We start from the raw sequence: 227,087 nt of genomic DNA on the forward strand, positions 1-227,087 counted from the left end.
CGCCGTGTCGGATTACGTCGGGAACCGAGATTGCCCAGTGCAGAGGTTGCCACCGCTCGTAGTCGGTTTCGACCTCGGGCGTCAGTCCCTCTTCTACAAGGGCGTCCAGCATGGTGGCGTCGTGGTGCCCCTCCTGCGCGAACGCACGGTCGACCGCTTCGCGGAGTTCCTCGAACGCCTCGTCGCGGCGCTTGCCAGGTTTGCCTCCTGTGCGCAGGCCCGTGGAGATTATCCCATCGGCTACGCAGAGGAGTGTTTCCACCTTCTCCTGGTACTCGTCCCACAGGCGGCGCTTCGTCTTCGCCGCACGTTGTGGGTCGGTGTCATCGACTGGCGAGGCAAGTCGTCGCCGAAGATCGGCCGCATCACGCAGGATGCCGTCCACATCGAGAGGGTCGAGGAACCGCTCTGGGTTCCAAGTGGCGAACATCTGCGGTGCGTCCGCCTGCGAACGAGCCGTGGATGGGTCGAGGTCGATCGCCCTCAGGTTGGCCTCATCGGTAATACCCAGGAGCGAGTTGCCGCACAGGATTTTGTCGTCCACGAAGGAGAACGGCTTGGTTGGGTCGAGGGAGACGAGCCACAGGGAGAGCTTGCACATTTCGACGGCCATGGCGTTGATGTCGGCACCATATAGACAGGTGGCGACCACCTCGCGGAGGGCACTACGACGCTGCTCTATTGCCCCGCCTTGAGCGACACCCTCCCGCTGGTACGCCTCGACGAGGCGATCTGCGAGGTATTCGGCTGCAGAGACGAGGAACGCACCCGAGCCGCACGCGATATCTGCGATCTTCAGCTCGAGGATCTGGTTCGAGCGCAACGGAACCCACGAAGACCGGTCACTAGTCTGATAGGGGCCGGGCGAGTAGACGAGCGGCTCGAGGGCATGCTGCACGACTTCCTGCGCGAGGGCTTTCGGGGTGTAGTGGGCACCGGAGGTGGCACGCGACGGCGTCTCGACCACTACGAGACCACCCTGCTCAATGACGAGGAGGCGACCGCGCAGATCGCGCCGAATGATCCCCACGTACGGGCGCAGACGCGTGCGGAGCCCCGCATCCCGGGTAGCGGCGTGCAACAGCGCTTCTGCCTCTGCGAGTTGGTCACCAGCCGCGAGCGCTTTCAAGAGCTGCTTCTTCGTGGGTGGCTTCGAGCCGGGCTGGTCCTTCTTCGCCCAGTCGACGATGTCCGCAGCAAACGTCTCGTCGTCTCCATCAGCCTCCTCGGCGAAGTCGTCGAGCTGGTCGAGCGGGATCTCCGGTTCAGCGCCGGTGCTCCGGGCGCCACCGATGAGCCCCAGAGTCGTCGTCTCCACGATGACTGCGGAGTAGCCGAGCAGGCCCTCGTAGATGTAGCCGATCTGTTCCACATCGATGTCTCGGAAGGAGATGGGGCGTCTCTCGCCGCCGATCTCGGCGCGCTGGAGCGCACGGAGAACCTCGAGCATCACGCGATCCGACACCTGGATCCTCAACCCATTACTCCCCACGGCGGTGAGGAACCAGAAGCGGTCCGGGTCGAAGAGGGAACCGCCGTATGCGGGAAGGCGCATGTCCTCGGTCGAGACGCCGCTGTACAGGGCGCGGGACGTAGCGAGGAGGCGGTGCCACGTGCGACTGGTCGCATCGAGGGACTGGCCGCCCTCCTCGGTGGACCGCTTCTCCAGCGTCTCGAGCATGCCGGTCATCGCGTAGCCCTCGGTGTACAGGGCTGACGTCGGCATGAGATCACGCTCCTCCGCGAATAGGAGGAACACCACGCGCATCATCGTGGTGACGGCTGCCTGATACACCTGGTCCGGGTCTTCCGGTAGAACGGGGCCGTCTTCCTCGCCCGCGTCGTGAAGCGAAGCATCGGAGAACGCCGCGACGAGCAGTTCGACGGCCTGGCGCACCTGTGCGCCGAGCTGCTCGGTGATCTCTTCGGCTGCGTCCACGGAGTCGCGGAACAGGGCATCCAGGCGACTCTCTGGCGTTCGGCTCGCCAGGCATTCGGGGTCGAGCAGAGCACGGATGCCGGTGAAGACCTCGGGCTCCTCGATCCAGGTCTGGGCGTCGACGATGCCGCTGGCGACCATGAAGCCTGGCTGGGCGCTCACGATTCCCCACCAGCGACCGTCGGTGACAATGCCGATGGGCACACCGCTCGTCCGGAGGAGCAATTCGATGCGGTCGATAGGGCTCGCGGACCATCCGTCGGTCCCAGGATCTCTCAGTGAGGTCACGGGGTCGACGACGAGAAGCGCCGCATACCGTTCTCCATCGCGCGCGAACAGTCCGGTCGCCCGCACCGTATGGCGTCGGTCCGGGGAGTGCGCGTCCGGCCATTGTTCGGCAATCGCATGCCCAGTGCCGTCATCGGCACAGAGGAGAAGCTGCCCGTCCCACCGGAACGCGCTGCGCAGAACCTGGTCGATCCATGTGTCACGTGCCGGACGGAACTCCGTCAGTGCTGTATCCGTATCGCCACGTGCGATCTGGAGGGCATCCCAGGCGCGATCGAAGGCCGGCTTCGCATCCCGGATGACGTCACGAGGTTCTTCCTCGGGGACGATGCCCTGCGGCCATCCCTGCTTCAACGCGGGGATCGCGACGAACGGCCCGTCACGGTCCACCAGCTCGAGCCATCGCCAGTGATCGTGGCGGGTACGGGTGCGGCGTCGTGCAGCAGCCATCAGGCGAGCACTCCCTTCTGTGCGTCCTGCGGGGTCACGGCGAAGACGATGGCTGCGGTCGTGACGAACGGCCGCGGGTCGTTGTAGCGCTCTTCAATGCTTCGGAGTTCGGCGCTCTCCTCGGCATCGAGCCCTGCCAGTCGCTCTCTCATTCGGTCGATGTCTCGCTGCAGTTGCCGGCTGGAAGCGTCGTCCATCGTGAACAGCGTCGTCTCCTGGTCTTCCCGTTGCTGTCGTTGACGTTCCCGGAGCAGTTCCTGTGACTCGTCGAGAACTCTCCGGAAGGCCGCGTAGATCTCGCGCGCATGGCGCAGGTCTTCTTCGCGGCGAGTCTCGAGGTCGTGCCGGACGTCGTCACGGCGCTTCTGTGCGAGGGAGTCGACGCGCTCTTGCAGTCGTTGACGGATGCTGCTGCCGTCGTTCCACAGCTGTGCGCACTGGGCGCGCAACGCCTCGTCGGCGAGGGCCGGGTCGCCGTCCAGGGCTACGTCGAGCAGACGCTCGACGCCCTCGGCCGCCATCTTCCGACCGCGCAGGCTGATCCCGGCGATGAACATCTCCTCGTGCAGGCGCACGCCTCCGCGGCCCACCAGCACGATCCGGCACACGGCGGCAACAGCCGACTGCTCGATGCCGCCGAGCGAGACGGCGGTGACGCGGTGCAGATCATGACGGGGGTCGTACAGAGCCGAGCGGAGTGTCCGCCCGGCCTTCTGCAAGAGGGGGTGTCCCAGATGGACGTGGACGAGTGCGCCGTCCGGGACTGCGCGAGCCGCCGCGGGGTCGAAGGTGATCGGGCGGCGGGTGTCGGGCTCGAGCAGGGTGGCGAGCGAGCGCGTCGCGTCCGACCAGTCACCTCCGAGGTCCGGGACCGTAAAGGCCTCGGCGTCACCGAGGGGTGCATCCTCGGGAAGATCCGAGAGGATCTCGCCGTCGGGCTCCAGCGGAGGCTGTGCAGTCAGCCGCAGGGCCGTCTGCAGCACGCGTTCAGCATTGCGGGGAGTCAGATGCAGCTGTTCCTGGCGCGCCTCGAAGTTCTCGGCGAGCACGGTCAGGCTGCGATTGACGTCCCGGCTTCCGGCGAGCGCCTTGTTGATGATCACCGAGGTGTCGTCCCGTGCAGGCTTCGGTGCCTCGACGGCGGTCCTGCCGAAGTGGTTCTGGATCTCCGCATCGACCACGAGGTTCATCGATCCCAGATCTGCCGCTGCCGTCGCGACCTTCTCCCCGATGCGCTGCAGGAACTCGAGGTCCGCCCCGTAGATGCCCTCACGCTCTGAGGGACGCTGCCCGCGCTGCGAGAGCTGGAAGATCTCGGGTGTGTGCTTCTGACCGTACCTGTCGATGCGGCCGATCCTCTGTTCGAGACGGGACGGGTTGAACGGGATGTCGAAGTTGACCAGGCGATGGCAGTAGTCCTGAAGATCGATGCCTTCCCCGGCCGAGTCGGTGGCGAGCAGCACCCGGATGGGTTCCTTGGTGGGGTCCGTCGTGAAGCGGGCGCGGATCCGCTCGCGCTCCTCCTTATCGGTGGATCCCTGGATGACTCCGAGCCGCGTCTGGTCGTAGCCCTGCTGCTCGAGGTTGGTGCGGATCCACTCGAGGGTATCGGCGTACTCGGTGAAGATGACTGCGCGCTCGTTGGACCAGTGGGTGCCGATGCGGACGATGCCTCGGAGCCACTCCATCAGCGCCCGGAGCCGTGTGTCCGGGCGAGCCTGGTACCTGCTGCCCCAGTCGCACAGGTGCGCTATCTCTGCGGGAGTGGCAGCACTGAGAGGGTTCGTGGACTTCGATTGACGCAGTGCCTCGGACTCGGGCTGTTCGAGCAGCCCTTCCTCTTCGTCGCTCTGGTCGGATCCGAAGATCTCGGCGTAGTACTCGTCGGCCTCGCTCACCTCGTCCCAACCCATGTTTCCGGCGCTGGCCTCCTGGTACAGGCTCATGGTTCGGGCGAAAGCCCATGGAGAGGACAGGAAGCGCTTCTTCAGCAGCATGGACACGATGTCTCCGGAGCGCTTCCGGCCGTTCCGGTCCGCGCTCTGGGTGAGGATCCGGTCGAGCTCGCCGAAGGCCTGCTCCTCGTCGGCGCTCGGGGTGAACGGGATCGTTCCGAGCCGTCGGGGCTGGAATCCCTTCTCGACGATGTCGCTCTTCAGGCGTCGGACGGAGACTTCCTGGAGAGCCGTCGGATCGACCGATGCGCCGCGCTGGAAGCGGCGATCATCGATCATCTCCATGAGGGCGGTGAAGGACTCGCTGTGCCCATTGTGCGGAGTGGCGGACAGGAAGAGCCTGTGTTCGCACAGCCGTGCAAGCTCCCGTACAGCGATGGTCCGTTGGGAATCGACCGCATAGTCCGCACTCGAGCGGCTGCGAGACGGACTCGAGGGTGCGACGTGGTGGGCCTCATCGACCACGAGCACATCGAAGGCGTAGCGCCGGGCTGAGGTCCGGTGCTCGAGTCCGGAGGTGACATCCCGCAGCAGTCGTTGGGCCCGCACGCCCGGAAGCCAGGCCATGCTGACGATGACGCGCGGGAAGATCTTGAACGGGTTGGCGTCCAGGCCGTGCCGCCGCCGTACCTGCGCCATCAGTTCTGAGTCGACGATCGTGAAGTCAAGTCCGAACTTCTCGAGCATCTCCTCCTGCCACTTCAGGGACAGGCTCGGTGGGCACACGATCATGACGCTGCGAGCGCGGTGGCGCAGCAGGAGCTCTTGGATGACGAGGCCGGCTTCGATGGTCTTGCCGAGACCTACATCGTCGGCGAGCAGAAGGTTCGCGCGGGGCTGTGCCAGTGCGCGTCGCAACGGTTCGAGCTGGTACGGCTCCACGTTCGCGCCGGAGCGGAAGGGTGCCTGGAAGGCTTTGGGGTCCGCACTTGTGACGGCCCCCCAGCGCAGAGCGTCGACGAAGGCTGCCAAGGTGGACGGGTCATCGAAGCCGTTCGGCGTGATCTGATCCGGTAGCCCCTGGTCCGGGGCGATGCTGTGACCCAGTTCGAGCTCCCAGACGAACGTGGCCTCCTCGCCGAGGCGATCCTCCGCGATCGATTGCAAGGTGACGATGTGGTCGAGGCGCTGAAGATTGTCGTCGGCCGGGCTCCGCGAAAGACCCTGCTCTCGCACGTCGGTCACCGCCCAGAGCGAGCCCCGCACCAGGACGACCTCGCCCGGCTTCGGGACCGGGGGAAGTGAGGTGGCCGCGTCGCTGCGATCAGAGCTGGGTGCGTCTAGAGCTTGTGTCACGTAGCACAACATATCCAAGAACTTCGAGTCGTGTTCCCGGGTCCGGAGACGACAGGGCGAGACACTGCAGCCGATCTGACCAGCGGCGCTGTGGCACAGCTGACCGGCACCTCGCTCGAGGTGGTTGTGGCGGACGCCGAGCAGGATGCTTGGAAGCACGCCGGGGCGGGTGTGCAGGAGTGCGACCGCCGGATTGAGGGGTGGGTCATGGTGATGATCAAGGTGCGCGGAGGTGACGATTCGTAGGAGTCGCCGGTCCTCAGCGCGACCGGTGCGCTGCTCAAGGACGCGCTCGACCGTGCGCCACGACAACTGCCCGTGCCGTAGCGTGAACTCACGACGAAAGGAGAGTCATGGCAGGGAAGACCTCGCCCCGCGTGCAGACCGCGAAGACCCCGCCGCGCGCGAAGTCCGCCGGAAGCGGCAAGGCCGTCGGCATTGCGGTCATGGTCGCTCCCTTGGCGATCGATGCGCTGAAGAAGCTGTTGGAGAACCCGGACCTGGCCAAGAGGGCCCAGCAGCAGTTCGACCGCCTGCTCAAGCACTCCGGGGACTCCTCCGCCGACATGCTCGAGACGGTCAAGGTCCTGCGTGAGCAGGTCGACTACCTCGTCGGCTCGGCCGATGACGAGCGCGAGGCGACGCGCGCCGCGACCTGGTCGAAGCAGCTTGAGCAGTGCGAGCGCGCTGCCCGGCTGGTCAGCGCGCCCGGCGCGACGCGCAAGGAGCGCCGCGCACTGAAGAAGCGCATCGCCGCGCTGCGCTCGGAGATCCTCGAGGCCTTCATCGTCGAACAGCAGGAGGACGCGGACGCCGCGCAGTCGGGGGAGGGCCCGAGGGGCCGAGGGGACTGAGGACGGTGGCGCAGGAAGACCTGACGCTGCAGTGGTCGTTCATGTGCTGCACGGACCAGTGAGCATGACGGATCTGGCCCACCCGACGGCATCCTCCTCGATCTCGAGGCGCTTCCACCAGGTGTGCAGCGCGGGTACGGCCTCCGGGGCAGGGCATCGCCGGAACTGCTCTTGGAGTGCGTTGCGGGCCGCCTGCCGTTGACCAGCCTGATCCAGGGCTCTGATCAGCAGATGGAGCGATGCATGTCGCAACGGTGATGGGCGATCAGAAGCAATGGGAACTCCGTGTCGCATTCCGGGGGTGTGCGGTCTTGCTTCATCAGCGCTGAGAACGGACTCGGAGGTGCGCACCTGCGCCGACCATGGCACGTGCGTGATCTGACCGGCCCGTGCCGCACTCAACGCGACCGGAAGAAGGTCAGCCGGAGGACTGTGCCAGGCGGCCCGATACATGAACTCGCCGTACGGGGCTCCGCCCCACCGCGAGAGCACCCGTCCCAGCTCCTCAAGGTCCTGCCGGGCGAACGCGAGCTCCGCGCGCATGCGGTGCACACGATGCCAGCGCCGGGTGAGCGCACCGTCCACCTCGACGGCGACGTCCGAGTAGTTCATGAGTTCTTCGAATGCTTTCTCGGCCAGTGCGGTCAGGCGAGCCGCGAGCGCTCTCGCGAGTGCATCCGATGGAATAGACCACTGCAGAGAGGGGCACAGGCCGGTCGCTCTCTCCTCGGTGAGCTCGAGCTCCAGGAGCAGGGCGGCAAGCTCGTCCGTCTCGATCGCACCCACTTCATGTGCGTCGTGGAGCACGCGCATGCACCGGCGGTAGAAGTCGAGGACATCGGGAGCCACGGGCATCGACACGTCGACGACAGCACGCATGCGGGTCAGGAGCAGTGTGCTTGCAGGGAGTGCCGGAATCGCGGATTCTCCGTGGACCGCCTCTTCGAGCACGAGCAGAGCGTGTTGCAGCGCAGCAGGCACCGTCGTCATCGGCTGGGTGGAGCACTCCGCCGGAAGCGCCTCGTCAATCCGGCTGCATAGCTCGGTCGCCCGCTCACTCGACGTCGTCATGGAGTCATGTTCGGGCACGATACCGACATACGAGCCTGTCGCGCCCTGCAGCTGAACCTGCCGGACGTGCGGAAGGGCGTGTCAGCGCGGGCGGACAGAAGGCCCCGAATTTCGCCTTTCCATCCACACCACGATGTCGAGCACGCGCACGTGGGAGTACCGATCGCGCACGCCGGCGTCGTCGGCGAGCTCTTCGAGCTTCGTGTGCAGGGCGCGATCGTCCTCCGTCAATGCGGCATGGAAGGCCGTCCAGTAGTGGTTGGAATTGGCGAACCCGAGCTCTTCCTCGACGAACGAATCCCAGATCGGGATCAGCCGGGGCCGCTTGCGCGCGAGGAGCTTGGCCGTCCGCGTCGGACCGAAGTCGTCCGCTGCCTTGACCAGGCGCCAGGCGGGGTTCAAGCCCTCGTCGCTCTCCAGTTTCGCTGCCTCGTCGGGGGAGAGGTCGGCCAAGTCCCGATCCGGCCACGCCGACATGCACTCGCGGAACGCCTTGCGGAAGTCCTCATCCTTCAGCAAGTACCCCGCAGCTTTCGGAGTCGCCTTCACTTCGAGCAGGGACAGCGCAGCGATGTCGGCGATGTCGATCTCGTCAGGATCCGTGGGGTCCTCGAGCGTCAGCTCCTGGAAGTAGGCCCCCGTGAAGCGGCCGCCCTGGGCGTAATCGCTGAGGTGCTGGACGAACCGCGCGTCGTCGGCGCCCTCGAGGATGCGCTTGCGGAATCGCTGGAACTTGTCGGGGATCATTGCGGGCATTCGAGACTCCTTGTCCGTTCGTCCTGGTGAGCGCCCCACTGCGCCGGATCAGCAGCCGAATACGAAGAGCGTAGCGGGTGCGCGGCAGCTGCGAGCCGCGATCCGGTTTGCGACTCCTGGAAAGCTCGGAACCGAGCCTCGTCGTCTGTCCTCGGTCCCGCATACCCTGACCAAATGATCGGCCTGCTCTGCCTCGACCTCGGCACCTCCTCGGCGAAGGCCGCGCTGATCGACCTCGAGGGCCGGCCCCTCGCCACTGCGAGCGCCTCGTACCCCACCGCCTCGACGCCCGACGGCGGCTCCGAGCAGGATCCCGAGGACTGGATCCGTGCCGCGCGCACGGCGATCGCGCAGGTGCTGCCCCGAGCTGACGACGTCGCCGCGCTGTGCCTCACCGGCCAGATGCAGGACTTGATCCTCGAAGGCGAGGACGGCGCGCTGCGCCCGGCGATCCTCTACACCGACCAGCGTGCCGCCGCCCAGGCTCGGGAGATCCGCGAAACCCTCGCCCGCGAGGGCATCGACTGGGACACTCTGTGCGGGAACCTGCAGGATGCGACCAGCTGCGCGGCGATGTTCCGCCGACTCGCCCGGACTGAGCCGGACGCCGTCGGACGCGCCGAGGCCCTCACCTTCGGCCCCGCCGGCCACCTCGCGCATCGGCTCGGCGCCGGACGGTGGTGCGACCCGACCACTGCGTCGACGACGGGCCTGCTCGATGCCCGCACCCGGGAGTGGTCTCGCGCGGTCGCCCGGGCGGCGGGCATCGACGAGGCACTTCTGCCGCGCCTCACGAACGGTCTCGGCCAGGTCGTGGGCCGCTCCGGGGCGAGCGCACGCGAGCTGCTCGGCCTCGACGAGGGCGTGCCGATCGTCCTCGCCCCGGGCGATGCCGGAGCGGCCGCCCTCGGTGTCACGGGCACATCCCCTGGACGCGACCACGCCTCGCTCGGCACCAGCGGCTGGATCGCGAGCATCCGCGCAACGGGCGACTCGTCCCCGCACTCGGCGGACGCGTCCCATCGCCTCGCGCTCGGCGACCACGAGCTGCGCATCTCCGCCGTCCTTTCCGCCGGCGCGGCCGCCGCCTGGGTGCGCGAGACCTTCCTGCACCGACCCGGACCCGACGAGGCCGATGTGCTTCTCGCGGCGCGCGAGCGCCAGTACGGACGAGGGCCGACGGGACTGCTGGTCCTGCCGTCGCTCGGCGGCGAGCGATACCCGGTGCGGGACGACGCGCTGCGCGGAGCCGTCCTGGGTCTGGAGGCCTCGACGCGCCCGATCGACCTGTATGCGGCGACCCTCGAGGGCGTCGCCTTCGCGCTCTCGCACGCCCTCGAGCGTGGGGATGAGGGGAATGCCGAGGCGACCTTAGACGGGCGTGTCGAGCCCGCGGAGGTCGTGAGCGCGTCGGCCGCTGAGGACGGCCCCGCTCCGAAGACCCATCCCGCGGAGCTCACCGTCGTCGGCGGGGGAGCGGCGTCAGCGCCCTGGCGGCGGATCCTCGCCGACGTCACCGGGCGCCCGATCCGCCTCCCGCACGGTGCCGACTCGCCGGCGAACGGCGACGTGCAGATTGAGGCGACGCTGATCGGCGCCGCGATCGCGGCTGCCGAGGCTCTGGGCTTCGACCACGGCATCACCCCGCTCGCGCAGCACGAGGGAGAGGTGACCCTCCCGGATCCCTCAGCCGCCGGCGCGTATGCCGAGCTGCGCCCGGCCCACCGGGCGCTCTACGAGGCGGCGGCGACGATCGGCGCGATGCACCGGTAGCCACCCACCGCGTGGGTGCATCCACTTCTATCGGTCTTGAGCCGGAGATCAGGGTTCCATCCGGCCGCCCCCTCCCACCTCACGCCCGATACCGCTCCGGCCGATGGTTCAGCGCGAGCACCACGTTCAGGATCATCCCGCCGACGGCGGAGAGCAGCACTCGCGGCACGTCGAGCACGAGAAGGGACAGCAGGATCACGGTGACGTCCATGGCCATCTGCACGTAGCCGGCGCGCAGTCCCGCGCGCTCCTGCAGGATCAGCGCGAGGATGTTGAAGCCGCCCAGGCTGGCGCGGTGCCGGAAGATGATGAGCAGGCCGACGCCCACCAGCAGGTTCCCGCCGATCACCGCATACAGCAGCGGCACCTGGCCGAGCGCGAGTAAGCGCGGGTGCAGGAGGCTGAACAGGGAGATCAGCGCGACGCACACGATCGTGCGCACGGTGAAGGACACGCCCTTCTTCCACAGCGCGAGCACGAAGAACGGCAGGTTCACGACCGCGAACAGCACCGCGAACGGGACCGGCAGGGCGTGGGTCAGCAGCAGCGCGAGCCCCGCCGTGCCGCCCGTGACGGCGCCCGCGCACTGCAGCAGGTAGAGGCCGAGCGAAGCGAGGAACGTGCCGGTGATGACGCCGAGCACGTCCTCCGTCGGCCGATGGGGGATGACGACGTCGATCGGCGGAGGTCCGACGGGGGCCTGCTCGGGGGAGGAGCCGTCGTTCGCCGCGGATCCTGAGGAGTCGGTGGTGCGGGGCATGGCGTCACCTTAGGCGGCGCGCGATCGGCGCTCGGCGCTTCTGTGGTCCGGCCGTACGGTCGCCCGGAACCGGTCGACCCATGGCCGCGACGTCTGTCCCTGTGCCGCCGACGCCTGTCCCCGTGCCGCCGAGGCCCGTCCTGTGCCGCCCGCGCCCGCCACTCGGCCGCCGTCGCGCACGCAGCCGACGCACCCGTCCCGCATCCGGGGGATCATAGAGCCATGGTCGAGAACTCGAGTGCTGACGCCGCGCACCAGCACGCGCACACCGAGGGACACGAGCACGCGCACGCCGCCGCGCACCATCACGCCGAGGCGCACCAACACGCCGAGGGGCATGAGCACGTGAGCGTCGGACCCGCGGCGCTCGAGGGCGAGCATGCGGTCCGCGCGACCGCCGAGCTGCTGGAGGGCGGTCAGGACCTCGACGAGCTCGCCCGCCGGCTCTCGGTCCTGGCCGATCCCCGCAGACTGCGGATCCTCTTCGCCGTCCACGCCCACCCCGGGATCCGCAGCTCCGACGTCGCGCGGGTGACGGGAGCGCTGGACTCCACGACCTCCCATGCCCTCACGCTCCTGCGCACTGCCGGGTGGGTGCGCACGGAGCAGCACGGCCGCGAGGTGCGCTACCACCTCGCGGATCCTCTGGGCCATCGCATCCTCCACGAGCTCGGGTCCGACCACCTGCCCGGGGTCGAGCACAGCTCCTGATCGCTCCTGGCGACGGGGCGGCCCATGCCACCAGACGGCAACTGCTCGACCCTCGCGCCGATACTTGCAAGGATCTGCAACCATGACTCGCATCGAGGCGCCGCACTCCGCGTCGGCGCAAGCGCGTACAGCAGAGGCCGTCGGCCCGTCGGACCTCGGGATCTTCGAGGAGTCCGCCGCCTCCGACCCCTCCGATCCCTCCGGCCACCCCGCGACCCCCGCCCACGACCCCCTCGGCCTCGCCCGCCGCGAGGGTCGGGCGATCCTGTGGACCGTCGCGCTCGCCGCGGCCTTGCTGCTCAGCGTCGTGGTCTGCCTCGGCATCGGCCCCGTCGCCATCCCGCCCCTGCGCGCCGCGCGGATCGTGCTCGCACACCTCGGTCTTCCCGTCGACGCGCACGCCACCGCCGCGCAGGACTCGATCATCTGGGCGGTGCGGGCCCCGCGCGTCGTGCTGGGCGTGGGCGTCGGCGCCTGCCTCGCCGTGTCCGGGGCGGCGTTGCAGGCCATGGTGCGCAACATGCTGGCCGATCCCTACGTGCTCGGCATCTCCGGCGGGGCCTCGGCGGGGGCCGCGGCTGCGATCCTGTTCGGGGCGGGAGGGATGCTCGGAGCGGCCGCCCAGCCCGTGCTCGCCTTCGCCGGGGCCATGCTCGCCGCGCTCGCGGTGCTCGTCCTGGCCCGCGCCCACGGGGCGGTGACCTCGCTGCGGATGCTGCTGGCCGGCATCGCCGTCGGCTACGTGCTCTCGGCGGTGACGAACCTGCTGATCTTCACCTCCGACTCCGCGGAGGGGTCGCGGTCGGTGATGTTCTGGATGCTCGGATCGCTCGCGCTGGGGCACTGGGACGTCTTCCTGGCGCTGGTCCTGGCCGCGGGGCTGCTGGGCACGTTCGCGCTCACCGTGCTCGGGCCGGTCCTCGACGCGCTCGCCGCGGGCGACGAGACCGCCTGGTCGCTGGGCATCCACCCCGATCGCGCCCGTGTAGGGCTCCTCGTCGTGGTCTCCCTGTGCACCGGTGCGGCGGTGAGCTCCGCGGGGGCGATCGGCTTCGTGGGCCTGGTCATCCCGCACATCGCACGACGCCTGGTGGGCGGCGTCCACCGCCGCATGCAGCCCGTCGCCGCCCTGCTCGGCGCGCTCTTCCTGATCTGGGCCGACGCGATCGCCCGGATTGCGCTCGCCCCGCGCGAGCTCCCCATCGGCGTCCTCACCGCCCTGGTGGGCGCCCCCTTCCTGGTGGTGCTCGTGCGCCGCCTGCACACGAGAGGCCTCTGATGGATCGCCGCACCGCCCTGCTCGCCCCGCTCGTGCTCGGAGCGCTCGGCGCCGCCGCGCTCTCGGGCTGCGACGACGGCTCGACGTCGTCCGTCGCCGGGCCGTCCGACGGCCAGGGCACGACCCGGTACCCGCTCGAGATCACTGACTGCGAGGCGACCCTCACCTTCGACGCCGCCCCCGAGCGCGTGGTGCTGCTCGAGACTGCACCGGTCACGATCCTCGACGGCATCGGCGTGCTGGACACCGTGGTGGCCAAGGCCGGCGTCTTCTCCCCGGCCTACTACCGGGCCGAGCACTTCGGGGATCTCGCCGACAGGGTCGCCGCCATCGACGTCCTCTCCGATGACATCAACGGCGCGGGCCACCTCCAGATCAACCAGGAGGTGGTGATCGCCCAGTCGCCGGACCTCGTGCTCGGTCTTCCCGACGGTGTGACCCGCGAGGGCCTCTCGTCGGCCGGCGCGCAGGTGCTCGTCCAGAACGTGTACTGCGACGGCGCCGGCGCCGCCGACTGGGACGACCTGTTCGACGAGGTGCGGCAGTACGGCCGGATCTTCGATCGGCAGCAGGCCGCCGGCCAGCTCGTCTCCGCACTGGACGACCGCCTGGACGCCGTGCGCGAGGGTGCCTCGTCCCGGAAGCGGATGACGGGCGCGGTCCTCTACCCGACGGTGGGCGGCGGGCCCCTGTACACCTACGGGGCGGCGTCCATGGCCACGCCCCAGTTGGATGCCGTGGGCCTCGACAATGTCTTCGCGTCCTCGTCCGAGCGCGTGTTCGAGGTCAGCAGCGAGGCCCTGATCGACGCCGACCCCGATCACCTGATCGTCCTCCACCAGGACGAGGGCGATGGGTCCGACGTGCTCGCGGAGCTGGAGCGCACCGCAGGGATCTCCGACCTCTCCGCCGTGCAGGGCGGGCGCGTGCGCGCCCAGCTCTTCAACGTCACCGAGCCCGCCTCGCCGCTCGTGGTCGACGGCGCCGAGCAGCTCGCGCACTGGCTCTCGGAGCTCCACGCATGAGCCCGGATCCCGAGTCCCCGGCCGTGCTGAATGCGCACGGCATCCGCCACTCGTTCGCCGACACGCCCGTGCTGGACGGGGTGGACCTGGCGGTGCGGCGCGGCGAGGTGGTGGGCCTCGTCGGCCCCAACGGCAGCGGGAAGACGACGCTGCTGCGCGTGCTCACCGCCGCCCTGCGCCCGGTCGGGGGCGAGGTGCTGCTGCACGGCAGGCCGGTGCGGTCCTTCAGCGGACGGGAGCGGGCGCGCCGCCTCGCGGTGGTCGTGCAGGAGAGCGGCGGCGAGCTGCCGATGACCGTCGCCGACGTCGTGCTCCTGGGGCGCGCGCCCCACCGGGGGCTGCGCCATCGGCCCGGCCACGATCGGGAGATCGCCCGGCGCGCCCTCGAGCAGGTGGGCGCGCTCGCGCTCGCGAGCCGGGACATGGCAACCCTTTCGGGAGGAGAGCGCCAGCGCGTGCTCATCGCCCGGGCGCTCACCCAGCAGCCGGAGGTGCTCCTGCTCGACGAGCCCACCAACCACCTGGACGTCGGCTACCAGCACGAGGTGCTGCACATCGTGCGGCAGCTGGGGCTGGCGACGATCGTCGTCCTGCATGATCTGAACCTCGCGGCCCGCTACTGCGACCGGGTCGCCGTGCTCCATGACGGCCGCCTGCTCGCCGAGGGCCCGCCGGCCGAGGCGCTGCGTGCTCCGCAGTTGCAGGACGTCTACGGCGTCGGCGCGGAGGAGCGCCGGGCCGACGACGGCACCGCCCAGTTCCTCTTCCACCACCGGAGCACCGTATGAGCGTCCAGGACCGGATGACGGCGTACTGGTCGCGATGGGCAGACGAGTACGACGACCAGCAGACCGCGCGCCTGCGTTCGGCGGATGCCCGACGCACTTGGCGCGACGTGTGGGAGCGCGCGCTCGCGCCCGATCCGGAGGACGCCCCGGCCCCGGCGGGCCCTGAGGGGACGGGCCGGTCGCACGGCGCCCCGGCCGCGTCGCGGCAGCGTGACGTGCTCGACGTGCTCGATGTGGGAACGGGCAGCGGGAACGCCGCGCTCCAGGTGGCCGAGCTGGGACACCGGGTGACCGGCATCGACCTCGCCCCCGGCATGCTCGAGCGCGCACGCGCGAAGGCGTCCGCTGTGCGTTTCCTGCCCGGCGATGCGATCGACCCGCCCTTCGCTGAGGGCGCCTTCGACGCGATCATCTGCCGCTACGTGCTGTGGACCCTGCGGGACGCGCAGCGCGCCGTCGCCGCATGGCACCGTCTGCTGCGACCCGGCGGGATCCTCGCCGCCGTGGACTCCGCCTGGTTCCCCGAGGGCGGCGAGCTGGGCGAGGGCCTCGAGGGGGCGCGCGGCGAGGACTTCCGGGACGCTTACGGTGCGGGCGTGATCAGCGAGCTCCCCCTGGCCGCGGGCAGGGACGACGAGGTGCGGGCGGCTCTGGAGGCCGGCGGCTTCGCGCACGTGACGGCGACGCCGCTGCACGAAGTGCTGGAGCTGGACCGACGTCAGGGCGTCGCTCCCGGGCACCACCCTCAGCTGCAGGTCCTGTACCGAGCCGTGCGGGCGTAGACAGGCACCTCGCCCTCCGTGCTCGTCTTCACGAGGACACCCGCGGGGACCTCACCCGCCCAGCGCCGGCTCCCAGGCCAGGACCTCGTCCTGCAGCTCCGCGACGGGGCGCCCGCTGTCCAGACGCAGCACGGGCTGGGGGATCGAGGCCAGTCAGTCCTCGTGGGCCCGCCGACTGCGCCCCGCGAACCCGGGGTCGTCGTATCCGCGGGCCCACTGCATGAACTCCGCCGTGGCCTGGTCATCGATGTCGCCTCCTCGACGCAGCGCCTCGCGTGCGGCCAGTCGTCGCATCCGCTCCTTCGGATCCAGGGTCAGGAACACCACCGCATCGCACTCCTCGAGGACCGCGCCCGCCCAGCTATTGATGGCCCCGGAGAGGACCCATGCGTCGCGGGGGACGAACATTGTGCGCATGAGCCCGATCCGCTCGGGGACCGGCCGTGGGGTGGTGTACGGGGGCGATGTGGGAACCCAGAAGTAGTCGTCGCTGTCGGCATGGGGGACCGACCACGCGTTCGCGATCGCGCGCCCCAGAGTCGTCGCCCCGGACCCGGAGGCGCCCATGATGTGGAGTCGGCAGTGTCGCATCGCTCCATCATGGAGGGCGGGTGCTGCCGCCTGAGGCGGATAGGCGGGGACGCGCCGCCGACGAGTATTCGCGGAGCCACGGTCGCTGGACCTCGCTTCAGCGCCTCGCGGCGACGACGCATGCGGCTCGAACCGGGAAGTTGAGGCGGCCGAGAGGGTCGACGGCCTGGTTGCACCGATCCTCGAAGATGTCGGACGCGGCGCGGCGGATGCGGTCGGACTGCGCCTGATAGGTCGCTCCGGCACCTGCGATTCCGCCCTCGATGCCGGCCCAGAGGTCGTCCGGGCTGACCGACCAGGTCCACCGGAGGTCCGAAGCCGAGACGATCTCGAGACCGGCGCCCCGGGCCAGTCCCTCGAGTCCCGCGGAGGTCCGTTCGAAGTCGAGCGCGGGATCCAGGTCCTGTCGCGGTATCGGCACGACCCCGGCGGCCTCGAAGATCTCACCGATGAACCCCTGCCACCCGCCGGGTTCCGGCGCGGGCCAGACGGTCATGGCGACCCGGCCGCTCGAGCGGGTGACGCGGGCCAGCTCTGCCACGGACTCCGCGGGGCGGCCGACGTGGTTGATGACGAAGTTCGCCGCCACGGCATCGAACGAGGCATCGGGGAAGGGCAGGTGGGGGAGCGAGGCCCGGAGGACCGGCCCGTGCAGGCGTGACCGGGCCAGGTCGACCATGCTCGCTTCGGAGTCGACCGCCGTGACGCTGCGCCCGCGCGACTCGGCCCGCATGCCGAGGGTGCCGGTCCCGCAGCCCGCGTCGAGGAGGGTTCCGGACCCGGTCGCGTCGAGCAGGTGGTCGACGGCGCCTGCGCACAGGGATCCGAAGGACCGCGCGTAGGCGTCGCCGCGGTCCGTCCATGGATTCATGCCGCGATGATCGCAGACTCCGTGGCGGCACCCCGGGCGGATGGACTCGCGGGCCTCGCGACCGCTCGGGCTCAGAACCGCGTCTCGATCGCCTCCACGACGACGCCCTTCCCGTCGACCACCGGCACCAGTCGCCACTTGTCGAAGGCCGTGCACGGGTGCGAGAGGCCCAGCGTCACGACCTGCCCGACGGCGAGGAGAGCCGTGCCCTCGGCCTCCTCCGCGCCGTCAGCACCCTCCGTTCCGTCAGCACCCGCCGCGCCCGCGGCGTCCCACCGCACGAACGTGTGCTGGTCGTTCAGCGCCGTCACCTCGAGGGCACCCGGCTTGACCGCCCGCTCCGGGCCGCCGAGCTCGTCGGCCACCGCGAGGACCGTCGGCAGGCCCTCGTCGAAGGGCACGTCGCGTTTCCCGGCGTCCAGCAGGGCCAGCCCTGGCTCGGGCTGGGACACCACGCGCGCATAGGCGCGCATGGCGGGACGCAGCGCTTCCTCCGCGGTGACGCCGCGGGTCGCGTCCAGCGGGGAGATGCCGCGGTAGAAGCCGCTGTCATGCACGATGTACGCGCCTGAGCGCAGGATCGCCCGCACGTCCTGGAGGCCCGCGAACGCCTCGGCCACGAGGTCGAAGTAGGCGCTGCCGCCCGCGGTCGCCCACGGGGTGCCCTCGACCAGCGGCCGCACCTGCTCGACGAGCGCGGCGAGGCGACGGCAGTACGCGCCGACCGTCGCGAGCGACTCCGGGGAGCGGTCATGCGCGAGCGCGCCCTCGTAGCCAGCTACGCCGCGCATGGTGAGCACGGGCGAGGCCGCGATGCGCTCGGCGATCGCGACCGCCTCGTCCTCGTGGCGCGCGCCTGTGCGCCCACCGTCGGCCCCGAGCTCGACGAGCACCCCGATCCGGGCGTCGGCCGGGAGCGATCGCTCCATGAGCTCGACCGCCGCGAACGAGTCCGCCCAGCACACGACCTCCTGCTCCGGATGGTCGGAGAGGTGCGCCGCGAGCTGCCGCAGCTGCCCCGGGTCCAGGCTCATGTTCGCGATCTGCACCGTGGGGATCCCGGCGCGCAGGGCCACGCCCGCCTGCCAGGGCGTGGCGACCGTGATCCCGGTGGCGCCCGCGGCGAGCTGGCGGTGCCAGAGCGTGGGCGCCATCGTGGTCTTGCCGTGCGGCATCAGCTCGAGCCCGCGCTCGCGCGTCCATGCGGCCATCGTGGCGAGGTTGTGGTCCATCGCCTCGCGGTCCAGGACGAACAGCGGCGTCGAGAACTCCGCGAGCGGCGCGTCGAGGTCGGCGACGTCGCGGCCGACGAGCGCCGCGGGGAAGGACTTGTCGTCAGCGGTGACGGTGCGCGTGGTCGGGGGAGTGGGCTGCGTCGTCATGGTCTCCATCGTCCTCGGTCTCGTGGTGGTCGGTCGGTCAGTTCTCGATGATCCGTGCGAGCCGGGGGAGCTCGTCCGCGTCGGCCAGGGCGCTGCCGACGGCCACGACGCGCGCTCCCGCGGCGAGCACGTCCGGGGCGTTCCTCGCGTGCATGCCGCCGGTCGCGACGAAGCGCACCTGGGGGAACGGGCCGCGCATCGCCGTGAACCACTTGGTGCCCAGCACGGAGGCGGGGAACGCCTTCAGCCAGGTCAGGCCGTGCTTCTGGGCGATCTGCACCTCGGACGCGGTGGCGACGCCCGGCAGCGAGGGCATGCCCTCGGCCTCGCTCGCGCGGACCACGTCGAGGTCCAGTCCCGGGCTCACCGTGAAGACCGCTCCTGCCCGCGACGCGGCCTGCACGGTCTCCGCGTCGACGACGGTCCCGGCGCCCACGGCCTTCCCTCGTTCGCGCCCGGCGCGGGCCACGGCGGCGAGGGCCTCCTCGTCGGCCGAGCCCTGGATCGGGACCTCGACCATGTCGATGCCCAGGTCCCAGGCTGTAGCGGCCAGTTCGAGACTGCGCTCGGTCCCCATGCCCCGCAGGATCGCCATCAGGGGCGCCGCCCGGAAGGCCTCGTCGAACCATGCGCTGCTGTCGATCGGGGTGCTCACGAGGTCGCCTCCTGGATGTCGGGTGCTGATGAGCCGTGACGATCGGCGTGATCGCCGTGCTCGGGGATGTCCTGGGTGCTCGAGAGCGCCCGCGCCGCCCACTGGTGCCCGCGCCCGAGGCGCGAGCGCGCGGACACGCCCTCGAGCAGGCCGTCGAGCCAGCCGGCGGCGAAGGCATCGCCCGCGCCGACGGCCTCCACGACCTCCACGCGCGGCGTCGGGACCGCCGTGCGGCCGTCGTCCGAGAACTCGACGGCTTCCACGTCGGCGTCCTTGACCATGAGGTGCGGCGCCTCGGGCAGCAGCTCCCGCACGGCGTCAGCGGTAGGGGCGCGCCACAGGGTCTCGGCCTCGTCCCTGCCCACGAACACGATGTCGGCCCGGCGCGCCAGCGCGAGGATCGTGCGCGCGGCCTCCTCGGTCGACGCCCACAGCGCCGGCCGATGGTTCACGTCGAAGCTCACCAGGGCGTCGGCCTCGTGCGCGCGGTCGATGGCCGCGTCGACGAGCGCCCGGCAGCTCTCGGAGAGGGCGGGCGTGATGCCGGTCAGGTGCGCGATCCGCGCCTGCGCCGCATCGATCCCGGCGAGATCCTCCGGGCCCAGGCGGGAGGCGGCCGATCCGCGCCGGTAGTAGGAGACCCCGGCGCCCGGATCCTTGACGTACAGGCCCGTCGGCGCGCCCGCATCGTGGCGCACCCGCCCGACGGAGACGCCGCTGGCCTCGATGAACACCCGGACGCGACGGCCCAGGGGGTCATCGCCCAGAGCGCTGAACCATTCGACCCGGCGTCCGGCCGCGGCGAGGTGGCAGGCGACGTTTGACTCCGCGCCGCCCGAGCCGACGTGGAAGTCGCGGGCGTCCTCCAGCGGCTCCGGTCGCGCGGGCGTCACCAGCGCCATCGTCTCCCCGATCGCGAGCAGGTCCAGGGGGCGCGACCCGCCTCCGGAGTCCTCCCGCGTCGGGTGCGCCGTGTCGGCTTCGCGCGTCATTCCGCGCCCTCCCGTCGTCGTCCTCAGGCCTTCACGCGGGCGACGACGTCGATCTCCACGAGGATGTTCGCGAGCTGCGAGCCGACGGTCGTGCGCACGGGGTACGGCTCGGTGAAGAACTCGGCGTAGGCCTCGTTGAACTCGGCGAAGTCGGCGAGGTCCGCGAGGTGCACGGTCGTCTTCAGGACGGCGTCCATGTCCACGCCGTGCTCGGTGAGGACGGAGCGGACGTTCCGCAGCACCTGGCGGGTCTGCTCGGCGACGGAGTCGGCGACGGCGTTGCCGTTCGCGCGGTCCTGCGGGCCGAAGCCGGCGGTGAACAGCAGATCGCCGCTGACGATGCCCTGGCTGTAGGGGCCCGCGGGCTGCGGTGCGCTCTCGCTGACGATGGCGGTCTTCTCGATCTTCTGAGTGCTCTCGGTGCTCATGGTGCTCCTTCGGTGGGTGTCTCGTGGTGGAGTCAGGGACGAGTGATGGTGTCAGGGACGGGTGGCCGACGGGATCTCCCCGAGGCCGCCGGGGGCGGTGGCGCGGATGCCTCCGCCCGGGGTGACGCCGACGAGGCGCCCGTCCGCGAGGACGGGGCGGCCGCCGACGATCACGTCGTCGATCCCCTCGGCGAGCTGGAGCGGCGCGACATAGGTTGCCGCGTCCCGCACGCCATCGGGGTCGACGAGGGCCAGATCGGCGATCGCGCCGGGCCGGATGCGGCCGCGATCGCCCAGGTGGAAACGGTCCACGGCCGCGGTCGACAGGTGCGTCGCGGCCTGCGCCCAGTTCAGGAAGCCGTGCTCGCGCACATAGGTGGCGAGGTAGGAGGCGAAGGTCCCGCGGGCGCGGGGATGCGGGTGAGCGCCGATGAAGATGCCGTCGGACCCGCCCATGTGCGCCGGGTGTGCGAGCAGCCGTCCCAGGTCCTCGACGGGCCGCTGATGGTGCGCGGCCATGATCGCGTTCGCGTCCAGGCGGGAGGCGACCAGCACGTCCAGGGCGGCGTCGACGGCGTCGGTGCCGCGGCGCTGGGCGATCTCGGCGAGCGTGAGGCCCGGCGCCCACGCGAGCTCCGGCGCGGAGGTGTGCGCGAGGGTGATCAGCTCGGGCCAGTCCTCGCCCAGGCTCGGGTTCTTCGCGACGCGCGGGAACCACTCGCGGCGCAGGCGCTCGCGCTGCGCAGGGTCCTGCAGCAGCGGCACGAGGTCGTCGGCCCGCATCGCGTTCAGCTCCGGCGGCAGCATGGTCATCGCGAGGATCGAGCAGCCGCGCGTGTACGGGTAGGCGTCGAAGCTCCCTGCGACGCCCTGGCCGGTGAGCCAGTCCATGAGCCGCGCGGCCTCGTCGGCCGGGGTGTGGAAGTGCGAGATGTGCACGGGCACGCCGGCGGCGGCGCCGATGCGCCCGGCCTCCTCGACGCCCACCTGTGCGTTGTCCTCGTAGCCGCCGCGCATGTGCGTCACGTACGGCAGGGCCGACGGCGCGAGCGGCGCGCACAGCGCAGCCATCTCGGCGGCGTCCGCGAAGATGCCCGGCGCGTAGTCGAGCCCGGTGGACAGGCCCACGGCCCCGTCGGCCACGCCCTCGGCCACGAGCGCCACCATGCGCTCGAGCTGTGCGTCCGTGGGTGCATCCTGCGTCGACCCCATCACCTCGTGGCGCACCGTCCCGGCCGGCACCAGGTAGGCCACGCCCAGGGGGATGCGGCCGTCGTAGCTCGCCAGCAGGTCGGCGACGCGGGTGCCGGGGGTGTGCGTGCCGGGGGCGTCGGTGCCGGGGGAGGCGGAGCCCGCCCCGCTCGTCGGTCCCGGATCGCCGCCGCGGGTCGCTGTCTCCGACGCACCCGGATACCTCGGATGCGCGCCGTTGATCGGTGCGAAGTACTCCGAGGCGTAGGTGCCGTCGCCCGGGGCGAAGGAGACGCCGTCCTGTCCGCCGATCGCGGCGGTGATGCCCTGGCGCAGCAGCGCGAGCTGCACGTCCTCGTCGAAGACGGCGGCGTCGGCGTGGGAGTGCGCGTCCACGAAGCCGGGCATGACGAGGCGGCCGTCGGCCTCGATCACGTGCGTCCCGAGCTCCGCCGTGATCGTGCGGCCCGTGCCCGACGCGGAGACCTCGGCGATGCGCTCGCCGTCGACGAGCACGTCGGCGCGCACGGGCGCGGCGCCGTCGCCGGGGACGACGCGCCCTCCGCGGATCAGCAGCCGGCCCATGTCAGGTCGTCTCCAGGGCGCGGAGCCGGCCGGCGTCGGCCGTATCGGGACGGATCGAGGCGGCGGCGGTGGCGATCGCGCCGATCAGGCAGATGGCGACGACGTAGACGATGACCGGCCAGATCTCGCCGCTCGCCCAGCCCACGAGCGCGGTCGCGATGAAGGGAGCGAGCCCGCCGCCGAGCGTGTTGGAGAGCTGGTAGCCGACGTTCACGCCGGTAGTGCGCTCCTCGACGTCGAACATCTCGGTGAGCAGGGTCGAGAGCGTCCCCTGCATCATCACGCCGGGGATCACGAACCCCACGACCATGCCGAGCCAGATGAGCGCGGGCACGTGCGTCCCGTACAGCAGGAACGCCGGCCAGACCAGAAGGGCGAAGCCGATGCAGCCGGCGATGTAGACGCGGCGCCGTCCCACCCGGTCCGAGAGCGCTCCGTAGGCGGGGGCGACGAAGATCTGCAGCACACCCACGATCATCGTCCCCAGGAAGCCCACCTGGGGCGGCACGCCGCCGGAGACCATGTACGAGAGCCCGTAGGTGAGCACCACGTAGCCCGCGATGGACTGCGGGAGGCCGATGAGGATGCCCAGGATCGTGTTCCGGGGGTGGCGCAGCACCTCGAGGATGGGGGAGCGGCGCCGGATCCTGCCCAGCTCGATCTCCTGGGTGTGGGTCGTGAACTCCTCGGACTCCTGCAGCTGGCGCCGCAGCAGCACCGCGCAGATCGAGAGGACCAGGGAGAAGACGAACGGGATCCGCCAGCCCCAGGTCATGAAGAACGAGCCCGGCCCCAGGCCCAGGCCCGCCATCATGCCCGCGGAGAGCACGTTCGCGACCCCGGCCCCGCTGATGAGGAAGGCGCCGAACAGGCCGCGCCGGCCGACGGGCGCGTGCTCGACGACCATCGTCGCCGCGCCGCCCATCTCCCCGCCGACGAACAGGCCCTGCAGCATCCGCATCACCAGCAGCAGCACGGGCGCTGCGAGGCCGATCATGTGGTCGGGCGGGATGAATCCGATCGCGGCCGTGGACAGGCCCATGCCGATTACCGTGACCAGCAGCGTGACCTTGCGGCCCATGCGGTCGCCGATGTAGCCGAACACGACGCCGCCGAGGGGTCGGAACAGGAAGCCGACGGCGAAGGTCGCGAAGGACTCGAGCTGGGCGACGAAGGGGTCGTTGCCCGAGAAGAACACCTGCGGGAACACGGCCGCGGCCGCGAGGCCGTACAGGTAGTAGTCGAAGTACTCCATCAGGGTGCCGACGGCGCCGCCGGCGATGGTGCGCGCCTGCGCGCGGCGCGGGAGCCCGGGCCCGGTGGCGGTAGGACGGGAGCCGGCAGGGTCGTCCGCGGCCCGGGACTCCGGGGAGCGCTGAGGGGTCGCGGCGCTCATGAGCGCCTCGCGGCGGGGCGTGAAGTCATGGCTCATGTCCTCCTTGACGTGGCCTGTCGATGGGGCGCGCACCCACCTCGGGATGGTGGGGCCGTGCGGCAGAGCTGGGTGATCGGGCTGGTCGAGCGCCGATACGGAGCGAGACTACGCGATACTGTACTGAAATTCTAGGCAGCTTACAGAATGTCTGTCCATGTGGGTGCGATGATGTCCCTGCATCGACGAACGGAGAGTGCCGTGACGACGACCTCAGCTGCGCAGACCGACGCTGCGGAGAGCGGACCTGCGACCGGATCTGCGTCGCCCGAACCCCCGCAGACGGACATGCGCTTCGCCGACATCGACGAGGCCCATCGCGCTCTCGCGCCGGTCATGGAGGCGATCGCCGCCGTCGGCGGGCCGCACTGCGAGGTGGTCCTGCACGACCTCTCGGCGGGCGACCTCGAGCATTCGATCCACGCGATCCTCCACGGCGAGGTCAGCGGCAGACGGGTCGGCGGCCCCTCCACGAACCTGGGGGCCGAGGTGCTGCACGACCAGAGCCGCGACCACAACGCCTTCGGGTACCGCGCCCGCACGGCCGACGGACGCGAGCTGATCAGCTCCTCCGTCTACTACCGCGATCACGAGGGCCGCATCATCGCCGCGCTGTGCATCAACCGCGACCTCACCCCGGTGCAGGGTGCGATGGACGCGCTCGCCGCACTGCTCCCCGCCTCCGCCGACGACGCGTCCTCCGAGCCCCACGAGCTCGTGGTCCCGAACGTCTCCGACGTCCTGGACGACATGATCGCCGAGGCCATCGCCGCCGTCGGGAAGCCCGCACCGACCATGACCAAGGCGGACCGCATCGAGGTGCTGCGCCTGCTCGAGGGCAGGGGTGCCTTCCACATCAAGCGCGCCGCCGAGCGCGTCTCCGCGCGGCTCGGCGTTTCGAGGGTGACCACGTACGGGTACCTGGACGAGGTGCGGCGGGGCTGAACAGGTCCGGTAGCGTCCGTGCCGTCGGGCCGCGATCTGAGCGCGGTCTCCCACGGCGCCCCTCGACGAAGACGGTGATCCCCCGATGAGCATCCTCTCCACCTTCGACCTCACCGGTCGCACGGCGATCGTCACCGGCGGCTACCGCGGCCTCGGCCTCGCCTTCGCGCGCGGTCTCGCCGAGGCCGGGGCCGACGTCGTCATCGGCGCCCGCGACGGCGACGCCTCGCAGCGGGTCGCCCGCGAGCTGGCCGAGGAGACCGGCCGACGCACCCTCGGGATCGCCCTGGACGTCACGGACCCCGCCTCCTGCGAGGCGGCCGTCGCGGCCTCCGTGGAGTTCGGCGGCGGTCTCGACGTGCTGGTCAACAACGCCGGCGCCTGCTTCCACGCCCCCGCGCTCGAGGTCACCGCGCAGGAGCTGCGCACCGTGCTGGACACGAACGTGGGCGGCGTGTTCGAGATGAGCCGCGCCGCGGCCCGCGCGATGATCCCCGCAGGTCGCGGCTCGATCGTGAACATCGGCTCGATGTCCGGGGACATCGTGAACCGTCCCCAGCTGCAGCCGATCTACAACGCCTCCAAGGCCGCCGTCCACCACCTCACGAAGTCGCTCGCGATGGAGTGGGCCGAGCACGGCATCCGCGTCAACGCCGTCGCCCCGGGCTACGTGAAGACCGAGATGGCGCCGGTCGACGACCCGGCCCTGCGCCAGCGCTGGATCGACGATGCGCCCATGCAGCGCTACGCCCTGCCCGAGGAGATCGCCCCCGCGGTGCTCTACTTCGCCGCCGACGCCTCGAGCTTCGCGACCGGCTCCGTGCTCACGGTCGATGGGGGATACACGGTGGTGTGACGCGAGGGTCCTCAGCCCAGATACAGCTGGCCCGGAGCGTCGAACATGGTCTCCGCCATCGCCAGGGACGCGGCGCCGACGGCGCCGACGTGGCCTCCGATCGACGTCCCTCGGACATCGACCGTGTGATCATCCTTCGCCACGTAGTGCTCGTTCACCAGGGACGGAGCGACCCTCAGGCAGGCCGCCTCGAATGCCGGCCACTGCGGACCACCGAACACGATGCTGTCCAGGTCCAGCAGGTTGGCCAGCTGCATGCCGACCCGAGCGAAGCCGCGCGCGGCGTCCTCGAGGATCTTCCGTGCCACGGGGTCGCCGCGATGCTCCGAGCGCTCCGCGAGTCGGGACAGTGCGGCTTCCACGGAGCGTGCGTCGTCGAGGTCGGTCCCCTTCTCCAGGGCGCCCTGGCCCACCGCGGTCCCCACGATCCGTGACGGGAGAGAGGAGACCGCCACGCAGCCGCGGCCCCCGCATTCGCACGGCGGCCCATCCGGGTCCGCGGTGAGGTGTCCGATATTGCCCAGATGGGAGAGGCGTCCGGCCGCGTTCCCGGACCCGCGCAGCGGCTGTCCGTCCAGCACGATCCCGGCTGACACGCCGCTCCCCAGGTAGAGGAAGGCCAGATTCTCCGCATCGCGCGGTGTCCGCCAGATCTCGCCGATCGCCGCGGCGGTGCTGTCCTTCTCGACCACCACCGGGAGGCGTAGGCGCTGCGCGATCTCGTCTCGGAGCTCGACGGTCCCCCAGCCCGGCAGCAGGGGAGGGCCGACGACCGACCCGTGCTCGATGTCGAGCGGGCCGGGTGTCGCCACCCCGAGCCCGGCGACCGCTTCGGTCGGGACCGCTGTCTGTTCGAGCAGAGCTCGCACCTGTTCGTCGACCAGTTCGAGAACGTGTTCGGGCCCGGGCGCCTGCGGCGTGGGCACGGTCAGCGCATGGACGTCGTCGCCGGCGAGGTCGAGCAGCACCAGGGAGAGGCGTGCGGGATCGATGTGGAGTCCGATCGAGTACCGGCCGGTGGGAACGACCTCGTAGACGATGCGCGGGGCGCCCATCCCGGAGCGCACGCGCCCGGACTCTCGGATCAGCCCTGCAGTCACCAGGCGCTGGCAGATGTTGGAGAGCGTCTGCGGTGTCAGCCCCGTGCGCTGCACCAGTTCGCTGCGACTGGTGCAGGGGGAGCGCCGGATCAGGTCGAGGACCAGGACCTGGTTGTACCCGGCGACGCGAGGAAGGTTCGTCCCGCGGCGCCCCGGTCGCTCCGTCGCCGGCTGCGGGTACTGCAGTGCCATGGGCCGATGGTACGTCGGCCGTTGACTTATTCAAATTGATCATGTCTACTGGCGAACGCCGAGGCTCGACGTGGAGACCTCAGGAGGAGACCTGGTCATGAGACGACGGACGATGCTGGCCGCTGGATTGGCGGCACTCCCGTTGGCCGGCTGCGCCGGCGGGAGAGGGGACGGGCGACGCGTCTTCCGCCAGTTCGACCCTGCGGATCAGGCGACGGGACTCGCGAAGGCGGTCAAGGCGTGGAACGCCGAGCATCCGGACTACACCGTCACCATGGAGACGCTGTCGCCGAACAATCCGCAGCAGTTCGCGCGCGAGGCCAATGCCGGTTCGGGCCCTGACATCGCTCAGCTGGCGTTCACCGATGTGTCCTTCATGGCGGAGCCCCGCATCCTCAGGCCGCTCGATCGGCTCATGTCCAGCGCGCCTGCGGAGGGACAGGGCGATCTCCTGGCCACAGACATGACGACGTACGACCGCCAGTCCTGGGCGATCCCCTGGACCGCAGACACGATGGCTCTCGTCTACAGGCCCGACGTGCTCGAGAAGGCGGGAGTGGCGGACACTCCCGAGGACTGGGAGGAGCTGGCGGAGGTCTCCGCGCGCATCACCAAGGATTCCGGGGGCGATGTCAGCGGCTTCGTGTTCCCGGCGGCCGCCCAGTACTCGAGCGCCCAGTGGTTCCCCATCAACTACTACCTCTGGGCACATGGCTCCCAACTGATCCGGGCCGACGGAGAATCGTGGGAGGTGGCCGTCGACGAGCAGCAGCTCGCGGACGCGATGACCTACTTCAACACCTTCTTCACCGAGCACATCACGCCGGCGGCGATGCAGGCCGTCACCGATTATGGCGACCCGAGCATCGTGGGCGCGCTCGGTGAGGGCAGCTGCGCGATGACGTTCATGCCGCCGACGGCGTTCCGCGCTGCACGCGAGAGCATCGACGCCGAGCTGATGACGGCCCCGATGCCGTGCGGACTCGTCGACGGCGCGACGCACCTCGGCGGCCGAGCGCTCGGCATCAACGCGAACTGCGAGGAGCCGGAAGCTGCCTGGGCATTCGTCTCCCACCTGCTGAGCCCGGAGACCTTCGAGCTGTACCCGCAGTACCCGGCGTCGGCCGCGACTCTCGATCGCGTGGACGTGGATCCCTCGGAGCGGGGGTTCACGAAACAGCTCCCGCACTCCGAATCCTTCGCACGCTACGCGGACGCGCCGATCACGATCGCTTCGCTCCAAGAACAGGTGAACCAGCAGTTCTCCGCCGTCTACTCCGGTCAATCGGAGCCCGAGGACGCCTCGCACAAGCTTCTCGCCGCTCTCGCCCGCGGGCTCGAGGAGTGATCGACGTGATCGCATCCCGCCTCCGCTCGGCGCAGCCGTATCTGCTCAGTGCTCCCGCACTGCTCGTGATCGGACTGCTGTTCCTCATCCCGTCCGTCTACAACGTGGTCCTCGCCTTCCAGCACCTCACGCCCTACCAGTCGCCGGGCGAGGCCGAAGCGGCGGGCCTCGAGAACTTCACCGACCTGTGGAGCAGCGGAGACCTGCCGCACGCCGCACTCAACACCGTCCTCTGGCTGACAGCGGCGACCGTGGTCCTGCGCCTCGGCATCGGGCTGGGGCTGGCCCTCGCGCTGGAGTCCCCGATCCTGAGGCGCTGGCGGCTGCGTGGTGTCTCCCGCACGATCATCCTCATCCCGTGGATGGTGCCGCAGGTCGTCGCGATCGCAGCGTGGCGTTGGATACTCGACGGCAGCACGGGCGTGCTGAATCAGGTGCTCACCGGGCTCGGGCTCATCGATCAGGGCGTCCCGTTCCTGGCGCAGACCAGCACAGTCTGGTGGTCGATCATCGCGATCATCGTCTGGCGCGAGCTTCCGTTCGTGGTCATGGTGCTCGTCGCCGGGCTGCAATCGATCCCGGCGGAGCAGCACGAAGCCGCCGCGGTGGACGGCGCTGGGCGCTGGGCGTCCTGGCGAAGCGTCACGATTCCGCACCTGCGCCCCGTGCTGACCGTCGTGGTGCTGGTGACCGTGATCCAGACCTTCAACAATTTCGTGTACGTCTGGCTCACCACGGGCGGCGGCCCGGGGAATGCGACCGCCGTGCTGGCCACCGAGCTGTACAGCGCCGCGTTCTTCGACAACGACCTCGGCACGGGCGCGGCGATCGGATTGCTGATGACCGCGATCATGGCGATCTTCGCCGTGGTCTACCTGCGTGTCACCTCCACGAAGGGGGATTCCCGATGACGGCGGCACCTCCCGACCGGATGAGCGAGGTCCGGCGCCGGCCCGCAGCACCACGACGATCACGTGAGGACAGGCGTCTGCGGGACCTCGTGTTCCTCGTGCCGTTCGCCGTGGTCCTCCTGGTGATCCTCTTCCCCGTGATCTGGATGCTCTACAGCTCCCTGCGCCCGGTGCAGGCCATCTCGCAGGGCATCACCTGGCGCAACGTCTTCTCGGGGCTCAGCCTGGACTCGTACGCGCGGCTGTTCGAGCAGACGGGATTCGGGCGCTACCTGCCCAACAGCATCATCGTGTGCGTCAGCGGGACGGTCATCACGGTGGCGATCGCGACGCTCGCCGGATTCGCGCTCTCGCGATTCGCGTTCCGAGGCAGGCCGGCCGTGATGCTGGTCCTGGTCGCCACGCAGCTGCTCCCCTTCGTCGTGCTGATCACTCCGGTCTACCTCCTCTTCGCCGAGCTGCGACTTCTGAACTCCTTCGCCGGGCTGATCATCGTCTACGTCGCGATCACGACCCCGCTCGCCACGCTCCTCATGACCGGGTTCCTGAACGCCGTGCCGCAGACGCTCGACGAGGCGGCGAGGATCGACGGAGCCTCGACGCTCACGGTCATCGTGCGCGTGATCGCGCCGCTGGTCTGGCCCGGGATCGTCACGGTCGGGGTCACCACGTTCATCGCCATGTGGGACGAGTTCCTGTTCGCGCAGGTGTTCCTCACCAGCGACTCCCTGAAGACCGTCCAGGTGGGCATCGCCGGGCTCTTCGGCGAGTACGGCACCGACTGGGGAGTCGTCATGGCCGCCTCCGTGGTCGCCGCCCTGCCCACCGTCGTCCTGTTCTCCCTGCTGCAGCGTCGGCTCGTCGCCGGCATGACCGCGGGAGCCGTGAAGGAGTGAAGATGACAGAGCCGAGTCGCCCCAACATCGTGATCCTGTTCGCCGACGACCTCGGCTGGGGCGACCTCGGCTGCTTCGGGGCCGACGACATACCCACCCCGCACCTCGACGCCCTCTGCGCGGCCGGGGTCCGGCTTCCCCAGTGGTACGCGAACTCCCCGGTGTGCTCGCCCTCGCGGGCCGCGCTGATGACCGGGCGATACCCCGCCCACGCCGGTGTGGAATCCATCCTCGGTGGGACCCGTCACACACCCGGGCTGCCCCACCAGCCCACCCTCGCCTCGCACCTGCGCGAGCGCGGGTATCGGACGGGACTGTTCGGCAAGTGGCACCTGGGGGCCGACCCCGCCTACGCGCCCTCCCATTTCGGGTTCGACGAGACCTTCGGCTTCCGCGCCGGCTGCGTCGACTACTACTCGCACATCTTCTACTGGGGAGACCACAACCCGGTGCACGACCTCTGGGACGGAGACGACGAGGTGTGGCGCAACGGCGAGTACCTCACCACTGTCATCGGGGACCGCGCCGCAGACTTCATCGCTCGTACCGCGCCCGAGTCGCCCTTCTTCTGCTACGTCCCCTTCAATGCACCGCACTACCCGATGCACGCGCCCGAGGAGCACATGCGCCGCGTCGCCCACCTGCCTCCCGGTCGGCGGGAGAGCGCGGCGATGATCGCCGCGATGGATGATGCCGTCGGCGAGATCCTCGCGGCCCTCGATCGCAGCGGCGTCCGGGACGAGACGATCGTGCTGTTCTCCTCCGACAACGGGCCCTCCCGAGAGAGCCGCAACTGGCTGGACGGTGAGGAGATCTCGTACACGGGCGGCTCCGCCGGCGGGCTCCGCGGGTCGAAGGGTTCCGTGTTCGAAGGGGGGATCCGCGTGCCAGGCATCGTCTCCTGGCCCGCGCATCTCCCCTCCGGCGCCGAGTACGACCAGGTGGGCACGATGATGGACCTGCTGCCGACGCTCCTGCACGCCGTGGACGGCGAGGAGCCGGAGCTGCCCGAGGTCGACGGGGTCTCCCTGCTCGATGCGCTGCGGGGAGACGGCGGAAGCGAAGGCGGCGTCCCACCGGCGGGCGAGTCCGGCGAGCGCGCCGTCGTGTGGGAGTACCAGGGCCAGTACGCGGTGCGACGAGGTCGCTACAAGCTCGTCCACGATGCCCGAGAGGGCATGGACCCGCCCGCTGCAGTGGGTGCTGCGCTCTTCGACCTCGAGAGCGATCCGCAGGAGGGGACGGACATCTCCGGGCAGGCGCCGCAGATCGTGGCCGACCTCGAGCGCGTGCTGAGCAGCTATCGGCAGGCGGCAGGTCAGTGGGAGAGCACCGCTCGGAGCCGGTGAGGGCGAGACGCCGCGGGTGAGATGCTCGGGGGACCCGCCCCGGCCCGTCCCAAAGGAGACCCCGCACCATGAACCGACCCCGCCTGGGACTGTTCACCCGACTCCTCGAGGAGGCGAGCCCAGCTGACCGCTACCGCTTCGCGATCGAGCAGATCACCCGGGCCGACGAGCTCGGCTTCGCCTCCGCGTGGGTCGCCCAGCACCACTTCGGCGAGCACGAGGGCGGTCTGCCCTCGCCGTTCGTGCTGCTCGCCGCCGCGGCCCAGCGCACGAGCGACATCGCGCTGGCCACCGGGGTGCTCACCCTCCCGATCGACGACCCTCTGCGTGCGGCGGAGGACGCCTCCGTGCTCGATGCCCTGAGCGGCGGGCGGGTGCAGCTCGGGATCGCCGCCGGCGGTACGCCGTCCTCGTTCCCCGCCTTCGGCCGCGACCCCGCACGACGCCGGGAGATCTTCGCCGACCACCTGGGCGTGCTGAGAGAAGCCCTCGCCGGTCGCGGCGTCCGCGGCACCGAGTCCCGGATCTACCCGCCGGCCGGTGACCTCGGCGGGCGCATCTGGCAGGCGACGTTCTCCGCCGACGGCGGCCGACGCGCCGGCGAGGCCGGCGACGGGCTGATGCTCTCGCGCACCCAGGTGCGCCCCGAGGACGCCCTCGACCAGCCGCTCCACGAGATTCAGCTGCCCATCATCGAGGCCTACCGCAGCGCACTCCCCGACGGAGCGACGCCGCGGGTCCTCGCCTCGCGCACCGCGCTCGTCGTGGACCCCGAGGATCGCGACCGCGCCCTCGCCCTCGCGGAGCCCGGGCTGCGCGCGCTCGCCGCGGGCCAGAACGGATTCGATGCCGCCGGGGCGAGCATCGAGGAGCTCGTGGCCGTCACCGACACCCACGTGGGGACCGTCGAAGAGGTCTGCGAGACCCTCGCGGCCGACGAGACGCTGCCCGCGGCCACCGACGTCTCGTTCCAGGTGCACTCGATCGCCGCGCCTCACGAGATGACCCTGCGCAGCCTCGAGCTGCTGGCCACGGAGGTCGCCCCGCGCCTCGGTCTCGCCACGGGACCGGAGGCGGCCGCGTCCCTGCGCGCAGGGACCTGATCCCGTCGCCGTCGTCCACGCCCCCCGGGGACCGGCGCCACGGGATCAGTCGTGAGGGAGCAGGTGCTCCGCGTCCGGCAGCGGGACGCCGAAGCCGGGCGCGTCGTCGAGGTGCAGCACCCCGTCGACGGGCCGCAGCAGCGCATCCTCGACGCCCCGCACCGTGCCGGGCACGCCCTCGACGAGCTCGACGTTCCCGCAGCCCGCGGCGAGGTGCGCCGCGCACCGGGTCTTCAGCGGCTGGCCCCACGCGTGCGGTGAGGCCAGGGTCCCTGCGGCCTCGATCTCGGGCATGAGCCGGCGCCAGGGCGTGAGGCCGAAGGAGATCACGTCCATGAGCAGCACGTCGATGCTGCCCGCGGCGGCGATCGGCAGCAGCGCCGGCACCTCCGGGGTGGTCTCGCCCTCGGCGATCAGGGTGGCGGGGGAGTGCGCGTCGAGCCAGGCGCGCAGCTGCGCGAGATCGTCGGCGTCGTCGAGGAAGGGCTCCTCGACCCAGTGCAGGCCGACGTCGGCCACCGCGTCGAGATAGCGCAGGAACCCGGGCAGGTCGTAGCCGTCGTTGGCGTCCACGAGCAGCCGCGCCCCGGGCATCGCCTCGCGCACGGCCCGTGTCACGGCGACGTCCCTGGCGTCCCCCTCGGCGCGCGGCATCCAGCGGTTGCCGCGTCCGATCTTGAGCTTCACGTCGCGGTAGCCGAGCGGGGCGTCCGCCCGGCACTCCTCGAGGATCCGCGCGATGCCGCGCGGGGAGTCCTGCGGGTCGAGGTCGTCGAAGTACAGGGCGCCGTCGTACACCGGGACGTCGACGGTCCCGCGCCCGCCCAGCAGGGCATGGACCGGCTGGTCGAGGACGACGCCGAGGAGGTCGTGCAGGGCGACGTCCGCCCAGTGGCCCCGGGGATCGCGCACGCCGCTCGCGGGGTCGATGAGGTCGGAGAGGCGGCGGCCGATCAGGGCGTCGACGTCGCCCGGAGGGTCTTCGAGCAGGCCCCATCCCGTGCGGCCGTCGTCCGTGCGCAGCACCACGACGTCGGCCCACGGTCCGTCCCCGTGCTCGCCGAGGCGCGCATTGCGGCCGATGGTGCGGGGGTAGCGGGTCTCGAGGCGGTGGAACTCGACGGAGCGGAGCGTGGGGTCGGCGGTGACCATGGGGTTCCCATCGGAGGGGGTCGGCGGACGGCGGGGCCCTCGATCTCACCCTGCCCGATCGAGCGTCCGCCTGATCGTCTCCCGCACCCGTGGCGCCATTCCAGGTCCGTCCACGGCACGGCGCCCCGCGACCTGGATCGGGATGAACTCGGGCCACTGGAGGCTGAAGCCCAGCAGCTGCGCGACGTCGGTCGCCGGGTCGACGTGCACACCGGCGGCCTGCTCGTAGTCGTCGAGGAACCACATGGCGGCGTCGGCCGAGAAGAGCACGGCGAGGTTCAGCCGGCAGTGGCCCACGTCCAGACCGCGGTCGGCGAGGCCCGCCGTCGGCCAGTCGACGACGGCGCGGATCCGTGGCCGGTCCGCCCCCTCCCACAGCACGTTGAAGTGCTGGAAGTCGCCGTGGGAGAGCACTGCGGCCGACGGGTCCGGGGCGCGGGAGGCGAGCTCGTGCGCGTCGCGGGCGAGACCGGCGTCGCCGAGCGCGACGAGCCACGGGTGCTGCGCGTAGGGCATGTACTCGCAGGTCTCGAGCGACGGCGGGGGCACGGCGTGGATCTGCACGAGCATCTTCGCGAGCCGCCGCACCCACTTCCGCAGATCCGGCGGATCGAGCTCCACGCGGCCCGGGAGGAACGAGGTCACGGTCGAGGGCAGACCCGACCCGCTGCCGTCGGGATCCGCGGCGAGCAGTCGGGGGATGGGAAGCCCCGAGTCGGTCAGCGCCTCGAGCCCGGTCACCTCGCGCCGCACCAGATCCTGCTCCTCCGGGCCGCTGCTGCGCCAGCGGCGGACCACCAGGTCCTCGCCGCCGGAGGCCGGCCGCAGCTGGAGCATCTGGCCGGTGATCCCGCCGACCAGGGGACGCACGAGCGCGACCCCGCCGACCAGCGGCTCGAGCCAGCGGCGCAGGCCCGGGTCGAGATCGCCCTCGGCGCCCCCAGCGCCCCCAGCGCTCACGCGGTGCACGCCCCCGTCGACACGGTCTCCGTCTCGCTGTCGAGCTGCGCGATCACGGGCAGCAGCTCGGCGTTGGTCATGGCGTAGGCGACGTCGTCATCGGACTCGCCGCGCGCGAAGACCACACCGGCGACGCCGCCGTCGGAGTCCAGCAGAGGACCGCCCGAGTTGCCGGGCTCGACCTCCGCGTCGAGCACGTAGATGTCACGGCGCACGCTGCCCTCGCCGTGCGCGTCGTGCACCTCGGCGCTGCCCGAGGCGCGCACGGTCGCAGGCTCCGAGCGGAACGGCCCGCCGTGCGGATACCCCTGGATCACGGCCGAGGCGCCGTCGTCCAGCGCGTCCACGAGCTTCAGGGGCTCCGCGTCGACGTCGGCCGCGATCACCGCCAGGTCGTTCTCGACATCGAAGTGGACCACGCGGCCCTCGCGGGCGCTCTCGCCGGGCAGCTCGACCATCGGATGGTCCACGCCGGCGACCACGTGGGCGTTGGTGACGATGCGATCGGGCGCGACCACGAAGCCGGATCCGGTGGAGATGGTGCCGCAGCCGTTCGTCGGCCCGGAGACGCGCGCGACGGACTGCGCGGCCTGCGTGAGGTCCGCCTGGTCGAGGTCGACGGGGGCCGACGTCGGGACGTCGGCCTCGCCCAGTCCCTCGGGCGGGCTCACGATGGTGGGCATGGGCAGGGCGCCGACGACCTCCGCGCGCAGCTGGGCGAGGGCGTCGTCGACGGGCTCCGGTGTGGCACGGTCGATCTGCTGCAGGACCCGCGAGGACGCGACCGTGCTGGAGACGCCCGGGATGCCCGCCGAGACCAGCCCGGCCCCGCCGAACATCACCACGACCAGGCCCAGTACGAGCCCGAGCACTCCGCCGAGGAGTCGTTCGAGGACGCGCAGGTGGATGCGGTCGGCGCCCCGACGGATCAGTCCGCCGATGCTCGAGCCGATGCCGCAGCCGACCACGAGCAGCAGGAACAGGGCGCCGAGCACGGCGACCGTGCGCCACGGGGGATCGACCGCCGCGGAGACGTGGGGGAGCGCCCAGACCGCGGCCGCGGCGCCGGCCGCGAGTCCCAGCAGGGCGCCGAGAGTCGCCGCGAAGCCCGAACGCAGGCCCGCGCCGAGAGCGCCCAGCAGGATGATCACGGCGACCACGTCCACGATCCACGTCATCGCGCTCTCCGGGTGACCATCCGCGCGAGCGAGCGCGCCGGGCCGGCGCCTGCTGCGAGATATGCGCCCAGCACCAGGGTCGCGCCTCCGGCGGCGAGCATCAGCGGATCCCGCAGTCCCCGGTGGGAGCGCTCGACGCCTGCGGCCGCCACGCGGCCCACGCCCACGAGCATCGCACCCATGGTGACGCCCGCGACGATGCGATCCCCTGTCGCCTCGATCCGCTCGACCAGCGGTTCCAGGTCGTCGGGATCGATGTGCACGGCGACGCCCCTCGACTCGTAGCCGTCGAGCATGCGGCGCACCCTCGCGGGCGCTTCTTCGCCCAGGCGCAGCGCCTGCATCCCGCTCTCACCGAGACGTGTGAGCAATGCCTGCGGACCCCAGATCTGCGCCAGGGCGACGGGCAGGACCTCCTCGAGGACAGCGCTGATATGGAACGTGGGGTCCAGGAGCACAGCGCTGGACTCGGTGAGCACGAGCATCCTCAGCAGAGTGGACACATCCGCCGGCAGCTGCAGCCGGTGCCGGCGGAGCAGGGTGGTCAGCTTCTCGAAGAAGGCCGAGAGGGAGATGTCGGCGAGGGCGTGCCCCTCGAGAGTGTCCAGGAGAGCCTGCACGTCCTGATCGAACCGGCGAGCGTCGTGCGGACCCTGCGGAGGTGCGAGTCGGAGCAGGGACGCCGCGACGCCGTCGGAGTCGGGGCGGGCCAGCGAGAAGGTGAGGCGCACGATGTCCTCGCGCACCGGGCGACTGAGCTCGCCCACCATCCCGAAGTCGATGAGCCAGATGCAGCCGTCCTCCCGGACGAACATGTTGCCGGGATGCGGATCAGCATGGAAGAACCCGTCGACCAGGACCATCTTCACGATGGAGCGGGTTGCGGCGCGAGCGAGCGCCGGTCTGTCCACGCCCGCCGCATCGAGAGCCTCGCGGTCCGTGATCCGCATGCCGGCAGCGAACTCCTCCGTGAGCACTCGGGAAGTGCTCAGCGCGGTGAAGACCCGCGGGATCCGCACCACCGGGTCCTCGGCGAGGTCCGCGGCGAACCGCTGCGCGTTCGCCGCCTCGGCGCGGTAGTCGAGCTCGCGGCGCATGCTGCGGTCGAAGGCAGAGGCCAGGCCCTCGACGTCCACGTCACGCGCCGTCTCCCACTCGCGGTCGGCGATCCCCGCCAGGTGCCGGAGGATGCCGAGGTCCTCAGCGACGATGTCCTCCACGCCGGGTTTGCGGACCTTGACGACGACCTCCGTGCCGTCGAGCGTCCGTGCGCGGTGCGCCTGCCCGATGGACGCCGTCGCGAGCGGCGCCTCCTCGAACATCTCGAACGCCTCCAGCGGGTCCATGCCCAGCTCTTCGCGCACGACCTGGGCGATCTGCTCGTACGGTGCGGGCGGTGTGTGGTCCTGCAGCCGTGTGAGCTCCTCGGTGTACGCGGCCGGCAGGAGGTCGTCCCTCGTGGCCAGCATCTGGCCGAGCTTCATGAACGTGGGCCCGAGCTGCTCGAGTGCTTGGCGCAGCCTCACGGGACCTGGCACGGGGCCCGGCGCGCCGCCGCCGTCCGCGGCGTCCGGCCCTCCCGCACGGCGCCGCAGACTCTCGGGGACGTGGCCGAGCAGGCCCGTCTGCCCGGCGAGCGCTGCCAGACCATTGCTCACGAGGATCTCGGCGATCTCGCGGTAGCGGGCGACGGAATGCGAGGGCGCCATCTCTGTCTCCTGGATCGAACGTGATCGGCGGGGTCGACGACCTGGAACCGTCGATGCTAGTGGGCCCGCGCGCGGAGCATCACTCGCAGAGCGTCTGTGAGGCGCTTCATGTGCCACGGAACGCGCTGGTCACCGCCATTTCTCCGGCGTCCTCAGGAAACTGTGAGGGTGGTCGTCGCGAACGCGGACGGAGCGGCGCGACAATCCCCGCATGACACCCACGACGCATGACCCTGCGCAGTCCCCGGGGGATGGCCAGGGCGTTCCCCACCGCGCGCCGGGCGCGCCCGCGCACATCTCCTCCACGCGCTCGGAGACAGGCCTCGGAGCCGGGGATCCTCCCCTGGGCGCACGATCCGGACATGGTGCGCACAACGGCTCCGGCGGCGATCAGGGGGGCGAGTCGCAGATCAAGAAGCTCTCGCCCTCGGGACTCATCGGCAGCGGTGCCGCGGCGGCCGCGGCCTCGGTGGTCGGCGGTCAGCTGGGCGTGGCCGGCACCGTGCTGGGTGCGGCGCTCACGTCCGTGGTCTCCGCCGCGGTCCTCGCTTTCTACACCGACTCCGTCAACACCAGTCGTCGAAAGCTGCGCGAGGTGCAGCGCAGCGGCATCCGACCCGGCGACCCGCGCTCCGGCGCGAAGTCGTCCTCCCGCACGCCGCCGGCCGGGTCCGCCGTCGCCGGCGGAGCCGAGGAGGGAGCGGCCTCGGGCGTCGCAGCCGGATCGGCCCCGCGCTCACGACTGCTGAAGGTCATCGGCATGGCTGTGGCGATCGGCGTGATCGGCATCGTCGCGGTGTTCGGCATCCAGCGTGTCATGGGCGCGGAGCTCTCGCCCGGCACCGGGCAGATCCAGCGCAGCGTCACCGGCACCGCGCACGTCTCCTCGCGCGATGACTCGTCCTCCTCGGGAGACGACTCCTCCACGACCGACGGATCCACGAGCGACGACGACTCCTCGACGACTGGTGATTCGACCGACGGTGACAGCACCGACACTGACTCGGGTGACTCGAAGGGATGGAGCCCCTTCGGAGGGGGCTCCTCGAACGGCGACTCGGACAGCGACTCGGGCACGGGCAGCGGTGGGGGCTCCGGGCCCGGTGACGGCTCGTCGGGTGACGGTTCGGGCACCGGGAGCGGTGACGGGTCGGCAGGGTCGGGGAACTCCGGCGGATCCGGATCCGGATCGGGGTCCGGCAGCGGCTCCGGCAGCGGCTCCGGCACCGGGAGCGGGGCGGGGGCCGGCACCGGGCAGTGAGTCTCAGCAGGACGCGGTCACCCCCGATGCCGCTGCCACCACAGCGCGGCCTGCACGCGGGACTCGACCTGCAGCTTGCTGAGCACGTGCGTGATGTGAGTCTTCACGGTGGTCACCTCGACCACGAGCTCCCTCGCGATCTGCTGGTTCGACATCCCGTCGGCGAGCAGCCGCAGCACCTCGCCCTCCCGTCGCGTGAGCTCGACCCCGGGTGGTGGGCCCGGCGTCGGGGCCGGCTCGTCGCGAGCGGGAGCGTCCCGGGGTGTCACGCTGCGCAGCGCGGCGACCACCGCGCGCAGCGCAGCGGGAGAGAGGATGGCGTCACCGCTGGCCACGGCGTGTACGGCCTCCAGAATCCTCCGGGGCTCCTCCGTCTTCACGAGGTATCCGTCGGCCCCTGCGGCGAGCGCGCCCAGCACATAGGAGTCGAGGTCGAAGGCGGAGATGACGAGCACCCGGGCGCCGGTCCCGCGCAGTGCCGGAGTGATCTCGATGCCGGTCGCCCCGGGCATGCGCACATCGGTCAGCGCCACGTCAGGGCGCTGGGCCCGTGCATGCCGCACGGCGGCGTCGCCGTCGTCCGCCTGGGCGACGACCTCGGTGCTCGGATCGGCCTCCAGCAGGGCGACGAGCCCCGCGCGCACCGCCGGGTGGTCGTCGGCCACGAGCACGCGGATCGGGGTCTCCGGCTCCTCGTGGGCGAGGGGTGAGGTGGGGGCGTCGGACATCAGGAGACCTCCGTCGTGAGCGGGGAGTGGTCCCGTATCGGGACCCGGACCTCGACGCGCCAGGTCCTCGGGTCGGTGGCGTCGGGTCCGGCGTTGAGGGATCCGCCGACGGCGAGGGCGCGCGAGCGCATCGTCGTGAGGCCGAGCCCGGGGGAGTCGTCGGCGCGGACATGGCCGGGGACGAACGCGTTGGTGCAGACCAGGTGGACGGCGTGGGCGTCCGCGACGACATGCAGCCGGCGCGGCGCCCGGCCGTGGGCGAGGGCGTTCGCGACGGCCTCCGCGCCGATCCGCAGCAGCGCCGCCCGCAGCGTCGGATCCACGCGCGCCGGATCCTCGACCGCCGGGTCGACCTGCACGAGACTGCCGCCGTCGGCCCCGTCGGCCCCGTCGGCCCCGTCGGCCCCACGGTTCTTGACGTCACTGACCGCTGTGTGCGCGCCCGCGTCGAGCCGCGCCGCGAGCGCGTCCCAGCTGAGCGTCACTTCAGGTTCGACCGCGCTCTCGTCGGTGAGCATCGTGATCACCGAGCGCAGATCCCGCAGCGCCGCCTGCGCCGAGTCCCGGGTGGTGGCGAGCGAGCGCTCGCGCGCGTCCGCCGAGGGCAGCTGCGCGGCGAGCCCCGCGTGCAGCGCGACGGCGCTGAGGTGCCCGGACAGCACGTCGTGCAGGTCCTGGGCCAGGCGGCGCCGCTCGGTCTCCACCGCCCGCTCCGCCCGCTCGGCGGCGAGCTCCTGCTCGGCCGAGGCGAGGCGCTCCGCCGTCGCCCGCGCCAGATGCAGGTGCCGCACCTCCCAGCCCCAGGCGAGGGGAGTGCCGACGACCACGACGATCAGCAGCAGCCCCACGATGATCGACGGGCCCGGCTGCGGCCAGGTGGAGGTCACGGCGACCATCGCGATCGAGATCGCGGCCCCGGCGCCGCTCGTCACGCGCGCCAGGCGCCGGGACCCGTAGGCCACCGGCGACCACAGCGCCTCGAAGAGCAGCACGTAGCCGCCGATCGTGGAACCGCCCAGCACCTCCGCGCAGGAGAGGGTGCCGGTCACGACCAGGGTCACCGCCGGCGCCCGGTGCCGCAGCGCCGTCGCGAGCGCCGCGGGCACGAGCAGCGCGATCGACGCACCGTTCGTCCACAGCGGCCCCTGCGCCAGCAGACCCTGGGCGCCGATCCCGAGGCCGCCGATGCCGCCGAGCATCACCACGACGACCACGTAGAGCGCCGCGACGAGCACATCGCGGCGCGGTGACCACGGCGCGCGCTCGGGACCGGATTCCATGCCCACGAGGCTAGACGGCGCGTCGAGGGTCGGCACCGGTGATCGAGGCGTCCAGCACCAAGGGATGACGCACCGGTCCCGCGGGACCGGAAGCCTGGAACCCATGGACGCTCTGACCCACGCCGCGGGACCGCTCGGACTGGTGGTGCTCGCCCTCGTCGACTCGACGTCCGTGGGGACCCTCGTGATTCCCGCGATGCTGCTCGTCCTCGGGCAGGGCGGCGCGCGTCGCGTGGCCGGCCGCACCGTGCTGTACCTCCTGGTCATCGGGTTCTTCTACCTCGTGCTCGGTCTGGTCCTGCTGGCCGGGCTGCTGCCGCTCATGCAGTCCGCCCAGGGCCTCCTGGAGACTCCGGCGGCCGCCGTCGCCCTGCCAGCGATCGGCGCCGGGCTGCTCGCCTGGTCCTTCCGTCTCGATCCGAAGTCGATCCGCAAGCGCGGCGGGGACCCCGAGGCCTCCGCGCGCCGCTGGTCGGAGCGGGTGAGGTCGGCGGCCGGGAAACCGCGGGCCCTCGTCGGCCTCGCCCTCCTCGCCGGTGTCATCGAAGCCGCGTCGATGCTCCCGTACCTCGCGGCGATGGGGATCATCGGGCAGATGGGACTCGGCTTCGCGCGCGGCGCGCTCGTGCTGGTCGGCTACTGCGCCGTGATGATCCTGCCCGGCCTCGTGCTCGCGGGCGTGCGCGCGCTCGCCGGCGCCCGCGCCGATCGTCTGCTCCAGCGCCTGCGCGACTGGGCGATCCGCAGCGCCGCCGAAACCCTTTCATGGGTGGTCGGGATCGTCGGCGTGATCCTCCTGCTGCGGAACCTGGGAACGGTGCTGGACGTGCTCGGCATCGGGTGAAGCGGTGCGGTGAGGACCTTCCGCGGGTGTGAATCATGCCACCCCGCCGTGAACGATCACGAGGTCGCGGACCTGCGGAAGCTCTGCGCCCCACCGATGCGCAACTCCGGGCTCTGTGCGGCGCCCCACAAATAGTCGCCGAGCGCTAATGTGGGCCTCGACTTCGCAAGGAAGAGGAGTACCCATGAGACCGCTCGTGCCACGCCGCACGGCCCTCGCCGGGGGCGCTGCAGCCCTCGCCGCGGGCCTCGCGGCATGTGCCCCCACCGGCGCCGGGAAGGTGAACGCGGAAGCGGTCATCCCCCCGTCGGACGGGCCCGTCACCCTGACCTACTGGGCCTGGCTGAAGGACCTCCAGAAGGTCGCCGACAAGTTCAACGCCTCCCAGGACCGCATCACGGTCAACGCCACCTGGATCCCGGGCGGCGACAGCGGCGGCTACGCCAAGCTGCTGAGTGCCGTCGCCGCCGGCGGCGGACCCGACATCGCCCAGGTCGAGCTGCGCTCCGTGCCCGAGTTCGCCCTCGCGGGGGCCCTCACGGAGCTCGGGCGCTACGGCTTCGCCGACGACGAGAAGTCCTTCGACCCTGGCGCCTTCGCTCAGATCAAGGTCGGCGACTCGCTCTGGGCCGTCCCTCAGGACACCGGACCCGGCGCGATGTTCTACAACAAGGACGTCTTCGAGGGCGACCTCGGCCTGACCCCGCCCAAGACCTGGGACCAGTTCCGCACCGCCGCCGAAGAGGTCTCCAAGGCCGGCAAGACCATCATGACCCTCGACCCGGGTGACGGCTCCGTTCTGCCGTTCTGGGCCATGCAGCGCGGTTCCGTCTGGTTCGAGCCCCAGGACGACACCTGGGTGCTGAACATGGCGGACGACCCCACCATGGAGATGGCCGAGTTCTGGGACGGAATCTTCTCGGACAAGCTCGTCTCCACCGGCTACGGCCCCTTCTCGACCCCGTGGTACGCCGCCGCCGGCTCCGGTGACGTGCTTTCGTACGTCGGTGGCTCCTGGGGAGACGCTCTCATCGAGACCGTCCCCGGCGGCAAGGGCAAGTGGGCCGTGGCCGACATGCCTCGCTGGAAGGACGGCTACGCCTCCGGCGGCCTCGGCGGCTCGTCGGCCGCGGTCCTGTCCACGAGCAAGCACCCGGCCGAGGCGCTCGAGTTCCTGCGCTGGATGTGCACCGACCCCGACGGGATCGACGCCATGATCAAGAACTCGGGCATCGGCTGGTCGCCGGCCGCCGACTACATCGGCAAGACCCGCGAGAAGCCCAGCGAGTTCTTCTCCGGACAGAACTACAACGTCGACGTCATCCAGCCCATGGCCAAGGGCCAGAACCTCGACTGGACCTGGGCGCCGCTCATGCAGCGGATCAACGCCCGTCTCGGCGACGGCATGCTCGAGGTCGTCGGCGGAGGCAACACCTTCGTCAAGATGCTGCCGCAGGCCCAGGAGGACATCGCCGAGATCATGCGCAAGATCGGCCTGAAGGTGGAGATCTCCAAATGAGAAGCAAGAGCGCTCCCTGGGTGCTGATGGCGCCCTTCCTGCTGCTGTTCCTGTTCACCATGGTGCTACCGATCGTCATCGCGATCGTGCAGTCCTTCATGACCGTGCAGCGCACGGGACTGGTCGGCGAGGACGGTGCCGTCAGCCGCTTCGCGGGCCTGGAGAACTACCTCGCGGCCCTGACCAACCAGAACTTCACCGACTCGATCCTGCGGATGCTGCTGTTCGGCGTCGTGCAGGTGACCGTCATGATCGTCGCCTCCACGATCCTCGCCCTGCTGCTGGAGAGCGCGAGCGCCAAGTGGCCGGGCCTGTTCCGCGCCGCCTACTTCCTGCCCTACGGCATCCCCGGCGTGATCGCGACGATCCTGTGGTCCTTCCTCTACGTCCCGGGCCTCAGCCCGATCGTGGACGTGCTGGGCTGGGTCGGCATCGACGTCGACTTCCTGGGCCCGAACGTGGTGCTGTGGTCGATCGCGAACATCGTGACCTGGACCTACACCGGCTACAACATGCTCATCATCATCGCCCAGCTGAAGGCGATCCCCGGTGACATCTACGAGGCCGCGAAGATCGACGGGGCCGGGCCGCTGCGCGTGGTCACCTCGATCCAGCTGCCCCTGATCCGCCCGGCGCTCATGCTCACGATCATCTTCTCGATCATCGGCACGCTGCAGCTGTTCGCCGAGCCGCAGGTGCTCTCCTCGATGAGCTCCGGCATCAACTCCGAGTACACCCCGAACCTGTCCGCCTACGCGTACGCGTTCCAGTACAACGACCTGGGCATGGCCTCGGCCGAGGCGGTCATCATCGCCCTCGCCGCGTTCATCCTCTCGGCCGCCGCACTGGGCATCTCCAACCGTCTGGGGAGGAAGTCATGAGCACCTCGACGCAGACGCAGGACCCGTCCGCGCAGCCGAACCCGAGCTCCGGCGCGCAGACCGCGCACACGAAGCGCGCAAAGGCAGGCAAGGGGGCACGCGAGTCCCGCAATGCCGGCACGAAGCCGACCACCACCATCATCGTCACCGCGATCCTGGTGATCGTCGCGCTGTACTTCCTGGTGCCGGTGTACTGGGTGATCGTCAACGCCACGAAGTCCACCGAGGACCTCTTCGGCACCAACGGCTTCTGGCTCGGCAAGAGCTTCCAGCTGTTCTCGAACCTGGGCGACGTGCTCACGGCCAACGGCGGGGCCTTCCCCCGCTGGGCGCTGAACTCGCTGCTGTACTCCGGGGTGGGCGCGATCTTCGCGACCTACTTCGCGGTTGCCGCGGGCTATGCCCTGGCCAAGTTCGAGTTCCCCGGCCGCAACGCGATCTTCGCGTTCGTCCTGGGCGGCGTGCTGGTGCCCGGCACCGCGACCGCGCTGCCGCTGTTCCTCGTGTTCAGCAAGATCGGGCTCACCAACACCTATTGGTCGGTGCTGATCCCCTCGCTGCTGAGCCCCTTCGGACTGTTCCTCGCCCGCATCTACGCGAGCGCGGCCATCCCCGACGAGGTCCTCGAGGCCGCCCGCGTCGACGGCGCGAGCGAGATGCGGATCTTCCACACCATCGTGCTGCGCCAGCTGGTGCCCGCCATGGTGACGATCCTGCTGTTCCAGTTCGTCGCGATCTGGAACAACTACTTCCTGCCGCTGGTCATGCTGGCCGATGAGAAGCTCTACCCGATCACCCTGGGGCTGAACAACTGGCGGGCCCAGACCGATCGTCTGCCGGAGTTCTACCAGCTCACCGTGGGCGGCGCGCTGCTCTCGGTGATCCCGCTGGCGATCCTCATCATCGTGCTGCAGCGCTTCTGGCGCGGTGGCCTCACCGAGGGATCCGTCAAGGGCTGACGCCCGGCGGCGCCGTCGGCCCGCGCCCAAGAGATATGAGGGTGGCGAACCAGGATCCGTGGATCTTGGCTCGCCACCCTCACATCTTCTCGGGCCCGTCGTCCTGCCGCTCTGGAGGACGGGCAGCCCCACGGTGCGGGCGGGTCTGTGGACCATTCAGCGGCGTGAATGGTCCGCAGACCCGCACCGACGCTCGGATACGGGCCGCGAAGGCCTCCGGGTCAGCCCTGTCGGGCCTTCAGGCGGGGGTTCCTCTTGTTGATCACGTAGGTGCGCCCGCGTCGACGGACCACCTGCGATCCGGGCAGGTTCTTCAGCGCGCGCAGCGAGTTGCGGACCTTCATCGGGTGGCCTCCTGGGTGGGTGCGTCGGCGTTCCGAGAGCCGGCGCTCTGCGGGCCGGTGCTCTGCGCGCCCGCGGACTTCGAGCCGTAGCGGCGGCGGAACTTCTCGACGCGACCGGCGGTGTCGACCACGCGGGCGCTGCCCGTGTAGAAGGGGTGGGAGGCGGACGAGATCTCCACGTCGATGACGGGGTACTCGCGGCCGTCGTCCCAGAGCACGGTCTTGTCCGAGGTGACGGTCGAGCGGGTCAGGAACGAATGACCGGCCCCCGCGTCGCGGAACACGACGTGGTGGTAGTCGGGGTGGATGCCGTTCTTCATGCGGGCCTCCTTCGAGGTGGCAGGGGGATGGGCGGGTCGGGCCGCCGGCGCATCGGCCGACGGCCGCGGCTCACCAGCTGGACTTGGTGATGCCGGGCAGCTCGCCGCGGTGGGCGGCGGCCCGGAAGCGGACGCGCGAGAGGCCGAAGCGGCGCAGATGGCCGCGGGGGCGGCCGTCGATCGCGTCGCGGTTGCGCAGGCGCGTCGGGCTCGCGTCGCGGGGGAGCGTCTGCAGGGCCCGCTGGGCGTCGGCGCGCTCCTCGGGCGAGGAGGCCGGGTCCTTGAGGGTCCGCTTGAGGGCGGCCCGGCGCTCGGCGTGCTTGGCGACGACGGCGCGTCGGCGCGCGTCGGCTGCGATCTTCGAGGTCTTGGCCATCAGCGCTCCTCCCGGAACTCGACGACCTCGCGCACGCGCGGATCGAACTTGCGCATGGTGAGGCGGTCGGGGGTGTTCCGCCTGTTCTTGGTGGTCATGTACGTGAAACCGGTACCTGCCGTGGAACGCATCTTCACGGTCTGGCGGACGTCATTGCGACGACTCATGGGTGCCCTCCTGCGGGTCGTGATGGGTGGATCGGGATGCGCGGGCCGGGGGCTGCAGGTCTACGGCCGACGGCCCCGCGCGGGGGTGGTGAGGACTGGAGATCGAGGAGCGGGGCCGCGAGGGCTCTGCGCGAGGCGGTGCTCGACTCGGCGGAGGCGGGGCCGCCTGCATGAGATCGCGCGCCCCGTTCCTTCCGTGCCCGGTACGACGCCCGGCGACCCCGTTTCGATGTCAGAGGTGCTCGCACGTCACATCGCCGTCGGACCCATGGACCCACGGGCCCTTGGCCCGCCGGTTCCTCGGCCCCTCGGCCCCTCGGCCCCTCGGCCCCTCGGCCCCTCGGCCCCTCGGCCCTCAGACCTTCTCGCCCCGCGCGCGCATCTCCTGCACCACCGCGTCGATGCCGCGCTGGTCGATGATCTTGATGCCCTTGGCGGAGAGGGTCAGCCGCACGGTGCGGCCGAGCGAGGGGACGAAGTACTTCTTGTGCTGGATGTTCGGGCTGAAGCGGCGGGGCGTGCGGCGGTGGGAGTGGGAGACGTTCCGTCCCATCCGCGGCACGGCGCCGGTGACTTGACAACGTTGGGTCATGATGGAGCAGACTAGCTACTGATAATCATTCTCGTCAAGAAGTGAGGTCGCGACCGATGTCCGCGAACGATGCCGCACACGGTGGCCCCGACGCCCACGGGCCGCTCCGCCCCGTGCCCGATACCGGCTCCCTTCCGGTCAGCCTGATCTCCTCGATCGACCCGGTCCTGAGGGACGTGCTGGTCACGAGCCTGCTGCTCGAGCGCCCCGGCATGCTCGCCCTGCGCTACGACGTCGACGCCGAGCACGGTGCGCTGCGCCGCGTCCTCGGCGACGCCGAGCGCGTGATCGACGACTCGCTCGTCGAGCTCGGCCACCCCTGCGTCTCCTGCGCCATGCGCGAGGACGCGATCCCCCTGCTCGCGCGCCTCGCCGCCGAGAGCCGCTGGAACGGGCTGCTGCTCGCCCCGCCGATCAGCGCCGACCCCGAGGTGGTCGTGCGCACCATCCTGCCCGGACGGCAGGGCTGGCACCTGGGTGCCTCGGCCGCCGTGGTCGACACGCGCACCGCTGTGCACGATCTCCTCGAGGACGACACCCTCGCCGAGCGCGGGCTGCAATGGGCCGACGGCGACGAGCGCGCGGTGGGCGAGGCCCTCGCCGCCCAGATCGAGTACGCCGATCTGCTGGTCCTCGACGGGACCGACGGCGCTGCCCGTGAGCTCATCGAGCACCTCCGCGCGCCCGAGCAGCAGGTCGCCGCCTCGATGCACACGCTGCACCCCAAGACCCTGCTGCTGGGCCGCCACTCCCGAGCGCGGGCGGAGGCGCGCCGCGATCCCCGCCGCGTGTCTCCCTACGGCGGGCCCACCGCGCACGGCACCTGGACCCTGGACCTGAGCTCCGACCGGCCCTTCCACCCGGATCGCCTCCTCGAGCACATCGAGGAGCTCGGCGCGGGCCGCCTGCGCGGCCGCGGCCGCTTCTGGGTCCCCGACCGCCCCGGCACGATCTGCCAGTGGGACGGCGCCGGCGGCCAGGTCTCGATCGGCGCGATCGCCGACGCCGGCCGCGAGCTGCCCACCACCCGGCTCGTCGTCACAGGCGTGGGGCCGGCCGACGCCGAGCGCGTGCGCCGCGCCTTCGGCCGCATCCTGCTCACCCCCGAGGAATGGGCCGACGGCCTCGCCCCGTGGTTGGGCGTCGAGGACCGGCTCGCCCCGTGGCTCGGGGAGCGCGAGGCCGCCGCCTGAGGGAGCGGGGCGGGCGGTGGCTCGCCCCGCCCTCGCCCGACGGCGGCTCCTCCCCGCTCCGGGCCGTGGAAGACTGGAGCCGGTAGAACGGTTCACCGAGAGGACTCCCGACGATGCCTGCCCTGCTCGAGCCCACGCCCGACGGCTTCCTCCGCGGGGGCGAGCCCCACCGGATCGTCTCCGGCGCGATCCACTACTTCCGCGTCCACCCCGATCAGTGGCGCGACCGCCTGCGCCGCCTGGTCGCCTTGGGCTGCGACACCGTCGAGACGTACGTCGCCTGGAACATCCACCAGCCCGATCCCGGGACGGTCACCTTCGAGGGCATCGCCGACCTGGGTCGCTTCCTCGACATCGCGGCCGAGGAGGGGCTGGACGCGATCGTGAGGCCGGGCCCTTTCATCTGCGCCGAGTGGGAGAACGGCGGGTTCCCCGGCTGGGTGCTGCGCGACCGCGCGATGCGTCTGCGCGTGCACGACGCGGCCTACCTGCGGCTCGTCGACGACTGGTTCGACTGCCTGATCCCCGTGATCGCGCAGCGGCAGGCGTGCCGCGGCGGCAACGTGGTGATGGTGCAGGTCGAGAACGAGTATGGCTCCTACGGCGACGACACCCTCTACCTCGCGCACCTGCGCGACGGCCTGCGCGCCCGCGGCATCGAGGAGCTGCTGGTGACGTCCGACGGCCCCGCGCGGATGTGGCTGACCGCCGGGACGATCGACGGCGCGCTGCCCACCATCAACTTCGGCTCCCGCACGCGGGACGTCCTCGAGATGGCGCAGCGCGAGCTGCCGGCACAGCCCCTGATGTGCATGGAGTTCTGGAACGGCTGGTTCGACCACTGGGGCGAGGAGCACCACAGCCGGGATGCGGGCAGCGCCGCCGCCGAGCTCGAGGACATGCTCGCGGCCGGCATGAGCGTGAACTTCTACATGGCGCTGGGCGGCACGAATTTCGGGCTCACCGCGGGTGCGAACCACGACGGGGTCCTGCAGCCCACGACCACGAGCTACGACTACGACGCCCCGATCGCCGAGGATGGCCGGGTCACCGAGAAGTTCCACGCCTTCCGCGAGGTCATCGGCCACCACCGGGACCTGCCCCCGCTCGCCGAGCAGCTGGCCGAGCTGGGCCTCGACGCGGAGCCGGCCGCGCTGGGCGCCCGCGAGGTCCAGATCGAGCGCGTGGTGCCGCTGCGCGCCTCCGAGCGCTTCACCCGCACCGCCCCCACCCACGTCGTGCCGCCCGCCTCCGAGGACCTCGGCCTCGAGCGCGGGATCCTCCGGTATTCACGGGACGTCGAGATCGAGGCCATCGACCGCGCCGACGGCACCCGCACCCTCGCGCCCCTGCAGCTCTTCGGCCTCACCGACCGCGCATGGGTTTACGTCGACGGGGTCGCGGTCGGCTCCGCGGGCATCGGCGCGCAGGGCGCGGTCGACGGGAGACTGGCCGGGGAGACCGATCCCGCCGTCGTCGAGCTCGCACCGTTCGTCGACCGACTGCTGCCCGAGGGCGGGCACCGCACGGTGCGCGTCGAGATCCTCGTGGAGAACCTGGGACGCGTGAACTTCGGCCCCTATCTCGGGGGACGCAAGGGCATCCTGCGCGGCGTCTGGGACCGCGTGCGCTTCCTCGGCGACTGGGAGGCCGATCCCTGGCCGCTCGAGGAGATGGGGGAGGAGCTCGCCCGAGTGGCCACCGACCTGCCGTCTGTCGAGGCTGCTCCGGACAGTGCTGCCGAGGCGGACGCCCTCCCCGTGCTCGTCGCCGCCTCCTTCGAGGCCGAGCAGCAGGCGGACGTCCACCTCGATGTCTCCGCCGCGGGACACGGCGTCGCATACGTCAACGGTCACTGCGTCGGTCGCTACTGGAGCATCGGGCCGCAGCAGTCGCTCTACGTGCCCTCGCCCTGGATCCGGGAGGGCCGCAACGAGGTGCTGCTGCTGGATCTCGATCGGGTGCCGAGCCGCCTCGGCCTGGTGGACCGGCCGCTGTTCGACTGACCGTCGGGTGAAGGCGGTCCCTCGGGTCGTTCCTCGTCGGCGCCGGCATCGGCGCGTTCGAGCCCCCTGTCGCCTCACCCCGCGCGTTTGAACACGCGTCCCATGGTGACGATCTCGCAGTGCGCGACCCCTTGGCCCGCCAGCTGCTCGTCGACGAAGGTCAGCAGGTCGGAACGATCCGGCAGCGCGACGTTGGCGACGATCGTGCACGGGCCGCTCGTCGCGGCGGCGAACCGCACCTCGGGGCGCGAGCGCAGGGAACGGCCGAGCTCGCGGATCCTCCCCGGTGCGATGTGCATCCAGAGCATGGCGTCTCCTGATTCGGCCATCGCGGCCGGGTGGATGTCCGCCTCGAGGTAGAGGACCCCCTCCTCGAGCAGGCGCCGTCGGCGCCTGGATGCGGTGCTGCGGTCCACGCCGATGCGTCTGGCGAGGGTCTCGCTGCGCATCCTGCCGTCGTGGGCGAGGGCCGCCAGGATCTCGCGGTCCACAGGTTCGAGCTCCCGGGTCGGGGAGAGCACGGCGTCCGCGGAGCCGCCCCACACCTCCAACAGGTCGTGCGCCTGCACCTGCAGCCGAGGCGTCTCCGCGGCCGCTGCCTGCAGGGGATCGGCAGATTCGTCGGCGTTCACCACGAACCCGCACATCAGCTCCCCACCGTCCCTTGAGAGGCGCACCCACCGGCTCTCGTCATGTCTCGCCATGTCGCCGGCCAGGTGCGCGAGCGCCGGCGTCGGCCCCTGCGCGCGGACCAGGCGCGCGAGACGACCCCCGAACCCGGGCAGAGTGCGCCCCAGGATCCGGACGACGTCCGCGCGGATCATCCTGTGCAGTCGGCGCGCGACGGTGCGCTCGGAGACGTCCAGTCGACCGGCGAGCTCCACGATGCTGGCCCCCGGGTCCCGATCCAGAGCCGTCAGCAGACGCCTGTCCATCGGGTCCAGTCGGACGGACAGGGGACCTCGGGGGACGCCGGTTGACGACCCGTGGTGGAGGGGCCGCCCCGCGCTCGCCCCGGAGTGCCGTGCCCGCTCCGGCGGGAGTGACGGTTCTGCGGCCATGACGCTCCTTCTGGGTGGCTCAGGTGGAGTTCGGCTGTCAGTCTGCCGGAAACGTGCGAGTTCCACCGGTACGGGGCGTCACCGCGCTGGGATCGAGGGCGTCAGGACGGCCGATGCGCGGCGCGCGCACCGGAACTCGCACCACCTCGGAGAGAAGCTCATGCCACGCACTGCAACCGGCGCGCATTCCGCCGGCGCCCTCGATCCCGTATCTGCCGATGCTCCGGACAGACGCGCCCGCAGTGCGGATCCGGGCGGTTCAGGGCCCCGAGACGATCCGGCCGGCCCCAGCACTGCACCGGCGACCGCTCCTCACGGGCTCCTGATCGCGGTCGCGGCCTTCGGCTGTCTCGTGGTCGCGCTCCAGCAGACGCTCGTCGTGCCGGCGGTGCCGCAGTTCCCGGCACTCCTGGGCACCACGCAGGAGGCGGTCGGCTGGCTGGTGACCGCGACGCTGCTGACCGGTGCGGTCGCGACCCCGATCATCGGTCGCCTTGCAGACCTGTTCGGCAAGCGCCGCATGCTCGTGCTGTCCATGGCATTCGTGCTGCTCGGCTCCGTCATCGCACCCTTGGGAGGGATCGGGACGCTCGTCCTCGGACGTGCACTCCAGGGGCTGGGCACCGCTCTCGTGCCCGTCGCGATGGCGCAGATGCGGGACAGTCTGCCGCCGCACCGCGTCGGTGGGGCGCTCGCGATCCTCTCGGCGACGCTCGGCGTGGGCGGGGGGATCGGTGTGCCGCTCGGCGGCGTGATCCTCTCGACCATCGGCTGGACGGGGATGTTCTGGACCTCCGCTGTGCTGTCCGTGGCCGCGATCCTTCTCATCGCCCTCGTGTTCCCCGCGAGCGCGCCCGCCGATCCTCGTGGCCGCTTCGATCTGGTGGGTGCGGTGCTCCTGTCCATCGCACTCACGTCTCTGCTGCTGGCCGTGTCGCAGGGGAACACATGGGGATGGGGGAGTCTCGCGTCGCTCGGCAGCCTGCTCGTCGGCGTCGTCTCCGCCGTCGCGTGGGGCGCGTTCGAGCTGCGTCAGACGTCGCCGCTGGTGGACCTGCGCACCTCGGGCTCGCGTCCGCTGCTGTTCACGAACGCCGCCTCGATCCTGATGGGGATCCTCATGTTCATGAATCTTCTCCTGACCACCCGCACCCTGCAGAATCCGACGACCGAGGGCGGTTTCGGGTGGAGCGCGAGCGCCGCAGGTCTCGCGATGCTCCCCAACGCGGCGGCCATGTTCGCCGTGGCGGCGCTCACGGCCCGGCTGGCCGCACGGTTCGGCCCTCGTCCCGTCCTCGAGATCGGCGGTGTCGTCACGGCGCTCGGGTATCTGCTGCGCCTGCTCGTGACGCCGAGCGCACCGGTCACGATCGTGTGGACCACCCTGATCGGCATCGGCGTGGGCATCGCGTACGCGGCGATGCCCATGCTCGTGGTCCGCTACGCGCCGCCGCGCGAGACGGGATCGGCCAACGGGGTCAACGCGCTCATGCGCGCCATCGGCTCGGCGATCGCGAGCGCACTGGTCGCAGCGATCACCGCCGGCTTGGTCGCCGAGGTCGACGGCGGCATCGTCCCGTCGGCCGCCTCGCTCGGGACGATCGCCCTGATCGGCCTCGTACTCAGCGCGGTCAGCACAGTGCTCGCGTCGTTCGCCCGTCGGCCGGGCGAGAGGCATGATGGCACCGTGCCGTCCGCGGAACGATGAAGGAGTCTTCCATGACCACGAACGCATCGACCGCGCGTTCGGGTGCGCTCGCCGACGGAGCGATCGACACGCATGCGCACGTCTACCCGGCCGCCTACCTCGATCTGCTCGAGGAGTGCGGGGCCGATCCCTCGACGACGGCCATCGCCCGGAACCTGGGCGCCGACTCCAGCGACGCGGACCTGTCCGAACGGCTGCGTTGGATGGATGCCGCCCAGGTCGGCGTCCAGGTCCTCGCCGTCACGCCTCAGAGCCCGTCGCTCCCCGACCCCTCGGCCTCCGCGGTCGCGGCCCGCTGGATCAACGACGAGTACGACAGGATCCGGCGTGCGCACCCGGATCGGTTCCTGCTGTACGGCGCGCTGCCCTTGCCGCACGTGGAGGCGTCGCTGCGCGAGCTCGAGCGGATCGCCGGCGGGGAAGGGGTCGTCGGCATCTCCCTGCCGGCGGTGCTACCCGACGGCGCCTCCCCGGCCGACGCAGCCTTCGAGGAGGTGTGGGCCGCTCTCGACGCGCTCGGGACGGTGGTGAACATCCATGCGACCGGGAGCGGAGCTCGATCCCCGCTGATCACGGATTGGGGCCTGGACTGGGTGAACGGGGCACCCGTCGAGGATGCCATCGCCACCCTGCAGCTGATGAAGGCGGGAATCCCGCAGCGGTTCCCTCGTCTCACCCTGCACATCGCCCACCTGGCCGGCGATCTGCCGTTCCTGGTCCGGCGGCTCGAGGACAACTACGAGGACTGGAACGCGTTCCCGGCCTCGCCGTCGACGACGCTCGCCTCCCTGATGGTGGATGCGGCGAAGTTCTCCGAGCCGTCGCTGCGGATGACCGCAGAGGTGCTGGGCGCCTCGCGGATCATGGTCGGTTCGGACCATCCGTACTTCCAACGCGAGAAGTATGTGCGCGCGGTCGACTACGTGCGCTCCGCGCAGCTGGACGACGAGGCGATCACCGGGATCCTGCGCGGCAACGCCGAGCGCCTGTACGGCGGGAGGATCTGAGGGGCGACCGTGGGCAGGACGCCCCTCAGAAACTCACTTCTTCTTCGGGTCCTTGGTGACAGGGACGTCCGCGGGGAGCACCTCGGCATACTCCTCGAGGATCTTCTTGCCGCCGCCGTCCTCCCAGGCCTTGAGCGCCTTCGTGAAGTCGTCGATGGTCTTGCGGCCCTGGATGACGTCGTCGCGCACGTCGTTCAGGCGCGTGCTGAGCTCCGTGCCCTTGGAGGAGGCCGTGTCCGAGTACAGCCCCTTGATCGGGGACTGCGAGGCGTGCTCGAGCAGCTTCTTCTCCTGCGCGTAGATGTACTCGGAGTCGTCGGCGATCGGGTTGTAGACGACGCCCTCGCCGGCTGCCATGATCTGCAGAGCGCTCTGGAGCCCGGGCACGTTGGTCTCGCCGTCCTTGGTGAGGACGTAGTTGCCGTCCTCGACCTCGTACTCCTGGCCCTCGCGGCCCCAGTTGACCGTCATGTACTCCTCGGTGCCGAAGGGCGCCGAGAGGTAATTGATGAGGTCCAGCAGCTCCCGGATCTTCTTCTCGTCGTCGGTCTTCTTCAACGGCGTGAAGCCCACGGTCCCGTAGCCCATGTCGTAGACCTGGGTGCGGTCCGCGTCCGCAGGGAAGGGGATGAGGATGTCGGCCAGCAGGTCCTTGTTGTAGTGGCGGTACTCGGAGGCGCCGCGGGGACCGACGGAGACGATCGCACCGATCGTGCCGTTGGCGAAGTACTGCGAGGACTCGGCGAGGTTCAGGTCCGGGTAGAACACGCCGGCCTTGAAGACCTTCTGCGCGTACTCCAGCGTCTCGAGGTACTCGTCGGTCTGCTGCGAGGCGGTGAGCGTGCGGTCCTCGTTCACGCGGTAGCCCGTGGGCACGCCGAACCATTCGCCGAACATGTGGAAGGCGTTGGGCAGGAACGGCTCGAGCGCCCAGCGCTTCCCCTTGATCGACACGTCCTTGCACTTCTCGAGGAACTCGTCGGCGTCGTTCGACTGGAAGCCGCCGACCTCCTTCCAGACCTCGGGATTGCCCAGGTAGACCTGGCCGAACGGGGTCGAGGGGATCGGCGCGCCCCAGATCTTGCCGTTGACCACGGCGGTGCGCCACGAGCTCGGAGTGAGCGCTGCGAGGTTCTTCCACTCCAGGACGGCATCGCCCGAGAGGTATTCCGTGAGGTCGGTGAACTGGGACTCGAGCATCGGGCCGATGTTCGGGATGCCCTGGTTCGGCGGGACCCACATGAGGTCCGGCAGGTCGCCGGAGGCCAGGATCGTCGCGAACTTGTCCGGGTAGGAGTCGATGACGACCTGCATGTCCAGCGTGCCGCCGAGCTCCGAGTTCAGGTTCTTCCAGAACGGGTTGGACTTCATGGGCGGCGGGGGCGTCGCGAAGGTCTGGGTGAGTGCCGAGATCGTGCCCGAGGTGATCGGCTTCTTCTCGGTCGTCCGCAGCAGCTTCTCGGGCGCCTTCAGGAAGACGTTGTGCAGGCCCTTCTCGTTGCCCTTCAGATCCGGTGCGAGGCCGTCGAGCGCCTTGTAGGTGGGCAGTTCGACCTCGGCCGACTTCTTGGCACCGCCGGACCGGCTGGAGCTCGCGGTGCAGGCGCCGGCGCCGACGGCGACCGCGGCGGCGCCTCCTGCGGCGAGGAGCCGGCGACGTCCGATCTCGAAGCTCATGGTGTGTCCTTTCATCGGGGCCGCGGCGATTCCGTCGCGGAGTGAGGGGGGGGGAGAGATGCAGAGGGCGTCTGCGCTGATCAGCCCTTGATAGCGCCGGTGATGACGCCCTTGGAGAAGTACTTCTGGAGGAACGGGTAGACGACCACGATGGGCGCGAGCGCCACGACGACGACGGCCATCTTGATCGACTGCGGGGGCGGGGCCTGCGAGACGCCGAGGGCGTCCGCGGTCATCGAGGAGCCCTGGATGACGTAGCTGCGCAGGATCATCTGGATGGGCCACAGGGACTGGTCGTTGATGTACAGCAGGGCGTTGAAGAACGAGTTCCAGAACCCCACCGCGTAGAACAGGCCGATCACGGCGATGACCGCTTTGGACAGGGGCAGCACGATCCGCATCAGGATCGTGAAGTCGCTGGCGCCGTCGATCTTTGCGGACTCGAGCAGCTCCTTCGGGATGCCCATGAAGAACGAGCGCATGACGATGAAGTTGAAGCCCGCGAACAGGCCGGGCAGGATCAGCGACCAGATCGTGTCCAGCAGGTGCAGCTCCTTCACCATGAGGTACATCGGGATCAGGCCGGGGCTGAAGAACAGGGTCACGATGATCGCCATGAGCATCGGCTTGCCGAAGAGCACCGGACGGCTGAGCGCGTAGGCCATCGTGATCGTCACGAACAGCGCGAGCAGCGTCCCCACGAGGGTGATGAACGCGCTCACGCCGATCGCACGGAAGACCAGCGGGCTCTTGAAGATCGTGCGGTAGGCCTCGAGCGTCGGGTCCGTCGGGAACAGGACGTAGCCGCCGGCGTCGCGGATCTGGTCGCTCGAGGCGAACGAGGTCGAGACGACCACGATCATCGGCACCACGATCGAGATGGTGACCACGGCGATCAGGAGGCCCTTGAGCACCGACAGGCCGGGGGAGGGTCTCTCCATCCAGGCGGCGCGCTCGCTGCGGCCGAAGATGCGCGACCAGATCCGCTCGTGCAGCGAGCGGTCGTCCCTCACGGGGCGGGCCGATGGGCCGGCCGACGGGCGTGCCGACGGTCCGGCGACGTCGTTCTCGTCGACCTCGGGGGCCGGGATGGTCGTGTGCTCGCTCATCGTGCGCTCCCTCGGTAGATGCCGTCCTCGCCGAGCATGTGGGCGAACTTGTTGGCCAGCAGGACGAGGATCGTGCCGACCACGCCCTTCGCGAGCCCTGCGGCCGCGCCCATCGACCAGTCGCCGCCGATCACGCCCGTGTAGTAGGCGTAGGTGTCCAGGACCTCCGAGGCATCGGCGCCCACGGCGTCGCGCTGGAGGATGAACTGCTCGAAGCCGACGGTGAGGATCGAGCCCAGGTTCAGGATCAGCAGCAGCACGATCACGGGGCGCATGCCCGGCAGCGTGATGTGCCAGGCGCGGCGGAAGCGCCCCGCGCCGTCGGCCGCGGCCGACTCGTAGAGCGAGGCATCGATGCTCGCGAGTGCCGCGAGGAAGATGATCATGCCCCAGCCGGCGTCCTTCCAGACGTTCTCGAAGGCGACCAGGAACGGGAAGGTGCTCGGGTTGGTCATGAACGGGATCGCGTCCATGCCGTGGGTCAGCAGGAACTTGTTGATGAAGCCCGCGCCGCCCAGCATCTGCTGGAACAGTGCGATGACCAGCACCCACGAGAGAAAGTGGGGGAGGTAGACGATCGACTGGAACGCCTTGCGCAGGCGCGGGGTGACCATCGAGTCGACGACGAGGGCGAGGACGATCGGCACCGGGAAGAAGAGCACGAGCTGGACGACCGCGAGGATCAGCGTGTTCTTCAGGGCGAGGAAGAAGCGGCTGTCGTCGAACAGGTCGATGAAGTTCTGCATCGCCATGTACGGCGCCTCGGTGATCTTGAGGTACGGCTGGTAGTCCTGGAAGGCGATCACGTTGCCGAGGATCGGGATGTAGAAGAACAGCAGCAGGCACAGAGCCCCGGGGATCATCAGGACGAGCATCTGCCAGTCGCGTCGCAGGCGCACCCCGAACGGTTCCCTGGGCCTGCGCGGTGCGCGGCCCTTCCTGCCTCGGCGCGAGGGGCTGCTCCCGCCCTGCGTGCGCAACGCGATCGCCTCCTCCTCCGCGGCCGTCGCCGGCGTCGTCTGGCTCATGGGTCTCCTCGCAGTTCATGAGGCGGCCTGGCGGCCTTCCCGCCGAGCTCCGGTGCTTGACAGGTTCTGCATGACCGTAAATGATCTTGGTCTGTCTGTAAATCCATTCACCGAATCGTGATCTGACGACTGTGGGATCCGAGGGGAGCGGCCGACGGGCCACGGGCCCGCCGTCAACGGTTCGCGGTTCTCGAACCCGGCCAGCGGTTCGCGGACCCGGGGCCGCAGTTCACCCTTCGGCTCGACGGGGCGGCAGACCCGGTCGGCTGCGGACGCCTCGTGCTCATTCCTGGTGCGCGCAAGCTGGCAGTCGCAGCCACGAGGCGGTGAGATGGTGCGCAGGAGCAGGCCGTCCGGATCCGGGCGACCCCAACACTTCGAAGGAGAGTGGTCCACGTGGAGGACCTGCGGATCGGCATCATCGGCTACGGCGCGCGCGGCGGGCTCTCGCGGCATGCGCATCGGCCGGGGGAGGGCTCGCGGGTCACGGTCGTCGCCGACCCCTCGGAGCGCGGCCGGAAGGACGCCCGCCAGCGCTTCGGGGACGAGGTCGCCTACGTCGCCTCGGTCGACGAGCTGCTGGCCGATCACGAGGTCGATGCGGTGATGATCCTGGCGCCCGACTTCGCCCACGCCGGGATCGCGCTGCAGACCCTCGGCGCCGGCGTCCCCACCTTCACCGAGAAGCCGATGGCGATCCGCGTCGAGGACACCGACGCCATGCTGGAGCTCGCGATGGAGAAGCGCACGCGCCTGTTCGTCGGCCACAACATGCGCCACATGCCCGTGATCCGCCAGCTCAAGGCGATCGTCGACTCCGGCCGGATCGGACGCGTGCGCGCCATCTGGTGCCGCCACTTCGTAGGCGCCGGCGGCGACTTCTACTTCAAGGACTGGCACGCCGAGCGCGCGCGGGCCACCAGCCTGCTGCTGCAGAAGGGCGCGCACGACATCGACGTCATCCACTGGCTCGCCGGCGGCTACACCCGCCGCGTCTCCGGCATCGGCGACCTCGCCGTCTACGGCGACATCAGCGACCGCCGCGACAACTCCGACCGCCGCATGTGGGACTGGTACGACGACTCCACCTGGCCTCCCACCGCCCAGAAGGAGCTCAACCCCACGATCGACGTCGAGGACATCTCGATGCTCAGCATGACCCTCGACAACGGCGTGCTCGCCTCCTACCAGCAGTGCCACTTCACGCCCGACTACTGGCGGAACTACACGGTGATCGGCGACGCCGGACGCATCGAGAACATGGGCGACGGCGGCGGGGACCAGATCCACATCTGGGAGTCCCGCAGGAGCGGCCCAGGCAGCCCCGACGCCGTCGAGGTCATCGACCGCGGCGACGGTGGCCACGGCGGTGCCGACCCCAACCTCGTGGGCGAGTTCCTGCGCTTCGTGCGCGAGGGCGGCGCGACCGACGTCTCCGTGATCGCCGCCCGCGAGGCCGTGGCCACCGGCGTTTACGGAGCCGAGTCCATCCGCCACGGCGGCGTGCCCTACGACATCCCCGAGGTCCCCGCCGACGTGCGCGCCTACTTCGACAACGGCCAGGCCTGAGGGGCCCGCACCCGCCCTCGCCAACCTTGGCGGTCGATGTTGCGAACTTGTTGGAATCCGTGCCGTATTCCAACAAGTTCGCAACAACGGCGGGACCGCGGGCACCATGGAGCGTCTCGGGCACCTGGTGGTTGCTTCGGACCACCGGTGGTCGAACCGCGGCATCAGGTGGTCGCCTCGCGAGGCCGCGGGCGTCGGCAGCTTCGCTCCGGTTGAAGTCTGCGGGGAGAGGCGACGGCATCGAAGAAATGGGAGGGGCCGTCGCGGGCTCCCTGACCTGCGCACTGTGGATGAGCAACCTTGCCACCGCATCGTCACGGCACCATGTGCGGATGTCCCGCCCGCCCACTCCGCTGCCTTCGGCACTCGGCCCCGTGTTCACGACGCGGCAGGCGCGCACGGCCGGCGTCACCCCACAACGGCTGCGTGCACAGGACATCGAGACGATCGATCGCGGGATGTACCTGAGAGTCGGAGCTCCGCTCACCTCGACCCACCTCGCGCGTGCTCTCGCGACGAACGAACCGAGGGTGGTGATCCGCGGACCCACAGCGGCGGAGCTCCTCGGCATGCCTCTGCCGTTCCGGGTGATGTTCGATCAGGGGGAGCCCGTCCACCTGAGCACTGAGACCACGCGCCGCAGCACTCCGTGGATCCGATGGCACGTGCGCACGCACGCAGCAGCAGAGACGATCGTCGTCGATGAGATGCGCCTGACCAGCAGGGTCCGGACCTGGTGTGATCTCGCTGCCCAGCTCACGGTCGACGAGCTCGTCGCTGCCGCCGACCATCTGGTGCGACAGCCGCGCCCGCGATTCGAGCGTCGTGCTCGGCCCTACGCCACACTGCGCGAGCTCGCGGCGGCGATCGCGAACTGGGGCAGGCCCTGGTCGGCGAAGCTCCGGGAGGCGCTCGCGCTCGCGCGCGTCGGCAGCGACTCGGGCGCCGAGACGGCGCTGAGGCTGGGCCTTGGACGCGCGAGCCTCCCGGAGCCCGCTCTCAACGTAGCGATCTGGAATGACGACGAGTGGCTCGGTGAACCGGATCTGCACTGGGAGAAGTGGAAAGTGTGTGCCGAGCACGAAGGCCCTAGCCATCTCGACCGCGATCAGCAGGCGAAGGACATCCGACGCACGGAGCGACGCACGAATGCGGGATGGATCGAAGTGCGCACGACGGCGACCGACCTTCACAGCGGCGCTGCCCGCGCCGCCCAGCGCGTGGCCTCAGCGCTCCGGCGTCACGGCTGGAACGGCTAGGGGCGTGCGCCGCGCATCGGTCGCGAACGCTCGCCAGTTCAGTGCTGTTCGCGCCCGGTCGATGTTGCGAAGTCGTTGGAATTCGTGCGCGATTCCAACAACTTCGCAACATCGACCGGGGAGGGTGCGGAGCGTCGGCGGGTGCGGGTGCGGGAGTTGGTGCTGGCGCTGGTGCCTGGGACGCTTCCGCGCCGTCACCGCCCTGCGATCACCTCGAGGAGGCGGGCGGCCTCGTCGCGGCCGGCGTCGCGGCCGGGGCCGAGCCACTTGCGGGTGTCGGCCGGGGGCTTCTCGCCCGTGAGCACGTCCCGCACGGCGGCCGTGGTGACCTTGTTCAGGTGCGTGGAGACGTTGATCTTGGTCATCCCGGCGGCGACGGCGTGGCGGATCCCCGCATCGCTCACGCCCGAGGAGCCGTGCAGGACGAGCGGCACTTCGACCCGGCTCGCGATCGCGCGGATCAGATCGAGGTCGAGCGCCGCGTCCCGCGTGGTCATCGCGTGGGAGGAGCCCACGGCGACGGCGAGCAGGTCCACGCCGGTGTCCGCGACGAACCGGGCGGCGTCGCCCGGGTCGGTGCGGGCCGACGGGTCGTGGACGCCGTCCTTGCCTCCCACCTCCCCGAGCTCGGCCTCGACGCTCACGCCGCGGGCGTGCGCCGCGCGGACGACCTCGCGGGTCCGCGCGCGGTTCTCGGCGTCGGGCAGCTTCGAGCCGTCGTACATGATCGAGGTGAAGCCGAGCTCGAGCGCCTCGGCCACGAGGTCGAGATCGTCGGCATGGTCGAGGTGGACCACCACGTCCTGGGTGCAGCGCCGGGCGACCTCGAGGGTCGCGAGGGCGATCGGCGCGAGCGCGCCGTGGTACTTCGCGGCGTTCTGGCTGATCTGCATGACGACCGGCAGACCGGTCGACTCGGCCGCGGCGGCGAAGGCCTCGGCGTTCTCGAGGTGGACGACGTTGAAGGCGGCGAGGCCGCGGTGCGCGGCGCGGGCACGGGCGGCCAGCGGCGCGAGGGCGCTGAGGGTCATGGCTGCTCCACGGGGGTCGGGGAGGGGGTCGGGGATGACGACGGGGGAGAGGGGGCGCGCTCGACCGTGATCTCGGCGAGCAGGCGGCGGGCGAGCGTCGGATCGATCTCGCCGGCGACGGGGCGGGCGACGGCGCTCGCGCTGATCGCGACGGCGCCGCGCAGCAGGTCGGGGAGGGCATCGCCGCGGGCCAGGGCGCGGGAGGCCGCGGCCACGGAGGCGTCGCCCGCACCGGTCGGATTCCCGCGGATCGGGCGGGGCGGTCGGGCGTGCAGCGCGCCGTCGGCCGTCACGGCGAGCATGCCGTCGGGCCCCTGCGAGCACAGGACGATGCCCGCGCCGAGGGCGATGAGCTCGCGGCAGGCGGCGATCGGATCGTCGATGCCGGTCGCGGCGCGGACCTCGCCGAGGTTGGGCTTGAGCACGGAGGCCCCGGCGCGGGCGGCGTCCAGGAGAGCGGGTCCCGAGGTGTCGACGACGACAGGCCGGCCGCGCCCGCGCAGGTCGGCGACCAGGGCGCTCACGTCCTCGCCGCGCAGGCCGCGGGGCAGGGAACCGCTGATCACGACCACATCCGCGGCGTGCGCTCGGGAGCGGACGTCGGCCAGGACCTGGTCCCGCTCCGCGGCCGTCAGCTCGGGGCCGGGCTCGTAGAAGCCGGTCGCGCCGTCGGGATCGACGACGGTGACGGTGCGCCGCGTCGCGCCCTCGATACGGGTCCAGGCCTGCTCGATCGCGCCGACGGAGTCGAGGCAGTCGGGCCTGTGGGCCGCATCGGCCCCGCCGCGCCCGTCGGCCCCATCGAGCAGCCCCGCGAGCTCCTCGCCGGAGGCGCCGCCGACGGGGCCGACGAGCACCGAGTCCTCGCCGAGCGCGGCGAGCACACGGGCGACGTTCACGCCCTTGCCGCCGGCGACGGTGCGCACCCGCTGCACGCGCTGCTCGCCGTGGACGGGGATCGCTCCGTCGACCTCGTACGTGACATCGAGGGCGGGGTTCGGGGTGAGGACGAGGATCATGACGCGCGCACCATCCCCATCAGCCCGGCGCCCTGGCAGCCTGCCCACATGCCCAGCGAGGACGGCAGCACCGGCGGGGTGGGCACGACGCCCAGGCGCCCGGAGATCGACTCCCGGAGCGTGTCCAGCACGATGGGCCCGCCCTCGGCGAGGCCGCCGCCGATGACCACGGGCAGCGTGCCGACGCTCGAGATGATCGTCGCGAGCGCCTGGCCCAGGGTGTCCAGGGCGCTGAACAAAATCCTCTCGGCATCCGCATCGCCCTCGCGGGCGCGGTCGACGACGGCGCGGGCGGCGGGGCGTCCGCCGTCGGTGGTGACCAGGGAGCGGGCATCGGGGTCGATCTGCTCGGCGAAGCGTCGGCCGATGGCGGAGGCAGAGGCGACCTCCTCGAGGCGCATCGTGCGGCCCGTGTACGGCTCCTCGACCCGCACCTGGCCGATCTCGCCGGTGAAGCGGTCGCCGAAGACGGCGCCGTCGTGCACCACGGCCGCGGCGATCCCGGTGCCGATGGGTACGAAGATCAGGTCGGCGAGCGGCGGGGCCTCCGCGCTGCCCGCGGCGGGGCGCTGGTCGAACAGGCGCCCGGCGCCCCAGGCGGCCTCGGCCAAGCCCCCGGCGCGGACGTCGTGGCCCAGGGCCAGGGGAGCGGAGAGCTGATCGCGCAGGAGCGCGCCGAGAGGGAGCTGCTCCCAGCCGAGGTTGACGGCGAGCTCGACGACCTCCCGCTCCTCGTCGATGATGCCGGGCACGGCGACACCCACCGGGGTGCTCTCGGCCAGGTGCGCCTGCTCGCGCAGGCGAGCCGTCTGCTCGGCGATCATCGCGCCCAGGGCGCGGGGATCGCGCGGCGTGGGCAGTGAATAGGGGACCGCGAGGGTGCCGTCGGGGGAGACCGCGCCGAACTTCGTGCGGGTCCCGCCGACGTCGACACCGATCGCCGGCCGCGCCGGTCGCGCCGGTCGCGCCGGTCGCGCTGGTCGCGCCGGCCGCGTCGAGGACGGCGCCGTCGGGCTCGTCGGCGGCGTCGTGGATGGAGGCGGAGTGCTCGTCATCGGAGGTCTCAGACCAGGTGCACGGCGCGGGTGAGGTGGCGCGGGGTGTCGGGGACGAGCCCCTTCGCCTCGGCGCGGCGCACGGCCCAGAGGTGGACGGCGACGAGCTGGGCGAGGGGGTCCAGGTCCGAGGCGACGAATGCGGATCCCGCCTGCTCGGTCTGCGCGGCCAGACCTGCCGGCGCGGGGCCGAACTGGTATGTGATGCGGCCGCTCTGGGCGATCGCGATCGGGCCGTGCCGGTACTCCATCGCGTAGTAGGACTCGGTCCAGGACTGGGAGGCCTCGCGCATCTTCAGGCCGGCCTCGTCGGCGAGGCCCTTGGTCCACCCGGTGCCCAGGAAGGTGATCTGATCCGCGTCGATCCATTCCTGCGGGATCTCGCGGTCCAGCACGCCGCGGGCGTCGGCGATCGCGCTGTTCAGGTCCTCGCCGAGGGAGGCGCGCAGCAGGGCCAGGGCGCTGGTGGCGAAGCGGGTCTGGACGACGGACGTCTCGTCGGCGAAGTCCAGGACGATCTCGGCGTCGGCGTGCTCGCTCGCCGGGCCGCCGGCGACGGCGGTGACCAGCACGCTCGGGACGTCAGAGAGCCGCCGCAGCACGTCGATGATCTCGGTCGTGGTGCCGCTGCGCGAGAGCGCGATGACGCGGTCGTAGCTGCGGGCGGGGGAGACCTCGGTGGGGGTGAGGGCATCGGTGACGCCCTGGCCGGCGGCCTCGCGCAGCTTCGCATAGGCGATCGCCATGAACCACGAGGTCCCGGCGCCCACGATCAGCACGCGCTCTCCGGCGCGCGGCAGCAGGTCGCGCACGGCCGGCAGCAGGTCGATCGCCTGCTGCCAGGTCTCGGGCTGGGTGCGCAGTTCGGTCTCGGTGGCGCTGGTCATCGCGTCTCCTTCGGGGATGTGCCGGGGCCGGCGGGTGGGTGGTCGATGGATGGGCGGCCGACGGGGCGGCGTCCGCGAAGCTGCGATCCTTCGGTGATCGTTTATGAGCATATCGAATCAGAACGCTCATGTCTGCGCAATCGGTGAGACGGTGCACAGGGGCTCGCGCCGGCCGCTCCGCGCACTCTTCAGACGGACTCGCCACCGGCAGGGCAGCTGCGTCGCATACCCTCGATGCAGCGATCTCGAACCGCACATCCACCGCACATCGCATGACGAGGAGGCGACCGGTGCCCAGCGACGCAGTGCCGAGCTCCCCCGCGGCGACCGACCGCACCTCGGGCGCGCCCGCCCGCGGGCGCCGTCAGCGCCTGGACCGGATCCTCGACCTGGTGATCGAGCGCGGCCATGTCCGCGTGGACGAGCTCGCCGGCGACCTCGGCACCTCGCCCGCGACGGTGCGCCGCGACCTCGACAGCCTCGCCGCGCAGCAGCTGGTGATCCGCAGCCATGGCGGGGCGTCGGCGCATCCCGACGCGAGCGCGCTGCCCATGCGCTACCGCTCCACCCGCCACGCCGACGCGAAGGACGCGATCGCCCGCGCCGCCGTGGACATGCTCGAGCCGGGCACCGTCGTCGGCATGAACGGTGGCACCACCACGACCGCGCTCGCCCACGAGCTCGTCGCCCGCGACTCGATCCGCGAGGCCACGCGGCCCACGACCCTGGTGACGAACGCGCTGAACATCGCCCAGGAGCTCGCGGTGCGCCGGCACCTGCAGCTCGTGGTGACCGGTGGGATCGTGCGCGGCGGCAGCTTCGAGCTGGTGGGCGGCTGGGCCGAGCAGATGCTCGAGCAGATCCGCATCGACCTGCTGTTCCTCGGCGTCGACGGGATCAGCGCCCGCGACGGCGCCTGCACCCATGACGAGGCCGAGGCGCTGATCTCCGCGCGCCTCGCCGATCGCGCGGAGAAGGTCGTCGTGCTCGCCGACTCCTCGAAGATCGGCACCAGCGCCTTCGCCCGCATCCAGGCCACCGAGGGCCTGGACGCCGTGGTCACGGACGCGGGAGCAGAACCCGACGCCGTCGCGGCGCTGCGCGGGGCGGGCGTCGAGGTCGTCGTCGCGAAGGAGAGCAGCCGATGAACACCGCCGGACGCCCGGTGACCCTCGCCGACGTCGCCAAGAAGGCGGGCGTGTCCGTCGCGACCGCGTCGTTCGTGCTCTCGGGCCGCGGGGGCGAGCGATCCTCCGGATCCCCGGAGACCAAGGCGAAGGTGCGGGGTGCGGCCGAGGAGCTCGGCTACGTCCCCAACCGCAACGCCCGCTCCCTGCGCACGGGCCGCAGCGGCGGCATCGTGCTCGCCCTGGGCATGCTCGAGGACCCGTGGGGACTGAGCCTCGCCGGCGCGGTGCGCGATCGCGCCCTGCCCGAGGACCTCTCGACCCTGATCCTGGGCGACGAGCGCTGGTTCGAGTTCCTCTCCGGCTCCGCGTTCGACTGCTCGTTCGTCACCAGCATCGACTTCACGCCCGAGGGCCCCGAGCAGGTGCGCCACCTCGCGCGGGGGCAGAGCGGGATCGTCGCCTTCAGCGAGCGCATCGAGCCGGAGCGGTTCGACGTCGTCTCCTCCTCCGCGCTTCCCGCTGTGCACGCCGCCTACCAGCGGCTGCGCGCGCGGCACGAGTCCGTCGCCTTCATGTCCGGCCGGGAGATCGACCCCGAGCGCAGGCCGTTCTTCCCCTCTCGCGCGCACGTCTTCCTCGACGCCGCGGCCGAGGCCGGCGACGGCCCGGGCATCGACCTCGTGCACGCCTCGGGCACCGACCGCCAGCAGAGCTTCGAGTACTCCCAGGCCTGGCTCGACGGGCCGGACCGGCCGACGGCCGTCATCTGCTCCACCGGCTACCAGGCGCTCGCGCTGCAGGTCGCGGCGATGCACGCGGGCATCTCGGTGCCCGAGGACCTCGAGATCATCTCCATCGGCGACGTCCCCGACGACGCCCAGATGCTCGGCCCCATCAGCTACTACGGCGTCCAGGACGTGTTCGCGCGGATGGCCGACATCATCCTCGCGCGGGCGCTGGACCGCGAGGGCACCCCCGGCAGCCTGCACCGCTTCGACTGGGAGTTCTTCCCCGGCGGCACCACGATCGACGGGGACTGAGCGCTCCGGCATCTACGCTGGACGTCATGCCCACCGCCTCCCGCTCCGCGTCCCCCGGCTCTCCCGAGCTCACCACCTGGTCCCTGCCGGGCCTCTCGCTCACCGACGTGCGCGTGAGCGCACCCCTGGACCACGCCGACCCGTCGGGCCCGCACATCGAGGTCTTCGCGCGCGTCGCCACCGCCCCCGGCGGCGAGGACCGGCCCCTCCTCGTCTACCTTCAGGGGGGCCCCGGCTCCGAGGCGCCCCGGCCCAGTGCGCACCCCGCGAACCCCTCCTGGCTCGCCCGTGCGCTGAAGGACTATCGCGTGGTCATGCTCGACCAGCGCGGCACCGGACGCTCGACCCCCGTCGGCCTCGACTCCGCGCTGCCCGAGGGCGCGATCGACGTCGTCGCGCCCCCGGGTGCCGATCTCCGCGCCCCGGCGACCCTGCGCGAGGCGAGCCCTGCCCAGCAGGCCGACTATCTTGCGCACTTCCGGGCCGACGCGATCGTCGAGGACGCCGAGCTCGTCCGCGAGACCCTCGGCGCACGGACTTGGAGCCTGCTGGGCCAGTCCTTCGGCGGGTTCACGGCCCTGCGCTACCTCAGCGCCCACGCCCAGTCGCTGGACACGGCCATGTTCACCGGGGGCCTGCCCAAGCTGGGCCCCGACCTCGACGTGGTCTACGAGACCACCTGGCAGGGCATGATCCGCCGCAGCGAGGCGCACTACGCGCGCTTCCCGGGCGATCGCAACCGCATGCAGCGCCTCGTCGAGCGGGCCGCCGCCGGCCGCCTCGTCCTCGGCGACGGAGAGATCGTGGGCGTGGAGCGGCTGCGGCGCCTCGGCCACCTGCTGGGCGCCTCGGGAGGTTCCGAGAAGCTGCACTACCTTCTGGAGAACGAGCCCGACAGCCCCGTGCTGCGGCACGATCTCGCCGCCGCGCTTCCGTTCGGCGGCCGCAACCCGATCTACGCGGTCCTGCACGAATCCTGCTGGGCCGACGGCGTCGCCATGGACTGGGCGGCCGAGCGCACCATGCCCGAGGCGGTCCGCGCCGACGCGACCCTGCTCGCGGGCGAGCACATGCACCGCGAGGCGATCACCGAGGACCCCGAGCTTGCCCCCTGGGCGCAGGCCGCCGACCTCCTCGCCGCGCGGCAGTGGCCGGTCCTCTACGACCCCGAGGCGCTGCGCGCGGCCGACGTCCCCGTCGCCGCGGCGGTCTACTACGACGACGCCTACGTCCCGCGCGAGTTCTCCCTGGCCACGGCCGATCTGCTGCCCCGCGCCACCTGCTGGGTCACCAGCGAGTTCCAGCACAACGGGCTGCGCGCGAGCGGCGACGGCGTCCTCGACCACCTGATCGGGATCGTGCAGGGCACTCGCCTCGCGTGAGGGTGTGAGGCGTGGGGGTGCAGGGCATGGGACCGCGCGGCGCGGGGGTGGAGGACGTGGGACCGCGCGGCGTGGGACAGCGCGGCCTGGGACCGTCGCGCGGGTGGAGCCTCAGCCGGGGAACCTCGTGTCCGTCTGGCGTGCGATGAACCGCGCGGTGCTGAGAGTGAGGTCGGGGCGGGCTGCGCGGATCCGCCGGATGCCCTCAGCCGATCCGGCCCGCTCGCCGCGCCCCTGGGCTGCGAGCAGGTCGTGCGCCCAGGCCGCGGCGTCGGCTTCGTCCTCGAAGCCCGCTTCCCGCAGGGCCCAGCGCTGATCGCGGCGGTCTCCGAAGAGCTTGTGCCGGAGGTTCTCGAGGTGACCACGGGAGGATGCCATGCCTCCACTCTGCCGCGGCGCGCGGGCGGGGGCATCGGCAGAACGTCGGTGACGGGGCGCGACCTTGGTCCTGCGAGCTCCGGTCCCCGGCGCGCGCAGGGGCGACGAGGGCGCGCGCCGAGGCGGCGGAACCTCAGTGCACGTCGATCCTTTCGCGGCGCGGTGCATCCTCGGTCCTTCCGCGCTCCCGCCGCAGGCGCCGTGCGTGAAGTCGGGCCGCGGCGAAGACACACCCGATCACCAGGATCGCCATGCTCATGAGCGCGAGCACCACGGAGAAGGTCGCCGTGAGCGAGGCCAGGGAGATCAGCGCGCTCGAGGTGATGATCCCCAGCGCGTTCGCGGTGCGCAGCAGGGCGAAGACCTCCGCCCGCTGCTCGGGCACGACCAGTCGGTCCAGGACCAGCTGGTAGTAGGTGGCGAGCGGGGCGAGCACGAGACCCACCAGCAGGGCGCCGACCAGCGTCGCCGCCACGGAGTGACCGGCCATCACCGAGAGAACCCCGAGCGCCATCACCATCAGCCACGCAAGCACCGTGCGCCGACGCGGCATCGCATTGCGCACGCTGACCCAGATCCCGCCGGTGATCGAGGTGAGGCACAGGGCGAGGGGGAACAGGACGCCCCATGAGGGCTCGAGCCCGAAGTCGACGGCCATCGAGACCGCACCGATCTCGATCGCCGCGATCGCGGCGGAGCTCGAGGCCGCGCACAGCAGCCACACGGCGATCATCGGCGTCACCTGCAGCTTCGCAGTCCTCGACGTCTCTCCATCGACACTGCAGCCCTCGTGCACCTGCGGGAGCAGCAGCACCGGGCCGACACCGAGCACGACCATCGCCCAGGCGGCGGCCTGCGGCGAGAGCGCACCCAGCACGGAGGCAAGCACCGGCGCGGCGGCGAACACGACCTCGTTCAGCGTCGCGGTGATCCCGAGCGCGCGCGGCAGACGGCCGGCCGGGACCAGGTGGTTCAGGACCGCGCGCAGGTGCCCGAAGGCCGCTCCGTTGACGACACCGGCCGCCGCGGCCGCGGCCACGACAAGTTCGAAGGGCGCGCCGATGCCGGCGAGGACCGCGATCGCCGCGAGGGCGAGGGTGCGCAGGCCGATCAGGGTGCGCAGGAAGCGGATCCGGTCGAAGCGCTGCCCGATCCGCGTGACGGGGACGGCCCCGACGACCTGGGCGAGCGTCATCACGGTCATCATCGCCGCGCCGCTCGCGGCGTCCCCCGTCAGCGGCAGGGCGATCAGCGCGAAGGCGATGGGAGCCGCAGCCTGCGGCACGGTGAAGGACCCGTAGGAGAGGTACCAGCGCAGCAGCGGGCCGTCGGTCCGGCGGGCCGGGGCGGGAGCGGTGACCGGGTGCGTCACGGGTGACCTCCTTCGAGGCGTATCGAGGGCGCGGCAGCGCCCCGGCTCCTGCCCCAGGCCCGTGGGGAGCGGGCGGGCAGGGCGGCGCGGGGAGCATTCGCACATCAGCGGTGGTGAGGGCGAGGCACGCGGCCCTCATGCGCAACATAATGCCCACCTCGGCCGGTGTGCAATATAGTGCTCATCACCATGGATGACGCACAGCCCACGCCCTCGCACGCCGGCTCCGGCCGCATGCGCCAGGCCGTCGTCGAGCAGATCGGGTCCCGGATCCGCGCCGCCCGGCAGGAGAACGACCTGAGCGTGGGTGCGCTCGCCGAGCACAGCGGCGTCAGCCGCCGCATGCTCACCCAGATCGAGCTCGGCCAGGCCAATCCCAGCGTCGCGATCCTCGACCGCGTGGCAGCGGGGCTGGGCACCACGTTCGCGGCCCTGATGGGCATCGGTGCGCACGCCCAGCCCGACGGCGTCGAGGTGTGGTCGACCGACGGCGGCTCCTGGGCGGTGATCCTCGATGCCATGGATGCCCCCGGCGTCTCCGTCGAGACGTGGAAGTGGAGGCTGCTGGGCGAGGACGTCTACGAGGGTGGCTCCGGCGTGCCCTCCTCGGGCCGCATGCTGCACGTGATCGAGGGCGCGCTCGAGGTCACCACCGAGCAGGGGACCGAGGTGATCGAGGCGGGCGGCACGGGACGCGTGGTCACCGACGCGACCTACCGCTACCGCTCACTGCGCGAGCCGGGCACGGTGTTCCTCAGCGTCGCGCTGCAGCCGCGCACGGTCTGAGCGCGGAGCGCGGCGCTCACTGCTGCGCGCGGATGCCCTGCCCGGATGCACCCGACCACGACACTCATTCGCGCGGCCCGGGAACTTCCGTCGGTCCGCTCCGGGGCCGGCCTGCGCTGAGCAGGTCGATCACGCCCAGGACGACCAGGACGACGCCGAGCGGACGCCCGCGGAACCAGAGGAACTCGAGGTCCGGCAGGAACAGCGCGAGCACGCCCCCGACGAGGACCAGTGCCGCCCCGATGATGTGCTGGCCGCTCATCGCGCACCTCGCCTTCTCGTAGCACAGGGGGCGATGGGCAGGTGCCGGGTCGCCCCGCCGCCGAGAGCACGACGGCGAGGCCCAGCCTGGCAGTGCCCGACAGCTGCGGGGAACCGCCGCACACGAGATTCGCACCTTCGGATGATGGGTCGCGGCGGCGTTCGCCGCGCACGGTCCCGGCCGGGCTCAGCGGCCGGCGCGGATCCCCTTGGCCAGGCCCTGCACCCGGAACTGCTGCACGTGGTACGGCCAGTCCGGTCCCGTGTGCCACTGCGAGACGGTGAGGTGGAGGTCGTCGAGGGTCGAGCCGGGCACGATGTACCCGCCGTAGAGCTGCGCCACGCGCTCGTCGTCCTCATGCCCCCAGTCGCAGCCCCACAGCAGCGTCTCGGAGAACGCGCCCTCGCGCAGACCGGTCACGGACGTCGCGGCGAGCAGGTCCATCCGGTAGAGACCCGCGTTGAAGAAGGTGAGCACGAAGCGGTCCTCGATCGTGCGCAGGCACATCTCGCCCACGGAGCCGCCGACCACCGGCTCCGGGTCCGCGCCCCACTCCCAGATCGTCTTCCCCTCGTCGGTCGGCCCGAAGGTCTCGTAGGCCGAGGCGTCGAGGATCTTCGAGTCCTTCACCCGCTGCAGGATCGCGCCCTTGTCGCGCTGGAAGCCCGTGGTCAGAAGGTACACCCAGTCGCTCGCCGGGTCCTTGCACCAGGTCGCCTGCTGGGAGAGCCCGCCCAGGTGGTCGCCGGGGAACATCTCCGCGCCGCGCTCCCAGGTCTCCCCGGAGTCCTTCGAGGACCAGATCTCCGTGCGCACCACGTTGCCGAAACCGGCGTTGGCCTGCACCCACAGGTGCATGGTGTCGCCCAGGGTGATCACGTCCCCGGGCAGGTACGTGCTGATCTCGCCGCCGTGGTCGTAGTCGATGAGCTGCTCGGCGCGCGCCCCGCCCACGGCGCCGGTCCACTGCAGACCGCCCGCGGCCGGCCGACGCCGGTCCTTGGCGTACAGGGCGACAGGGGAGGTCCAGCGGCCCGATCCCACCTTCGCGCCCTCGAAGGTGTCGCCGAAGACCACGAGGAGGCGGCCGTCAGGTGTGCGGCAGGGGACGCCCAGGTCGGTCGCCTCGAAGCCGTACTCGGTGGTGAGGCCGGGGCCGGTGAGGGTGGCCGTGCGGGTCACGCGCGGGCGACGGTACGACGGGTTCGGACGCGGCCTGGGGGCGGCGTCGGCCGCGGGCGCGCTCGCCGTCTGCGCGAGCGCCGCCGCGCCGAGGGTTCCGGCGCCGATCGCGAAGGCCCCGCCGCGCAGCACGGAGGAGCGGGGGATCGAGGCGTCGTCGGGAGAGTTCCGGTTCTCGGGTGCGTGGTGCACGGTGGACCCCTTCGTCGGTGGGCATGCGCCGTCGCATGCGCACCGCACTGTACCGACGGCGGCACGTCCTGGCAATCGTTTACTCGCTCGTGGAGCCGGGCGTCCGTGCGCCTCGGCGACTTGCACGTGCCTCGTGGAGCACGAGCGACGTGCGTCAGTCCGCCCGTCCGGCGTTTACTTCCCCCGCGGGCCGCTCTAGAGTGGCCGGAATCCGCGAAAACGTTTAGCGACCCGCGGGCCCACGTCTCCAGCGTCGGAGCGCGCGCCTGCGGAGAACGGGCTGCCGATGCACACGACCCCACCGCCGCCCCCTGGTCCGTCGGCCCCCGATCTCACGGTGCTCTCCGAGGCGCGCACCTTCTCGATCAGCGCCGAGAACCCCACCGGCGCGCCCGGGCAGGGCGGGCGCGCCGAGCACGGCGAGCACGAGACCGCCTGGGCGTCCCGCGAGCTGCCCCGGGGATGGAAGAAGTCTCCGTGCATCGACCTGCCCGGGCGCAGCACGCGCACCTTCGTGGACGTGGAGGGGCCCGGGATCATCCAGCACATGTGGATCACCGTGCTGCCCGAGCACCTTCGCTCCCTCGTGCTGCGCGTGTTCTGGGACGACGAGGCCGAGCCGTCGATCGAGGTGCCGCTCGGCGACTTCTTCTGCCAGGGATGGGCCCGGTTCGCGCCCGTGACCTCGCAGATGGTGACCGTCGCCCCCGCCGGCGGGCTGAACTGCTACTGGCCGATGCCGTTCTCGCGCCGGGCGCGCATGGAGATCGAGAACCTCTCCACCGAACCGGTCGAGGGCTTCTTCTACCAGGTCACCGGGTCCTTCGAGGACGTCACCGGCCGCGACCTGCGCCTGCACGCGCAGTGGCGGCGCTCCGATCCCGTGGACGCCCAGTCACCGCACGTCATCCTCGACGGCGTGCGCGGCGCCGGGCACTACGTCGGCACCTACCTCGCGTGGGAGACCCACCGCACCGCCTGGTGGGGCGAGGGCGAGGTGAAGGTCTACATCGACGACGACCTCGAGGGAGCACGGCACGGAGAGGGCGGCGAGGGCCTCGAGGCGCCGAGCATCTTCCCGACGATCTGCGGCACCGGCACCGAGGACTACGTGGGCGGCGCCTGGGCCTTCGAGCACCCCGCCGGCGCCTACGCCGAGTACTCGACGCCGTACCTCGGGATGCCGCAGGTGATCCGGCCCGACGGCTTCGGCGACTCCCTCACCCGCTTCGGCCTCTACCGCTGGCACGTGCCCGATCCGATCCGCTTCCGCGAGCGGATCCGCGTCACCGTGCAGGCCCTCGGCTTCGCCCGGCCGGTCGACGGGAGGGTCCGCTACCGCCCGCTGCGCGAGGACGTCGCGACCACCGCGTTCTGGTACCAGACGGAGCCGCACGCGCCCTTCGCCGAGGACCCGCACCGGCAGGCGCCCACCTGGGACGGCATGGATGTCACCTGAGCCCGGGACCGAGAGGACCCGCGCCCCGCACGAGGGCCCGTCCGACCCCCGCCCGTCGGCCTGCGCCCCGGCCGCAAGCGCCATCTGCTCGATGCCTCCCCGACGCCGGGCACGCCCTGGTACATCAACGACCACACGCTCGTGCGCGACGCACGCGGCAGCTGGCACGTCTTCGGCATCTGGCACCCCGAGCCCGCCGCCCCGCTCGACGAGACGTTCTTCCTCCACGCCTCGACGCCCTCGCTCGAGGCACCGGAATGGAGCATCCACGATCCCGTGATGCACGCCCGCACGGACCTGGGGGAGACCCACGTCTGGGCGCCGCACGTGATCCGCCACGACGGCCGCTTCTGGATGTTCTACTGCGGCGGCACGGCCGACCACACGCGCTACCGGATCGAGCTCGCCACCAGCACCGACCTGTTCACCTGGGAGCACCACGCGGGCGGGCCGCTCTGCGAGGACGGCTTCGACGCCCGCGACCCGATGGTGCTGCGCGAGGGCGGGCGCTGGCTCATGTACTGCACGCGCACCTCGCGGCCGGACGGCGGCTTCCACGAGGTCTCCGTGCGCGAGAGCAGGGACCTCGTCACCTGGTCCGCGCCGTGCGTGGCCTACAGGTCCGCGCAGAGCGGGACCGTCGGCGGCCCCACCGAATCCCCCTTCGTGGTGCCCGTGCTCCCCGACGGCTCGGTCGGGATCGTCGGGAGCGGCGGATTCGTCGAGACCCGCGGGGCCGAGGGTGCGATCGGGTCGGCCCCGGCCGACGATCCGCTCGGCTGGATCCTGTTCGTCTGCGAATCGGGTCAGTACGACCGGACCCTCGCCTACTTCTCGCGCGACCCCGAGCGCTTCGAGGACGCGGACGCCGTCGACGTCGACCTCGACGAGCACTGCGCGGAGAGCGTCGTCGACCCCGAGGACCCCTCGCGGCTGTGGGTCACCGGCGGAGGCTGGGGGAGGGGCGGGCTCAGCATCCGCCCGCTGGAGATCACTTCAGCCCGGCCATCTTGATGTTCGCGATGATCTGGCGCTGGAAGATCAGGAACAGGATGATGATCGGCGCCGCCGCGAGCGCGGAGCCGGCCATGAGCAGGCCGAGCTCGCTCGAGCGCTCCCCGCGGAAGTTCGCGAGGTACTGCTGGACCTGGAACAGATCGGGGTTCGTGATGGTCAGGACCGGCCAGACGAAGCTGTTCCAGTAGGCCATGAACGAGCCGATGCCCACCACCACGAACGGCGCCTTGGACAGCGGCAGGAACACGCGGAAGTACACGCCCCAGCGCCCGCAGCCGTCCACGCGCGCCGCCTCCTCGAGGCTCGAGGGGATGTTCAGGTAGAACTGGCGCACGAAGAACACGTGCCCCGCCGAGGCGAGCCCCGGCAGGATCAGCACCGCGAGGGTGTCGAGCATGTACAGCTTCGTGACCACGATGAAGCTCGTGAGCAGGATGGTCATGCCGGGGATGAACATGGTCATCAGCACCAGCGGCCACACGATCCGCTTGCCCACGAACTCCAGCCGCGCGAACGCGTAGGCGGCCATGGAGTTGATGAGGATGGAGCCGGTCGTGAAGATGACCGCGCCGAGCCCCGTGATCGCGAGCGTCCGCACGAACGACGGGTCGCTGAGGATCTGGACGTAGTTCTGCACCTCCCAGACGTCCGGGAAGAACTGGAAGGGAGTGCGCACCACCTCGGTGCGCAGCTTGAACCCGGAGATCACCATCCACGCCAGCGGGAACAGCGCAAGGCCGACGATGATCGCTCCCGCGACGAACTTCAGGGCCAGGATCCCTGCGCGCGCGGGGGTGAGCCTCCGATGGTGGCGGCGGGTCGGGACGCGGGTCGGGGCGTCGGGCTCGACGGCCGGGATGGTCGGTGCGATCGCCATGTCAGTCCACCAGCTTCTCGGAGTTCACGATCCGGAAGATGATCGAGGAGATCGACCCGAGCACCACGAACAGCAGCAGTGCGGCGGCGATCGAGTACCCGACGTAGGTGTCCTGCCGGAAGTGGTTGAAGATGAAGAGGTTCGGCAGCTCGGTGGCGTGCTGCGGCCCGCCCGCCGTCATCACCAGCGGCAGCTCGTACTGCTGGATCGAGCCCACGAATCCCGTGACCAGCAGGAACAGCAGCACGTTCTTGATCTGCGGGAGCGTGATGTACCGGGTGCGCTGCCACCACGAGGTGCCCTCGAGCTCCGCCGCCTCGTAGAAGCTCTGCGGGACGTCGAGCAGGGCAGCGATCATGATCAGCGTCGAGATGCCCAGGCCCAGCCAGACGGCGGGCAGGGCGATCGCCCCGAGCGCCCAGCGCGGGTCGCCCAGCCAGGCCTGGTTGGGCAGGCCCACGATGTTGATGAGCGCGTTGAGGATGCCCCCGGAGTAGTCGTAGATCATCACGAAGGTGATCGAGGCGATCACGCCGGAGATCACCGAGGGGATGTAGATGCTGATCTTCAGGAGGGTGGACACCTTCTGGGAGACCGAGACGGCGAGCGAGGCGATGAGGAACGAGAGCACGAGCGAGACGGGCACCGTCATCAGCACGAACTCGAGTCCCCGCAGGATCGCCTGCCAGAACCTGTCGTCGCCGAGCACGTTCGCGTAGTTCTTCCACGCCACGAACTGGGACGACGTGTAGAAGCTCCAGTCGAAGAAGCTCAGGTAGACGGCCTGGATCGCGGGCCACAGCACGAAGACCGACAGCAGCACCAGCACCGGCGCCAGCATGATGTAGGCCATCAGCGAGTCCCGGCGCGGAGGCGTGGACCGCAGACGGTCCTTCGCCTCCGGCGTCGGGGTGGTCGCCGACGTCTCGTCGGCGACGCTCACTTCTTGTCCATCTCCTGGCGCACCTTCGCGAGCTCCTCGCGGTCGATGACCTTCTGGATCTCGGTGTTCGCCTTCTTCAGGGCGTCCTTCGCCGAGGCCTCGCCGGTCATGCCCGCCTGGATCGCATCGCCCATCGCCTCGTTGATGTCGACGGGGTACTGCGACTCCGGGACGCAGTGGGGGACGATGTCCTCGAAGACCACCGAGGACCACGGCGCGTCCTTCGACTTCGGGTCCGCGTCGACCACGTCGGTGACCTTCTGCCGGGCGGGCGCCTTGGTGAACTGGGTGTCCACGAAGAAGGGCTTGAGGACCTCGGGATCCCCGCCGAGCGCCCAGCTGAAGAACGTGGCCGTGGCCTCGGGCTCCTTCGCCTTCGCGTCGATCAGCCACTTCATGTTGCCGATCGTCGAGATGGAGGTCGTGAGGTCGCCGTCGTTCTGGACCCAGGGCGCCATCCCCGTCTTCTCGACCTTGTCCGGGTAGTCGGCGGCGATCTCCGACATCGCCCAGGAGCCCTGCGAGAGCATCGCGACCTTGGCCTCACCGAAGGGCTGCGCGGAGTTGCCCGCGCCCAGCGGCTGCCGGGGCATCCACTTGTTGCCCTGCAGGGTCTTGTAGAAGCCGATCAGATCCTCGTACTTGGGGTCCTCCGCGTCGGCCTTCGACCAGTCGTCGGAGATCGGCAGGTGCCCGGCGACGTGCTCCTGCGAGGCGACCGTGGTCCAGCCGAAGGTGCCCGGGTCCGCGGCCGTGCCCACGCAGAACTGCCCGTTCTTCATGAGCGGCGCGATCTTCTCGCACGCGTCGTACATCTCGTCCCAGCTCGTCGGCGGCTTCTCCGGGTCCAGGCCGGCCTTCTCGAAGAGCTCCTTGTTCCACAGCAGCGTCATCTGCGGCTCGAGCAGCAGCGGGAAGCCGTACCACTTCCCCTGGTACTGGGAGATCTCCTTGGCCTGGTCGGTGACCTCGTCGAACACGGAGGCGTCGATGAGGTCGTCCAGGGGGTGGAGGAGCCCGGTGCGCGCCCCGGTGTCCAGACGCCCCGCCTGGATGTACATGTCCGGTGCGTTGCCGGCGGCCTGCGCGGCCTTGAGCTTCTGGTCCCAGGCGTCCGCGGGGATCACCTGGTAGTTGACGAACACGTCCTCCTGCGCGTCGTTGAAGTCCTCGACGACCTTCTTGTACCAGGCGTTCTCCGGCGTCGTGAAGACCGAGCCCCAGAACTCGACGTTCGTGCGGTTCTTCGCCCTCGAGTCCTTCGCCTTCTCGCCGGGCGTGCCGCTGCCGCACGCCGCGAGGGAGACGGCCGCCGCCCCGGCGGCCGCGGTGATGAGGAGTGTCTTTCTGCGCATCGGATGCCTCTCTCCCGGTGCGTCGCTGCACCGTTCTTCCGGTGCGTCCCTGCACCGTGTGCCCGAATCCGCCATGCCCGTCATGTCGGGTCCCTCCATCGGGTCCGACGGGCATCTGCGGCGCTCTCCCGGACGGAAGAAATCGTTTACGCCGAGTGTAGAGAGGGGTGGGTGCTCGGTCAACAGGTGCGGACGACGCTGTGCGGTGCGGTTCCGTCCCTGTGGTGCGCAGCGGGTCGCCCACCTGCTCGTTCGACGCGGCAGCGCGCAGAGCGATCAGGTGGTAATCGTTTCCTCATCGTGACCCAGCTGTGGGTGCGTCGCCCCGCCCACGGCGACGCACCCTCCTCGGGCCCTCACTTCAGGCCGGAGGTCTTGATGGAGGCGACGATCTGCTTCTGGAAGACGAAGAAGATCCCCAGGGTGGGCAGGGCCGCGACGGTCGCGGCGGCCAGGATGTAGTTCCAGTCGGCCGCGTACTGCTGCTGGAAGCTCTGGATCCCCAGCTGGACCACGCGCAGGTGCGGATCCGAGGTCACGGTCATCGGCCACACGAACGAGTTCCAGTTCGCGAGGAAGAAGAAGACCGCGAGGGCCGCGAGGATCGGACGGGAGAGCGGCAGCACGATCGACCAGTAGATCTTCCAGTAGCTCGCGCCGTCGACCAGCGCCGCCTCCTCGAGCTCGTCGGGCAGGGAGACGTAGAACTGGCGCAGCAGGAAGATGCCGAAGGCGTTGAAGATCGCGGGGACGATGAGTCCCGCGTAGCTGTCCACCATCCCCAGCGTGCGCACGATGATGAACGTCGGGATGATGGTCACCGGGGCGCTTACCAGCATCGTCGCGAAGATCCCCAGGAAGATCTTCTCGCGGCCGGGGAAGCGAAGTCGCGCCAGTGCGTAGGCCGCCATCGAATGGAACCAGAGCGCGATCACCGTGACCGCGGCGGAGACGAAGAAGCTGTTGAACAGGTAGCGCGCGAACGGCACCTGCGAGAACACGTAGACGTAGTTGTCCAGGGTGAAGGTGCTCGGGATCAGCTGCGGGGAGTTGACCTCCTCGGCGGTCTTGAAGGATCCCAGCACCATCCACAGCAGCGGGAACACGGTCGCGAGCGCGAGGACCAGGCCGATCGCGAAGAGCAGCCAGCGCAGGCGGCTGCTCCGCGATCCACGGCGCGGTCCCGGACGCGGTCCCGGACGGCCGACGGGCGCGGCCTGGGTGCGGGTGTCAGTCGTCATGGGAGAACCGGCCTCCTCGGGTGAGCAGGAACATCGCGCCGGAGAAGAGCAGCAGGAACGCGACGAGCACGGAGCCCACGGCCGCCGCGTATCCCAGATCTCCGAAGAGGAACGCCTGCTGGTAGATGTAGAAGATGAGCAGGGAGGTCGAGTTCGCGGGCCCGCCGCTGGTGAGCACGAAGATCATGTCGAGGCCGCCGGTGACGACCGCGACCATCGACGTCAGCAGCACGAAGAAGCTCGTGGGGGCGAGCAGCGGCAGGGTGATGCGCCGGAGGCGCTGCCAGGCGCTCGCGCCGTCGATGCGCGCGGCCTCGTAGAGCTCGCCGGGGATGTCCTGGAGACCAGCCAGGAAGATGATCATGTAGTAGCCCATCTGCAGCCACACGGTCACCGCGATCACCGTGCCCAGGGCGAACCTCGGATCGCCCAGGAACGAGATCCCGTCGAGGCCGACGACCGAGAGCAGCGAGGCGATCACGCCGGTGCGGTCGGTGAGCATGAACTGCCAGACCATCGCGACCACGACGATGCTGATCACGTAGGGCAGGAACAGTGCGGAGCGGATGATGCCGACGGCTGGGAACCTCTGCTGGACCAGCAGCGCGAGCCCCAGGCCGACGACGTAGATCAGCGGCACGAGCACCACCAGGTACAGCAGCGTGACCCGGGCGCTGTTCCAGAACTGCGGGTCCTTCACCATGCGCACGTAGTTGTCGATCCCGATGAACTCGAAGTTCCCGAACCCGTCGATCCAGAAGAACCCCAGCACCACCGAGAGGGCCATCGGGATCGCGACGAACACGAGCAGGCCGATGGCGTCGGGGGCGAGGAAGAAGAGGGCGGCACGGGTCTCCCGCTGCGCTCGGCTGCGGGCGCGCCCCCGACCCCGGCCGCCCCCACGGGTCCTGGGCCCCGGTGCGGCGGACGCGGAGGGATCGGCGCCCGGGCCGGCGCCCTGGCCCGGATCCGGGCCGGCGTCTGCGTTCACGTCTGCGGCGGCGCTCATACGAGGCTGCCTCCTTCATAGGTCTCGAGGTAGCTCTCGATGGTCTGCTGGGCGCGTGCGGACTCCTCGCCCGGGTCCCCGCCGCCCAGCTCGACGGACTGCAGGGCGTCGGAGACGGCCTTGTAGACGACGGGCGGGAAGCGGGGCTCGCCGCGGCCGGTCGGCAGGATCTCGTCGTGGAAGATCTTCTGGTGCTCCTCCGCGTAGGCGTCGTCGGCCTGCAGCTTCGCGTCGACCGAGCGCCGCGCGGGCATGTTCCCCTTGGCGGGCCCGTTCCAGGTGGCGATGTGGTCGATGGACTGCTCGTCCATGGAGCCGAGGGTCTGCACGACGAAGCGGGCGGCGGCCTCCGGGTCGGCGCCGCGCGCGTTCACGCACCAGGCCCAGCCGCCCAGGATCGTGCTCGACTCCTCGCCCGGGGGAGGTGGCAGCGGCAGGACGCCGAATCTCTTGTCCGGTGCGTTCTGGGTCAGGTTCATGACCTCCCAGACGCCCGACTCCCAGAACGCCGCGTAGCCCGAGGTGAAGGCAGAGACGATGTCGCCGTTGGCGGGGCGGGTGCGGGGCGTGGCGCCCGTGGAGACGGCGCGGCCCCAGAGCTCGAGCGCTGCGCGGGGCCCATCGGCATCGAAGACCGGACGCTGCGTCGTCGGGTCGATGACGTCCCCGCCGGTCTGCCACACCCACGGGTAGAAGGTGAAGTTCTGGTAGTAGCCGGGGTCGACGTCGAGCACGAGCCCTGTCGTGGAGCCCGTGCTGAGGGACGCCGCGAGCTCGAGCAGCTCGTCCCAGTCCTTCGGCAGGTCGCCCTCGGAGACCCCCTTCTTCTCGAGCAGGTCCGGGTCGTAGAAGAGGGCCAGGGGCTCCTGCTCCATGGGCAGTCCGAAGATCCTGTCGCCGTCGCGCCGGGTGGTGAGCGCCTCGGGGAAGTAGTCCGCGATCGCCTCCTGCTCCATGTACGGGGCGAGATCCACGAGCACCCCGCCGTTGGCGTAGCGCAGGTAGTCGCCGGGGGAGATGAGGAAGATGTCCGGGCCGTCGCCCGAGGCGAAGGCGACCGGCATCCGCTGGTTCATCTGGTCGCTCGTCATGTAGACGGAGGTGATCTCGTGCTCGCCCGCGTGGTTCCAGCGGTCGATCGCCTTCTGGAACCAGTCCGACTGCGCGACGAGGTTCGGATCCTGCTGGGGCGCCGGGCTGTAGAAGTTCCAGAAGGTCAGCGGGCGATCCGCGTCCGCACGGCCGCACGCGCCGAGCAGCGGCACGCTCGCCGCCGCGGCGGCGCCTCCCGCCAGCAGGGAGCGCCGGGGGATCCGTCCGGCCGAGCGCTGCGGGCGTCCGTGCGAGCGTCGCTGCGGGTGTCCTGCGGGCGGCGGTGCGGGCCGACGGTGGGGAAGGGCAGATGGCACGGGGTTCCTCCTCGAACCGCGTCGACGGCGCGGCGGCATCGGTTCCGCCGGCGTGTGCTCCTCGCAGCAGTGCCGGCGGCCGGCATCGGTGATGCTCGGGCGCGGTCCGCGCTCGCGAGTCCCGAGAGCGCAGCGGCATCGACTCCGCGAGGAAACGATTACCGGACACCGTACGAATGCGTCCGGGTCGCGTCAATCGTCCTTTCGTCCCGGGTGCGTCGCGACCGCAGCGCGGCACGTCGACCCCGCGTTTCTCCTGCAGATCTCCCGTGGATCCGGATCGCGTCGGTGCCTTGACCTGCCGGACGCACCTCCGTACAGTCCGAGTAAACGTTTTTCGTCCGACGACTCCTTGCGTCGGCCCGCACTGTCCGCACCGCCGTGCGCTCACGAGGGTCCCGAGCGCTCGCGAGCCGTCGGCCCCCGGCTCACGAAGGAGTGACCCCGTGTCCGACCCCTCTGGTGCTTCCCCCGCCGCCCCGGCCTCGTCCGGCCTCGCCCGCCTGCGTCCCGTGCTCACCCGCTCCATCAGCCCGGAGAACTTCGACGGGGCCGCCGGGGGCGGCGCCCGCGCGAGCGAGGGGACCGGGGCGGCGAACGCCCGCGACCTCGGCGTGGGCTGGAAGGTCTCGCCGAGCGTCGACGTGCGGGCGGGGGAGACCTTCGACCTCGCCGACATCGACGGCGCCGGCGTCATCACCCACATCTGGATCACCACGCACACGGACAACTGGCGCACCCTCGTGCTGCGGGCCTACTGGGACGGGGCCGGGGAGCCCGCCGTCGAGGTCCCCTACGGTGACTTCTTCTGCAGCGGCTGGAGCAGCTTCGCCCAGGTCGACTCCCAGATGATCGCCGCGAATCCCCACGGCGGCTTCAACTCCTACTGGCCCATGCCCTTCCGCGACGGCGCGCGCCTGACCATCGAGAACACCTCCGGGGTCGACGCCCGCGTCTACTACCAGGTGACCTACGAGGTCGGCGGCGACCACAGCCAGGACGGGTACTTCCACGCCCAGTGGCGGCGCTCGAACCCGCTGCCGGACCGCACCCCGCACGTCCTCCTCGAGGGCGTCGAGGGGCAGGGGCAGTACGTGGGCACCTACATCGCCTGGGGCGTGAACTCCAACGGCTGGTGGGGCGAGGGCGAGATCAAGTTCTACATGGACGACGACACCGAGCACCCCACCATCTGCGGCACCGGCACCGAGGACTACTTCGGCGGCGCCTGGAACTTCGACGTCCCCGGCCGCGGGTACACCGCGTTCTCGACCCCCTACCTGGGCATGCCCCAGGTCATCCGGCCCGACGGCCTCTACTCCTCCCAGCAGCGCTTCGGGATGTACCGCTGGCACGTGGCGGACCCGATCCACTTCGCGACCGGCCTGCCCAAGGTCGACATCCAGGCCCTCGGGTGGCGCTCCGGCTGGCGCTACCTGCCGCTGCGCGACGACATCGCCTCCACCGCCCTGTTCTACCTGGACCGGCCGACGACGCAGCGCCCGCCCGCCCCCGACTTCGACGCCATGGAGGTGCACCTGGCCTCCGGCCCCGTTCCCGACATCGGCGCCACCCCTCCCCGGGACCCGCAGGACTGAGCGCACCCGCCCGGCCTGCCGCGCCCATCACCCGCACGACGCATCCGCACGACGCACCTGCTCGCACCCTCCGCTCGCGCACCATCCTCGAAGGAGCCATCATGACCGCCACCGCAGACGCCACCGAGTCCCGCACCTATGCCCTGCCCGAGCGCGCGCAGCGCCCGTCGGCCGCCGAGGGGGAGGTGTGGCTGATCCCGAGCGGTGACCTGCGCGAGAGCGCGAACACCGAGTCGTGGGGCGCGCAGCAGGAGCTCGAGCGGCAGGTGACCGAGGCGTTCGAGGCCGCGGGCGTGAGGGTGCGGCGCGCGTTCGAGGCGGATCCGGACTTCGGGCACGGGTTCATCCGTTCACAGCGGATGGGCATGGAGGTGTTCCGTTCGATCCCGACGGATGCACCACTCGTGGTGGCGACCGCGAACTGGCAGTACAGCCACCACGTCCTGGCGGGCCTGCGCACGCACCGCGGGCCGATCCTCACGGTCGCGAACTTCGCGCCCGAGTGGCCGGGCCTGGTGGGTCTGCTGAACCTCAACGGCGGGCTGACGAAGATGGGCAGGGAGTACTCGAGCATCTGGACGGTCGACGGGACCGACGACTGGTTCCGAGAGGGCATCGCGACGTGGGCCCGCACGGGCACCCTCGAGCACGATGCCTCGCACGTGAAGGACCTGCCGGCTCTCGCGGACACCCCGGAGTCGCGTCTCGGGGCGGCGCTCGCGGAGCAGCTGCTCGAGGACAAGGCCATCATCGGGATCTTCGACGAGGGCTGCATGGGGATGTACAACGCGATCATCGACGACGAGCTGCTGAACCCGCTGGGCATCTTCAAGGAGCGTCTGTCCCAGTCGGCGCTGTGGGCGGAGATGCAGACCGTCCCCGACGAGGAGGCCGATGCGGTGGGGCGCTGGCTCACCGATGCGGGGATGACGTTCCGCCTGGGCACGGACGAGGCGACGGAGCTGACGGAGAACCAGCTGCGCTGGCAGTACAAGATGTACATCGCGGCCCTGCGGATCAGCGACGACTTCGGGCTGGACGCGGTGGGCATCCAGTACCAGCAGGGGCTGAAGGACGTGTGCCCGGCCTCGGACCTCGTCGAGGGACTGCTGAACAACCTCGAGCGCCCGGAGGTCACCAGCCGCGACGGGGAGCGGGTGCTGTGGGAGGGCAAGGCCCTGCCGAACTTCAACGAGGTCGACGAGGGCGTCGCGGTCGACGCGCTGATCACCAACCGGGTGTGGTCGGCGATGGGCATGGACCCGGCGACCACCCTGCACGACGTGCGCTGGGGCGAGGACTTCGAGGGCGAGTACGTGTGGGTCTACGAGATCTCCGGCTCCGTGCCGCCCAGCCATCTGCCCGGCGGGTATGCGGGCGCGGAGGGCTGGCGGCAGGGGCCGACGTTCTTCCCCGCGGGCGGGTCCACGATCAACGGGGTCTCGCGGCCCGGGGAGATCGTGTGGTCCCGCGTGTACATCGAGGGCGGCGCGCTGCACGCGGACGTGGGTCGCGGCCGGGTCGTGGAGCTCCCGGAGGCCGAGGTGACGCGGCGCAAGGAGTCCACGAACCCGGAGTGGCCGATCGCGAGCGTGGTCCTGGACGGCGTCTCCCGCGATCAGTTCATGGCACGCCACAAGGCCAACCACGCCCAGCTGGTCTACGCTGACAGCGCCGCTGCGGCGGACCGGGCGCTGACCGCGAAGGCCGCCATGTTCGACCGCCTCGGCGTGCAGGTCCACCTCTGCGGCGACGCCACCGTCCTCCAGAGCTGACCCGCCCCGCCACCCGTCGGACCGACCCGAGATGAGCCCCGCGATGAACGTGCGCCGACCGACGATCCTCGACGTCGCGAGCACTGCCGGGGTCTCGACGGCCACCGTCTCGCGCGTCATCAACGGCGCGCAGAACGTCGACAAGGAGCTCTCGCGGCGCGTGCGCTCTGCCGTGCGCGCCACCGGGTACGTGCCCAACGCCGCGGGACGATCCCTGCGCAGCGGCGCCTCCGCCCAGGTCGCCGTCGTCACGCCCGACGCCGAGAACCCCTACTTCACGCGAGTGATCAGCGAGGTCGAGAGGATGGCGCGCGGCCAGGGCTACTCGGTGATGGTCGCCCACACCGAGGATGACCTCGAGCGCGAGCGCGAGGTGTTCCCGCAGCTGGTCAGCCGCCAGATCGCCGGGGTCATCCTCACCGTGGTCGACGAGAACCTCTCGGACGTGACGCCGCTGCTCGCGGCCGGGACGCCGCTCGTGCTCGTGGACCGCCGCGTCCACGGGGCCGACGTCGACCTCGTGGTCACCGACAACCTCGACGCCGGCCGCCGCGGCGCCCAGCACCTCGCCGAGCAGGGATTCCGCCGGCCCGTCGTCCTCACCGGTCCCGAGGGGCTGACCTCGACGGAGGACCGCGTGCGCGGCTTCCTCGCCGAGTGGTCGCGGGTCGGGGCGACCAGTGGTGATGCGCTCGGGGCTGCGGCCGACGATGCCCCCGGGTCGTCGCGCGCCGGTGCGCTCGAGGCGCCGCGCGTGATCCGCGGCGACCTGCACCTCGACTCGGGGCGGGAGGCCACCGAGGCCGTCCTCGCCGAGGGCTGGGCCGACGTCGTCTACGCGACGAACAACCGGATGTCGGCCGGGGCCTTCGAGGCGATGCGCGGACTCGATCGCGCGGGCGCGGCCGGCGCGGCGGGTGCTGCGGCCCCGCTGGGTGGGGCGGGGGTCCCCGGTCTGCTCGCGACCGACGACGACCTCTGGACCCGACTGGTCACGCCCTCGGTCTCGGTGGTCCAGCAGCCGATCCGCGCGACGGGCCGCACGGCCGCGCGCCTGCTCGGCCAGCGCATGCAGGAGCCGGGGGAGGACCCCTCGACGATCCTGCTGCGCCCGCGCATCCTCGAGCGGGAGTCCACGCGCCGCCGGGAGGGCTGAGCGGCCCTCGGCACCGCGGTCCGTGAGGAGTGCCGATCCCTGTGGGGTCGAGATTCTCGAGGTGTGCGAGACCTTCGTGGTGCGCATGCCCCCGGAAGACGGAACGCGCCGCCGATCGGAACTTGTTCGCCCCATGTTCCGATCAGCGGCGCGTGAAGGTCGCGACTGCTGGCGGGTTCCCACCGCGTCAGCGACATCCGTGGCACCTGGGGAGCGACTGCGACACGCTCCGTTCGGTGCGAGCACTACGTTATCCGGGCCGTCTCGGGTTTCGCAAGCCCTGTGTTGCGAAAAGTTTCCCGCGGAGGTCTCGGCTCGCCTGCTGGACGGCTTTTCCGCGCTCTCACCTGCGGCGTTACCCTGTCCCTATGACTGCGATCACGCGACGCATCGGCTCCCTGTCCGTCTCGGCCATCGGCTACGGGGCGATGCCCCTGTCCTACGGCCGCCAGAACCCGCCCACACATGACGAAGCGATCGCGACGATCCATGCGGCGCTCGACGCGGGCATCACGCTGATCGACACCGCCGACATGTACGCCCCCAGCTGGGACACGATGGGCCACAACGAGGAGCTCGTGGCCGAGGGCGTGCGCACCTGGTCCGGTGACGCGAGCGGCGTCGTGATCGCCTCCAAGGGCGGCATCGTGCGCGGCCCGGGGAAGGACGGTCAGGAGGAGTCCAAGGGACGCGACGGTTCGCTCGCCTACCTGCGCTCGGCGCTCGAGAAGACTCTCGCGAACCTCGGTCAGGACTCCGTGGATCTGTACTACTGGCACCGCCCCGACCGCTCCATCCGCTATGCGGAGGGCGTCGAGGCCCTGGCGACCCTGCAGCAGGAGGGGCTGATCCGCGAGGTCGGCATCTCCAACGCCAACGTCGAGGAGATCGACGTGGCGCTCGATGTGCTGGGTGCGGGGAACCTCGCGACGGTGCAGAACCAGTTCAGCCCGACGTACTTCCACACGAGCCTCGGCGAGCTGCGCCGCTGCCGGGAGATCGGCGCCGCGTTCGTGCCCTGGGGCCCGCTGGGCGGTGCGGGCGGCGGCGCGGCGGCCGTCGGCGAGAAGTTCCCGCAGATCGCCCGTGTCGCCGAGGCCCATGACGTGAGCCCGCAGCGCGTGGTGCTCGCCTGGGAGCTGAGCCTGGGCCCGCACGTGGTGCCGATCCCCGGTGCGGCGCGTCCCGCCTCCGTCATCGACTCGGCGCAGGCGCCGTCCCTCCAGCTGACCACCGCGGAGGTCGAGGATCTGAACTCGATCCTGGGCTGAGCGGAGGCGCAGGCGCAGGCACGGGCACGCGCGCGGGTCGAGGTCCGTGCTCGCATCGAGGCTCGTGGCCCGGGCCGGATCCCGGTCCGGACCTGCGGCGCCGACGGGCTCGTCAGCTCGCGCGGACCACGAGGTCGGCGCGTGCCCTCGTCGCCGCGACGAGGCGCGCGTTCGCCTCGTCGGGGCCGAGAGACCAGGCGCGCGCGGCCTCGGGAGACTTCCCGAACGCTTCGTGGCGGGCGATGAGCCGCTCGTGGCGCACGTCCTCGTCGGTCTCGACGAACCAGCGGGCGTCGAGCATCGCGCCCACCGGGGCGAACGGCCCCTCGGTCATCAGCAGGTAGTTGCCCTCGGTGATCACGAGCGGGATCTCGCCGGGCACCTCGATCGCCCCGGCGAGGGGCTGCTCGAGGTCGCGCTCGAACATCGGCGCCCACACCGGCGGATCCTCAGGACGAGCGGTGCGCAGCCGCTGCAGGAGGGCGACGTACCCGGCGGCGTCGAAGGTGTCCGGGGCGCCCTTGCGATCCAGTCTCCCCAGACGCTCGAGGGCGACGTCGGCCAGGTGGAATCCGTCCATCGGGACCACGACGCAGCTGCCCGTGGGCAGCTCCTCGGCCAGCAGCGCGGTCAGCGTGCTCTTGCCGGCGCCCGGTGCGCCCGCGATGCCGAGGAGGCGGCGCCCGCCGCTGCGTCGCGCCTGGTCGAGCAGCACGCGTGCGGCCTGCACGGCCTGCGACTCGGGGACGACGACGGGCGCGTCGTCGGCCGCTCGCTCTCGGACGCCGGGTGCCGCGTCGGTGGATGCCGCGGGCTCAGACATGCGCCCTGCCCTGCGCGGGATCGGTGGCCGGCTCCGCCCCGAGAGCAGGCGCCGCCTTCGACGTCTGCTCGCGCAGCGTCACCTCGAGGACCTCGCCGCGCAGGGGCAGGTGGATGAGGATGCGCGCGGGGGCACCGCCCGTGGCCTCGAGCGCGGCCGCGTATGTCGCCATCTGGCCCAGGTAGTGCTCGCGCACGTGGCCCACGGGGTCGGAGCCGGGATAGGTCTTGTGGTCCACGAGCACGCGGGAGCCGTCGGGCAGCGCCAGGAGGGCGTCGATCCAGCCCTCCATGACCTGCTCCTCCTCGTTCCACCAGGCGATCGGCTGCTCGGTGAGCACGCGAGCCCCGGGGAACTCGGCGGAGAGGAACTCCTGCCAGGCGCGGCCGGCAGCCAGCAGGGTCTCGGCGCCGACGGCGCGCGAGACGGCCCAGCGCTCGACGAGCCGCAGCGCCGCCTGCTCCTGCAGGGCCGGCGTGAGCTGTGCGAGCGGGAGGGCGAGGAAGGCATGGACGGCCTCGCCCACGCGGTTCCAGTCCCGTCCGCCGCCGCTGACCAGCGCGGCGCCGATGCTCCGTGGTGGGTGCACGGTGCCCAGTGACTCGTCGGAGGCGACGCCCGAGGCCTGGAAGCGGGCGGACGTGCCCGCGCCCCGACCGGCCCGCCCCTCGTCTCCGGTGCGGGGGCCGGGAGGCAGGTCGGTCGCGGCGAGCGGACTGCGCGGGCCGACGCGGGAGGCGGGACCGTCGGTCTCGTCGGACCCCTCGATCGCGGTGGTGCGCACGCGCGCGGGCAGATCGCCGTGATCGGAGACGTGGACCCGGTCGGTCCCGGCCTCCCAGGTGAGCAGAGGGGCGTCGCCGTCCACGAGCGCATCGAGAGCCGATCCGGTGCCGTCGCCGCTGAGCACGGTGACGTCGGCCGCGCGGGTGAGGGCCACGTACTGCAGACGGCCGGCCTCCTCGCGATCCTTGCGGGCGGCGCGCTGGGGATGCTCGGCCTCGGCGAGCAGCTCCTGCAAGGGTGAGTAGCCGTCGAGCACACGCGGCCAGTAGCGCAGGGAGCGGCCGTCAAGAGGCCGCAGGGCGTCGAGCTCCTCAGCAGGGATCACGAAAACGCCGCCGGTATGGGCGCGCTCGGTCGCCTTCGCCGGGAGCATCACGACCACGCGTGACCACTCGAGTCCCTTCGCACCGTGGATGGTGCCCACCCACACGGTGTCGGGGATGCCGGTGAGGTCCGGGCCCGCCTCGGTCTCGTCGAGCACGGCCCGGAGCCCGGTGAGGGTGATGGGCGCCGAGGCCGAGCGCGCCTGGTCCGCAAAGTCGGCGGCGAGGCGCCGCAGCGCGTCCAGGGTGCGCAGGCGCTGCTCGGGCAGGGGCCAGGAGCGCATCCGCTCCGTCAGGTCGAGGGCGTCGATGACCGCGGCGATCATCTCCACGGGGCTGAGCGCGATGCAGTCCTCGCGCAGGGCGCGCAGCCCGGCCAGGACATCGGCCTCCCACCACGACTGCAGCACCTCCCGACGGCCCTCGCGATCGCGGGGGGCCGTGAGGTCGCCGAACCAGCTCTCATGCGCCGGATGGTCGGGCAGCAGATCCACGAGCTCGGTGAGCGCGAGGGAGTCGGAGACGTCGAGGGTGACCGCGAGCGCGGCCCGCACCAGCCGCCCTTCCCGGGTGCCGAGGATCGAGCCGCCCTGGCCGGAGGCGGGGACGCCCCGCGCCTGCAGGGAGGAGACCACCTGGGCGGCCTGCGCGTTGCTGCGCACGAGGACCGCGATGTCGCCGGGACCGACCTCGTCCTCGGCGAGCATGCGCACCACGCCGTCGGCGATCGCGGCAGCGTGCTCGGGGGCGCTCTTGTGCCGGCTGCTGAACGCGGGGATCCAGGCCTCGATCCGGCCGTCGATCCGACCGGCCTCGGCCCGGCGCGCTGCGGCCTCGGGGGCGGCGGCGAGGACCACGCGCTCGCGCGGCAGGTCGGGGAAGACCTGCGGGAAGACGGCGCTGACGAGATCGAGGACCTGCTCCTGGGAGCGCCACGAGTGCTCGAGATCGCGGATGGTCCCCTCGCCGAGCTCGGTGCCCCCCTCGCTCACCGCTTCGAGCACGCCGCGCATGAGGTCAGGGTCGGCGTCGCGGAAGCCGTAGATGGCCTGCTTGGGGTCGCCGACCCAGATCAGGTCCTCGATCTGGCGGCCCAGCTCGAGGAACAGGGCGAGCTGGATCGGGGAGGTGTCCTGGAACTCGTCGACCGCGAGCAGGCGGAAGCGGGCGCCGATCGCGTAGCGGGCGCGCTCGCTCGTGCGCAGCAGGTGCAGGGCGAGCACCTCCTGATCGATGAAGTCCATGAGAGCGAGCTCGTTCTTGAACTGCGCATAGGCCTCGAGGGAGTCCGCGGCGGTGGTGACGACCAGCTCGATGAGCCCGCGGATGTCGCGCTGCATGACGGGATGCGCGGGCAGCTCCTCGGCGATCTCGAGGGCGAGGCCGACGAGGGCCGTGTCCACGTCCTTGCTGTACACGTACGTGCCGCCGCCCTCGGGGTCGGCGGCCTTGCCGGCGGCGACGCGGGCGAGCTTCGCCCAGGCCGACCAGGGGGTGCGCGCACCCTGCCCGAGGGTGCGGCGCAGCTGGCGCAGGGTCTCGAGCCTCTTGGCGATGACGCCGGCGCTCTTCTGCTCCTGCGGCGTCCCGCCGGCGGCGCCGTCGACCTCGGCCTGGAGCCCGTCGAGCACGGTGTCGAGACGGCCGAGCCAGGCGCGGCGACGATCCTCGGTGCCGGGCTCGGGCAGCGCCGCGGCGCGGAAGTCGTCCCAGGAGGCGTCGGCGCTCCGGCGCAGCTGGTCGGCGCCCACGTCGTTGGTGCGCGCGCGGGAGGCGAGGTCCCGCACGTGATCGCGCCAGAACGAGGACGGGGCGAACGGGTTGGCGGCGCTCTTCTCGCCGTCGTGCTCGGTGCGTGCGAGCAGGTCGCTCGCACGCTCCCCCGCGCGGGCGACGGCTTCGTCGATCGCGGCGTCGAAGGCCGCGGAGGCACGGTCCTGGTCGAGGACCTGCACGTCGGGCGAGATCCCGGCGTCGAGCGCGAACTCGCGCACGAGCTCGCCCGCCACGGCGTTGACGGTGCCGATCAGGGCGCTGTCGATGCCGCGGGCGGCCTCGGTCTGCTCGCGCTCGAGGAGCGTGCGGCGCACGCGATCGGAGAGCTCGTCGGCCGCCTTGACGGTGAAGGTGGTCGCGATGAGCTGGGAGGGCTCGAGGCCAGCGCTCATCCTGTCGGCGATCTCCTGGGTGAGCGTGTGGGTCTTCCCGGAGCCGGCGGAGGCGTTGATCAGGGTGAAGCTCATCATTTCCCTCCCGTGAGCAGGCACAGCTGGGCGTAGTCGCCGCGGGCGCAGTGGTCCTCGACGAGGATGCCGCCCTCGGCGCGGGCGAGGTCGCGCTGGGCGGCCACGACCTTCTGGCGCGGCCTGTACTCGGCGTCGGCGGGGATGCCGGCGGCCTCGAGCAGCTGCTGGCAGCCCAGGGCGACCGTGCCGCCGGCGATCTCGTCGAGTCGCTGCTGCACGCCCTCGACGAGTCGGCGCCAGGCGTCGTCCACGTCCATCGGGGTGCGGCGGTGGGCGTCGAGAGAGCGGTTCGCGCTCACGAACTCCCCGTTGCGCAGCAGGAAGTAGCCGACGTCGGCCGGATGATCGGCGTCGGCCGGGGAGTCCGGGTCCTCGGCGAGCGACCAGGCGTAGGAGGCGAGCTGGATGGCCTCGCCGGTGTCGAAGAGGTCCCCGTAGCGGGTGCGGGAGAAGGACCACTTGAGGTCGATGACGGTGGGGCGGCCGTCCGCGTCCTGCGCGTCGAGGTCGCGGCTGCCGCCGAACACCACCTCGTGGGGCCCGCCGGCCAGCCGGAGCGTCAGCGGCCGGGAGAACTCGGACTCGGTGCCGGTGACCCGGAGGCCTGCATCGGCGAGCCCGGCGAAGAGCTCGCGCAGGCTGCGCACCGCCCGGTCGCGGACCTCGGTGCGCTCGAAGGCACGCCCGGGCAGGTCGAGCTCGGAGGCGAGCTGGGGGACGAGGGCGTCGAACACCTCTCCGATGCGCCGGGGGTCGGGCGGTTCGAGGGACGCGCCGCCGAGCCCGGGGTCCGTGCGCTCGTCCACCAGGGTCTCGACGACCGCGTGGACGAGGGTGCCGATCATCCGGGGGCCGGTGGGCAGGGAGGCGACCTGCGCGGGGCGGATCCCCAGGGCGTACTCGAGCGCCCAGCGGTGCGGGCACTCCAGGAGGGCCTGGGCCTGTGTGAAGGACATGCGCTCGGGCAGGAGGTGGTCGAGGCGGTGTCCCGCGCTGCGGGACGTGAGCTGCTGCGAGGACGGTTCCTGCAGATCGGGAGTGCGCAGGGGCAGGCTGCGACCGGCGAGGGACCAGGTGGTCCCGTCGATGAGCTGCGCAGGGGAGAGGCGGTCCTTCGCCGACCGTCCGGCCGCGGACTCGAGGTGTGTCAGCAGACCGCTGGGGGTCGGCTCCTTCTCGAGACGGCGCCCGGGGAGCACGGCGATCAGGCGGCTCGCTCCGCGCAGCGCGCGCAGGGCCGCGCCCACGTGCAGTGCGGACTCCTGCGCCGGCGGCAGCAGGCGGGCGCCGAACTCCTCGAGCGTCTGCACCTCGTCCGGGTCCCAGAGCATCGGGGAGGGCAGTGCATCCTCGGCGGGGCCCCACCACAGCACGGTGCCGCCCTCGGCGTGGAGCTGCGCGGGTCGGGTCGTGACCGCCCACGGGGCGACCTCCGCGCGGGCGAGCGGGGAGCGGCCCGCACCGCCGCACGCGTCGATGACCTGCTGCAGGGTGCGGCGGCTCAGCGGGGCGCCCGGACCGAGCATCCCGAGGACCTCGCGCAGCGCCGTGACCTGCGCGAGGCTCGCGAGCAGGTCCCCCTCGCCGCGGGCGACGGCGCGCAGGCGCTCGGTGAGCAGGTCGAGGCGCCCGGCGATCGCGCCGGGGAGCAGGCCGTCGGCGGGCAGCGGGTCGCGGACCAGTCGATCGATGCCGCGCGCGGCCTCGAGCGCCCGACGCTCCCGGTCACGGCTCTCCGCGGGGGCCGACGCCGACTTCTCCTCGAGTCTCGCGAGGGCCTCGCGCCACGCCGGTCCGATGCCGGGTTCGCGGGTGAGTGCGCGCAGCAGCTCCCGGCGGACGGGGGCCGGGACCAGTCCGATCGGCTCGTCGTCCCGGTGCATGCCCGGGAGCACCCGCAGGTCCAGCAGCGCCGCGAGCTGGTGGACGTCCACAGGGGCGGTCGCGACGTCGAGGAACAGCCCGAGCACCTGGTGATGGGCGCGGTCGGTGGACGGCTCGACGGCGCCGAGAGCGGGCATGCCCCGACGATGCAGGGCACGGTCCAGCACGGTGGTGTCGGTCGTCGCGAGGACGCTCAGCGGGACCTGGTCGGACCCGGTCGGATCGGGGCCCGCGGGGGCGGAGAGGAACCGAGCGGCGACGTCCGCCGCGCTCCACTCGTCCAGGCACTGGACGACCTCGAGGTCCGGGGCATGCTGGGGCCCGGTGCCCGCGTGGCGCAGGCGCACCCCGGCGGCGTCGAGCAGCTCGAACAGCCGCGGCCACAGGCCGGGCAGCGCGGTCGGGTACTCCGCGAGCGTGATGGCGTCGATCCCGAGCGGCCACGTGACGCCCAGGGAGTCGAGCTCGACGAGGGTGGCGATGACGTCCCGGAGATCATCGGCCGGCCCGGGGGAGAGGGATGCCGGGAGGCCGCCGTCGCCGCTGGTCCCGGGCATGCCGACCACTGCACGGTGTTCGAGGTCCCGCACCGCGGCGAGCCGTGCGGGCAGTCGGTGGACGGGATCCGGCGCGTTCCAGCCGGCCTCGATGCTCGCGTCGCGCAGCCGCAGGAGGTGGGCGGCGGTGCTCCAGGGGTCGACGGCGAAGGAGTGCTCAGGCCAGAACTCCTCGGGGTTGCTCCGGGGCCCTCCGCGCTGACCTGCGCCTGCGCCTGCGCCCTCCCGCTCAGCGATGATCTCGCCGATCAGGCGCATGGTCTGCGCGATGCGCACGGCCTGCTCGACGGGCGGGTGCGTGAGTGCGAGGCGCCCCTGCAGCAGGGCCACGAGGCCGCGCGGGCCCAGGCGCGCGTCCGGTGCGGCGTCGTTCTCGCCCGCCGGGCCGTCGGTCGACGTGCTCCGTGCGCGATGCGCGGATGCGCTCGCCCAGTCCGCGCCGTCGGCTGTCCATCCGAATTCGATCTCCATGTGCGCCTCCTTCCGCTCACACAGTAGGGGAGCAGGCCGACATCCCGCGCCACGATGTGCATGGACGGGATGTGGGGAGGACCGGTGAACCGTCCTGCGGGCTCGGCGACCGCTTCCGGGCCCTCACAGCCGCGCGAACTCCCGCACCCAGCTCTCCTCGGAGCGAGGGGTGCGCCCGGGCACCAGGCGGCCGTCCTCGACGTACCCCTCCTCACGGCCCGTGAGCGCCGTGACCAGCAGTTCCCGGTGCCGGGACAGCTCCTCGGCGTGGGCGGGGTCCGACGCGAGGTCGGTGAGCTCGTGCGGGTCCGCCGCGAGGTCGAAGAGCTGCTCGTGGCAGTCGCCGGAGAACCAGATGTACTTGAACCTCGGGGTGCGGATCCACTGCATCGAATGGTGGCCGAGGGAGCCGATCACGTGCTCGCCGTGCAGGTGGTCGCGCACGGGCTCGGCGGTGTCGGTGCCGGGGCGGGCGTCGGCATCGGCATCGGAGTCGACCTCGGCCCCGCACCGCAGCGCCGGGAGCAGGCTCTGCCCGTCGACGCCCTCGGGGATCGCGACGCCGGCGAGGTCGAGCAGGGTGGGCATGACATCCCTCAGCTCGACGATCTCGTCGACGGCGCGCGGCGCAGCCCCGTCCTCGCGCAGGGCGGCGGGCACGTGCAGCAGGAAGGGGATGTGTGCGGATCCCTCGTAGGCGACGGACTTGCGGTACATGTCGTGGTCGCCGAGCATCTCGCCGTGATCGGAGACGAAGGCGATCGTGGTGCTCTCCAGCAGTCCCAGATCGCTGAGGTTCTCCATGAGCCTGTTGATCTGCAGGTCGATGAACTCGATGCTCCCGTAGTAGCCGGCGCGCACGTCCTGGTGCACCGACTCCTTGCGCGCGCCGAACTCGGCCTCCACCTCGTGGTCCCGACGGAAGCGGTCGAAGCGGGAGACCCACGCGCCCATCGGTCGGCGCGCCTGCGGGCGCGAGCGGTACTTCTCCCACAGCCAGCCGGGCGGATCGAAGGGCGCGTGCGGCCGATGGAACCCCATGTAGAGGAAGAACGGGCGTGTCGGATCCCGTCGTTGGAGGAGTCGGAAGGACTCGTCGGCCACCCAGCGGGTGGGGTGCAGCCGCTCCTCGCGCTCCCACGGTCGCGCGGTCATCGCGTTGCAGCCGATCCCCGTGTCCTGGTAGTCGGCGCGCGGATCACCGGTCGCCCGGCGCAGCCAATCGACGTAGTCGTCGATCGCGCCAGACGGACCGGACGAGAGCCTTCGCGAGGTGTGCAGGAATCCGTCGTGCAGGAGGACGTCGTCGAAGCCGCAGCGCGCCCGCTCGGGGAAGACGTGCATCTTGCCCACGCCGAAGGTCTGGTAGCCCGCATCGCGCAGGGTGGACGGGAGGGTCGTGGGATACGCGGCGGGGAAGTCGATCCCCTCGCGGTACCCGTAACGGCCGTGCGCCTCCTGGCTCTTGCCCGTCAGCAGGGCGACCCGCGCGGGAACGCACGTGGGGGTCGCCGAGTAGGCCTTGGTGAAGCGGAAGCCTCCGCGCGCGAGCTGATCGAGGTACGGGGTGTCGATGTGCTCGTTGCCGCTGATCCCCAGCGCGTCGGCGCGCATCTGGTCGACGCAGACCAGGATCAGGTTGGGTCGGGAGAGGGGCGCGGTCGGCTCGATGGACGACGGTGTCATGGGGCCATTGTGTCGCGCACCAGTCGGGTCATGGTCGTCGTGCCGCCGGCGAAGGGCGCCTCGTGGACGACCTCGTATCCGAGCCGGCGGTAGAAGGGGAGGTTGCGCGGCGGGGCCGTCTCCATCCAGGCAGGGCGTGCACTTTACGTAGCAGGAGGTCGGGCCACGCGCCATATGGCACGCGACCCGACCTCCTGCTACGCCGAATGCTCGCCCCGGTGGGATACCGGATCCGCGACCGGGGCGGAGCGGGCGGCGCGGACCCGCTCCCGTCGTATCAGCCCTGCTGGCCGGGGTGCGCCCACGGCGGCTGCTGGCCGCCCTGGCCGCCGTTCCCCTGCGCCTGCTGCTGCGCGTTCTGCGCGGCGCGCTGGGCGTCGGCCTTGGCCTCCTGGGCCCGCTGAGCGGCTGCCCGACGGGCGGCCTCGGCGCGCTGACGGCGGCTCTCGTCGGCCTCCGCGGAGGCGTCGCCCGCGCCGGCGTCCGAGGCATCCTGCGCGGCCTGCGCCTGGAGCATCGCGGTGCGGATCTCGTCGCCCATCGACCCGACGGTGCCGGGGTTCGAGGGCAGGAACAGCACGTTGGAGCGGCCGTTGCGGGCCACGTCCTGCATGGTGTCGAAGTACTGCGTCATCAGCAGCAGCTGCTCCGCGCTGGACTCGATGCCCACCTTGCGCAGCATCTCGTACTGCTCGGCGATGCCCATGGCGATCGCCTTGCGCTGCGCGGCGACGCCCTCACCCTGCAGGCGCTTGGACTCGGCCTCCGCCTCGGCCTGGGTGACGCGCTTGATCTTGTCGGCCTCGGCGAGGGACTGCGCGGCGACGCGGTCGCGCTGGGCGGCGTTGATCGAGTTCATCGAGTCGCGCACGCGCTGGTCGGGAGAGATGTCCTGGACCAGGGTGTTGACGATGTTGAAGCCGAACTCGCGCATGCGCTCGCTCAGTGTGTTCTCGACGCTGCGGGCGATGTCGTCCTTCGACTCGAAGGCCGCGTCGAGCTCGAGGCCCGAGAGCGCCGAGCGCACCGTGTCGAAGACGTAGGACCGGATCTGGTTCTCAGGGTTCGACAGCCGGTAATAGGCGTCGACGACCTGGTCCTCCTTGATGACGTACTGCACCGCGACCGGCACCGTCACGAACACGTTGTCCTTGGTCTTGGACTCGATGTTGACCTCGAGCTGCTGGATGCGCAGCGAGATCGGCCGGGTCGTGGAATCGACGAACGGCGCCTTGACGTTCAGGCCGGGCGTGGCGACGCGCTTGAACTTCCCGAAGCGCTCGACGATCACGTTCTCCTGCGTGTGCACCGTGAACATGATGCTGGTGCGCAGGCCCCCGAACAGAAGCGCCGCAAGGATGGCCAGGACGACCACCAGGACGACGATCACGATGAGGACGGCGATGGCCCCCTCCATGGGATCCCCTCTCGTTGTGCGTGTGCATCCCGTGCGATCGCACGGGATGGGACTCAGGTCACGCTATCAGTGGGCAGGGGATCGGCCCAGGTCGCGTCAGGTCCCGTCGATCCCGGCCCCGAGCTCCTCGCGGATGCGGCGCTCGATGCGCGAGGGCGGCACGGGCGGCGCGTAGCGGCGCAGCACCCGGCCCTCGGGCGAGACGAGGAACTTCGTGAAGTTCCAGCTGATGCGGCCGCCGATGAGGCCGCCCTTCTGGGTCTGCAGCCACGAGAACACCGGGTGCGCCTCGGGGCCGTTGACCTTCACCGTCGAGAACATCGGGAAGGTGACGTCGAAGTTGTCGGAGCAGAACACCTCGATCTGCTCGTCCCCCTCGAGCTCCTGGTGGAACTGGTCCGAGGGGAAGCCGAGGACGGAGAAGCCCTGGTGGTGGTGCCTGCGGTGCAGGTCCTCGAGGTCGCGCAGCTGCGGGGTGAACAGGCAGCGAGAGGCCGTGTTCACCACGAGCACGAGCTGCCCGCGGTACCGCTCGAGCGGCACCTCCTCGCCGGTGATCGAGGTGGCGGTGAAGTCGTGCAGGGTGAGGGTGCGCGGGGACGACGCATGGAGGTCGGGCTGTGCCGCCATGGGTGCTCCTCCTCGAGGACGTGGTGGCGTGGTCGCGTGATGGGCGACGGGGCGTGGTGACGTGATGGGGCGTGGGGCGATGTGCGTGCGGTGGGCGGGCCGGTGAGGCGTCCGCGGCGAGGAGCGTCGCGTCGGCGCGCGAGGGCCGACGGCGCGTCAGCACCGCGGAGGATGTCGAGAGTGGGGGCCGCCGACGCGTGCGTCCGCGATCGGGCTACGCCATCGTAACGTGTCCCACTCCACAGAACCTGAGTGCGTCCGGCCGGCGGGACCGCCGATCGACGGGCGCGCTCAGCCGGGATCGTTCCGCCCGCCTGCGCCGTCCGTCCGCCCGTCCCGTCACGCAGCCCGCGCACCAGCTCACGCGAGGAAGGCGTCGACCTCGTCGCGCGTGGGCGCGGTCGCGGGCCCGCGCCGGGTCACCTTGATCGCCGCGGCGGCGTTCGCGCGGGTCGCCGCGGTCTCCCAGTCCGCACCGAGGGCGCGCTCCGCGAGCAGCACGCCGGTGTGGGTGTCGCCCGCGCCGTTGGTGTCCACGGGGGTCTGCGGGAATCCGGGGAGCGAGGTGCCGCGGCCGTGGTGGAAGACGGTGCAGCCGCGCTCGCCGTCGCGCACGATCACGACGCCTCCCGGCCGGATCCGCCGGTGGAGGGCCTCCGGGGTGTCCTCGAGGCCGTCGCGGTCGGTGAGCGCGAGCGCCTCGTCCGCGTTCGAGGTCCACACGGTCACGAGCCGCAGCACGCGCTCGCGCAGCTCCTCGTCGAAGGAGGCGAAGGGCGCACCGGGGTCCAGCACGACCTCGACCCCGTCCGGGATCTGCTCGAGCCACTCCAGGAGCGGGTCGCGGGTGGGCGCGAAGAAGCTGTAGCCCGAGAGGCACAGCAGATCGCCGGGCTGCGGGTCCAGCCGGGAGAGGGAGGCCGCGGTGATGCGCCGTTCGGCGCCGTAGCCGGTGACGAAGGTGCGCTCGGCGCTCGGCTCGACCAGGACGATGCACTCGGCGGTGTCCTCGTCGGCGATCGGCGCGGTCGCGAGAGCGATCCCGTCGGCCGCGAGGGCCTCGCGCACCAGGTCCCCGTTCGGCCCGGTGCCATGGGCGCCGCCGTGGACGGCCTCGGCGCCGGCGCGGGCGGCCGCGACCAGGATGTTCACCGCGCCGCCGGCGAAGCGATGGGCGTCGGCGGCGTTGACGTTGCCGCCGCGCGGCGGCAGCGCGGGCACCTCGACGACGAGGTCCACGAGAGCCTGGGCGGTGTGCAGCACGCGGGGCATGGCCCGAGTCTAGGGTGCCGGTCCAGGTGCCGGTCCAGGTGCGGGTCCTCGGGTTCCGGTCTAGGGATGCGGGCCGGTGGTGATCTGCCGGGCCTGCGACGGAGCCGCGAGGCCGATGATCGCCAGCTCGTGGGAGAACGCGATCATGAGCAGGCGGCACATGATCGGCGCGACGAACGCGAGACCCAGCAGGACGAGCAGCACGGAGTCGGTCGCCGTCCCGGGTCCGAGCACCGGCGAGGGCACCAGGCAGAGCAGGCCGAGGACGGGGGTCGTGACGATCCCGCAGGCGCCGAGCAGCGCGAACAGCAGCCGGCGACCCCCGCGCACCACCGCTCCGAGGCGCCCGGTGGTGAGCTCGAGGGTGCGGATCAGCACCAGGATGTCGAGCACGAGCGCCGCGATCGCCAGGAGCGCTGCGAGGACCAGGGCCAGCAGGCTCATGCCGAGCCAGGCGAGGAACACTCCGACCCCGTCGTCGGGATTGCCGGTGGGCTCGCCGGCGAGCTGATCACCCCACAGACCGATGGAGATGGTCGAGGCCAGGGGCACCGCGAGGACGAGGGTGAGCGCGATCCCGAACAGCGCGTCGGCCAGCACGAGCCGACGGGTCCCGACGATCGCGCGCGCCGCCACGGGCGCCGCCGCCCGGAGGGCGGCGGACCGGAGGGGCGGCTGGGGGTCGCTCACGCCTCCAACCTATCCGCCGCGCCGTGGAGGTCCTGTGCATCTGTGGACGGATCCCAGCAGGGTGCAGGACGATGGAGCGCATGGCGTCTGCTTCCTCACCCTCCGAGCCCACACCCACCCGCCGTCGTCGCGGGCCGATCATCGCGGGGATCTCCGCCGTGGTGGTCCTCGCCCTGATCGCCGCCTTCTTCATCGTCCGCGACCGCGCGGGCGACGGGTCGAAGGAGGCGAAGGCGCTGGCCACGGCCCTCGCGAGCGGTGACTTCAGCGGCGTGACGCTCACGGGCACCGATGCCGCCGGCGCGAAGAAGGAGCGCGAGAAAGCCCTCGGCGACCTCCAGGACGCCACCGGGAAGGCACCCAGCGTCGACGTCTCGAAGGTCGAGAAGGGGGACGACGGGACGCGCACGGCGACCCTCGACTGGAGCTGGACCCTCCCGCACGACGCCGGGACCTGGGACTACACCACCACCGCGACCCTCACCGAGGACGGGGACACCTGGGCGACGAGCCTGGATCCCTCCGAGCTCGCCCCTGATCTCACGGCCGACGAGACCGTCTCGCTGCGCACCGTCCAGGGGGACCTCGGCTCGATCACCGACCGCGACGGCGACGACCTCTACGGCCCGCGCGAGGTCCGTGTGCTCGGCATCGACAAGACCCAGGTCGACGCCGACCAGCAGCAGGACGCCGCGAAGAAGCTCGCCGATCTCCTCGGCATCGACGCCGACACCTTCGCCGCCTCCGTGAAGAGCGCGGGGGAGAAGGCCTTCGTCCCCGCCCTCACGATCCGCGAGAGCGCCGTGGACGACTACCCGCTGGGGAAGGCGGCCGACGTCCCCGGGTACCACGAGGAGAAGGAGACCCAGCCGCTCGCGGTCACCAAGGACTTCGCGCCGGGTGTCCTCGGCTCCCTGCGCGAGGCCACGAAGGAAGACATCGATGAGTCCGACGGGAAGATCGTCGAGGGCGACATGGTGGGCAGCGGCGGGGTCGCCGCGGCCGAGCGCGACGCCCTCGTCGGCACCCCGGGCGTCGAGGTCGTCGCGGCGGACGCGAAGACCGGCAAGGAGCGGAAGCTCCACGCGACGGACGCGACCGCGGGCAAGGACGTGCAGACCACCCTCGACACCGACCTGCAGAAGAAGGCCACCGATGCCATCGCGGACCAGGACTCCGCGAGCGCCGTCGTCGTCATGCAGCCATCGACCGGTGACGTCCTGGCCTCCGCGCTCGGCCCGACGGGCCAGTCCTACCCGGTGGGCCTCGTGGGCCAGTACGCGCCGGGCTCGACGTTCAAGACCGTGACCGCGCTGTCCCTGCTGCGCGCGGGCGACACCCCCGATACGACCGTCGAGTGCCCCGCGACCGCGAGCGTCGAGGGGCGGTCCTTCAAGAACGCCGACTCGATGGACAAGAGCCTGTTCGGGAAGATGTCCCTGGCCACCGCGATCGCCCATTCCTGCAACACGGCGATGCTGCTGCAGTACGACACGGTCTCCCAGAAGAAGCTGGCCGACGCCGCGACCACACTGGGCATCGGCCAGGACGCGCCCGAGGGCCTCAGCAGCGCGTTCATGGGGAAGGTCGACCCCGACGACTCGGGCGTCGAGCACGCCGCGGACATGATGGGCCAGGGCCGCGTGCTCACCTCGCCGCTGAGCATGGCGACCGTGCTCTCGAGCATCCAGAACGGCTCCACCGTGCGTCCCCGCATCCTCGCGGACGACGACTCGAAGGCCCCCGATGTCGACAACCCGCTGACGAAGGACGAGACCTCCCAGCTGCAGGACATGCTCCACGGCGTGGTCACCGAGGGCACGCTCAAGAGCACGTTCGGGGATGTGAAGGGCGACCAGATCATCGGCAAGACCGGCACCGCCGAGTGGACCGACGAGAACGGGGACGACAAGCTGCACTCGTGGGTCGTCGTCGCCCAGGGCGATGTGGTCGTGGCGGCCTTCGTCGAGGACGGCGGCTACGGTGCGACCACCGCCGGACCCATCGCCAAGGAGGTCCTGCAGGACGCCCAGAAGCAGGGGTGAGCGCGGGGCCGCGCCGGCCTCGTGCGCGCGCGGCGTCGGCCCCGCGCCCGTTCAGCCGAGGTCGGCGACGATCGCGGCGAGATTGTCCGGAGCGCCCGCCTCGAGCGTCCGACGCGCGAGGTCCTGGACCGTCCGCTCCGGGGAGGCGCCGGCGAGCACCGCTTCGCCGAGCGCCTCCGGGGTCAGGACCGCGTGGATCCCGTCGCTCGTGAGCACCAGCCGGTCACCCGCGGTGAGCGTGCGCGCGATGAGATCGGGCGCCGTGGGAGCGCCGGCAGCGAGCGCGCGGTTCAGCACGGCGCGCCGGGGATCCGCCGCGGCCTCCTCCTCGGTCAGCCGCCCCGCAGCCACCAGCGACGCGACCTGCGTGTGATCCCTGGTCAGCGGCTCGACGTGCTCCTCACGCACGAGCAGGGCCCGGCCGTCCCCGAGATGGGCGAGCACGAGGCGCTCGCCGTCGAGGACCGCCGCGAGGAGGGCCGCGCCGGAGGCGCCGTCGGCCGGGAGCAGATCCGGGAGCGCGGCCCACGCGGACTCGAGCGCGGTGAGGACATCGGAGGCGGGAGGCGTGCCCGCGCCGCCGTCGAGGGCCGTGCGCAGGCCGTCGCCGAGGGCGTCGAGCAGGCGGCCGGAGAGGTCGTCGTCGGCCCCGAAGCCGTCGGCGATCGCGAGCAGAAGGCGCTCGCCCGGCAGGTCCTGGATGTGCACGGCGTCCTGCTGCGTCGCGCGCACGCCGCCCTGCTCGAGGACGTGCGCGATGCGGACGGCGGCGGATGCGGTCGCACTGCGCTCGCCGGAGTGCCCGGTGTGCCCGGTCTGATCAGTGCGCCTGGTGCGTTCGGTGTGGTCGGTGGTCATGGGACTCTCCTCCGTCGGGAGCGTCCGGAGGTCCGTGAGCAGCGAGGCCACCTCGGTGCTGCGGGTGCGGGCGTCGGCCTGCTCCTGCAACCACCAGGAGCGCAGCTCCTGGCCGGCGGCGTCGGCGGGGAGGTCGCAGATCACGCGGATCCGCTCGAGCCCCATGCCGAGTCCCCGCAGACGGGCGATGAGCAGGGCACGCCCCACCTGGTCGGCGCCGTAGCGTCGGTACCCGGTGAACGGGTCCACGTGCCGCGGCGGCAGCAGGTCGGAGGCGTCGTACAGACGCAGTGCCTTCGGGCTGAGCCCGCTGCGGCGGGCCAGCTCCCCGATGCCGAGGAAGTCCTCGGGTGCGATGCGTCCGCGAGCGTCCCGTCCGTCGGTTCCCATCGTGCGGCTCCTCGTCGTGCCGGGCGGTGCGCCCGGGCGTGATGCCCCGGATTCTCCGGTGCGGGGATCTCCCGCACCCCGCACGCTGGTCCCTGCCCCGAGGGGAGGGTCAACGCTCCTGGCCGCGCGCCTCTCCGCGTGCCTCGCCGCGCCGCATCATCCGGCCCACGGTGGAGGCCACCAGACGCGTGGGCAGCACGCGGCGCGTCAGCTGCGCCATCGCGGTGTTCGCCATCCCCGGCACCACGGTCGACGGCGGGTGGCGCCGGGAGAGCGCCTTGAGGGCGGCCTCGACGACCTCGTCGGGCTCCATGCGCGGCAGGCCCGCCGCGGCGGCCTCGCCCGCGACCTCGAAGAACTCGGTCTTCGCGGGGCCGGGGCAGAGGGCGAGCACGCGCAGACCGGCGGAGCGCGACTCCTCCCACAGCGCCTGCGTGAAGTTCAGGACGAAAGCCTTCGAGGCGCCGTAGACGGCGAGGCCGGGGTTCGGCTGGAAGGCGGCGAGACTCGCGAGGTTCACGAGGATCCCGTTCCCGCTCGCCCGCAGGTCCGGGAGGAACGTCGTGGTGAGGTCCACGAGCGCGTCGACGTTCAGGCGCACCATCTCGAGGGTGCGCTCCTCGTCGACCCGGTGCAGGGCGCCGGAGTACCCGAAGCCCGCGTTGTTCACGAGCCCGGTGAGGGTGATGCCGCGCTGAGTGAGGTCGCGGCGCAGCGCGGCCGCGGCGCCCTCGCGCGAGAGATCCATGGTCAGCGTGGTGACGGTGACGCCGTGCGCGGAGCCGATCTGCGAGGCGACCTCGGCGAGGCGGTCGGCGCGGCGGGCGACGAGCACGAGGTCGGCGCCGCGGGCGGCCAGCTGGTGGGCGAACTCGACGCCCAGGCCGGAGCTCGCGCCGGTCACCATCACGGTCGCGTTCTCGAGGTGCAGCGGGCGCATGGGCCGGTCCTTTCGGTGGACGGGGCGGGGGAGGGGATGAGGTGCAGGGGCCGACGGGCCCGGCGGTCAGAGCAGTCCGAGCCGTTCGAGGGCGAGGGCGAAGCCGTTCTCGCTCGGGGGCGGCACCACGAGGTCGGCGTGCTCGAGCAGGGCCGAGGCTCCGCCGTCGATCGCGACCGCGGTGCCGGCGGCCTCGAGCATGCCCAGGTCGTTCATGCCGTCGCCCACGGCGATCGCGGCGGAGACGTCGGCCCCCAGGTGCGCGAGGATCAGCCGCATGCCGTCGGCCTTGTCGACGTCGACCAGCTGGAGCTCCCCGGCGTGGGAGTCGTCGGTCGCCACGGAGTTCGGCAGTGGCCGCAGGGCGGGTCCGATCTCCCGCGCGAGCACCTCCATCGGCACCGGGCTGCCCCACACGGAGATCTTCGCGAAGCGGTGGGCGGTGAGGTCCTCCGGAGTCTGCACGGAGGCGAGGACCTCGCGCGCGTTGCGCTCGGCGCGGCCGCCGTCGGAGAGCCGCGCCCGCATCACCTCCGCGGTGTGCGGGGTCGTGAAGATCGCGTCGGAGGCCTCGAGGGCGAAGCCGACGCCATGGCCCAGCAGCACTTCTGCCGCGCGCCGGCCGACGTCCTCGGGCACCAGGTGGTCGCACAGGCGCTCGCCGCCGATCTCGACGACCGCTCCGGCGCCCGTGATCGCGCCGTCGAAGAGCTCGCGCACCGCGCGCGGCACCATGCAGATCGCACGCCCCGTGCTCAGCAGCACCGTGTGCCCGTTCGCGCGGGCCCGGCGGGTCGCCTCGATGTGGGACTCGGGCACCACGCCGTGGTCGGCGAAGGTGCCGTCGAAGTCGGTGAGGACGATCCGCGGGGAGGCGGCAGCGGGCATGGGGGACTCCTCCACGGATTCGGGATGCGGCGCGAGAGCGCCGATCAGAACGGTAGCAAGAGGCGGGCGTGCCTGCCGGGGCACCACCGCGCGCCGGGCTCGGCCGCACTCGCCTGACCCGACCGCGCTCGTTCGGGCGCCGCCGCTCTCAGAGCGCGGCGGCGGTCTCGACGGCCTGGCGGATGGCGCGCTCGGCGTCGAGCTCGGCGGCGACGTCGGCCCCGCCGATGGCGTGCACGCGCGGCGCGTCCTCGCCCTGCAGGGCGAGCAGCTCGTCGGCGAGGGTGCGCTCGGAGACCTGGCCCGCGCAGATCACGACGGTGTCCACGGCGATCACACTCTCCCGTGCCTCCGGATCCTGTCCTTCGACCCGGTTCTCGCTCCGACTTCCGGGCTGGTCATCGGGCCGTTCCTCGGGCTGCCCGTCGGTGACGTGCAGGCCGGCGGCGTCGATGCTGCGATAGGCGACGCCGCGGTGCTCGATGATCCCGGCGTGGCGCAGCTCGGCCCGGTGCACCCAGCCGGTCGTGCGACCCAGGCCCTTCCCGATCTTCGAGCTCTTGCGCTGGAGCAGGTGCACCTCGCGGGGACGGGCCGGTGCTGCATGGGAATCGGTCAGGACGGAAGAGGGCGTCTCCGTCGCGGGAGGGTCCGCGACGGCGAGGGCCGACGGGGCCCGCCCTGCGGACATGGAGGACGGCGTCGATGCGGCCGACGCGGCGAGGCCGCCGCGGAACGCGGCCGGGTCGGCCATGCCCCAGCGCTCGCGCCAGGCGGGCGGGTCCTCGGTGAGGGACGGTTCGGGAGCGGTGAGGAACTCGGCGACGTCCACGCCGATGCCTCCGGCGCCGATGATGGCGACGCGCTCGCCGACCGCCGTGAGGGCCTCGTGGCGCGGCATCGACAGCAGCTGGGCGTAGCTCAGCACCTGGGGCTCCTCGGCCCCGGCCCGGCTCGTCGTCCGTCCGGCCGTCGTCCCGAATCCGGGAAGATCCAGCACGCGAGGACGCACGCCGGTCGCGATGATCACGTCGTCGAAGCCGCGCAGCGATCCCGCGTCGGGCCGCGTCTCGAGCCGGACGTCCACGCCCTCGGCGACGAGCCGCGACTGCCAGGAGCGCAGCGCCTCGGCGTACGCCTCCTTGCCGGGGATGCGCGAGGCGAACAGGAACTGGCCCCCGATCTGCGAGGACGCCTCGAACAGGGTGACAACGTGGCCGCGCTCCGCCGCGGCGACGGCGGCCTCCAGGCCCGCCGGTCCACCGCCGACGACCGCCACCTTCCGCCGGCGCGGCACCGGGACGGGCAGCAGCGTCAGCTCGGTCTCGCGGGCGGCCCGCGGGTTCACCAGGCAGCTCGCGCGCTCGCCGGAGAACACCTTGTCCAGGCACGCCTGGTTGCAGGAGATGCACGAGACGACCTCGCGCTCGCGGCCGCTCGCGAGCTTCGCGGGCAGCTGCGGGTCGGCGAGGAGCTGGCGCGCCATGGAGACGAGGTCGGCGGAGCCGTCGGCGATCACGGATTCGGCGAGGTGCGGGTCGTGCAGACGGTTGGAGGCGACCACGGGAACGTCGACGCTCTCGCGGAGCCGTCGGCTGACCTCGACGAATGCGCCCGACGGCACGGACGTCGCGATCGTGGGGACGCGGGCCTCGTGCCAGCCGATCCCGGTGGAGAGCACGTCCACGCCGATCTCCTCGAGTGCGTGGGCGAGCGCGAGCGTCTCCTCCCAGTCCTGGCCCTCGGGCACGAGGTCGAGCAGCGAGATGCGGTAGGTGAGCAGGGCGCGCGGACCGATCGCCTCGCGCACGGCCATCGCGACGGCCAGCGGCACCGCGCGGCGGTCCTCGGCCGTGCGCCCGAAGCGGTCACGACGGCGGTTGGTGCGCGGGGCGAGGAACTGGTTGAGCAGGTATCCCTCGGAGCCCATGATCTCGACGCCGTCGTACCCGGCCTCGACGCCCGCCCGCGCGGCCCGCGCGAAGTCGGCGATCGTGCGCCGCACCCCGGCGCGGGTGAGGCCGCGCGCGCGGAAGGGGGTGATCGGGGACTTCCCGGCCGACGGGGCCGCCGCGAGCGGGTGGAAGGAGTACCGGCCCGCGTGCAGGAGCTGCAGGACGATGCGTCCGCCCGCCTCGTGGACGTCCCGGGTGACCAGGCGATGCGCGTCCATCCGGCGCGGCCGGACCTGCGCCCCGTGCGGGGTGAGGCGTCCGCTGAGGTTCGGCGAGTACCCGCCGGTGACGATCAGGCCCACGCCGCCGCGGGCGCGCTCGGCGAGGTGCGCGGCGAGCTTCGGGGCGTCGGCCGCCTCGTCCTCGAGGCCGACGTGCATCGACCCCATGACCAGCCGGTTCGGCACGGTGAACGGGCCCAGATCCAGGGGCGAGAGCAGATGCGGGAAGGAGCCCTGGGCGAGCTCGGGCATGGGGACCTCCGATGGGCCGGTGCGGAGCGACGTCCGATACAGGCTACGGGGACGACGAGGCACACGGGCACAAGCCTCCGTCGAGCTGGGGTCGATCCCGTCGAACCTGGGCATCTCGGCGCGTACCTCCGGGGGAGCCTGCCGAAGCCCGCTCCCGCCGCCGGGCTACGGGATACAGACCGTCCGGTAAAGCGGATGTGGGCGGGGTGCGCGTCCGACAGTGTTCGCGCAACCTCCCTGCACATCAGGGTTCTCGCACGGTCGCGACGCACCGGCACTCCACGGAGGACTGCGAGCTCGAGCAGACCGGTCTTTACAGGGGGTGGCCCTCCCCATAGCGTGGGTCGTATGGCTGGATACACGACCACCGATCCGACAACGGGACGAACGATCAGGGAATATGACGGCCTGGACGAGGCAGGGGTGGAGAGGACCTTGTCGCAGTCGGCCGACGCATACTCGGAATGGCGGGCCAAGGAGGCGGCAGAGCGCGCCGCGATCCTCGAGCGTGCCGCCGATGCCTACGACGAGCGGCAGGAGGAGCTCGGTCGACTGATCGCCCAAGAGATGGGCAAGCCGCTCGCCCAGGGTATCGGCGAGGCACAGCTCGCGGGGTCGATCTACCGTTGGTACGCGACGCACGGTCCCGAGATCCTCCGGAGCGAGCAGCTCGACCCCCAGGGTGCACAGGAGTCCCTGGTCCAGACGGAGCCGATCGGCCCCCTCATCGGGGTGATGCCGTGGAACTTCCCCTACTACCAGGTCGCGCGCTTCGCGGCCCCGAATCTGATCGCGGGGAACACGATCATCCTCAAACATGCCGAGATCTGTGCGGCATCGTCGACGGTCATGGCGGATATCCTTCACGAAGCGGGTGCCCCTGACGGTGTCTATGCGAATGTCTTCGCCGGTCACGAACAGATCGCTGACATGATTGCCGACCCGCGGGTGCGTGGGGTGTCTCTCACGGGGAGCGAGCGTGCCGGCGCGTCGATCGCCGAGACGGCCGGGAAGAACCTCAAGAAGGTCGTGCTGGAGCTGGGTGGCTCCGACCCCCTCATCGTCCTCGAGGACGCGAACATCGACGAGGTCGCCCGCACCGCCGCCACGGCTCGGCTCTCCAATGCCGGCCAGGCCTGCAACTCGCCCAAGCGGATGATCGTGCCCCGACACCAGGCGCAACAGTTCACCTCGAGGGTCATCGCGTCGTTCGAACAGGCTGTCGTGGGCGACCCGACCGATGAGAGCGTTGACGTGGGTCCGCTGTCCTCCGTCGGCGCGCGGGATACCGTCGTCGAGCAGGTGTCACGTGCCGTGGAGCAGGGCGCGCACCTGCACGTCGGGGGTGAGGCGATCGAGGGCGACGGCGCGTTCATGCGTCCAGCCGTCCTTTCGGGCGTGACGCCGGAGATGGACGCCTATTCCGAGGAGATCTTCGGCCCCGTCGCCGTGATCCACGAGTACGGTCCCATCGATCAGGCAGTGCAGCTGGCGAACGACGTGCCGTTCGGGCTGAGCGGATCCGTGTGGGGTGCCGACCTCGAGCGCGCGAAGGAGGTCGCAGACAGACTCCAGGTCGGTATGGCCTACATCAACGAGCACGGTACGACCCTTGCGGGGCTTCCGTTCGGTGGGGTCAAGCGCTCCGGATTCGGCCGGGAGCTGGGTCGCTGGGGCATGGGGGAGTTCGTCAACACTCGCCTGCGTCGCACCTCCGCTGCCTGATCATCGGCTGCAGAGCGAGCCGTCGACCGCGCCTTACGGGTGGTCGACGGCTCCGTGCGCCTCTTGCAGGTAAATCCGTGGACGCCCTGCTCACCGCATGGTCGACTGGCGCTCATGGAGATCACCGTCCGCCCGCTGAATGTCGACGAGCCCGGCATGCTCGAGCAGCTGAACGCGCTCGACGAGGCCAACGACCGCGACCTCTTCGGCGCGGTGGACAAGCACACCGTCGCCCAGCGCCGCGCGATCCTCGCCGACACCCCCTACTGGACCAAGCACCGCTGGATCGCGGAGGTCGAGCCGATGGACGGCGGCGCGAGCGTCGTCGGCCTGTGCACGGTCCACCTGGCGCTGGAGGAGAACCTCGACGCCGTGGATCTGGGCCTCGCCGTCCATCCCGCCTATCGCGGGCACGGCGTCGCGACCGCCATGATCGAGCAGGCCCTGCTGCCCGCGGTCGCCGACTCCGACCGCCACCAGGTCTCGTACTGGGGCGAGATTCCGGCGCAGGGCGACCCCGATGATCCCGCGCTGCCCACCCGGCGGATCGCCGCGCGTATGGGCCTGGAGCGGCGGACGATGGGCGTGTGCCGGACCCTGACGCTGCCCGTGCCCGAGGACCTGCTCGACGAGCTGGCCGCCGAGGCCGCCGAGAAGGCCGGTGACTATGAGATCCGCCTGTGGGACGACGCGGTCCCCGAGGAGCACCTCGAGTCCTTCGGCGTCGTGCTGCGCCAGCTCGACCTCGACGATCCCGACGAGGACTTCGAGTCCGAGGCGCCGCAGTACACGCCCGAGCGGATCCGCACCTTCGAGAAGCGCCGCGCCGACGCCGGCACCCGCGTGCTGATCGCGGTCGCCCTCGCGCCCGACGGCTCGATCGCTGCGCACAGCGAGATCCACGTCCAGGGATCCGCGGGGACGACCGTCGGCTGGCAGGAGAACACCCTGGTCATGCCCGGTCATCGCGGACATCGCCTGGGCCTGGCACTGAAGGTCGCGAACCATCGCCGCTTGAGCCAGGCGTTCCCGGAGCTGCGGCGCCTGGTCACCTGGAACTCGCATGTGAACCCCTGGATGATCAGCATCAACGAGAAGCTCGGCTTCGAGATCGCCTTCCGCGAGATCGGCTTCCAGGGCGAGGCGCGCGCCGACGGGGCCTGATGCACAGGTGAACGGGCGGCGAACACGCTCGTCGGCCACAGGTCCCGCCCGTACGATCACAACGTGTCCCCCGCATCGCAGGCCCGCTCCCGCCGCGCTCGCCGAGACCGGCGCTCGCCGCTGATCCTCGCCGCGCTGGGTTCGGTCGGGCTCGTGGCGGGCGTCCTCGCCGCGGGCGAGGTGTTCTCCGCCCGCGCGGCCCGCGCCGAGCGCGCACAGCTCGAGGGGCCTTATCCCGACCGCGCGCGTCCCGATGAGGGGCCGACGGGCGATCTCGGGGGCCTCCGCGAGGTCATGGTGGTGCTCGGCTATGGCAATCCCGGCCGGCGCATCAACGCGGTGAACCGCTGGCGGGTCGACGTGGGTCTGCGCTCCCGGGACCCGCAGGCCACGAGCAGCCTGCTCGTGATGGCCGGCGGGGCCGTGCACGGTGAGGTCTCCGAGGCCGAGCACATGGCCCGCTTCGCCCGGTCCGAGCGCGGCTACGCCGGGCCCCTCGTCCTCGAGGACGAGAGCGTCACGACCTGGGAGAACGTGCGCAACGTGCTGCCACTCCTCGAGGACGCCGATCGCATCGTGCTCGCGAGCGACCCCCTGCACTCGGTGCGCGCCGAGGGCTTCCTGCGCACCCTGCGCCCCGATCTCGCCGCCCGCCTCGCGCCCGCCGAGGGCAATCGGCTCGGAGAGCAGATCCTGCGCAAGCCCGCCTTCGTCGTGATGGGACTGGAGGGTCTGCGGCGCGCACGCCGCGACGGTCTCATGGCGTGAGTGCCAGGGACGACGGGACCCGGGACCGACGGGACCCGGGACCGACGGGCCGACGAGAAAATCCCTTGCCCGCTGCTCGCGCCGTTGCTAATGTGCTCGCAGCGGCACGGGTCCGGCAGTGGGCCGGTGCCCCGCGAACGTCCGTCGCGGAGATCCCCGTCGCGGACACGTCCTCCACGCAGGGAGCAGTCAGCATGCGCAGCCGGCACGCGGAAAGCGGGGCGGCCCTCGGGGCCTCCTCTGCGAGATCCGCGCGCCTCCGCTGACCTGGACTCTCCCGACCACCCGCGCTCCGGCACGCCGGGCGCTCCGTGAGGACTCACCCATGCGCACTCTGACCGAATCCATCATCCGCAGCTCCTTCGTCAACGCCAGCAAGGGCGACGCCTCGCGCGCTCAGGTGCCCGACCTCTCGGGGATCGACTTCGAGAACCTCGACTACCTGGGCTGGCACGATGCCAAGCGCCCGCGGCAGCACTACGTCGCCCTCGAGGTCGGCGACGAGACCGTGTGCCTGCTGCTGCGCGGCGCCGAGCAGCCCGCCGCTCGCAAGATGCTGTGCGGCTGGTGCGAGGACGTCGTCGACGGCGTCGCCGCGGCCTCCTTCGTGGCCCCGCGTGCCGGCGCGCGCGGCCGACGCGGCAACTCCATCGGCACCTCGGTGTGCGCCGACTTCCGGTGCTCGCGCAACGTGCGCCGCGAGCCGGCGGCCTTCGAGGTGCGATCGCAGGACCCCGCCCTGCTCGCCTATCACCGCGAGCAGCGGATCGCCGGTCTGCGCGCGCGGGTCGAGGCCTTCGCCCGCGCCGTGATGGCCGCCTGAGCACGAGCCGTCGAGCCTGTCGGGATCAGTCCAGCACCTGATCCGCGAGCAGGCGCCGGAGGGTCGTGCGTCCCAGCTCGGCCATCGCAGGCAGCGTGCTCCGGTAGTACCAGACCAGGCCCAGCGCCTGCTCGAGCGCCCAGGCGGCCCCGCGCGCCCACTGCAGGTCCGATGCCCCCAGCTGCTCACGCAGCACGGCCCGCCGCTCGGCGTCGAGCAGATGCCAGGCGACCACGAGCTCCAGCGCGGGATCGGCGGGACCGAACCCGCCCGTGTCCAGCACGCCGACCAGGCGCGGCTCGACAGCGGCGCCATCGACGAGGAGGTTCGCGGGGATCAGATCGCCGTGGCACAGGGCGTCGGGGCCCTCGCGCGGGAGCGAGCGGGCGCGCTCCCACATGCGTCGCAGATCGTCGACCGGGAGCAGACCTTCGCTGCGATGGAGGCAGTGGGCGACCCAGTCGTCGTGATCGGGCAGGCGGCCGCCCCGTCCGGTGCCGGAGAACCGGCGCTCGCCGACGTCCCCCTCCCTGAGCGCCCAGATCAGCGAGGCGAGCTGCCGGGCGACGGACGCGGAGCACTCGATCCCGCGCGGCGTCGTCGGGACTCCCGGCGCCCAGGTCTGCAGGGACCAGGGGAGCGGGAACCCGGGGCCCTGCGCTCCGACCCCGTGCGGGACGGGGGCGGCCACGGGGCTCGCGAGGGCGAACTCGGCCATGGCGCGCTGCTCGTCCTCGAGGTCGCGGCGCACCTGCGCCGGGTCGGCCCGACGGCGGGGGAACCGCGCCGCGAGGGAGTCGCCGATCCGCACGATGTGGCTTGTCGTCCCCGCGGCGGGCAGGACGCGGACGGGGCATCCGGCGAGGTCGGGTCGCATGCCGACGATGCACGCGGCGGCCACGTCGGCCGACAGCGGGATCTCGTCCTCGTGCATGCTCATCCCGCGGAGGGTACGGGCCTGCACGGGGCCGGTCCATCGGTTATCCGGTCGTCGTCCGCGTCCACCGTCCCCGCCCGCCGTCCTGGACTCCCGCGCCTCGCCGCGAGAGGATCAAGGGGAGAGTGGAGGCGGGGCGCGAGGACGCGCAGCCCGCACGCGCCGAGCACCGATCCGCGAGGAGGACCCGATGATCCGGGACGGCAAGTGGGTCGACGGCGCCATCGAAGAGGCCATGGCCCGCGGGGACTTCGACGATCTCCCCGGCAGCGGGAAGCCTCTGAAGCTGCCCACCCATCACGATCCCGACTGGTGGATCAAGCAGCGCATCGCCGAGGGCGAGGTCGACCCCGCGGCCCTGCTGCCCACGGTCGTGCTGCTGCGCCGCGAGTACGCCGCGCGCGACGAGACCCTCGTCGAGCTCCCCGACGAGGACGCGGTCCGCGCCTATGCCGAGGAGTTCACGGGCCGGGTGATGGACGACCGGCTCGAGCACCCCATGGCCCGCATGATCTCTCCGACCCTCGAGACCGACGAGGCCCTCGCGCGCTGGCGAGAGCTCCGCGCCGCCCGCGCGGAGCAGGAGCGCGCGGACCTCGCGGCCGCCCGTGCCCGGTCCGCCGCAGCGCCTCCGCGGACCTCCTGGTGGCGAAGGCTCCTGGGGCGAGGGGATGCGGGTCACGAGGCCTCTCCGGGGACGCCCGCCGACCGGTAGTCGCCCGTAGACTCACAGCATGTCCCCGGTTCGTCTGGTCGCCTCCGATCTGGATGGCACTCTGCTCGACGATGCGGGCGCCCTCACCGAGCGCACCGCCCGCACCTGGCGGGCCCTGTGGGACCACGACATCGAGACCGTGCTGGTCACGGCGCGCCCGCCGCGCTGGGTCGATGCCCTGGCCGGGATCACGGGCGCCCACGGCGTGGTGCTCTGCCTGAACGGGGCCTTCGTCTACGACGCGGCGAACCGCCGGGTGCGCAGCCATCACGCGATCGCACCGGAGACGGTCCGTGAGATCGCCGCGCGGCTTCGGCAGATCCCCGGCATCCGCTTCAGCGCGGAGCTCGCGGGAGGCGCCCACCGCGAGCCCGACTATCTCGGCGGCACTCCCGCCGGGGTGCTGCGCACCGAGGCGGCGTCCGTCGGCCCCATCGAGGAGGTGCCCGGCCCCGTCGGAAAGCTCCTGGCCCGCAGCGACGAGCTGGGGGAGCGGGAGTTCCTGGCGCGGGTGCGCGTGCTCCTCGGCGACATGGCGCTGCTGTCGACCTCGTGCGAGGGCGGCCTCGCCGAGATCGGCCCGTCGGGCGTGACCAAGGCGCGGGCGCTGGAGGTGTGGAGCGCGGACCTCGGCATCGCGGCAGGCGAGGTGTGGGCCTTCGGCGACATGCCCAACGACATCCCGATGCTGGAGTGGGCCGGAACCGGCTGGGCCGTCGCGAACGCACACCCGGACGTACTCGCGGTCGCCGACCGCGTGTGCGCCGAGAACAGCGCGGACGGCGTCGCCGAGGCGCTCGATTCCCTGCTGCCGGAGCCTGCCGGGGCGTGACCGGAGGAGCGTGGCCCTCGGGTCAGTCCATGCCCTGGGCGACGCGCTCCCGCACCGCCCGCACCGCCTCCGCATCGCCCGTGATCTCCACGCTCTGCGGGCCGTCCGCGAGCACGTCCAGCGCGCGCTCCCGGCCCCACAGCCAGAGGTAGAGCGCGAGGGCGCGGCCGCTCGCGCTCGCGCGGGGAAGGCGGCCGACGGCGTCGGCCGGGCCGTCCCCGAGGGTCTGCGGCGCCGTCGTCCCGTCCGCGGGCAGCGGGCGGGCGAGCAGCTGCGAGAACTCCTCGCCGTCGCGCGGGCGGGTCCCGTGCCAGCGGGCGATCTCGACCTCGATGCCGTCGTCGGTGCTGTCGGGGTCGGCCCCGGTGGTGCCGTCGCCGTCGTCCTGACCGTCCCGCACCTGCAGGCAGAGCACGGCCAGCGGCTCGACCTCCGCCCACTCGGGGATCCAGTCCCAGCTCCCGGCCCACATCACGCCGACCGCGTGGTCGATGCCGTCGGTCGCGACATCCTCGCTGATCGCGGTCACCGGCAGGTTCGCGGTGAGCTGCGCGTCGACCCGGTGCACCGTCGCCTCGTGGACCTGCATGCGCCGGGTGAAGCCGACGGTCCGGTCGGCGGGGAACCACGACCAGCAGGCCTCGGCCCCGCCGCGCGTGGTGAGCTGCGCGAGGAGCGCGGCGGTGGCCTGCTCGCGGCGTTCGACGAGCTGGTTGCGGGCGCCGGGTCCCTCGGGGCGCGGGGCCTTCGCGGCGTCGACCGCCTCGGCGTCGGCGTCGGTCAGTGCGCCGCTGCCCAGCACGCCGGCCCAGAACTCGTGCACCTCGGTGAGATGCCACAGCAGGTCGACGGCGGTCCAGTCGGGGCAGGTGGGAACGGGGGCGGAGGGGTCCGGTCCGCGCAGTGCATCGGCGAAGCGCTCGGCCTCCTCGGTGATGAGGTCTGTGGCCTGAGTCATGCGTCCAGTCAAGCACTCCGCCGGATACCCGGCAACGCAGTTCAGTCCTGCGCCGAGCTCCTGCGGAGCGCGTCGAGCGTGAGCAGCACGTTCGCCGCCGTCCATGCCAGCGGTGCGACCGCGGCCGGTGAGCCATCGGCGAGGACCTTCTCCGGGAGCGACCCGTCCGGCGTGCGGTGCCGATCGAGCCATCCCAGCAGGTCGTGCGCGCCGTCCGCGTCGCCCGCGCGGGCGAGGCCGAGCGCGAGCAGCGAGGTCGACGGCGTCCAGCTGACCCCGTCGCGGCGCCACCGCGCACCGGGGGCGATGCCTCCGGCGGGCCGCGCGAGCGACGTGCGCAGAGCGCGCAGCTGGTCGGCGCCCACGATGCCGTGGCTCCCGGTCGCATCGAGGAAGGCGAGCGCCGAGTCCGCGCCGCCGCTGCGGGCGCGGCGCTGGAAGCCATGGGGGCCGAAGGTGGAGACGAGGACGCGGCGGAAGGCCGCAGCCCCCGCCGTCCCGGCACTGTCCGCCCCGACGTCGTCCGCCCGGCCTCCCGTCCCCTCGAGCCGTGCGGAGGCCTCGAGGCCCGCGAGGGTCGAGGCCATGATCCCGAGCGTCACCGCGCGCTCGCTGACCTCCCAGTAGTCGGGGGAGACGGGCGGCAGCTGGGTGCCGTCGTCGGTGGCTCGCAGCAGGGCGTCGCGACTGGTGGTGAGCAGGGGGTCGAGCCTGCGGCGTGCCGATGCCCGGGCCCGGCCGGTCTGCGCATCGATCACCTCGGCGGCGGCCCAGAGGGAGAGGCCGGTGCCGTCGAATTGGCGCGGGCGCTCGTCCGGGGCCTCGCCGGTGGTGGGGGAGAACCGGGCCTCGAACCAGCCGTCGGCCGACTGCAGGTCCTGCAGGTGGGCGAGGTGCTCGAGGGCGGTGTCCGCGTGGCCGATGCGCGCGAGCGCGACCGCGCAGAAGGCGGTGTCGCGGGGCCAGATGTACCGCCAGCTCCTCGACCAGCCGGCGACGGGGGCGGGCAGGCCGTCGCTGAGCGCCCAGAGGTCCCAGACCGCCCCGCGCGCGAGGTCGGCGAAGTCCTCGGGGACGTCCGCGAGCCAGGCGGCGGCGCCGTCGACGAATGCCTCTGCCCGACGGGCGGCGGGGGAGTCGGCCGGCGTCCCCGCGAGCAGTCGGGTGCCGGGGACGGCGCGGGGCGCCGCATCGTCGGCCGCGGCCGTCCCGACCGACGACGCGTGCGAGGAGGGTCCGACGAGGCTGCGTCGCCCGTCCCCGTCGAGGGCCACGGTGCTCGAGTACAGGGAGATCCTCGCGTTGCCGGGCAGGTGCGCGCCGAGCAGGCGATGGGCTCCGGCCCCGAGGCCGCCGAGCGCGATCACGGCGCCGCCCGCACCGAGGGTCTGCAGCGCGCGGCGGCGCGTGGGGCGGGGCGCCGGGGTGTCCGGGAGCGCGGCTCCATGCGTCATCGAACCCCCTTCCCTGCTCGGGACAGTATGCCGGAGTGCGATCCCCGGTGCTCCTCGGGCGGTCGCGCCGTACCGTAGGGGCGCATGGGCATCCGCGACCACCTCGACTCCCGCGTCGGCGCCGCCGCCTCACGAGCGCTGCGCGACCTCAACGCACGGCACCCGTGGAACCACAACGACCACTTCCACAGCTGGATCCTGCACGGACTGCCAAGGAGGCGCCGCTCCGCGCTCGACGTCGGCTGCGGCCGGGGCGGTCTGCTCGTCGAGCTCGCTCCGTGGTTCGACCGCGTCGAGGGCATCGACCGCGATCCCGGGATGCGCGAGGCCGCTGTTCGTCGCACCGCGGATCTCCCGCAGGTGAGCATCCCGGAGACGCCGTTCGAGGACCTCGAGGGACCCTACGACCTGATCACGATGATCGCGGTGCTGCACCACCTCGACCTCGAGCAGGCCCTCACCCGGGTGCGCGACCTCCTCGCCCCCGGCGGGCGCTTCCTCTGCGTGGGCCTCGCCCCGCCCACCTCGCTGCGCGACCACGCCTGGGACGTCGCATCGATGGCGACGAACCCGCTGATCGGCGCCGTGAAGCATCCCTGGCCCGCACGGGAGGACCCGGACTCCGCGGCGCGGACCGCGATCCCGGTCAAGGACCCCAGCATCCCGCTCGACGAGCTCGAGCGGCGGGCCGCCCCGATCCTGCCGGGCCTCACCGCGCGGCGTCGGCTGGCCTTCCGCCACACGCTCGCATGGACCAGGCCGGCGTGATGCTCGCGACGACAGGCGGTCGCCCCGCGGCATAGCCTGGCGGGATGAAGAGCTCCACCCGCACCCGGCGATTCCTCACCGTCCTGCTCGCAGGGGCCGGGGTCATGCATTTCGCGAAGCCCGCGCCCTTCGACAGCATCGTCCCGCCGGCGCTGCCCGGCGGGGCGAGGGCCTACACCTATGCCTCGGGCGTCGCGGAGCTCGCGATCGCCGGGATGCTGGCCGCGCGCCCCACCCGGCGCCTGGGCGGGGCGGCGTCGGTCGCCCTGTTCGTGGCGGTGTTCCCCGCGAACGTGCAGATGGCCTGGGACTCCCGGCACGGATCCGCGGTGCGGAAGGCGATCGCCTTCGGGCGCCTGCCCCTGCAGGGCGTGCTCATCGCCCAGGGGGTCAGCGTCGCGCGGGACGGCGCTCCCGCATCGCGATGAGCACCATCGCCGCGGCGGCGACCATCAGCACGACACCCACGCCGGCCGTATAGGCGGCCCCGGAGTCGAAGGCGTCCCGGGCCGAGCGCAGCAGCGCCGCACCGGTGCCGCCGCCCAGAGAGCGGGCCGCGTCGGTCGCGCCGCCCAGGGTCTGCCCGGCGGCGTCGGCCGCCTCGCCCCGCAGGGCCGACGGCACCTCGACGTGCGCCCGGAAGGCCGCGTTGAGGATCGAGCCGAGGATCGCGGTGCCCAGCACCGCGCCGGTCTCGTAGGCGGTCTCCGAGATCGCGGAGGCCGCGCCGGCCCTGCGGGCGGGCACGGCGCTGAGGATCTCGTCGTTCGAGATCGTCTCGGCGGTGCCGACGCCCGCACCGAGCACGGCGAAGGCGAGCACGAGCGCCCCGTCGGACCCGGTCGTGCCGGTGACCAGCACGATCCCGTAGCCGACGGCGTTCATGAGCAGGCCGGCCGCCATCGCGTGCGCGGGCCGGATCCGCGGCACCACGCGCACCACGAGCAGCCCGGTCACGATCGTCACCACGAGCCCCGGCAGCAGCAGGAAGCCGGCCTCCATGGGGGAGCGGCCGCTCACGAGCTGCAGGTGCTGGGAGAGGAAGTAGAGGAACCCGACCAGCGAGAACACGCTCAGCAGGTTCGCCGTGACCGAGGCGCTGAAGGCCGGGATGGTGAACAGGCGCACGTCGAGCATGGGCTCCGCGCGCGTGACCTGGCGGCGCACGAAGGCGACGCCCGCGAGGACCGCGACGCCCGCGGCGAGGACCACGGGGGTGGAGACGCCCGCGTCGGCCGCGGTCTTGATCGCCCAGACGAAGGGCGTCATGGTCGCCATCGCCAGCACGATGCTCAGCGGGTCGACGGGCCCCGGCTGCGGGTCGCGCGACTCGGGGACGAGGATCGGCGCGAGCGCGAGCAGCGGCACCAGCATCGGCAGGGCCAGCAGGAACACGGAGCCCCACCAGAGGTGCTCGAGCAGGAAGCCGCCCAGGATCGGGCCGAGGGCAGCCCCGCCCGAGAAGCCCGCAGCCCACAGGGCGATCGCGGTGCGGCGCTCGCGCGGGTCCTCGAAGATGTTGCGGATCAGCGAGAGCGTCGCGGGCATGAGCATCGAGCCGAACAGGCCCATCGCGGCGCGCAGGCCGATGAGCGCGAGGGCGCTGGGCGCGAAGGCCGCGAGCGCGGAGACGGCTGCGAAGCCGGCGGCGCCGATCAGCAGCAGCCGGCGTCGGCCGATGCGGTCGCCCAGGCTGCCCATCGGCACCAGCAGGCCGGCCAGCAGCAGCGGGTAGACGTCGACGATCCACAGCAGGTCCGTGCCCGAGGGGCGCAGCGCCTTGGAGATCGAGGGCAGCGCGAAGGACAGCACGGTGTTGTCGACCGACACCAGCAGCACGGGGAGCATCAGCACTGCGAGGGCGGCCCAGCGACGCCGCGGCGAGGTCGACGTGCCGATCACCGGGATGGGGCTCGTGATGGTCATGGTCTTCCTCCTTCGAAGCGGTGGACGCGCGGGGCGATCTGGGTGCGCGGCGAGGTCTGGATGCCCGGGGCGCGGGATGGGTGCGGAAGCGGATGCGGGGCCGACGGGCGCGGAGCGCCTCGCGTCGACCCGCCCCAGACTAAACCGTCCAGACGGTACAGTAAACAACGGGGCCTATGGTGTGGGTCATGTCCGCACGTGAAGACGTCCTCGACGCCCTCGAGCAGATCCTCATCCGCGACGGGGAGCGCGCCGCGACCCTCGACGCCGTCGCCGCCCAGGCCGGGGTGTCCAAAGGCGGGCTGCTCTACCACTTCGGCTCCCAGCGGGCCCTCGTGGAGGGTCTCGCCGAGCGGATGCGCGAGCGCGCCGCGCAGGACGTCGAGCTCATGGCCGAGGCGCCCGACGGTCCCTCCGCCTACTTCGTGCGCACCTCCGTCTTCGAGGACACCCCCTTCGACCGCACGCTCGTAGCCGCGACCCGCCTCTCCGGCAGGGACGAAGCGCCCGTGCACCAGGCCTTCGCCGACATGCGCGAGGGATGGCTCGCGCTGATCCGCGAGGAGGTCGGCGACGACGCCCGGGCCGAGGCGATCATGCTGATCGGCGATGGGCTCTACTACAACGCCGTGCTCGACCCCGCCTTCCAGGCGGGCGACGTGGTGCGGGCGAAGGCCATGGAGGGACTGCTCGGCGTGGTCGCACAGCTGCGGGACGGCACCGCGTGAGGGCGCGTCCGTGGTGAGCGCGGGGCCCGGGTGACGGCCGCCGAGCCGCCGGGAGCGGGCCCCCGGCACGGACCCGCACTTCTGCTGTCCTCGCTCGCGCTGGTCCTGCTGCTCGCCTCGACCTGGATCCTCGTCGCCGTCGCGCTGCAGGATGCGCCGGTCCCGCTCGTCTCCGCGGGCCGCAGCATCTTCGTCGTGATGGGGCTCGGCGTCCTCGCGGCCCTCGCCTCCCGCGGTCGGAGGGCCGACGGCGATCCGTCGTCCGGGGCCTTGTCAGACCCTGCGGCGACGTCCGACCCCGCGGCGACGGCCGTGCCGGAGATGCCCGCGCGCACCACGGTGCTGCTCGCGCTCGCCGGGGTCACCGGCTACACGATCGCCTCGACGGCGGCCATCGCCCTGGCCGGCCCCGACATGCCCGCGCTGATCCTCACGCTGGGCCCGGCGGTGGTGCTGGCGATGGAGGCCGCGAGCGGTGCGGGGCGGGCGCATCGGCGTGAGATCGCGGCGACGCTCGCCGCGGTCGCCGCGACGGCGCTCTACGTCGCGGCGCGACCAGATGGCGGGCACGGCGGCGGCGCCGGGGTCGGCGGCGAGCATCCCGTCGCCGGGGCGGCCTGCGCCCTCGCGGCGATGCTCCTCATCTCCTGGTACGGCGTCGCCTTCGCCCGTGCGAACCGCGGGTTCCGCGGGTCGATGGCCCGCAGGATCCTCCCGATCCATGGGATCGGAGTGGTCCCGCTGATGCTCTGGGCTCTCCTCGCGATGCTCGGCGGCGACCGCCTGACGCTGCGCGCGCTGCTCGTGCTGGTGGCCCTCGGGATCGTGGTCTACGTGCCGGTCTACCTGCTGCAGGCCCGGATCATCGTGCGGGCCGGGGCGACCTTCAACGCGCTCCTGGGGCTCGCCGTCCCGATCCTCGTGGGCGTCGTCTCGACGCTGCTCGGGATGACGGCGCCGCCGGGGCTCCTGCAGTGGTGCGCGGGCCTGGCCGCCCTCGCGGCGATGGGGGTCGTCGTCATCTCGCGGACCCGCGCATCCGGCTGATCGGGGTCGCCGGACGGACTCAGGACTGCATGCCCTGTACCGAGCTGAGGATCGCCTGGGCGGCGTCCTCGAGCGACTGGCTGCCGAAGTAGTAGGCCTGGGAGAGCCGGGTGAAGTCGTCGGAGAAGCCGACGCCGGAGGTGGGCGTGACCCGCGGGGTGGGGGCGACCTCCTTCTGCACGTCCCGCGCGAAGTCCAGGCAGACGGTCTCGATCTCGTCGAGGTCCGGCTCGATCTCGTCCTGCACCTCGGGGAACCCCGTCACACCGCGCTCGATCTTCAGGGCCTTGGCGGCGCCGGGATCGGTGAGCAGGAAGTCCATGAGCAGGCCCGCATTCTGCGCCGACCGGGACCGCGACGAGATCGACCAGTACATCGACGCCTTGTTCACCATGCGAGGGCTCCCGCTGGTGAGGGCGGGCAGGCGCCACAGCGTCATGTGCGCTTTCGACGAGGTCTGGAACGTCTGGATCTGCGTATGGAACTGCAGGTGGAATGCGGATCTGCCGGTGCCGAACAGCCCCTGTTCGACGCCCGCCGCGGTGTCCTCGATCTGCGCCGAGACGGAGGGGACGGCGCGGGCGTCGACGAGCTTCTTCGAGTAGTCCAGGAACGAGGCGATCGTGTCCAGGCTGACCAGGGTCTCGTCGGATCGCGGGAACACCTGCTCGCCGGACTGGCGCGCCCACGCCGCGAGCTGGTCACCGCCCTGACCGAAGCCGTCCAGGCCCACGATGTCCTTGCCCTCGTCGGCCGCCCACTCGCTGATCTGCGCGGACGTCTGCATGAGGTCGTCCCAGGTCCACGACGTGTCCTCGGGTGCATCGACTCCCGACGCCTCGAGGATGTCGGAGTTCACCCCGACCGACAGGATGCCCGTGCCCAGAGGCGCGCCGACGAGCGTCCCGTTCTCGAGGCGGCCCGTGTCCAGCAGGCTCTTCTCCATGCCGGAGAGATCCAGGACGTCCCCGAGCGTCTCCAGGTCGAGCAGGGCGCCGCGGGTCCCGTAGGAGTCGATGTACTTCTCGTCCATCTGCAGGAGGTCCGGCATGCTCCCGCCCGAGGTCTGGGTCGCGAGCTTGTCCCAGTACCCGGTCCACTCGCTGTACTCGGGCGTGACCGTGATGCCGCTGTGGGAGCCCTTGAAGAGGTCGAATGCCTGCTGCGTCAGCTCATGGCGCAGATCGCCGCCCCACCAGTAGGTGCGCACCGTGTCCGGATCGCTGTTCGACCTCGACGGGAGGTTCGGTCCGCAGGCGCTCAGCGTCGATGCCGAGCCCAGGGAGGCGAGGAGCAGCAGGGTCTGGCGGCGGCTGAGCATGCGGGGCTCCGTTCCGAAGATGTCGCTGCCGGCGGGGGTGCCGGAGTCGTCTCGATCATGCGGTGCCCGTCGTGGCGGGCCCGCGGGTGAGGAGTCGTCGGCGCGTCCCCATGGGATGAGCATGGTCGTCGGCCCGCGCATCATCAAGGACGGCCCGAGTCCTGGGCGGCGGACCGCGCCGCCGCGCCTCCGCACCGCCGCATCGGGGACGCTGAGTGCCGCCGCGCCGGCCGCTCGATCGATCGCGCGGCCGGCACCGCTCAGCGCCGCCACATGTCCCACGGGCGGTCGCCGGGACGGAAGCCGACGTGCTCGAGCATGGCTGCCGCTTCGCGGAAGCCTCCGGCGATGCCCTCCGGCACATGGGCGTCGCTGCCGAAGGCGACGGCGCGGCCTCCCTCCTCCGCCCACCACTGCGGCATCCAGGGCCACAGGCGCCGGGTGTTCATCTCGAGCGCCCGTCCGGTCGCGGCGAGCGACCGCATCACCGAGCGGAAGCCCTCCTCGAACGCACGCGGATCGAACGGGCCCGCGATCTCGGCCGGCCAGGACCTCACCGCGTAGTCGATGTGCGTGAGCACCTCGAAGGTCTCCGATCCCTCGACCATGCGAGGGATCTCCGCGAGGTAGGAGTCCATGACATCGGCGGGGGAGCGGTGACGGTAGAGGGTCGTCGGCTCCGTGCGGTCCTCGCTCCCGCCGCCCTCGGGGAAAGGGAGGGTGTGCAGCGAGCCGTTCACGCGATCGAACCGTCCGCGGGAGAGGAGACCGGCTGCGAGATCGTCGTGCAGGTGCGGCTGTCCGTACTCGATTCCCGTGAGGATCGTGAGCTCCGGGAACCGTGTGCGGCACCGCTCGATGTTCTCGAGGTAGCCCTCGAGGTCGAAGGACGGGACGTGCACGTACCCGTCGCCGCCGACATACCTGTCGGCATGACCGCCCAGATCGCCCCGTTCGGCCCGCCAGGACGGGTCCAGGTCCACGTGCTCGGTGAACACGAGCGCCGGGAGCCCGATCCGCACCGCCTGTGCGCAGGTGCGATCCATGCGCCCCGGCGCGTCGGGATCGGAGCCGCTGTCCCACGACCATTCGCTGTGGACATGCGCGTCGGCGGGCAGAGGGGTGCGGCGGTCGTCGTGAGCTGCGGAAGGCGCCATGGCTCGAGCATGGCGGGTCCGCCGGGCGCCGACAAGATCCGCCCTGCCGCCCGGGCCACGCCCGTCATCGCACGAGGGATCCGACCGGTCGATGCTCGGAGCTCGTGCCGGAGCTGCCGACTCCAGTCCTCCTGCCCGGGATCAGGCGCGCGGAGTTCAGGATGAAGGCCGTCTCGCTGCCCACGTGGACGAGCGCTGCGGCCAGCGGATTCAGCATTCCGACGGCGGCCAGGACGATGCCCAGCAGGTCCACGGCGATCGTGCCCGCGAAGTTCGCCGTCACGATGCGCCGCGCGCGCCGGGCGATGAGCAGGGTGCGCGCGAGGTCCTCCGGGTCGGAGCTGATCAGCACGACGCCAGCCGACTCCTGCGCCACGTCGGTGCCGCTGCCCATCGCGATGCCCACGTCGGCCCGCAGCAGCGCCGGAGCGTCGTTCACGCCGTCGCCGACCATCGCCAGTCGGTGCCCGGCTGCGATCTCCGCGTCGATCCGCGCGAGCTTCTGCTCGGGGAGGAGCCCGGCCTCCACGTCCTCGATGCCCAGCTCCCGGCCGATCGCGTGCGCCGTCGCCGGGGCGTCGCCCGTCAGCATGAGCACGCGCAGCCCGCGGGCACGCAGGGCGCTGATCGCGCCGGCCGAGCCGGGGCGCACCGTGTCCGCGAGCCGGACCGATCCGATCCTTGCCCCGTCGGTCCGCACCTGGATCCGGGAGTCCCCGCTGCCGCCGATCTCCACGAGCGCACCGGCCACCCGGGCACGGATCCCGCGACCGGGCAGAGCGGCGAAGTCCGTCGGCGCCTCGAGGGGGATTCCCATCTCGCGCGCCCGGCGGACCAGAACGCGCCCCGTGGGATGCTCGGAGTAGAGCTCGGCGCTGCCCGCGAGGCGCAGCAGCCGGGCGACCGACATCCCGTCGGCCGGGCGGACGGAGACGACCTGAAGGTCCCCGGTGGTGAGCGTCCCGGTCTTGTCGAAGACGACCGTGTCCACCGCCGAGAGCGCCTCGAGCTGCGCGCCTCCCTTCACGAAGGCGCCCGTGCGCGCGGTCCGCGCGATCGCGGCGAGCACCGCGAGCGGAGTGCCGGCGGCGATTCCGCAGGCGCCCGCCACCAGGATCACGGAGATCGTCGCCGTGAGGTCGCGCGTGAGCAGGAAGGTGACCGCTGCGCCCGCGAGCGCGATGTAGACGAGCCAGGCGGCGAGACGGTCGGCCAGACGCTGTGCCGGGGCCTCGGTCGACTGGGCCTCGCGCACCGCCCGCACGATCCTCCCGTACGAGGAGTCCTCGCCCACGCGCTCGGCTCGCACCTCGAGCGCGCCCATCTGGTTCACCGATCCGGCGTGCACCCCGTCGCCGGGGCCGACGTCCACCGGCAGCGACTCCCCGGTGACGCGCGAGGCGTCCACGGCGGAAGCGCCTGCTATCACGGCACCGTCCACGGGAACGCGGCCACCGGGAGGGACCAGCACCGTGTCACCGACGCGGACCTCCGCGAGCGGCACGTCCCGGAAGTCCGCCGGGGCATCGACCACGGTGCCCGCTCCGCCGCCCGGTCGTGCGGCCGTGCCGTCTGCAGAGCCGTCCTTCTCCGCTGCTCCTGTGCGCCGCACCTGCACGGACTCGGGCAGGAACGACATCAGGTCCGTGAGAGCCTCGCGCCCGCGATCCATGGAGAGGTCCTCGAGGATCTCGGCGGCGAGCACGAAGGCCGCGATGATCAGCGCCGTCACCCATTCGCCGATGGCTGCGGCGGCCGCGATCGCCAGCAGCATCGACAGCTCCATGCTCATCCGCCGCGCACGCACGTCCCCGAACGCCTCGCGCAGGATCGGCCAGAGGCCCACCATCAGGCCGACCAGCGCGATCAGGGGCACCCGCTCGAGCGGCCACGCGGGCAACAGAGCCGTCGCGAGCGCGCACGCCGCGACGACCGCGATGCGCACGAGATCGGTGCGGTCGATCCGCGCGAGCAGGGAGCCCGCGCTCATGCGCTCGTCCCTCGATCCCGCGGGCAGCCGATCTCGAGGTCCTCCCGGTGATGTTCCGGAACCCCGCCCACCACGTGCTGCGCCTGCATGACGGCCTGGGTGACGAGCTGGCGTGCATGCTCGTCGATGAGGCTGTAGTAGGCGCGGTTGCCCTCCTGGCGGGCCTGCACGACCTTCCCCCAACGCAGCTTCGCGAGGTGCTGCGAGATGTTCGTGGGCGACTTGCCGACGCGCTCGGCGAGGTCGTTGACGGTGAGCTCGCCGCCGCGCAGCGCGAGGATGATCCGCACCCGAGTGGCGTCCGCGAGCAGCGTGAAGACCTCCGCTGCGAGGTCCGCGTACTGGCTGTGCTCGTCGAACGTGCATTTCTTCGTATCTTCGCGCATACGAAGATAGTAGGGAGGTGCTGGTGGTCGTGTCCAGGGCTCTGGTCTGCCGAGCCCGTCGGTCACCTCCGGCCGAGGTGCTCCCGGGTCTCCCGCACGAGGTCCTCGGCCCGCGCGATGCAGGCGGCGAGCGCGTCCGCGGACCCGTCCGCGCCGATGCCCGCGAGGATCTTCGTCGCCTACGCCGTGAAGCCGTGGGTGTCCAGCGGGAGGTCCTCGACGCCGGGGATCAGCCCCTTCTCGTTGGTCACCCAGACCCCGGCGGCGGCGCACCATGCGTGAGCGCACCACATCAGCGAGCATGCGCAGCACAGCCCGATGTAGGCGACGTCGCCCCGGACAGCCGCCTTGGCCGCCCCGCCCAGCAGGAACTCGGCGTTGCCCAGATACTCCGCGAAGGCATCGCGGAGCGCCGGCGGGTAGGGATCCAAGCCCTCGCGCAGCTCGCCGACGAGGTCGACGGGGTCCGCGAGCGGCACGCAGACGGCCGCCTCGGCCGCGTAGGCGACATCGAGGAAGCCCAGCGGGTGGCCGAGCTGCTGGTGGAAGGTGAACTCGCCCGCGATCGCCCGATCCCGCTGTGCGCGGACGCGGGAGGCGTCGCGCAGGATGAGGTCCACGGGCGTGCCCTCGATCGTCAGCCACCCGCCGCCGTCCACCCACGGACCCCAGCCGCCGGGGCCTGCGACACCGACCGGAGCGTCGGCGATCTCGTCCGCCGCCGCCCTCAGTGCGGTCATGTCCAGGTGCTCGGCCTCGTAGTAGAGACCGAGGTCCACGTCGGACGCCTCGTGGTTGGTGCCGCGGGCACGGCTGCCCCCGAGCACCACGGCCTCGACGCCGGCCACGGCCTGCAGCCGTCGCGCGATCCTCCGCAGCTCCTCGTCCTCCAGCATGTGCGTCTCCGTTCTCCTCGTCGGCCTGCTCTTCGTCGCTCTGCTCGACTGGTCCTGCTGCTCATCGCGCGGAGGTCCCGTGCGGTGGCCGGGTCCGGTGACCGGGTCCTCTGGCCCGGTGCGGTGGCCGGAGCTGGTGCCTCATCCCCGCCGCTCCATGGCCTCCGCCCACCACTCCTCGGGGTCCGCGGCCCGCGGATCGGCGCCGTGGGCGCGCAGCCAGGTGCACACGTTCTCGCAGTCGCGACGCAGGAAGTCGGGCCCGTTGGGGTTCGCGATCAGGTCGATCACCTGGGGGACGTCGATGACCACCAGGCGCTCGTCAGCGCTGCGCGGATCGACCAGCACGTTGTACGCCGAGAGATCGCCGTGGACGAGCCCCATCTCGGCGAGGCGCAGCACGAAGCCGCGCAGCTCACGGGTCCATTGCGCGGCCAGCCCGGCCGACGGTCGGCGCTCGTGCAGCCGGGGCCCGGCGACGGGCGTGGCGGGCGCCTCGTGCTCTCCCGGCTTCCGCGCCGGGCCGGGTCCGCGGGAGGAGTCGGGAACGCTTGCCGCGTCGGCCCCGCCGACCGCCTCGAGACCGCCGCCCGCTCCGGGCCCGCCGACGCCGATGAACTCCATGCTCACCTCGGTGCCCTGGATCTGCACGGGGTAGGGCACGGCGAGGCCGGCGGCGTGCAGGCGCGCGAGGGTGTCGAACTCGGCGCGCGCCCACTGCCCGGCGGCGGCCCGCTTGCCGAAGGCGCTGCCGCGAGCGATCGCACGGCCCTCGCGGGAATCGGTCACCCGCCTGCCCTCGGTGTACTGCGCGGAGCGGTGGAAGGAGGTGTGCTCATCGGTGCGATAGCGCTTGGCGACCATGAGCGCCACCTCGCCGGGCGCGCCCGTGCGCAGGTCAGGAGGCAGGGCGCGCTCGATCAGGAAGGCGTCGGCCTCCTTGCCGGTCTTCAGCACGCCGAGCTCGGTGTCGATCGCACCCTCGTGCTGGACCACCCAGTCGGGGAACGGCTGCGGGCCGCGGTCCAGGGTGTGGGCGGTCTCGGGCCAGGTCGACCAGCGCTGATCGGGCCCGGGCTCATCGGGGTCGTGGGGGAGGTCGTCGTCGGTCACGCCGGCGGTGACCAGAGAGGTGGAGTAGAAGGTGTCCCAGTCGAAGGACGATGCCATGAGGGGGTTCTCCCGAGGTGTGGACCTGCGGCGCGGGAGCGCGGGCGCGCGATCGGCGCGGCGGCGGCCGTGGGGCCGACGGCGGTTCAGCAGGTCGGAGCGGAGCGGAGGACGGCAGGGGTCAGCACGGTGGCAACCATCAGGTCCTCCTCACCTCAGGGTCGGCGCTTGGGGCCGACGCTCGGCAGCACCGTACGGCGCGCGGGGGAGCGGGGTCGAGCGATTATTCGGAGATCCGGGGTGAGCGGGTCTGCGTGTTCGTCCAAGAGCGGAGAGCAGCCCGTACCGTTCAGTCTCGGCGCAGGTCCTTGACCAGGTATTCGCATGGATCGGCGTGGTCGATGCGCGTGCCGTCCCCGTGCTGCTCGGTCCATCTGTCGATGACTCGGAGTCCGTCGACGGGTCGGTACCCGAGCCGCTCGTAGAGACGGCGGGCAGCGGGGTTGCTCGGCTCGACCGCGATGCCGATGCGCGCGCATCCCCGGCTCCGCGCAGCGTCCTCGGCGGCGGCGAGCAGCACGGTGCCGGTGCCGCGGCCGGTGGGCCAGGCGGCCAGGGCATTCACCTCGACGATGCCGGGCCAGCGCGCGCCCACCTCGCCGTACTTGCTGGCCAGCAGCAGGGTCCCGTGCCCGATCGGCGTGTCCTCGTGCCACGCCAGGAGCTGGACGCACTCACCGCGCTCCTGCATCGCGAAGCGCTCGCGATGGTGGCGCAGCACCGGATCGGGTGCCCCGGAGCGCTCGAGTCGCTCGAGGTCCGCGGGAGTGCATGGTCCGACGCGGATGGTCGTCGCCGACCCATCGTCCGGCGTCGCCCGGCTGCCGCTCGGCTCCACCCGGCTGCCGTCCCGCGCCGCCCGCTCGTCGTGACCACTCCCGTGCGGCCCCGGCGCGTCCCGGGGATCGTCGGCGATCATGCGGGGACCGTATCAGCGCTGGTGAAGCGATTCACGCGACCCGGGTGCATGCCCTACCGTGGGTCGTCGTCGGCCGTGTCCGCGCGCGCCGGATCGTCAGCACGAAGGAGTGGCAGTGACCAGCAGACGTACCCTGCTCGGGGCCGCAGGCGTCGCCGCGGCGGGAGGGGCGCTCGCGCTCTCCGGCTGCTCCTCGGGAGGCGGTGGTGTCTCGTCGGAGCTGGGCACGATGGCCACGAAGAGCGCGAAGGACTCGATCAGCTTCCAGATCTGGGACGCCGCCCAGGCCCCCGCGATGCGGCAGATCATCGACGCGTTCCACGAGGACTACCCGGGCATCGAGGTGACGATGTCGATCGCCGCCTACGCGAGCTACTTCGAGCGCCTGCGGATCCAGGCCACGGGCGACGACCTGCCCGACGTGTTCTGGATCAACGGCCCGAACTTCGAGCTCTACGCCTCCCACGGCCTGCTCCAGGACCTCGGCGACCTCGAGGGCTTCGACCCGGAGAACTATCCCGAGAACCTCGTCGAGCTCTACACCTACGACGCGACGCGGTACGCGATCCCCAAGGACTTCGACACCATCGGCCTCTGGTACAACCGGGAGCTGCTGCACCGCGCAGGGGTCGATGCGCCCGACGGCTCGTGGAGCTGGGAGCAGTACCGCGACGCCTCCGAGCAGGTGACGCGGAAGCTCCGCTCCGACCGCATCTGGGGGAACCCCGGCGGCATCGAGACCCAGGCCTACATCTACCCGCTCGCCCTCCAGGCCGGCGGCTTCATCATCTCCGAGGACCAGTCGAGCTCCGGGTACGACGATCCGGGGACGCTCGAGGCCTTCGAGTTCCTGCGCGGGATGATCGACGACGGCATCGCCCCCGACGTCCGCTACACCACGGAGAACCCTCCGCAGGACCTCTTCAGCGACGGCCGCGCGGCGCTCATGACCTCGGGAAACTGGCAGGCGGCCGTGCTCCAGGACTCCGTGGTCAAGGAGCAGATCGACGCCGCCCCGCTGCTGCACGGGAAGCAGGAGGGCAACGTCATCCACGGCATCGGCTATGCGATGAGCGCCCACAGCGCGCACAAGCCCGCCGCCTCCGCGTTCCTCTCGTTCCTGGGATCGGAGAAGGCGGCCCGCATCCAGGGCGCCGCGGGCGCCGCGAACCCGGCGTTCATCGGCACCAACGACAGCTTCTTCGACGCCCTCCCCGGCTTCGACCTCGAGCTCTTCGTGGACGCTGCGAAGAGCGCCCGCCCCTATCCCGTCTCGCAGAACACCTCGGCCTGGAACCAGCTCGAGGAGCTCCTGCTCCCCAAGATCGTCGGCGGCCCCGGCGACCTCGCGGAGACCGCGGGGGACCTCGCCGATCGGATGAACGGAGTGCTCGCCGATGAGTCATGAGACCGCCGCGGCCGCGCCGCGCAGGAGACGCCGAGGGACCGACGGCTGGTGGCCGCTCGTCTTCCTCGGCCCGCTGCTGCTGGGCATCGCCGTCTTCTACTTCTGGCCGATCATCGCGACGGTCATCAACTCCTTCACGGTGTTCGGCCCCTTCGGCGGCCGCACCTTCAACGGGCTCGCGAACTACGCGCAGCTGCTGCAGGACTCCTTCATCCCGAGGGCCGTCCTCAACACCCTCATCTACACGCTGATCGTGCTGTGCGGGATCCCGCTCGCGGTCTGCATCGCCTCGCTGCTGAACCAGAAGGGCCTGCGCTTCGCCCGCTTCTACCAGGTGCTGTTCTTCCTTCCCGCGGTCTCCATGCCGGTCGCGGTCGCGCTCGTGTGGCGGATGATCTTCAACAAGGAGTTCGGCCTGGTCAACTGGGTGCTCTCCCTCGTGGGGATCGACGGCCCGTACTGGGTGACGGCCCCCTGGTGGTCGCTGCTCGCGGTCTCGATCGTGGGCCTGTGGTCGAGCCTGCCGCTCGCGATCATCATCCTGGGGGCGGGGCTGCGCGGCATCCCCGCCGAGCTCTACGAGGCCGCGCAGCTCGACGGCGCCGGCACCGTGCGCCAGTTCTTCTCGGTGACCGTGCCGCTGCTGACCCCGAGCATCTTCTTCCTGTCCATCATCACCGCGATCAACGGCTTCCAGCTGTTCGACCTGCTCTTCGCGATGATGGGCCAGGCGAATCCCGCGATGGCCGACACCCAGTCCCTCGTGTACCTCTTCTACTCCGAGGCCTTCCGCCAGAACAACCAGGGGTACGCCTCCGTGATCGCCCTGCTGATCCTCGCGATCATCGGGGTGTTCACGCTGCTGCAGTTCCGCCTGCAGAGGAGGTGGGTCCACTATGAGTGAGACTCCCGCGCACGCCCCGGCTGCCACGTCCGCGACGCCGACGCCGACGCCGACGGCATCGGCCGCCGCCCCCGCGACGCCGAGTGCGGCCCGCGATCGGGCCGGTTCCGGCGCCCGCGCCCGTCGGCCCCGCTGGGCGACCCATGCGGTCCTGCTGATCGGCGGGATCCTGATGGTGTTCCCGTTCCTGTGGCAGATCAACATGTCCCTGTCCACGCAGGCGGAGGTCACATCGGTCCCGCCCAGCTGGCTGCCCGCGTCCCCGCAGTGGCAGAACTACCCGGAGGTCTTCGCGCAGGTGCCGTTCCTGCACCAGTTCGCGAACACGGCGCTGGTGACGATCGCCCGCGTGATCGGGCAGCTGCTGCTGTGCGCCCTGGCCGGCTACGCCTTCGCGCGGATGAGGTTCCGCGGCAGGAACCTCGTGTTCGCGCTGGTGCTCTCGATCCTCATGGTCCCGTACCAGATCTACCTCATCCCGCAGTACGGCGTGATCCAGAACCTGGGCCTGCTCAACACGATCGCCGGCATCGCCGCACCGGGGGTCTTCAGCGCCTTCGGCACGTTCCTCATGCGCCAGCACTTCCTGTCGATGCCCGCCTCGCTCGAGGAGGCGGCGCGGCTGGACGGCGCGAATCCCTGGCAGACCTTCTGGCGAATCATGTTCCCGCTCTCCGGGCCGGCGCTCAGCGCGGTCGCGATCCTCACCGCCCTCGCCTCGTGGAACGACCTCATGTGGCCGCTGATCGCCGCGACCTACGACGAGAAGACGACCCTCGCCGTCGGCCTCACGTCCCTGCAGGGCCAGTTCACGACGGACTACCCGGTGATGATGGCGGCGAGCTTCATGGCGATGCTGCCGCTGATGATCCTGTTCATCGTCCTGCAGCGCCGTGTCGTGGAGGGGCTCGCCCATTCGGGCATGAAGGGGTGAGCGTCCCGGGGGAGTGGGCTGTGCGCCCTCACCGGCCGAAGCGCTGCTGCGCTGCCTGGCGGGTGGTGTCCAGGGCCGCGCCGATCACGGTCCAGGAGACTCCCGCCTCCCGTGCCGCGGTCACGGAGTCGCGCAGCTCCTGCTCGGCGTGAGCCAGCTCCTCGCGGGCGGTGAGGATCCGACGGAAGGGTGCTGCATCCTGCGAGGGGGCCGTCAACGGATCGAGCGTGTCGAGCCCGTCCGCCACGGTCCCGTGTACGGGGTCGAATGCCATGTGATCACCTCAGGTAGTCGTAGAAGATCGGTCGAAGTCGGTCCGCGTGGATCACGCGGGTGGGGGTGTCGGCAGGAAGCGCGACCATCTCCAGAAGCATCCCGTGGCGGTCCGGGCCGATGACCAGGAGGCGCTCGTCTCCGTGGTACTCGTACTCCACGAGTCGCACAGCGTTCCGCCAGGCGTGCCGTATGTCGTGGTCGTCGATGCCGTGCCGATGGGCGGATGATGCGATGTCCGCTCGAGTCTCCTGTCAACGCCCAGAGGTGTCAAGAGAGCCTTGACGAACGGGCTGCGTCGCCGGAACTCAGCGTGCCTGGATGTCTGGTGGGTGTCGTGCGGATGTGGATGAGAACCGGATGGGGAGGGCCGGCGGGCTCGCCGCGCTCCCGACCATTCGGGCGAACCGCCGTACCCGGCGTCTCGCGCCTCCTCCTCGCGCTTCCCACGTGAGCAAACCCTGGCTACAGTGCAGATCCCCTACCCCCACAGGAGTCGATGATGACCGTGGATCTGCCCCGCCCCGCCCTCTCCTCCCGCCCCGAGCCGACGACGCCAGCCCCTTCGGAGGGCCGCTCGCTCAGCCGCCGCACGGCGCTCGCCGGCGGCTTCGGTGCCGCGGGCACCGCCGCCGCTCTGGCACTCGCTGCGCCCTCGGCCACGGCGGCAGGTGCCGCGCCGACCGGGACCGTCGGCCCCGCCCCGGCCGGCGGGCACCACGGCGGCCACCACGGCAGCGCCCCCGCCGTCCACTGGGAGCGCGGGCACCTCTTCCCGACCTTCGACCGTGCCTCGGGCACAGTGCGCGTGGGCGACATGCGGAAGCTCGACGGCTTCGACCGTCTGCTGCTGATCAGCCTGCAGGGACTCGTGAACCGCGAGCGCCCCGAGGTCTACCTCATCGCCGACGACGTCGACGAGACCTGGATCCCCGACCTCCCCGCGCGCACCCGGGTCGAGAAGAACGCGCTCGACCTCGTCTCCCGCTACCGCAGGCGGATCTCCGGCGCCGTCGTCTACGACATGGACGCCCCGGACACCATCAACCTCGCGACCACCATCGCCGCCCAGCGCGGCGCGGTCGTCGCGACCGCGCAGCAGGCCTCCGACCACGGCCTGAAGGTCGTCGAGGACCTGCGAGGACGCTTCGAGGACGACCCCGCCGCCATCTACGAGTACGCCATCGACCACCACTGGGAGAAGAGCACCCACAAGGTGCTCGTCGGCCTCCCGCCCACGCACACCGTCGAGGTCGAGGGGGTCGAATGGACCGAGCTGGCGCGCGAGAAGGAGCGGGTCACCGACTCCTCGAACCTCGGCACCGTCACCGTGGACCTCACCGCCCACGTCGGCGACGGGGAGGTGTTCGTGCGCCTGTCCGACTCCTTCCCCGACGACGGCTGGGGGCCCTCGCTCCATCATGCGACCCTCACGGTCGACGGCGAGAAGACCGCCGACTTCGTGCCCGGCACCGACGATGAGGCGGAGTTCCTCTTCGACGGCAGCGGCTCGCAGACCAAGGAGGGCCTGCGCTTCGCCGACGGCGGCTCCTCCTTCATCTACCGCTTCGAGGTCCCGGACGGCGCGAAGGCCGTGAGTGTCGACCTCGAGCTCGAGAACGAGTACGCCGTCTCCGCGACGTCCACCGCACCCACGCGCGTCGAGCCCTTCTCGTCCTTCCGCGACTTCGCGATCGCCACGAGCGCGCTGATCACCTGGCTCCCGCCCTCGGGCGCGAGCGGCAGCCAGTTCTCCGAGCTGCTCGAGAAGGTCGACCCCGGCACCGTCTACGCCGGCTGGTTCGCGAACGACGTCGACGGCGAATGGTCGGGCGTGGAGCTGTGCAGCACCCACGGCGTCATCGTCGTGGCCGCCGACTACTTCATGAACGCGACCGTGCTCTCCGGCATCCCCGCCTCGACCCGCGCGAAGCCCACGAAGCCCTCGCGCGGCCGCGTGAAGGACCGCACCTACCTCACGCTCACCTTCGGCGAGGGCGACAACATCCAGTTCTGCGAGCGGCACATGCGCGAGCTCTGGGACGACCCCGCCCGCGGGTCCGTGCCGATGAACTGGACCATCACGCCGCTGCTCGAGGACATCGGGCCAGCCCTGCTGCACCACTTCCAGCACACCGCGACCGAGAACGACTTCCTGGTGTGCGGCCCCTCCGGCGCCGGTTACACCTACGGCGACTCCTGGCCGAAGGACCAGCTGGACGTCTTCACGAAGGCCTCGGGCCGCTACCAGTCCCGCACCGGGCTCGACATGGTCTACGCCTACTCGACCCCCGAGTCCGGCGAGCCCTCGCCGACCCTGCCCGACTGGGTGCTCGAGTCCTACGCGGACAACGTCGACCTGCGCGGCATCATGCAGACCGACGAGAAGGGGTCGATCAGCGCACCCGGCGCGGCCGTCCCGCTGATCGGCACCTTCTATCCCGCCGGCGGCGTCGACACCTACCGCGAGCAGCTGCTCGCGAAGATCGAGGAGGCCCGCGGGACGGGCGGGGCCGGCGGCAAGGGATCGGCCGACGGCAAGGGCTCGGCCGGCGGCGAGGGCTCGGCGGGAGGTCCGCTGTTCATCGCCGGGCTCATCAACGCCTGGAGCTGGACCCCGTCGGACGTGAAGGAGCTCGTCGAGAGCCTGCCGGAGGACGTCGAGGTCGTGCTGGCCGACGAGTTCTTCGACCTCTTCGCGCGCACCCGCTGAGCAGCCACCCGGGCTACGCTCCCCCATGCCAGACGACGTCGCCGACCTGCTCTCCGCGTACGACTCCCAATTGCGCGAAGATGCCGAGGTCGTGAACGCCGAGAGCGTCGCCCGGGTCGGCCCGCTGCTGGTTGCGAGGTATCCCGGAGGACGGGGCTTCGTCACCTATCGGGATCTGCAGGTGGAGAACGCGCAGCAGGCGTCCGGCAGAGTGCAGGACGCGCTCTCGCTGCTCCTCGAGGAGCCGCGGTGCACGCAGATCGAGTGGAAGACCAGGGGGCACGATCAGGCCCCCGGGCTCGAGGATGCTCTGCGCGCTCAGGGGTTCGTCCCCGAGGAGCCGGAATCGATCATGGTCGGCCGCCTGGAGGGCCTGATGGGCGGCGCGCCGCTCCCGGACGTCACTCTGAGACGCATCACCCGGGACGCCGACGTGCGCGCGATGTGTGCGATGGCGGAGGAGGCGTTCGGGCGCAGCGCCGGTGCGCGCCACGCGGACGTCCTCCTTGCGCGCATCGGGGCAGGGGACCCCATGGAGCTGTGGGTCGCCGAGACGGAGGGGAGGATCGTCTCGTGCGGACGGCTCGAGCTCGTGCCGGGCACCGACTTCGTCGGCCTCTGGGGTGGGGCCACCCTCCCCGAGTACCGGCACCGCGGCATCTACCGGGCGCTCACGGCCGCCCGTGCCGAGGCGGCGCTCGCAGCCGGATACGGCTATGTCCACAGCGACTGCACGGAGTTCTCCCGTCCCATCCTGGAGCGCTCCGGCCTCGTGCGCGTCTCCTCGACCACCCCCTTCATCTGGAGCGGGGCGCAGGCCTGAACACAGCGGTAGCCTGCCCGCCATGACCGCTCCTGCAGACCGCCTCATCGACGTCCACGCCCACTTCGTCACCGACGACTACGTCGCGGCCGCACGCGGGGCCGGGATCGAGCATCCGGACGGCATGCCCGGCTGGCCGGAGTGGGCCCTCGCCTCGCAGATCGAGGACATGGACCGCCGCGGCATCGAGCACGCGGTGCTCTCGATCTCCTCGCCCGGGGTCCACTTCGGCGACGACGCGGCGGCGGCATCGCTCGCCCGCGCGGTGAACGACGCCGCGGCCTCGTTCGTCGCCGAGCACCCGCAGCGCCTCTCCTTCTTCGCCTCGCTGCCCCTGCCCGATGTCGACGCCGCCCGTGCCGAGGCCCGCCGCGCGCTCGCGCTGCCCGGGGCCCGCGGCGTGATCCTCGAGTCGAACCCGCGCGGCCAGTACCTCGGCGACCAGGCGCTCGAGCCCCTGTGGGCGGATCTCGAGGCCGCGGGCGCGATCGTGTTCGTCCATCCGACCTCGCCCGTCGGGGCCGACGGGACGGACCTCGGCCGGCCCCGCCCGATGCTCGAGTTCATGGCCGACTCGACCCGCAGCATCGTCGACCTCGTGCTCGCGGGTGCCCTGGACCGCCATCCCGGACTGCGCGTGATCGTCCCGCACTCCGGGGCCTCCCTTGCCCTGCTGTCCGACCGGGTCGCCATGTTCCAGGGCGGGTTCGGCCTGGGCGGCGTGCCCTTCGCCGAGGCGATGCGCGGTCTCTGGTTCGACCTCGCGGGCACGCCCTTCCCGCATGCGGCGCCGCTGCTGGTGGACGTCGCCGGATCCCAGCACGTGCTCTACGGCAGCGACTCCTGCTGGACCCCGGCCCCGGCGGTCGATGCGCAGATCGAGAGCATCGACCGCGCCCAGCCGCCCCTCGGGGCGACCAGCTGGCGGCGCCTGACCACCCGCAACGCGGAGACGCTGCTGGGCGAGGGGTGAGTGCGCGGGTTCAGGCCCTGCTGATCCCGGCAGTCCACTCGCCGACGGTGGTCACCGTCGCCTGACGGGAGAACACCTTCTGCGTGAGCACCCGGTGCACCTCCTCGTCGGGGTCCGCACAGGCGTCGGCGAGCACGGTGAGGCGGAAGTCGAGGTCCGCCGCCTGGCGCAGCGTCGAGAGCACGACGCCGCTCGTGGAGATCCCGGCGAGCACGAGCGACTCGGCCTGCAGGCCGCGCAGCAGCACCTCGAGATCGCTGCCGGTGAACGCGCTGATCCGGCGCTTGACCACGACGGGCTCGTCCGGGCGCGGGGCGAGGGCCTCGTGGAGCGCGGTGGCGGGGGAGTCCTCGGTCATGCCGTTGTCGCCCGCGCGCTCCGCGATGCCGGCGAAGCCCGAGGTCGGTGCGATCTCGGGGTAGCCGGGGCGGAATGCCACGCGCACCCAGACCACCGGGATGCCGGCCGCGCGCGCCGCCTCGACCGCCTCGCGGGCGCGCTCGAGGACGCCGGTGCCGGTGAAGCGGTCGGCGATGCCGTGCTGGAAGTCCATGGCGAGCAGCGCGGTGCGCGGGGCAAGGGTCGACGCCTCGTGAAGATCGTTGGCGGATGAGGTCATGGGGGAGTGCTCCTCTGTCTGGACGGTGAGGGATCGGGGCGGCCGATCCCTCATTTGCTCAATCAACATTGATCAATGTACGTTGACGATATGGATCCAGCAAATCGTCCGGCCTCCGCGGCGGAGGCCGCGCATGCCCTGCGCGGCGTCGTCGGCCGACTGCGGCGCCGCCTCCTCGCAGTCTCCGACAGCGAAGCCCTCACGCCCGCGCAGGCCTCGGCCCTCACCCTCTTCGTGCGCGGCGACGCCGACTCGGGCACCTCGCTCGCCCAGGCCGAGCGGATCTCGCCCCAGGCCGCGGCCGTCACCGTGGCGGCCCTCGCGAAGGCCGGTCTCATCGAGCGCACGGCCGACCCCGCCGACGGCCGCCGCCAGATCATCGCCGTGACCGACGCGGGCCTGGACTGCGTCCGGGGGGCGCGCGGGATGCGCCAGGCCTGGCTCGAGGAGGGCCTGGCCGAGGAGTACACCGAGGACGAGCGCGCGCAGATCATCGCGGCCGCCGCCCTCCTCGAGCGCCTGCTCCAACGATGACGGCGATCACCCGCCGCCCCGCACCCGCAGACCGCTTCGACCGCCGCCTGCTCTCCCCGATGATGCTCGGGTCGATCCTGAACCCGATCAACTCCTCGATCATCGCCGTCGCCCTCGTGCCCATCGGCGTCGCGCTCGGCGCTCCCGCCCGGGAGACCACCTGGCTGATCACGGGCCTGTACCTCGCCACCGCCGTCGGACAGCCGCTGATGGGGCGGCTCGTCGACGCCTACGGCGCCCGCCGCATGTTCCTCATCGGCTCCGCGCTGACCCTGCTCGCCGGCGTGATCGGCACCTTCGCCCCGAACATCTGGGTGCTCGTGGCCGCCCGCGTGGTGCTCGGCTTCGGCACCTGCGCCGGCTACCCCTCGGCGATGCGGCTGATCCGCGACGAGGGCGATCGGACCGGGGTGGACAGCCCCGCCGCCGTGCTCAGCGCGCTCAGCATCACCACCCAGACCATCTCGGTGATCGGTCCCGTGCTCGGCGGTGTGCTCATCGACGTCGGCGGCTGGCGCAGCACGCTCGCGATCAACGTGCTGCTGGGCGCCGCGGGCCTCGTGCTGGGGCGGCTCTACCTGCCGCCGAGCCGTCGGCCCGTCGGCCGTGCGCGGATCGACGTGGCCGGGATCCTGCTGTTCACGGTCGCCCTGGTGAGCCTGCTGCTCCTGGTCATGGACCCGTCCGTCGGCCGGCTCTGGCTGCTCGTGCCCGTCCTCGCCGCCGGCGCCGGCTTCTGGATCTGCGAACTGCGGCGCAGCGATCCCTTCATCGACGTGCGCATGCTGCGGGCGAGCCCCGCGCTCGTGCGCACGTACCTGAGATCGGTGCTCGCGGCGCTCGTGAGCTACGGCTACATCTACGGCTTCACCCAGTGGATGCAGGAGGCGCGCGACCTCAGCCCCTCGGTCTCCGGGCTCGTGCTGCTGCCCACCTTCGCCGTGGGCATCGCGGTGGTCGCCCTCACGGGGCGGCGCGAGGCGCTGCGCGGGAAGCTGATCGTCGGCTCCCTGGCGCAGATCCTCGCCTGCGCCCTGCTGCTCGCGCTGGGCGACAGCTCACCGCTCGTACTGCTGCTCGCGATCGCCGTGGTGCTCGGCATCCCGCAGGGCCTGCTGAACCTCGCCAACCAGAACGCGGTCTACCGCCAGGCGCGCGGCGACCAGATCGGGGCGGCGGCGGGGCTGCTGCGCACCTTCATGTACCTCGGCGCGATCGGCTCGTCCTCCGCGAGCGGCGTGCTCTTCGGCCGACGGGCCGACACCGCGGGCATGCACGATCTCGGTCTGGTGATGCTCGGCGCGGCCGTGCTGCTGCTCGTGCTCGCGGTGGCCGACAGGGCGCTCGGCAGCAGGGAGGGCAGCCGGGGGTGAGGCCGCCGGTCCGGGGCCGTGCCCGGTCGGGCCAGGTCCAGCCCGACCCGGCTCAGCGCACCTCGCGGTGCAGGTCGGCGAAGCAGTCCACGCCGGAGAGCCACTCGCGCTGCGCGCCGTCGCCGAACTCGCCCAGGCGGGCGACGGGCGTGCCGTCCCGCTGGGCGGGGCGCGGGTGGATGCGCAGGGAGCCGTGCGTGAGCTCGAGGCGCAGGCCGATGCCGTGCTCCTCGTAGGTCTCGGTGACGTCCTGGCCGATGAGGGAGCGCAGGACGCCCGCCCAGCGCTCGTCCTCGGAGGAGATGATCGCGTGCTCGCGCATCATGGTGGGCATCACCAGGCACTCCAGGAGCGGCTGCTCGACGGAGCCGGTGGGCGACTCGAAGCGGATCCGCAGCCGGCCGAGCACGAAGCAGACCTCGCGCACCCGGTACCCGTGCAGCCTCGAGAGGTCGAGGGTGAGGGGCTGCGTCGCTGTGCGGATGTCCGCCGTGGTGTCCATGAGGGCACTCTCCTTCCGGTCGTGGCTGCGATGCGGGCGGGCCGCCGCGGAGGGCGACCCGGGTCACAGTGCGGCACTGTAGACCCCTTGCCCGGAAGATGCCGACATGGTGTGCACAGCGGACACGCAGGGCACGTCGGCAGGTCGATGCCGAGGGTCCGGACGGTCGGTGCGGAGGGCAGAATGTGCACCATGGACGAGACCCAGACCGACGCCGCCGAGGCGGCCCCGCGCGTGGTGAGCGCGAGCCGCGTGATCGCGGCCGACCCGGGCGTGATCTTCGAGCACATCGCCGATCCGGCCCTGCAGTCCGCATGGGACGGCAACGACAACCTCGCCGAGGCGGCCTCCGGCCAGCGCGTGCGCGGGATCGGAGACGTCTTCGCGATGACGCTGACCACGGGCGCCGTGCGCGAGAACCACGTGGTCGACTTCGACGAGGGCCTGCGCATCGCCTGGCTCCCCGCCCCCGAGGGCGAGCAGCCGCCCGGTCACCTGTGGCGCTGGGACCTCGAACCGCTCGGCGACGGGCGCACCCGCGTCATCCACACCTACGACTGGACCGACCTCCACGACACCGTGCGCGAGGAGCGGGCCCGCGCCACCACCACGGAGAGCCTGCAGGCTTCGATCGACCGACTCGCGGCGCTGCTCGAACAGGGCGACTGAGCCCGCGTCGGCCTCTCCGGACCCAGCGCGGGCCGACGTCCGGACGCGGTGCGGGACGGCGCCCGGAGCCCCCACGGGCCCGCGCACGGACGCAGCGCAGGGCGACGCCCGAGCTCAGCGGGAGAACGCGAGGCGACCGTCGACCATCGTCGCGAGCGGCCGTATCCCGTGCAGCCGCGCGGCCGCCTCCCTCGCCGCAGCCTCGACGAACAGCCCGTCGGCCCCTCGCGGCACGTCGGCGAAGAGCCCACTGCCTGAGGCCGCGCCCGGATCCTCGACCAGCACCAGGTCCGCGCGCCCGCCCACCTCGGGACGCACGCCGGCGCCGTCGGTCGAGGCGGCGAGCGCCTCGAGGGGCTGCAGCTGCTGGGCGGGGAACCAGGCCTCGCGCGCATCGGCGCTGCGATGCACCGCCGCCGCCATGGCGAGCCAGGGATCCACGGGCGCGACAGGGGAGTCGGAGCCCATCAGCAGGTCGACCCCCGCATCGAGCAGGTCGCGGAAGCGGTAGGAGCGCTGCGCATCGCCCGGCCAGACCTCCTCCGTGGGATCGCGATCGTCGAGCAGGTGGGCGGGCTGCACCGAGGCGCCCACCCCGAGCGCCGCCATCCGCGCCACGTCCTCGTCGGCCAGCAGCTGCGCGTGCTCGATCCGCGGCCGGAGCGCGATCGCGCTGCTCCCGCTCCTGTTCTCGCTCCCGATCCTGCTGCCGGTTCCGGCTTCCGCGAGCGCGTCCAGGACCACCGAGGCCGCGGCATCGCCGATCGCGTGGACGGCGACCTGGAGGCCGCGCGCGCCGGCCCGGGCGAGCAGTGCCGCGAGATCGTCGGCCATGTGGCTGAGCACCCCGTAGCCGCCGCCGAGCGGGTGCGCACCTGCCTCACCGGAGAAGGCGTAGGGGTGGCGGCAGTAGGCCGAGCGGGATCCCAGCGAGCCGTCGGCGATCACCTTGAGCGGCCCCATCGTCACGAGCCCCGAGGACCCGATCGCAGTGCCCGTCGGCCCCGGGACCCCGTCGAGCCCGGAGGCGTAGGTCGCCGTGCGCACGCGGATCCGCGCCTCGCGGCGCGCCCACAGCGACGCGTTGTCGGCCCACTCCATGTCCGTCAGGCCGACGATCCCGCGCGCGAGGGCGTCCTCCTGCAGGGTCGCGACCCCGGCCTCGAGGTGCGCCGCGACGCCGGGCAGATCGTCGAGATGGGCGACGGCGTCGAACCACTCGTCCTCGGCGACGATGCCGCGCCGCGGGGGCAGCCCCAGGGCGCGCAGGGCGGCGGAGCTCATCCACGCGTGGTGCGCGTCGCCGCCGATCAGCACCACGGGCAGCTCCCCGGCGACGGCGTCGAGCCCGGCGACCGTCGGATCGCCGGCCATGTCCACGAGCCGGTGGCCGAAGCCGATCAGCGCCTCAGGCCCGGCGGTGCCCGCAGCGCCGGCCCGCCGTAAGGCGCCGGAACGGTCGCCGGGTCGCGCGGCGATCGCGGCGGCGACCTCGCGCAAGACCTCGTCGACCGAGGCGAGACCGGAGGTGTCCAGCCGCGAGTAGCCCTGGGCGGTCTGCCCCACGTGCACGTGATGGTCCCAGAGCCCCGGGATCGCGAGCGCCCCGCCCGTCTCGAGGACCTCCTCGCCCGGGGCCGCCGCGAGGTCCGGCCCGACCTCCGTGATCACCCCGTCGCGCATCCGGAGGGAGACGGGGGAGACACGTGAAGCAGGGGACGCGGGGGAGGCCGGCAGCAGGCGCAGATCACGGACGAGCACGCGGCGAGCCTATCCGGCCGCTCGCGGGGGACAATCGAGGCATGCGCGAGCAGTCCACCGCCCCCGACACCGCTCCCTCCCCGTCCTCCCCGCGGGACTCCGCGCCGTCCGCCGCCGCTCCGCAGGCCTCCCGCGACGAGACCGCCGCACTGTGGTGCGCCGCGGGCGCCGCCGTCCTCGGGCTCGGCGTGGGCCTCGTGTCGCTGCGCGCGACCCTGCCCCTGTTCGGTCGCGGCTCGATCGGCGAGGTCGCGGCGTACGCGGGGATGGGCGCCGGCCTGCTCGGCTTCGTCCTGGCCGGTCTCACCATCACCCCGCGCCGCCAGCCCTGGCTGCGGGAGATCTCCCGCGTGCGGTGCGCGGCGAACATCCTCGCCCTCGGCGCGCTCCACGCGGTCTTCGCCTTCCTGCTGTGCAGCGCCCTGTACGGCGTGTTCTCCTCGGCCTTCCTGGGACTCGCGCTGGATCGCTGGACCGGTGCCGTCTGGGTCGGCATCACCGCTGCGGCCTGCGCCTACGCGTGCGTGGAGAGCGCGCTCGCCCTCACCAGCGAGGCCCTGTCCGTGCTGCTGGCCGCGTTCCTGGTGACCGGCGCGCTCGCGGCGGCGCTCAGTGCGAGCGACCCCCACTGGTGGCATCACCACTTCTCCGCGCTCGGCTCGGGCAGGGACGGATTCACCTTCAACCTCACCCTGCTGCTCGCGGGCCTCGCGCTCGCTGCGATCGGCGACTTCGTGGGCCACGACGTCGCCCTCTGGTGCCGGGCGACCGGCCAGACCCGCACCCCGGCGACCATCGTGCGCCTGGCGCTGATCGTCCTCGGGGTGCTCGTGATCGCCGTCGCCCTCATCCCCGTGGACGCCGAGCGCACCTGGCACGATGCCGCTGCTCAGAGCATCGTCCTGGTCTTCGCGGCGGCCCTCGTCGGATTCCCCATGCTGTTCCGGCGCCTGCCGGGCAGCTTCCTGGCGGTCACCGTGGGCGTGATCATCGCGCTGATGGTCCTGCTCGTGCTCTGGAAGGGGGTGGGCTACCTGGGCCTCACGGCCTTCGAGATGGGGGCGGCCACGACCGTCATGACCTGGCTCGTGCTGTTCGTGCGCACCGTGGCGGCAGCGGAGCGCAGCCTGCCGGCCGCCGACTGAGCCTGCCCGCAGCGGACCGGGCGTCCCCGCCGCCGACCGACCCGGCCGCCGACTGAACGTGCCCGCCGCGGACCGAGTCCTGCACCGGCTCCATGACAGCTGTCACGGGAGGGACGTGACGGCGCCCGATGGGAGCGCGGGCACGGCGCGGCGGAGGCTGGAGCCATGAACGCGACGACTCCAGATCCCGCCCCCGCAGTCGACCCCGCCATCGACTGCCGCGGCCTCACCAAGACCTTCGGCTCCCTCACCGCCGTCGACGACCTCGACCTCACCGTCCCGCGGGGACAGATCCTCGCGCTGCTGGGGCCCAACGGGGCCGGCAAGTCCACGACCACCGAGATGATGCTCGGGCTCGCGAACCCGGACGCCGGTGAGGTGCGCATCTGCGGCGCCGCGCCCACGGAGGCGGCGCGCCGCGGCCTGGTCGGCGCGATGCTCCAGAACGGCGCCCTGCTCGAGGAGACCCCGGTGCGCGTGATGCTGAACCTCGTCGCCGGGGTCTGCGCGCACCCGCTGCCCCTGGACGACGTCATCGAGCGGGCCGACATCTCCTCCCTGCTGCGCCGCAGCACCTCGAAGCTCTCCGGAGGCGAGGCCCAGCGGGTCCGCTTCGCGCTCGCGCTGCTGCCCGACCCCGAGGTCATCCTGCTGGACGAGCCCACGGTCGCGATGGACGTCGAGACCCGTCGACGCTTCTGGGAGCGCATGCGCCACGTCGCCGCCGACGGACGCACCATCGTCTTCGCGACCCACTACCTCGAGGAGGCCGACCAGCAGGCCGGCCGGGTCGTCGTCATGGATGCCGGTCGCATCGTCGCCGACGGCACGGGCGCCCAGATCCGCGCCCGCATCGGCGGACGCGCGATCACCCTGCGCGTGCCCGACCCTGCGGCCGCCGAGCCCTTCGCTCACCTCGAGGGCGTGACCAGCGTCGACATGCTCGACGACGGCCGCCTGCGGCTCGCCACCTCCGACTCCGACGCCACCCTGCGGGGCCTCTTCACCGGGGAGGACCTGCCGCGGGCGCACGACGTCGAGGTCACCACCCCGAGCCTCGAGGACGCGTTCCTCGCCCTCACCTCCCACTGAGCGCGCCGCCCCACCCGTCCCGCTCGCTCCGCAAGTCCCGCCCTCACCCGCCAGGAGACGTCATGACCACCGCACCAGCACTCACCACCACGGCCACCGCCGCCTCACCGAGCGTCGGCCGCGGAGCCCCTGCGAGCCAGACGCGCCGCACCGTCCGCTTCGCGCTCTCGTCGACCTCGACGACCCTGCGCAAGGGCATGTTCCTGTTCTTCACGGTCGCCCTGCCGATCCTCATGTTCCTCATGTTCAACGAGATCTTCGGGAAGGAGGCCATCGGCCAGGGCGGTGACACCGTGGGCACCTTCATCATGGTGCGCATGGCCGCCTACGGCGGGCTCGGCGCCGCAATCAACGCGGGCGCGATCATCCAGCTCGAGCGTACCAACGGATGGCTGCGCCAGCTCATGGTCGCGGGCCTCACCCCCCGCAGCTTCGTGATCGGCAAGATGGTCGCTGCGATGGTCATCGTCCTGCCCGCGCTGATCGGCGTCTACCTCGCCGGCGCGCTCGTCGCCGGCATCCACCTGGACGCCCTGGAGGCCGTGCGCTCGCTGCTCGCCCTCTGGATCGGCATGCTGCCGCTGGTCCTGCTGGGCCTCGTCGTCGGCCTCGCCCTGAAGCCCAGCGCCGTCGGCGCCGCGACCACCATCGGCATGATGCTGCTCGCCGTCGCGGGCGGCCTCTGGTTCCCCTACGAGATGTTCCCGAGCTGGCTGCAGACCATCTCCCGCTTCACCCCGACCTACTGGGTCGGCGAGCTGGGCACCTGGGGCATCATCGGCGAGGACTTCCCGATGCGCGGCGCGGTGACACTCGCCGCCTGGACCCTCGGCCTCGCGGTGATCGCCGCCCTGCTGCTGGGCCGTGCCGCCCGCTCCGCCTCGCGACGCTGAGCGGCCGCCGGCGGTCCCGAGCCATCGGGACCGGGACCGCCGGACCGTCGGGGACCGTCGGACGGATGTCGGTGCGGAGGAGCGAGGAATGCTGGAAGAATCGCTGAACAGCCCGCGAGGAGGGGGAGCACCATGGCGCGGACACGACTGACCGGCTTCGCACGCCACGGCCCCGCCGGTGCCACCGCACCGCCTATCGAGCGCTGCGACGAGAAGCATCCGCGGACCCTGCGTGGGCTGCACCGGGCGGCGATCGATTCCGGCGCGATGTTCTACACGGCACCGTCGCTGCTGTTCATGCTGTTCGTCATCATCCCGGCGTTCGACCAGCCCAGCGTGCTCCACGCGGCGGCGATCATCGCGCTCGCGCTCGCCTTCAGCGCGGTCTTCCTCTACCTGCCCGGGGTCAAGGCCTACGGTCCGAGCGTCGGGTACGCCTACATCGGCGTGGTCTGGGCGCTGATCGCGCTGTTCGTCCCCGCGATCGGCGTGAACGTCCTGTACATGGTGATGTTCGTGCAGATCGCGCACACCATCGCGCTGCCCTGGCGCACCGCCCGCGTGGTGATCCTCCCGCTCACCCTCGCGGTGTGCCTCGTCGCGGTGCTCACCGGCGAGTACATCGCGATCATCCTCGCGCTCGTCGGCCTCATGATCTCCCTGGGCGTGGGCTACGGGATCGAGCGCGAGATCCTCACCGAGCGGCTCGCGCAGGCCGAGCAGCGCAACGCCGTCCTCGCCGTCGCCGCCGAGCGCGAGCGCATCGGCCGGGACCTCCACGACATCCTCGGCCACTCGCTCACCACCATCACCGTCTCCTCGCAGCTCGCCCAGCGCCTGCTGGCCTCCGATCCGGAGGCCGCGCACGCCCAGATGGCCGAGGTCGAGCGGATCTCCCGCCAGTCCCTGGCCGACGTCCGCGCGACCGTGAGCGGCATGCAGGAGGTCCGCGCGGCCACGGAGATCGCCTCGGCCCGCAGCGTGCTGACCGCCGCTGGGATCGAGGCCGACGTCCCCGCGGCCCTGCCCGAGCTCGACGATGAGCGCGCCGAGCTGTTCGGCTACGTGATCCGCGAGGGCGTCACCAACGTGGTGCGCCACTCCCGCGCGACCCGCTGCACCATCCGCGTGGACGAGGACAGCGCGAGCGTCGCCGACGACGGCGTGGGCATCCCGAGCGATCGTGCCCGCTCGGGCCTCGACGGCCTCGCGCGCCGCGTCGAAGAGGGCGGGGGAGAGCTCGAGGTCATCTCCGACGGGGAGGGCGCGGGGACCGTGATCACGGCGCGGCTCGCGCCCGCCCGGCGACCGCTCGACGAAGGAGCCCACCATGCCTGACGCGTCCGCCGCCCCCGCTGGGTCGATCCGCATCGCGCTGGCCGATGACCAGGCGATGCTGCGCTCGGGCCTCGCGGCGCTGCTGCGCCTGGAGGCCGACATCGAGGTGGTCGGGGAGGCCGCGGACTGCGCCGGAGCGCTCGCCGTCGTCTCCGAGCACCGGCCCGACGTGCTGCTGCTGGACGTCCAGATGCCCGCGGGCACCGGCGCGGACGGCGCGAGCGGCCCGGCCGACGGCCTCGAGGTCGCCGAGCGCCTCCAGGGCTCCGGCACCCGGATCGTCGTGCTCACGACCTTCGGCCGCGCCGGCTACCTGCGCCGCACCCTCGAGGCGGGGGCCGACGGCTTCATGGTCAAGGACGCCCCCGTGGAACGGCTCGTCGACGCAATCCGCCGCGTCCACCAGGGCCTGCGCGTGGTCGACCCCGAGCTCGCCGCGCAGTCGCTGGCCGCGGGCCCGAACCCGCTCTCGGCGAAGGAGACCGAGGTGCTGCGCGCCTGCGCACACGGCGGCTCGACGGCCGACGTCGCCGCCCGCGTGTTCCTCTCCGAGGGGACGGTGCGCAACCACGTCTCGAGCGCGATCGGGAAGCTGGGCGTCGGCAATCGCGCAGAGGCCGTGCGCCGCGCGACCGACAACGGGTGGCTGTAGCGGGACGAGGCATGGACAGGCCGGAGTAGCCGCCGTAGGGTCAGCGGCGATGATGACCAGTCAGGCCCGCAGCGGCCGCTCCCGGACAGGCGACCTGGTCGGTCCCTGATCCGCGCTCCTCCCGTCGTGCGCACGACGTCGAACCACCCGACCCCGCGCACCGACCGAGGAGAACCATGACCGCGCACTTCAACCACACCATCATCGCCACTCGCGACCCCAAGGGGCTCGCCGACTTCTACCGCGACCTGCTGGAAGCGGAGGAGGCCCCTTCCTGGGGCGTGTTCCAGAACCTGACCATCGGCGGCGGCGTGCTGCTCCAGTTCGCTGATCCGCCGATCGACTTCCCGCCCCAGCACTACGCGTATCTGCTGGACGACGAGCACTTCGATCGCGCTCTCGCCTCGATCCGCGCGAGCGGGCGCGAGCACTGGGCGGATCACACGAGGACCCGTCCCGGAGAGATCAATACGGAGCACGGAGGCCGAGGCGTCTATCTCCTGGACCCTTCGGGGCACTATCTGGAGCTCATCACGCGTCCATACCTCTGATCCGCTGAGGACGGACGCAGAAGGAGGCCGGGCGACGCGCGAACGCGCGTCGCCCGGCCTCCTGCGCTGGCGTCGGTCAGATCGTGGACGCGAAGGGGTCGAAGTCGACGGGGACCGTCGGCACCTCGGAGACCGAGCTCTTCACGGTCACGAACTCCTCGCTCGCGGCGGACTCCTCGGCCGAGAGCATGACGTCCAGGACGTGGTAGCCCAGCTCGCCGCTCGCGACGTGCGGGCGGTCCTCGGCGATCGCGCGGACCATGTCCAGCAGGCCCAGCCCGCGGCCGGTGACCACGCCCTCCTGCGGGATCTCGATGCGCTCCTGCGCGGGCGGGGCCTCCCCGAAGGACTCGAAGGGCTTCACGTAGGAGATCGCGCCCTCGAACATGTTCGGGTCCGGCAGGAAGATCGAGCCCTCGGTGCCGTGGATCTCGACGATGCCCTGGCGGGCGAGCGGCGAGTCGAAGCTGACCAGCGAGTTCGCCTGCTGCCCGGCCTCGAAGCTCGTGAGCAGCGAGAGGGTGGAGGGCACCTCGACGGGGAACGTCTCCCCGGCGCGGTCGCCCACCTGGATGGTGCGCTCGAGCTGGGCGCGCAGGCCCATCGCCGCGACCTTGTCCACGGTCCCGAACAGGCTCACCAGGGCGGTGATGTAGTACGGGCCGATGTCCAGCAGCGGGCCCGCGCCCTTGGCGAAGAGGAAGCCGGGGTTCGGGTGGAAGACCTCGGGGCCCTGCCACTGCATGGAGGTCTGGGCGAACAGCGGGGTGCCGATGGTGCCCTTGAGGATCTCGCGCTTGGCGGTCTGGAAGCCGGGGCCCAGCACCGTGTCGGGGGCGCAGCCCACGCGCAGACCCTTGGCCTTGGCATCCACGAGCAGCTGTGCGGTGGACTCGCGGTCCAGGCCCAGCGGCTTCTCGGTCCACACGTGCTTGCCGGCGGCGATCGCGCTCGCGGAGACCTCGGCGTGCACGGCCGGGATCGTCAGGTTCACGACGACCTGCACGCCCGGGTGGTCCAGGACGTCCTGGGCGGTGCCGGCGGCGGGCACGCCGTGCTTGGCGGCCTGGGACTTCGCGCGCTCCACGTCGAGGTCGCCGAGGATCAGGACCTCGACGTCGGGGAACGAGCCCAGGTTCTCCAGGTAGGTGTCGGAGATGACGCCGACGCCGATGAAGCCGACGCCGATCGGGCTGCCGGTGGTGCTGGGGGTGGTCATGCGATGAAGCCTCCGTCGCGCAGGAACGCGTAGCTGGCGGCGACGTCCTCGAAGACGTCTCCGGGGGTGTTGTCGTACTCGATGACGGCGTACTTCAGGGAGTCGCCGGCGGCCTTGAGAGCGTCCTCGGTGGGCACCTCGCCCTCGCCGGGATGGCGCTGGTCCAGGCTCGCCGAGTCGAAGTCGGGGGCGTCGGGCGCGAAGGGGTTGCCCTGCGGCGGGACGCCGTCCTTCACGTGGACCGCGACGAGGCGGTCGCCGAGCGAGCGCACGAGCTCGGTCGGGTTCTGCCCGCCCACGATCGCCCAGAACAGGTCGAGCTCGATGACGACGCTCGGGTCGAGCAGGGAGACCATGTACTCGTAGGCGGTCCTGCCCTCGAAGCTCGCGAGGAACTCCTGGGCGTGGTTGTGGTAGCCGACGCTCAGGCCGTAGGCCTTCGCAGTCTCGGCGGCGGCGTTCAGGCGCTCGGCGATGTCCTTCACGCCGTCCTGGGTGAGCCAGCGGTCCACCGGCACGAAGGGATCGATGACGGTGGTCATGCCGATCTGCTGCGCGGCTTCGAAGACGACCTCGTTGGCGGGGGTCGGGATCGAGCCGTCCGGCGTCCACAGCTCATCGGAGAGCAGCGGCGCGTGGCCGGTCGGGGAGGCGAGGCCGCTCGCGTCGAGCGCGGCGCGGATCTCCGCGGGACGGCGCACGAAGTCGAAGGCCTCGACGTTCTTCAGGCCGATCGCGGCGAGCTTGTCGAGGGAGCCGCCCATGTCGTCGGAGAACTGCTGAGCGAGGGTGTACAGCTGCACGGAGCCGAGGGGGAGAGCCACGGTGCCCTTCTTTCCTGTTCGGTGATGATCGGGTGCGTACGGCGTCACGCTAGCACGAAAAGTACCGCCTGGAGGTTTTGGGGCGGTAGGGTGCGGGACATGATGACCACGGGGCACGACGAGGAGGCCGGGGCGCCGCTCGAGGACCAGGCGACCATCGGTCGGCCCGGCGCCTACGCCAAGGGCATGGCGCGGCGTCGCCAGATCCTCGATCGCGCCATCGAGGTCTTCCGCGAGCGCGGGGCCGACGGCACGTCCCTGCGCCGCATCGCCGAGGCCATCGGCGTCTCCCACGCTGCCCTGCGCCACTACTTCGACTCCCTCGAGCAGCTGCTGGTGGCTGTCTACGCGCATGCGGAGGCGGCCCGGGACGACGATCCGAACCTGCCCGAGCCCTCGTCGGCCGTGGACGTGATGGTGCAGTCGGCCGTCCAGAACCTCGAGGTCCCGGGACTCGTGCAGCTCTACTCGACGCTCGTCGCGGCCTCCCTCGAGGCGCGCTCGACCGAGGCCAAGGAGTACTTCACCTCGCGCTTCGCGCATCTGCGCGTGGCGCTCGAGGCCCAGGTGCGCGCCGAGCAGGAGGCCGGTCAGCTGCGCGCCGACGTCGACGCCGCGCAGATCGCGGCGCTGCTCATCGCAGCCTCGGACGGCCTGCAGATCCAGTGGCTTCTGGAGCCGGAGATCGAGCTCGAGGGGACCCTGAGCGCGTTCCACGCGCTGCTGGAGCCCCGACCCTGACCCGCCTGCATATCGCGCTGTCCCCGGTCTGCGCCATGAGCCGCTGCCATGAGCCGCGGAACTGAGCTCCCCTCAGCTCGCGAAGGCCTCTTCGCCGGCGTTCTGCTCGAGGAGCCGGCGCAGCGCCGTGGCCCGGTCCGGGGTCATGGAAGCGCCGAGGTCCCGGGCGGCATCCACCGATTGTGCGGGAGTGAGGTGGCGACGCTCGGTGGGGTCGCCCTTCCGTCGGATGGTCAGAGCCGTGTCCGCGAGGCTCAGGTGGCCCTCGTCCGTGAACCTCGAGACGATCAGGCGATGGGTGAAGGGGCCGGACTCCGGGTCCTGCGACGTGATCACATGGCCGCCGCGCACGTCGACGGGCACGATGGGCAGGGTGTCGATCACGTGGGCTGTGCTGTCCCCGCGACGCAGCTCCCAGGTCTCCGTGCCGCCTGCCGCTCCGCGGTGCAGTGAGTACTCGCCGTGGGCCTCGTGCCGCACGGCGCCGTCGGACATCCGTATCGGCTCCGTGATCGAGAGTCCGAAACCGGGATCGCAGAGCATCCTCACTCCCTCGAGCTGCACCTCGATGGCCATGTGGGTGCGGGTGTTGTCCGGGCTGTGCACGCGTCCCAGGCGTCGGATGACCGTGAACCCGAGGGACTCGCACGTCGCGGCGAACAGCTGGGCGTGCTCGAAGCAGTATCCGCCGGTGCGCTCGACCAGGAGCCGACGGGACACGGTCGCGGGAGACACCCCGGGATGATCGCCCAGGAGCACGTCCACGTTCGCGAACGGGAACGTGTGCACGTGCCGGCGATGGAGCTCGGCGAGCAGAGTGAAGTCCGGTTCCGAGCGCTCGAGCCCGAGAAGCTCGAGGTGGAGATCGACGTCGATGTCGGCGACGTGCCAGGGATCGGGCGAAGGCGTCATCGTGCCGCGGGTCATCCGGCCAGCCTAGGGGCCGGGTGCGTGGACGAGAGCGCCCCGCGCAGTCCGGAGCTTCGCTGGTAGCGGAGCGCCAAGCCCTCGGAGGAGCGCGGCACCTAGGCTGAACCGGTGTCGTCCCTCCTGCGCATCGTGCGCTTCACCCGTGAGCTGACCCCGCTCTATCTCCTCATCATCCTGTGCTCGGTCGTCACCGCGCTGACCGGCCTCGCCGTCCCGTTCATCATCGGGCACGCGACCGACGTCGTCACCGACGCCGTCGGCGGCCGGACCGGCGCGGGCGCGGCGACCCGCACGGTGCTGTGGCTCGCCTTCGCGCTGCTGGTCGCCGAGCTCGCCAACACGCTGCTGTCCAACCTCGGCGGCTACTACGGCGACCGCATGAGCAACCGCCTGCGCACGATCCTCTCGGTGCGCTACTTCGACAAGCTGCTCGCCCTGCCGCAGCGCTGGTTCGACACCGAGCTGACCGGCACGATCGTCTCGCGGCTGAACCGCTCGATCGCCGAGGTCTCGAACTTCGCGAAGACCTTCTCGAACTCCTTCGCGACCATGCTCATCACGACCTTCGCGGTCCTGGGCATCTCGGCGTTCTACTTCTGGCCCCTCGCGGTGCTGCTGCTCATCATCTTCCCCGTCTACGTGTGGCTGACCGCGCTGACCTCGAAGAAGTGGCAGAAGCTCGAGGGCGCCAAGAACGAGCAGGTCGACCTCGCGGGCGGTCGCTTCGCCGAGGTCATCGGCCAGATCCGCGTCGTGAAGTCCTTCGTGCGCGAGCGCTCCGAGCTCGACGGTTTCCGCGGCCGCTTCGAGGCGACCGACGACCTCACCGCCCAGCAATCCGCGCACTGGCACCGGATGGACGTGCTGCGCCGCGGCGTCCTGAACCTCATCTTCTTCGCGATCTACGCGATCATCTTCGTGCTCACCGCCCGCGGCCAGTTCTCCCTGGGCCAGATGGTCCTGCTCATCCAGCTGATGAACATGGCCCGCGACCCCGTGCAGTCGATGAGCTGGGTCATCGACTCCTCGCAGCGCGCGATCGCGGGCTCGCGCGACTACTTCCGCGTCATGGAGACCCCGGTGGACCCGCGCACCCCGCACGTCGCCGCGGCCCGCGGGGCCGACGGGGTCGAGCCCGAGCAGCTGCCCGCGCCTATCGCCGGCGCACCCATGGTCGCCTTCGACGACGTCCGCTTCGCCTATGAGAACGGCGAGGATGTGCTGCACGGCATCTCCTTCGACGTCGCGCGCGGCGAGAAGGTCGCGCTCGTGGGGGAGTCCGGCGGCGGCAAGTCCACGATCGTGAACCTGCTGCTCGGGCTCTACGAGACCCGCACGGGCGGCGTCGACGTGGCGGGCCATCCGCTCTCCGAGCTCCCGCTGGGGCAGCTGCGACGCGAGGTCGGCGTGGTCTTCCAGGACGCAGCCCTGTTCTCCGGCACGATCCGCGAGAACATCGCCTACGGCCGTCCCGATGCGAGCGACGAGGAGATCCGCGAGGCGGCCCGCCGCGCCAACGCCGACCGCTTCATCGAGCGCTTCGCCGGCGGCTACGACACCGTGATCGGCGAGCGCGGGCTGCGGCTCTCCGGCGGGCAGCGCCAGCGCATCGCCGTCGCCCGCGCGATGCTCAAGGACGCCCCCGTCCTCGTTCTCGACGAGGCCACCTCCGCCCTGGACACCAAGGCCGAGCGCCAGGTCCAGGCGGGCCTCGAGGAGCTCATGGCCGGCCGCACCTCGCTGATCATCGCCCACCGCCTCTCGACGATCGCGAGCGTGGACCGGATCGTCACCCTGCGCGACGGGCACGTCGACGAGATCGGCACGCCCGAGGTCCTCGCGGCCTCCGGCGGCATCTACGCCGAGCTGCTCTCCCTGCAGGACTCGGGCCGGAAGAAGGACCTCGCGAGGTTCGGCTTCCGCGCGTGAGGGCGATGGTGGGATAAAGCGCCCGAAACTTGCATCCAAGATGCTGTTGAAACGGCGTGTGATGACGTTGTCGGAAGACTAGGCAGGAGTGGGGGCATGAGCGGAGTGCCAGGCTAACGGCTGAAAGAGTTTGCCAACCCTGCCCAGTCGGGATAGATGGTCTCCCGGGTGTATCCGAAGTGGTTTTCTAGCATTTCCGTGAGCGGCTGCTTCGCCTGCCAAGGAATGCGAATCGCAAACAGCTTGGGGAATCGCTCTTGACGTCGACCCCTCTTGCCGAGTATCAGGTCAGTCCCGCACATGCGGTCCAGATTTTGTTTCGTCCAAGAGGGTGGCTTTTCCGCGCTCATCAACTCGTTCGTGGGTTCTTCTGAAGCCGGTACTGGGTCGCTCGACAGAATGAATGCTCCGCGCTGCGCCGCGATCCTTGGGTCAATGGGGGGTGTTGAGAACAGCAGTGCGACCCGGTCGCCCTTCTGGATCATTTCATTGTAAGACTCGAGATCCCATGGCCTCTTGATTTTAGTCAAAGAAGTCATCGTGACCGCGACGAGGGCACCGTCTTGTTCTCTGCTCTGGGCGTGTTCTGTGGGATCGCAAAGCATGTATAACGCCACGAATGGATCCGTGGTTACATCTATTAGTCTGTTTGTTGCGCCACTGTGCCGCAATCGGGCAAGAATCTCCCAATCCCCTAGATGTTGGGCGTTGTCCATGCCGAGCCTTCTAGCGGTATCGAGCATCTCGCGTTCGTGGTTCACGAGTTCTTGCCCGTGGATGCCTCTTCTAGTCGCGGTGGACTCGACGCGATGGGATAGGCTTCCTTGGCCGCGCCAGCGGACGCCGTCTCTGGGGCCGCGCACAGTGACGCCCCCAATGGCGTTAATTATCGCTCGGCAAGTATCCAATTGAGCGTTCTTTTGAGACAGGTCTATTTCGTTTGGGTCGACGTTGAGTGTGGAGACTGGGTCGAACACTAGGTCGGCAGGCCAGATCCCGATGGGATCCTGTGTGGACTTCACTTGATTCATGGGGTGGACCTTGGGTCGAGTGGCGTGACGGCTTGCCTGCTTCGAGCTCGTCAGGCTTTCGGCGGGCCCGATTGTTGAGCCTAGCGGCGTTTTCCGGCATGTCCGGTGATCGCTGATCCCAGGTCTGAGCGGTAGCCTGTTCGATGCTTGAGGGCTGGGTCTCGACCCGTGGCCGGTGCCGCTTGAACCGGAGCTGTGTGTGGTCCGCACACGATTCGCGCATCACGCGATGACCTGCGAGAGGTAGGTTCGTCAGTAGCAGGTTTCGCACCGCCTGCTGACTCAAGATCACTCGAGACGCAATGCCACGAGCGCGATCTTTGAGGAATTGGAGCGGCACGGGGTCGTTCGACGCACTCCGCCTGCGGATCCCCGTTCCGGGCGACCGGATCCCTTCGTCACCACATGCCGGCCCGCCGCGCGCGGGCCCAGGAAGGACATCACCATGACCAAGCGCATCCTCGTCGTCGGAGCAGGCGGGCTCATCGGATCGGAGGTGGCCTCGGCCCTCGAAGCCGCCGGCCACGAGGTCATCCGCGCCTCGCGCAGCAGCGGCGAGCGGGTCGATCTCACCGACCCCGCCTCGATCGAGGCCCTCTTCGAGCGCATCGGTGACGTCGACGCGGTCGTCTCGACCACCGGCGTCGTCGCCTTCAAGCCCTTCGCCGAGCTCACTCTCGGCGACTTCCGCGACGGCGTCGCGGACAAGACGCTCGGCCAGATCGCCCTCGTCACCGTCGGCACCGCCCACGTGCGCGACGGCGGTTCGTTCACCCTGACCAGCGGTGTGCTCTCCGCGGAGTCCATCGAGACCGGCGCTGCGGCGTCGGTGGCCAACGGCGCCCTGGACTCCTTCGCGATCGCCGCGGCCGTGGGCCTGCCGCGCGGCATCCGCATCAACACCGTCAGCCCCAGCGTCATCGCCGAGGCCACCGGCTACCACTCGAGCTTCCCCGGCTTCCCGCAGACGCCCGTGGCCGAGGCGGCCCGCGCGGTCGTGCGCTCGGTCGACGGCGTGGAGACGGGCCAGATCTTCTCCGTCTGATCCGGTCTGCGGCTCTCACGGGGCCGGGCCGGGCATTCGTCACGAGTGCCCGGCCCGGGGCCGGACGCTCGCTCACAGGTCCTTCTTCGGGAACCCCACAGCTCGCCTCCAGGGCGATCGATAGCATGGTCCGCATCACATGACGACCAGCCTCCCGGGGGACGAAGGAGATCAGCATGGGCTTCATCCAGGCATTCAAGGGCGCCATCGGCGGCATGTTCGCCGATCAGTGGAAGGACTTCCTCACGGTGCCCGACGGGCTCCCGGCGACGGCGGCCCTGTTCCCCGCAGTCCCGCGCGGCACCAACGCCGGTCGCGGCTCGAACGTGCGCGGCTCGCAGTCGATCATCTCGAACGGCTCGCGCATCCTCGTCCCCGAGGGCTACGGGCTGGTCACCGTGCTCGACGGCAAGGCGACCGGCTTCATCACCGAGGCCGGCGGCTACGAGTTCCAGGGCGATGCGCCCGACTCGAAGTCCGTCTTCGCGGGCGACGACATCATGTCCTCGACCGTCGGCATGAGCTGGGAGCGCTTCAAGTTCGGCGGCCGCCCCACCTCCCAGCAGCTCGCGTTCTTCGTGAACCTCAAGGAGATCCCGGACAACCGCTTCGGCACCCAGTCCGAGATCTACTGGGACGACGCCTACCTCAACGCCCAGGTCGGGGCGCTGGCCCGAGGCTCGTACACGATGCGGATCCTTGACCCGCTGCTGTTCGTGCACAACTACGTCCCCGCCTCGTTCATCACGGAGAACGCCGGAGTCTTCGACTTCTCGGATCCCGACAATCCTGCGGGCAACCAGCTGTTCCGCGAGGTCGTCTCCTCGCTCGCCGCCGCCTTCTCCCGGTACACGAACGACCCCGACAAGGGGAACCGCATCACCCGGATCCAGTCCGACGCCGTCGGCTTCGCGCAGTCCCTCGCGGCCGTCGTCGAGGAGGACTACCGCTGGTCCAGCGACCGCGGCCTGGCGATCGTCAAGGTCGCGATCGCCTCCATCGAGTACGACCAGAACACCCGCGCCCTGCTCAACGACGTCCAGAAGGCCGACGCCCTCTCGGGCAACCGTTCGCAGTCCTTCATGAACCAGGCCGTGGCCCGCGGCGTCCAGGGCGCCGGCGAGAACGGCGGGGGAGCGGGCCTGGCGATGATGGGCATGGGCATGAACGCCACCGGCGGGATCGTCCAGCCCTCGCAGCAGCAGACCCCTCCCGGGCTGAACTTCGGGAACCAGCAGGGCCGGCAGCAGGGGCAGCAGCAGGGCCAGCAGGGTGCGCAGGCTCAGCCCCAGCAGGGCCAGCAGGCTCAGCCCCAGCAGGGCCAGCAGCAGAACGCCCAGCCCGCCGAGGGACAGGGCTCGGCAGATGCGGCCCCCGCCGCGGCCGGCGCCCCTGCGGCCGACGATCCGGTGGCGAAGCTCGGCCAGTACAAGCAGATGCTCGACCAGGGGCTGATCTCGCAGGAGGACTACGACGCGGCGAAGAAGAAGGCGCTGGGGCTCTGACCCGGCGCCCCGTCGGCCGCCCCGCACCTCACGAGACCCCACCACGGAAGCCCCGCGATGAGCCAGCAGCCCGGTGACCCCGCGCGTCCCATGGGACCCGCGGGGCAGCTGCCTGCCCAGAAGCCGCCGCAGAGACTCCCGGAACAGGACCCGCGACAGCAGGTGCCCCCTCCACAGCCGGCGCCCGAGCAGATGCCCCCGCAGTCGGTGCCCCAGCAGGTGACGCCGCAGCAAGCGCCCCAGTCGCCGTCGGCCCACGCCCAGGCCACGGCGCCTGCATCGACGCAGCCGCCGTCTCCCACCCAGCCCGGCAGCCCCGGCCAGCCCGGCGGCCCCGCCCAGCCCGCCGATCCTGCTGATCCCGCCGAGCAGGTCCGGGACGTGATCGACGAGGCGACCTCGGGCGACCGGATCATCGACACCGATCGCGGCAAGAGCCACGGCCTGGACAAGTGCCCGCGCTGCGGCTCGTCGGACGTGCACTACCGGATCGAGTCGCGCTCCCTCGTCTGCGACTACTGCCGCAACCAGTGGAACGAGGGCAACGCCGAGAAGGCCTTCCACCTCGACACCCCGATCCAGGAGCTGCGCGGCGAGAACGTCGCCTCCGGCGCGCAGGACGTCCAGGCCGGGGAATCGATGGTCACCATCAAGTGCCAGGGCTGCGGCGCCGAGGTCGTGGTGAAGTCGGACGAGACCCTGCAGGCCCGCTGCCACTGGTGCCGCCAGGTGCTCTCGATCAACCATCAGATCCCCAACGGCGCCGTCCCGGACGCGGTGCTGCCCTTCACGCTCACCCGCGAGCAGGCGGTCGAGCAGATCAAGACGTTCGTCGACTCCCGCCGCACCTTCGCCAACCGCACCTTCGTCAAGGAGTTCGTGCCGGACAACGTCAAGGGCGTCTACATGCCCTACATGGTCGTGGACGGCAATCTGCACACCGACCTGCGCGGCACCGGCGAGATCACCACCCGCACCTACACGGTCCAGCGTCGCGTCGGGAAGGACCAGACGGTGTCCGAGCGGTACTGGGACGCGAGCGTCCACGAGCTCGGCCGCAGCTTCGACGTGCTGGTCAACGACCTGACCGCGGGCTCGTCGCGGCAGTACGACCGCACGGACTCCTCGGCCGCGACGAACTACATCCTCGACGCGGTCCAGCCGTACGACACCCGCGAAGCGCTCGTGTTCAACCCGAACTACCTCTCGGGCTTCACCTCCGAGCGCCGCGACCTGGACATCGACGACCTCGACGAGCGGGTCGAGGACAAGTTCCTCACCATCGCCCGTGAGAAGGCGCGCCCCACGATCGCCCAGTACGACCGCGGCGTGCGCTGGGAGCGGGAGGGCGTCGCGATCCGCGGCACCCGCTGGATCACGATGTACGTCCCGGTGTGGCTCTACAGCTACTACCAGCAGACGTCGAAGGGCAGCTACGTCCACTACATCGCGGTCAACGGCCGCACCGGCAAGACCATGGGGTCCGTCCCCGTGTCCCATCCGCGGATCTTCAGCCTGGCCTGCGCGGGCGGCGCGGTCGCGACCGCCGCCGCGGCGGTCGTGGGCTGGGGAGTCTTCCTCACCCGGGGATTCTGAGAGGAGCAGGCCATGGACACCATCCTCGCGGCGCAGGTGCTGCTGGCCGACGGCGGCAGCTCCGAGGGCGGGCTGTTCGCCCTCGCGCTCCCGTTCGTCGTGGGGCCGGCCGTGTTCGGCGCGATCTACGGCGGCATCTACCGCTACTACCGCAACAAGGACAAGCGCTTCGGCTTCGAGCGCGAGACCGACATCCAGGTCGGCAACCTCCAGGCCTTCGACCACCGCGTCGGCGACAAGAACCGACAGCGCAGCGCCACGATGTCGGGCGCGAACCAGGACGACCCGCTGACCCGGGTAGGACGGATGGACGTGAAGTGAGCACCCGGACCGACACTGTCCCGACTCCCGCTCCGACTGCCGCCGAGAGTCCGGCCCCGTCTCCCACTGCGGCCGACGCGATCGTCGTGGGCGCCGGGCTCTCGGGGCTCGTCGCCGCCTGCGAGATCGCCGACGCCGGCCACGACGTCCTCCTGCTCGAGCGCGAGGGGATGGCGGACCTCGGCGGGCAGGCGCACTGGAGCTTCGGCGGCCTGTTCCTCGTCGACAGCCCCGAGCAGCGCCGACTGGGGATCCGCGACTCCCTCGCGCTGGCGCACCAGGACTGGATGGGCTCCGCGCGCTTCGAGCGGCCCGAGGACCACTGGCCCCGCGCATGGGCCGAGGCCTACCTGCGCTTCGCCGCGGGGGAGAAGCGCGCCTGGCTGCACGGGATGGGCGTGCGGTTCTTCCCCGTCGTCGGCTGGGCCGAGCGCGGCGACGGCACCGCCGAGGGCCACGGCAACTCCGTGCCCCGCTTCCACGGCACCTGGGGCACCGGCCCCGGCGTGCTCGAGCCGTTCCTGCGACGCCTCGCCGCGCACCGCGAGAGCGGGCGGATCCGCCTGCGCACCCGCCACGACGTCGAGGCGCTGATCGTCGAGGACGGGCGCGCGGTCGGGGTGCACGGGCACGTCCTCGAGGCCGACGCGACTCCCCGCGGCGTCGCCTCGACCCGTCGGCCGACGGGCGGGTTCGAGGCCCGGGCCGGCGCCGTGCTGCTCGCCGGCGGAGGCATCGGCGGCAACCCCGACCTGGTGAGGGAGCTGTGGCCGCAGCGCCTGGGCACGATGCCCCGGGACGTCGTGCGCGGCGTGCCGGCGAGCGTCGACGGCGTCGGCATGGTGATGGCGCGCGACGCGGGCGCGCACTGGATCAACGCCGACCGCATGTGGCACTACACCGAGGGGCTGAGGAACTGGGACCCCGTGTGGGAGGGGCACGGCATCCGCATCCTCCCCGGCCCCTAGTCGCTGTGGGTCGACGCGCGCGGGGAGCGGCTGCCCGCTCCCGCCTATCCCGGCTTCGACACCACGGGCACGCTGCGGATCCTGCGCGAGCGCGGCGGCGAGCACTCGTGGTTCGTGCTCACCCGCCGGATCATCGAGAAGGAGTTCGTGCTCTCCGGGAGCGAGCAGAACCCCGACCTCACCGGCAAGGACCTGCGCGCGGTGCTGGGGAGGGTGCGGCCGGGTGCACCGCCGCCCGTGCAGGCCTTCCTGGACCGCGGCGAGGACTTCGTGACCGCGAGCGACGTGCCCGGCCTCGTGCAGAAGATGAACGCCCTGGTGGGCGAGGATCTCGTGGACGCCGAGCGCCTCGAGACGCAGATCCGCGCCCGCGACGCCGAGGTCGTGAACCCCTTCGCGAAGGACACCCAGATCACCGCGATCCGCGGCGCTCGCCGCTACGTCGGCGACCGGCTCATCCGCACCGCGGCCCCGCACCGCCTGCTGGATCCCGCGGCCGGCCCGCTGATCGCGGTGCGCCTGCACGTGCTGCTGCGCAAGACCCTCGGGGGCCTGGAGACCGACCTCGACGGACGCGTGCAGCGCGCCCCGTCGGCCGGCGGCGGCACCTTCGACGGACTGTTCGCCGCCGGCGAGGCCTCCGGCTTCGGAGGCGGCGGCTACCACGGGAACTCGGCGCTCGAGGGAACCTTCCTGGGCGGGTGTCTGTTCTCGGGCCGACAGGCCGGACGGGGGATCGCTCAGGAGCTGGGCTGAGCCCCGGGGGTCGTCGGATCGCCGATTCCCCGACGACCCAAGCTTCCGGCGTCCCGACGTCCGCTCAGCTCTCCGAGTCCCCGTGCACGAACATCGCCGAGAAGTCGTGCTCGCCGCGGTCCGCGCGCTGCTGGACCTCGAGCGACTCGAGCGCCGCGCGGAGGGCGGGAAGGTCGGCCCCGTCGGCCCCGTCGGCGCCCATCGTGTCGAGCATGAGGCGGGCGTCCTTCGCGATCGCGTCGACCGTGAAGTCGCCGCCCTCGGTCGAGCGCTCGCCGCGCACGAACGGGCCCTTCATGCCGGCGATGAACGCGAGGCCCGTCGAGCCCAGCATGTCCAGGGTCGCCTCCTCGGAGACGCCGCATGCGGCACCGAGGGCGAGGGCCTCCTTGAGCCCCTGCGCGCTCACCGCGAGGGCGAGGTTCGCCAGCAGCTTCCCGGTCGAGGCCTCGCGGCCCGAGCCGACCTGGACGAGGCGATCGGGATCGGCCCACGGGGCGACGAGGTCGGCGACCTGCGCGCGGCGGTCCGCATCGGACGAGCCGACATAGACCCCGAGCAAGCCCTTGCGGGCCGGGCCCAGCGTGCCCACGACCGGCGCGGCGACATAGGTGGGGACGGTGGCGGCGAACTCGTCGGCGTCCGCGGGGGAGACGGTCGTGGTGTCGACCCAGGTCACCCCGTCCGGGACCAGTCCGGGCCCGGTGACGACCTCACGCACGGTGTCGGGGCCGAACAGGCTTGTGACCACCGCGTCCGCGCCGTCGACGGCCTCCTCGGGCACGTCGACCACGCGCGCCCCGCCCTTCTCGACGATCCGCGTGCGCTCGCGGGTGCGGTTCCAGGCCACGAGCTCGTGGCCAGCGCCCAGCAGCTGCAGGGCAAGCTCGGTGCCCATCCGTCCGGTGCCCAGGAATGCGATCCTCATGCCCACCAGTCTGTCACTGCTCCTAGAGTGGCCTCCATGAGTCCCGCACCCGCCCTGCCTCCGGTCATCGACGTCGAACGCTTCCGCACGCTGCGCGCGCAGCCCGGGGTGCGGGTCGCCGAGGTGCGCTGGGCGCTCGACGGGTCCAAGGACCGCTCGACCTTCCTGGCCGGGCACGTGCCCGGCTCGGTGTACATCGATCTCGGCACCGCCCTCGCCGCCCCCGCGCGGCCCGAGGCCGGACGCCATCCGCTGCCGGATCCCGCGGACTTCGCCGCGGCGCTCGGTGCGGCCGGCATCGGCGACGGCGACACCGTGCTCGCCCTCGACGACACCGACGGCTCGCAGGCCTCCCGCCTGGTGTGGATGCTGCGCGCGCTCGGCGTCGAGGCGGCGCTGCTCGACGGCGGCCTCGCCGCCTGGACGGCCGACGGCGGCGAGCTCTCGACCGATGCTCTCGCACCGGGCCCGGCCGCCTTCACCCCGAGGCCGTGGGGGAGCGACGTCACCGCGAGCGCCGACGAGGTCGAGGCCGTCGCGGGCCGCCCCGGCTCCGTCGTCATCGACGCCCGCGCGCCGGAGCGGTTCCGCGGGGACACCGAACCGATCGACCCGCGCGCGGGTCACGTGCCCGGCGCGATCAACGTCCCGTTCGCGGGGAACGTCGGGGCCGACGGGCGCTTCCTCGACCCGCAGGCGCTGCGCGAGCGCTTCGCGGCCGCCGGCGTGGGCGAGACGGACGAGATCATCGTCTACTGCGGCTCGGGTGTCACCGCGACCCACGACCTGCTCGCCCTCGAACGCGCCGGCTTCACCGGCGCCCGACTGTTCCCCGGTTCCTGGTCGCAGTGGAGCGCCGACGCGCGCCGCGAGGTCGCGACCGGGGAGTGATCCCGCAGCCTCCTCTGCGCCCCGCCCTCACGCCTCCGCGATGCGCTCGCGGATCGCGCGGACGATGCGCGAACGGTCCTGCGACGGGTCGAGCCCGAGGACCGCGGCCCAGACCAGCACGACCTCCTCGTGGTAGCTGTGGCCGTGGCCGCCGTCGACCTCGGCCGACAGCGGCATGTCGGCAGCGATCTGCCAGAAGGTGATCCACGGGGCCCAGCCCACGGCGCCGGTGACGTCCCTGCCCACGCGCTCCCGCAGCCAGTCCGGCCTGCGCACCAGCAGCGACGGCTGCCACCAGACCACGGGGTCAGAGGCGTGCTGCACGTAGGCCACGCGCGGCGCCCGCCAGGGCCCGAAGGCCGGTCCGCGGCCGTGGAAGGGGCGCTCCAGGTCCGCCGGCTCCGTGATGAAGCGGATGTGCTCGCCCTCGCCGACGACCGGTGCGATCTCCGGGGTGCCCGGGCGTCGTGCCTCGGTGAGCTCGCGCCAGATCGGCGTGAAACCCGGGGTCCCCGTCCACACCGCGCCATCGATGCGCGCGAGCATCTCCGACGCATCGGCGAAGGCCGCCTGACCGGCGAAGGAGCCGAGGGACTCCCCGGCCACGAAGAATCGCGGGCGTGCGTGCGGCTCCATGGCATCGAGCCGTCCGCGCACCGCTTCGAACAGCAGGCGTCCTGCGCGCTGCGGGGTGCGCCGGTCCAGCACGTAGTTCAGGGCGCTCGAGTAGACGGAGTACTGCAGCGAGGCGGTCGCGCAGTCCCCGCCGGTGAGGAACTCGACCGAGGACAGCGCCCACTCCTGCAGCCACCCGGTGCCCGTCCCCGTGAACAGCACGAGCACCTCCCGCTCCCAGGCGCGCGTGCGATCGAGCTCGGCGATCACGGCCGCGACGGTCTGCTCGAGCGTGCGGTCCGAGCGCTTGCCCGCGTACACGCGGATCGGCGTGCGCGCGCTCGCGCCCGTGGCCTGCGCGATCTCCTCGGCGCTCGCCGCGGAGGAGACGATGCGCCGCCCCGCCGCGCCCAGGGACTCCCAGCTCTCGTTGGAGGCGATCGAGCCGGACACCAGATCGGAGGCGGGGCGCCGCAGGTCGGGGGAGAGCAGCCGGTTGGCCTGCTCGGCGCGCTCGATCATCCGCTCGATCACCTGGCCGCGCAGCAGGCGGTCGACCACGAGCACGAGCGTCGCCGAGGTGAGCAAGGCGGAGCCGATGCCGACGGCGAGCGGCGGCAGGTAGGGCCGCAGCACGAGCCGGTAGAGGCGGGCCGTGGCGCCGACGACGCGCGAGGCCATGAGCACGGCGGCGAAGATGCCAAGTCCCGCCGCGGTGCCGACTGCATGGGTGGCGAGGTTCTTCGGCTCGCGATGCACGAGCACGCTGATCTCCCGCTGCCGCAGCGCGCCGCGCGTCCACGAGTAGGCCGTGATCCCGACCAGCGCTGCCGCGCCGCCCCAGCGCAGCATCTCCCGGTGCCGGGGGCGCAGGGGCTCGCGCGCCGCGGGATGGGAGAGGCGCCGCACGGCCAGGCGGCCGGCCCGCCCCAGCACCACGCCTGAGGCGTAGCCGTAGGTCGTGGACAGCGCGTAGTTCGCCGCCCACATCCACCAGGTGCGCGGCAGCAGGCTCGGCGAGGTCGCGATCCAGCCGGCCATGCTCGCGCCCAGGAAGCCCGAGGCGCTCAGCGGGGTCGTGGTCGCCACGCGCCCTGCGGCGCGGCGGATCATGCGGCGGGTCGCGCGCGGGGCGACGTCGGCATGGAGGGTGCGGGCGAGGCGCCCGACGGCGTGCAGCAGGCGCCGCGAGGACCCCCGCGAGGACGCAGAGGATGAACCGGAGGAGAAGGGAGGGGAGGCGGCGCGCGTGGGGCGGAGTGCCGAACCGATGCGCATGCTCCCAGGCTAGCCTTGGTCCATGAAGATCCTGCTGCCGGACACGATGGACCTCGACCCCGACCTGCCCGAGGGGTGGGAGGCCGTCGTCGTCGACGCCCGCGAGCCGATCCCCGCCGAGCACCATGACGCCGAGGTCCTCGTGGTCTGGGGCTCCTCGCGCCGCCACCTCGAGTCGGCCGCGCGCGACCTGGGCTCTCTCCGCCTCGTGCAGTCCCTCGCCGCCGGGGTCGACGGGATCCTCGCCGCGGGCTTCGCCGAGGACGTGGTGATCGCGACCGGCGCCGGCCTGCACTCGCGCACCGTGAGCGAGCACGCCCTCGCCCTGCTGCTCACGCTCGTGCGCCGCCTGCCCGAGGCGCGCATCGCCCAGGAGCACCACGAGTGGTCCGGCGAGCTCGGCGGCCTGCAGCCCCTCCATCCCGAAGGCCGCCTCACCACCCTGCTCGACGCCCGCGTGCTGATCTGGGGCTTCGGCGAGATCGGGCAGACCCTCGCCCCGATCCTCGCCGCGCTCGGCGCGCACGTGCGTGGGGTCGCCCGCAGTGCGGGGGAGCGCTCCGGCTTCGAGGTCATCGCGGCGGACGACGTCATCTCCGCCCTGCCGTCGACCGACGTCCTCATCGACATCCTCCCGGCCTCCCAGGAGACCGCGGGGGCCGTCGGCCGAGAGGTCCTGGACGCCCTGCCGGACCACGCGATCCTCGTGAACGTGGGACGCGGGGCGACCGTCGACCAGAGCGCCCTCCTCGAGGCCCTCGAGGAGGGACGCCTGGGCGCCGCCGGCATCGACGTCACCGATCCCGAGCCACTCCCGGCCGACGACCCGCTGTGGGGAGCGCCGCGACTGCTGATCACGCCCCACGGCGCGGGCGGACGCCCCGTCGGCGCCGACGAGCGGATCGCGCGGAATGTCCGCTCGCTCACGCTCGGCGAGGAGATCCTGCACACCACCGCGCGCTGAGCCCGGCCGCCCCTCCGCGCACCGGTCCCGGTCCTGGTCACCCGGGTTCCGCTGTCCGCCCGTACTGCCCGAGTCGCGTCCCGGCCGTCCCACCTGCGCGTATGGGCCGACATGCCGGGGCCGTCGAGCGCTGCGGCGCGCCGTGGCGCGGCTGCCCGCGCCGTCGTCCGCCGGAGCATCCGCCCCGTCGCTCGGGCCGCTCTGCAGGTTAAAGTGAAGGGATTTTGTCCCGCGCCCCCACCGTACGAAAGGACATGCGGCCCTGCCTCCTGGCCGCAGACCCCTGTATGAGCAGCGACACCGATACCCATCAGCTCCTCGAGCAGCTCGATGCCGCGAAGGCCTCTGCCGAGAACCCGCCGCCCCGCCGCAAGGGGCTCGACAAGTTCGTCTTCTTCCCCGCCGCGATCCTCGCGGTCGCCTTCGTCCTCTGGGGCGTCATCAGCCCGACCGGTCTCGGCGGCGTCGCGACCAAGATGCTCAACGGCACCATGTCGAACTTCGGCTGGCTGTTCGTCATCGCCGGCTCCGTGTTCACCGTCTTCGTCATCGTGGTCGCCTTCAGCCGCTTCGGCTCGATCCCGCTGGGCAAGGACGACGAGGAGCCCGAGTTCAAGACCAGCTCCTGGATCGCGATGATGTTCGCGACCGGTATGGGCATCGGCCTCATCTTCTACGGCGTGGGCGAGCCGCTCTTCTTCTACCTCTCCCCTCCGCCCAACACGGTCGAGCCGGAGGCCGCGCAGGCCGCCGCCACCGCCATGGGCCAGACGGCCTTCCACTGGACCCTGTATCCGTGGGCGATGTACGCGATCGTCGGCCTCGGCGTCGCGTACGGCTCGTTCCGCCTGGGCCGCTCCCAGCTGTTCTCCTCGATGTTCACCGGCCTGTTCGGCGAGCGCGCCGTGAACGGCGTCGGCGGGAAGATCATCAACATCCTGGCGATCCTCGCGACCCTGTTCGGCTCCGCCTGCTCCCTGGGCCTGGGCGCCCTGCAGATCGGCGGCGGCATCACCGCCTCCGGCCTCATGGACAAGGTCACCAGCCCGATCCTCGTGATCATCATCGCGGTGCTCACCGCGTGCTTCGTGGCCTCCGCGGTCTCGGGCATCGAGAAGGGCATCCAGATGCTCTCGAACATCAACATGGTGCTCGCGGTGCTGCTGGCGATCATCGTGTTCATCGGCGGGCCCACCCTGTTCATCCTGAACATCATTCCGTCCACCATCGGCGAGTTCATCAAGGACCTGCCGCAGATGGCCTCGCGCACCTCCGCGAACGGCGGCGGCGACGTGCAGACCTGGCTGTCCACCTGGACCGTCTTCTACTGGGCGTGGTGGATCTCCTGGTCGCCCTTCGTGGGCCTGTTCATCGCCCGCATCTCCCGCGGCCGCACCGTGCGCCAGTTCGTCACCGGCGTGCTGCTGGTGCCCTCGGGCATCTCGATCCTGTGGTTCGCGATCTTCGGCGGAGGGGCCATCGGCCTGCAGGAGCGCGCCGAGCAGGCCGGCGACGCCGCGAAGAAGCTCGCCCAGACCGGCGACGACATCAACTTCGACACCGTGCTGTTCGACCTGCTGAACCACATGCCGGTGCCGCACTGGGTGTACATCATCCTGGTCGTGCTCTCGGTGGTCCTGGTCGCGATCTTCTTCGTCACGGGCGCGGACTCCGCCTCGATCGTCATGGGCGGTCTCGCCGAGAATGGCGCTGAGGAGCCGCGCAAGTTCCAGGTCATCTTCTGGGGCGTCGCCACCGGCGCCGTCGCGGCGGTGATGCTGCTCGCGGGCGGCGACGATCCTGCTGAGGCCCTGAACGGCCTGAAGAACATCACCATCGTCTCGGCCCTTCCCTTCGTGATCGTGATGCTGCTGCTGTGCATCTCGATCTGGAAGGACATGTCCAAGGACCCGCTGGTGCTGCAGAACCGCCTCGCGCGCGCCGTGCTCGTCGACTCGGTCTCGGCCGGCATCGACATGCACGACGGCGAGGTGTTCCAGCTGCGCACCCACCCCGCGCCCTCGGACTCCGACAGCGAGCCCGCGCTCGTGCCCACCGGCCGTCGGGCCGACGGGACCCCGGCGCGGGACGCCGTCGTCGACGGCGAGAACACCCATCGGGCCGACGCCCCGGCGGGTGACACGGCCGATGCCCCGAGCGACGCCCCGGCGGACGCCGACGAGAAGGACAAGGGCACGGACGAGCGCTGAGCGCCCGAGCCCGAGCTCGACCCGAGGGATCCCCTCGGACGCACGGGAGCCCCCGATCCGCCGCAGCGGGTCGGGGGCTCCTGCATGTGCGGGGTGGGGAGAAGAGGGCCCGGCCGCTCAGCCCGCCGCCACGTCCTCGAGCAGCCGGCAGACGGCGCGGGCCGACGTCTCGGCGACCACGTCGAGCTCGAGATGGAACTGCTCGTCGGCCTCCGGCCCGCAGAGGTCCGAGATCGCGCGCATCGCGAGGAACGGAACCCCCAGCGAGGAACAGGTCTGGGCGATCGCCGTGGACTCCATGTCGGCGCTGAGGGCGCCGGGGAAGCGCTCGCGCATGGGGGCGGCGATCTCGGCGGTCACGAAGGCGTCCCCGGAGAGCATGAGACCGCGGCGCACTCCGTGCGCGCTCGCCGCCTCCTCGGCCGCGCGCGCCGCGAGGTCCACCAGGCGCGGATCGGTGCGGAAGCGCTCGGGGCCGCCGGGCACCTGGCCGGGCGCATAGCCGAAGGCGGTCGCATCGGCGATCGAATAGGTGAAGGACTCCCCGATCACGAGCGAGCCCACGCCGATCCCGGAGGCGAGGCCACCCGCCGAGCCCGCGCTGATCACCAGGCGCGGCCGCTGGGTGAGGATGCCCCAGGTCGCCGCGGCCGTCGCCGCGCTGATGCCGATCCCGCTGGTCGCGACCACGGCGTGGAGCCCGCCCAGGGTGCCCGCCCAGGCGTGGGCCGGGGCCGACAGCGGGAGATCGACGCGGCGCGGGGAGAGCATGCGCTCGACCAGCGGCGAGGCCTCCTCGTCCATCGCGGCGAGGATCAGGACGGGGCCGTTCCCTGGGAGGACAGGGCGCTCGGCGCCGGGGCCGACGGCAGGACCGACGGCGGGGTCGGCGTCGGGGTCCGCGGCGGGGGAGTGCGCGCCCGAGGGCGTGGTGGAGGACGTCATGCCGTGCAGGCTACCTGCGGCTCGGAGTCGCTAGGCTGGTGGGGACCGAGCCCACCGCACAGGAGACGTGATGAGTCGTATCCGCGACGCCGCGATCATGGCAGGACGCACCGTGCGCCGGCTGCCTCTGCCGAAGGCCTTCTACACCCATACGCTGCGCGAGGCGCGCCGCCCGATGCCCGGCGGCGGTGTCCTCAAGCGCCATGCGGTGGACGTGGAGATGATCGACCGCACCCGCTGCGTCTGGCTCGACCGCCACCACGCGTCGAACGGCGTGATCGTCCACCTGCACGGCGGCGCCTTCCTCTCCGGCCCGTTCCCGGGCGACTGGGCATGGCTCTCCCGCCAGGCCGACGCCCAGCAGTGCGCGGGCCTCCTCGTGGACTACCGCACCGCGCCGGACCACCAGCACCCCGTCGCCCTCGAGGACGTAGAGGCCGTGCTCGCACGCCTCGCCGGCTCCGGTGCGCTCGGCGAGGCGCCCTGGGTGCTCTCGTGCCACAACGCGGGGGCCGCGCTCGCGCTCGCCGTCGTGCGCCGCATCCGCGACGGCGTCGGCCCGCTGGCCGACATCCCCGAGCCCGCGCTGGTCGTGCTCATGTCCCCCTGGGCGGACCTCGAGCTCGCCAACACCGGCATGACCGAGACGGGACGGCGGGACTTCCCGCAGGAGCGGCGTCTGCTCACCCTCGCCGCGCAGTCCTACGCAGGCCGCACGCCCCTGGACGACCAGGACCTCTCCCCGGTCAACGCCCACCTCCACGACCTGCCGCCGATCCACCTCAGCGTGGGCACGGACGACATCTTCCTCACCGATGCCCGCGTGCTGCGTCTGCAGCTCGAGGAGGCCGGCCCCGAGGTCTCCTACCGGGAGATCCACGGGCGCCTCGCCTTCCTCTCGGGTCTGCGGCCGGGCGAGGAGATGGGGCGTCTGCTCACCGAGCAGCGCGCGGCGATCGCGAAGGCGCTCGGCACGGACTGAGTGGCCGACGGGCAGATCAGCCCTCGATGATGACGAGCGAGGCGCCGCTGCTGGGCTGAGGGGCCCAGCGGCGCGCCGGCACGGTGCGCAGCAGTCCCAGCACCAGCAGGGCGTTGCCCGCGATGTAGGAGCCCATCACCCACAGGTCGGACTCGGGGATCCAGGCGCCCGGCAGGAACCAGGACATCCCCAGCACGGAGCTCGAGAGCAGCAGCAGGGTGCCGCCGATCCAGGTCAGCGGGTTCACGCCGGCCGAGAGGAAGGCGACGGCGGCGAGCACCAGCGCGTAGACGACCAGCAGCGGCAGCAGGCTCCCGGCGCCCCCCGCGCACGCGAGGAACAGCCCGATGACCACGCCGCCGTAGGGGATCGCGAGCAGCAGGTGCAGCCCGTCGAGCTCGCGCAGCCAGTACGGGGCGAGCGTGGCCGCGTAGACGATGAGCGCGAGCAGGAACAGCACGGAGGTCGCGCCGTGCGCCCACGGCGTGAAGCCCGGGGCGATGTCGGCGAGGAAGGCCAGGGCGAGCGCGAAGGTGAGGCGCTTGGCCATGCGCTGGGTGAGCGAGAGCGCGCTGAGGACCGCGACGATGAGCGCGGGCGCCAGCAGGGCCTTGGTGGCCAGCGCGAGGGCACCGGTGTTCGTCACGAGGGCGATCATGTGCAGGACGGCCGCGACGATGTAGACCGCCCACGCGGCCGCATGCGTCCTCCGGCTTCTCACCACCGTCACAGGTTACGAAGCGCCGGCGCGTGATGACCAGCGACTTCTGTACCGCAGCAGGACACGGTTCGGTCACGAACGGACACGGTTCCGTCACGGCGGCGACGAACATGCACCCATGACCGGACATGCCGGATTCCCGGGCCGGTCGTCACATGCGCTGCGGCGCGCGCACCCCCAGGGCGTCGAGCCCCTCGACCAGGACCCGCTCGGTGAGCTCGGCGAGGGCGAGACGGCCCGCCCGCACCTCGCCGTCGGACTCCTTGAGGATCGGGGAGGCGTCGTAGAAGGCCGTGAAGGCCTGCGCGAGGGAGAACAGGTAGGCGCACAGGCGGTGCGGCTCGTACGCGGCGCCGACCTGCTCGAGCGTGGGACCGAACTGCAGCAGCTCGAGGGCGAGCGCCCGCTCGGCGTCGTTCTCGACGCGCGGGGCCGGGCCGGCGGTGACGCCCTGCTCGGCGGCGCGCCGCGAGATCGAGCGGATGCGCGCGACCGCGTACTGCAGGTAGGGGGCGGTGTTGCCCGTGAGGGCGAGCATCCGCTCGAGGTCGAAGACGTAGTCGGAGTCGTGCGCGGTCGAGAGATCCGCGTACTTCACGCCGCCGATGCCCACGGCGTGCGCGATCTCGGCGCGCTCGTCCTCGGGAAGGTCGGGGCGCAGCTCGTCGATGACGCCGCGGGCGGTCTGCACGGCCTCCTCGAGCAGGGACATCAGGCGCAGCGAGGTGCCCGAGCGGGTGCGCAGGATCTTCCCGTCCTCGCCCAGCACCGAGCCGATCTTCACGTGCGTCGCCTCGACGGCGTCCGTGAGCCAGCCCGCCTCGCGCGCGGTCTCGAAGACCATGTTCATGTGCAGCTCCTGCGCGGTGCCGATCACGTAGGCGATGCGGTCGGCGCGCAGGTCCTGGATGCGATGGCGGATGGCCGCGAGGTCGGTCGTGCCGTACCCGTAGCCGCCGTCGGACTTGCGGATGATCAGCGGCAGCGGCTTCTCGTCGCGGCCGATGAAGCCCTCGGGGAACACGCACAGCGCGCCATCGGAGATCCGGGCGAGGCCGTCGGCCTCGAGCTGCTTCGCGACGATCTCGAGCTGGTCGTTGTAGCTGGACTCCCCGGCGAGGTCGTCGTCCGTGAGGGTCACGTCCAGCATGTCGTAGATGCGGTGGAAGTACTGCTTGGACAGCTCCACCAGGCGGGTCCAGATCTCCAGGGTCTGCTGGTCCCCGGCCTGCAGGGTGACCACGCGGGAGCGCGCGCGGTCCGCGAAGGCGGAGTCGCCGTCGAACTTCGCGCGGGCGTGCTGGTAGAAGGCGTTGGGGTCGCTCTCCAGGAGCTTCGCCTCGTCGCCGTCCTCGCCCACGTCCAGGAGGTGCTCGATGAGCATGCCGAAGGGCGTGCCCCAGTCGCCGATGTGGTTCTGGCGCACGACGGTGTGGCCGAGCTTCTCGAGGGTGCGCGCGAGGGCGTCGCCCACGACCGTGGTGCGCAGGTGGCCGACGTGCATCTCCTTGGCGACGTTCGGCGCCGAGTAGTCGATGACCACGGTGTCGGCGTGGTCGGGCGCGGGGATGCCCAGGTGCGCATCAGGGAGGGCGAGCTCGGCCGCCTGGTTGCCGATCCAGTCCGTGCGCAGGCGGATGTTGAGGAAGCCGGGCCCGGCGATCTCCGGGGTCTCGGCGAGCCCGGTGAGGTCGACGGCGTCCAGGATCTGCTGGGCCACGTCCCGGGGCTTCGCGCCCACGCGCTTCGCGAGGCCCATCGCCGCGTTGCACTGGAAGTCGGCGAACTGCGAGGGGCGGATGATCGGGTCCGCGTCGCGGAACTCCTCCCCGAAGGCCTGGGCGAAGGCGGACTGGAAGCGCTCGGTGAGCGCGAGCTCGGGTGCTGGCATGCCTCCCAGCGTACCCAGGCACGGCCCGCACGAGCACGCCCGCGAGCAGGCATGCGACCGCGGCCACGCTCCCGGCCCGTCGGCCGACGGCGCGCCCCGGACGGACGCACCGTCTCCCCGCCTAGAATCGGCCCGCAGAAGGCCCCGGAGCCCGGCGTCGTCCGACGACGACGGATCGGGCGGGATCGGGGCCGCAGGGTCGAGGAGCAGGGAGGGACCGGATGGCGCGCGACCGCCGTGGCTCACGGGGCGGGGACGAGGACTGGATCTTCTCCGCGGATCCCGGGACGGTCCCCACCGAGAAGCTTCCCGGCCGCGAGGAGGTCGAGCTGCTCGCCACCGAGCGGGCCGGCCACCCGCGGCACCGCAGGCCCGTGCGCCCGACCGTGCAGACGGGCGGGCAGGACGACGGGCAGGCGGGCGACGACCTCCGCGACACCCGCACCGGCGCGCTCCCCGCGCTCGACGAGGACGGCCAGGTGCCCGAGGACGGCGCGGCCGCAGGGAACCGCGCGGGGACCGACGACGGGACAGATGTCGGGACCGACGACGGGAACGGCACCGGGACCGACGCGGACTGGACCCGCGAGAGCACCGATGAGGACGCCCGCACCCTCGCCCCGCACGGCGAGGACGCCCCCGCGCCCGTCGGCGGCTCCTCGGACGCTGAGAACGGCTCCGCCGCGACCTACGCGCGCTCGGGCACCACGCCGAACGCGGCCGACGCCCCGGGGCGCTCCCCGGCGATCCCCGCGCGCTTCGCCGACCTCGGCGCCTTCGACGCCCTGCGCGACGTCACCGCCTTCGTGTGCCTGGTCGCCGCCCTGTCGACCTCCTTCACCCACGCCGGGTACACCCCGGTGGACCTCATCGGACGCATCGCGGTCGGCTTCGGGCTGCTCGTGCTCGTGGTGGTCCTCGTGCTGCGCTGGGTGCCGAAGACCTCGCCGCTTCGGCTCGTGCGGACCGTCCGCGTGATCGGCCTCGCGCCCGTGCTGCTGGTGGCCGTCGGCACGATCGTCGCCGACCTCGTGACCTCGATCCCCGTCATGTTCTCCCCGCTGCCCGAGGGCCCGCCCCTCGGCCTCGGGGCCGGGGTCTCCCTGCTGCTCGCGGGCGCCGTGGTCGGCATCGAGCCGCGCGCCCACGAGGGCTATCTGCCCTCGGCGCTCGCGCGGCGCCGCTCGCGCACGGTGATCGCCGGCATCGCCCTGGCCGCCGCCGCATCCTTCGTGTTCGCCGTGGTCATGCTCGTGGGCCGCGTCTTCGTCACCGGCTGGGCGTACTCGCTCATCACCTTCGCGAGCGCGATCGTCTCCGCGCTCCTGCTGACGCTGCTGATCGGGGCGGCGCTGCGCCGCGACCGCTCCTGGTTCGTGTTCTGCGCGGGCGCCGCCTCGGGCCTGGTGATCCTCGCGATCGCCGACAACTCCCTGCGCCTCGAGTTCGCCGCACCGACCTCGTTCGCGACGGACTTCGTCTACCTGCCCTTCGTGTTCGCCGCCTGGGGCGTGATGATCTCGCGCTCGTTCGTGCGCACGATGCCGCTGAACTTCCAGCGCGTGGACTGGATCGTCTACGCCGTGCGCGCCTTCGAGTTCGGCGCGATCATGCACGCCGCCGCGATCGTGTGGAACCTGATCGCAGCGGTCGCCGCGATCGGGGGAGCGGGCATGGGCGGGCCGGTCATCCACGTGATGGATGCCGTGATTTCCGCGTGCTTCGTCGCGATCTCGCTGTTCGCGCGCCGCTCGCTGCTCGAGCGCCCGGCCGACGTGGCCCGCTCGAGCGCCGTCATCGCGGGCGTGGTCATGCTGGTCGTCGGCTTCCTCGACGTCATCGTGAACTCCCTGGCGACCGGCGCCGGGGCGGGCCTGATGACCGGCGGCGTCGCGCTCGCCGTCGGCGTCGTCGCGGCCCTCATGCTCACCGTGCCCGCGCCCGTGCGCGACGAGTACGGCGCGCCGGACCTCAGCCGCATGTTCGCCGACTTCCGCACTCGCAACGAGCCCGCCACCGCGGCCTCCCCGGAGCTGATCCCCGACGTCTCCGCGGAGCGCGCACGGATCAAGGTCTTCCCCGGGGCCGCGCGGCGCTGATCCGGCGGTCGTCGTGCTGATCCGCCGACCGCGCTGACCGGCCGAACGCCCCCGACCCGCCCTCCTCACCCCTGGAGCACCCATGCCCGTCTGGACACTGCACGGCGACGGCCGCTCCGTCGCCCCCGATGCGATCGTGCGCCCCGAGGAGCGCCTGGCGTGGCCGCTGACCATCGGCATCGGCGCCCAGCACGTGGTCGCCATGTTCGGCGCCACCTTCCTGGTCCCGCTGCTGACGGACTTCCCGCCCTCGACGACCCTGCTGTTCAGCGGCATCGGCACCCTGCTGTTCCTGGTGATCACCCGCAACCGGGTGCCCAGCTACCTGGGGTCCTCCTTCGCGTTCATCGCCCCGATCACCGCCTCCACGCAGGCCGGGTCGATGTCCGCGGCCCTCGGCGGGGTGCTCGTCATCGGCATCGCGATGGCGCTGCTGGGGCTGCTCGTGCAGGCCGTGGGCACGCGCTGGATCGGGCTGCTCATGCCGCCCGTGGTGATGGGCTCGATCGTCGCCCTCATCGGCTTCAACCTCGCGCCCACGGCCTACGGGAACTTCCAGAAGTCCGCGGTGACCGCGACCATCACGCTGTTCGCCGTGGTGCTGTGCACGGCGCTGTTCAAGGGCATGCTGGGCCGGGTCTCGGTGCTGCTGGGCGTGATCGTCGGGTACCTCGTCGCCGTCGCCCGCGGCGAGGTCGACTTCACGACCGTCCACGAGGCCCATTGGCTCGGGCTGCCCCAGTTCCACCACCCCACCCTGGACCTCTCGCTGCTGCCGATGTTCCTGCCGGTGATCGTGGTGCTGCTGGCGGAGAACGTCGGCCACGTGACGAGCGTGGGACTGATGACCGGGCGGAACCTCGACCACATGGTGGGGCGCACGCTCGCCTCCGACGGCATCGCCACGGCGCTCTCGGCCGTGTTCGGCGGTTCGCCGACCACCACTTACGGCGAGAACATCGGCGTCATGTCCGCGACCCGCGTGTACTCGACCGCCGCCTACTGGGTCGCGGGCGTCGTTGCGATCCTGCTCTCGCTCTCCCCGAAGGTGGGAGCCCTCATCAACACGATCCCGCCGGGCGTGCTGGGCGGCGTGACCTTCGTGCTCTACGGGCTCATCGGCATCGTGGGCGTGCGCATGTGGGTCGACGGCAACGTGGACTTCTCCCGCCCGAAGAACCAGATCACGGCGGGCGTCGCCCTCGTGGTCGGCATCGCGAACGTCACCTGGACCTTCGGCGGCATCCAGCTCACCGGCATCGCGCTGGGCACCCTCGCCGCGCTCGTCATCTACCACCTGATGGCCGGGATCGGACGGTTCACCGGGACGGACCGGGCGGCGGCGCCGACGGATGGAGCGGCGGCGCCGACGGACCACGAGCAGACGCGGCCCATCGACCCGGAGCGGTGAGGAGCGACGACATGACGGCGCCGCTCACCCGCCTCGCCACGCCCGCCGACCGCGACATCGTCCGCACCCTGCGCCTGCGCACCCTGCAGGAGGATCCCGAGGCGTTCGGCTCGACCTACGAGGGGACCCTCGAGCGCGAGCGCGAGGACCCGACCTTTTGGGACCGCTTCCTCGCGCTCGGCGCATGCATCCTGGCGACCCCCGAGGGCGGTGAGGTCCCACGGGGCATCGCCCGGGTGGTCCCCGCGACGGAGCCGGGGGAGCCGGCCATGATCTTCTCCGTGTGGGTCGCCTCGGAGGCGCGCGGGACCGGCACGGGCCGGGCCCTCATCGACGCCTGCATCGACTGGGCCGAGGAGCACCTTCCCGGGGTCCGGCTCCGGTTGCACGTGATGCGGGAGAACCCGGCCGCCCGACGGCTCTACGAGCGCTGCGGTTTCGGGGAGATCGGAGCGGATCCCGAGGACCCCGGGCAGCTCGTCATGGAGCGCCGCTCGGGCCGCGCTCTCCCCGCCGTGCTGCTGCCCACCGCGCTCGTCGCCCGCTATCGGGCCGTGGACAGGGAGATCGTCGGCTCCCCGCACCTCGACACCCCCACGCACCTTGATGCGATCGAGGCCGATGCGCGCGTCCGAGGCATCCGCACCCCGCTCGACCTCGCCTTCAACGAGCAGTTCGCGACGCTCGACGGGAACCATCGCGTGGCCGTCGCCCTGCGCCTCGGCCTCGCCCAGGTTCCCGTGCACGTCACCCGTCGGCTGTTGAGCCCCCGTCCCGAGCACGCCCGACCGATGCGTCCCGAGGATCTCGCCGTGCTCGAGGAGGCGCTCGCGAGCGTGCAGCCCGACTGAGGGGCCGACGGGGCGGGCGCGGCCGCCGCCCCGCCCTGCCGAGCCCCGCCCCGACACGTGGCGCCCCATCGGCCCTCACCATCGGTCCCCGTCGGCCCCCACCGTCGGTCCCCGTCGGCCTGCCTTCGGCACCGGGCTGGGGTGTTCGCCGCGCCCCGTGTACGGTCCGAGGGTGACCAGCGCGCTCAGCACTTACTTCGACCGGCAGAGGCACGTCCTCGGCTCCGCCGCGCCCGACGGCGACATCCCCGACCTCGCGCGCCTCTCCGGCGCCCGCGAGGACCACCTCGCCGTGGCCCTGTGCATGGCCGACGGCGAGATCACGACCGTCGGCACCGACCACAGCTTCCCGATCCAGTCGATCTCCAAGGCCTTCGCGTACGGCGCGGCGATCGACCTGCATGGCCTCGAGTACGTGAACTCGATCGTCGACGAGGAGCCCACGGGCGAGCAGTTCAACGCCCTCAGCCTCGACGTGTGGACGAAGAAGCCCAAGAACCCGCTCGTGAACATCGGGGCGATCCGCACCCATGCGATGCTCGGTCCCACCCAGGGCGAGCGCACCGAGCGTCTGCGCTCCGTGCTCGAGGCCGCCGCCGGCCACACGCTCGCCCTGCACGAGGCGACCCGCCGCGAGGAGGCCCGCACGGCCGACCGCAACCTCGCGCTCGCCTACATGCTGCGCGCCGCCGGCTCGATGACCGAGGAGGCCCACGAGGTCGTCGAGGGGTACATCGAGGGCTGCTCGGTCCTCGCCTCGGTCACCGACCTCGCCGTGATGGCCGCGACCCTCGCCTCGGGCGGCACCAACCCGCTGACGGGCGAGGAGGTCTTCTCCCGCGTCGCCGCCCGCAAGACCCTCTCCGTCATGCTCACCTGCGGGATGTACGACAACGCGGGCGACTGGGTGAGCGACGTCGGCCTGCCCGCGAAGTCCGGGGTCGCCGGAGGGATCATCGCCGCGCTGCCCTCCCGCTTCGGCATCGCGACCTACGCCCCGCAGCTGGACCTGCACGGCAACTCCGTGCGCGGCACGCTCCTGTTCGAGCGCTTCAGCGAGGACTTCGCCCTGCACATGCTCGACGGCGTCGAGCCCATGGACCTCGAGCGCCGCGCCGCCGAGATCGTCGAGGTGAGCGGCGAGCACTGAGGGCGCCGCCCGTGCTCGCGGCTCGCTCGCGCCCCGCTCTCCCGTCCATCCGTCCGCCCGTCCGCCTGCCCACCCGCTGTGCCGCAGTGCACATCTCTGAGGGCGGGCCAGCGGTGTGGTCGACCATGGGGTGCGGTTAGGCTCTCCTTCATGACGACCGATCTCCGATCGACCGCCGTCGAGGAGAGCGCCGTCCCGTCCGAGGACCTCGCCCCCGACGGAGCAGGCGAGACCTCCCGGTGCACCGCATCGCCCGACCCCGCGCGCCGGCTCGACGCCGAGGGCCTCGTGCTGCGCTACGGCCGCAGCGAGGTCGTGCACGGCGTCGACCTGCAGATCCGCCCCAGCGAGGTCACGGTGCTGCTGGGCCCCAACGGCAGCGGCAAGTCGACCGTGCTGCGCGCCGTCTCCCGCCTGCACCCGCTGACCCAGGGCGAGGTGCGCATCGCCGAGCGCGACGCGGCGCTCATGGGCGCCAAGGACTTCGCGCGCACGCTCACCCTCTTCTCCCAGAGCCGCGGCACCCCGCAGGGCCTCACGGTGCGCGAGGTCGTGGCCTTCGGCCGCCACCCGCACCGCCGCCGCTTCGCCGGTCTCTCCGAGGCCGACGAGGCCGCGATCGAACGGGCCATGGAGCTGACCGGCACCACGGCCTTCGCCGCCCGCGGCGTCGGCGAGCTCTCCGGCGGGGAGATCCAGCGCGTCTGGCTGGCCTCCTGCCTCGCCCAGGACACCGGCATCGTCCTGCTCGACGAGCCCACCAACCACCTCGACCTGCGCTTCCAGATCGAGACCCTGGACCTCGTGCGGGACCTCGCGGTCGAGCACGGCGCCGCGATCGGCGTGGTCCTGCACGACCTCGGCCAGGCCGCCCGCATCGCCGACCGGGTGGTGCTGCTGCGCCGCGGCGACGTCCACGCGGCCGGCACCGTCGACGAGGTCCTGACCTCGCAGCATCTCAGCGAGGTCTACGAGATCCCCATCGAGACCAGCACGGATCCCGCCAGCGGACGCCGCCGGATCGAGGTCGCCGAACGGCGCCCTCGCGCCCGCTGACCGCACGTCGCCCCACCGCAGCCGCCACCGCGCTGCACACCATCCCGCCCGAACCCGGCCGCCCGGCCGACACCACCCCGGAGAACCATGACCCCCACCCCGCTCAGGACCCTCGCGTCGACCACCGCCTCCTCGCGCCCGTCCCCGCTGCGCCGCCTCGGCGCCGTCCTCACCCTGGGCCTCACGGCTCTCTCGCTCGCCGCCTGCGGCACGACCGACGTCGAGGCGTCCACCGACGCCACGAAGGACGCCTCAGCCGTGTCCGAGTCCTGCGCCGACGACTCCACCTCGACCGCGACTGGCCCCGTCGAGCTCACCGACGACTTCGGCCGCACCGTGAAGCTCGACGAGCCCGCGAAGCGCGTCGCCGTCCTCGAATGGCAGCAGACCGAGGACCTCCTCAGCCTCTGCGTGACGCCCGTGGGCGTCGCCGACGTCGAGGGCTTCACCACCTGGGACACCGCCGAGAAGCTCCCCGACGGCGTCACGGACGTCGGCCAGCGCGGCGAGCCCGACCTCGACACCCTCTACGGCACGGACCCCGACCTCATCATCGTCGAGGCCTCCAGCAAGGACGACGAGATCATCGGCCAGCTCGAGGAGCGCGGAGTGCCGGTGCTCGCCACCCAGGGCGCCGACGCGAAGGACCCCATCGGGAATATGAAGGACCTGTTCTCCCTGATCGGGAAGGCGACCGGCCGGACCGAGCGCGCGGACGCGGTCCTCGAGGAGTTCGATCAGCACCTCGCCGAGGCCAAGAAGAAGGTCGAGGACGTCGACCTGCCCACGCGCGATTTCGTCTACTTCGACGGTTGGGTCGACGGCGGCAACGTCTCCATCCGCCCCTTCGGGAAGGGCGCCCTGTTCAGCGCGCTCGGCGAGGAGCTCGGGCTGAAGCCCGCCTGGACCGGGAAGACCGACGCGATCTACGGGCTGGGCCAGACCGACATCGAGGGCCTCACCTCCGTGGGCGACGCGAACCTCTTCTTTACGTCGACCGACGACCCGGCCGGCAACTACGTCACCGAGCTCGAGAAGAACGACATCTGGACCTCGCTGCCCGCCGTCGAGGACGGCCGCGCCCACGCGTTCCCCTCGAGCATCTGGACGTTCGGCGGCCCCCGCACCTCCGAGCAGGCGGTCGACGCCTACGTCGACGCGCTCACGAAGTGACCCGCCCGTGACCCCCACGGCGAGCCCCACCGCCGCCCCCGAGAGCGCGGAGCGGGCCCCGGCCGCGACGCCGACCCCCGCAGCGCCCCGGCGCGCGGGCGTCGGCGCGCTACTCGCGGGCGGCGGCGGGCTCGTCGTGCTCGCCCTGGCGCTGGTGATCGTCGGCGCCTGGCACCTCACCCAGGGGACCTCGGGCATCGGCCTCGGGGACCTGCTGCGCGCCGCCGTCGGGGCGGAGCCCGCCGACCGGGCGGGGGAGGGCGGCGTCCCCGTCTCCGCGATCTTCTCCGCCTCGCGCCTGCCGCGGCTGCTCGCCGGGGTCGCGGTCGGCTTCGCGCTCGGCGCGGCGGGCGCCGTCCTGCAGTCGATCTCCCGCAACGCCCTCGCCTCGCCCGACACCCTCGCCGTGACCGCCGGCTCCTACCTCGCGATCGTCGCCGTCGCCGCCTTCGGACTGGCCGTGCCGATCTGGGCGTCCGGCGCCGTGGCCTTCGCCGGCGGCCTCGCCGCCGCGGGCCTCGTGCTCGCGATCTCGGGCGGCGCGGGGACCTCCACCACGCGGCTCGTGCTCGCCGGGTCCGCGGTCGCGCTCGCCCTGCAGGCCGCGACCTCCGCCCTGCTCATCCTCTTCGAGGTGCAGACCACGGGCCTGTTCGCCTGGGGGAGCGGCTCTCTCGCCCAGTTGAACCTCGACGCCTCCCTGCGCGCGATCCCGGTGATCGCCGGCGTGCTCGTGGTGATGCTGCTGATCTCCCGGCGCCTGGACATCCTGGGCCTGGGCGACGACGCCGCCTCCTCCCTCGGCATCCCGGTGCGCCGCACCCGCGTGCTCGGGATCCTCGGCGCCGTGCTGCTCACCGCGATCGCCGTGACCGTCGCCGGGCCCGTCGGCTTCGTGGGCCTGGGCGCCCCGGTGCTCGCCCGCCTGCTCGCGGTGCTGCTGCCCGCCCTGCACCGCCACGTGCTGCTCATCCCCGCCTCGGGACTCCTGGGTGCGCTCGTCGTCATCCTGGCCGACGCGCTGCTGCGCGGCATCGCCGGCGCCGAGGCCGCCGCGAAGATCCCCACCGGCATCGCGACTTCCCTGCTGGGCGCGATCATCATGATCGTCCTGGCCCGTCGGCTGCGGGACTCGGGGCCCGCGAAGGAGCCGCCGCAGGCCCGCACCCCGCCGCGCTCCGGCCGGCGCGCCCTCGTGATCGGCGTGATCGTCCTCGCGGCGCTCGCCGCGGCAGGACTCGTCGGACTGCTCGCGGGCAGCCTCTGGCTGCGCACGGGCGACGTGCTCCTGTGGCTCCAGCACGCGGCTCCTGCGCCGGTGCGCTTCGCGCTCGACGAGCGCCTGCCGAGGACCACCGCCGCGATCGTGGGCGGCGCGTCGCTCGCGCTGGCCGGCAGCGTCGTGCAGTCCACCGTCCGCAACCCGCTCGCCGAGCCCGGCATCCTCGGCATCACCGCCGGAGCGGGCCTCGGCGCCGTGCTCGCGATCAGCGCCGGCGGCGCGGGCGGCGCGAGCCGGCCCGTGATGGTGGGCGCCGCCATCGTCGGCGGCCTCGTCACCTTCGCCGTCATCTACCTGCTGGCCTGGCGGCGCGGCATCCGACCCGAGCGCCTCGTGCTCGTGGGCATCGGCATGGGCTTCGCCCTCTCCTCCCTCTCCACGTTCCTGCTGCTGTGGCAGAACCCGTGGGACACCCCGCGCCTGCTCACCTGGCTCTCCGGCACCACCTACGGCCGCAGCCTGGTCGACGTCGCGATCGTCGCCGTGGCCCTGGTGCTCATCGCCCCCTTCGTGCTCTCCCGCTCGCGCGAGCTCGACCTGCTCGCGCTCGACGAGGACTCGCCGCGGATCCTCGGCGTGCGCCTCGAGCGCACCCGTCTCGCGGTGATCGCGTGCGCGGCCGTGCTCGCCTCCGTCAGTGTCATCGCGGTGGGCACGATCGGGTTCGTGGGGCTCGTCGCCCCGCACCTCGCGCGGGCCCTTGTCGGCGCGAGGCACCTGCGCTCCGTGCCGGTCGCGATGCTGCTGGGCGCGCTGCTGGTGAGCATCGCCGACACGATCGGCCGCACCCTCATCGCCCCCACCCAGGTCCCCGCGGGACTCGTCGTGGCGATCATCGGCGCGCCCTACTTCGTCTGGCTGCTCTGGCGCTCGCGCGCCTGAGGAGCCGGGTGCCGATGGGGCTGGCGGGGCCGACGGGACTGCAGGGGCCGACGGGTCGGCGGGCGCCTCAGACGCGCGGCGCCAGGTGGATTCCGGCGATCATGCAGCGCACCGATCCGCCCGCCGTCTCGATCGTCGGCACCTCGACCGCGCGCACGCGGCACGAGCGCTCTATCCGCCGACGCTGATCGAGGGTGAGCGCCGCGGCGGCGGTCCCCGACATCATCAGCGAGCGTTCGCCCGCGGGATCGGAGGCCGCGCCCGCCTCCGACACGACCTCGAGGCAGTTCCCCGCGAAGGCCCGCACCTGGCCCTCGTCGATCTCGACGACCTCCCGGCCGCCCGCGCGCAGGCGCTCGCGCACGGCCTCCCGCCGCGCCGGGTCCCGGATCATCGAGGCGCCCAGGACGGCGACCTCGGTCCCCACGCTCATCAGCACGTTCGTGTGATAGACGGGCACGCCCGCGGCGTCGGCCGCATCGAAGACGAGGGGTTCGAGACCGAGGTCCGCGCACACTTCCGCGAGCAGCGTCTCGTCGAGGCGCCGCGAGCGGCACGCGAAGGCCGTGCCCGTGACGTCGTCGAGCACCATCGCCCCGGTGCCCTCGAGGAAGCGCGCGTCGGCCTCCCCGTCGGAGTAGTCCACGACCCTGCGCACGTGGAAGCACCTGCGCAGCGCGGCGACGATGTCCGCGCGGCGCTCGGCGCGGCGGCTGGGCGCATACATGGGGAACAGGGCGAGCGTGCCGTCCGCGTGCGTGCTCAGCCAGTTGTTCGGGAACACGCTGTCGGGGGTCGCCGTGCCCAGATCATCGAACATCGTCACCGCGACGCCCGCTGCGTCGAGCGCGTCCGCGAGGCGCCCCACCTCGTCGTACGCCCTCCGGGCGAGCACGGCGGGGTCCTCGGCGCGCGCGGCGCCGAGGGACTGGAAGGCGTTGTCGAGCGCCGTCTCCGGGTTCGCCGTGAAGTGATGGGGCCGCACCAGCAGTGCCCGCGACGGGGACTGCACGGGGAGCGGATGCTCCGACCGAGCACCGGCGAGGGCCGGGGCACTCATCGCCCGCCGACCGGGGACAGCGAATTGACCAGCGAGAACAGGTCCTTGGGGTCGCTCGGGGAGGCCACCAGGTCCACGTCGGAGACGAGGTCGGTGCCGGCCGTCGCGTCGCGTGCGCAGCGCAGGCCCGAGAAGTCGGAGATCGCGAAGCCCACCGAGTCGAACACGGTGATCTGCTCGGGCGAGGTGCGCCCCGCGGCCGTGCCCGTGAGCACCTCCCAGAGCTCGGTGACGGCGAAGTCATCCGGCATCTGCTGGATCTCGCCCTCGATGCGGGTCTGCGGCGTGAACTCGACGAACACGTCACCGGCCTCGAGGATCCGCGGGTCCAGCTCGGTCTTGCCGGGGCAGTCGCCGCCGATCGCGTTGACGTGCACGCCGGGGCGCACGTCGGCCAGGTCCAGGACCCGGTTCTGGGCCTTGTCCGCGGTGCAGGTCGTGATGATGTCCGCGCCCTCGGCCGCCTCCGCGGCGGTCGCGGCGTCGTGGATGCGGAAGCCGAGCGGCTCGAGGTTGCGGCGCACCTTGTCGACCGCCGCGGGGTCGACGTCGAACACGCGCAGCTCCTCGATGCCGAGCACCCCGCGGAAGGCGAGCGCCTGGAACTCCGACTGCGAACCCGCGCCGATGAGCGCGAGCTCGCGGGAGTCGGGCCGGGCGAGGGTGCGGGCGGCGAGGGCGGAGGCGGCCGCCGTGCGCAGCGCCGTCAGCAGCGTCATCTCGGAGAGGAACACCGGGTAGCCGTTGTCGACGTCGGCGAGGACGCCGAAGGCGGTCACGGTCTGGAAGCCGCGCGCGGGGTTCGAGGGATGACCGTTGACGTACTTGAACGCGTACGTCTCGCCGTCGGAGGTCGGCATCAGCTCGATCACGCCGAACGGGGTGTGGCTCGCGATCCGGGGGATCCGCTCGAAGCTCTGCCAGCGCCGGAAGTCGTGGTCGAGGTACCCGACCATGGTGGTGAGGATGTTCTGGGCGCCGTCCCGCACGATCCAGCGGGCCATGTTCGCCACGTCGAGCAGCTGCGTCATCGTCATCGCTCCGTCTCTCGCGGTGTGCCTGGTGATGATCAGCGTAGATTTCGCAGATGGCAGGCGGAAGAGCAGGATCGCGCGAGATCTGCCAAGTTCATGTGCATTCTGCGAGCGGAGATCTAGCATTCTGCGCATGAACACTGCACAGGACGGCTCCGCGGACCGGCTGACGGATCTGGACCGGCGACTGCTGGCGGAGCTGCGCACCGACGGGCGCGCGCCGATCGCCTCCCTCGCCCAGCGGCTCGGCGTCTCGCGGGCGACGGTCTCGCACCGGATCGAGAAGCTCACCGCCCAGGGCGTGATCGTCGGCTTCTCGGTGCGCGTGCGCGACTATGCGCAGGCGGCGCCCGTGCGGGCGATCTCGTTCATCGAGGTCGAGGGGCGCACGACGGACCGGGCGATCGACGCCCTGCGCGGCTTCGTCGAGATCCAGAACCTCCACACGACCAACGGCGGCTGGGACCTGGTCGCCGAGATCGCCTGCGAGGACCTCGCGGCCTTCGACGGCGTGCTGCGACGGATCCGCGGCATCGAGGGCGTGGTCAACTCGGAGACGAGCCTGCTGCTGAGCTCAGTGGTGCGCTGACGGGGCCGGGACGTCGCGGTCGTCGCGGATCCGGGCATGGGCGGACCCGCAGGCTGCGCTCGTGCGCCTGCCGGATGGACGAGGTCCGGCGCCTGCGGGTCCGGGCAGCTCGGTGGGATTCGCTGCACGTCCCTCGATCTGGTGGTCGGCGGCGGTGCCGCCGGTCAGGTCGATGGTCGCCTCAGCGGCGAGCCACCTCACATGTCCGAGAGAACTTCATCTGTCGGATCACCTCCTTCCCTGTGTCCGACGAGCGTAGGACTGGACGTGAGAGGGCGGCAAGGGATTAACGGGAGCGGACGCGGGCGCGGGGTTGGGAGCGTAAGCACGCGGGGGCCGGGTGCGGAAGCGGGCGCGTGCACCGGCGACGACGAGCGGGCCTCGAGCTTCATCCTGCGGGCAGCACGAGGTCGAGGCGGAAGCCGCCGTCGACCCGCTGCGCCGTGATGCCGCCGCCGTGGGCCTCGGCGATGCCGCGCACGATCGCGAGGCCGAGGCCCGCGCCGCCGGAGGCGCCGAGGTCGTCGGACTGCGTGCGCGCGGGATCCTCGCGCCACCCGACCTCGAAGATCCGCCCGATGTGCTCGCTCGCGACGCCCGGCCCCTGGTCCAGGACGCTGAGGACCAGGCGGCTGCCGGGCAGGACGTCGGCCGAGACCACGATCTCCCCGCCGTCGGGGGAGTGGCGCACGCCGTTGCTGAGGAGGTTCGCGAGCGCTCGCGTGAGCTCGCGCGGATCCGCCCGCAGCACGCGGCCCTCGATGCCGCGGTGCACGATGCGGATCCCGCGGCGCTGGGCCACGGGCATCACATCGGCGACGGCGTCGGAGACGAGATCCAGCAGCTCGACGGTCTCCCGCCGCAGCACGAGGGTGCCGGACTGCAGGCGGGAGAGCTCGAAGAGGTCCTCGACCATCGAGCTGAGCGTGTCCACGCGACCGCGGATGCCGCGCGCATAGGCGGTGGGATCGTCGGCGGTGCCCGCCTCGAGCGCCTCGGCCATCGCGCGCAGACCCGTGAGCGGGGTGCGCAGGTCGTGGGAGATCCACGCGATCGACTGCCGGCGGTCCGCGTCCAGCGCCTCGATCTCCGCGCGCGCCGCGTCGAGCCGACGGGACGTCTCCTCGAGCTCGGTCGAGAGGGTCTCGAACTCCCTCCAGCCGGGCCCGCCGGCCCCGTCCGTGCCCTCGGACCCGTTCGTGCCGTCGGATCCGTCCGCGCCGGCCGAGCCACCGGTCCCGACCCCGGTCCCGACGCCGGCCCGGTTCCCGAGCCGCCGCGCCGAGTCCGCGAGCGCCGTGATCGAGGTGCGGACCCGCCGGCCCAGCAGCAGTCGCGCGGCCGCGATCGAGATCAGGCCCGAGACGGCGAGCACCCAGGCTAGGACCGCGAGATCGTGCGCGGAGAAGTACATCTCCACGAGCACCGCGAGGGTCGTCCCCGCGATCGAGAGCACCGTCGCGACCAGCAGGATCACCGTCTGCGAGACGATGCTGCCGCGCCGGTTCAGGCGCAGCGCCCACCAGGCGCCGCCCATCACGATGCCCGTGCACACGATCGTCGTCGCGACGATGAGCAGGTAGTCGATCGGGCTCAGCACGTCGGCCCCGTCTCCAGCCGGTACCCGGCGCCCCACTCGGTGCGCAGGAAGCGCGGGGTCGTCGGGTCGGGCTCGATCTTCTCGCGCAGGCGGCGCACGTGGACGGTCACCGTCGAGGCATCGCCCTCGCTCCAGCCCCAGACCTCGCGGAGGATCTCGTCGCGGCGCACCACCTGGCCCTCGCGACCCAGCAGGAACAGGAACAGCTCGTACTCGCGCGAGGTCAGCGCGATCTCGCGGTCCCCGATCCGCAGCCGCCTGTGCGCGGGATCCACGCGGAACGCCCCGGCCGTGAACGCGACGGGCGCCGCATCCGGCAGACGCCGACGCAGCAGGGCCTCGAGCCGCAGCTGCAGCTCGCGCAGGGAGAAGGGCTTGGGGAGGTAGTCGTCGGCCCCGTGCGCGAGGCCCTCGATGCGGTGGTCGACGGTGCCCAGCGCGGTGAGCATGAGGATCGGCACGTCGCTGATCCCGCGCACGCGGCGGCACAGCTCGTCGCCGCTGAGCCGCGGCAGCATCCGGTCCAGCACGATCACGTCCGGGACCTGCGCCCGTATCGCCTCCCACGCGGCATCGCCCGCCGCGAAGGCGTCGACCCGGTGACCGGCCGCCCGCAGATGGTCGCCGACCACCGTGCGCACGGCCGGATCGTCCTCGACGATCATCACCCGCGCGCCCGCGCTCGTCCTCTCGCTGCCGGCCACGCAGCCAGCGTAGGCGCAGGGGACGGCCGCGGATCTTACGGATCCGTCACGCGCCCTTACGGTTCCGTCATCGCGCTCACAGAGCCGTCATCCTCCTTCTCCGCGGCCGACGGGCCGGGTCGACTGGTCGCCATCGGGGTCGGCATCGGGCCGGCCCCCGGGTCGGGAAGCACCCCGGCCCTCGACACAGGAGGAATCCCATGCGCATCACCCGCACCCTGCAGCGCGCCGCCCTCGGCGCCGGAGCACTCGCGCTCGCCGCCGGCCTCGCCGCCTGCGGATCCGGCTCCGGAGGCTCCATGGACGACGGCGCGGCGAAGGACGGCTCGTCGTCCATGCAGACGAGCGATGGAGGCGGCGACGCAGGCATGACGTCCGACGGAGGCGGGGACATGAGCGGCGACATGGGCAGTGACATGGGCGGCGACATGGCGATGTCCATGGCGCACGGCACCTTCGCGGGGGCGAACGGCAAGAGCGTCGCGGGGAAGGTGAGCATCGAGGACGGCAAGCTCATGCTCACCGGATTCTCCTCGGACCAGGGTCCCGACCTGCACCTCTACCTCGCCGAGGGCGATGACGAGGACGCCGTCGACTCCGGGATGGAGCTCGGCGACGTCGCCTACGACTCGGCCGAGCAGACGTTCTCCGTCGAGGGCGTCGACCTCTCGCAGTACGACCATGTGGTCGTCCATTGCGACAAGGCGAAGGCCGTGTTCGGCAGCGCCGCGCTGTCGTGAGCCCGGGGAGCGGGCGGGTGCGCGGCGCCGAACGGCTCGCCGCGGGATCGGCGCTCATCTCGCTCATCGCACGCCTCGTCCTGGCCGCGCTCTGGCTGGTCGAGGGCGCGGTGAAGGTGCACGCCGGCTTCGGCGCGGCGGACATCGGCCTGGTCGTCGACGGGGCGCGGTCGAACGCGCGCGTGCCCGAGATGTTCGCCCTGTTCGCGGAGCACGTGATGGCGCCGCTGGCCGGGGTGTTCGGGATCGGCATCCCGGTGCTCGAACTGGCCCTCGGGGCCGGGCTCGCGCTGGGCTGGGGGAGACGCCTGCTCGCGCTCGCCTCGAGTGCGACGCTCGCCCTGTACTGGATGTCCGACCAGCTCGTCGTGCAGTACCCCGCGATGATGCTGCTCGGCGCCGTGGTGCTGTGCCTGGCGCGGGGCCCGGCGCGGCCCCGCGCGCCCCGCTCCTCCGCCGGGCCGCCGCATCGGTAGACTGGCGCGCATGTCGACGAGCTCACGAGACGCGCTGGTCCGCCGTCCTTTCGAGGGACTGCCGCAGGAGCAGGATCTGGTGGCGATGCGCCAGCTGATCCCTGCCGCGACCGTCAGCGCGCGGACCACCGCCGCGTTGGGGAGCGAGGCCGTCACCCTCGCCACGATCCTGCCGATGAACTGGCCCGCGATCCGCCGCTCCGACGGCTCGGTCGTCGTCGGCCTGCAGGCGAGTGTCCCCGGCGGGGACCTCTCGCGCGCCTTCGGCCAGGCGATCGTGCAGGCCCTCGCGCTCGAGCCCGGCTCACCGGTCCCCACGGTCGCCCTCGAGGACGACTCCCCGCGCCTCCAGGACGTGCTGGACCTCGACGGCGACTTCGCGATCGAGGTCCACGACTCCTTCGAGTTCTGGGTCGACCCCGAGGCCGATCGCACCGCCGAGGTCGAGGCCTCCCTGCGGGAGGCGAACGAGAAGATCATGCCGACCCGTCCGGTCGCGGGTCTCGCGCACGCCTACTGGGTCGACGCCGGCCCGAAGGAGCACCTGCGCTGGGTCCTCGACGCCGACGAGGACCGCGTCGTCGACGCCGTGGCCCGCCTGCACGCGCGCCGCGAGTCCGGCATCGGCGAGGGCACGAAGTACGTGGGCTCCTTCCGCGCCGAGGGCCTCACCATCCCCGTGTGGGATCTGCCCTCCGGCTTCGGAGCCGAGGGCGTCGAGACCCAGGCGGAAGCGTTCAGCGCCCGCTTCCTCGAGGCGCTCGAGACCACCGAGCCGCTCACCGTCATGGAGCGGCGGGCCCGGGGCGGCATCGTCGCGCGCCAGGTGACCCTGCGATGAGCGCGGCGGGGCCGCTCGCGGCGGACCGTCCCACGGCGGTCGCCGTGGTGATCCCCGCCAAGGACGAGGCCGACCGGATCGAGGCGACGATCCGCGCCGCCCAGCGCATCGACCGCGTGGACACCGTGGTGGTCGTCGACGACGGCTCGAGCGATGCGACCGCAGCGGTCGCCACCGGCGCCGGCGCGCTCGTGGTCCGCCACCGCACCAACCGCGGGAAGGCCGCCGCGATGGCGACCGGCGCGCGCGTCATCGCCATGCGCGAGGACACCGAGGCGGCCGACGGCGGCGTGGACTTCCGCGAGGAGCTCCACGCGGAGCCTCGCATGCCCGGCCACACGGGCCCGCTGCCCGTGATCTCCCCGTCGGACCTCATGTCCCGCGCGCTGCTGTTCCTCGACGGCGACATGGAGGACAGCGCCGAGAACGCCGCCCCGCTCGTGGACGCCGTCCTCGACGACGGCGTCGACATGGCGATCGCCCTGCTGCCTCCCCAGAACGGCGCCGCCGGCCTCGGCATCGTGGTGCGCACCGCCCGCAACGGCATCCGCCGCATCACCGGATGGGAGCCGCAGCAGCCGCTCTCGGGCACGCGATGCATCACCCGCGAGACCTGGGAGGCGTGCCAGCCGCTCGCCCCGGGCTGGGGCGTGGAGACGTCGCTGACGATCGACGCCCTGACCGGCGGTTTCTGGGTGAAGGAGGTGCCCTGCGCCCTGCGTCATCGCGCCACCGGCAAGGACCTGTCCGGACAGCTGCACCGCGCCGCCCAGCTGCGCGATGTCACCCGCGCGCTGCTGCGCCGCCGCACCGTGCACCCTCCGGAGGTCGCGGAGGAGACGGTGGAGGGCGTCGAGGAGCCGGCCGTGGTCGCCGACGAGTCGGTGGTCGTGGACGAGCCAATGGGTGCCGACGAGGCGATGGGTGCCGACGAGGCGATGGTGGCCGACGAGGCGGCGCCGGCGGTCGAGGAGACTGCCTCGGGTGCCGAGGACGTCGAGGCTGAGCCCGGTGTGGATCCCGAGTCGGACGATGCGCCCGCACCGCTCGCGTTCGACGGATCGGAGAGCGCGGGTGGAATGACCGCGGAAGCTCTGTCGCCGCAGGCTGACGCGCTCGAGTCGGAGGATGAGGTCGCCCCCGCTGACGAGGCGCCCCAGGCAGACGACGCGCCCCAGGCCGACGCGACGGAGCAGATCGACGAGGTCGAACCCGCCGCCGCGGGCGCCCACGAGGCAGCGACGGAGCCGGCGCTTCCGCGCTCCGCGCCCGCGAGCTACCCGGACGACGTCGACGCCTGGGGAACGGTGTCGACCGAGGCATCGGTCGTGGACGAGAATTCTCCGGAGCCGGAGCCGGAGCCGGAGCCGGAGCCGGAGCCGGAGCCGGAGCCGGAGCCGGAGCCGGAGCCGGAGCCGGAACCCGAGCCCGAGCCGGAGACCGAGCCCGCCACGGCGCCTGCTCCCGAGACCCCGTCCGCCGCCGATTCCACGGACGCTTCGGCCGACGACGCCCCGTCGGCCCGCACTCTCGCGGACCTTCCCGCGTCGGGTCCGTTCGACGCCGAGGACGCGCGCGAGCTCGAGCAGGTCGACATCGCGGCCCTCGACGCGGACCTGCGAGCGCTGCCGGTGGACGGGCCCTTCGAACCCGAGGACGTGGTGCTGCTCGCCGGCGCCGATCTCCATGAACTGGGCCGACGCATGCACGAGGCGCCCGTGGACGGTCCCTTCGCCCCCGAGCACGCGGTGATCATGGCCGCGCATCTCCAGCGCAGCGTGCCGCGCGTTCCCGAGCGCATCGAGCTGCCGATGGACGCCGGGGAGTACACCTCGCTCGTGGTCCAGTCGGCCGTCGAGGAGGCGGACGCCGAGGGACAGCGGGATCGCGGCAGCCAGGACTGAGCTGGAGCCGGGGAGCAGCCCCACCTCGGACGCTCGGACGAGGGCCGCGCACGCTGCGCGGTGCCTCGTCCGTTCTCCGCCTCTGCGGTCCGACGCACCACCTGCCCTCCGCACCACCTGTGCGCCGCGTCACCCGCCGACCGGGGCATCCTCCCGGGCGGGCAGCACAGCCGCGAGCGCGAGAATGCCGAGGCCCAGCACGGCGGCGATCAGCACCGGTCCCGTGTCGTTCACCGCGTAGCCCAGCCACCCGCCCGCGACCAGCGCGATCCGGACCGAGCGCCCGCTCGGATGCTCCTCGTCCAGCTGCTCGAGGGCACGCCAGTGCAGGCGGCGCGGCATGAGGATCGCGACCGAGCCGAGCACCGCCGCGAGCACCACCAGCGCGAGCCCCGGGTAGTCCACGAGCATCTGCAGGTTCTGACCGAGCTTGCGCAGCACCACCGTCCCGAGTCCGCCCGAGAGCACGTCGTCGATGAATCGACCCAGGTGGGAGCGAGAAGCCGGCGGACGCAGCCAGTCGAGCACCGACACCCCGACCACGGCGACCGCGCCCGCCGCATACAGTCCCAGCACGTGCCACCAGCGCAGCGGGATGCCGGAGACGAGCAGGGCGAGCAGCCCGAACGTCGGCACGCACACGAGCATGGAGCCGAAATCCGCGCCCATCGACGGGGCGACGCAGGCCGCCGACACCACCACTCCCGTCGCCACCGTCGCGATCACCCGGGCGCGCGGGGTGCGCAGGCGCGTGAACAGGCAGCCCAGGGCGGCGAGCGTGCCCGCGAGCACCATGCCGAACAGGTGGTTCGAGAGCCCGTAGAAGCGCGCCCCGGAGATGGCGTTCGCGCCCAGCGGGGACCCCGTCTGCCACGGTGAGCCGAGCGCCGACTCGAGCAGGATGAGGCCCGCGACCAGGCCGAACGCGACCCCCGGAGGTCCGAAGCGCGAGCGCCGCCAGGGGCCGGCGAGCACCACCGCGGCCAGCACCGCCGACCCGGCCCACACCACGCCCGTCAGCGCCAGGGCCGGGTGCTCGGCCCGCCACCACGGCACGAGCGTGGACATGAGCGCGACCGGGAAGCACAGCGGCGCGATCGCGAGCAGCGAGCGGGCCGCGTGCCGCGCGCGATCGCGGCGGCGCAGCGGCGTGATCAGCAGCAGGACGAGCCCGACGGCCCCGAACGCCAGCCAGGAGAAGAACGCCGGGGGCGAGGCGCCGTCCACGAGCCGCGCGGCGAGCGAGCGGTCCAGCGCGAGCTGCTGGGGGTCGACGCGGGTGTCCTGCCCCTCGAAGGATTGCCCGGGCAGGGTGAGCGTCGGCTCGACGCCGTGGCTCTCGAGCACGGTGGGGAGCACATCGGTGAGCACGACGAGCCCGTTCTGGTGGGTGGATCCGCTGGACAGCGCCTCGCCGGGGCGGCCGGTGTCCATCGCGACCTGCAGGCCGGCGGTGCGCGAGGCGATCGACCCCTGGGTCTCGACGGCCGCGGGATCGGCCGGGTCGGTCGCCGCGACGGAGACCAGCAGGGTGCGGGGGAGGTCCGCGGAGCCCGCCGCGGAACCGGACGCGGAATCGGCCGCGCACCCGCCTGCCGCGTCGAGCACCTCCCCGGCGCGCTCGTCCAGCGCAGTGAGATCCGAGGGAGTGGCCGAGCCGAGATCGACGAGGAGCACGCCGGAGTCTGCGTCTCCGGCACCATCACCATCGAGCGCCGCGCTGATGCGGCCGACGGGGACGTCCTCGCTCGCGTCGATCTCTGTGGTGCCGCCGGGGATGCGGGCGAGCTGGTCGGTGGGCGGGTTCGGGACGCCGGCGCTCGACGGGGCCGTCGCGGCGAGCCCGCGGAAGCCGGTGCGCAGCGTCTCCTCGCCCTGCCGCTTCGTGGAGACCACGGTGGTCGAGGTCGTGTTCATGGCTCCCACGCCGGCGTTCTCGGCGAGGCACTGCAGATGAGGGGTCGTCTCCTCGGATACGTCCTCCCAGGTCAGACCCGAGGTCACCAGGACCATGCGGACCGGTGCGCTCGACGCGCCTGCGTCCGCTCCGTCGTCGGCCCGCGCGGGTCCCGTCGGCCCGAGGAGCGCTGCGGCCGTCGCCAGCAGCACACACATCGCGGCGAGGACGACCGGGCGCGGGAGCAGACGCCGCGGGGCCCTCGGCGTCGGCCCCGCGAGCCCGCGGGGGATCGCGCGCGGACGGGACGGACGGGGGAACAGCACGTCAGCGATGGTATGCGGCCGTCCCGGGAGGAGCCTCACCGTCGGACTCGCCGGTATCGCCACGCGCGCCGACTACCGGATCCGGGAGCATCGCCGCGATCAGCGGCAGCGAGACCACGAGCGCGGCGAGCAGCAGCATCGCCCCGGTGTCGTTCGTCGCATAGCCGATCCACGCCCCGACGCCGAGCGCGATGCGCACGGGCCGGGCGGCGGGATGCCGGGCGTCGAAGGCCGCGAGGCGCACCATGCGCGTGCGGGTGGGGACGAGCGAGCACACCCAGAGCACGGCGGCCAGCAGCAGCACGCCCAGCAGCGGCCAGAACGTGGTGACCTGGTCGATGTTCTGCTGCGCCTTGCTGGCGATCACGTCGAACAGCTCGCCGGAGAGCACCTGGTCGACGAACCGTCCCAGGTGCGTGCGCTGCGCGGGCGGGCGCAGCCAGTCGAGCACCGAGATGCCGCCGACGGCCACCACCGCCGCCCCGCCGACCGCGAGCAGATGCCACCAGCGCACGCGGATCCCGCTCAGCATGAGGGCGAGGAGCCCGAGCGCGGGCACCAGCACGAGCACGCCGCCGAAATCGGCGCCCATCGTCGGCGCTGCGCTCACGCCCATCACCACGATCCCGATCGCGATCACGGCGAGCACTCGCGTGCGCGGGCGCGTGAGCCGTGCGCACACGGCGAGCAGCGCGATCATCGTGCCCGCCAGCACCATTCCCGAGAGGTGGTTGGAGATGCCGTAGAAGCGTCCGCCGCGGATCGCCTGCGCCCCGAGCGGGGAGCCAAGCTGCAGCTGGGAACCGGTCGCGGACTCCGTGAGGACGGCCAGGGCGAGCAGTGCCCCCGCGGCGCCCGCGGGGCCGTACCGGAGGCGGCGCCAGGGTCCGAGCAGGGCGATCGCCGAGAGCACGAGGGCGAATCCCCACACCACGGCGGTGAGCGCGAGCGCGGGGTGCTCGGCCCTCCACCAGGGCACGGCCCCTGCGAGCAGGCCCGCGGCCGGTCCGAGAGGGAGGCACACGGCTGCGGCGCGCGCGGCGGCGGAGAGGCGGCGGCGCGCCGCAAGACGGGGGACGAGCAGCACCAGCAGCCCGAGTGCCGGCAGCACCAGCCAGGATCCCAGCGCCCACCACGTCGCCCCGTCGACCAGCACGTTCGCGGCCGAGCGGTCGGTGGCCAGGCGGATGCCGGCGGTGTCGCGGACGACGGAATCGGTCGTGTCCGCGCCCGACCCGTCCGCGCCTGACCCGTCGGCGCCCGACCCGTCGGCGGGCGTCGGGGTTCCCTCGAAGATCTGCCCGGGAAGTCCCTCGGGGGTGCTCTCGCCGTAGCTCGCGAGGATCGTCGGCACCACATCGGTGAGCAGCACGACCCCCTCCTGATGGGTGGATCCGCTGGTCAGCGAGCCGCTCGCGAAACCGGAGTCCATCACGACCTGCAGTCGGTCAGGTCCGGGCGCGGGGGAGCGGCCCTCTTCGACCGCCTCGGAGTCCTCGGGATCGTAGGGGGCGACGGAGACCAGAAGCACCCGCCCCATCGATGCGCTGTCGCAGCCGCCGACGGCATCGAGCTGCTTCCCGACCTCCTCGTCGAGAGCGGCGAGGGCGCGGCCGCGCTCCGAGCCCGGGGCGACGGGGTCCTCGTCGGCCCCACGCGCGGGCAGCGAGTCCAGGGGGACGACCTCTGGGGCGTCGGGCAGCGCGGAGACCAGGTCCTCCGCGGGCTGCGGTGAGCGGGAGGTCCGGTGGGACTGGGATGCGAGGCCCAGATAACCGCTGGTCAGCGTCTCCATGCCCTGGCGACGCGTGGGTGTCAGCGGCGTCATCGAGCCCACGCTCATCGCGGCGGTCCCCGAGCGTTCGGCGAGGCACAGGAGGTGCGGGGTCGCCTCGGAGATGTCCTCCCAGTTCAGCCCCGCGGTCGCGAGGACGAGCTCGACGGGCTGCTCCGAGGGTCCCTGCGCGGCGGGGGCTGCGGGAACTGCGGGCGCTGCGGGCGCTGCCACGCCGTCCGCTCGGGCCGATGCGGGGGCGAGCACGGGGAGCAGCACGGAGACGAACAGGGCGAGCGCGAGGGCGAGCGCGAGAGGGCGGGCGGCGCGGTCAAGGCGCCGGGGCGCGCGTGCCGGGCCCGAGCTCGGGCGAAGGGCCGACGGAGGGAAGGTCACCGGATGATCGTAGAAGGCGGAGCCGGACGGCTGCTCACGATGCCGGGCCGGACGCGGCCGTCCGAGGGCGAGTCCGCACTGCGCGGCGTGAGATCGCGCGATGGGGACCGCGGGTCGGCCGGTAGATTGCCCACGATCGTCGGCGATGCTGCCCGACCACTGCTCGGCGCGGCCCCGACCCGGCCTCCGCCTTGCCCCACCTCCGCCTTGCCCCACCTCCGCTTCGGTCCGTCTTCGAGGAGCCCTGCATGATCCTCCACACCGTCTGCTTCACCCTCGCGCACGCGCCCGGCTCCGACGAGGAGCAGGCCTTCCTCGACGAGGCACGACGCATCCTGCCCGCGGTCCCCGGCGTCGAGGAGTTCACGGCCTCCCGGCAGGTCGGCGAGCAGAGCGACTTCCGCTTCCAGTTCGCCATGCGCTTCGCCGATCAGGACGTGTACGCCGCGTATGACGCACATCCGGACCACCAGGGCTTCGTCACCCAGCGGTGGAAGAGCGAGGTCGCAGCCTTCCAGGAGTTCGACTTCGTCCCCCTCGAGGGATGACGATCCTCTGATGGCGCGGGTGGAGGACGTCGATCGGCGCGGGCGGTCCGTGCGCCTCGAGCGCCTCGGGAGCTCGCATGCCGGAGCCATCCTCGCCGGTCAGGATCGGGCTCTCGCCCGGGAGGTCTTCGGCCGCCGCTGGGAGCCCGCAGAGCTCGCGGAGTTCCTCGAGCGCGCGGAGCGGTGGAGCATGGACGGGCCCGTGCGCGAGTTCGCCGCGTGCCAGGTCGGCGGCGGGAACGCCGACATCGACGCGTGCACCGGCATGAACGCGGGCACGGGCGCAGGCACGGGCGCGGACGCGGGCACGGACGCACGCGCATGCAGCGCCCGCGGCGAGATCGTCGGCGGGGGAGGGCTGCACCTGCTGGGCCCAGGCCTCGAGCGCGGGCAGGCGGACATGAGCTACTGGGTGCTCGCTCCGCAACGACGGCACGGCTGGGGCGCCGCGATCGCCCGCGCGCTGCGGGACACCGCGAGGTCCGATCCGCGCATCTGCACGCTCGTCCTGCGCATCCCGCCGGAGAACGTGGCATCCCAGCACGTCGCGAGGGGAGCAGGCGCACGGCCGACGGGCCGGAGTGAGCGCCACCCCGGTGACGCGAGTCGGCGGGTCGAGCGCTGGGAGCTCGACCTCGACGACGAGCCCGACTTCGACCTGGACGTCGACCTCGACCTCGACCTCGACCCCGACCGCGGCCTCGATCTCGACGACCGAGAGGCCGGCACGGCCCGTCTACGCTGGCACGATGATCCGTCTGACCGCCCCTGACCCCGCCCGCTTCGAGTCCTGGGCCGCGTGCGTGCGGGACTTCGCGGACGGGCCGATCGACGGCTCGGGCTATTTCGGGGGCTCGATCCCCGAACCCACTCCCGAGGAGTTCGCGCGCTATCTCGAGCAGCGCCTCGCCGAGGGCGACACGTCGATCCCTCCGGCGCCCGAGCGCGTGCACTGCTCGTACCGGTGGATCGTCGACGAGACCTGGGAGGCGGGCGGACCCCTGCTCGGATTCCTCGCCGTGCGCCACCACCTCACCAGTTTCCTACTCGCCCAGGGCGGACACATCGGCTACTCCGTGCGTCCCTCCGCCCGCCGACGGGGCGTCGCGGGTGCAGCGCTCGCCGTCGGCCTCACGGAGGCCGCCGAGCTGGGCATCGATCCCGTGCTCGTCTGCTGCGCCGAGACCAACGAGGCCTCGCGACGCACCATCGAGCGCAACGGCGGGGTGTACGAGAGCTCGATCGCCGAGCACAGGCGGTACTGGTTCGGTCAGGGCCCCTGGCCGCAGGAGCCGGACGCGCAGGGAGCATCCGGCCGCTGAGCCCTGGACCGCGCCCACGCCGCACGCCCGCCGCGGATACCCTGCAGCCATGCGGTACGGATTCCTCGGCCCCGAGACCACCTTCACCCACCAGGCGCTTCTGCAGGCCCTTGCGGAGGCGCCCGACGAGCTGCGCGCCGAGGCCGAGCTGATCCCGTTCACGTCGGTCGCGACCGCGACCACGGCGCTCGTGGACGGCGAGATCGACGCGATCACCGCGCCGATCGAGAACTCGGTCGAGGGCGGGGTGTCCGGCACGCTCGATGTCCTCGCCTCGCACGACCGCATCACGATCGTCGCCGAGCAGATCGTCCCGATCACCTTCGTGCTCGCCGCCAAGCGGCAGATGGACCTGTCCCAGGTGCGCGCCGTCGCCTCCCACACCCACGCGCAGGCGCAGGTTCAGGGGTGGATCCGCGAGAACCTGCCGGGCGCCGCGATCGAGCCGGCCTCCTCGACCGCCGGGGCCGCCCAGGCCATCGCCGACGCGAGCGAGACGGAGGCCGAGGGCCTCGCTGCGATCTGCTCGCCGCTGGCCGCGGAGCACTTCGGGCTCCAGGTCCTCGCCCGCGGCATCGAGGACACCAAGGGCGCCCAGACCCGCTTCGTCATCGTCACCCGCAACAGCCGGATCCCCGCCCGCACCGGGGCGGACAAGACGACGCTCGTCGTCCACCTCCCGCACAACCGCTCGGGCGCTCTGCTGGAGATGCTCGAGCAGTTCAGCGCCAACGGTGTGAACCTCTCCCGCATCGAGTCCCGACCCATCGGCGACGCCCTGGGCCGCTACTCCTTCTCCATCGACGCCGAGGGGCATCTGGAGGACCGTCGCGTCGCCAGCGCTCTGCGCGGACTGCACCGCATGTGCCCGCAGGTCATCTACCTGGGGTCCTATCCGCGCGCGGATCAGCAGCGGTCGACGGTCGACGTCGCCACGGCCGACGACTCCTACGACGACGCGAGCCGCTGGGTGGGCGAGCTCAGCAGGATGATCACGCCCGTCCCGTGACGGACTCGTCCGACGGCACCTGGCCGGAGTCCTTCCGGTCCGTCGGGTCCGTTGAGTCGGTCGGGCCCGTCGGAGTGGTCGGGTCCTTCGGGTCCGTCGGATCGGTCGGGTCAGTGGGGTCCATCGGATCCTCCCCGCCGTCGATCTGATCCGATTCCGTGACGTGCGGCCCGACCTGCTGGCGGTCGGTCTCGACGCCGCGGTCCGCGACGCTGGCCGGCGTGCGCATGATCAGTGCACCGGGATCGACCTCGGCGAGCAGATGGGTCGCCTTCCCCTCTGTGTCGCCGTCGAGCTGCACGGGCTGCGGCTTGGTCGTCACCACGCTCACGCTCGTGGTGAGCGCCTGCTCCATCGTGGAGAGCTGTGGCTTGGGGTGCAGCGCCGGCTGGACGAGACGCGCGATGATCTGGCTGAGTCCCGCGGCGCCACGCCACGAGAGCACCAGCACGTCGAGGCGATGATTGTCCACCGTCGCGTCGGGCATCAGGACGATGCCGCCGGGCAGACGCCCGACGTTCCCGATCAGCACGGTGCGGGCGTCGACGTCGACGCTGTGGCCGGAAGGGGTCGTGATCCGCGCCGAGAACGCGCGGCCCACGATCTTGTCGAGCCCGGCGACTACGTAGGCGGGCCAGCCGATGCGCCTCTTCATCTTCGGGTTCGTCGCGCCGATGACCTCGGCGTCCGCGCCCACACCGGCGATCACGAGGAACGCCCGCTTCTGCGCCGTCGAGATCTCCGACGAGGAGCTGCCGGTGCGCATCCAGCCCATGTCGACCATGCTGTCGGATCCCAGCAGGGCGACCCGCAGCGCCTTCTCGAGATCGTCGAGGGGGAGGTCGAGGTTGCGGGCGAGCAGGTTGCCGGTGCCCACGGGCAGGATCGCCATACGCACACCCGAATGGGCGAGGGCCGAGGCGACCTCGCGCACCGTGCCGTCGCCGCCCGCCGCGATCACCAGGTCGGCCCCGTCCTCCAGGGCCTGTGCGGCCTGTCCGCGGCCGGGGTCCTCGCGCGTGGTGTCGTGGAAGTGCAGCTCGATGCCGAGCAGCCGCTCGGCGATCGTGCGCAGGCGCTCGCGGAACTGCTCGGGGTCGTCGTGCTTGGACGGATTCATGACCACGGCCACGCGGGAGAACGACGCGCCCTCGCTCGCGAGCACCGCGCGGTCCGCGCGAGCGCGCGCGAGATCGTCCACCTGGCGGCGCTGCGCGCGGACGTGCACGAGCACCACCGCCAGCAGCACGACGACGACCACGCTGAGGGCGATCGAGACGATCGCGAGGACGGTGCTCAGATCCATGGGCCGAGACTACCTGGGCCGATGGTGCGACGAGCGACGGGCGGCATTCATCCGCTGGGTGCGGAAGGTCGGTCGAGCCGGTCCCCTTCGGGGTGCGCCTCGACGGAGTGGTCGTCGTGCTGCGAGGCGGCGTCCAGATCGGGTCGCGGCCATCTCAGCGGGGGAGGAGCGCTGGTGAACGTGCGGCCGGTGGGAGTCGTGAGGCGGAGGGTGCGTTCAGGAGGTGGCTCCGGTCCCGCGTGCGCGTCGGGTCGCCCCGATCCGACAGGGTGCACACATCCCTCGGGCGGCCCCGATCCGTCGTGCCCATCGGCGGCGCCGGTCCCGATCTCCTCGATCCAGCCCTGGGTCTCCATGAGGTAGTTGCACGATTCGCACAGACCTGCGCCGTTGTCGATGCGGGTGGCGCCGCCGTCGACGTAGCTCTCGACGTGGTCGATGTGGCGGATGCGCGCCTCGCACCAGGGAGTGCGGCACCGCTGGTCCGCGATCTCGATGAAGCGACGGTCCGGACCGGAGAAGCGGCGGCGCGTGTCGTCGGCCGCGGTGAGGCGTCCGCTGATCGGGTCGGTGAGCAGGCGGCGCACGAAGCGCTGCGCCGTCGAGTCGTCCTCCGGATCGCCGTGGAGCGCGAAGCGACGGGCGATGCCGGCGGGCACGGGGTGGCCGTCGATCCAGGCGACGTCGTCGGCCTCGTCCAGCAGCGCCTTGTCGGTCATCATCAGCTGGATCTCGACGCCCATGCTCCCCGGATCCTGCTGGCCGGTGACGCGGGCGACCAGGGCGTCGGCCATGTGCTGACCACGGGTGCCTTCGACGCCCTGGGAGCGAGCGGTCGAGGCGGCCCGGTCCAGCACCGTGTACACGGCGACGCCCTCGGCGAGCGGCAGCAGGGCGCTCAACCGCACGGTCGAGCCGGCGGCGGGACGGATCGAGACGTGCCGCTCGGAGACCTCGCGCTCGTGGCGGGCGAGGGCTGCGGCCTGATCGAGCTCGTCGGCGCGCGCCCGCGCGAGCACGCCGGCACGGGTGGGGGAGACCTCCGGCAGCTGGGCGGAGATGTCGCGGTCCACGCGGGCGCGGTCCTCGTCGTCCAGGCAGATGACGCCTTTGGCGACCTCATCGGCCGCCCAGGCGGAGATCTCGCCGCGCGCGAGGAGATCCAGGGTCCTCGGCATCGACTCGACGACCACCCGCTCGAGAGCCAGATGGTTCCGGGTGCGGGCGGGCGAGGCACGGCGCACGAGCGCGATCTCCTCCGCGACGCCCTTCCCGAGGTCCTTGCGGGGCACACCGTCGGCCCGCTGCTGGGCGATGCGCCCGGCGCGGAAGGCGACCGATGCGCTCATCTGGGTCGCACCCGCCAGGGCGAGGATCTGCTCGCTGATCTCGATCGACGCGAGCAGGGAGTCGATGCCGATCGGCGTCGCGGAGTCAGATGCGCCCGAGGCGTCATCCGGCCCACTATCCGGCGCGGGACCCAGGAGGGAGAACGCCCGCGCGAGGGTGGCATGGGCCTGGGCGAGGAGTTGTGCCGGATCCTCCGATCGCACCAGCTCCAGCGAGGGCCCAGCGGTCTCCGCGCCGCGCGTCGCCGTCGACGTCATCATCCACACCTCCCCTCCAGGTCCTGTTCCAGATCGGTCCCTCGTGCTCGCCGCTCCGCGCGGTGAACACGCATAAATCTCACTTCACCTGCGGCGATCCTTCTGATGCCTCGAGCCTACGGACACTCCGATCCCCTGGGAACGGCACCCCGGAGAATGTGGATGACTCGGAGAAAACGGGCGCAGTGCGGCGGGACGAGCCTCTGACCTGCCGTCCGCCAGTCCTCCACAATCGGCCGCAGGATCGAACGCGTGCACGGGATCCGCCGCGGAGCGTCGCTGCGCATCCGCGCCTCACCTCGCCCTCACCACTTCCCATCGACCTGTTCCCCGCATCCCATCCCGTCCCGGGCGCACGGCTCCGCCTCCGCGCCCCGGTACCCTGGAGCGCATGATCGATCTGCGGCTCCTGCGCGAGAACCCCGACCTGGTCCGTGACGCACAGAAGGCCCGTCGGCGCGACCCCTCCACCGTCGATGCCGTGCTCGCGGCCGATTCGCGCTGGCGCGAGGCGACCACCTCCTTCGAGAACGCGCGCGCCGAGCAGAAGGCCTTCGGCAAGCAGGTCGCCAAGGCGCAGGGCGAGGAGAAGCAGCAGCTCCTAGCGCAGGTCAAGGACCTCGCCGCCCGCGTGAAGGATCTCGAGGCGCAGGCGCACACCGCCGCGGACGAGCGCGAGGCCGCCCTGCGGGTCATCCCGAACATCTCCGAGGGTGCCCCCGAGGGCCTCGAGGAGGACTTCGTGGTCCGCGAGGTCGTGGGCGAGAACCCGACCTTCGACTTCCCCGTCAAGGACCACCTCGAGATCGCCGAGGGCCTGCGCGCGCTCGACATGGCGCGCGGCGCGAAGGTCTCCGGCGCCCGCTTCTACTTCCTGCGCGGCATCGGCGCGCAGCTCGAGCTCGCCATCCTCAACGCGGCGATCGACCAGGCCACCAAGGCCGGGTTCACCCCGATGATCACGCCCACCCTGGTGCTGCCGGAGTCGATGGACGGCACCGGCTACCTGGGCGAGCACGCCGACGAGGTCTACCACCTCGACAAGGACGACGACCTCTACCTCGTGGGCACGAGCGAGGTCGCGCTGGCGAGCTATCACCGCGACGAGATCCTCGACCTCTCCGACGGGCCCCTGCGCTACGCGGGCTGGTCGACCTGCTACCGCCGCGAGGCCGGCAGCTACGGCAAGGACACCCGCGGCATCATCCGCGTCCACCAGTTCCAGAAGGTCGAGATGTTCTCGTTCTGCCGGATCGAGGACTCCTACGCCGAGCACGAGCGCCTGCTGGACTGGGAGCGGGAGATGATGGCGAGGATCGACGTGCCCTACCGCATCATCGACACCGCCGCCGGGGACCTCGGCACGAGCGCGGCCCGCAAGTTCGACTGCGAGGCCTGGGTGCCCAGCCAGGACACCTACCGCGAGCTCACCTCGACCTCGAACACGACCCAGTTCCAGGCGCGCCGGCTGAACATCCGCGAGCGCACCGAGGACGGCCTGCGACCCGTCGCGACCCTCAACGGGACGCTCGGGACCACGCGCTTCATCGTCGCGATCCTCGAGAACCACCAGCAGGCCGACGGCTCCGTGGTGGTGCCGGAGGGGCTGCGCCCGTACCTCGGGGGCCGCGAGGTCTTCGAGGTGCAGTCCTGACATGGGGCGTGGACGCTCCCGCACCTCGGGCCTGCTGCCGAGCGCGTTGCAGCGCCTGGGCCGGGGCCTGCGACGCCTGCCCTTCACCCGTTCGTCAGACGCACCTGACAGGCTCGAGGCCATGACCGTGACGGAGACCGAGAACGACCGCATCGCCCGCGTCGAGCACGTGCGCACCCGGCTGCGCGAGGCGCTCGCGCCGCTGCGGGACGGCGAGGAGGGCAGCGTGCTGTTCGGCCTCGACGTCGACGGGACCCTCGTGGACCACGACGGCGAGATGTCGCCCGGTGTGCACGACGCCCTGGTCGCCGCGGCATCCGCGCAGCGCGTGGTGATCGCGACCGGGCGCTCGCTCGGCGCGACGCTCCCGATCGCCCGCATGGCCGGCGTCGAGCGCGGGTACGCGGTGTGCTCGAACGGCGCGGTGACGATCGAGCTCGACCCCTCGGCAGACGAGGGGTGGCGCGTCCTCGAGACCCGCGCCTTCCAGCCCGAGGAGGCCCTGCGCACCCTGCGCGAGGTCGCGCCGAACGCCCACTACGCCGTCGAGACGGTCGACGGCGCCTTCTACGCGACGCCCGGGTTCCAGGACGCGAGCTTCGGCGTCGAGGCGATCCCCACCGACCTCGACGAGCTGCTGGTCCTCGAGGCGGTGCGCGTGGTCGTCCACGTCCCCGACCTCACCCCGCAGGAGTTCGCGCAGCTCATCGACGAGTCCGGCGTCCACGGCGTGCAGTACGCGATCGGTTGGACGGCGTGGCTCGACATGGCCGCGCCGGGCGTCTCCAAGGCGACCGCGCTGGAGTCCGTGCGGGCGCGTCTGGACATCGAGACCTCGCGCACCGTGACCATCGGGGACGGCTTCAACGACGTCGAGATGCTGCGCTGGGCCGGCGTGGGCATCGCGATGGGCCAGGCGGTCGACGGGGTCAAGGACAGCGCGGACCTCGTGACCCTCGACGTCTGGAACGACGGGGCCGCCGAGGTCCTGCGCACCGTCGTCGACTGAGAACCGGCCGGTTCAGCCCGCCGTGTGCGCGGAGAGCCAGCGCCCCGTCGCGGAGTCCTGGCACTGAGCGACCTGCGCGACCTGCGCGGGAGCGCCCGAGGCGACGATCCTCCCGCCGTCCTCGCCGGCGCCCGGGCCCAGGTCGATGACGTGATCGGCCTGCGCGACCACGCGCATGTCGTGCTCGACGACGATGACGCTCGAGCCGCCGTCCACGAGCCTGTTCAGCTCCGCGACCAGCAGGTCCACGTCCGCCGGATGGAGACCAGCGGTCGGCTCGTCCAGGAGGTAGGCGGTGTGTCCGCGTGCGGTGCGCTGCAGCTGGGTCGCGAGCTTGATGCGCTGGGCCTCGCCGCCGGAGAGCTCGGTCGCGCTCTGGCCGAGCGTGAGGTAGCCCAGGCCGATCGCCTCCAGCGCGTCGAGGGCGCGCATGATGCGGGCGTCGGACGAGAAGACCCCGCGGGCCTCGCGCACCGAGAGGCCCAGGACCTCGGCGATGGTCAGCGAGTTCCAGGTGACCTCGAGGGTCTCGTCCGTGTACCGGGCGCCGTGGCAGTCGGGGCACGGGGTGAAGGTGCCGGGGAGGAACACGAGCTCGACCTCGATCTGCCCCTCGCCCTGGCAGGTGGGGCAGCGGCCCGCAGTGACGTTGAAGGAGAAGCGGCCGACGCCCCAGCCGCGCCGCCGGGCCTCCTCGGTGTCCGCGAACAGGCGGCGCACCCGGTCGAACAGGCCCGTGTACGTCGCGAGGCATGAACGGGGAGTGCGCCCGATGGGCTTCTGGGTGATCCGCACCAGGCGGTCGATCTGCTCCGCACCGCGGACCTCCCGGACCCGCGGAGGCCGTTCGGCACCGGGGGGCGGGGCGTCGGGTTCCGCACTGCCCATCACTTCCTCGTCGTCGTCCACGCTGGTGCGGACGGTCCCGCCGAGGACCCGCGCGAGGACGTCGCTGATCAGCGTGGTCTTCCCCGAACCGGAGACGCCGGTGATCGCCGTGAACGAGCCCAGCGGCACCTCGACGTCCATGTCATGGATCGTGCGCGCCTCGACACCGGCGAGGACCAGGCGGCCCGTCGGCCGTCGGGCCTGATCACCGGTGCGAAGGGGCGGCAGCGGCCGGCCGAGGTGCGCGGCCGTGCGGGAACCGGGGGCGTCCGCGAGCTGCGCGACCGGCCCCGAGTGCAGGATGCTGCCGCCCTCGACGCCCGCCCCGGGGCCCAGGTCGATCACCCAGTCGGCCTTCTCGATCAGCCACATGTCGTGCTCGACGAGCAGCACCGAGTTCCCCTCGTCGAGGAAGCGGGAGAAGAGGTCCTGCAGCATCCCCTTCTCGCTCGGGTGGAGCCCGGCCGACGGCTCGTCGAGCACATAGGCGACGCCGAACAGGCCCGCGCGCAGCTGCGAGGCGAGGCGCAGACGCTGCAGCTCCCCCGTGGACAGGGTGCGCGCGGGACGATCCAGCGTGAGGTGCCCGACCCCGAGGCCCACCATCGTGCGCAGCACCGGCAGCAGGTTCGGCAGCAGCAGGCGCTCGGCCTCCGCCTCGGGGGAGACGTCGTCACGGTCGCTCGCCGCATCCTCCGTGCCGTGCTCCATCCCGAGCTGCGTCGCGCGCTCCTCGCACATCGCGAGCACCTGCTGCGCGCTGCGCGCGAGGAGATCGAAGATCGGCAGACCCAGGTAGGTGACGCGGAGGGCGTCGGCGTTCAGTCGATGCCCCTCGCACGCGGGGCACAGGGAGGTGTCGAGGTACCGTAGGGCGCGCTCGCGGGTCTTCTCGGAACCGGCCGCGGAGACCGCGTGCCGCAGGTAGCGGGCCACAGACTGCCAGCGCCCCTCGTAGGTGCGCTGCACCTGGTCGACGCCGCGCACGGGATGCACCGTGACCACGGGCTGCTCGTCGGTGAACAGGATCCATTCGCGCGCCTCCCGCGGGATGTCGCGCCAGGGCACGTCCATGGGGGCGACGTCGAGGGTGGCGAGGATGTCGCGGAGGTTCTTGCCCATCCAGGCGCCGGGCCACGCCTGGATGGCGCCGTCGTCGATGCTGAGCGACGGGTCGGGGACCATCGAGCGCTCGGTGGGCTCGTGCAGCACGCCCGCGCCGCGGCAGACGGGGCACATGCCCTCTGTCGTGTTCGGGCTGAACGCCTCGGCGAGCAGTCGGCCGCCGTGAGCCGGGTGGCCGCGGGTGAGGACGTCGGCGGGATGAGCGCCGGCGCGGGCGTACAGCAGGCGGATCGCGTGGGAGAGCGTGGTCAGGGTGGCGACGGTGGAGCGTGCGCCGCCGCCGCTCGTGCGCTGCTCGAGGGCGACCGTGGGCGGCAGGCCGTGGAGGCTCTCGACACGGGGATCCATCGCGCTGCCGATGAGGCGGCGCGCGAACGGGGCGATCGACTCGAGGTATCGGCGCTGCGCCTCGCCGTGGATCGTGCCGAAGGCGAGGGAGGACTTCCCCGAACCGGACACACCGGTGAACGCGACGAGCTTCCCCCGCGGGAAGGACGTGCTCACATGGCGCAGGTTGTGCAGGTGCGCATCGTGCACGCGGACCAGGTCATCGTGGGCATCGGGCATGGTCGGACCGTAACAGGGCGGGCCGTCAGTCCCTGATGTCGAGGATGACCTTGCCGAGGTGGCCGCCGTCCTCCAGGATCCGGTGGGCCCGCTCGGCATCGGCCAGGGGGAGTCGGGCCTGCACCGGCAGGCGCACGGAGCCGTCCGCGAGCATCGGCCACACGAGCTCGCGGGTCAGCTGCACGATGAGGTGCTTCTCCGCGACCGGGCGCGAGCGCAGCGTGGTGCCGATGACCCGGGCCCGTCGGCCCATCAGAGCGCCGAGGTCGAGCTCGCCGCGCGGTCCGCCGATCGTGCCGATCACGACGAGGCGGCCGTGCTCGCGCAGCATCGCGACGTTGTCGCGGAGGGTCGGCCCGCCGACGACGTCGAGGATCACGTCGGCCCCGCCCGCCTCGCCCACCACGTCGCGGACATCGGTCGTGTGCCGGTTCCAGGCGAGATCCGCGCCGAGCTCCTGCGCCGTGCCCACCGCCCCGTCGGAGCCGACCGTGGTCAGCACCCGGGCGCCGAGCGCGTGGGCGAACTGGATCGCGAAGGAGCCGATGCCGCCGGTTCCGCCGTGGACCAGCAGGGTCTGCGGGCCGGGAGCGGGCTCGCCCTGCAGCCGCGGCCACGGGTTGTCCGTGCGGCCGCCGGGGCGCAGGTCCGCCTCGATCACGAGGTTCGAGACGACCGTCGCCGCGACCTCGATGAGACCGGCGGCGTCGTGCAGGTCCAGGGCCGACGGAGCGGGCAGCACCTGTGCCTCGGGGACGGCGACGACCTCGGCGTATCCGCCGCCGGCCAGCAGCGCGACGACCTCCTCCCCGGTGTCACGGCGGCGACCGGAGACCTCGAGTCCGGGGATCTCCGAGACACCGGGAGGCGGCGGATAGTGCCCGGCGGTCTGGGCGAGGTCGGCGCGGTTCACCCCCGCCGCGACGACGTCCACGAGGATCTCGCCGTCGCCGGGCACGGGCTCGGGGATGTCGCTGAGCTGGAGGCGGTGGTCCTCGGTGATCGTGATCGCGCGCATGGGATCCACGGTACGCGGGAGCCGGGGCGTCGGCCCCCGCGTATCGGTACGAATCGGAACGGTTCCCCCGAAGCCGGGACCTCGGGCCGACGGGTCGCTAGCGTGAGCGGCGATGCGGCGCCCGGCCGTGCGCCGCGCACTCGATGAGGAGTCCGCCGTGGCAGATCAGACCGTCGACCCCGCCCCGCACGATCCCCGACCCGTGGAGCCCACCGGCGCGGGCGGCCGTACCGGCCGGAATCCGAGCCGCCCTCCGGGCCGCCGCGCGCTGCTGGGCGCAGCCGTGTGCGCGGGCGCCCTGCTGCCTGCCGCGACAGCGGGTGCGGTCCCGACGGCTGGTGCGGCCCCGACCGGAGGTGCCGCCATGACGGGCGGCGCAGCTCCCGCCGCACCGCGTGGCTCGGGGGAGGGGGCCGGAGGCCGGCTCTCGACGGGTCAGCGTCGCCGGCGGGCGCGCCGCGCGGTCCGCGCGCTGCAGCTGAATTTCTCGCTCCCCGCGCCCAGTCCGATGCTCTCCGAGCTCTGCCCCCGCCGTGAGGAGGACCCCGACTTCTCCTACTGCTGGCCGCTGTCGCAGGCCCGCTCCGCGGCCTGCGAGCTCTCCTACGCGTCCGCCTCCGAACCCGCGCAGGACCGCCGGTTCCGACGCGCGCTCGAGGACGCCCAGCAGGCCTATTGGTATGCGGCGGGCGGCGAGACGGGCCTGCCCGGGTGCACCGCCGCCTGCGATCGGGAGCAGGGGCCGCACGGGGACATGTACTACGACGACAACGCCTGGGTGGGCCTGCAGGACGTCGAGGAGCACCTGATCGCCGGCGGCAGGCGCGGGAACCTGGAGCGGGCCCGGGCGATCCTCGAGCTGCTGCGCTCGGGGGAGGACACCGACCCCGACGCCCCGAGCCCCGGCGGCATCTTCTGGACCCAGGCCGGTGACGAGAGCGGTCGCAACACGGTCTCCACCGTCCCCTCGGCGAAGCTCGCCCTGCGACTGCACCAGATCACGGGGGACGCGACCATGCTCCGCGATGCTCAGCGGTGGGTGTCCTGGGCTCGTGGGACCCTGCTGGCCGACGAGGGCCTGTTCTGGGACAACATCGCGCCCGACGGCACGATCGACAGGACCTTCTGGAGCTACAACCAGGGCGTGCCGCTGGGCACCGAGGCCCTGCTCTTCGAGATCACCGGGCGGCGCGTCCACCGCGACCGGGCGGTCGACCTCGCCGACGCGGTCGTGCGCCGATACGCGCCCTTCGAGGACGGCGGCGGCCTGGACGAGCAGCCCCTGCAGTTCGCCGCGATCCTCACCGCGAACCTGGTGATGGCGCAGGCCGTGATCGGCGACCGCATCCCCGGCCGCGCGATCGCCCAGGCCTATGCCGACCGCCTGTGGTCGCGCCGCGATCCCGGCACGGACCTCTACGACGGGGAGAAGCGGGAGGGCGGGGACCGTCTGCACCTGCTGGACCAGGCCGGCTACGCACGGGCGCTGGCGGTCGCGGCCATCGGGGAGAAGCGCGCGCGTCTGCTGTGCTGAGGGCGCGGAGACTGCAGTCCTGATCAGCCCTCCTCCGCGGTCTCCTCCCCGAGGAGTGCGGCGACGCCCCGCGAGAACGCGACGGCGTCGGTCTGCTCGAGCAGTGCCGACTGCGCCAGGAACCCCTGGACGAGCGCGGCCATCACGCGCGTCGAGGCACTCGCGTCCGCCGCGGGGTCCGGGCGCTGCTCCTGGGTGAACCAGGAGGTCAGATACTCCTCCATGGTGGTCTGCAGCGTGGACAGGACGCCCACGAAGACTTCGCCCACGCGCGGGTCGCGGGCCGCCTCGGCCCACACCTGCAGCACCAGCGTGCCGTCACGGGCGAACTCGGGGATCGTCGTCAGCAGCAGGCGCAGCACCTGCGAGGGCGGGGGGATCGGGGTGGACGCGATCACGCGCTCGAGCTCGGTGCGACGGTCGGCCGCGAGACCCTCGGCGACGGCGAGCAGGATGTCGTCCTTGGAGGGGAAGTACCCGTAGATCGCCCCGGCCGAGAGCCCCGAGCGCTCGATGACCTCGGACATCGAGACCGAGCTGATGCCCTTCTCGCGGACGGCGTCCCGCATCGCCTCCACGATCCGTGCTCTCTGGGCGGCACGGCGCTCCTCGGTGATCCTCGGCATGACACCCATCATAAAGAATGCTCGTTCTGGTTGTGCGTCGGCGGGACGGACCTCATACTCAGAACGTTCATTCGAAGAACGGTCCGTCCGGCACCCGGCGTCGGCCCGGTGGCGGCCGTTCGACAGCAGATCAGGGGAGATGCATGGCTCAGGAGCACACGCACCGCAAGGACGTGTCGGCGCAGCAGCAGCGTGACGCCGCCGCGCAGCAGCGCGAGGAGGCGACCCATCGCGCACCGGCCACGACGTCGGCCCCGGCCCCTGCCGAGGCCCCGTCGACCCACGACGGGGTCGCGTCCGCGTCCGCCGACACCGCAGCATCCATCGACACCACGGCATCCACCGCCGCCACCGCATCCGCCGACACCGCCGCCTCGACGTCCGTCGACGCACCCTCCAAGCCCGCCCCCACGCCGTGGGGCAGGGCCGTGGGCCTCGGGCTCATCGCCTCGGCGCTGATCACCGTCGTGCTGCTGGCCTTCCTGTGGCCCACCTACGAGTCGAAGGCCAAGGACGTCACGGTCGACGTGGTCGCCTCGCAGTCCGACTTCGAGGACTTCACGCAGGCCGTCGGCGACGCCGCGGAGAAGAACGGGCAGGACCTGCCCTTCGAGCTCACGCGGGTGGACGACCGCTCCGACGCGGTGGCGCACATCAAGGAGCGCGACGCCTACGGCGCCTTCGTGCTGCCCGCCTCGAAGGACGACAAGCTCGAGGTCCTCACCGCCTCGGCGGCGAACACCTCGGTCTCCTCGATGCTCGGCCAGACCGGACGCAGCATCGTCGCCGCCCAGACCCAGGGCGGACTCGACCAGGCGAAGGAGAAGATGTCCGAGGCCGCGTCCCAGCAGCCCGGCGACCAGCAGGCGCAGCAGGCGGCCGACCCCTCGGCCCTGCAGGAGCAGATGCAGAAGCAGGTCGGCTCGATCATCGACGCCGCGCAGGCGGGACTCCAGGGGCCGACGATCACCGACCTGGTGCCGCTCTCCGACGACGATCCCCAGGGCGCGGGCCTGGCGGTGGCATCCCTGCCGCTGACCATCGGCGGCATCGTGGGCGGCTCCCTCATGTCCTTCGGGCTCAAGGGGAGCTGGCGGCGACTGCTGGGCGTCGTGGTCTACGCGGTGGTCGGCGGGCTCGCCATGGTGCTCATCCTCGATGCCTGGTTCGGCTTCGCCCCGGCCCCCGCCGTCGAGCTCTGGGCGGCCGTCACGCTGAGCCTCGCCGGCACGGTCGGACTCATCGTGGGGCTGAACAGCCTGATAGGCGGCGCGGGCATCGGCGTCGGCGCCCTGATCACGATGCTCATCGGCAACCCGATCTCCGGTGCGCAGTCCCCGAAGGAGTTCCTGCCCGGCCCCTTCGGGGAGATCGGCCAGTTCTTCGTGCCCGGCGCGACCGGGACCCTGGTGCGGGACCTCTCCTACTTCCCCGACGCGAGCCTCGTGCAGCCCTGGCTGGTCCTGGGCGGCTGGGTGGTCGTGGGACTCCTGCTGATCATCCTGGGCCACCACCGCACGGGAGGGCACGCCCACAAGGGCGCGCCGCGCCGGGGCGACGCGCAGCCGGAGCCGGCGACGGCCTGAAGGTGCGGCCCGGGCCGACGGCCCCCGGTCGACGTTCCCCGGTCGACGGCCCCGGCCTCGCAGCGGTCATCCGATAAGGTTTCCTGGCGGCGAGGCCCGTGGGCCCGCCGCCGGGAGGGATGACAGAGCGGCCGAATGTGGTGGTCTTGAAAACCACTGTGCAGTGACCCTGTACCGCGGGTTCGAATCCCGCTCCCTCCGCCGTGGTGATGTCTCAGGACTTCGTGCGCGGATCCCGTGCGAGATCGTTCGCGGGACATGAAGCGGCCCCGCCGCCCGTGATGGGCGGCGGGGCCGCTCCGCTTCCGAGATCGGCAGTCCCCCTCGATGCCGGTCGGAAGATCAGTGCCCGCCGGTCGATGTGCTCAGTGCAGCGCGCCGTCCGTGCGCACCTTGCCGAACAGGTACGACCAGCCGCCGTCGCCGCCGATCGCGGTGCCGTACCACAGCGTCCATTCGGGATCCGTGGCTCCGTTGGTGAGGGTCCAGCCGGAGATGCCGTCCCCGCCGTCGACGATCTTCACGTGCTTGATCGTCGTGTCGAAGTCGCCGTCGTCCTCCTCGGCGTAGCCCATGGAGACCGCGTTCCAGAGCGCCTGCTCCGCATCGTCCTGGGTGACCAGTGCGGGCGAGTCGACCTGGATCAGGTCCCAGGCGAAGTCGGTGCGCTCCGGGAGGCGGATCGTCCAGTGCTTCGTGCCGAGCACGTGCAGCAGGATCCCGGGACTCTCCGGATCTGTGCCGAGCACGTAGTGGGCCTCGGCCATGAGCTCCGAGTTGTCGTTGCCGGTGAACAGGATCTCGACGGGATCGCCGCCGACGGAGATGCCCGAGCTCGCCGACGGCGTGTATGTGGGGCCGCTCCCGTCGTCGTCGCCGTAGGCGCGGAAGTTCACGATGCCGTCGGCCTCCTCGAGCTCCTTCTTCGTGAGGTCCACGGGCGTGTGGCCGTAGAGCGTCGTGAAGCTCGCGATGTAGCCCTTGTCCTCGGAGGGGGGGGGCTCGAAGTACACCGTGTCCTCCCACGACTCCGGGAGCTCGAGGTCCCCGTTCTCGCCGGTGGGGGTCGCGCCGGCGGTGCCCGCGGCCTGTGCGGAGGTCGCGAGGCCTCCCAGGCCCACGAGGCCTCCGGTCGCCACGATCGCGGAGCGCAGGAACGTGCCTCGCGTGACGACGGATCGCGTGCCGTCGTGGGCTGCGGTGCTGGATCGCGTGGTGCTGGCATGCGTGTTGCGGATGGTGGTCATCGAGAACCACTCCTCGGTCTCGGACTCCGGTGCGGCGGACTCTCCGTCCCGGAGACCCGCCCTGTGCATGACTCAGGCTTTACCAACGCTTGACCGGACGTCAAGGGGTGAATCTGGCCTGCGGAGGGATCTTGCAGGCCACCGGTGAGAAATTTGTTTTGCAACCGGCGTGGCGAAACGAGCTTACTTCTGCGTAAGGACGCGCCACGGAGAAGAGTCGTGCCCGGCTCCTCCCTCTCGCCCCCCGACGGTGGGCAGGAACCGGGCACGACGATCATGGGCCGGACGCGTGGGCGCCTCGGCGGTCTGCGGCGGGGCCGTCAGCTCTTCGGCAGCTCGGCGACCAGGTAGGTCCAGCCGCCGTCCGCGCGCACCGCGGTGCCGAACCACCGGCGCGTCACGCGGGTGCCGTGCGCCGGGAAGCGGACGCTCCCCACGATGTGCCGACCGCCGTCGAGCACAGTCGCGCGGCTCGAATGCGCGGGGTTCGGGCCGTCCTCGCCGAAGCTGAAGCCGACGCCCTGCTCCAGCACCTCGCGGGCGTCGGCCGTCTTCAGCTTCGACAGCGACGTGACCGGGGGAGTGCCCCAGACGATCGGCGACCCCTTCGGCAGCACGAGCGAGGTCGCGCTCTTGCCGAGCACGTGCAGCAGCAGCGCCGGCGACTTCGGGTCCGCCGAGCGCACCAGGTGCGCCTCGGCCGTGAACTTCCTGCCCTTGTTCCCGACGAAGCGGATCCGCACGGGGCCGCCGTCCAGGTGGACGGCGCCGGCGACGTGCGGGGTGAAGCGCTCCTTCTGCTCGTACTCGCCGTACGGCAGGAAGTTCGAGATGCCGTCCGCCTGTGCGACCTTCTTCGCGCTCAGCGACGTGAGCGGGCCCGCCCCGTACAGCGCCGTCCAGCTCGCGATGTATCCGTCGTGCGTGGAGGGCAGGGGTGCGGTGAAGGCGGTGCCCTTCCAGCTCGTGGGCAGCTGGACGGGCGATGCGGCCTTCGCCGGTGCGGCGGCTCCCGCGCCCGACGTGGCGGCCTCGGCGTCCGTCGCGCCGAGCGGTCCGCTGCCGAGTGCGGCGGCGCCCAGCGCTCCGCCTGCGAGGGCGAGACCGGAGCGGAGGAAGGTGCCGCGGGAGATGGCGCGGGTGCGGAGTTCGGTGGGCATGACCATGCCTCTCATATCGTGGGGATGGAGTCATCGGCCGGGCCGGGTGCGACCCGCGTCGTGAACATGACCAACCCTTTACCAGGGCTTGACTCACGTCAACCCGCCTCAGGGTGAAGATTGCGTTCTTGCAGGTCAGGGGTACAAAATTTGTTCCGCGCCCGGCGTGTCGCATCGAACAGACTTGCGTCATGATGCGTCGCGATACGTCACTCTGCGTCCGGAGCGTGGGTGATCCGTGATCGCCGGATGATCGCCGTGCGACCTCGGAGCGACTCGCAGCCGGTGCTGCAGCCGGTGCTGCAGCCGGTGCTGCGGCCGGTCCCGCGACGGAGCGCGCGGGCACCCGCCTGGTCGGGCTCTCGCGCGCTCATGACGGGGGCGCTGCCCCGGGGTGTGGTCGGCTCTCGTCGGGCAGCTGCGCGCAGAGGTAGAACCAGCCGCCGTCACCGCCGACCGCCGTGCCGTACCAGTCGTGGTGCACGCGGTCCCCGCTCACCGGATGGCTCACGCCGCCGGTGATGTGCTGGCCGCCGTCCAGGACCTGCACGTGGTCCATGCGGGCCGGGTTGTCGCCGTCGGGGTGGAAGCTCATCGAGACGCCGTTGGCGAGCGCGCCGCGCGCATCCTTCTTCGAGACCAGGCCGGGGGAGTCCTTCTGGATGAGGTCGCCCACGATCGGGGTCCCCTTCGGCAGAGCGATCGACCAGCCCGAGGAGCCGAGCACGTGCAGCATCAGGGCGCGGGCTCCGGGATTCGCGGTGCGCACCAACTGGACCTCGGCCCAGACCTCGGAGCCGGCATCGCCGAGGAGGAAGAGGACCACCGGGCCTCCGTCCAGGCGCGCCGGTCCGGAGACGTGCGGCGTGAAGCCCTCGGACTGGCTGTCGGTGCCCTGGGGCATGAAGTTCACGATGCCGTCGGCCCCCGCGATGCGCTTCGCGCTGACCGTCTTCACGGGGCCATCGGTGTAGAGCGTCGTGAAGCTCGCGATGTAGCCGTCCTGCTCGGAGGGGAGGTCCTGGGTGAGGACGGTGTCCTCCCAGTCCTCCGGTAGGGCGGGTCGGGCGGCCGGCGCGAGGGGCTCGGGTCCGACGGGGGCTGCTCCCGCGTCGGCTCCGGTCGCATGGGTGCCGACGGCGCCGCTGCCGACGATCGCGGCGCCCACGGCTCCGGCGCCGAGGGCGATGCCCGAGCGCAGGAGCGAGCTGCGGGGGATGCTCCGGCTGCCCTGGGGGCCCTGGGTGCCCTGGGTGCCGGTCGCGGCGCAGGATGTGCGCGGGGTGATGGACGGGGACGTGGTGTTCCGGGTGGGCTGGGTGGACATGGTGGGACCTCTCCGGGAATGGGGAAGAGTGTCGGCGGCGCGCGTCGGATGATCCGGCGCCACGCTGTGCCATGAACGCGACCAACCCTTTACCTGCGCTTTACGTACGTCAACCCCTCGATGCAGGCTTGAGTCGGTTAGCGCAGGCCAGAGGTGCGAAATGAGTTCCGTGCTCGGCGTGTCGCATCGAGGGGACTTGCATATGACGGCGCGACGCGGGCGCCCCTTCCGATGGGAAGGGGCGCCCGGTCGCTCGTGCGCGGCGCCGTGGTGACGCGCGATGCGAGGTCTCGGCGGGGTCCTCAGCCCTTCGGGACCATGCCGAACAGGTAGCTCCAGCCGTCCTCGCCCGGGTGTGCGGCACCGGGGTCGGCCGGGAGCGCGACGCCGAGCCATGTGGTCCACGGACCGCTCGTGCCGTAGCGGGCCTCGCCCTGGATGTGCAGGCCGTCGTCGAAGACCTTCACGGAGCGCGTCCGGGTGGGGTTCTCTCCTTCCTCGGCGAAGCTGAAGCCGTACGCGCTCTCGAGCATCTCCGTCGCCGCCGCGGTCGAGACGCCCTTCGGCGACTTCGCGTCCAGGAGCCTGGTCCAGCACAGGCGGGCGCCGGCCGGGTACTCGTACGGCTCGTGGCCGCGCGGCGTCATGGTGAGCAGGACGCCGCTGGAGCGGTCGTTCGCAGCGCGCGTCAGGCGTGCGCTGCCGACGTGCTCGGACTCCTGGTCGCCTTCGAAGCGCACGGCCGTGGCCTCGTCGAGGCCGATGCCCTCGGCGACCTCCGGGGTGAACGTCTCGCCACTCTCGTTGTCCGCGGGCGCGAACATCCGGATGCTCATGAGGCCGGCGAGCTCCTTCGCGCTGAGCGAGGTCACCCGGCCCGTCTTCCCCTCGACGTTCTCGTTCTCCGGGTAGAGGTCCTCGAAGCTCGCGATGCAGCCGTCCGCGCGATCGTGCAGGGCGACGCCGAACACGCTGCCCTCGAAGAACGGGGGCGCGGGGGAGGAGTCCCCGGCCGCTGATGCGCTCGCGAGTCCTCCGGATCGGCTGCCGGTGCCGGTCGCCAGGCCGGCCGTGCCGATCGCGCCGCCGGCCGCGAGGGCCGCACCGCGCAGGAAGGCGCCGCGGCTGAGAGTGTGGTGGGTGGTGGTGCTCCGGGTGATGGACATGGTCCTCAGCTCCTTGAACTGCTCAGAATGCGTGTCGCCGGATGATGTGGGAGGTGCGGAAGGCTGACAGGCTGCCGTCGAGGAGCCCGCCCGTGGATCACTTGCCGGGCAGCCTGCTGAACAGGTAGCTCCAGCCGGATGCCGTCGGCAGCGCGATGCCGTAGTAGGGCTGGAAGCCCAGGCCGACGTCCGGGATCCAGCGCGCGTAGCCGGTGATGTGCACGCCGTCGTCGAAGACCTTGACGTCCTTCGTGTCGACCTGCGGTTCCCCGTTCGTCTGGTAGCACCAGGCGAGGGCGTTCCCGAGCTGCTCACGGGCCTCCTTGGTCGAGACCGAGGCGGGATCGTCGATCCGCGTCGTGCTCCATGCCAGGTGCGCCTTCTGCGGGAGGTAGAGGGGCGTGACGTGGGGGACGTCGATCTTCGTGATCACCCCGTGGGCCTTCGGGTTCGCCGTGCGCACGAGGTACGCCTCGGCCATGACCCGCGTGCCCTTGTCCCCGGTGAGGTGCACGAGGATCGACCCCCCGTCGAGCCTGAGCGAGCCCGTGGACTTCGCCGTGAACATCTCGCCCTCCTTCGCACCGCGGGGGAGGGTGTCGGCGAACTGGGCCTCGACCTCCTTCGCGCTCAGGGTGGTGGGCGTGCCCTCCTGGTAGAGGACGCTCAGGCCGTCGATGTAGACCTTCTCGCCGTTCCCGAAGCCGGTGCCGAACACGGTCTGGTCCCAGCTCGCGGGAACCGTGAAATCGCCGTCGGCCTTCGCGGGCGACGTCCCGGCGGGAGCGGCGCCCGCTGCCGTGGCCGCGCCGATCCCGGCGATGCCGCCGGCTGCCGCGAGTGCCCCGCGAAGGAAGGATCCGCGGCTGATGTCGTGCTGCGTGGTGTCGATGGACAAGGAACTCAACTCCTCGTTCTGGTCTGGTGTCGACGGGGGCGATCCGCCCGTGCCGCCGCTTCCATGACCAACCCTTTGCCAAAGCGTGACCGAGGGTCAAGGTCGAGCGAGTGAACATTCCGGAAACCGGCCGGTCAACGTAAGAAACTTTCTTTTGCGCTCGGCGTGTCGCGCGGAAGGGGTTGACGGCGGGGCCGACGTCGCGGCGCTGGACCTCAGCGCAGCGGCGCAGGGGCCAGCAGCTCGATCTGCGCGAGAGCGATGGGGGAGCGCACGCCCGTGAGCACCAGCCGGAAGCGCACGGGGCCCGCGAGGGGCGAACCAACGGCGCCTCGCACGTCGGGCAGGGCGAAGGGGCGGGTCTGGCGGCGCCACCGGAACGTCTCGCCCGAGCGCTCGTCGACGACCCGCCAGGCCGCGGACACTCGAGCGTCCCCGTCTCCCGGAGCATCCTCCGGCGCCGACTCGGCTCCGGGGTCCACGTCGTCCTCGCGCACCTCGAGGCGCCACGAGGACGGATCCTGCCCCTCGTGGGCACCGGAGGTGAGTGTGAGGAAGCGCGGGACGGGGACGTCGAGGGCCCCGTGGTCGGGGAGGGCTCCGTCGGCGGCCGCGTCGGATCCCGACGGGGCCGCGATGCGATCCGGCGACGGAGCCGTCAGCGGAAGGTCGATGACGACCTCGCCGTCGACGGGCTCGAGCAGGGTCTCCGTGCGGGAGTCGTCGTCCAGGAGCGGATCCTCCGGGTCCCGCGCGAGCAGGTCGACGAGAGGGCGCGGGGCCTCGCCGGGCGGCGTCGGGGAGTCGGGCGGTGCGTCGGCCGGTCCCGGCTCGGCACCCAGCTGCACACGGATCTCGCCGCGCAGGTCGCCGTGGCGCAGGAAGGAGGTCGAGCGCAGCGTGCCCTCGCGCCGCACCGCCTGGATGTACGGGTGGTCCATCGCCTGGTCCTCGACGCGGATCGTGAACTCCTCGCCGCCCAGCGGCCGCACGTGCGCGACGTCGAAGAGCGGCGCGACCAGGTGGTACACGTCGGTGCCGAGCTGCAGCGGGTAGAGGCCGAGCGCCGTCAGCAGCCACCAGGCGCTCATCTCGCCGTTGTCCTCGTCGCCCGGGTAGCCCTGCCCGATCTGCTCACCGGTGAACAGGCGCCGGTGCACCTCCCGCACCACCTCCTGCGCGCGATGGGGCGCGCCGGCGTGGTGGAACAGGAACGGGATGTGATGGCTGGGCTGGTTGGACATGCCGAACTGGCCCATGCGCACCGCGCGCGCCTCGTGCATCTCGTGGATGACGCCGCCGTAGGTGCCGGGGCGTCGGCCCGTCTCGGGCGTCGCGAAGAACTCCTCGAGCTTCGCGCGCAGCTGCTCGCGGCCCCCGTACAGCGCGGCGAGGCCCTCGCCGTCGTGCGGCACGTGGAAGGCGAAGTTCCAGCCGTCGGTCTCCGTGAAGTCGCCGCCCCAGTCGCGCGGGTCGAATTTCTCGGGGCTCTGCGCGAAGGCGCCGTCGGCCCGTCGGCCCTGGAAGAAGCCGATCGCCGGGTCGAACAGCAGCGCGAATCCGGCGCTGCGCGCCTCGAGGTACTCCGCCTCCTCGCGCAGGGCGCGGCGCCGCTGCTCGGACAGCTCGTGCGTCCCGGGATTCTCGGGTGCCTCGGCGAGGAGTCTCGCCTGGTGGGCGAGGCCCTGGTCGTTGATGTGCGCCTCGAGGGTCCAGGACACCGACTCGGGCGTGTCTGTGTCGACGTACCCGGTGAACATCGCGCGATCCGCCCCCTTGCGACCCACCAGCGGGTCCGGGGAGGCGACGGTCGCATTGCGCAGGCCCGCCTCGTAGGTCGCGAGAGGATCGCGCAGGGGAATGCCCTTGACCTGCACGTCGGCGAAGGCGACGTCCGAGCTCGTGCCGGTCATGCAGTCCGCATAGCCGGGGGAGGACCAGCGCGGGATCCAGCCGCCCTCCCGGTAGTGCTGGACGAAGCCGTCGACGAGCCGTGGCGCGAGCTGCGGGTACAGCAATGCGAAGGCCGGCCAGCAGGTGCGGTAGGTGTCCCAGAAGCCATGATTGACGAACAGCTCACCGGCGATGATCTGGGCGTTCGTGCGCATATCGGTGACTTCGCCGCGCGTGGGCGCCACCGGTGAGGCGTGCATCGGCCGGGGATCGCGGGCCGAGCCCGTGTTCTCGTGCTGGGAGTTCGGGTAGAGGTTCAGGCGGTAGAGATTGCCGTACAGGGTGCGGCGCTGCGGGGCCGTCGCGCCCTCGACGCCGATCACCCCGAGGCGCTCGGTCCATGCGGCGTGGGCCGCGCGCTGGATCGTGCGCAGGTCGCGGCCGGCGAGCTCGAGGTCGAGGGTGTGGCGGGCCTGCTCGACGCCGATGAAGCTGGTCGCCAGGCGCATCGTCACCGTGCGGACGTCATCGGCGAAGGTCGCGACGCGCGCGCTCGCGAGGTCCCCGCCGGCGGGGCCGACGTGCTCGGGCAGCGGGTCGAGGGTGCCGGCGACGAACATCCGCGAGCGTCCCGCGGAGCGCTCCTCGCCGTCGGTGCCGTTGTCGACCCAGCCCGCGAAGGTCCCGTCGAACACCGCCCCCGCGAGATCGAGGCGCGTGTTCTCGTCGGCCCCCTCGAGGAGCAGCGCGCGGCGGCGAGCTGCCTCGGGGAAGGTCACCTCGAGCACGGCGCCGTGGTCGCTCGGGGCGAGCTGCAGCTGCGTGCCGTCCTCGAGGGTGACCGCGTAGAGGTCGGGCCGGGCGGTCTCCTCGTCGTGGGTGAAGGCGCGGGAGCGCCCGACGGGAGTCGCATCGGGCTCCGTCAGCGGCATCATGATCAGCTGGTTGCGGTCGCCCATCCACGGGCTCGGCTGGTGGGAGACGGCGAGTCCCTGCAGCCGGGGACGGTTCTGCGCGTCGTTAGCGCGCTGGTACTGGTAGGGCCATCGCAGGGAGCGCGCGTCGGTCATCGGTGTGAAGAAGGCGAAGCCGTTCGGCCAGGCGGTGATCGGCAGGTTGTTCCCGCGGGAGAAGTCGCCCGAGGCGTTGGTGCCGCGGCGGGTGTCCACCCAGGCCACGGGATCGTCGACGGGCGGGTCGGCGGGGATCGGCTCGATGCGCGGCGTGTCGAACCAGGCGGTGAGATCAGGCGCGACCCCGGCCCCGGCGGGCGGGTCGGCGACCACCAGCACGCCCACGATCGTGCGGCCGACGGCGGGGGAGAGATCGACCTGCACGTCGTTCCACTGGTCGGCGTACAGGATCTTCGCCGCGCCCTGAGCGGCGGCGTCGATCGCGGTGCCGTACTGGTCGGGCGCGCCGAGCTCGGAGAGGCGGGTGCCGTCGGAGAGCTCCAGGTCCACCGCCACATGCGTCGCGCCCCAGGTGAGGGCGTCGTCGAGCTCCGGATACACGAAGACGTGCAGGCGCTCGCCCGGTGCGATCACATGGAGCACGGGATCGAGATCGCGGTCGGTGAACGGGAAGGCGGCCTCGCTGCGCTCGCCGGCGGGGAACTGCGCACGCACCGCCTCGGGGGCGAGGAGACCTGCGGCATCGCGACTGGTGGGGCCGCCGACGGGCCCGCCTCCGGGGGTGAGGATCATCCCGCCATGCTACGCAGGTCACACTCTCCTGCCTGCGTCTTCCCACGCCCTGGTCGGCGCGCCGAAGAGCACTCCGGTCATGCGGTCAGTCCTTGCGGTCGCGCGGTCAGTCCGTGGGCCGCCCGCTCGGGGAGCCTCGGGACATGACCTGTTCCACCCGAGAAGACCGTGGCGTCCAGGACGCCCCCGACGCCCCCGACGCCCCCGACGCCCCCGACGCCCCCGACGCCCCCGACGCCCCCGACGCCCCCGACGCCGAGACCCGGGTCTCGGGGCGGCGCGCCCTGATCACGGCGCTCGCGCTCTCGACGGGCACCGCCGCGCTCGTCGGCTCCGAGTTCGTCCCCGCGGGCGTGCTCCCGCAGATGGCGTCGGACCTCCGCGTCACCGAGGGGCGCGCGGGACTCGCCGTGGCAGCGACGGCCCTCGCGGGCGCGTTCACCGCCCCGACGATCGCCGCGCTCCTTCCCCGCGCCGAGCGCCGCGCCGTGCTGCTCGGACTGCTCGCCCTCGCGACGATCTCGAACCTCGTGGTGGTCGTCGCACCGGGACTGCCTCTCGTGCTGCTGGCCCGGGTGCTGCTCGGGGTCGCGATCGCCGGGTACTGGTCCTTCACGTTCTCCATCGGCGTGCGGGTGACCGGCCGGCCCGCCCTGGTCTCGACCGCTCTCGCCCTCGGCACGAGCGCGGCGACCATCGTGGGCGTGCCGCTCGCCTCGGTGCTCGGCGACCTGGTGGGGTGGCGCGCCGTGTTCGCGATCATCGCCGCCGTCAGCGTGCTCTCCGCCCTCGTGCTCCGCGCCGTGCTGCCACCGGTGCCGGCGCTGCCCGGGGCGGGGATCGAGATGATGAAGCAGGTGCTGCGCAGCAGGCTCCTGATGGTCGGGATCGTGGGCGTGGGCCTCGCGGCGCTCGCGAACTTCACGGCCTACCCCTACATCCGCCTCGCGATCGCCGAGGTCGCGCCCGCGTCGGTCGCGATGGTCCTGCTCGCCTGGGGCATCGGCGGACTGGTCGGGAACCTCGCGGGCGGCTACCTCGCCCGCTGGCTGCGCTGGGCCACGGCGGCGGCCCCGGCCATCCTCGCGGCGTCCCTGGTCACGGTGGCCTCCGCCGAGCATGCGGCGCTGCTCGTGCTCGGCACGGTCGCCTGGGGCGTCGGCTTCAACATGATCCCCGTGACAACCCAGCTGTGGGTGACGGCGGTCGAGCCGCACCGTGCGGAGGCCGCCGTCTCACTGCAGGTCACGGCCTTCCAGACGGCCATCACGGTGGGTGCGGTGCTCGGCGGGGCCCTCGTCGACGGCGCGGGCTATCCGGCGGCGCTGCGGCTCGGCGCCGTCGCGGCCGTGCTCGCCGCCCTCGTGTTCATCGTGCTCCCGGTGAGGCCCCGGATCGACTGACGCCAGCGGCCCGGCGTGCAGCCCGTGTGCGCGCGGAAGGCCCGCACGAAGGCCTCGACGGACCCGTATCCCGCGGTGCCCGCGACGCGTGCGAGCGGGGCGTCGGTCCGCCCCAGCTCGTCCATGGCCTGCTCGAGGCGCAGTCGCCGCAGGTACTGCATCGGGCTGAGGCCCGTGGCGCGCCGGAAGCGCTCCACGAGGACGGTCGTGCCCACGTGCACGTGCCCGGCGATCTCGGAGAGCGTCCAACCGTGGAGCGGGTCGCTCTCCATCGCCCCTGCCGCGCGATGGACGATCGGATCCGCCGCGGTCGACGGGGTCGCGCCGCCGGCCTCGGAGAGCATCGCCGAACCGAGGATCTCGCCGTAGGCGGTGGTCATCCGGGGCCGGTCGACGGCGGTCTCCGGTCGCATCGGGCACAGGTCGAGGAGGGCCACGGCACCGTTCTGGCGGGCGGCGAAATCGCGCGCGATCAGCGGCGCGGCCGGCGGGTTCTTCCCGAGGCGCCGGAGGTCGGCGACGGCGAGGGAGGTGACGGACAGGGCGCGGACGGGGTGCACGCGCGCGCGGTGGATGTAGGCGGCGTCCCCGGGCTCCAGGCGATGGGGGCCGGTGCGCCCGGCGACCTCGACGGCGCCCTCGCGCACGAGCAGCCACAGGGAGGTGCGATAGGGAGGCAAAACCTCCCCGGGGGCGAGCCGCACCGTGCGCGATACGGCGAGGACCCAGGCTTCCGCCGTCGAACCATCGGAGTCGTCCATGGCAGGACGAACGAGGGGGAGGCGATGAGAATTCCCCGGGGCCCCGGCGCTCGTCCCATCCCGGCTCGCATCGCCAGCGCCCCTCAGGCGCTGAGCCGCTTCAGCCGCAGCAGACGGCGCATGCCCGCGGCGCTGGGATGCTCGCACGGGGCGAGCGCTGCGACGAGCCGGGCGCGGACCGCCGCCTCGTCGAGGTGCATGCCGATCGCGACCAGCCCCTCGGGATGCTCGCTCTCCGCTTCTGCCTCCGCCTGCGCCCCCGCTGGCGCTGTCGCCACATGCACGCGTCGGCCCACGAGGTTCAGCGCGAAGCGCCGCCGATCACGGGGTCCGGCGACGGCGACGATCCCCTTGAGGCGGAAGACGCCCTCGGGCGGGTCCTCGAGCAGGTCGGCCAGGGCCGACGGCTCCACCGGGCCGTGCGCGTGGACCGTGACGGCATCCGCGTGCTCATGGACGTGCCGGGCGTGCTCCTCCCGCGCGAGCGCCGCGAGCGGCAGCTGGTCGGGCGGATCCTCCGTCCGGGCGACGTCCAGGAGCAGCGTCGGGTCGAGCCCTCCGCGGGCGACGGCCAGGACGTGCGCGTCCTCGCTGCGCTCGCGGACGCGGGCCGTGATCGCCTCGAGCCGTCGTGCGGCGAGCCGCGCGGGCAACAGGTCGGTCTTGGTGACGAGCACGAGCGAGGGAGCGGCGTACCGGGCGGGCGCGGGACGCGGGTGCGGGCCGTCCCCGCCGGGGTCGACGGTCTCGAAGCACGTCTCGGCGTCGACCACCTCGACCACGCCCGCCAGTCGCGTGCGCTCGGCGGAGGAGAAGCGGATCATGCGCCCCAGCGCGAGCGGCTCGGCGGCTCCGCTCGCCTCGATGACGATGGCGTCGAGGGCCAGGCGCGGCCGGGACAGGCGCTCCAGCGCATCGTCCAGCGGCGTCGAGTCCGGCAGGCAGCACAGGCAGCTGCCGGCGATCGAGGCGGCGTCGTCGACCTGGCCGGTGACCATCGCCGCGTCCACGTTGATCTCGCCGACGTCGTTGACGATCACGCCCAGGCGCGCGCCCGGCGCGGCCAGCAGCGCGTTGAGCACCGTCGTCTTCCCCGCCCCGAGGTGCCCGGTCAGAGCGATCACGGGAACGGGCTGCGGGGCCGACGGGCCGACGTGCACGGGCGTCCTCCTGGGGCGGGCGGAGTGGAGTGGGTGGGGTGGAGCAGGCGGAGTGGAGCAGGCGGTGCGGATCGGTGCGACCATTCCGTGTTGGGAAAGATTATCAACAAGCGGGGTGGCGGTGGGACGCACGAGGCCCCGCGGGCGAACCCGCGGGGCCTCGGATTCCGGCGCGGCGCAGGGCCGCGGCGGTGAGTGATCAGTCGCGCTGCGAACGGTCGATCGCGCGCACACCGCGCCAGGCGAGCGGGATCGCGACCGCGGCGATCGCGGCCTTCACGACGCCGCCCGCGATGAAGGGCGTGACACCCAGGGCCAGGATCTGGCCGAGGTCGGCGCTCGCGCCCATCACGGCGTTCAGGATCCAGGCCATGTAGGGAACGCCCACGAGGAAGGGCACGACGCTCGCGGCGGCGAAGCCGGCGAAGGCCTTCCAGGAGCGGCGGTCCCACGAGCGCTCGGCGAACCAGCCCGCGAGGTACGCGGCGGGGATGAAGCCCAGGATGAACCCGAAGCTCGGCGTCATCACCGCGGCGAGGGAGCCGCTGAAGCCCGCGAACACCGGGGCCCCGGCGAGGCCGGCGACCATGTACGCGGTCAGCGCGGCGGCTCCGCGGCGCGCACCGAGTGCCGCGCCCACGAGGAGCACGCCCAGGGTCTGGCCCGTGATCGGGACGACGGGCAGCGGGATCTCGACCTGGGCCAGCAGGGCGACGATCGCGGCTCCGGCGACGACCAGTGCGGCATCGATCCCGAGCGAGCGATGTCGGTTCAGGGCATCGGCGAGGACGGGGTGCCGGGGGGAGAGGGCTGCGGCGGTCACGGGACTCCTTCTTCCGGGAAACGGACGAGCGGCCATGGTAGTGCGGCCGGCCCCTCGCGCGGGCCGCGCGTTCACGTGGGGTCGCGCGGACGATCAGACGCAATCGGAGAGATCAGGCGTGGTCAGACGAGGTCAGGTGCGATCCGGCGCGAGCAGGGCGGAGAGCTCCTCGACCATCGCGGGCTGCCACCAGGCCCAGTCGTGGCCCCCGCGATGCATGCGTACGGGGATCGTGGCCCCGGTCCCGTCGGACACGGCGTCCGCGAGCTCGCGCGCCGCCTCGCCCATGGTCCCCTCGAAGTGACCGGCGTGCAGACGGATGCGCACGTTCCCGGGGGCCTCGCTGCGCAGCGCCGCGCGCAGGGGTGCTGCGAGCGCGAGATGGGGGTAGCGCCAGAGCGAGACGGACTGCGCGATCGCGGCACCGATCCTGTGCGGCGCCCGGGCCAGGGTGAAGAGCGAGGTCAGACCCCCGAAGCTCGACCCGGTGACCACGGTGCGCCGCGGATCGGGGGTGGGGCGCAGGCGCGGCACCAGGGTGTCCGCGATCCATGCGGCCTGTCCGCCGGGCACGCCCAGGTCCCGGGCGCGGTCGGGCCATGCGTCGAGGAACACGGCGAGCAGCGGCGGGAGGTCGCCGGCGCGGACGGCCTCGGCGAGCGCTCCCGGGGTGTCCAGGCGGTCGACGTGCGCCTCCCCGTCGGTGACGACGAGCAGGGGGAGGTCCGACGGCGGGAGCGCGTCGTCCCCTGTGCCCGCTCGGTCTCCGCCGTCCTCGCTGGTCCCGTTGCTCTCACGGGTCCCGTCTATCGCGCACCAGCGTGTGCGTGGCTCGCCCTCGGCCGTCGCCAGCTCGTGCACGGGGACGCTGGAGGGTGCGTGTGAGGCGACGACCCGGTCGCGGACCAGGTCCAGGACCAGGGACCCGCTAGGCCGCGCCTGTGGCCGCGCCGGTCCCGTCTGCGGTCGCGCCGGCGCCGCCGGACGCTTCCCCTTGAGTCCGTCGCTCCACCACGGGGGGTCTGCCGGGGCACCGTCGGCACCGTCATCATCATGGTGCTCGAGGAAGGCGATCGTCGCGCAGAGGTCCCCGGGGACGGACAGCACGCCCGCGAACCATCCGTCGCCCTGGGCGACGAGGTCGAGGCCGTCGGGCGGATCGGGGTTCCACCAGCCGTTGATCTGCGCTGCGACGGCGCTCGCGCCGGGAGCGCGGTGGCGCAGCCGGATGATCGCGCGATCCTCCTCGCGCGCGAGGACGTCGACGGCCGCGCCGACGGGGGCGGCCGTCGAGGGATGCTGCTCGGCCCGCACGACGCGCACCCGCTGGACGGGCGCGTTCGTCGCCCGGGGGAGCGGCTCCCACCAGGGCCCGGACAGGAGAGCCGCGGGATCGGGGCGCTGGGCGGCCCCGGCGGCTCCGGGGCGACGGCGCGTCGGCTCCTGCGCGGTCACAGCGGCACCACCAGGGGCCGGCCGGAGGTCGGGTGCTCGAGCACGGCGACCTCATGGCGATAGACCTCGCGGATCCGGTCGGGGGTGAGCACGTCCCCGGGCGGTCCGAGCGCGACCAGGCGCCCGCCGTCGAACATCGCGATGCGGTCGCTGCAGCGCGCGGCGAGGGTGAGGTCGTGGAGGACCACGAGCACGCAGCGGCCCTCCTGCGCGAGCTCGCGCGCCCGGGCCATGAGCACTTCCTGATGATGGAGATCCAGAGCGGCCGTCGGCTCGTCGAGCAGCACCACCTGGGCATCCTGGGCGAGGACG

General features: G+C 72.0%; 196 protein-coding genes, 1 tRNA gene and 1 pseudogene (2 of these 198 running past the window's edge). 95 read left to right on the forward strand and 103 right to left on the reverse strand.

The window, feature by feature from the left end; genetic code table 11:
* Nucleotides 1-2,677, reverse strand: partial view of an Eco57I restriction-modification methylase domain-containing protein gene (locus tag Bra3105_RS13475; RefSeq protein ID WP_228357232.1) — the 5' portion only. It extends 1,454 nt beyond the left edge of the window; 2,677 of the gene's 4,131 nt are visible here — the first part of the coding sequence; it begins with the start codon at nt 2,675-2,677; the stop codon falls past the left edge of the window.
* Nucleotides 2,677-5,940, reverse strand: coding sequence for a DISARM system SNF2-like helicase DrmD (gene drmD, locus Bra3105_RS13480; RefSeq protein WP_228359664.1), 3,264 nt, complete (start codon nt 5,938-5,940; stop codon nt 2,677-2,679). The genes Bra3105_RS13475 and drmD overlap by 1 nt, the downstream gene beginning before the upstream one ends.
* 78 nt (nt 5,941-6,018) lie before the next feature.
* Between drmD and Bra3105_RS13485 the strand changes: the two genes are divergently transcribed.
* The gene (locus tag Bra3105_RS13485; RefSeq protein WP_228359694.1) at nt 6,019-6,174 is read left to right on the forward strand and encodes a hypothetical protein; all 156 of its coding nucleotides are present in this window, start codon (nt 6,019-6,021) and stop codon (nt 6,172-6,174) included.
* 107 nt (nt 6,175-6,281) lie between these two features.
* Nucleotides 6,282-6,782 (forward strand): hypothetical protein, encoded by a 501-nt coding sequence (locus Bra3105_RS13490; protein ID WP_228357233.1) that lies wholly within the window; start codon nt 6,282-6,284, stop codon nt 6,780-6,782.
* Nucleotides 6,783-6,821: 39 nt separating this feature from the next.
* Here Bra3105_RS13490 and Bra3105_RS13495 read toward each other — a convergent pair whose 3' ends face one another.
* Entirely contained in the window at nt 6,822-7,853 is a 1,032-nt protein-coding gene (locus tag Bra3105_RS13495) for a hypothetical protein (protein WP_228357234.1), read from the reverse strand.
* 81 nt (nt 7,854-7,934) lie between these two features.
* Nucleotides 7,935-8,609, reverse strand: coding sequence for a DUF6308 family protein (locus tag Bra3105_RS13500; protein WP_228357235.1), 675 nt, complete (start codon nt 8,607-8,609; stop codon nt 7,935-7,937).
* 174 nt (nt 8,610-8,783) lie between these two features.
* On the opposite strand from Bra3105_RS13500, the gene Bra3105_RS13505 reads away from it, so the two are divergent.
* Nucleotides 8,784-10,382 carry a xylulokinase gene (locus Bra3105_RS13505; protein WP_228357236.1) on the forward strand — a complete coding sequence of 533 codons (1,599 nt, stop codon included), beginning with the start codon at nt 8,784-8,786 and terminating at the stop codon, nt 10,380-10,382.
* 79 nt (nt 10,383-10,461) lie between these two features.
* Here Bra3105_RS13505 and Bra3105_RS13510 read toward each other — a convergent pair whose 3' ends face one another.
* The gene (locus Bra3105_RS13510) at nt 10,462-11,142 is read right to left on the reverse strand and encodes a YitT family protein (protein WP_228357237.1); all 681 of its coding nucleotides are present in this window, start codon (nt 11,140-11,142) and stop codon (nt 10,462-10,464) included.
* 222 nt (nt 11,143-11,364) lie between these two features.
* On the opposite strand from Bra3105_RS13510, the gene Bra3105_RS13515 reads away from it, so the two are divergent.
* The 5 genes from Bra3105_RS13515 to Bra3105_RS13535 all read left to right on the forward strand — a co-directional run bounded on the left by Bra3105_RS13515 (nt 11,365) and on the right by Bra3105_RS13535 (nt 15,727).
* The gene (locus Bra3105_RS13515) at nt 11,365-11,853 is read left to right on the forward strand and encodes an ArsR/SmtB family transcription factor (protein WP_228357238.1); all 489 of its coding nucleotides are present in this window, start codon (nt 11,365-11,367) and stop codon (nt 11,851-11,853) included.
* Nucleotides 11,854-11,935: 82 nt separating this feature from the next.
* Complete coding sequence (locus tag Bra3105_RS13520) at nt 11,936-13,132, forward strand: FecCD family ABC transporter permease (protein WP_228357239.1); 1,197 nt, start codon at nt 11,936-11,938, stop codon at nt 13,130-13,132.
* Complete coding sequence (locus tag Bra3105_RS13525) at nt 13,132-14,157, forward strand: ABC transporter substrate-binding protein (RefSeq protein ID WP_228357240.1); 1,026 nt, start codon at nt 13,132-13,134, stop codon at nt 14,155-14,157. Before Bra3105_RS13520 ends, Bra3105_RS13525 begins: the two co-directional genes overlap by 1 nt.
* Nucleotides 14,154-14,945 (forward strand): ABC transporter ATP-binding protein, encoded by a 792-nt coding sequence (locus Bra3105_RS13530; RefSeq protein WP_228357241.1) that lies wholly within the window; start codon nt 14,154-14,156, stop codon nt 14,943-14,945. Before Bra3105_RS13525 ends, Bra3105_RS13530 begins: the two co-directional genes overlap by 4 nt.
* A complete protein-coding gene (locus Bra3105_RS13535; protein WP_228357242.1) occupies nt 14,942-15,727 on the forward strand; it encodes a class I SAM-dependent methyltransferase in 786 nt (261 codons plus the stop codon). Before Bra3105_RS13530 ends, Bra3105_RS13535 begins: the two co-directional genes overlap by 4 nt.
* Before the next feature lie 153 nt (nt 15,728-15,880).
* Here Bra3105_RS13535 and Bra3105_RS13540 read toward each other — a convergent pair whose 3' ends face one another.
* From Bra3105_RS13540 to Bra3105_RS13575, 8 genes are all read right to left on the reverse strand, one after another.
* Nucleotides 15,881-16,318, reverse strand: a complete 438-nt coding sequence (locus Bra3105_RS13540; RefSeq protein WP_228357243.1) for a P-loop NTPase family protein — start codon at nt 16,316-16,318, stop codon at nt 15,881-15,883.
* Between the two features lie 97 nt (nt 16,319-16,415).
* The gene (locus tag Bra3105_RS13545; RefSeq protein WP_228357244.1) at nt 16,416-17,189 is read right to left on the reverse strand and encodes a class I SAM-dependent methyltransferase; all 774 of its coding nucleotides are present in this window, start codon (nt 17,187-17,189) and stop codon (nt 16,416-16,418) included.
* 71 nt (nt 17,190-17,260) lie between these two features.
* Nucleotides 17,261-18,571: an alanine racemase gene (locus Bra3105_RS13550; RefSeq protein ID WP_228357245.1), complete on the reverse strand. Its 1,311-nt coding sequence runs from the start codon at nt 18,569-18,571 to the stop codon at nt 17,261-17,263.
* Between the two features lie 37 nt (nt 18,572-18,608).
* The gene (locus Bra3105_RS13555; protein WP_228357246.1) at nt 18,609-19,226 is read right to left on the reverse strand and encodes a bifunctional 4-hydroxy-2-oxoglutarate aldolase/2-dehydro-3-deoxy-phosphogluconate aldolase; all 618 of its coding nucleotides are present in this window, start codon (nt 19,224-19,226) and stop codon (nt 18,609-18,611) included.
* Nucleotides 19,223-20,218: a sugar kinase gene (locus tag Bra3105_RS13560; protein ID WP_228357247.1), complete on the reverse strand. Its 996-nt coding sequence runs from the start codon at nt 20,216-20,218 to the stop codon at nt 19,223-19,225. The genes Bra3105_RS13555 and Bra3105_RS13560 overlap by 4 nt, the downstream gene beginning before the upstream one ends.
* A gap of 23 nt (nt 20,219-20,241) precedes the next feature.
* Nucleotides 20,242-20,646, reverse strand: coding sequence for a RidA family protein (locus Bra3105_RS13565; protein ID WP_228357248.1), 405 nt, complete (start codon nt 20,644-20,646; stop codon nt 20,242-20,244).
* A 51-nt stretch (nt 20,647-20,697) separates the two neighbouring features.
* Nucleotides 20,698-22,422 carry an N-acyl-D-amino-acid deacylase family protein gene (locus Bra3105_RS13570; RefSeq protein ID WP_228357249.1) on the reverse strand — a complete coding sequence of 575 codons (1,725 nt, stop codon included), beginning with the start codon at nt 22,420-22,422 and terminating at the stop codon, nt 20,698-20,700.
* Between the two features lies 1 nt (nt 22,423).
* Nucleotides 22,424-23,854 carry an MFS transporter gene (locus Bra3105_RS13575; RefSeq protein WP_228357250.1) on the reverse strand — a complete coding sequence of 477 codons (1,431 nt, stop codon included), beginning with the start codon at nt 23,852-23,854 and terminating at the stop codon, nt 22,424-22,426.
* Nucleotides 23,855-24,055: 201 nt separating this feature from the next.
* Between Bra3105_RS13575 and Bra3105_RS13580 the strand changes: the two genes are divergently transcribed.
* Both Bra3105_RS13580 and Bra3105_RS13585 read left to right on the forward strand, forming a co-directional pair.
* Nucleotides 24,056-24,799, forward strand: coding sequence for a helix-turn-helix transcriptional regulator (locus Bra3105_RS13580; protein WP_228357251.1), 744 nt, complete (start codon nt 24,056-24,058; stop codon nt 24,797-24,799).
* Between the two features lie 85 nt (nt 24,800-24,884).
* Entirely contained in the window at nt 24,885-25,655 is a 771-nt protein-coding gene (locus tag Bra3105_RS13585; protein ID WP_228357252.1) for a glucose 1-dehydrogenase, read from the forward strand.
* Between the two features lie 11 nt (nt 25,656-25,666).
* Here the strand turns inward: Bra3105_RS13585 and Bra3105_RS13590 are convergent, their stop codons facing one another.
* Nucleotides 25,667-26,947 (reverse strand): ROK family transcriptional regulator, encoded by a 1,281-nt coding sequence (locus tag Bra3105_RS13590; protein ID WP_228357253.1) that lies wholly within the window; start codon nt 26,945-26,947, stop codon nt 25,667-25,669.
* A gap of 97 nt (nt 26,948-27,044) precedes the next feature.
* Here Bra3105_RS13590 and Bra3105_RS13595 point away from each other — a divergent pair, with 97 nt between their 5' ends.
* The 5 genes from Bra3105_RS13595 (at nt 27,045) to Bra3105_RS13615 (ending at nt 32,554) form a co-directional block, all read left to right on the forward strand.
* A complete protein-coding gene (locus Bra3105_RS13595) occupies nt 27,045-28,295 on the forward strand; it encodes an ABC transporter substrate-binding protein (protein ID WP_228357254.1) in 1,251 nt (416 codons plus the stop codon).
* 5 nt (nt 28,296-28,300) lie between these two features.
* Nucleotides 28,301-29,206 (forward strand): carbohydrate ABC transporter permease, encoded by a 906-nt coding sequence (locus tag Bra3105_RS13600; RefSeq protein WP_228357255.1) that lies wholly within the window; start codon nt 28,301-28,303, stop codon nt 29,204-29,206.
* A complete protein-coding gene (locus Bra3105_RS13605; protein WP_228357256.1) occupies nt 29,203-30,102 on the forward strand; it encodes a carbohydrate ABC transporter permease in 900 nt (299 codons plus the stop codon). Before Bra3105_RS13600 ends, Bra3105_RS13605 begins: the two co-directional genes overlap by 4 nt.
* 2 nt (nt 30,103-30,104) lie before the next feature.
* Entirely contained in the window at nt 30,105-31,451 is a 1,347-nt protein-coding gene (locus Bra3105_RS13610) for a sulfatase family protein (protein WP_228357257.1), read from the forward strand.
* A 68-nt stretch (nt 31,452-31,519) separates the two neighbouring features.
* Nucleotides 31,520-32,554 carry a putative FMN-dependent luciferase-like monooxygenase gene (locus tag Bra3105_RS13615; RefSeq protein WP_228357258.1) on the forward strand — a complete coding sequence of 345 codons (1,035 nt, stop codon included), beginning with the start codon at nt 31,520-31,522 and terminating at the stop codon, nt 32,552-32,554.
* 45 nt (nt 32,555-32,599) lie between these two features.
* Here Bra3105_RS13615 and Bra3105_RS13620 read toward each other — a convergent pair whose 3' ends face one another.
* The 4 genes from Bra3105_RS13620 to Bra3105_RS13635 are packed head-to-tail and all read right to left on the reverse strand — an operon-like array spanning nt 32,600 to nt 37,553.
* Complete coding sequence (locus tag Bra3105_RS13620; RefSeq protein ID WP_228357259.1) at nt 32,600-33,706, reverse strand: enolase C-terminal domain-like protein; 1,107 nt, start codon at nt 33,704-33,706, stop codon at nt 32,600-32,602.
* A gap of 45 nt (nt 33,707-33,751) precedes the next feature.
* Nucleotides 33,752-34,666 carry a phosphotransferase family protein gene (locus Bra3105_RS13625; protein ID WP_228357260.1) on the reverse strand — a complete coding sequence of 305 codons (915 nt, stop codon included), beginning with the start codon at nt 34,664-34,666 and terminating at the stop codon, nt 33,752-33,754.
* Nucleotides 34,663-35,844: a MarP family serine protease gene (locus Bra3105_RS13630; protein WP_228357261.1), complete on the reverse strand. Its 1,182-nt coding sequence runs from the start codon at nt 35,842-35,844 to the stop codon at nt 34,663-34,665. Before Bra3105_RS13630 ends, Bra3105_RS13625 begins: the two co-directional genes overlap by 4 nt.
* Nucleotides 35,841-37,553, reverse strand: coding sequence for an ABC1 kinase family protein (locus Bra3105_RS13635; protein ID WP_228357262.1), 1,713 nt, complete (start codon nt 37,551-37,553; stop codon nt 35,841-35,843). The genes Bra3105_RS13630 and Bra3105_RS13635 overlap by 4 nt, the downstream gene beginning before the upstream one ends.
* A gap of 211 nt (nt 37,554-37,764) precedes the next feature.
* On the opposite strand from Bra3105_RS13635, the gene Bra3105_RS13640 reads away from it, so the two are divergent.
* Nucleotides 37,765-38,814, forward strand: a complete 1,050-nt coding sequence (locus Bra3105_RS13640; RefSeq protein ID WP_228357263.1) for a hypothetical protein — start codon at nt 37,765-37,767, stop codon at nt 38,812-38,814.
* A gap of 17 nt (nt 38,815-38,831) precedes the next feature.
* Here the strand turns inward: Bra3105_RS13640 and Bra3105_RS13645 are convergent, their stop codons facing one another.
* Both Bra3105_RS13645 and Bra3105_RS13650 read right to left on the reverse strand, forming a co-directional pair.
* Nucleotides 38,832-39,542: a response regulator gene (locus tag Bra3105_RS13645; RefSeq protein ID WP_228357264.1), complete on the reverse strand. Its 711-nt coding sequence runs from the start codon at nt 39,540-39,542 to the stop codon at nt 38,832-38,834.
* Complete coding sequence (locus Bra3105_RS13650) at nt 39,542-40,822, reverse strand: sensor histidine kinase (protein ID WP_228357265.1); 1,281 nt, start codon at nt 40,820-40,822, stop codon at nt 39,542-39,544. Before Bra3105_RS13650 ends, Bra3105_RS13645 begins: the two co-directional genes overlap by 1 nt.
* A 103-nt stretch (nt 40,823-40,925) precedes the next feature.
* Here Bra3105_RS13650 and Bra3105_RS13655 point away from each other — a divergent pair, with 103 nt between their 5' ends.
* From Bra3105_RS13655 to Bra3105_RS13670, 4 genes are all read left to right on the forward strand, one after another.
* Complete coding sequence (locus tag Bra3105_RS13655; protein ID WP_228357266.1) at nt 40,926-41,666, forward strand: GAP family protein; 741 nt, start codon at nt 40,926-40,928, stop codon at nt 41,664-41,666.
* A 280-nt stretch (nt 41,667-41,946) separates the two neighbouring features.
* Nucleotides 41,947-43,185: an ABC transporter substrate-binding protein gene (locus tag Bra3105_RS13660; RefSeq protein ID WP_228357267.1), complete on the forward strand. Its 1,239-nt coding sequence runs from the start codon at nt 41,947-41,949 to the stop codon at nt 43,183-43,185.
* Nucleotides 43,182-44,066 carry a carbohydrate ABC transporter permease gene (locus Bra3105_RS13665; RefSeq protein WP_228357268.1) on the forward strand — a complete coding sequence of 295 codons (885 nt, stop codon included), beginning with the start codon at nt 43,182-43,184 and terminating at the stop codon, nt 44,064-44,066. Before Bra3105_RS13660 ends, Bra3105_RS13665 begins: the two co-directional genes overlap by 4 nt.
* Nucleotides 44,063-45,025, forward strand: a complete 963-nt coding sequence (locus Bra3105_RS13670) for a carbohydrate ABC transporter permease (RefSeq protein WP_228357269.1) — start codon at nt 44,063-44,065, stop codon at nt 45,023-45,025. Before Bra3105_RS13665 ends, Bra3105_RS13670 begins: the two co-directional genes overlap by 4 nt.
* A 221-nt stretch (nt 45,026-45,246) precedes the next feature.
* Here the strand turns inward: Bra3105_RS13670 and ykgO are convergent, their stop codons facing one another.
* The 5 genes from ykgO to rpmB all read right to left on the reverse strand — a co-directional run bounded on the left by ykgO (nt 45,247) and on the right by rpmB (nt 46,824).
* Entirely contained in the window at nt 45,247-45,369 is a 123-nt protein-coding gene (gene ykgO, locus Bra3105_RS13675) for a type B 50S ribosomal protein L36 (RefSeq protein ID WP_200502117.1), read from the reverse strand.
* The gene (locus Bra3105_RS13680; RefSeq protein ID WP_228357270.1) at nt 45,366-45,689 is read right to left on the reverse strand and encodes a type B 50S ribosomal protein L31; all 324 of its coding nucleotides are present in this window, start codon (nt 45,687-45,689) and stop codon (nt 45,366-45,368) included. The genes ykgO and Bra3105_RS13680 overlap by 4 nt, the downstream gene beginning before the upstream one ends.
* Nucleotides 45,690-45,759: 70 nt before the next feature.
* Nucleotides 45,760-46,065 carry a 30S ribosomal protein S14 gene (rpsN, locus tag Bra3105_RS13685; RefSeq protein ID WP_200502115.1) on the reverse strand — a complete coding sequence of 102 codons (306 nt, stop codon included), beginning with the start codon at nt 46,063-46,065 and terminating at the stop codon, nt 45,760-45,762.
* Nucleotides 46,065-46,232: a 50S ribosomal protein L33 gene (gene rpmG / locus Bra3105_RS13690; RefSeq protein WP_200502114.1), complete on the reverse strand. Its 168-nt coding sequence runs from the start codon at nt 46,230-46,232 to the stop codon at nt 46,065-46,067. The genes rpsN and rpmG overlap by 1 nt, the downstream gene beginning before the upstream one ends.
* 355 nt (nt 46,233-46,587) lie before the next feature.
* A complete protein-coding gene (rpmB, locus tag Bra3105_RS13695; protein WP_200502113.1) occupies nt 46,588-46,824 on the reverse strand; it encodes a 50S ribosomal protein L28 in 237 nt (78 codons plus the stop codon).
* Between the two features lie 56 nt (nt 46,825-46,880).
* On the opposite strand from rpmB, the gene Bra3105_RS13700 reads away from it, so the two are divergent.
* Together Bra3105_RS13700 and Bra3105_RS13705 are read left to right on the forward strand one after the other, a co-directional pair.
* On the forward strand, nt 46,881-48,017 hold the full coding sequence (locus tag Bra3105_RS13700; protein WP_228357271.1) for a CobW family GTP-binding protein: 1,137 nt from the start codon (nt 46,881-46,883) through the stop codon (nt 48,015-48,017).
* A gap of 113 nt (nt 48,018-48,130) precedes the next feature.
* Nucleotides 48,131-50,023 carry a glycoside hydrolase family 35 protein gene (locus Bra3105_RS13705; protein ID WP_228357272.1) on the forward strand — a complete coding sequence of 631 codons (1,893 nt, stop codon included), beginning with the start codon at nt 48,131-48,133 and terminating at the stop codon, nt 50,021-50,023.
* Between the two features lie 74 nt (nt 50,024-50,097).
* Here the strand turns inward: Bra3105_RS13705 and Bra3105_RS13710 are convergent, their stop codons facing one another.
* Nucleotides 50,098-50,958, reverse strand: a complete 861-nt coding sequence (locus tag Bra3105_RS13710; RefSeq protein ID WP_267061751.1) for a winged helix-turn-helix domain-containing protein — start codon at nt 50,956-50,958, stop codon at nt 50,098-50,100.
* A 286-nt stretch (nt 50,959-51,244) separates the two neighbouring features.
* Between Bra3105_RS13710 and Bra3105_RS13715 the strand changes: the two genes are divergently transcribed.
* Nucleotides 51,245-52,792 carry an MFS transporter gene (locus Bra3105_RS13715; protein WP_228357274.1) on the forward strand — a complete coding sequence of 516 codons (1,548 nt, stop codon included), beginning with the start codon at nt 51,245-51,247 and terminating at the stop codon, nt 52,790-52,792.
* Nucleotides 52,793-52,803: 11 nt separating this feature from the next.
* Complete coding sequence (locus Bra3105_RS13720) at nt 52,804-53,799, forward strand: amidohydrolase family protein (protein WP_228357275.1); 996 nt, start codon at nt 52,804-52,806, stop codon at nt 53,797-53,799.
* Nucleotides 53,800-53,832: 33 nt separating this feature from the next.
* Here Bra3105_RS13720 and Bra3105_RS13725 read toward each other — a convergent pair whose 3' ends face one another.
* From Bra3105_RS13725 to Bra3105_RS13735, 3 genes are all read right to left on the reverse strand, one after another.
* On the reverse strand, nt 53,833-55,476 hold the full coding sequence (locus Bra3105_RS13725; RefSeq protein ID WP_228357276.1) for a type 2 periplasmic-binding domain-containing protein: 1,644 nt from the start codon (nt 55,474-55,476) through the stop codon (nt 53,833-53,835).
* Between the two features lie 80 nt (nt 55,477-55,556).
* Nucleotides 55,557-56,417 carry a carbohydrate ABC transporter permease gene (locus Bra3105_RS13730; protein ID WP_407650920.1) on the reverse strand — a complete coding sequence of 287 codons (861 nt, stop codon included), beginning with the start codon at nt 56,415-56,417 and terminating at the stop codon, nt 55,557-55,559.
* Between the two features lie 164 nt (nt 56,418-56,581).
* Complete coding sequence (locus Bra3105_RS13735; RefSeq protein WP_228357278.1) at nt 56,582-57,613, reverse strand: ABC transporter permease; 1,032 nt, start codon at nt 57,611-57,613, stop codon at nt 56,582-56,584.
* Between the two features lie 396 nt (nt 57,614-58,009).
* Between Bra3105_RS13735 and Bra3105_RS13740 the strand changes: the two genes are divergently transcribed.
* Together Bra3105_RS13740 and Bra3105_RS13745 are read left to right on the forward strand one after the other, a co-directional pair.
* On the forward strand, nt 58,010-59,182 hold the full coding sequence (locus Bra3105_RS13740; protein ID WP_228357279.1) for a Gfo/Idh/MocA family protein: 1,173 nt from the start codon (nt 58,010-58,012) through the stop codon (nt 59,180-59,182).
* A gap of 665 nt (nt 59,183-59,847) precedes the next feature.
* Complete coding sequence (locus Bra3105_RS13745; RefSeq protein ID WP_228357280.1) at nt 59,848-60,441, forward strand: hypothetical protein; 594 nt, start codon at nt 59,848-59,850, stop codon at nt 60,439-60,441.
* Nucleotides 60,442-60,635: 194 nt separating this feature from the next.
* Here the strand turns inward: Bra3105_RS13745 and Bra3105_RS13750 are convergent, their stop codons facing one another.
* From Bra3105_RS13750 to Bra3105_RS13765, 4 genes are read right to left on the reverse strand one after another with little or no spacing between them, the layout of a single operon-like run.
* Entirely contained in the window at nt 60,636-61,472 is an 837-nt protein-coding gene (locus Bra3105_RS13750) for a class II fructose-bisphosphate aldolase (protein ID WP_228357281.1), read from the reverse strand.
* The gene (locus Bra3105_RS13755; protein WP_228357282.1) at nt 61,469-62,491 is read right to left on the reverse strand and encodes a 1-phosphofructokinase family hexose kinase; all 1,023 of its coding nucleotides are present in this window, start codon (nt 62,489-62,491) and stop codon (nt 61,469-61,471) included. The genes Bra3105_RS13750 and Bra3105_RS13755 overlap by 4 nt, the downstream gene beginning before the upstream one ends.
* On the reverse strand, nt 62,488-63,546 hold the full coding sequence (locus tag Bra3105_RS13760; protein ID WP_228357283.1) for an ROK family protein: 1,059 nt from the start codon (nt 63,544-63,546) through the stop codon (nt 62,488-62,490). Before Bra3105_RS13760 ends, Bra3105_RS13755 begins: the two co-directional genes overlap by 4 nt.
* Nucleotides 63,547-63,554: 8 nt before the next feature.
* On the reverse strand, nt 63,555-64,433 hold the full coding sequence (locus Bra3105_RS13765) for an SIS domain-containing protein (protein ID WP_228357284.1): 879 nt from the start codon (nt 64,431-64,433) through the stop codon (nt 63,555-63,557).
* Nucleotides 64,434-64,723: 290 nt separating this feature from the next.
* On the opposite strand from Bra3105_RS13765, the gene Bra3105_RS13770 reads away from it, so the two are divergent.
* From Bra3105_RS13770 to Bra3105_RS13780, 3 genes are read left to right on the forward strand one after another with little or no spacing between them, the layout of a single operon-like run.
* Nucleotides 64,724-65,581: a DeoR/GlpR family DNA-binding transcription regulator gene (locus Bra3105_RS13770; protein WP_228357285.1), complete on the forward strand. Its 858-nt coding sequence runs from the start codon at nt 64,724-64,726 to the stop codon at nt 65,579-65,581.
* On the forward strand, nt 65,578-66,603 hold the full coding sequence (locus tag Bra3105_RS13775; protein ID WP_228357286.1) for a LacI family DNA-binding transcriptional regulator: 1,026 nt from the start codon (nt 65,578-65,580) through the stop codon (nt 66,601-66,603). Before Bra3105_RS13770 ends, Bra3105_RS13775 begins: the two co-directional genes overlap by 4 nt.
* A 26-nt stretch (nt 66,604-66,629) precedes the next feature.
* The gene (locus Bra3105_RS13780) at nt 66,630-67,985 is read left to right on the forward strand and encodes an alpha/beta fold hydrolase (RefSeq protein ID WP_228357287.1); all 1,356 of its coding nucleotides are present in this window, start codon (nt 66,630-66,632) and stop codon (nt 67,983-67,985) included.
* 111 nt (nt 67,986-68,096) lie between these two features.
* Here the strand turns inward: Bra3105_RS13780 and Bra3105_RS13785 are convergent, their stop codons facing one another.
* Nucleotides 68,097-68,363, reverse strand: a complete 267-nt coding sequence (locus tag Bra3105_RS13785) for a hypothetical protein (RefSeq protein WP_228357288.1) — start codon at nt 68,361-68,363, stop codon at nt 68,097-68,099.
* 133 nt (nt 68,364-68,496) lie between these two features.
* A complete protein-coding gene (locus Bra3105_RS13790) occupies nt 68,497-69,735 on the reverse strand; it encodes an MFS transporter (RefSeq protein WP_228357289.1) in 1,239 nt (412 codons plus the stop codon).
* 189 nt (nt 69,736-69,924) lie between these two features.
* Between Bra3105_RS13790 and Bra3105_RS13795 the strand changes: the two genes are divergently transcribed.
* On the forward strand, nt 69,925-70,521 hold the full coding sequence (locus tag Bra3105_RS13795) for a helix-turn-helix domain-containing protein (RefSeq protein WP_228357290.1): 597 nt from the start codon (nt 69,925-69,927) through the stop codon (nt 70,519-70,521).
* A 64-nt stretch (nt 70,522-70,585) separates the two neighbouring features.
* On the opposite strand, the gene Bra3105_RS13800 is transcribed toward Bra3105_RS13795, so the two are convergent.
* Both Bra3105_RS13800 and Bra3105_RS13805 read right to left on the reverse strand, forming a co-directional pair.
* Complete coding sequence (locus tag Bra3105_RS13800; protein ID WP_228357291.1) at nt 70,586-70,783, reverse strand: hypothetical protein; 198 nt, start codon at nt 70,781-70,783, stop codon at nt 70,586-70,588.
* A 186-nt stretch (nt 70,784-70,969) separates the two neighbouring features.
* The gene (locus Bra3105_RS13805) at nt 70,970-72,157 is read right to left on the reverse strand and encodes a glycoside hydrolase family 183 protein (RefSeq protein WP_228357292.1); all 1,188 of its coding nucleotides are present in this window, start codon (nt 72,155-72,157) and stop codon (nt 70,970-70,972) included.
* A gap of 286 nt (nt 72,158-72,443) precedes the next feature.
* Here Bra3105_RS13805 and Bra3105_RS13810 point away from each other — a divergent pair, with 286 nt between their 5' ends.
* Together Bra3105_RS13810 and Bra3105_RS13815 are read left to right on the forward strand one after the other, a co-directional pair.
* Nucleotides 72,444-73,616, forward strand: coding sequence for a glycoside hydrolase family 172 protein (locus Bra3105_RS13810; RefSeq protein ID WP_228357293.1), 1,173 nt, complete (start codon nt 72,444-72,446; stop codon nt 73,614-73,616).
* A 123-nt stretch (nt 73,617-73,739) separates the two neighbouring features.
* A complete protein-coding gene (locus tag Bra3105_RS13815) occupies nt 73,740-74,630 on the forward strand; it encodes a glycoside hydrolase family protein (protein ID WP_228359665.1) in 891 nt (296 codons plus the stop codon).
* Here the strand turns inward: Bra3105_RS13815 and Bra3105_RS13820 are convergent.
* The 6 genes from Bra3105_RS13820 to Bra3105_RS13845 all read right to left on the reverse strand — a co-directional run bounded on the left by Bra3105_RS13820 (nt 74,608) and on the right by Bra3105_RS13845 (nt 81,467).
* Entirely contained in the window at nt 74,608-75,510 is a 903-nt protein-coding gene (locus tag Bra3105_RS13820) for a carbohydrate ABC transporter permease (RefSeq protein WP_228357294.1), read from the reverse strand. The two genes, Bra3105_RS13815 and Bra3105_RS13820, sit on opposite strands and share 23 nt — an antisense overlap.
* A gap of 1 nt (nt 75,511) precedes the next feature.
* Nucleotides 75,512-76,453: a carbohydrate ABC transporter permease gene (locus Bra3105_RS13825; protein ID WP_228357295.1), complete on the reverse strand. Its 942-nt coding sequence runs from the start codon at nt 76,451-76,453 to the stop codon at nt 75,512-75,514.
* Nucleotides 76,450-77,808: an extracellular solute-binding protein gene (locus Bra3105_RS13830; protein ID WP_228357296.1), complete on the reverse strand. Its 1,359-nt coding sequence runs from the start codon at nt 77,806-77,808 to the stop codon at nt 76,450-76,452. Before Bra3105_RS13830 ends, Bra3105_RS13825 begins: the two co-directional genes overlap by 4 nt.
* Nucleotides 77,809-78,164: 356 nt before the next feature.
* On the reverse strand, nt 78,165-79,049 hold the full coding sequence (locus tag Bra3105_RS13835; RefSeq protein WP_228357297.1) for a carbohydrate ABC transporter permease: 885 nt from the start codon (nt 79,047-79,049) through the stop codon (nt 78,165-78,167).
* Nucleotides 79,039-80,058 carry a carbohydrate ABC transporter permease gene (locus Bra3105_RS13840; RefSeq protein ID WP_228357298.1) on the reverse strand — a complete coding sequence of 340 codons (1,020 nt, stop codon included), beginning with the start codon at nt 80,056-80,058 and terminating at the stop codon, nt 79,039-79,041. Before Bra3105_RS13840 ends, Bra3105_RS13835 begins: the two co-directional genes overlap by 11 nt.
* The gene (locus tag Bra3105_RS13845; RefSeq protein WP_228357299.1) at nt 80,055-81,467 is read right to left on the reverse strand and encodes an ABC transporter substrate-binding protein; all 1,413 of its coding nucleotides are present in this window, start codon (nt 81,465-81,467) and stop codon (nt 80,055-80,057) included. The genes Bra3105_RS13840 and Bra3105_RS13845 overlap by 4 nt, the downstream gene beginning before the upstream one ends.
* A gap of 446 nt (nt 81,468-81,913) precedes the next feature.
* Between Bra3105_RS13845 and Bra3105_RS13850 the strand changes: the two genes are divergently transcribed.
* The 4 genes from Bra3105_RS13850 (at nt 81,914) to Bra3105_RS13865 (ending at nt 87,267) form a co-directional block, all read left to right on the forward strand.
* Nucleotides 81,914-83,065, forward strand: a complete 1,152-nt coding sequence (locus tag Bra3105_RS13850; protein ID WP_228357300.1) for a glycoside hydrolase family 172 protein — start codon at nt 81,914-81,916, stop codon at nt 83,063-83,065.
* A 101-nt stretch (nt 83,066-83,166) separates the two neighbouring features.
* Entirely contained in the window at nt 83,167-84,840 is a 1,674-nt protein-coding gene (locus tag Bra3105_RS13855) for a fucose isomerase (RefSeq protein ID WP_228357301.1), read from the forward strand.
* A gap of 43 nt (nt 84,841-84,883) precedes the next feature.
* Nucleotides 84,884-85,996 (forward strand): LacI family DNA-binding transcriptional regulator, encoded by a 1,113-nt coding sequence (locus Bra3105_RS13860; protein WP_228357302.1) that lies wholly within the window; start codon nt 84,884-84,886, stop codon nt 85,994-85,996.
* A 368-nt stretch (nt 85,997-86,364) separates the two neighbouring features.
* Entirely contained in the window at nt 86,365-87,267 is a 903-nt protein-coding gene (locus tag Bra3105_RS13865; RefSeq protein WP_228357303.1) for an aldo/keto reductase, read from the forward strand.
* Between the two features lie 112 nt (nt 87,268-87,379).
* Here the strand turns inward: Bra3105_RS13865 and Bra3105_RS13870 are convergent, their stop codons facing one another.
* The 9 genes from Bra3105_RS13870 to Bra3105_RS13905 form a co-directional block, all read right to left on the reverse strand.
* A complete protein-coding gene (locus Bra3105_RS13870) occupies nt 87,380-88,090 on the reverse strand; it encodes a nucleoside/nucleotide kinase family protein (RefSeq protein WP_228357304.1) in 711 nt (236 codons plus the stop codon).
* Complete coding sequence (locus Bra3105_RS13875) at nt 88,083-91,445, reverse strand: UvrD-helicase domain-containing protein (protein ID WP_228357305.1); 3,363 nt, start codon at nt 91,443-91,445, stop codon at nt 88,083-88,085. The genes Bra3105_RS13870 and Bra3105_RS13875 overlap by 8 nt, the downstream gene beginning before the upstream one ends.
* On the reverse strand, nt 91,442-94,357 hold the full coding sequence (locus tag Bra3105_RS13880; RefSeq protein WP_228357306.1) for a PD-(D/E)XK nuclease family protein: 2,916 nt from the start codon (nt 94,355-94,357) through the stop codon (nt 91,442-91,444). The genes Bra3105_RS13875 and Bra3105_RS13880 overlap by 4 nt, the downstream gene beginning before the upstream one ends.
* Nucleotides 94,358-94,480: 123 nt before the next feature.
* Nucleotides 94,481-96,043, reverse strand: coding sequence for an arylsulfatase (locus Bra3105_RS13885; protein ID WP_228357307.1), 1,563 nt, complete (start codon nt 96,041-96,043; stop codon nt 94,481-94,483).
* The gene (locus tag Bra3105_RS18500) at nt 96,040-96,168 is read right to left on the reverse strand and encodes a hypothetical protein (protein ID WP_267061763.1); all 129 of its coding nucleotides are present in this window, start codon (nt 96,166-96,168) and stop codon (nt 96,040-96,042) included. Before Bra3105_RS18500 ends, Bra3105_RS13885 begins: the two co-directional genes overlap by 4 nt.
* A gap of 152 nt (nt 96,169-96,320) precedes the next feature.
* Nucleotides 96,321-97,460, reverse strand: a complete 1,140-nt coding sequence (locus Bra3105_RS13890; RefSeq protein ID WP_200502397.1) for an SPFH domain-containing protein — start codon at nt 97,458-97,460, stop codon at nt 96,321-96,323.
* Nucleotides 97,461-97,556: 96 nt separating this feature from the next.
* Nucleotides 97,557-98,090, reverse strand: coding sequence for a glutathione peroxidase (locus tag Bra3105_RS13895; protein WP_228357308.1), 534 nt, complete (start codon nt 98,088-98,090; stop codon nt 97,557-97,559).
* Between the two features lie 360 nt (nt 98,091-98,450).
* On the reverse strand, nt 98,451-99,362 hold the full coding sequence (locus tag Bra3105_RS13900; RefSeq protein WP_228357309.1) for a PfkB family carbohydrate kinase: 912 nt from the start codon (nt 99,360-99,362) through the stop codon (nt 98,451-98,453).
* Between the two features lie 60 nt (nt 99,363-99,422).
* Nucleotides 99,423-100,052, reverse strand: a complete 630-nt coding sequence (locus Bra3105_RS13905; RefSeq protein WP_228357310.1) for a hypothetical protein — start codon at nt 100,050-100,052, stop codon at nt 99,423-99,425.
* A gap of 80 nt (nt 100,053-100,132) precedes the next feature.
* Here Bra3105_RS13905 and Bra3105_RS13910 point away from each other — a divergent pair, with 80 nt between their 5' ends.
* The gene (locus Bra3105_RS13910) at nt 100,133-102,097 is read left to right on the forward strand and encodes a penicillin-binding transpeptidase domain-containing protein (protein ID WP_228357311.1); all 1,965 of its coding nucleotides are present in this window, start codon (nt 100,133-100,135) and stop codon (nt 102,095-102,097) included.
* A 51-nt stretch (nt 102,098-102,148) separates the two neighbouring features.
* Here the strand turns inward: Bra3105_RS13910 and Bra3105_RS13915 are convergent, their stop codons facing one another.
* The 4 genes from Bra3105_RS13915 to Bra3105_RS13930 form a co-directional block, all read right to left on the reverse strand.
* A complete protein-coding gene (locus tag Bra3105_RS13915) occupies nt 102,149-103,345 on the reverse strand; it encodes a MerR family transcriptional regulator (RefSeq protein ID WP_228357312.1) in 1,197 nt (398 codons plus the stop codon).
* Nucleotides 103,346-103,454: 109 nt separating this feature from the next.
* The gene (locus Bra3105_RS13920; RefSeq protein ID WP_200502409.1) at nt 103,455-104,285 is read right to left on the reverse strand and encodes an SDR family NAD(P)-dependent oxidoreductase; all 831 of its coding nucleotides are present in this window, start codon (nt 104,283-104,285) and stop codon (nt 103,455-103,457) included.
* Between the two features lie 66 nt (nt 104,286-104,351).
* Complete coding sequence (locus tag Bra3105_RS13925) at nt 104,352-105,173, reverse strand: HAD-IIB family hydrolase (RefSeq protein ID WP_228357313.1); 822 nt, start codon at nt 105,171-105,173, stop codon at nt 104,352-104,354.
* Nucleotides 105,174-105,321: 148 nt separating this feature from the next.
* Complete coding sequence (locus Bra3105_RS13930; RefSeq protein ID WP_228357314.1) at nt 105,322-107,601, reverse strand: NADPH-dependent 2,4-dienoyl-CoA reductase; 2,280 nt, start codon at nt 107,599-107,601, stop codon at nt 105,322-105,324.
* A 348-nt stretch (nt 107,602-107,949) separates the two neighbouring features.
* Between Bra3105_RS13930 and Bra3105_RS13935 the strand changes: the two genes are divergently transcribed.
* The 4 genes from Bra3105_RS13935 to Bra3105_RS13950 all read left to right on the forward strand — a co-directional run bounded on the left by Bra3105_RS13935 (nt 107,950) and on the right by Bra3105_RS13950 (nt 112,081).
* Complete coding sequence (locus Bra3105_RS13935) at nt 107,950-109,326, forward strand: NAD-dependent succinate-semialdehyde dehydrogenase (RefSeq protein WP_228357315.1); 1,377 nt, start codon at nt 107,950-107,952, stop codon at nt 109,324-109,326.
* Nucleotides 109,327-109,440: 114 nt separating this feature from the next.
* Nucleotides 109,441-110,490 (forward strand): GNAT family N-acetyltransferase, encoded by a 1,050-nt coding sequence (locus Bra3105_RS13940; RefSeq protein WP_228357316.1) that lies wholly within the window; start codon nt 109,441-109,443, stop codon nt 110,488-110,490.
* A 63-nt stretch (nt 110,491-110,553) separates the two neighbouring features.
* On the forward strand, nt 110,554-111,258 hold the full coding sequence (locus Bra3105_RS13945; protein WP_228357317.1) for a YdcF family protein: 705 nt from the start codon (nt 110,554-110,556) through the stop codon (nt 111,256-111,258).
* 325 nt (nt 111,259-111,583) lie between these two features.
* Nucleotides 111,584-112,081, forward strand: a complete 498-nt coding sequence (locus tag Bra3105_RS13950; protein ID WP_228357318.1) for an FBP domain-containing protein — start codon at nt 111,584-111,586, stop codon at nt 112,079-112,081.
* Between the two features lie 25 nt (nt 112,082-112,106).
* On the opposite strand, the gene Bra3105_RS13955 is transcribed toward Bra3105_RS13950, so the two are convergent.
* A complete protein-coding gene (locus Bra3105_RS13955) occupies nt 112,107-113,021 on the reverse strand; it encodes a phosphotransferase (RefSeq protein ID WP_228357319.1) in 915 nt (304 codons plus the stop codon).
* Nucleotides 113,022-113,208: 187 nt separating this feature from the next.
* On the opposite strand from Bra3105_RS13955, the gene Bra3105_RS13960 reads away from it, so the two are divergent.
* Together Bra3105_RS13960 and Bra3105_RS13965 are read left to right on the forward strand one after the other, a co-directional pair.
* Complete coding sequence (locus tag Bra3105_RS13960) at nt 113,209-113,733, forward strand: DnaJ family domain-containing protein (RefSeq protein WP_228357320.1); 525 nt, start codon at nt 113,209-113,211, stop codon at nt 113,731-113,733.
* Nucleotides 113,734-113,752: 19 nt separating this feature from the next.
* Nucleotides 113,753-114,565, forward strand: a complete 813-nt coding sequence (locus tag Bra3105_RS13965; protein WP_228357321.1) for an HAD family hydrolase — start codon at nt 113,753-113,755, stop codon at nt 114,563-114,565.
* 22 nt (nt 114,566-114,587) lie between these two features.
* Here the strand turns inward: Bra3105_RS13965 and Bra3105_RS13970 are convergent, their stop codons facing one another.
* Complete coding sequence (locus Bra3105_RS13970; RefSeq protein ID WP_228357322.1) at nt 114,588-115,523, reverse strand: maleylpyruvate isomerase N-terminal domain-containing protein; 936 nt, start codon at nt 115,521-115,523, stop codon at nt 114,588-114,590.
* A 41-nt stretch (nt 115,524-115,564) separates the two neighbouring features.
* Nucleotides 115,565-116,977 carry a glycoside hydrolase family 15 protein gene (locus tag Bra3105_RS13975; protein WP_228357323.1) on the reverse strand — a complete coding sequence of 471 codons (1,413 nt, stop codon included), beginning with the start codon at nt 116,975-116,977 and terminating at the stop codon, nt 115,565-115,567.
* 84 nt (nt 116,978-117,061) lie between these two features.
* Between Bra3105_RS13975 and Bra3105_RS13980 the strand changes: the two genes are divergently transcribed.
* Nucleotides 117,062-117,745, forward strand: coding sequence for a class I SAM-dependent methyltransferase (locus Bra3105_RS13980; protein WP_228357324.1), 684 nt, complete (start codon nt 117,062-117,064; stop codon nt 117,743-117,745).
* A 44-nt stretch (nt 117,746-117,789) separates the two neighbouring features.
* Complete coding sequence (locus tag Bra3105_RS13985; protein ID WP_228357325.1) at nt 117,790-118,173, forward strand: DoxX family protein; 384 nt, start codon at nt 117,790-117,792, stop codon at nt 118,171-118,173.
* Here Bra3105_RS13985 and Bra3105_RS13990 read toward each other — a convergent pair.
* Nucleotides 118,136-119,671: an MFS transporter gene (locus Bra3105_RS13990; protein WP_228357326.1), complete on the reverse strand. Its 1,536-nt coding sequence runs from the start codon at nt 119,669-119,671 to the stop codon at nt 118,136-118,138. The genes Bra3105_RS13985 and Bra3105_RS13990 overlap by 38 nt on opposite strands.
* 188 nt (nt 119,672-119,859) lie before the next feature.
* On the opposite strand from Bra3105_RS13990, the gene Bra3105_RS13995 reads away from it, so the two are divergent.
* Nucleotides 119,860-120,399 (forward strand): TetR/AcrR family transcriptional regulator, encoded by a 540-nt coding sequence (locus Bra3105_RS13995; protein ID WP_228357327.1) that lies wholly within the window; start codon nt 119,860-119,862, stop codon nt 120,397-120,399.
* A gap of 30 nt (nt 120,400-120,429) precedes the next feature.
* A complete protein-coding gene (locus Bra3105_RS14000; protein ID WP_228357328.1) occupies nt 120,430-121,446 on the forward strand; it encodes a hypothetical protein in 1,017 nt (338 codons plus the stop codon).
* 19 nt (nt 121,447-121,465) lie between these two features.
* On the opposite strand, the gene Bra3105_RS14005 is transcribed toward Bra3105_RS14000, so the two are convergent.
* The 7 genes from Bra3105_RS14005 to Bra3105_RS14035 form a co-directional block, all read right to left on the reverse strand.
* Nucleotides 121,466-122,767 carry an ABC transporter substrate-binding protein gene (locus Bra3105_RS14005; RefSeq protein ID WP_228357329.1) on the reverse strand — a complete coding sequence of 434 codons (1,302 nt, stop codon included), beginning with the start codon at nt 122,765-122,767 and terminating at the stop codon, nt 121,466-121,468.
* A 260-nt stretch (nt 122,768-123,027) separates the two neighbouring features.
* Nucleotides 123,028-123,924 carry a PHP domain-containing protein gene (locus Bra3105_RS14010; RefSeq protein WP_228357330.1) on the reverse strand — a complete coding sequence of 299 codons (897 nt, stop codon included), beginning with the start codon at nt 123,922-123,924 and terminating at the stop codon, nt 123,028-123,030.
* Nucleotides 123,925-123,988: 64 nt separating this feature from the next.
* Nucleotides 123,989-125,914: a heavy metal translocating P-type ATPase gene (locus tag Bra3105_RS14015; protein WP_228357331.1), complete on the reverse strand. Its 1,926-nt coding sequence runs from the start codon at nt 125,912-125,914 to the stop codon at nt 123,989-123,991.
* Nucleotides 125,911-126,300, reverse strand: coding sequence for an ArsR/SmtB family transcription factor (locus tag Bra3105_RS14020; protein WP_228357332.1), 390 nt, complete (start codon nt 126,298-126,300; stop codon nt 125,911-125,913). Before Bra3105_RS14020 ends, Bra3105_RS14015 begins: the two co-directional genes overlap by 4 nt.
* Before the next feature lie 179 nt (nt 126,301-126,479).
* Nucleotides 126,480-127,196, reverse strand: coding sequence for a nucleotidyltransferase domain-containing protein (locus tag Bra3105_RS14025; protein WP_228357333.1), 717 nt, complete (start codon nt 127,194-127,196; stop codon nt 126,480-126,482).
* Nucleotides 127,197-127,337: 141 nt separating this feature from the next.
* A complete protein-coding gene (locus tag Bra3105_RS14030) occupies nt 127,338-128,366 on the reverse strand; it encodes a serine protein kinase RIO (protein WP_228357334.1) in 1,029 nt (342 codons plus the stop codon).
* A gap of 289 nt (nt 128,367-128,655) precedes the next feature.
* Entirely contained in the window at nt 128,656-129,285 is a 630-nt protein-coding gene (locus tag Bra3105_RS14035) for a GNAT family N-acetyltransferase (RefSeq protein WP_228357335.1), read from the reverse strand.
* A 115-nt stretch (nt 129,286-129,400) separates the two neighbouring features.
* Between Bra3105_RS14035 and Bra3105_RS14040 the strand changes: the two genes are divergently transcribed.
* The 3 genes from Bra3105_RS14040 to Bra3105_RS14050 are packed head-to-tail and all read left to right on the forward strand — an operon-like array spanning nt 129,401 to nt 132,531.
* Nucleotides 129,401-130,693 (forward strand): ABC transporter substrate-binding protein, encoded by a 1,293-nt coding sequence (locus tag Bra3105_RS14040; protein WP_228357336.1) that lies wholly within the window; start codon nt 129,401-129,403, stop codon nt 130,691-130,693.
* Entirely contained in the window at nt 130,683-131,597 is a 915-nt protein-coding gene (locus Bra3105_RS14045; protein ID WP_228357337.1) for a carbohydrate ABC transporter permease, read from the forward strand. The genes Bra3105_RS14040 and Bra3105_RS14045 overlap by 11 nt, the downstream gene beginning before the upstream one ends.
* Nucleotides 131,590-132,531, forward strand: coding sequence for a carbohydrate ABC transporter permease (locus Bra3105_RS14050; RefSeq protein WP_323188824.1), 942 nt, complete (start codon nt 131,590-131,592; stop codon nt 132,529-132,531). Before Bra3105_RS14045 ends, Bra3105_RS14050 begins: the two co-directional genes overlap by 8 nt.
* Before the next feature lie 28 nt (nt 132,532-132,559).
* Here Bra3105_RS14050 and Bra3105_RS14055 read toward each other — a convergent pair whose 3' ends face one another.
* Both Bra3105_RS14055 and Bra3105_RS14060 read right to left on the reverse strand, forming a co-directional pair.
* Complete coding sequence (locus tag Bra3105_RS14055) at nt 132,560-132,805, reverse strand: hypothetical protein (protein ID WP_228357338.1); 246 nt, start codon at nt 132,803-132,805, stop codon at nt 132,560-132,562.
* 4 nt (nt 132,806-132,809) lie between these two features.
* Nucleotides 132,810-132,974, reverse strand: coding sequence for a hypothetical protein (locus Bra3105_RS14060; RefSeq protein ID WP_228357339.1), 165 nt, complete (start codon nt 132,972-132,974; stop codon nt 132,810-132,812).
* Nucleotides 132,975-133,303: 329 nt separating this feature from the next.
* Here Bra3105_RS14060 and Bra3105_RS14065 point away from each other — a divergent pair, with 329 nt between their 5' ends.
* Genes Bra3105_RS14065 through Bra3105_RS14075 form a run of 3 tightly spaced genes read left to right on the forward strand, consistent with a single transcriptional unit; the run spans nt 133,304 to nt 137,313 of the window.
* On the forward strand, nt 133,304-135,517 hold the full coding sequence (locus Bra3105_RS14065; protein WP_228357340.1) for a GxGYxYP domain-containing protein: 2,214 nt from the start codon (nt 133,304-133,306) through the stop codon (nt 135,515-135,517).
* Nucleotides 135,518-135,542: 25 nt separating this feature from the next.
* Complete coding sequence (locus tag Bra3105_RS14070; protein WP_228357341.1) at nt 135,543-136,340, forward strand: GNAT family N-acetyltransferase; 798 nt, start codon at nt 135,543-135,545, stop codon at nt 136,338-136,340.
* Nucleotides 136,341-136,362: 22 nt separating this feature from the next.
* Nucleotides 136,363-137,313, forward strand: coding sequence for an amidohydrolase family protein (locus Bra3105_RS14075; RefSeq protein ID WP_228357342.1), 951 nt, complete (start codon nt 136,363-136,365; stop codon nt 137,311-137,313).
* A 10-nt stretch (nt 137,314-137,323) separates the two neighbouring features.
* Here the strand turns inward: Bra3105_RS14075 and Bra3105_RS14080 are convergent, their stop codons facing one another.
* Nucleotides 137,324-137,932, reverse strand: coding sequence for a cysteine hydrolase family protein (locus Bra3105_RS14080; RefSeq protein WP_228357343.1), 609 nt, complete (start codon nt 137,930-137,932; stop codon nt 137,324-137,326).
* A gap of 90 nt (nt 137,933-138,022) precedes the next feature.
* Here Bra3105_RS14080 and Bra3105_RS14085 point away from each other — a divergent pair, with 90 nt between their 5' ends.
* Both Bra3105_RS14085 and Bra3105_RS14090 read left to right on the forward strand, forming a co-directional pair.
* The gene (locus Bra3105_RS14085; RefSeq protein WP_228357344.1) at nt 138,023-138,466 is read left to right on the forward strand and encodes a MarR family winged helix-turn-helix transcriptional regulator; all 444 of its coding nucleotides are present in this window, start codon (nt 138,023-138,025) and stop codon (nt 138,464-138,466) included.
* Nucleotides 138,463-139,839, forward strand: a complete 1,377-nt coding sequence (locus Bra3105_RS14090) for an MFS transporter (protein WP_228357345.1) — start codon at nt 138,463-138,465, stop codon at nt 139,837-139,839. Before Bra3105_RS14085 ends, Bra3105_RS14090 begins: the two co-directional genes overlap by 4 nt.
* Nucleotides 139,840-139,891: 52 nt before the next feature.
* Here Bra3105_RS14090 and Bra3105_RS14095 read toward each other — a convergent pair whose 3' ends face one another.
* The gene (locus Bra3105_RS14095) at nt 139,892-140,341 is read right to left on the reverse strand and encodes a hypothetical protein (RefSeq protein ID WP_228357346.1); all 450 of its coding nucleotides are present in this window, start codon (nt 140,339-140,341) and stop codon (nt 139,892-139,894) included.
* 192 nt (nt 140,342-140,533) lie between these two features.
* Here Bra3105_RS14095 and Bra3105_RS14100 point away from each other — a divergent pair, with 192 nt between their 5' ends.
* Entirely contained in the window at nt 140,534-141,010 is a 477-nt protein-coding gene (locus Bra3105_RS14100) for an SRPBCC family protein (RefSeq protein WP_228357347.1), read from the forward strand.
* Nucleotides 141,011-141,124: 114 nt separating this feature from the next.
* Here the strand turns inward: Bra3105_RS14100 and Bra3105_RS14105 are convergent, their stop codons facing one another.
* On the reverse strand, nt 141,125-142,771 hold the full coding sequence (locus tag Bra3105_RS14105) for an amidohydrolase (RefSeq protein ID WP_228357348.1): 1,647 nt from the start codon (nt 142,769-142,771) through the stop codon (nt 141,125-141,127).
* A gap of 41 nt (nt 142,772-142,812) precedes the next feature.
* On the opposite strand from Bra3105_RS14105, the gene Bra3105_RS14110 reads away from it, so the two are divergent.
* From Bra3105_RS14110 to Bra3105_RS14135, 6 genes are all read left to right on the forward strand, one after another.
* Nucleotides 142,813-143,916 carry a DUF998 domain-containing protein gene (locus Bra3105_RS14110; RefSeq protein WP_228357349.1) on the forward strand — a complete coding sequence of 368 codons (1,104 nt, stop codon included), beginning with the start codon at nt 142,813-142,815 and terminating at the stop codon, nt 143,914-143,916.
* Nucleotides 143,917-144,081: 165 nt separating this feature from the next.
* A complete protein-coding gene (locus Bra3105_RS14115) occupies nt 144,082-145,008 on the forward strand; it encodes an ABC transporter ATP-binding protein (RefSeq protein WP_228357350.1) in 927 nt (308 codons plus the stop codon).
* A gap of 62 nt (nt 145,009-145,070) precedes the next feature.
* A complete protein-coding gene (locus Bra3105_RS14120; protein ID WP_228357351.1) occupies nt 145,071-145,901 on the forward strand; it encodes an ABC transporter permease in 831 nt (276 codons plus the stop codon).
* Nucleotides 145,902-146,033: 132 nt separating this feature from the next.
* The gene (locus Bra3105_RS14125) at nt 146,034-147,239 is read left to right on the forward strand and encodes a sensor histidine kinase (protein ID WP_228357352.1); all 1,206 of its coding nucleotides are present in this window, start codon (nt 146,034-146,036) and stop codon (nt 147,237-147,239) included.
* Nucleotides 147,232-147,891: a response regulator transcription factor gene (locus Bra3105_RS14130; RefSeq protein WP_228357353.1), complete on the forward strand. Its 660-nt coding sequence runs from the start codon at nt 147,232-147,234 to the stop codon at nt 147,889-147,891. The genes Bra3105_RS14125 and Bra3105_RS14130 overlap by 8 nt, the downstream gene beginning before the upstream one ends.
* 176 nt (nt 147,892-148,067) lie before the next feature.
* Nucleotides 148,068-148,442 carry a VOC family protein gene (locus tag Bra3105_RS14135; protein WP_228357354.1) on the forward strand — a complete coding sequence of 125 codons (375 nt, stop codon included), beginning with the start codon at nt 148,068-148,070 and terminating at the stop codon, nt 148,440-148,442.
* Nucleotides 148,443-148,518: 76 nt separating this feature from the next.
* On the opposite strand, the gene Bra3105_RS14140 is transcribed toward Bra3105_RS14135, so the two are convergent.
* Both Bra3105_RS14140 and Bra3105_RS14145 read right to left on the reverse strand, forming a co-directional pair.
* On the reverse strand, nt 148,519-149,661 hold the full coding sequence (locus tag Bra3105_RS14140) for a Gfo/Idh/MocA family protein (RefSeq protein ID WP_228357355.1): 1,143 nt from the start codon (nt 149,659-149,661) through the stop codon (nt 148,519-148,521).
* On the reverse strand, nt 149,658-150,485 hold the full coding sequence (locus Bra3105_RS14145; protein ID WP_228357356.1) for a sugar phosphate isomerase/epimerase family protein: 828 nt from the start codon (nt 150,483-150,485) through the stop codon (nt 149,658-149,660). Before Bra3105_RS14145 ends, Bra3105_RS14140 begins: the two co-directional genes overlap by 4 nt.
* 102 nt (nt 150,486-150,587) lie before the next feature.
* Here Bra3105_RS14145 and Bra3105_RS14150 point away from each other — a divergent pair, with 102 nt between their 5' ends.
* A complete protein-coding gene (locus tag Bra3105_RS14150) occupies nt 150,588-151,226 on the forward strand; it encodes a TetR/AcrR family transcriptional regulator (RefSeq protein ID WP_228359667.1) in 639 nt (212 codons plus the stop codon).
* Between the two features lie 72 nt (nt 151,227-151,298).
* On the opposite strand, the gene Bra3105_RS14155 is transcribed toward Bra3105_RS14150, so the two are convergent.
* Complete coding sequence (locus tag Bra3105_RS14155) at nt 151,299-152,153, reverse strand: arylamine N-acetyltransferase family protein (RefSeq protein WP_228357357.1); 855 nt, start codon at nt 152,151-152,153, stop codon at nt 151,299-151,301.
* A 111-nt stretch (nt 152,154-152,264) separates the two neighbouring features.
* On the opposite strand from Bra3105_RS14155, the gene Bra3105_RS14160 reads away from it, so the two are divergent.
* Nucleotides 152,265-154,085, forward strand: a complete 1,821-nt coding sequence (locus Bra3105_RS14160; RefSeq protein WP_228357358.1) for an ABC transporter ATP-binding protein — start codon at nt 152,265-152,267, stop codon at nt 154,083-154,085.
* A gap of 113 nt (nt 154,086-154,198) precedes the next feature.
* On the opposite strand, the gene Bra3105_RS14165 is transcribed toward Bra3105_RS14160, so the two are convergent.
* Nucleotides 154,199-155,116, reverse strand: a complete 918-nt coding sequence (locus Bra3105_RS14165; RefSeq protein ID WP_228357359.1) for an FRG domain-containing protein — start codon at nt 155,114-155,116, stop codon at nt 154,199-154,201.
* 445 nt (nt 155,117-155,561) lie between these two features.
* On the opposite strand from Bra3105_RS14165, the gene Bra3105_RS14170 reads away from it, so the two are divergent.
* The 5 genes and pseudogenes from Bra3105_RS14170 to Bra3105_RS14190 all read left to right on the forward strand — a co-directional run bounded on the left by Bra3105_RS14170 (nt 155,562) and on the right by Bra3105_RS14190 (nt 161,307).
* Nucleotides 155,562-156,161: a short chain dehydrogenase gene (locus Bra3105_RS14170; RefSeq protein ID WP_228357360.1), complete on the forward strand. Its 600-nt coding sequence runs from the start codon at nt 155,562-155,564 to the stop codon at nt 156,159-156,161.
* Nucleotides 156,162-156,337: 176 nt separating this feature from the next.
* Nucleotides 156,338-157,666, forward strand: a complete 1,329-nt coding sequence (locus tag Bra3105_RS14175; protein ID WP_228357361.1) for an SPFH domain-containing protein — start codon at nt 156,338-156,340, stop codon at nt 157,664-157,666.
* A 162-nt stretch (nt 157,667-157,828) separates the two neighbouring features.
* Nucleotides 157,829-159,262, forward strand: coding sequence for a TFIIB-type zinc ribbon-containing protein (locus tag Bra3105_RS14180; protein WP_228357362.1), 1,434 nt, complete (start codon nt 157,829-157,831; stop codon nt 159,260-159,262).
* 12 nt (nt 159,263-159,274) lie between these two features.
* Nucleotides 159,275-159,583 (forward strand): hypothetical protein, encoded by a 309-nt coding sequence (locus Bra3105_RS14185; protein WP_228357363.1) that lies wholly within the window; start codon nt 159,275-159,277, stop codon nt 159,581-159,583.
* An 80-nt stretch (nt 159,584-159,663) separates the two neighbouring features.
* Nucleotides 159,664-161,307 (forward strand): annotated as a pseudogene (locus tag Bra3105_RS14190) (FAD-binding dehydrogenase).
* Between the two features lie 64 nt (nt 161,308-161,371).
* On the opposite strand, the gene Bra3105_RS14195 reads toward Bra3105_RS14190, so the two are convergent.
* On the reverse strand, nt 161,372-162,235 hold the full coding sequence (locus tag Bra3105_RS14195; protein WP_228357364.1) for an NAD(P)-dependent oxidoreductase: 864 nt from the start codon (nt 162,233-162,235) through the stop codon (nt 161,372-161,374).
* A 36-nt stretch (nt 162,236-162,271) separates the two neighbouring features.
* On the opposite strand from Bra3105_RS14195, the gene Bra3105_RS14200 reads away from it, so the two are divergent.
* Nucleotides 162,272-163,126: a sulfurtransferase gene (locus Bra3105_RS14200; RefSeq protein WP_228357365.1), complete on the forward strand. Its 855-nt coding sequence runs from the start codon at nt 162,272-162,274 to the stop codon at nt 163,124-163,126.
* 27 nt (nt 163,127-163,153) lie between these two features.
* On the opposite strand, the gene Bra3105_RS14205 is transcribed toward Bra3105_RS14200, so the two are convergent.
* The gene (locus Bra3105_RS14205; RefSeq protein WP_228357366.1) at nt 163,154-165,019 is read right to left on the reverse strand and encodes an alpha/beta hydrolase; all 1,866 of its coding nucleotides are present in this window, start codon (nt 165,017-165,019) and stop codon (nt 163,154-163,156) included.
* Between the two features lie 22 nt (nt 165,020-165,041).
* Here Bra3105_RS14205 and Bra3105_RS14210 point away from each other — a divergent pair, with 22 nt between their 5' ends.
* Nucleotides 165,042-165,983, forward strand: coding sequence for a phosphoglycerate dehydrogenase (locus tag Bra3105_RS14210; protein WP_200502492.1), 942 nt, complete (start codon nt 165,042-165,044; stop codon nt 165,981-165,983).
* A 287-nt stretch (nt 165,984-166,270) separates the two neighbouring features.
* Complete coding sequence (locus Bra3105_RS14215; protein WP_228357367.1) at nt 166,271-168,193, forward strand: BCCT family transporter; 1,923 nt, start codon at nt 166,271-166,273, stop codon at nt 168,191-168,193.
* Between the two features lie 117 nt (nt 168,194-168,310).
* Here the strand turns inward: Bra3105_RS14215 and mtnN are convergent, their stop codons facing one another.
* Complete coding sequence (gene mtnN, locus Bra3105_RS14220; protein ID WP_228357368.1) at nt 168,311-169,138, reverse strand: 5'-methylthioadenosine/S-adenosylhomocysteine nucleosidase; 828 nt, start codon at nt 169,136-169,138, stop codon at nt 168,311-168,313.
* A 70-nt stretch (nt 169,139-169,208) separates the two neighbouring features.
* Here mtnN and Bra3105_RS14225 point away from each other — a divergent pair, with 70 nt between their 5' ends.
* Nucleotides 169,209-170,120, forward strand: coding sequence for an alpha/beta hydrolase fold domain-containing protein (locus Bra3105_RS14225; protein WP_200502498.1), 912 nt, complete (start codon nt 169,209-169,211; stop codon nt 170,118-170,120).
* 16 nt (nt 170,121-170,136) lie between these two features.
* On the opposite strand, the gene Bra3105_RS14230 is transcribed toward Bra3105_RS14225, so the two are convergent.
* Both Bra3105_RS14230 and argS read right to left on the reverse strand, forming a co-directional pair.
* Complete coding sequence (locus Bra3105_RS14230) at nt 170,137-170,841, reverse strand: lysoplasmalogenase family protein (protein WP_228357369.1); 705 nt, start codon at nt 170,839-170,841, stop codon at nt 170,137-170,139.
* Between the two features lie 151 nt (nt 170,842-170,992).
* Nucleotides 170,993-172,732 (reverse strand): arginine--tRNA ligase, encoded by a 1,740-nt coding sequence (gene argS, locus Bra3105_RS14235; protein WP_200502499.1) that lies wholly within the window; start codon nt 172,730-172,732, stop codon nt 170,993-170,995.
* Between the two features lie 221 nt (nt 172,733-172,953).
* Between argS and Bra3105_RS14240 the strand changes: the two genes are divergently transcribed.
* From Bra3105_RS14240 to Bra3105_RS14270, 7 genes are all read left to right on the forward strand, one after another.
* A complete protein-coding gene (locus Bra3105_RS14240; protein WP_228357370.1) occupies nt 172,954-174,831 on the forward strand; it encodes a DUF7937 domain-containing protein in 1,878 nt (625 codons plus the stop codon).
* A gap of 82 nt (nt 174,832-174,913) precedes the next feature.
* A complete protein-coding gene (locus Bra3105_RS14245) occupies nt 174,914-176,242 on the forward strand; it encodes a uracil-xanthine permease family protein (RefSeq protein ID WP_228357371.1) in 1,329 nt (442 codons plus the stop codon).
* A gap of 11 nt (nt 176,243-176,253) precedes the next feature.
* A complete protein-coding gene (locus tag Bra3105_RS14250; RefSeq protein ID WP_228357372.1) occupies nt 176,254-177,093 on the forward strand; it encodes a GNAT family N-acetyltransferase in 840 nt (279 codons plus the stop codon).
* 172 nt (nt 177,094-177,265) lie between these two features.
* Nucleotides 177,266-178,243 carry a glutaminase A gene (gene glsA, locus Bra3105_RS14255; protein ID WP_228357373.1) on the forward strand — a complete coding sequence of 326 codons (978 nt, stop codon included), beginning with the start codon at nt 177,266-177,268 and terminating at the stop codon, nt 178,241-178,243.
* A gap of 150 nt (nt 178,244-178,393) precedes the next feature.
* Nucleotides 178,394-179,299, forward strand: coding sequence for an ABC transporter ATP-binding protein (locus Bra3105_RS14260; protein ID WP_228357374.1), 906 nt, complete (start codon nt 178,394-178,396; stop codon nt 179,297-179,299).
* 87 nt (nt 179,300-179,386) lie between these two features.
* Nucleotides 179,387-180,472, forward strand: coding sequence for an iron-siderophore ABC transporter substrate-binding protein (locus Bra3105_RS14265; RefSeq protein WP_228357375.1), 1,086 nt, complete (start codon nt 179,387-179,389; stop codon nt 180,470-180,472).
* A 7-nt stretch (nt 180,473-180,479) separates the two neighbouring features.
* The gene (locus Bra3105_RS14270) at nt 180,480-182,636 is read left to right on the forward strand and encodes an iron ABC transporter permease (protein ID WP_228357376.1); all 2,157 of its coding nucleotides are present in this window, start codon (nt 180,480-180,482) and stop codon (nt 182,634-182,636) included.
* A gap of 67 nt (nt 182,637-182,703) precedes the next feature.
* On the opposite strand, the gene ctlX is transcribed toward Bra3105_RS14270, so the two are convergent.
* Complete coding sequence (gene ctlX / locus Bra3105_RS14275; protein ID WP_228357377.1) at nt 182,704-183,648, reverse strand: citrulline utilization hydrolase CtlX; 945 nt, start codon at nt 183,646-183,648, stop codon at nt 182,704-182,706.
* 44 nt (nt 183,649-183,692) lie between these two features.
* Nucleotides 183,693-184,727 carry an ornithine cyclodeaminase gene (locus tag Bra3105_RS14280; RefSeq protein ID WP_228357378.1) on the reverse strand — a complete coding sequence of 345 codons (1,035 nt, stop codon included), beginning with the start codon at nt 184,725-184,727 and terminating at the stop codon, nt 183,693-183,695.
* A 136-nt stretch (nt 184,728-184,863) separates the two neighbouring features.
* Here Bra3105_RS14280 and Bra3105_RS14285 point away from each other — a divergent pair, with 136 nt between their 5' ends.
* A complete protein-coding gene (locus Bra3105_RS14285; protein ID WP_228357379.1) occupies nt 184,864-185,319 on the forward strand; it encodes an Lrp/AsnC family transcriptional regulator in 456 nt (151 codons plus the stop codon).
* A 388-nt stretch (nt 185,320-185,707) separates the two neighbouring features.
* Here Bra3105_RS14285 and Bra3105_RS14290 read toward each other — a convergent pair whose 3' ends face one another.
* Together Bra3105_RS14290 and Bra3105_RS14295 are read right to left on the reverse strand one after the other, a co-directional pair.
* The gene (locus Bra3105_RS14290; protein WP_228357380.1) at nt 185,708-186,919 is read right to left on the reverse strand and encodes a sensor histidine kinase; all 1,212 of its coding nucleotides are present in this window, start codon (nt 186,917-186,919) and stop codon (nt 185,708-185,710) included.
* Nucleotides 186,913-187,623: a response regulator transcription factor gene (locus Bra3105_RS14295; RefSeq protein ID WP_323188825.1), complete on the reverse strand. Its 711-nt coding sequence runs from the start codon at nt 187,621-187,623 to the stop codon at nt 186,913-186,915. The genes Bra3105_RS14290 and Bra3105_RS14295 overlap by 7 nt, the downstream gene beginning before the upstream one ends.
* Nucleotides 187,624-187,823: 200 nt before the next feature.
* On the opposite strand from Bra3105_RS14295, the gene Bra3105_RS14300 reads away from it, so the two are divergent.
* Genes Bra3105_RS14300 through Bra3105_RS18580 form a run of 4 tightly spaced genes read left to right on the forward strand, consistent with a single transcriptional unit; the run spans nt 187,824 to nt 191,584 of the window.
* A complete protein-coding gene (locus Bra3105_RS14300) occupies nt 187,824-188,363 on the forward strand; it encodes a DM13 domain-containing protein (protein WP_228357381.1) in 540 nt (179 codons plus the stop codon).
* Nucleotides 188,364-188,380: 17 nt separating this feature from the next.
* Nucleotides 188,381-188,839 carry a DoxX family membrane protein gene (locus Bra3105_RS14305; protein ID WP_228357382.1) on the forward strand — a complete coding sequence of 153 codons (459 nt, stop codon included), beginning with the start codon at nt 188,381-188,383 and terminating at the stop codon, nt 188,837-188,839.
* A gap of 10 nt (nt 188,840-188,849) precedes the next feature.
* Nucleotides 188,850-189,680, forward strand: coding sequence for a DUF5926 family protein (locus Bra3105_RS14310; protein ID WP_228357383.1), 831 nt, complete (start codon nt 188,850-188,852; stop codon nt 189,678-189,680).
* The gene (locus Bra3105_RS18580; RefSeq protein WP_323188826.1) at nt 189,677-191,584 is read left to right on the forward strand and encodes a glycosyltransferase; all 1,908 of its coding nucleotides are present in this window, start codon (nt 189,677-189,679) and stop codon (nt 191,582-191,584) included. Before Bra3105_RS14310 ends, Bra3105_RS18580 begins: the two co-directional genes overlap by 4 nt.
* 129 nt (nt 191,585-191,713) lie before the next feature.
* On the opposite strand, the gene Bra3105_RS14320 is transcribed toward Bra3105_RS18580, so the two are convergent.
* Together Bra3105_RS14320 and Bra3105_RS14325 are read right to left on the reverse strand one after the other, a co-directional pair.
* Entirely contained in the window at nt 191,714-193,807 is a 2,094-nt protein-coding gene (locus Bra3105_RS14320) for a hypothetical protein (RefSeq protein WP_228357384.1), read from the reverse strand.
* A 1-nt stretch (nt 193,808) separates the two neighbouring features.
* A complete protein-coding gene (locus Bra3105_RS14325; RefSeq protein ID WP_228357385.1) occupies nt 193,809-195,977 on the reverse strand; it encodes a hypothetical protein in 2,169 nt (722 codons plus the stop codon).
* Between the two features lie 248 nt (nt 195,978-196,225).
* On the opposite strand from Bra3105_RS14325, the gene Bra3105_RS14330 reads away from it, so the two are divergent.
* From Bra3105_RS14330 to pheA, 4 genes are read left to right on the forward strand one after another with little or no spacing between them, the layout of a single operon-like run.
* On the forward strand, nt 196,226-196,525 hold the full coding sequence (locus tag Bra3105_RS14330; protein ID WP_200502526.1) for a Dabb family protein: 300 nt from the start codon (nt 196,226-196,228) through the stop codon (nt 196,523-196,525).
* 10 nt (nt 196,526-196,535) lie between these two features.
* The gene (locus Bra3105_RS14335) at nt 196,536-197,297 is read left to right on the forward strand and encodes a GNAT family N-acetyltransferase (protein WP_228357386.1); all 762 of its coding nucleotides are present in this window, start codon (nt 196,536-196,538) and stop codon (nt 197,295-197,297) included.
* On the forward strand, nt 197,275-197,847 hold the full coding sequence (locus Bra3105_RS14340; protein WP_228357387.1) for a GNAT family N-acetyltransferase: 573 nt from the start codon (nt 197,275-197,277) through the stop codon (nt 197,845-197,847). Before Bra3105_RS14335 ends, Bra3105_RS14340 begins: the two co-directional genes overlap by 23 nt.
* Before the next feature lie 49 nt (nt 197,848-197,896).
* On the forward strand, nt 197,897-198,856 hold the full coding sequence (gene pheA / locus Bra3105_RS14345; protein WP_228357388.1) for a prephenate dehydratase: 960 nt from the start codon (nt 197,897-197,899) through the stop codon (nt 198,854-198,856).
* Here the strand turns inward: pheA and Bra3105_RS14350 are convergent.
* Together Bra3105_RS14350 and Bra3105_RS14355 are read right to left on the reverse strand one after the other, a co-directional pair.
* Nucleotides 198,840-200,162, reverse strand: a complete 1,323-nt coding sequence (locus tag Bra3105_RS14350) for a diacylglycerol/lipid kinase family protein (protein ID WP_267061787.1) — start codon at nt 200,160-200,162, stop codon at nt 198,840-198,842. The two genes, pheA and Bra3105_RS14350, sit on opposite strands and share 17 nt — an antisense overlap.
* A gap of 47 nt (nt 200,163-200,209) precedes the next feature.
* Complete coding sequence (locus Bra3105_RS14355; RefSeq protein WP_228357389.1) at nt 200,210-201,772, reverse strand: HNH endonuclease; 1,563 nt, start codon at nt 201,770-201,772, stop codon at nt 200,210-200,212.
* 388 nt (nt 201,773-202,160) lie between these two features.
* Between Bra3105_RS14355 and serS the strand changes: the two genes are divergently transcribed.
* Entirely contained in the window at nt 202,161-203,423 is a 1,263-nt protein-coding gene (serS, locus tag Bra3105_RS14360; protein ID WP_200502537.1) for a serine--tRNA ligase, read from the forward strand.
* Nucleotide 203,424: 1 nt separating this feature from the next.
* Nucleotides 203,425-204,432, forward strand: coding sequence for an HAD family hydrolase (locus Bra3105_RS14365; RefSeq protein WP_228357390.1), 1,008 nt, complete (start codon nt 203,425-203,427; stop codon nt 204,430-204,432).
* A 12-nt stretch (nt 204,433-204,444) separates the two neighbouring features.
* Here the strand turns inward: Bra3105_RS14365 and Bra3105_RS14370 are convergent, their stop codons facing one another.
* Both Bra3105_RS14370 and Bra3105_RS14375 read right to left on the reverse strand, forming a co-directional pair.
* A complete protein-coding gene (locus tag Bra3105_RS14370) occupies nt 204,445-207,012 on the reverse strand; it encodes an excinuclease ABC subunit UvrA (RefSeq protein WP_228357391.1) in 2,568 nt (855 codons plus the stop codon).
* Between the two features lie 25 nt (nt 207,013-207,037).
* On the reverse strand, nt 207,038-208,030 hold the full coding sequence (locus Bra3105_RS14375) for an NAD(P)H-quinone oxidoreductase (protein ID WP_228357392.1): 993 nt from the start codon (nt 208,028-208,030) through the stop codon (nt 207,038-207,040).
* 157 nt (nt 208,031-208,187) lie between these two features.
* On the opposite strand from Bra3105_RS14375, the gene Bra3105_RS14380 reads away from it, so the two are divergent.
* Nucleotides 208,188-209,564 (forward strand): glycoside hydrolase family 76 protein, encoded by a 1,377-nt coding sequence (locus Bra3105_RS14380; protein ID WP_228357393.1) that lies wholly within the window; start codon nt 208,188-208,190, stop codon nt 209,562-209,564.
* A gap of 23 nt (nt 209,565-209,587) precedes the next feature.
* On the opposite strand, the gene Bra3105_RS14385 is transcribed toward Bra3105_RS14380, so the two are convergent.
* Complete coding sequence (locus Bra3105_RS14385; RefSeq protein WP_228357394.1) at nt 209,588-210,190, reverse strand: TetR/AcrR family transcriptional regulator; 603 nt, start codon at nt 210,188-210,190, stop codon at nt 209,588-209,590.
* A 143-nt stretch (nt 210,191-210,333) separates the two neighbouring features.
* Here Bra3105_RS14385 and Bra3105_RS14390 point away from each other — a divergent pair, with 143 nt between their 5' ends.
* Together Bra3105_RS14390 and Bra3105_RS14395 are read left to right on the forward strand one after the other, a co-directional pair.
* A complete protein-coding gene (locus tag Bra3105_RS14390; RefSeq protein WP_228357395.1) occupies nt 210,334-211,776 on the forward strand; it encodes an ABC transporter permease in 1,443 nt (480 codons plus the stop codon).
* A gap of 113 nt (nt 211,777-211,889) precedes the next feature.
* Nucleotides 211,890-211,977, forward strand: a tRNA-Ser gene (locus Bra3105_RS14395).
* Between the two features lie 164 nt (nt 211,978-212,141).
* Here Bra3105_RS14395 and Bra3105_RS14400 read toward each other — a convergent pair.
* From Bra3105_RS14400 to Bra3105_RS14425, 6 genes are all read right to left on the reverse strand, one after another.
* Nucleotides 212,142-213,023: a hypothetical protein gene (locus Bra3105_RS14400; RefSeq protein WP_228357396.1), complete on the reverse strand. Its 882-nt coding sequence runs from the start codon at nt 213,021-213,023 to the stop codon at nt 212,142-212,144.
* A gap of 320 nt (nt 213,024-213,343) precedes the next feature.
* Entirely contained in the window at nt 213,344-214,183 is an 840-nt protein-coding gene (locus tag Bra3105_RS14405; RefSeq protein ID WP_228357397.1) for a hypothetical protein, read from the reverse strand.
* A 370-nt stretch (nt 214,184-214,553) separates the two neighbouring features.
* On the reverse strand, nt 214,554-215,510 hold the full coding sequence (locus Bra3105_RS14410) for a hypothetical protein (RefSeq protein WP_228357398.1): 957 nt from the start codon (nt 215,508-215,510) through the stop codon (nt 214,554-214,556).
* Between the two features lie 302 nt (nt 215,511-215,812).
* Nucleotides 215,813-216,676 (reverse strand): hypothetical protein, encoded by an 864-nt coding sequence (locus tag Bra3105_RS14415; protein ID WP_228357399.1) that lies wholly within the window; start codon nt 216,674-216,676, stop codon nt 215,813-215,815.
* Between the two features lie 97 nt (nt 216,677-216,773).
* Nucleotides 216,774-217,574 carry a hypothetical protein gene (locus Bra3105_RS14420; protein ID WP_228357400.1) on the reverse strand — a complete coding sequence of 267 codons (801 nt, stop codon included), beginning with the start codon at nt 217,572-217,574 and terminating at the stop codon, nt 216,774-216,776.
* Nucleotides 217,575-217,789: 215 nt separating this feature from the next.
* Nucleotides 217,790-221,173: a GH92 family glycosyl hydrolase gene (locus tag Bra3105_RS14425; protein ID WP_228357401.1), complete on the reverse strand. Its 3,384-nt coding sequence runs from the start codon at nt 221,171-221,173 to the stop codon at nt 217,790-217,792.
* A gap of 143 nt (nt 221,174-221,316) precedes the next feature.
* On the opposite strand from Bra3105_RS14425, the gene Bra3105_RS14430 reads away from it, so the two are divergent.
* Nucleotides 221,317-222,576, forward strand: a complete 1,260-nt coding sequence (locus Bra3105_RS14430) for an MFS transporter (RefSeq protein WP_228357402.1) — start codon at nt 221,317-221,319, stop codon at nt 222,574-222,576.
* On the opposite strand, the gene Bra3105_RS14435 is transcribed toward Bra3105_RS14430, so the two are convergent.
* The 5 genes from Bra3105_RS14435 to Bra3105_RS14455 form a co-directional block, all read right to left on the reverse strand.
* Entirely contained in the window at nt 222,486-223,337 is an 852-nt protein-coding gene (locus Bra3105_RS14435; protein ID WP_228357403.1) for an AraC family transcriptional regulator, read from the reverse strand. The genes Bra3105_RS14430 and Bra3105_RS14435 overlap by 91 nt on opposite strands.
* Before the next feature lie 83 nt (nt 223,338-223,420).
* Nucleotides 223,421-224,497 carry a CobW family GTP-binding protein gene (locus Bra3105_RS14440; RefSeq protein ID WP_228357404.1) on the reverse strand — a complete coding sequence of 359 codons (1,077 nt, stop codon included), beginning with the start codon at nt 224,495-224,497 and terminating at the stop codon, nt 223,421-223,423.
* 199 nt (nt 224,498-224,696) lie between these two features.
* Nucleotides 224,697-225,320, reverse strand: a complete 624-nt coding sequence (locus Bra3105_RS14445; RefSeq protein ID WP_228357405.1) for a biotin transporter BioY — start codon at nt 225,318-225,320, stop codon at nt 224,697-224,699.
* 132 nt (nt 225,321-225,452) lie between these two features.
* Nucleotides 225,453-226,775 (reverse strand): alpha/beta hydrolase, encoded by a 1,323-nt coding sequence (locus Bra3105_RS14450; RefSeq protein WP_228357406.1) that lies wholly within the window; start codon nt 226,773-226,775, stop codon nt 225,453-225,455.
* Nucleotides 226,772-227,087, reverse strand: partial view of a heme ABC transporter ATP-binding protein gene (locus tag Bra3105_RS14455; RefSeq protein WP_228357407.1) — the end only. The gene runs 542 nt beyond the window's last position; 316 of the gene's 858 nt are visible here — the last part of the coding sequence; the start codon falls outside the window, past its right edge — the gene reads right to left on this strand; the stop codon is at nt 226,772-226,774. Before Bra3105_RS14455 ends, Bra3105_RS14450 begins: the two co-directional genes overlap by 4 nt.

Source organism: Brachybacterium halotolerans subsp. kimchii (genome assembly GCF_020792675.1).
GTDB lineage: Bacteria > Actinomycetota > Actinomycetes > Actinomycetales > Dermabacteraceae > Brachybacterium > Brachybacterium halotolerans.

Bases quoted from the DNA above. Each gene is read 5' to 3' on its own strand.
- Bra3105_RS13635 (WP_228357262.1), bottom strand. From the start codon at position 37,553: ATGGCGCCCTCGCATTCCGTCGCCCGCTACCGCGAGATCGCCGAGATC.
- Bra3105_RS14085 (WP_228357344.1), top strand. From the start codon at position 138,023: ATGGATCCAGCAAATCGTCCGGCCTCCGCGGCGGAGGCCGCGCATGCC.
- ykgO (WP_200502117.1), bottom strand. From the start codon at position 45,369: ATGAAGGTCCGCAACTCGCTGCGCGCGCTGAAGAACCTGCCCGGATCG.
- drmD (WP_228359664.1), bottom strand. From the start codon at position 5,940: ATGTTGTGCTACGTGACACAAGCTCTAGACGCACCCAGCTCTGATCGC.
- Bra3105_RS13655 (WP_228357266.1), top strand. From the start codon at position 40,926: ATGGACGCTCTGACCCACGCCGCGGGACCGCTCGGACTGGTGGTGCTC.
- Bra3105_RS14055 (WP_228357338.1), bottom strand. From the start codon at position 132,805: ATGGCATTCGACCCCGTACACGGGACCGTGGCGGACGGGCTCGACACG.
- Bra3105_RS14340 (WP_228357387.1), top strand. From the start codon at position 197,275: ATGATCCGTCTGACCGCCCCTGACCCCGCCCGCTTCGAGTCCTGGGCC.
- Bra3105_RS13515 (WP_228357238.1), top strand. From the start codon at position 11,365: ATGGTCGAGAACTCGAGTGCTGACGCCGCGCACCAGCACGCGCACACC.
- Bra3105_RS13885 (WP_228357307.1), bottom strand. From the start codon at position 96,043: ATGACACCGTCGTCCATCGAGCCGACCGCGCCCCTCTCCCGACCCAAC.
- Bra3105_RS14140 (WP_228357355.1), bottom strand. From the start codon at position 149,661: ATGACCACCCCCAGCACCACCGGCAGCCCGATCGGCGTCGGCTTCATC.
- Bra3105_RS14330 (WP_200502526.1), top strand. From the start codon at position 196,226: ATGATCCTCCACACCGTCTGCTTCACCCTCGCGCACGCGCCCGGCTCC.
- Bra3105_RS14095 (WP_228357346.1), bottom strand. From the start codon at position 140,341: ATGGACACCACGGCGGACATCCGCACAGCGACGCAGCCCCTCACCCTC.
- Bra3105_RS13670 (WP_228357269.1), top strand. From the start codon at position 44,063: ATGAGCACCTCGACGCAGACGCAGGACCCGTCCGCGCAGCCGAACCCG.
- Bra3105_RS13985 (WP_228357325.1), top strand. From the start codon at position 117,790: ATGAAGAGCTCCACCCGCACCCGGCGATTCCTCACCGTCCTGCTCGCA.
- Bra3105_RS13620 (WP_228357259.1), bottom strand. From the start codon at position 33,706: ATGGTCACCGCCGACCCCACGCTCCGCTCCGTCGAGTTCCACCGCCTC.
- Bra3105_RS13795 (WP_228357290.1), top strand. From the start codon at position 69,925: ATGGATGACGCACAGCCCACGCCCTCGCACGCCGGCTCCGGCCGCATG.
- Bra3105_RS14215 (WP_228357367.1), top strand. From the start codon at position 166,271: ATGAGCAGCGACACCGATACCCATCAGCTCCTCGAGCAGCTCGATGCC.
- Bra3105_RS14205 (WP_228357366.1), bottom strand. From the start codon at position 165,019: ATGCGCATCGGTTCGGCACTCCGCCCCACGCGCGCCGCCTCCCCTCCC.
- Bra3105_RS13560 (WP_228357247.1), bottom strand. From the start codon at position 20,218: ATGACGCGCGAAGCCGACACGGCGCACCCGACGCGGGAGGACTCCGGA.
- rpmG (WP_200502114.1), bottom strand. From the start codon at position 46,232: ATGAGTCGTCGCAATGACGTCCGCCAGACCGTGAAGATGCGTTCCACG.
- Bra3105_RS13840 (WP_228357298.1), bottom strand. From the start codon at position 80,058: ATGAGCGCCGCCGCAGACGTGAACGCAGACGCCGGCCCGGATCCGGGC.
- Bra3105_RS14260 (WP_228357374.1), top strand. From the start codon at position 178,394: ATGACGACCGATCTCCGATCGACCGCCGTCGAGGAGAGCGCCGTCCCG.
- Bra3105_RS13700 (WP_228357271.1), top strand. From the start codon at position 46,881: ATGTCCGCGAACGATGCCGCACACGGTGGCCCCGACGCCCACGGGCCG.
- Bra3105_RS14035 (WP_228357335.1), bottom strand. From the start codon at position 129,285: ATGATCGCCGACGATCCCCGGGACGCGCCGGGGCCGCACGGGAGTGGT.
- Bra3105_RS14350 (WP_267061787.1), bottom strand. From the start codon at position 200,162: ATGGATCTGAGCACCGTCCTCGCGATCGTCTCGATCGCCCTCAGCGTG.
- Bra3105_RS14195 (WP_228357364.1), bottom strand. From the start codon at position 162,235: ATGAGGATCGCATTCCTGGGCACCGGACGGATGGGCACCGAGCTTGCC.
- Bra3105_RS14285 (WP_228357379.1), top strand. From the start codon at position 184,864: ATGAACACTGCACAGGACGGCTCCGCGGACCGGCTGACGGATCTGGAC.
- Bra3105_RS13955 (WP_228357319.1), bottom strand. From the start codon at position 113,021: ATGAGCATGCACGAGGACGAGATCCCGCTGTCGGCCGACGTGGCCGCC.
- Bra3105_RS13870 (WP_228357304.1), bottom strand. From the start codon at position 88,090: ATGTCTGAGCCCGCGGCATCCACCGACGCGGCACCCGGCGTCCGAGAG.
- Bra3105_RS13835 (WP_228357297.1), bottom strand. From the start codon at position 79,049: ATGACGACTGACACCCGCACCCAGGCCGCGCCCGTCGGCCGTCCGGGA.
- Bra3105_RS18500 (WP_267061763.1), bottom strand. From the start codon at position 96,168: ATGGAGACGGCCCCGCCGCGCAACCTCCCCTTCTACCGCCGGCTCGGA.
- Bra3105_RS13755 (WP_228357282.1), bottom strand. From the start codon at position 62,491: ATGATCCTCGTCCTCACCCCGAACCCCGCCCTCGATGTCACGTACGAG.
- Bra3105_RS13545 (WP_228357244.1), bottom strand. From the start codon at position 17,189: ATGAATCCATGGACGGACCGCGGCGACGCCTACGCGCGGTCCTTCGGA.
- Bra3105_RS13950 (WP_228357318.1), top strand. From the start codon at position 111,584: ATGCGCACTCTGACCGAATCCATCATCCGCAGCTCCTTCGTCAACGCC.
- Bra3105_RS14415 (WP_228357399.1), bottom strand. From the start codon at position 216,676: ATGTCCATCACCCGGAGCACCACCACCCACCACACTCTCAGCCGCGGC.
- Bra3105_RS13785 (WP_228357288.1), bottom strand. From the start codon at position 68,363: ATGGCATCCTCCCGTGGTCACCTCGAGAACCTCCGGCACAAGCTCTTC.
- Bra3105_RS13925 (WP_228357313.1), bottom strand. From the start codon at position 105,173: ATGCCCGCTGCCGCCTCCCCGCGGATCGTCCTCACCGACTTCGACGGC.
- Bra3105_RS13930 (WP_228357314.1), bottom strand. From the start codon at position 107,601: ATGCCCGAGCTCGCCCAGGGCTCCTTCCCGCATCTGCTCTCGCCCCTG.
- Bra3105_RS13860 (WP_228357302.1), top strand. From the start codon at position 84,884: ATGAACGTGCGCCGACCGACGATCCTCGACGTCGCGAGCACTGCCGGG.
- Bra3105_RS13535 (WP_228357242.1), top strand. From the start codon at position 14,942: ATGAGCGTCCAGGACCGGATGACGGCGTACTGGTCGCGATGGGCAGAC.
- Bra3105_RS14020 (WP_228357332.1), bottom strand. From the start codon at position 126,300: ATGCGCGAAGATACGAAGAAATGCACGTTCGACGAGCACAGCCAGTAC.
- Bra3105_RS13910 (WP_228357311.1), top strand. From the start codon at position 100,133: ATGGCGTCTGCTTCCTCACCCTCCGAGCCCACACCCACCCGCCGTCGT.
- Bra3105_RS14210 (WP_200502492.1), top strand. From the start codon at position 165,042: ATGAAGATCCTGCTGCCGGACACGATGGACCTCGACCCCGACCTGCCC.
- Bra3105_RS13875 (WP_228357305.1), bottom strand. From the start codon at position 91,445: ATGATGAGCTTCACCCTGATCAACGCCTCCGCCGGCTCCGGGAAGACC.
- Bra3105_RS13550 (WP_228357245.1), bottom strand. From the start codon at position 18,571: ATGACGACGCAGCCCACTCCCCCGACCACGCGCACCGTCACCGCTGAC.
- Bra3105_RS13530 (WP_228357241.1), top strand. From the start codon at position 14,154: ATGAGCCCGGATCCCGAGTCCCCGGCCGTGCTGAATGCGCACGGCATC.
- Bra3105_RS13575 (WP_228357250.1), bottom strand. From the start codon at position 23,854: ATGAGCCATGACTTCACGCCCCGCCGCGAGGCGCTCATGAGCGCCGCG.
- Bra3105_RS14425 (WP_228357401.1), bottom strand. From the start codon at position 221,173: ATGATCCTCACCCCCGGAGGCGGGCCCGTCGGCGGCCCCACCAGTCGC.
- Bra3105_RS13900 (WP_228357309.1), bottom strand. From the start codon at position 99,362: ATGCCCCGCGTGCTGCACACCGCCCAGGCTCTCGTGGACCTCGTCGTC.
- Bra3105_RS13935 (WP_228357315.1), top strand. From the start codon at position 107,950: ATGGCTGGATACACGACCACCGATCCGACAACGGGACGAACGATCAGG.
- Bra3105_RS13605 (WP_228357256.1), top strand. From the start codon at position 29,203: ATGACGGCGGCACCTCCCGACCGGATGAGCGAGGTCCGGCGCCGGCCC.
- Bra3105_RS13865 (WP_228357303.1), top strand. From the start codon at position 86,365: ATGACTGCGATCACGCGACGCATCGGCTCCCTGTCCGTCTCGGCCATC.
- Bra3105_RS14355 (WP_228357389.1), bottom strand. From the start codon at position 201,772: ATGATGACGTCGACGGCGACGCGCGGCGCGGAGACCGCTGGGCCCTCG.
- Bra3105_RS13890 (WP_200502397.1), bottom strand. From the start codon at position 97,460: ATGGAGGGGGCCATCGCCGTCCTCATCGTGATCGTCGTCCTGGTGGTC.
- Bra3105_RS13590 (WP_228357253.1), bottom strand. From the start codon at position 26,947: ATGGCACTGCAGTACCCGCAGCCGGCGACGGAGCGACCGGGGCGCCGC.
- Bra3105_RS14065 (WP_228357340.1), top strand. From the start codon at position 133,304: ATGATGACCGTGGATCTGCCCCGCCCCGCCCTCTCCTCCCGCCCCGAG.
- Bra3105_RS13495 (WP_228357234.1), bottom strand. From the start codon at position 7,853: ATGACGACGTCGAGTGAGCGGGCGACCGAGCTATGCAGCCGGATTGAC.
- Bra3105_RS14430 (WP_228357402.1), top strand. From the start codon at position 221,317: ATGACCTGTTCCACCCGAGAAGACCGTGGCGTCCAGGACGCCCCCGAC.
- Bra3105_RS13730 (WP_407650920.1), bottom strand. From the start codon at position 56,417: ATGGAGAGACCCTCCCCCGGCCTGTCGGTGCTCAAGGGCCTCCTGATC.
- Bra3105_RS13610 (WP_228357257.1), top strand. From the start codon at position 30,105: ATGACAGAGCCGAGTCGCCCCAACATCGTGATCCTGTTCGCCGACGAC.
- Bra3105_RS14335 (WP_228357386.1), top strand. From the start codon at position 196,536: ATGGCGCGGGTGGAGGACGTCGATCGGCGCGGGCGGTCCGTGCGCCTC.
- Bra3105_RS14165 (WP_228357359.1), bottom strand. From the start codon at position 155,116: ATGAATCAAGTGAAGTCCACACAGGATCCCATCGGGATCTGGCCTGCC.
- Bra3105_RS13880 (WP_228357306.1), bottom strand. From the start codon at position 94,357: ATGGAGATCGAATTCGGATGGACAGCCGACGGCGCGGACTGGGCGAGC.
- Bra3105_RS14070 (WP_228357341.1), top strand. From the start codon at position 135,543: ATGCCAGACGACGTCGCCGACCTGCTCTCCGCGTACGACTCCCAATTG.
- Bra3105_RS13780 (WP_228357287.1), top strand. From the start codon at position 66,630: ATGCCCACCGCCTCCCGCTCCGCGTCCCCCGGCTCTCCCGAGCTCACC.
- Bra3105_RS13820 (WP_228357294.1), bottom strand. From the start codon at position 75,510: ATGGCGATCGCACCGACCATCCCGGCCGTCGAGCCCGACGCCCCGACC.
- Bra3105_RS13830 (WP_228357296.1), bottom strand. From the start codon at position 77,808: ATGCGCAGAAAGACACTCCTCATCACCGCGGCCGCCGGGGCGGCGGCC.
- Bra3105_RS13990 (WP_228357326.1), bottom strand. From the start codon at position 119,671: ATGACCATCACGAGCCCCATCCCGGTGATCGGCACGTCGACCTCGCCG.
- Bra3105_RS13725 (WP_228357276.1), bottom strand. From the start codon at position 55,476: ATGAGCTTCGAGATCGGACGTCGCCGGCTCCTCGCCGCAGGAGGCGCC.
- Bra3105_RS14240 (WP_228357370.1), top strand. From the start codon at position 172,954: ATGGCGCGCGACCGCCGTGGCTCACGGGGCGGGGACGAGGACTGGATC.
- Bra3105_RS14300 (WP_228357381.1), top strand. From the start codon at position 187,824: ATGCGCATCACCCGCACCCTGCAGCGCGCCGCCCTCGGCGCCGGAGCA.
- Bra3105_RS14030 (WP_228357334.1), bottom strand. From the start codon at position 128,366: ATGGCATCGTCCTTCGACTGGGACACCTTCTACTCCACCTCTCTGGTC.
- Bra3105_RS13995 (WP_228357327.1), top strand. From the start codon at position 119,860: ATGTCCGCACGTGAAGACGTCCTCGACGCCCTCGAGCAGATCCTCATC.
- Bra3105_RS14250 (WP_228357372.1), top strand. From the start codon at position 176,254: ATGACGGCGCCGCTCACCCGCCTCGCCACGCCCGCCGACCGCGACATC.
- Bra3105_RS13765 (WP_228357284.1), bottom strand. From the start codon at position 64,433: ATGACCAGCGCCACCGAGACCGAACTGCGCACCCAGCCCGAGACCTGG.
- Bra3105_RS13665 (WP_228357268.1), top strand. From the start codon at position 43,182: ATGAGAAGCAAGAGCGCTCCCTGGGTGCTGATGGCGCCCTTCCTGCTG.
- Bra3105_RS14435 (WP_228357403.1), bottom strand. From the start codon at position 223,337: ATGGACGACTCCGATGGTTCGACGGCGGAAGCCTGGGTCCTCGCCGTA.
- Bra3105_RS14370 (WP_228357391.1), bottom strand. From the start codon at position 207,012: ATGCCCGATGCCCACGATGACCTGGTCCGCGTGCACGATGCGCACCTG.
- Bra3105_RS13540 (WP_228357243.1), bottom strand. From the start codon at position 16,318: ATGCGACACTGCCGACTCCACATCATGGGCGCCTCCGGGTCCGGGGCG.
- rpsN (WP_200502115.1), bottom strand. From the start codon at position 46,065: ATGGCCAAGACCTCGAAGATCGCAGCCGACGCGCGCCGACGCGCCGTC.
- Bra3105_RS14185 (WP_228357363.1), top strand. From the start codon at position 159,275: ATGGACACCATCCTCGCGGCGCAGGTGCTGCTGGCCGACGGCGGCAGC.
- Bra3105_RS13775 (WP_228357286.1), top strand. From the start codon at position 65,578: ATGAACACCGCCGGACGCCCGGTGACCCTCGCCGACGTCGCCAAGAAG.
- rpmB (WP_200502113.1), bottom strand. From the start codon at position 46,824: ATGACCCAACGTTGTCAAGTCACCGGCGCCGTGCCGCGGATGGGACGG.
- Bra3105_RS14075 (WP_228357342.1), top strand. From the start codon at position 136,363: ATGACCGCTCCTGCAGACCGCCTCATCGACGTCCACGCCCACTTCGTC.
- Bra3105_RS13595 (WP_228357254.1), top strand. From the start codon at position 27,045: ATGAGACGACGGACGATGCTGGCCGCTGGATTGGCGGCACTCCCGTTG.
- Bra3105_RS14010 (WP_228357330.1), bottom strand. From the start codon at position 123,924: ATGGCGCCTTCCGCAGCTCACGACGACCGCCGCACCCCTCTGCCCGCC.
- Bra3105_RS13915 (WP_228357312.1), bottom strand. From the start codon at position 103,345: ATGGGAACCGACGGACGGGACGCTCGCGGACGCATCGCACCCGAGGAC.
- Bra3105_RS13940 (WP_228357316.1), top strand. From the start codon at position 109,441: ATGGAGATCACCGTCCGCCCGCTGAATGTCGACGAGCCCGGCATGCTC.
- Bra3105_RS14265 (WP_228357375.1), top strand. From the start codon at position 179,387: ATGACCCCCACCCCGCTCAGGACCCTCGCGTCGACCACCGCCTCCTCG.
- Bra3105_RS14365 (WP_228357390.1), top strand. From the start codon at position 203,425: ATGGGGCGTGGACGCTCCCGCACCTCGGGCCTGCTGCCGAGCGCGTTG.
- mtnN (WP_228357368.1), bottom strand. From the start codon at position 169,138: ATGACGTCCTCCACCACGCCCTCGGGCGCGCACTCCCCCGCCGCGGAC.
- Bra3105_RS14080 (WP_228357343.1), bottom strand. From the start codon at position 137,932: ATGACCTCATCCGCCAACGATCTTCACGAGGCGTCGACCCTTGCCCCG.
- Bra3105_RS14005 (WP_228357329.1), bottom strand. From the start codon at position 122,767: ATGCTCAGCCGCCGCCAGACCCTGCTGCTCCTCGCCTCCCTGGGCTCG.
- Bra3105_RS13720 (WP_228357275.1), top strand. From the start codon at position 52,804: ATGACCACGAACGCATCGACCGCGCGTTCGGGTGCGCTCGCCGACGGA.
- Bra3105_RS14385 (WP_228357394.1), bottom strand. From the start codon at position 210,190: ATGCCGAGGATCACCGAGGAGCGCCGTGCCGCCCAGAGAGCACGGATC.
- Bra3105_RS13500 (WP_228357235.1), bottom strand. From the start codon at position 8,609: ATGCCCGCAATGATCCCCGACAAGTTCCAGCGATTCCGCAAGCGCATC.
- Bra3105_RS13965 (WP_228357321.1), top strand. From the start codon at position 113,753: ATGTCCCCGGTTCGTCTGGTCGCCTCCGATCTGGATGGCACTCTGCTC.
- Bra3105_RS13975 (WP_228357323.1), bottom strand. From the start codon at position 116,977: ATGACGCATGGAGCCGCGCTCCCGGACACCCCGGCGCCCCGCCCCACG.
- Bra3105_RS13960 (WP_228357320.1), top strand. From the start codon at position 113,209: ATGATCCGGGACGGCAAGTGGGTCGACGGCGCCATCGAAGAGGCCATG.
- Bra3105_RS14170 (WP_228357360.1), top strand. From the start codon at position 155,562: ATGACCAAGCGCATCCTCGTCGTCGGAGCAGGCGGGCTCATCGGATCG.
- Bra3105_RS13705 (WP_228357272.1), top strand. From the start codon at position 48,131: ATGCCTGCCCTGCTCGAGCCCACGCCCGACGGCTTCCTCCGCGGGGGC.
- Bra3105_RS14135 (WP_228357354.1), top strand. From the start codon at position 148,068: ATGACCGCGCACTTCAACCACACCATCATCGCCACTCGCGACCCCAAG.
- Bra3105_RS14405 (WP_228357397.1), bottom strand. From the start codon at position 214,183: ATGCCCACCGAACTCCGCACCCGCGCCATCTCCCGCGGCACCTTCCTC.
- Bra3105_RS13565 (WP_228357248.1), bottom strand. From the start codon at position 20,646: ATGAGCACCGAGAGCACTCAGAAGATCGAGAAGACCGCCATCGTCAGC.
- Bra3105_RS13970 (WP_228357322.1), bottom strand. From the start codon at position 115,523: ATGACTCAGGCCACAGACCTCATCACCGAGGAGGCCGAGCGCTTCGCC.
- Bra3105_RS13645 (WP_228357264.1), bottom strand. From the start codon at position 39,542: ATGTCCGACGCCCCCACCTCACCCCTCGCCCACGAGGAGCCGGAGACC.
- Bra3105_RS14225 (WP_200502498.1), top strand. From the start codon at position 169,209: ATGAGTCGTATCCGCGACGCCGCGATCATGGCAGGACGCACCGTGCGC.
- Bra3105_RS14375 (WP_228357392.1), bottom strand. From the start codon at position 208,030: ATGCGCGCGATCACGATCACCGAGGACCACCGCCTCCAGCTCAGCGAC.
- serS (WP_200502537.1), top strand. From the start codon at position 202,161: ATGATCGATCTGCGGCTCCTGCGCGAGAACCCCGACCTGGTCCGTGAC.
- Bra3105_RS14410 (WP_228357398.1), bottom strand. From the start codon at position 215,510: ATGTCCACCCAGCCCACCCGGAACACCACGTCCCCGTCCATCACCCCG.
- Bra3105_RS13680 (WP_228357270.1), bottom strand. From the start codon at position 45,689: ATGAAGAACGGCATCCACCCCGACTACCACCACGTCGTGTTCCGCGAC.
- Bra3105_RS14090 (WP_228357345.1), top strand. From the start codon at position 138,463: ATGACGGCGATCACCCGCCGCCCCGCACCCGCAGACCGCTTCGACCGC.
- Bra3105_RS14390 (WP_228357395.1), top strand. From the start codon at position 210,334: ATGGCTCAGGAGCACACGCACCGCAAGGACGTGTCGGCGCAGCAGCAG.
- Bra3105_RS13800 (WP_228357291.1), bottom strand. From the start codon at position 70,783: ATGAGCGGCCAGCACATCATCGGGGCGGCACTGGTCCTCGTCGGGGGC.
- Bra3105_RS13520 (WP_228357239.1), top strand. From the start codon at position 11,936: ATGACTCGCATCGAGGCGCCGCACTCCGCGTCGGCGCAAGCGCGTACA.
- Bra3105_RS13585 (WP_228357252.1), top strand. From the start codon at position 24,885: ATGAGCATCCTCTCCACCTTCGACCTCACCGGTCGCACGGCGATCGTC.
- Bra3105_RS13490 (WP_228357233.1), top strand. From the start codon at position 6,282: ATGGCAGGGAAGACCTCGCCCCGCGTGCAGACCGCGAAGACCCCGCCG.
- Bra3105_RS14125 (WP_228357352.1), top strand. From the start codon at position 146,034: ATGGCGCGGACACGACTGACCGGCTTCGCACGCCACGGCCCCGCCGGT.
- Bra3105_RS13615 (WP_228357258.1), top strand. From the start codon at position 31,520: ATGAACCGACCCCGCCTGGGACTGTTCACCCGACTCCTCGAGGAGGCG.
- Bra3105_RS13855 (WP_228357301.1), top strand. From the start codon at position 83,167: ATGACCGCCACCGCAGACGCCACCGAGTCCCGCACCTATGCCCTGCCC.
- Bra3105_RS13810 (WP_228357293.1), top strand. From the start codon at position 72,444: ATGCACACGACCCCACCGCCGCCCCCTGGTCCGTCGGCCCCCGATCTC.
- Bra3105_RS14050 (WP_323188824.1), top strand. From the start codon at position 131,590: ATGAGTGAGACTCCCGCGCACGCCCCGGCTGCCACGTCCGCGACGCCG.
- Bra3105_RS14025 (WP_228357333.1), bottom strand. From the start codon at position 127,196: ATGCTGGAGGACGAGGAGCTGCGGAGGATCGCGCGACGGCTGCAGGCC.
- Bra3105_RS13895 (WP_228357308.1), bottom strand. From the start codon at position 98,090: ATGGCGGCACAGCCCGACCTCCATGCGTCGTCCCCGCGCACCCTCACC.
- Bra3105_RS14200 (WP_228357365.1), top strand. From the start codon at position 162,272: ATGAGTCCCGCACCCGCCCTGCCTCCGGTCATCGACGTCGAACGCTTC.
- Bra3105_RS13570 (WP_228357249.1), bottom strand. From the start codon at position 22,422: ATGGGCCGGCTGCTGATCCGCGGAGGGCGCGTCGTCCCCGGCGACGGC.
- Bra3105_RS13760 (WP_228357283.1), bottom strand. From the start codon at position 63,546: ATGACGAGCACTCCGCCTCCATCCACGACGCCGCCGACGAGCCCGACG.
- Bra3105_RS14110 (WP_228357349.1), top strand. From the start codon at position 142,813: ATGCGCGAGCAGTCCACCGCCCCCGACACCGCTCCCTCCCCGTCCTCC.
- Bra3105_RS13525 (WP_228357240.1), top strand. From the start codon at position 13,132: ATGGATCGCCGCACCGCCCTGCTCGCCCCGCTCGTGCTCGGAGCGCTC.
- Bra3105_RS13750 (WP_228357281.1), bottom strand. From the start codon at position 61,472: ATGACCCTCAGCGCCCTCGCGCCGCTGGCCGCCCGTGCCCGCGCCGCG.
- Bra3105_RS14115 (WP_228357350.1), top strand. From the start codon at position 144,082: ATGAACGCGACGACTCCAGATCCCGCCCCCGCAGTCGACCCCGCCATC.
- Bra3105_RS14280 (WP_228357378.1), bottom strand. From the start codon at position 184,727: ATGACGCAGCTGCTCGACGTGGCGAACATGGCCCGCTGGATCGTGCGG.
- Bra3105_RS13715 (WP_228357274.1), top strand. From the start codon at position 51,245: ATGCCACGCACTGCAACCGGCGCGCATTCCGCCGGCGCCCTCGATCCC.
- Bra3105_RS14175 (WP_228357361.1), top strand. From the start codon at position 156,338: ATGGGCTTCATCCAGGCATTCAAGGGCGCCATCGGCGGCATGTTCGCC.
- pheA (WP_228357388.1), top strand. From the start codon at position 197,897: ATGCGGTACGGATTCCTCGGCCCCGAGACCACCTTCACCCACCAGGCG.
- Bra3105_RS14150 (WP_228359667.1), top strand. From the start codon at position 150,588: ATGACCACGGGGCACGACGAGGAGGCCGGGGCGCCGCTCGAGGACCAG.
- Bra3105_RS14245 (WP_228357371.1), top strand. From the start codon at position 174,914: ATGCCCGTCTGGACACTGCACGGCGACGGCCGCTCCGTCGCCCCCGAT.
- Bra3105_RS14130 (WP_228357353.1), top strand. From the start codon at position 147,232: ATGCCTGACGCGTCCGCCGCCCCCGCTGGGTCGATCCGCATCGCGCTG.
- Bra3105_RS14045 (WP_228357337.1), top strand. From the start codon at position 130,683: ATGAGTCATGAGACCGCCGCGGCCGCGCCGCGCAGGAGACGCCGAGGG.
- Bra3105_RS18580 (WP_323188826.1), top strand. From the start codon at position 189,677: ATGAGCGCGGCGGGGCCGCTCGCGGCGGACCGTCCCACGGCGGTCGCC.
- argS (WP_200502499.1), bottom strand. From the start codon at position 172,732: ATGCCAGCACCCGAGCTCGCGCTCACCGAGCGCTTCCAGTCCGCCTTC.
- Bra3105_RS13630 (WP_228357261.1), bottom strand. From the start codon at position 35,844: ATGACGTGGATCGTGGACGTGGTCGCCGTGATCATCCTGCTGGGCGCT.
- Bra3105_RS13650 (WP_228357265.1), bottom strand. From the start codon at position 40,822: ATGGAATCCGGTCCCGAGCGCGCGCCGTGGTCACCGCGCCGCGATGTG.
- Bra3105_RS14400 (WP_228357396.1), bottom strand. From the start codon at position 213,023: ATGACCACCATCCGCAACACGCATGCCAGCACCACGCGATCCAGCACC.
- Bra3105_RS13505 (WP_228357236.1), top strand. From the start codon at position 8,784: ATGATCGGCCTGCTCTGCCTCGACCTCGGCACCTCCTCGGCGAAGGCC.
- Bra3105_RS13710 (WP_267061751.1), bottom strand. From the start codon at position 50,958: ATGGACAGGCGTCTGCTGACGGCTCTGGATCGGGACCCGGGGGCCAGC.
- Bra3105_RS14310 (WP_228357383.1), top strand. From the start codon at position 188,850: ATGTCGACGAGCTCACGAGACGCGCTGGTCCGCCGTCCTTTCGAGGGA.
- Bra3105_RS13980 (WP_228357324.1), top strand. From the start codon at position 117,062: ATGGGCATCCGCGACCACCTCGACTCCCGCGTCGGCGCCGCCGCCTCA.
- Bra3105_RS14100 (WP_228357347.1), top strand. From the start codon at position 140,534: ATGGACGAGACCCAGACCGACGCCGCCGAGGCGGCCCCGCGCGTGGTG.
- Bra3105_RS14015 (WP_228357331.1), bottom strand. From the start codon at position 125,914: ATGAGCGCGGGCTCCCTGCTCGCGCGGATCGACCGCACCGATCTCGTG.
- Bra3105_RS13735 (WP_228357278.1), bottom strand. From the start codon at position 57,613: ATGAGCCAGACGACGCCGGCGACGGCCGCGGAGGAGGAGGCGATCGCG.
- Bra3105_RS14120 (WP_228357351.1), top strand. From the start codon at position 145,071: ATGACCACCGCACCAGCACTCACCACCACGGCCACCGCCGCCTCACCG.
- Bra3105_RS13510 (WP_228357237.1), bottom strand. From the start codon at position 11,142: ATGCCCCGCACCACCGACTCCTCAGGATCCGCGGCGAACGACGGCTCC.
- Bra3105_RS13920 (WP_200502409.1), bottom strand. From the start codon at position 104,285: ATGCGCCCGCTGCACCTCGAGAACGCGACCGTGATGGTGACCGGCGCG.
- Bra3105_RS14155 (WP_228357357.1), bottom strand. From the start codon at position 152,153: ATGACCCGCGGCACGATGACGCCTTCGCCCGATCCCTGGCACGTCGCC.
- Bra3105_RS13640 (WP_228357263.1), top strand. From the start codon at position 37,765: ATGACACCCACGACGCATGACCCTGCGCAGTCCCCGGGGGATGGCCAG.